Genomic DNA, 228,356 nt, shown 5'->3' on the forward strand with positions numbered 1-228,356 from the left:
AGATGGGCGAGCGTGAACCGGCCCGGGTCCTGTCGGAGGACACTCTGGCGCGGCTTCGCCGGACGCTGGGCGACGACCACCCGGACACCATCAATTTCGGCAACAATCTCGCGCTTCTCTTGCTGGAGATGGGTCAGCGTGACCGGGCGCGGCAGCTGGACGAGGACCTCCTGCAGCGGCGCCGCCGCCTGTTCGGGGAGGACCATCCGGCCACCCTCGATTCGGTCGGCAACCTCGCTCTGGTCCTGCGGGAGTTCGGCGAGTTCGAACTGGCGCGACAGCTGAATGAGGACATGTTGGCGCGGCGCCGCCGGGTGCTGGGTGACGATCACCCGGACACTCTGCTCGCTGCCACCAATCTCGCGGCGAGTCTGCGGGATGTCGGGGAGAACGAGCGAGCCCTGGAACTGGCGGAGGACACTCTGCCCCGGCGGCGGCGGGTTTCCGGCGACGAACACCCGCATACCCTCATGGCGTTCACCAACCTGGCAAATCTCCTGCGTGACAACGGAGAGTTCGAGCGAGCGCGGAAGCTCGAGGAGGACACGTTCGCGCGGTCGCGCCGAGTCCTGGGTGACGATCACCCCGTCACCCTTACCTCGGCCGCCAACCTCGCTCAGGTCCTGCACGAGTTGGGAGAGTCAGCGCGGGCGCGGGAGCTGGATGAGGACATCCTGGCCCGACGGCGCCGGGTGCTGGGGCCGGACCATATGCACACTCTCGCCGCGGCTGTCCAACTGTCCATCGACCTGAGCAACGACGGCGAGCACGCGCGGGCGCGGGAGCTGGATGAGGACATCCTGGCCCGGCTACGCCGAGTGCGGGGTGAGGACGATCCGGACACGCTTTCCGGCGCTCGTAACCTTGCCCTCGACCTGACCGCGCTGGGCGAGTACCAGCTGGCCCGCGAGCTGGACGACGAAATCCTGGCGCGGCAGCGGAGGGTGCTGGGCGAGGACCATCCCGAGACGCTTTCCGCCGCTCGCAACCTCGCAGTGGACCTGACCTCGTTGGGTGAGCACGCGCTGGCCCGGGACCTGGACCGGGACATCCTGGCCCGGCGGCGGCGGGTCCTCGGCGACGACCACCCGGACACCCTGCAGTCGGTCGACGATCTCGCCTTCGATCTTGAGCGGTTGCATGAGGAGAGCTGATGTCGGGGGTTGAGGTGGAGTGCGCTCCAGCTTCTACGGTCTGACGTAGGAGCTACGAGAGGAATCCACTGTGGAGATCAGGGACTTCGGGCGGCTTGGGCGGATCAGCGCGCTCACCCTCGGCGGTGGCGGCATCGGTGGGGTCTGGGGGCGGACCGATCGGGCCGAGGCGGTCGCCACCGTGCACGCGGCGATCGACGCCGGCATCACCATGCTCGACCTGGCGCCCGGCTACGGGGAGGACGCCGAGTCGGAGCGAGCCGTCGGGGAGGCGCTGCGGCAGCGCCCCGCCGACCACGTCATGGTCACCTCCAAGGTGCCGCTGCCGGACGACGAGGACGGCGACATCGCCGGGCGGATCGGGCGCAACCTGCGGGCCAGCCTCGACCGGATCGGCCGCGATCATCTCGACCTCTTCCTGCTGCACACCCAGCTGCGGCCGACCTACGACGAGGAGCGGCCGGTGCCGCGCAACATCGGGTGGCGGCAGTACCGCGACGAGGTGGTGCCCGAGTTCGAGCGGCTGCGCGAAGCCGGACTCATCCGCGGCTGGGGAATCACCGCGGTCGGCCACCCGGACGGTGTCCTCGCCGCGCTGCGCGAGGCGCCGACCCCGGACGCCGCGCAGGTCGTGGTGAACGCCCTCGACATGGCCGGGGACATCTGGCCGTGGGGTGACGTGCCGAGCGCCAACGACGAGGTGCTGCGGGCGGCGAACGACAACGGGGTCGCGGTGGTCGGCATCCGGGCGGTCGCGGCCGGGTCGCTCACCTCGGCGCTCGACCGGGACCTTCCGCCCGAGCACCCGGCGGCCGTCGACTTCGCGCGGGCCGAGCCGTTCCGCAAGCTCGCCGCCGAGATGGGGGAGACGCCGGCGTCGCTCGCCCACCGGTACGCGCTCAGCGTGCCCGGCGTGGCCACCGTCGTGCTCGGCGTGAAGAACCGCGCGGAGCTGGCCGAATGCCTGGCCGCCGAGGCCCGCGGCCCACTCACCGCCGAGCAGCTGGTGGCGATCCGGGCCTGAGCCGCGGGTGTGCGAGGCGGGCGCCGACCCCCGGTGCCCGGCGGGCCCGGGGGTCAGCCGCCGGCGATGTCGCGGATGACGTCCATCGCGGCCAGCCGGGCGGTGCCCTTGCCCAGCAGGTCGTCCGGGATGATCAGCTCGTCGAGGCCGATCTCGCGGTAGCCCGCGATCGCGGCGGCCAGCTCGGACCGGGAACCGCCGATCGCCGGCAGCCCGCCGAGCCCGGACGGGCGGCCGCCGTCCACCGCGACCAGGGCCTGCGCCGTCCGCTCGATCGACGCCGGATCGCGGCCGGCCCGGGCGCAGTGCTCGTCGAGGACGGCCGACTTGTGCGCGATCAGCGCCGGCAGACCCCAGCAGTTCCACATGTCCGCATAGCGGGCGACGATGCCGAGCATCCGCTTCTCACCCTTGCCGCCGATCAGCAGCGGCAGCCGGGACTGCATCGGCTTCGGCTCGGCGACCGCGTCGGTGACCTGGTAATACTTGCCGTCCACGGTGGTGCGTGGCTGCCGCAGCAGGCCGGTCAGCACCTGCAACGCCTCCTCGAACTGGTCGAGCAGCGGCCCGGGCCGGGACAGCGTGATCCCGTACTCCCGATGCTCGTTGACCTGCCAGCCCGCCCCGACCCCGAGAATGAACCGCCCGTCGCTGATGTGGTCGACGGTCGCGGCCATCTTCGCGACGACGGCCGGGTGCCGGTAGGTGTTCCCGTACACCAGCGTGCCGATCCGCACCCGCGGAATCACCGCGCCCAGCGCCGCCACCAGCGACCCGGCCTCGAGCATCGGCGAGGCGAGATCGTCGCCGTCCGGCATGAAGTGGTCGGCGATGTAGACCGCGTCCCACCCGGTGGCCTCGGCATGCCGGGACACCTCGAGGATTTCCGCATACGGCTGTTCGGCCCCGGGCCAGATCGCGATCCGCATCACCGGAGCCTACGGGCGGCCGGCCAGCGAGAGTAGGGCCAGCGCGTCCGCCGACGGCGACCCCGGCACGGCCTGGAAGATCACGAGCCGCTGCCCGTCGGCCACGGTCAGAACTTCGGAATTCAACTCCAGCCGACCCACGGCCGGGTGCTGAAACGCACGCTGGGTGCCGCTTTTGATGCGTACGTCGTAGTGAGCCCACAAATCAGCGAAGTCGGAACTGACCGCAACCAGCTCCTCGACCAGCGCCGCCGTCTGTTCCGGCGGCACCGTCCGCAGGTGCGCCACGCAGTCCTGAGCCATCCGCCGCCAGGACACCACCACGGTCCGGGCGCCCGGGTGCCGGAAGATGTACCGCACGATGTTCCGCCGCCCGCGCGGCCAGTCGGCAAGCCCGTCCAGCAGGGCCAGCCCTTCCGGGTTCTCGGCAAGGATGTCGCTACCGGGCGTAAGCACAAAGCCCGGCGCCGGCCGAACCGTGTCGAGAAGCTGCCGAAGCCCCGCCCGCGCAACCTCCGGCGCCGGCCGCGCCGGCCCTCGCCGCCCACCGGCGAGCCGATGCAGATGCTCCCGCTCGTCATCGTCGAGCCGCAGCGCGCCCGCGAGCGCGTCAAGCACGCCGGCACTCGGATGGGAGTCCCGCCCCTGCTCGAGCCGGATGTAGTAGTCGACGCTGACCCCGGCCACGGCCGCCAGCTCTTCCCGCCGGAGCCCCGGAGTCTGCCGCCGCCCGTTCCCGGCCGGAAGCCCGACTTCCCCAGGCCCGACCCGCCCGCGCCGACTGCGCAAAAACTCCCCGAGCTCACTCACCGCGCGCCCCGCAGACCGACGGTGCCGCGGCAGCTGCGGACGTCGCGCAAGAGCTTGCCGTCATGTTGATTGGTGGCTGCGGTCGTGTTGACTGCATCAACGTTGACTTACGCGCCACATGTTGACGGGTTGATGTCGTGTTGAGCGTCAACATGACGGCGCTGCGGTACTCGTCGAGCTTGGGCACCTGTCCAGTCTTCCACCAGGGCAGATGCCGGGCCTGGCCCTACCAGGACCAGGCCTGACGCGGCCTTCTCGGCGCGGGCGCGGCGCACCACGCTGGGGGCATGCGGAACGAACGAGTACTCATCATCGGTGGTGGCTCCGGCATGGGGCTGGCGCTGGCCCGGCAGCTTCTCGACGAAGGGGCCGAGGTGCACATCGCCGGGCGGTCGGTGCAGCGGCTCGCCGCCGCGGCCCGGGACCTCGGTGAACCCGAGGAACTCACCACCAGCGCGGTGGACATCGCCGACGAGGACGGCGTGCGGGAACTGACCGCGGTCGAGCGGGACCACGTCGTCGTCACCGCGGCGGATGCGGCCGGCGCCTATCACCCGATTCGCGAGTTCCCGCTGGACGACGCCCGGAATGTCCTGGCGACCAAGGTTCTCGGGCCGTGGCTGGTGGCGAAACACGCCAACCTGCGGGCCGGCGGGTCGCTGACCTTCACCTCCGGCGTCGCCGCCTACCGGCCCGGGCCGGGCTCGTCGGTGCTGGCCACGGCCAACGGCGCGCTCGAGTCGCTGGTCCGGACGCTCGCGGTCGAGCTCGCCCCGATCCGGGTCAACGTCGTCTCGCCGGGCTGGGTGGACACCGCCATCTGGGACACCCTGGCCGGGGCGGCCAAGACCGAGCGCCTCGCCGCCATGGCCGCGAAACTGCCGGCCCGGCGGGTGGGCCGGCCCGAGGACATCGCCGCCGCGTTCCGCGCCGCCATGACCAACGGTTTCATGACCGGAACGGTCCTGCACGTCGACGGCGGCCACCGGCTCGTCTGACCAGCCGGCTCAAAGCCACCGAACAAGCGCCGAGTGCGGTTCTCGGGCTGATGAAGCGCCGGGTGGCGGCGCCTGAGCGGCGGGGTCGGTGATTGCTCGTCTGACGTTATGTGTGTGGGCGTGCAACTCTTGGTGCATGGGTGACGCGAGCTTTGCGCGAACGCGCGGTGAGGTCTTCGAGTACGCCGGGGCCACGGTGGAGCTGGTTGATGCGGCCACCGTGCTGGCCGCGGCGCGGGTCAATCCGGTCGAGTTGCTCCGGCACTCGGTGTGGCCGGCTCCGGTGCGGCGGGTCGATCTGACCGTGTCCAGCGCGGATCGGGCGGATGGGGCGGTGCACGTCTTCGCCGCCTCGGTCAGCACGGCGGACGAACCCCTGTCCAAGGAGCGCATCCGCAAGCTGGTGCTCGGCAACGATCCGGTCGGGCTGCTGCTCGCCAAGCGCATCGAGCAGGGGGACCCGATCACCACGCGACTCGTCGACGGGGTCGGGGCCGCGGCTGCCGCGGCGTACCGCAAGCTCGGTCTTGACAAACCGCCGCAGCCGGCGGGGAACCGCCGCCCGGAAACCCTCGCCGATGCCGTGGTGGGGTTGCAGGCGAGCGTGACGTACGACGAGAGCGGAACCATCGTGCGGCTGACCGCCGAGGTGCCGCGCGACGATGTGACGCCGGCGCATCTGCAGGCGTTTGTCGGGCTGACCCTGCAGACCGTGCTGGAGATCGCGGGGGCGGAGTCGCTGACCGGGCGGCGTTTCGTGGTCAGCCGGGAGCAGCTGTCGCGCACGCCGGCCACCACGCAGACGGTCACCCTCGACATGGTCGGCGGGCTCGCCGACGTGGTGGCCGAGCTGCGGCAGATCGCCGTCTCGTTCCGGCATCCGGAAGCGATGGCCCGGTGGGGGGCGCGGCGGCCGCAGGGGCTGTTGATGTACGGGCCGCCCGGCACCGGCAAGACGATGCTGTCGCGGGCGCTCGCCAACGAGATCGGGGCCGACTTCCGGGAGATTCGCACGCCGGAGATTCTCGACAAGTGGCTGGGCGGGTCGGAGCGCAACATCAAGCAGATCTTCCGGGACGCGCGGCGCTACCGGGTGCCGACGCTGATGCTGTTCGACGAGTTCGACTCGATCGTCAGCTACGCGGGGGCCGGCGGGGACGCGGCCAGCCAGGCGCTCAACGCTGTCGCGGGCATCTTCAAGCAGGAGATGAACGACCTGATCGAGGAGAACCCGAACGTGATCGTGGTGGCGACCACGAACTTCCCGCACCGGGTGGACGACTCGCTGATCCGGTCGGGGCGGTTCGACGTCAAGATCAGCGTGCCGAAGCCGGACGAGGTGAGCCGGGCCGAGATCTTCCGCAAGATGATCCAGGGGCTGATCGCCGTGCACGAGCAGCCGGGCTTCACGATGTTCGCCGACGACATCGACCTCGCCGCGCTGGCTGCCGCCAGCCACGGCATGACCGGGGCGGACATCAAGGAGGTGCTGCGGCGCGTGCAGCTGACCAAGGCGATGCAGGACGCGCGCAGCGGCGGGAACGTCTCGCCGATCTCCCAGGAAGAGCTGCTGGCTAGCGTACGGGAACTGCTAGGTCCTCGCTGACCCGGAAATCCGGTTCGGCCACCGGGCGGCCGAAGTGGTAGCCCTGGGCCAGCAGGTAGCCGAGCCGGTACAACTCGGCGGCCTGCTCGGCGGTCTCCACGCCCTCGGCCACCGCGTCCAGGCCGAGGCCGTTGCTGACCTGGATGAGCGCGGTCGCGATCACCGCGTGCCGGCCGGCCATGGTCAGGTTGTCGACGAACGACTTGTCGACCTTCAGGACGTCCACCGGCACGGTCTGCAGCAGGCCCAGTGACGAGTGCCCGGTGCCGAAGTCGTCGAGGGCGATCCGTACGCCCAGGTCCTTGAGATCGTTGACGGCCTGCACGGCGGTGCCGCCGCCGAACACCGCGGTCTCGGTGACCTCGATGATCAGGTGGCCGGCGTCCATCCCGGTGCACGCCAGCACGTCGGCGACGACCGCGACGAAGCCGGGCTCGTTGAGCTGGCGGGCCGACACGTTCACGCTGATCTGCTGGGGTGCGTCCGCGCCGTGCCGGTCGCGCCAGACCACGAACTGGTCGCAGGCGGTCCGCAGGATCCATTCGCCGAGCTCGACGATCAGGCCGTTCTGCTCGGCGACCGGGATGAAGTCGGCCGGACTGATGAACCCGCGCTCCGGGTGCTGCCAGCGGACCAGGGACTCGACGTATTTGGTGCGGCCGTGCGGCAGCGCGACGATCGGCTGGTAGACCATCCGGAACTGGCCGGTGTCCAGGCCCATCCGCATCTCCACGCCGAGGCGCGCGGCCTCGCCGGCCCGGTCGTCCAGGTCGGCGGTGAAGCGCCGGTGCTGGCGGCTGCCGCCCTCCTTGGCCGCGTACATCGCGACGTCGGCGCGGCGCAGCAACTCGATCGGGTCGCCGGTGGCGGCCGTGTCGGCGATGCCGAAGGTGGCCGCGATCAGCAGCTCGTGCCCGCCGACCGAGATCGGCTCGCGCAGCGATGCGGCCAGCCGGCGGACCACCGCGTCGCCCTCGGTGACCCCGGCACCCGGCATCAGCACGGCGAACTCGTCGCCGCCCATCCGGGCCGCCACGTCCTGCTCGCGCAGCGCGCCGCTGAGGCGCCCGGCCACCGCGACCAGCAGGCGGTCGCCGATGGTGTGCCCGTACAGGTCGTTGACGACCTTGAAGCCGTTGAGGTCGAGCAGGCACACCTGGGCCTCGCCGGCGGCGACCGCGTCGGTGACCGACAGCTCGAACATGCGGCGGTTGGCCAGGCCGGTCAGCTCGTCGCGCATGGCGAGGTCCTCGAGCTTCACCGACTGCTCGCGCACCTGGCCGACGAACCCGGCCAGCCGGGCCAGGACCAGCAGGAACAGCGCGACCGCGCCGAGCCCCACGGCCAACCAGTTGATCTCGTCGCGGCGGACGCCCTGGATGAACAGGACGGCCGGCACGAGCAGGGTGCAGGCGGCGAGCAGGCTGAGCCGGCCGCGGCCGAAGTCGTTGGCGGCCGCGTTCAGCGGCCGGTGACGCGGGTACACCGACGGGTGCAGCGCGGCGCCGGCCCAGGCGACGTAGCCGAGCAGGAAGCCCGAGTTGATGATGCCGCCGGAGTATTCGGCGAACGTCTCGGTCATCGTCCAGGCCACGTCACAGCCGAGGTTGAGCAGGCAGCCGGCGGCCAGCAACAGCACGCTCGGGCTGCGGCTGCCGGTGCGGGTCAGCATCCGGGTGACGACCGTGCAGGTCAGCACGTCGAAGGTCGGGTACGCGACGGACACCAGCCGGGTCAGCATCGGGGTGTCGTGCGCGGTCAGCGTGGGCTGGATGATGAACACCCAGTAGATCAGGCCCACCCCGACGGCGATCACCGCGGCGTCGATGGCGCCGGCCAGGTCGCGCGGGCGGTCGTAGTTGCGGCGGCCCCGGGAAGCGCCGAGCAGGCCGATCCACAGCATCGGGTAGGCGAGGCCGTAAAGGGCGTCGTCGTAGTACGGGTACGGGTGGGTGCCCAGGATCAGGCCGCTCACCTCGTACACCACGTCGGCGGCGACGAATGTCAGCATGCCGCCCGCGAAGAGATACCAGGACCGGGGGTTCGGTGGCCGGTTGCGGCGCACGCCGAGCACGGTCACCACCACCGCGGTCAGACCGAGGCCGTTGTAGACCAGCGTGGAGACCACGCTGCCCGTCGGGAGCAGCGGGTAGCCGAGGCAAACGAGCACCCCGACCGTCAGCCACGTCCACCAAGCCCGCATGTTCAGCGAATCGGCCGTCCGGCGGGCGGTATGAGTAACGCTGCGTTGCTAAGCGGGTGCCGCCCGGTCCACGATCGCGGCGGTGTCCGCTCCGGCGGGCAGCGTGCCGAACGTGTGCCCCCAGTCGCCGCCCAGCCGGGAGGCGCAGAACGCGTCGGCCACCTCGGGCGGGGCGTGCCGCACCAGCAGCGATCCCTGCAGCACCAGGGCCATCCGCTCCACCACCCGGCGCGCCTGTCCCTCGTCGGCGACGATCTTCTTCAGGTCGGTGACGGCGTCGTCGAGGCGGTGGTCGGCGCCGGCCGCGGCGTGCGCCTCGGCCAGCAGTGCCTCCAGGCTGTCCGGCTCGCGGTGCAGGGTGCGCAGCACGTCGAGAGCCTGCACGTTGCCGGAGCCCTCCCAGATCGAGTTGAGCGGGGCGTCCCGGTAGAGCCGGGGCAGGCCGGAATCCTCGACGTAGCCGTTGCCGCCGAGGCATTCGAGGGCCTCGCCGACGACGACCGGCTGGCGCTTGCACACCCAGAACTTGCCGATCGCGATGGCGAGCCGCTTGAACTGCTGCTCGTCGCGGTCGACGGCGCCGGCCAGCCGCATCGCGAGCAGGGTGGCCGCCTCCGACTCGACGGCCAGGTCGGCGAGGACGTTGCGCATGGCGGGCTGGTCGGCGAGCAGCCGGCCGAACGCGCGGCGGTGCCGGGTGTGGTGGATGGCCTGGCTGAGGGCGGCGCGCATGCCGGACGCGGAGCCGGTGACGCAGTCGAGGCGGGTCATCGCGACCATCTCGATGATGGTGCGGACGCCGCGACCCTCGTCGCCGACCAGCCAGGCGACGGTGTCGTCGAACTCCGGCTCGGAGCTGGCGTTGCTGCGGTTGCCGAGTTTGTCCTTCAGCCGCTGGATGCGGAAGACGTTCCGGGTGCCGTCCGGCAGGACCCGGGGGACCAGGAAGCAGGACAATCCGACCTGAGTTTGGGCCAGGACGAGGAACAAATCGCACATAGGTGCACTGGTGAACCATTTGTGGCCGCGCAGTCGCCAGGTCCCATCCCCAGCATTGGTAGCAAATGTCGTATTTGCCCGCACATCCGAGCCGCCCTGCTTCTCGGTCATGCCCATGCCCGCGAGCAGCCCCCGCTTGGTGGCCGGCGCCCGCAGCCCGGGGTCGTAGTCACGACTGGCAAGAAGCGGCTCGAACATAACCGACAAATCCGAATTGTTCCGCAGAGCCGGCACCACGGCGTAGGTCATCGAGATCGGGCAGGAGTGCCCGGCCTCGACCTGAGACCACACGAACAGGCCGGCCGCCCGCGCGACATGCGCTCCGCGACGATCGTCAGTCCAGGCCGCGCCGGCGAGCCCATTTCCCACGGCCACCGACATCAACTGGTGCCAAGCGGGATGGAACTCCACCTCGTCAACGCGGTGCCCATAACGGTCGTGGGTGACAAGGCGAGGCGAGAAGCGATTGGCTTCGTCCGCCCAGCGCTGCGGCTCGGGGCTTCCGGCCAGCTTCCCGAGCCGGTGCAGATCACCCACGGCCCAGGGCGCACCCTCCCGCGCCACCGCCGCGAGCAGGGCGGCATCGGCGGACACGTCGTAGTCGACCAGTGGCGGCGGCTGGTTGAAAACCTCGTGCGTCACAGCCGCAATCTACTCGCCAGTAGCTTGACCGACCACGGCCCGAACGGCGGAAGAGGTCGGACAATCGGGAAATGGGCTGGACGGTTGCGCTCCGGCGGCAGGCGTTGCTGCCGGTGGTGACCGTGGTGGCGGCGATGGTGCTGTTCCTCTTCGTGCCGCTGTGGATGGTGGCGCTGCGCGCGTTCGACGAGCTGGAACAGCGCGAGGCCGCCAACGAGGCCGACGAGCTGCGGGTGGCGCTGGACCAGCACGCCCAGCGGCTGCAGGACTTCGGCGTCACCAACTCGATCTGGACCAGCTCGTACGACGACATCCGGCACGGTGACAAACCGGGCTTCGCCGACGACCTGCCTGGCGACGTCCTCTTCGGGAAGTACGGCATCACCGCCGCCGTCGGCGTCGACCACGACGGCAACCCGCAGGTCGGCGGCCTGGTCACGATGAAGGGCTACCAGCCACTGCCGGCCGCGCTGACCGACCCGGCCGTGCTGACCAGGATGTTCCCGACCGGCGGCGACCCCGGCACCTACCGCTGCGGGCTGGTCAGCGTGACCGGCACGCCGACCGAGTTCTGCGGCTTCCCGTCCTTCCCCGACGACCGCCGGGCCTCGGCCGGCGCCCTGATCCTGATGCGCGCCCTCGACGACGCCGCGATCGCCGGCCTCGCCGGCCAGACCGGGGACGCGGTCAGCACCCGCGACGCCGTCCGCAGCGACGCCGTCACGCACCCCGTCCAGGACAGCATCTTCGGCGCGATGGCGATCACCACCAGCTTCGTCGGCGACCACCTGGCGGTGGACAGCACCATCGCCGGCGTGGACGGCACCCCGGTCACCCTCGAAGTGACCGTCGACCGCCCGATCCGCGCCCTCGCCGAGAAGACCCTGCTGCAGATCCTGGCCGTACTGGTCGTCGCGGTGGTCGCGGTCGCCGTGGTGATCGTCCTGGTGATCCGGCGCAGCATCCGCCGCGAGGTCGAGCCGCTCAGCCGCACCACCGAGAAGATCATGCGATCCGGCGACCTCTCGCTGCGGGTCCCCGACCGCACCGGCGAACCGGACATCCGGGCGCTCGGCCACACCATCAACGCGATGCTCGACTCGCTCGCCGCCGGCCAGACCGAGATCGCCGAGGGCCGGCGCCGCGAGGAGCAGGAACTCCAGGAGCACCGGGCCACCGAGGAACGCACGAAGCAGCAGACCGAGCAGCGGGTCCAGGCCGAATCCCAGCAGGCCATCAACGGCATCGCGGCCCAGCTGGCCGAGGCGGTCCGCGAGGTGGACGCGGCCCGAACCTCGGTGCAGGACATCAACGCCGGCGTCGCGACCGCCCAGAACGCGACCGAGGAGCTGTCCGGCCACGCGGCGGAAGCGGACCGGGCCGCCGAGGCCCTGTCGGTGAGCCTGCCCGCAACGAGGGAGATGGTCGCGATGATCTCGTCGATCGCCGGCCAGACCCGCATGCTGGCCCTCAACGCGACGATCGAGGCGGCCCGGGCAGGCGAGGCGGGCACCGGTTTCGCGGTGGTGGCGGGCGAGGTCAAGAAACTGGCCGACGACACCGCCGACTCGGCCGACCGGATCACCGCCACGCTGGGCACGCTGACGACGACCGCCACCGACGTCTCCGAGGCGGTAGCCACCATGAACGACAACATCGGCAGCGTCCGCGACGCCATCGCCGAGGTGCGTGCGGTAGCCGGAAACCAGCAACACACCTTCGGTGATCTCATCGATCAGGTCCAGGCGGCGATCAGGCGCATCGACGAGTTGCGCTGACTATGAGTACGGGGATAGGCCGAGTCCACTGAGAGCAGCGAAGCTGCGTGCATCCTTACGGCCGTTGGCGACCTGGCGGCGAAGCCGCCTGCCGGCACGCCTCGAGCGCATCCGATGTGGCCACCCCTGCTGCTCGGCCGGTGACCCATTCGAATTCCGCCGGACGTCCGTATTCCGATGCCGGGTCGGCGTGAAGCCTCGTCGGCCGGCGACGAGAACCGGGCGGCCTGTGGATGGTCGGGGACCGGGAGCGCTGACAGTGTCACCGTCATGAGACATGTGCGCTCGAGTGTCGCCGGCGCGGCGGCCCCGATCCGGCCTGACTGCTGATGTGGCCCGGGCGGGACATCTGATCGGACGTCGGTACGCTGTATGCACCGTCCGTCATCGATCTGTTGCCCTTGCTGCCAACGGAAATGCCAGGGTGACCTGACGGGAGACGTAGGAGTGAAAGACCTGCGACCGACAACCACCGGACGAGCGCTCGACGCCACCTGGGTAACGGCGGCCGGCCGCCGACCGTACGGGAATTGGGTGCGACGCGTGGCCGGTCCGGCGAGCCGTGCCGGACTTCGGGCCGGCCAGGTTGTGTCGATCTTCAAACGCGTCCTGGGTTACCTGCTCGCGGCCAACGCGCACCTGATCGGCATGGCGGTGAGTCGCGTGCGACGGGATCGCGCTGAGGTCGGCCGGGCCGCACCCCCGGCACTCGATCGGGCGCGAGCCTGGGAAGCCGGCGTGATCGAGGCGACCACCCGGCTGGTGGGCCAGGCCGAGGACGAACTTGCCGGCAACACCGCGGACGCGTGGCTCGACCGGATGTCCATGCCGCAGGCTGTCTTCGATGCCCTCGACGCGTATCTCGCCGCGTTCGGCGATCCGATGACGCCGGACGCCGCGGTCGAGCATCGCAGTCGACGCCGGGCATGGCTCTGGCTGGCCATGGACAACTGGCATCGCAGTCCGGACTACTCCGACGACGCGGGCTGTCCCATGCCGTCGTTGCGTGCAGGCAGGCTGGCGACCCACAGGCGGGTGCGCGACGCCTTGGCCGACCCGACGCTTGGCGAGGGGGTGGCGCGGGACCTGCTCGCATCGAGCCGCCTCGAATGGCTCATGGCCGTCGGGCGCAGGGCTGAGGATCCGCCCAACTCCTACAACCTGCCACCGTCGTGGGTCCAGGCCGCCCTGGACGCCTACTTCGCGGCGAAGTCCGACGTGGAGCTAGACGATCCGGATATACCTTTATATCCGGATTTGCACCTAGTATCGGAGACTGTAGTGCGAGCTGCAATGGCAGACTATTGCCCGGAATGCCCACATAATCTACATTGGTCCGAGGGGTTACCGGCCCCGGTTCGGGCCGCGCTCGACGCTCTCGGCTAGGTGCCCGAAGTCTGCATACGCGCCGGGGTCGTTTTTGCGCGCTAGGTCTCGGAGGAAGCGGTAAGATCCCCCGAAACGGTTTGCAATTGCGCACCGCACGTCACTAGTGGTACCTCTGCGGTTACCCTGCGAGAGGGTCGGCGCTCCACTCATAACGTGGAGCCAGCTACGGCCCGCTGGTGCTTCCGGACGTGTTAAGGGTGTCGAAAAATAGAAGAACCTGGACGCTTCGGGAAGGCCAATTCAAAAATGACGCCTGAGCTTGGGGAGGGTGTAGCCGACGAGATCGGCGATAACGTGCCGGCCGGCGGTAGGGGCAGAGCAAAGCCAGTGTCCGAGTTGCGCGCACCGCTCCGGGCGCGCATCGCTGAGTTGCTCCTGAGCGAAGATCAGTACAGCACGAAATGGCGGAAGTATGTGCAGCGGGCTCGGGGCGAGATCTCCTGGGATGCCGTGGCACAGGTCATAGCGGAAGATGCGGACATAGCGGCAGATCCGGACGGCGAGAATCCCAACTATTATCGAAAGTACAGTCGGCCGGTGGCCGCCGCGCTGAAGCCGGCGGGCGTCGGACCCAACTGGGGAACGCTGAACAGGATCATGGCGGCCTTCAAGATGACCAAGGCGCACCGCGATGAGCTTCTCGTCCTGATGCGTAAGGCCGATGCAGGCAGTCAATAGCTATTTGTGAATGCTTTCGACAGCTCCGGATGGCATGGTCAATCCTTGCCGTCCGGAGTTTTCCGGCTCCGTCCCCGATAGCTCGTTGTGGCGCATAGTGGCGCATTGTGCGGCAGAAGCCCGCAGTAGTTCGCGCACGTCCGCACTAGGGTTCCTCGATTCGTTTATGGTCCGGCAGCAGGCATTTTGCCGGCCAAAACGGAACGAGGAGAATTCCATGCCGCTTACTGCGGACGGCAAGAGGCGGAAGTCCGAGCGGTGCTTCTCGAACCCTTCCTGCGTGTGGGTCGCGCTGGTCACCGATAAGGTCGAGTTGTCGGACAGCGCCGACGGAGGCCGGGTCCTCCGGTTCGAATCCCGCGAATGGGGTGCGTTTATCGCCGGCGTCAAGAACGGCGAATTCGATTGGCCGCGGTGATCGGTGACCGGTGATCGGTGACCGCCGGCCGGGTCAGTTGCGTCGGCGGCTGCGCCCGGCCAGATAGCCGCCGACCGCCGTGCCGATCACCGCTCCGTAGACCAGCGCCTGCCGCGCTCCCGCGGGAAGTCGCCGATCGATCTCCGTCGCATGGTGTTTCGGCGGCACGACGGTGGCTGGCCCGGACTCCATCGCCCGGTGGTACTCCTCGTTGAGGATCTCGACGAACTTCTTGTCGCGCTCTCCGATCGCCGGCCAGCTCTCGCCGTCCTGTCTCCAGTGATCGCGTCCGACCTGACCGGCGAAGAAGCCCCGGGCGTTGGTCCGGAGCATTTCCTCGTCCATGTGGCCGATCCGAAACAGCATCAGCCAGTAGGTAAGAACGAGATTGCTGAAGCCGATGAGCGCAGGGTCGTAATCGACCTGCGGTACGAAGCCCCAGCTGTTCAGGAACTTCATGTTGTCCAGCGTCAGCCGGACCAGATCGAAGTGCCGTTGCCGGACGGTCTGCTCCTCGGTCATCCGGTGTTGCCGCTGCTGGATCACCAGGGAGACCGCGACCCCCAGCAGGGCCAGCCCGCTCAGCACGGCCGACGTCGCCCCATAGGCCTGGCCGGCGTCGCCCAACTGGTTCCACGGCAGCGGAAGCTGAACGGCGAGAAGCATGAGAACGGGCGAAGCGGTGATCAGCAACAGGCAGGTAATCACCAATATCGCCGGCAGCAGTCCACGTAGACGTCGCATGCGTACCTTCCGACGAGGGAACGCCCCCGCCCAGAATTGCTGATTGTTCGCGTGATCGGCAGCGATGGACTCTTGATTGCGGGCTCCGTGGCAAATTTGGCCGTCGCCGGCGGCCGTTGCGGAACGTCAGTCGACCGGCCCGGCGGTCGCCAACGGCCGTGAGGCCGCAGCGAGCTTCGCTGCTCTCAGTGGACTCGTCCTATCCCCGTACTCATAAAAGCGACGCTGCCGGCGGCTGGACCGGATGCCGGAGATCGCGATTCTTGGGGTTGAAACGGCTCCGCACGGATCTCGCGGGGTGCCGTGCCGCGAGGTCCGTGCGGAGGTCTTGGGCCGCGCGGCGCTCGGAGGCGTCCGGGGCAGGCTGATCGTAATGGGAATGCCCGATCTCCGCACGCTGATCACCGGCGTCGGATTTCGGACCCATCCGGCCTTTCCGCGGCTTCGAATCCGGCGTGGACCGTGCCGTGCTGGTCAGGTCTTGAGCGGGGCGCGTAGGGTTCGGACGCTGAGGTTTGTCTTGAGATGAAGGTGGGGCAGGGCGGTTGACCACGGGCGTGCTCGCGGAGCTGGCCGATGCCCGCGCCCTGGCTGCGGCGGCCCAGCGCGGTGATCTTGTGGAGCGGCTCGACCAGGCGCTCGGGCGGCTTCGTGCCGACGATGCGACGGTGGCCGTGGTCGGTGAGTTCAAGCAGGGCAAGAGTACGCTCGTGAATGCCCTGTTGCGCACCGACATCTGCCCGGTCGACTCGGACATCGTGACCGCGGTGCCGACCATTCTTCGCTACGGCCGGCCGGCCGCGGCGTTTCTGCAGGTGCCGCAGGACGACGGGGCGCTCGCTTCGGTGCCGGTCGGCTTCGACGAGTTGCCGCGGCACATCGCCGAGGGGGACAAAGCGGGCGTGCGGGCGGTGGAGGTGCGGCTCGATCGGCGGCTGCTCGGCGCCGGGCTGTCGATCATCGACACGCCGGGGGTGGGCGGGCTCGACTCGGCGCAGGGCAACCTCACGCTGGGTGCGCTCGCCCTGGCCGGCGCGGCGCTGTTCGTGACCGACTCGGCGCAGGAGCTGACCGCCCCCGAGGTGGAGTTTCTCCGGCGTGCGATGGAGCGGTGCCCGCGTGCGTTCTGCGTGCTGACCAAGACCGACCTCTACGGGGAGTGGCGGCGGATCGCCGAGATCAACCAGGGGCACTTCGAGCGGGCCGGGCTGGACGTGCCGATCGTGGCGGTCTCCTCGTTCCTGCGGATGCGGGCGCAGGCCCGCGACGACACCGCCCTCAACGACGAGTCCGGCTTCCCGAGGCTGGTCGATCTGCTGCGCCGCGACGTGCTCGGCGCGGCCGCGGAGAACAAGCTGGCCGCCGCGCGTGCCGAGATCCGGTTCGTGGCGGCGCAGCTGCGCGAGCGGGTCGAGGCCGAGCACGTGGTGGCCGCCCAGCCGGAGGCCGCGCCCGAGGTGGTGCGGCGGTTCGCCGAGAAGTCGCGGCGCAGTGCCTGGCTGGCCGGCGGCTCGTGGCAGACCGTGCTCGGCGACGGCATCCAGGACTTGAGCGCCGACGTCGAGCACGACCTGCGCGAACGACTGCGGCTGATGGTCCGCCGCGGCGAGGACCTGCTCGACGAGTCGGACCCGCGGGAGACGTGGCGCGACTTCCAGGCCTGGGCGACGCGCGAGGCAGCGGCCGCGGCGGTGGACAACCTGATGGTGCTGGTCACCCGCACCGAGCAGCTCGCGCACGACGTGGCCGAGCGGTTCGGCATCGAGTACGACAGCCTCGACGTCGACCTGCCCGCCCCGGAGTTGGCCCTGCGCAAGGTGAACGAGCTCGACGTGAGCTTCCAGAAGTCCGGCATGCAGCAGTTCCTCGGCGCGTTCACCGCGGCCCGGGTCACCTACGGCGGCATCTACATGCTCGGCGCCGTCGGCACGTTCTTCAGCCTCGCGTTCGCGGCGCCGCTCGGCCTGCTCGCCGGCATGACCCTCGGCCGCCGGATGATCAAGAGCGAGCGGGAGCGGCAGGTGCTGCAGCGTCGGCTTCAGGCCAAACAGGAGCTCCGGAGGTACGTCGACGACGTCGGCTTCCACGTCGGCCGCGACTGCCGTGAGGCTGTCCGGCGCACCCAGCGGTTCCTGCGTGACGAGTTCTCCGCCCGCGCGCAGGCCGCCGAGCGGTCGGCCGCCGCGGCCGCCCAGGCCGTCCGGGAGATCGCCGAGCTGCCGCCCGAGCAGCGCCGGGAGCGGGCCGACGCGCTCGCCGAGCAGAAGCGCCGGCTGGACAGGCTGGCCGCATGAGCCTCCTCGACCAGGTCCGCATCCTGCTCGACCGGGCCATCGCGGAAACCCGCGACCAGCGCCTGATCGACGCCCGCCGGCGGATCGACGAGCCGCTGCGGGTGGCCATCGCCGGCAAGGTGAAGGCCGGCAAGTCCACCCTGCTCAACGCCCTGGTCGGCGAGGAGCTGGCGCCGACCGACGCGGGCGAGTGCACCCGGATAGTCACCTGGTACGCCGACGGCCGCACCTACGCCGTCACCGCGTTCCTCAACGACGGCACCGCCGAACCGCGGCCGTTCACCCGCCGCGACGGCGCCGTGCAGATATCCCTGGGCCGCCCGGCCGAGGAGGTCGACCACCTCGAGGTCCGGGTCCCGAGCGCCCGGCTGCGGCAGCACACCCTGATCGACACGCCCGGCATCGCGTCGCTCTCCACCGACGTGTCGCTGCGGACCATGGCGTTCCTGGAGGCCGAGGGGGAGCGGGCCGCGAAGACCGACGCCGTCATCTACCTGCTGCGGCACATGCACGGCAGCGACGTCCGGTTCCTCGAGTCGTTCCACGGCGACGGCCTGTCCAGCGGCACCCCGGTCAACGCGGTCGGCGTGCTGTCCCGCGCCGACGAGATCGGCGGCTGCCGCCTCGACGCGATGGAGTCGGCCGGCCGGGTGGCGGCCCGCTACGCCTCCGACGAGCGGCTGCGCCGGCTCTGCCCGGTGGTGGTGCCGGTGGCCGGCCTGCTCGGCGCGGCCGGCGCGACGCTGCGCGAGGACGAATACCGCATCCTCGCCGCCATCGCCGCCGAACCGATGGCGCAGGTCGTCGAGCTGCTGCTGACCGCCGACCGGTTCGCCGCGTCCGGGCCGCAGCGGGCGCGGGTGCTCGAACGGCTCGGCCTTTTCGGCGTCCGGCTCGCCATCCGGCTGATCCGCGAGAAGTCGGTCGCCGACTCGGCCGCGCTGGCCCGGGCGCTGACCGACCACAGCGGCATCGACCGGCTGCGCGAGGTGTTCGCCGCCCAGTTCGTCGGCCGCAGCGAGGTCCTCAAGGCCCGCTCCGCCCTGGCCGTCCTCGACGAGTGCACCCCGTCCGGCTCGGTCATCGCCGGCGAGGCCGAGCGGATCCGGGCCAGCGCCCACGAGTTCGTCGAGCTACGCCTGCTGCACCAGCTGCGCTCGGGCCGGTTGCCCGGCACCGACGAGCAGCTCGCCGAGATGGACCTGCTGCTCGGCGGGGCCGGCGGCGCCGCGCACAGCCGGCTCGGCCTGCCCGCCGACGCCGCGCCCGGCCGGATCGCCGCCGCCGCGCAGGAAGCCCTGATCCGCTGGCAGAACACCGCCGAGCACCCGTTCTCCCCGCGCGAGCTGAAGACCGCCGCCCGGGCCGCGGCCCGCAGCTGCGAGGGCCTGCTCGTTCAGTACCAGCAGGGATGACCCTCGTACGCACCGGGCTTGGTCAGCACCTTCTCGCCGGACCCGTCCGGCCGCTGGATAACGACCGTCGGATGGTCGTAGTCGCCGCGCACGAACGCGAACCACTTCCCATCCGGTGACCAGGTCGGATCCATCTCCCGCGCCGGGTTCGACGTCACCCGGTGCGGATTCGACCCGTCGATGCCGACCAGCCAGATGTCCGAGTTGTCCTGGTCGACCTCCAGGGTGAACAGCACCTGGCTGCCGTCGGGGGAGTAGACCGGATCGTTGACCTGGCCGGTCTCCGGCTTGGTGATCTGCCGGCCCGGCTCCTTCGGGTTCGCCACCGTCAGCTCGTAGACCTGCCGCACCCCGTCCCTGTTCAGCCAATACAGGATGGAGTTGCCGTCGGGCGACCACATCGCGTCGTCCTTCTGCGTCTTCGTCTTGGTGAGCTGCTTCAGCTCGCCGGTCTCCAGGTTGAGCACGGCGATCTGCTTGGTCCCGTCGAACTTCTTCATGAACGCGATCTTCTTGTCGTCGGCCGACCAGGCCACCCGGCCACCGGCGTCGTCGGCCACCTCGTGCCGGTCGCTGCCGTCCGCGTTCATGACGTCGATCGAGGTGTGCTCCCCGTTGTTGTGCGTCATCGCGATCTGCTGCCGCGAGTGCGACCACTTCGGCAGCACGTCGCCCGCCTTGGTGCCGGGGAAGATCGTGCGGGTGTCGCTGCCCGGCGTGAACGAGTAGACCTTCGACTCCTTCTTGCCGCCGGCGATCGGGGTGTCGACCCGGATCAGCATGGTGTCGGTCGGCGGGGCGAGCGGATCCACCGGGGCGGCCTGCGATGCGGCGGCCGACGCGGTGGTCGCGGTCGGGGTCGCGGCGGCGTTCTTGTCCTTGTTGCTCTTGTTCAGCAGGACCAGGCCGGCCGCCGTGCCGCCGGCGATCACCGCCACCACCAGGGCGGCGACCATCAAGATCTTGGAGAGGTTGCGCTTGGGCGGTCCGGGCAGGGGAGGCGGCGGCCACGGCCGAGGATCTTGCGGTACGCCGGGGGGAGCACCCCCGCCGGCCAGGGCCGTTCCCGCGCCGGTTCTTGGGGCCATGCCGATCGGTGGGGTGGTGCCCAGGGCGGTGGGGGCCGCGGCGCCCGGGATCGACGCCGAGCCGCGGGAGTAGGCGAGCGGGCCGTGGCTCGGGGCGGCCTGGCCGGGCACGCCGTTCGCCGGTGGGGTGCTGGTGGGTGCGCTGCTTACGGGCGTGCTGCTCACGGGCGCGTTGCCGTAGGTCGGGGTGGGGGTGCCGTAAGGCGGGCTGCCGGCTCCCGGGTTGGTGCTTGTCGGCGTGCCGGTCGCGCTGCTGCCGTTGGCCGGTGCCGCGCCGGTTGCGGCGACCGCCGCACCGCCCCACTGCGGCGATGAGATCGGCGAATATCCGCCGGTCGGCGCCGACTCGGCCGGGCGCGGTGGCGGCGCGGCCGCGGCGAACGGCGACCCGCCGCCGACCACCACGGCGGTCGCGACCGCGGCGCCCATCGCGATGCTGTGCTCCGGGTGCGGGTCGGCCACCACCGGCCGCTGGAACTCGGTGGAGAGCAGCTGCGAGACGAGCGGGATCCGGGACGACCCGCCGGCCAGCAGGAACGCGCTGAGCTGCGCCGGCGCGACCCCCGCGCCGCGCAGGGCCCGCTGCGTCGCGGTGATCGTGTCGGCCAGCGACGGCGCGATCATCGACTCCAGCTCGGAACGGTTGAGCCGGATCCGGGTGTGCAGCCCGGGCAGTGCCACCGGGATCATCGTCTCGGTGTCGAAGGACAGCGACTCCTTGGCCTCCACGCAGTCGCGCCGCAGCCGGGCCAGCGCCGCCACCGCCTCGGGGTCGCCCGGGTCGAGGTCGGCCTTGTCGCCGAGCACGGTGAGGACGTGCCCGAAGACCGCCTCGTCGAAGTCGATGCCGCCCAGCTGCTCGACCCCCTCCGGCTCGCCGAGCAGCACGAACCCGTCCCCGTCGCGGCGCAGCACGGCCACGTCGAAGGTGCCGCCGCCGAGGTCGTAGACGGCCACCGTCTCGCCGTCCGCGATCCGCCGGGCGGTGGCGTGCTGCAGGGCCGCCGCCTCCGGCTCGCTGCGCGTCTGCACCGGGCCGGCGTCGGCCAGCTTGATCGCCTGGTCGAGCTGCTCGCGCTTGTAGGGCCCCCAGTTGGCCGGGTGGGTCACGGTGATCGCGGCAGGCGGGCCGTCCTGCAGGCCGGCGACCGTGTCGAGGACGTGCCGCAGCAGCTTCGCGGTGAGCGCGTGCGCCGAGAACGGGGTGCCGCCGACCAGGATCGGCACCGGGTCGCCCATCCGGCGCTTGAACTCGCGGGCGAGCCGGGCCGGTTCGGCCTGGCCGCGGCGTTCGGCGGCCTCGCCGATGAGCAGCCCGCCGTCCGGTTTGACGAAGACCAGCGACGGGATCTCGGCCCGCCGCCCGCCGAGGCGCACGACCTCGACCCGGCCGTCCACCCGCACCGCGGCCGCGGTCTGGGTGGTGCCGAGGTCGATCCCCAACCCGTACTGCATCGTTCGTGCCCCCTGTTTCGTCCGCTAGGACGTGACCTTGCACTTTGGTGCGACCGACCGCCACTGCGCGCAGTACGCCTCGGCGGCCGCCGGCGAACCGAAACCATCCTGCAGCAGGACCCAGTAGCCGTCCGGATCGTCGGCCAGCGTGTCGGAGGCGAGGCTGTCGACGAGCCGCACCGGCATGTTGTCGGCCTGCAGTTTCTTGAGGGCGGCATCCGCGGCCGCCTTGCCGCCGTCGGCACCGCGGTGCGGGAAGACGTCGACCAGCGCGTACGGCTTACCGACGGTCACCTGCGCGGGCGCGCCGGCCGCGGTCGCCGCTGGTTTCTTCTTGAACGGCAGGAAGTTGTGGTCGCCGGTGAGCAGGATCGCCGCGCTGGCCCCGATGGCCAGCACGGTGGCCGTCACGAAGAGCACGGTGGTCGGGACGCGTGGCTTGCGGGTGCCGGTGGCCACCTCGGTCAGGAAGGGCGGGCGTTCCGCGTCGTACGCGTCGGAGACCTTGACCACGACGGCGAAGGACCGCGGTTGCCCGGTGAACGGCCGGCCGGGTTTCGCGTGCACCGCGACGACCGCCGCCCGGCCCGGCTCGAGCAGCACCGCACCGGGATCGGTGGTGACCGACCCGGACGGCGGGTCGAGCTCGGCGGTGATCCGCAGCGGCGCCTGCACCCGGGTGTCGTTGGCCAGCCGCAATTCGTACTCGTGGTGCGGGCCGTCCCGGCTGACCAGCTTGCCGGTGACCGGGACCGGGAGCGCCACCTTGAACAGGGCGGTGGCGAAGCCGGCCGGCTCCCCGGTCGACGACTCCTCGGCGTGCACGGTGAACGGCACCAGCGAGGAGCTCGGCGGCTGCTCGGGCGGGGTCTGCAGCACCACCGAGATCTCGGCGGTCTCGCCCGGCCCGAGGTGCACGCCGGCCGGGTCGATCGTCGCCCAGCCGGCGGCCCGGCCGCGGGCGAGATAGATGCGCAGGTCGAGCGGCTGCGCATACGGATTGCGCAGCTGCACGGGCACCCGGGTCGGCACGCCGGGGGCGAGCGACACGGGCTCGTCCGGCAGGGTCAGTTCCACATCCACGATGGTCGCATCAAACCGATCCGTGAAGATCGGTCACGTCGGCAAGCTGACCACCCGGTATCTGGCTTGTGCCGACGGCCCCGGGCTGCTGCTGGGTACCGAGACCGCTGCTGCCCGGACCGTGCAGCAGCGGGTTGTCGTGCGCGTCCATCGCGTTCGACCCCGAGTGGTATTCCAGCGCGTCGCTGAACCCGTCCGCGTCGGAGTCGGCCAGCTGGGCGTTGAAGCCGAGCACCTGCTCCAGGCTGTCGTCCAGGCCGTCGCGGTCGGTGTCGGTCTGCTGCAGCGGGGTCAGCGCGCCGTCCATGTGCCCGTCGGCGTCGGAGTCGGGCGAGCGCGGGTCGAGCCCCTGGGCCAGCTCGAACGCGTCGTTGAGCCCGTCGCCGTCGGTGTCCGCCTTCCGCCCGTCGGTGCCGTAGGTGACCATCTCCTGCGCGTCGGTCAGGTTGTCGCCGTCGGTGTCGGCGCGCAGCGGGTCGAGGCCGTAGCGGCGCTCGAGCAGGTCGCTGAGGCCGTCCTGGTCGGTGTCGGCGCCGCCGAGCGCGACCGGCTCCGCCGTGATCTCCGGCAGGGTGGACTGCGGCACCAGCGAGGACAGCGGCTGCATCACCGGGTTGGTGATCGGGGTGGCGGTGCCGTCGGAGATGCCGGGGATGACCGCCGCGAACTCGAAGCGGTTGCCGGCGTTGGACTCGCGGACGCCGACCCGCGGGTTGGCCGCCTCGACGACCTTGCCGTTGCCGAGGCTGATCGCGACGTGCGCGCCGGGAGTGCGGCCGTCGCCGGGCCGCGGCTCGCGATCGAACGAGAAGAGCAGCGCGCCGGGAATGTCTTTCGCCTTGTCGACGTCGACGAGCTGGCCCTTTTCCTTGAAGTGCAGGTATTGAGCGGTGGCACCGTCCGGAATCTTCGACCCCGCCTGGAACGCCGCCCATTGGGTGAATTCAGAACAGTCGAAAACCGAAGGATTCGGATCGGAGAGCTTCACTTCCGCACCGAACACATAGCGGTCACCGATTTGCGCCTTGGCGACCTTGAGGAACGTGTCGAGAGCGGCGTTGTCGGCGCCGGCCGCGACCGTCGGCTGGGCCACCGCGGCCAGCGGGCTGCCGGCCACCTCGTGCAGCGCGACGCCCGGATCGTCGTCGCCGGCCGAGGCGCCCTTGTGGTCGCCGTAGCCGCGGGTGCCCGTCCACATACCGCGGCCGGGGCCGTCGCCGTACGCGATCGCGGCGGCCTGGGCGTCCTCTTTGAAGCGGACATAACGCGAGCTGAGGCCGCCGTGCGTCGTCGTCCAGGGGGAAACGTCGTTGCCACTGTGCGAGATCTCGAAGGCGGCCTTCGCGTTGTCGATCGGGTCGTACAGGTTGTACTTCGTCAGGAAGCTCGGGTGGGCCTTGCCGTTGATCTGCCACAGCCCGCGGGAGTCCTCACCGTGCGGGTTGTGCGCCTTGCTGTTGCCCCCGGACTCGGCCAGCGCGACCGCGGTCATCGTCGCCGACTCGTCCGGTGAGAAGCCGGCCCGGCGGGCGAAACCGTAGATCTGTTCGGCGGAGTACCTCGGCATGCTCCCGAGGGTAGACACGGTAATCCACTCTGTATACGGGTCGACCCGCTTGCACTAAAGGGCAGCGAAAGGGGCAACTGAGTTGGATCAACGACAGAGCCGAAAGAGCTATTGTTCTGATCGACTCGCACGCGACATCATGACTGGGCGGTCGCCCGCACAAAGGGCGCTGACCAGGGGGAACGCATGATGTCGCAACGGCCGCCGACTGTCTGGATCGATGACAGTCATGCCATCGTCCGGCGCGGTATGGCGGCCTGCCTGCAGCAGGCCGACTTCGTCGTGCGCGGCGAGAGCGCGGTGATGTCTCCCGAGCCGGTCGTCGCCGATCTCGACGTCCTGGTGTTCGAATATGGAGCGTCCGCCCTGCGCCGGGCCGTCCGGCTGGCCGAGGGGAGGGGCACCCGGCTGGTCGCCACCGTCCGCGAGGTCACCGAGCAGAGCGTCCGCGAGATGGTCGACGCCGGGGTCAGCGCGATCCTGCCGCACCGCACCCTCACCGCCGACACCCTGATCACCAGCCTGCGGTCGGTCGTGGCCGGCAACGTCGCGCTGCCCGGCGACATGCTCGCCCGGCTGCTGCTGCACGTCACCCAGACCTCGCACCTCGGCCCGGGCGGGCTCAACACCCGGGAGCGCTCGGTGCTGCGGCTGCTGGCCGATGGCATGGACACCCGCGGCATCGCCGAGGACCTGTGCTTCTCCGAGCGCACCGTGAAGAACGTCGTGCACGACGTCCTGACCAAGCTCAACTGCCGCACCCGGGCCCAGGCCGTCGCGGTCGCCACCCGGGAAGGCGTGATCTAGCCGGTCATGCCGCATCCGGTGGAAGCTTGGACCCTGCTGGCCGACGCGCTGCTGCAGCGGGAGGCGCTGATCTGCCGCCTCGGTGAGGGGCGGCCGCCGCGCGACTTCGCCGGCCTGTTCGTGGCCGACGACGAGGTCGAGCGGCTGCTCGCGAGCCTGCCCGGGCTGGACGGCCCGGGCCCGGAGCGGGTGGCGGCGGTGCGCGCCGGTGCGGCCGCGCCGGTGGTCAAGGCCCGCGCCGACCTGGCCGCCGCGACCGACGGCCGGTTCGCCGCGCTGGTCCGCTCGGCCGGTCTCGACGCGGGCGAGGCCGAGGTGCTCGCCCTGCTGGTGGCGGTGGAGATCTCGCCGGCCCGGCAGCGCCTGGTGGCGTACATCCAGGACTCGGTGCAGCTGCCCCGGCTGACGCTGGCCAGCCTCGGGCGAATCTTCTTCGAGGACGAGCACCCGTCGGCGCGGTCGCTGTCGCCCGGCGGTGCCCTGATCCGCACCGGGCTGGCCCGGCTCACCGGCGAGGGGCCGTGGGCGACGCTCGTGGCCGAGCCCGCCGCCCGCCTGATCTGGCATCTGGCCGGTGACGGGGCGGCCGACCCGAAGCTGCCGGCCGGCGCCACGATCCGCCGTGCGCCGACTTCGGTCGCGTCCGGGCGTCCCGCCCCGTCGGTGCCGGCTGCCCCAAAGGGCAGAGCTGGGCTGCTGCTCGTGCACGGGGGCGACCGGGAGAGCCGGCTGCACGCGGTCGGCGACCTCGGCCTGCTGATCACCACGCCGCCGGCGGCCGAGGCCGAGTGGCAGGCGGTGATCCGGGAGGCGACCATCGGCGGGCTGACCGTCGTGCTCGACCTGGCCGAGCCGCTGCCGGCGTCCGGGCGCGACGCGATCGTGAAGGCCGGCCACCTCGGCTGGGTGCTCTCCTCGGCCGGGGAGCAGCCCCTCGAAGCCATCCCCGACCTGCCCTGGCGGGAGATGCACGTGCACGACGGTGTGGCCGGCGACGAGGAGTGGCAGGAGCTGCTCGGCCGGGCGCCCGACCCGGCGTACCGGCTGAGTCGTGAGCAGCTGCGCCTGGTCGCCGCCGCCGCGTCGGCCGACGGTGGCCAGGTCGCGCCGGCCGTGCGCCGGCTGGCCGGCGGCCACCTGGACGGCGTCGCCGTCCGCATCCGCCCGCGCCGCGAGTGGGACGACCTGATCCTGCCGCCGGAGGAGGCGAGCCAGCTGCGCGAGCTGGCCGGCCGGCACCGGGGCCGGGACACCGTCTACGGCCAGTGGCAGTTCAGTCCGCTGCCGTCCACCGGCGTGGTCGCGTTGTTCGCCGGGCCGTCCGGCACCGGCAAGACCCTCGCCGCCGAGGTGGTCGCGGGCGAGCTCGGCCTCGACCTCTACAAGGTCGACCTGTCCTCGGTGGTCAGCAAGTACATCGGCGAGACCGAGAAGAACCTGGAACGGATCTTCGGCGCGGCCGCGGCCGGTGACCTGGTGCTGTTCTTCGACGAGGCGGACGCGCTGTTCGGCAAGCGCTCCGAGGTCAGCGACGCCCACGACCGGTATGCGAACATCGAGGTCGCCTACCTTCTGCAGCGCCTGGAGACCTACGACGGCCTGGTCGTGCTCGCCACCAACCTGCAGCGCAACATCGATCCGGCGTTCCTGCGCCGCATCTCGGTGGCGATCGACTTCGTCCCGCCCGAGGAACCGGAGCGCCGGCAGATCTGGTCCCGCGCGTTCCCGTCGACCGCGCCGGTGTCCGACCTGGACCTCGACTTCCTGGCCCGCCAGTTCAAGATCACCGGCGGCGTGATCAGCAACGCCGCGCTCGGCGCCGCGTTCCTGGCCGCCGCCGAGGACAGCCCGATCACCATGCGGCACGCGGTCCTGTCGGTGAAACGGGAGTTCCAGAAGATGGGCCGGCTGCGCACCGAGAAAGAGTTCGACCGCTACTTCGACCTAGTGAGTAGGAACGCCGATGCTGCACCTGCTGGATGAGACCCTCGAGGCGTTCCTGCGCGACGTGGTGCCGCTGCCGGCCCGCGACGTCGACGTGGCGTTCGAGGCTCCGGACGGCGAGTGGTCGGCCGCCCTGTCGTCCCGCCCCACGGTCGACCTCTACCTCTGGGACGTGCGCCCCAACCTGGCCGAACGCGACTTCGGCGAGGTCATCGTCGAGGAGGCGGACGGCCGCCGCTTCCGCCGCGACCCGCTGCCCCGGGTCGACTGCCGCTACCTGATCACGGCCTGGACCAGCGAGGTCCGCGACGAGCACTCGCTGCTCGGCGACGTGCTGTCCGCGCTGCTGCTGCACCCGGTGATCGACACCGAGCACCTGCGCGGGGCGTTCGCCACCGTCCGCCCACTGCCCGCCCTGCGGCTGCGCAGCGGCGACGGCACCGAAAACTCCGACTTCTGGTCGGCCCTGGGCGGCCAGCTGAAACCGGGCCTCGACCTGGTCGTCACGGTCACCGTCGACGCGGCCCTGCGCGCCGTCGCCGGCCCGCCCACCGAGGCGATCACCGTCCGCGCCACCGGCCGCTAGCCTGTGGTGAAGGGCGACAAACGAACATTCGCGGGAGCCCGTCGAGGGCTTGCGCCGAGACCTTCGGTCGTGCGTCGCGCGCACGCCACCGGCCTCCCCGCTGTGGCCACAGCTGCCCCTGGCGCACCGGGGGAACGCCGCGAGGCCCGCTTTCGACCACTTTCTTTCGGCTGATGAGTGTGCGGCAGAGGCAAGGACCCGGCGAGCCTTCCCACCGTCGGCGCCGTGACTTGGCCCCCTACTAGGCCGTGATCAGTCTGGGCCGGCCGGCCTATGTGAGAAGGGCCTCCAAGTCCTCGATCGTTACCTGACCTGCAGCCCGAGGCGGAAGCACAAGCTTGTACCCGACCTGCCGCACCGTGCCGATCATCGACTCGTATTCGCTGCCGAGTTTCGCGCGTAGCCGCCGTACGTGAACGTCGACGGTGCGGTGACCGCCGAAGTAGTCGTAGCCCCACACCTCACGCAGCAGCTGATCCCGGGTAAACACTCGCCCTGGATGTTGCGCGAGGAACTTCAACAGCACGAACTCTTTGTATGTGAGATCGAGCGGACGGCCCTTGAGTTTCGCGGCGTACGTCTCCGGGTCGATGGAAAGCTCGCCAGTGTTGATCATCGCGCCGGAGGCGCTGCCCGCTACGGCAGCGAGCCGGGTGACCGCCAGCCGAAGCCGTACTTCGACCTCGGCAGGGCCAGCGGTTGCCAGTATGACGTCGTCGAGTCCCCAGTCGTCGGCGACCGCGACCAAGCCAGCCTCCTCCACCACTGCGAGCAGCGGCACCCGCAGGCCGGTGTTCCGCAGCATCCGGCAGGTGGATCGAGCCTCGGCCAGCATGCGCCGAGCGTCCACCAGAACGACATCAGGATCAGGACCCGATACCAAGGAGGTCACGTCGTGACTGGCGACGCGCAGAGGATGCGGCAGCAGGTCGAGTGCGGGTAGCACTCGGCGTGACAGCTCGCTCTGGGGCCGGCCCGTCAGTACCAGAATCTCCACGTGCTCCCACCTTTCGGCCGGCTGGAGCGAGTCCAGCTGGAACGCAGCGTCCAGCACTAATGTTTCGCCTTCCGCAGTCGCATGTTTCTCCCCGCAGCCGCGGCCGGGATGCACAAACTTCTGGTCGGGGTCTCATCAGCTCGGACGAGGAGGTCACGGTGAAGTAGCCGCGGCCGAAGAACGAGCTGATGGCACACCTGCGGGACGCAGCCACAGCCGATGAGATCATCGACGTGCTCAGCGAGCTAGGCCCGGCTCGACCCGGCGGACGGAGACAGGTTGCTGGCGTTGGGGTGTCAGCTGGTCTGGGCAACGACCTGGATGGCCGACGCCAACGATCTCATCTCGCCCCGGCTCGGTCTCCCGAAGCTTCCCGTCGTCGAATTTCCTGATAACGACGAGCCCGAGCATAGGCTGCACTGGAAGACGGCGTTTCTGACCCGATGGGCAGCCGGGCACACATTTGTCTGGCTCGACGACGAAATCACCGACGCCGATCGGCAATGGGTTCAAGCCCACCATCCAGGACGGGCACTCCTACACCGAATCGATCCGCTCGCCGGCCTCACCGACACCGACCTCGCTCTGATTCGTCAATGGCTGGCAGCGCGATAGCACTCCATGATCGGGTTAACTGTCATGCCGCTGATAGAGCTTGCCATGTGGCGGCCTGCCGCCTCCCGGTCGCTCAGCGGCCCCGTCGATCAGCCGGTCGGGGCCGGCTTCTTGCGGCGGATCACCTTCGGCATCGCGATCGGCTCGATGTCGACCGGGGCGGTCTTGATGCCGCTCAGGCCGTGCACCTCGTCCCAGCCCTTGATGGCGGCGAGGCACGCGGCGTCGTCGCCGTTCCAGTCGGCGAAGATGCCCTTCACCCCGGTGTAGTCCAGGCGCAGGCTGATCTGCGCGCCCGGCGGGGCCTGCTGCCGCACGTAGGTGGCGATGTCGCTCAGGGTGTTGGCGCACTGCTTGCACGGCGACCAGCGGCCGTCGAGCTTGGCGTTGATCTTGACGACCTTGCCGACCGCCTGCTCGGTGACCCACTTGTAGAAGTTGTACTCGGCGTGGCTGTGGTTGGTGCCGGAGACCCGGTGGGTCTTGTTGTAGGTGGCGGTCCGCACCGTGTTCGGGTCGTCGCCGCCGGGTTTCCAGATCTTGCCGAGCGGCACCCGCTCCGGGCCCATGCTGGCCGCGGCGCCCTCCTCCTCGGGGAAGGCGTGCTTGGACAGGTCGGGCGTGTCGCTGAAGCTGACCGAGGCGTTCACGATGACGTCCGACTGCTCGGCGCGCGCGTCGGTGATCGTGGCGGCGGCCCGTTTCGCGCTGGCCGACACGTACATCTTGTATTTGCCGGACCCGCCCTCCTGGACGATCTCCAGGGTTTTCAGGCCCTTCGGGGTCAGCGTGGTGAGGATCTCGGCGCCCGCCGCCTTCAGCTGATCGACGTCGCCGATCTGCTCGTGCTTGGCGATGAGCATCGTCTTCGCCTCCTCCTTGACGGCGATGCTCTCCTCGGTGTCTTCGTCGTCGCCGGTCTCCTCGGGGCCACCGCCGCCCAGGCCGAGCGCGGACAGCGCCGACTTGGCGAGCGACACCGCCTTGGCCATCAGCCAGTCGATCGCCTTGTCGACCAGCTCGCGCAGCTGGCCGATCAGCTTGACCAGCTCCTCCGGCACGTTGCCGAGCCCGACCTGGTTGGCGAGGAAGCCGATCGCCACCGGCACCGCCGCGGCCAGGCCCTTCTCCACCTTCTGCGCGCCGGCCGAGACGTTGCCGGCGGCCACCGCGGCGAGCGTGGTCACGTAGTCGTTGATGATCATCAGGATCTCGCGGACGTACTCGATGACCGACTGGACCGCCTTGAAGAACGCGATGCCGCTGTTGACCACGGCCATGATGCCGGTCGGGTCGAGCATGGACAGCAGCTTCATGGTGGCCTTCTCGACGATCTCGCCGACGATCCAGTCCTTCACCATTCCGAGCAGCGTGTCCCACAGGTTGCCGAGCTGGCTCTCGACGTGTTTCCAGATCGCCGCGACGCCGTTCTCCTGCACGTCCTTGACGAAGTCGAACGCGCCCTCGGCGATCGCCAGGCCCTTACGGATCTTGTCGACCGTCTCGGCCCCGATGTGGTCGCCCAGCTTCTTCCACAGTTTCTCGGTGGTGATGTCGAGGACCTGCAGCACCATCGTGAGGATCGAGCCGAACGACAGGTCGGGCGGCTTCTGGATGCCGATCGCCCCGAGCCCGCGGAACAGCCAGTCGGCCAGACCGTTCAGCAGATAGCCCACCGCCCGGTCGACGAACCCGAGGAAGCCCTGCTTGAGGGCCTCCAGCATGTTCATCAGGAAGGCGACCGGGTCGCGCTTGATGTCCTCGATGGCGGCCATCGCGTTCGAGATGATGCTGTCCAGCAGGCCGGGCGGGAAGTTCATCAGCCGCAGGATCAGCGTGATGACGACCTTGAGGACCTCGCCGGCGAACTCGACGATCCGGCCGAGCGGCTCACCGAACTTGTCGAGGATCTTGACGAACGCACCGATCGGGTTGACCAGGTCTTCCAGGGTGAGGACGTCCCAGATGCCCTTGAACGTGCCGATGATCAGCTCGCTGGAGATGCCCAGGCGCGTCATCGCGCCCTCGATCTGCGCGGCCGCGTCGGCGATCACCCCCGCCTCGGCCAGCTTCTTGTACGTCGCCTCGCCGCCCGGCAGCAGCGCGATGAACCCGCCGATCAGGTTTTCCGCGTTGCGCGCCACCGGCTTGCCGGTCACCGGGTCCTCGCCGAGCATGACCGTCATCAGGCGGTACCCGCGCAGCTTGGCGGCCTCCTGGCTGAGCCACTCCAGCAGCGCTTCCTTGATCAGCCGCAGGACCTCGGTGGCGACGTCCTTGGCGAACGTGCCGATCCGGGCGATCAGCCCCTTGGCCTGGTCGGCCAGCTTGGACAGGTTGTCGCCGAGGTTCGCGATGTTCTCCGGCTGGATGGCGTCCCAGCCGGCCTTGAACAGCGCGCTCAACTCGCCGAGGATGCCGAGGAACTGCGCGATCCGGCCGTCCAGCCAGTCGGCGGTCTTCTGCAGGGTGCCGCGCTCGCGCATCTGGGCGAGCGCGTCCTGCTTGCCGATCAGGGTCAGGAAGTCTTCCAGGATCTGGACGGTGGTGGCCTCCACCGGCGTACCCCGAAGCGGGTCTTGATGTAAGACCTTCTTGGTCAGTTCCCAGACCGGGGTGCCGACCAGGTATTTCTCCGCGAGCCCGACCGCCGCGTCCCGGATGAGCTGCACGATCGCGTCGTAGATGCCTTTGACGAAGCCGAGCGCGTCGGCGTAGAGGCCGGACACGTGCCGGCGCACGATGGTCAGCGCGCCGTCCGGATCGGTGAGGTCGATCTCCTTCCACGCCTGGTCGATCTCGCCCTGGATGCGTTCGAGGGTCAGGTTGTGGGCGCGCAGCCCGTCGTCGAGCATCCGGTAGGCGCCCTGCACCACGCCCAGCTCGATCAGCTTGTTGGCCACCACGTTGCCGAACGGGACGAGCCCGAGCACGCCGCGGGTGAGGCTCTCCGGGCTGCGGTCGACGTTACGGTTGGCGATCGGGTCGTAGCCGGCGACCACGGTCAGCATGTCGTACCCCGGCACGCTGCGTACCAGGTCGCGGATCGGGCCCATCAGGTAGTCGCTCGCGTCGCGCTGGATCGGCATCCGGTAGACGCCGACCGAGGTCTGCTGCACGACGTGGGTGGCCTCGTGCGCCATCAGCGCGAGATCGCCGGCCGACTCGCCGGCGCCGAGGAAGATGTGTTGCCCGGTGGTGAACGCGCGGGCTCCCAGCTGCGCCGCCGCGAGCTGCGCCTTCGGGTCCGAGTGCACCAGCACCCCGCCGAGCGGGAACCCCAGATGCTCCTCGATCTTGGCCCGCACGTCCGGCGGGATCGGCGTGCCACCGCCCGGTGAGGTGATGAGTTGTTCGAGGCCGGGTGGTGTGTTCGGCCCGTCCGGCGGTTCGCCCGCGGCAGCCGCCGGGGTGACCAGGCGGGAGATCGTGGGGACGGCACCGCTGCCCTCGGTGATCGCCTCGGACACGGCGTCGGCCTGTCGTTCGTACGGGTCACCGGGCTTGCTCACGGAGAGTTTCGGCTGGGCCAGGCGCGACAGCGCGCTGTTACCCCCGGGGGCGAAGGCTCCGAACGCGGCCGGCTGCCGATTACGGCCGGACGCCAGACGTTGCAGCGCCGCATTGCCGCCGGCGACCGCCGGCTCCGCTGCGCTTCCGCTTTCCTTGGGGGTACGCGCAACGGAGTCGACCACCGCAGCCGAGGAGCGCGACGGCTGCTCGTCCAGGGTCGGCTCGCGTGCGGACAGCTTCACCGGCCACCTCCGGCCCTCAGCATCGGCCGCACCCGGTGCACCGGACAAGCCCCCGGAAGCATCGGTGCACCAATGGCTGCACCGCCGGACCTTTGCCTGCACCCGTACGCGAGAGAGGCTCATTCCGGCGGAGAACCGTGGCTGCACGGGGACCCAGGGAGACGGGGTGAGGCGATGACGCGGGTCCTGATGGGGGATTTCGAGGCCCTGCACCGCCTCGGCCTCGAGCAGATCCTGCGGGTCGACGGCATCGAGCTGGTCGACACCGGCGGCGACGACGTCCTCGCGCGGTTGCTCGAGGCGTTGCCCGACGTGATCGTCCTCGACCTCGACAAGGTCAGCACCGGGGATCTCGTGCACGTCATCGTGCACCGGTTCCCGCGGGTGAAGGTCGTGGCCTGCTCGTCGCAGCATCCGATGATGCGCGTGTTCCCGCCGCTGCACTACGGGGAGTTCTACGAATCCGACCTTGACCCCGCGCTGTTGACCAGCGCGGTGCAGGCCTGACAGGGGGAAGACTTCATGGCCGCGTCGTATGGAGCACCGGGCGTCTACATCGAGGAGCAACCGAGCGGGTCGATGCCCATCGAAGGGGTGGGCACCGCGGTGGCCGCCTTCGTGGGCTTCACCGAGCGCTACGACACCGAGCAGGGCGACCCGACCGACCCGGCCGGCGTGAAGCCGCAGCTGGTGACGAGCTGGCCGCAGTACGAACGGGTCTACGGCGGCTTCGTGCCGGGCGCGATGCTGCCGCACGCCGTCCGCGGCTTCTTCGAGAACGGTGGCAGCGCCGCGTACATCTGCCGCATCCCCACCACCGAGGGCGACGACGCGAACAACGGCGGCAAGCCGACGCTGCTGCTGCCGAGCGCCGACAACCCAGGCACCCCGAGCCTGCAGCTGTCCGCCGTGCAGTCCGGCGCCAACCTCGAGGTCGAGGTGGTTCCGCCGGCCCCGCCCGCCGAGGGCGAGGGTGAGGGCGGCGGAAGCGGCAACAGCTCCGGCGAGTACGTCCTGCGCGTCTACGAGGGCGGCGCCCTCCGCGAGGAGCTCCCCGGCCTGCAGTTCAGCGGCCGCAGCGCGCGCACCGTGGAGAAGACGGTGAACGACCGGTCCAAGTTCGTCCGCATCGAGGTGCAGCCGCTGCAGGGCTCGTCGCTGGCCGAGCGCGCCCCGGCCGCCGGCCGCTACACCCTGCAGGCCCCGCCGGTGTCCAGCAAGTCGGTCACCCCGGCCGACCTGGTCGGCAACGAGAGCGACCGGACGGGTTACCAGGGCCTGGCGATCGCCGAGAACGTCACCATGGTCGCCATCCCCGACCTGGTCACGGTGGCCACCAAGGACGACGGCTCGATCGACGAGGAGGTCTTCCTCGGCGCGCAGAAGCAGCTGATCGACTTCTGCGAGGCCAGCCACAACAAGATGGCCATCCTCGACACCCCGCCCGGCCTCAACGCGACCCGCGCCCTCGAGTGGCGCTCGCGGCTGGCCCGCGACTCGGCGTTCGGCGCGCTCTACTACCCGAACGTCGTGGTCCCGAACCCGCTGGCCCGGCCCGGCGCCACCAACGGCGAGCTGTTCCTGACCGTGCCGACGGCCGGCCACGTCGCCGGCGTCTGGGCCCGCACCGACGCGGCCCGCGGCGTGTGGAAGGCGCCGGCCAACGAGGCGCTGCGCGGCATCGCCCGCCTGGAAAACAACGTGACCAGCGGCGAGCAGGACCTCCTGAACCCGGACGGGGTCAACTGCATCCGGTCGTTCGGCACCTACGGCACCAAGATCTGGGGCGCCCGTACGCTCGCCAAGACCGACCCGTCGTGGCGTTACATCAACGTCCGCCGGCTGTTCAACTTCGTCGAGGAGTCGATCCAGCGCGGCACCCAGTGGGCGGTCTTCGAGCCCAACGACTTCGACCTGTGGCAGCGGGTCAAGCGCAACATCACCTCGTTCCTGCGGGGTCTGTGGACCCAGGGCGCGCTGGTCGGCGCGACCCCGGAGCAGGCGTTCTACGTGATGTGCGACGAGAGCAACAACCCGGCGTCCTCGGTGGACGAGGGCAGGCTCATCGTCGAGATCGGTATCGCACCGGTGAAGCCGGCCGAGTTCGTCATCTTCCGGATCAGCCAGTGGCAGGGCGGCGGAGCCGCTTCCGAGTAGTCCGTCGTTCTGAAGGAGGGGCGTGCAATGCCTGATTTGATGACAACGTTCAACTTCGTGCTGGAGATCGGCGGAGTTGAGATGGCGAGCTTCCGCAAGTGCTCGGGTGTCGAGTCGGAGACCGAGACCATCGAGTACAAGGAAGCCACCAAGGACGGCAAGATGATCATCCGGAAGGTTCCGGGGGCGATGAAGTGGAGCGACATCACCCTGGAGCGCCGGATCGACGAGTCGAAGGCGCTGTGGGAGTGGCGCAAGCAGGTCGAGGACGGCGACGTCGACTCGGCCCGCCGCGACGGCTCGATCGTCATCAAGGACTCCTTGAAGAAGGAGGTCGCCCGGTGGAACTTCGAGAAGGGCTGGGTCTCCAAGTGGACCGGCGCCGAGCTCGACGCGGGCAGCAATGAGGTCGCCACCGAGAAGGTGACCATCACCCACGAAGGGCTTCACCGGGCATGAGTGGCCTGCAAACGGAATTCCCGTTCACGCTGCCGAAGGGCTACGTGGACGACGACGGCACGCTGCACAAGACCGGTGTGATGCGGCTGGCCTGCGCGCGCGACGAGATCGAGCCGCTGCGCGACGGCCGGGTGAAGGAGAACGAGGCGTACGCGACGGTGATCGTGCTGGCCCGGGTGGTCATCCAGCTCGGGTCGGTGCAGCGGGTCACCACCAAGACGATCGAGTCGCTGTTCGTCTCGGACTTCTCCTACCTGCAAGACCTCTACCGGATCATCAACTTCCAGGACCCGAGCATCCTCGAAGCCCTGGAGCCGGGCGCCCCTTTCCCGCGGACATCCGTGGAGGTGGGCTAGGGCACTACGCGCAGGACGAGCTCTGGCAGGAGATCGCCTTTCTGGCTTATCACCTGCACTGGGACTTCGACCGGCTGCTCGACCTGGAACACGGCGACCGGATCCGCCTCCTGCGGGAGGTGGGCGGCCTGAACGAACGCGCATGGCAAGGAGTGGCTGGTGGCTGACGAGAAGAACCTCCGACCGCCCTTCGCCGGCAAGTTCCACTTCAAAGTCGGTGACCTCGACATCGGGATGTTCACCGAGGTGACCGGCCTGGCCGTGTCCATCGACGTGGAGGAGCTGCCGGAGGGTGGGCAGAACGCGTACACGCACAAGCTGCTCGGCCGGATGCGCTGGCCGAACATCGTGTTCAAGCGCGGCCTGACCAACTCCGACGCGCTGTTCACCTGGCTGTCCAGCTTCTCCGGGGCCGGCCTGACCGGTAAGTCGAACAAGATCACCGCCGGCACCGGCTCGATCAGCGTGCTCTACCAGTCCGGCAAGCCCTACCGCACCTGGTCCCTGATCGGCGTGAAGCCGGTCAAGTGGACCGGCCCGCGCCTGGCCGCGTCCTCCCGTGACCTGGCCATCGAGGAGCTGGAGGTGTGCCACAGTGGCTTCACCGTCACCGTCGGGAAGTAATTCCCCGCGGCCGCTGCGCCGCGCCGTCCGCTTCCTGGCCCGCCTGCTGCCCCGGTCCCTGCGACCGGGGCTCACCGGTTCCTCGACCCGGCCGATGCCGACGAGCAGCGGCGCCGCCGGGCCGTCGGTCAGCCCCGGCCTGACCGACGGGCTGCGCGTGCGCACCCCGTGGTCACTCTTCCGGTGGTACGAGTCGTTCCGCGCCCGGAATGCCGGTGGCCTGTCCGGCTCGGTGCCCGACGCGGACCAGCGACCTCGTCCATCCAGCGCCCGGGGGCGCGTCACGACGCCCGGGCCGGGGGAGACCGGCGCCGGTGCGCGCGGGCGGATGCTGGGTCGGGCGCCGCTGGCTCTCGGTGGGCGGGAGCCGTTGTTCGGCGCGCCGCCGGAGGGGCCGGATGTGCGGCCCGGGCACGAGCTGGCGATGGGGCCGACGGTGGGTTCACTGCTCGGCGCCGGTCGGTCACCTGTCGGGGATCAGACACGGGTGCGGCACCTGCTCGCGGGCAGGGTGGATGATGTAACGGCCTCGGGGGACGGGCGGTCAGCTCCGGCCGGGTCGGCGAGTGGTGGTGGGCGTGCCGGTGCCACGGGGCACGATCGGGGGCGCGGGCACGACGACCATTCTGCGCACGGCCCGGCCGGTTCCTCCGCACCTCGCCGTGACGCCCCGACCGGGCACGGGCCGGGCGAGCTTTCCCGGCATCGGCCCGGTGGGCTGGCCGGAGTCGGCTCCGACGGGCTCGGCGTGCTGGGGCCGGGTGGCCGCGCGGCCGGTGGGTTGCTCAGCGCAACCACAGGCGCGGGATCAGGCTCTGACGCCGAGCGGCGCGGGCCGAATGTCAGCTGGTCGGAGATCGGTGGGCTGACGCCGTTCGGGCTGGGCGCGTTCGGATTCCGCCGCCAGGGCACCGGCGCCGCGGCTGGTTCGGACGTCGGCAACGTCGGCGGCCCGGGTGGATCGGGCGGCCCGGGCGGATCGGGCGGGCGCGGCGGATCGGGCGGGCGCGGCGGATCGGGCGGGCGCGGCGGATCGGGCGGCCCCGGCGGATGGGGCGGGCGCGGCATCGGTGATTCGAGCACGGCCGGTTCTTCAGGCGGCCGGGCCGGCCGCGGTGGGTCCGGCGCCGGTGGGTCCGGCCGCGGTGGGCGCGGCGGCTCGGACGCCGCCGGTCGTGGTGGAGCCGGGTCGACCGGTGGTGCCGGTCGCGGCGCTTCCGGGGTGACCGGCGCTTCCGACGTGGGAAGCAGCGCGCCGGCGCTCGGCGGTGCGGAGCCGGGGACGTCCGGGCTTCGCGGGGCCGGGCGGGGGATCGCCGGTCTCGTCGGTGGGGCGGAACCGCTGGTCGGGCGGCCCAACGCCGGCCCGCAGGTGAGCAATCCGGAATCGGCGCAGGACTACCGGGTGCTCGGGGCGGCGTCGCTGCCGCCGGGCAACGTTCCCGACCCGAGCGGCGCCGTCACGACCGGACCGGCGGCCGGGTGGAGCGGCGGCGGGACGAAGCCCGTACTCAATCCTCGTGATCGGTGGGAAGCGGCGGTGGCCGCGCGGCCGCTGGAAGCGCCGCGTGCCCTGCCCGGGTCGTTGCATGCGATGGCGTCCGCGCTGACCGGGCGGGCCCGGCCGCCGCTCTACACGACCGGGCCGAACACCCGGCACGCGCTGGCCGCGGCCGGGGCGCTCGGCGCGACCACCGGCACGGTCGTGCACCTGCCGGCCGCGCCGCCGTCCGGGCCCGCGGTCTCGGCGGTGCTCGCCCACGAGCTGATGCACACCCGCAGCCCGGTGCGGCGGCCGCGGTTCCTGCTCGACGGGGTGTCGGGGTTGCTCGACGACGACGAGCGGCAGGCCCTCGCGGCCGGCAAGCAGGCGATGAACACCGGCGCCGGGATCGTCGACTCGCTGCCGGTCGGCGGCGGGCTCGGCGCGGTCAGCGAGGTCGCCACCCGGGCGGCCCGGGCCGCGGTGATCGAGGCGTCCGGAAGTCCGATGGGCAGCGCGTTCTCCGGGCTGTCGGGGGCGGCGGGTGACGCCTTCTCCGGGATGCAGGGCGCCGCGGGCGATGCGTTCTCCGGTTTGCAGGGCGCGGCCGGCGACGCGTTCTCCGGCGTGCAGGACGCGGCCGGCGCGGCGGGCGGCGCCGTGTCCGACGCGGCCGGCGGGGCGATGTCGGCGGTCAGCCAGGCGGCCGGCGCGGTGGCGGGCGCGGCCGGGGCGGCCAAGCAGGCGCTCGATCCGGATCAGGTCATAGAAATCGTGGAACGGCGGCTGCTGCGCGAGATCGAGCGGCGCGGCGGCCGATGGGCGGGGATCTTCTAGATGGTGGGTGAGTTCTGATGGCAGCTACACCGGCGGCGCCGGCCAAGGCCGAGTTGCGGACCGAGTTGAAAGAGGTCATCCCGTTCCTGTTCAACCCGGCGGAGTTGACCATCACCAAGTCGGCGTCCTGGCAGGGCGCCGACAACAAGGGTGCCAACGCGCCGCTGCTGCGCTTCCAGGCCGGGCAGCCGGGGACGCTCACGCTCAGCATCACCCTCGACACCACCGACAAGGGCACGTCGGTCACCGAGCACACCGACAAGCTGATGAAGCTCGTCGCCATCGACAAGAAGCTGCCGGCCTCGGACAAGAACCGCAACAACCACCGGCCGCCGTGGGTGACGTTCCACTGGGGGCCGCTGCAGTCGTTCAAGGCCGTGGTCGAGCGGCTGACCCTGAAGTTCACCTATTTCGCGGCCGACGGCATGCCGATGCGGGCCAAGGCCGACCTCGCCCTCAAGCAGTACGAGGACGAGGAGATCAAGCCGCTGCAGAACCCGACCTCGCACACCCCGTCGCTGCAGACCGTGCACCGGCTCGGCCACGGCGAGACCCTCGACCGGCTGGCCGCCAAGCACTACGCGGACGCCACCCGGTGGCGGCTGATCGCCGAGGCCAACAACGTGGTCGACCCGCTCACCATGGAGCCCGGCATCCTGTTGATCATTCCTGAGCTGCCGGTGCGGCGCCGTGGCTGAGCAGAAGCGCCGGCTCGACGGGGCCCAGCTCACCGTGGACGGCCGCCCGCTGCCCCCGGAGAGCTACCCGCGGCTGGTCCTGGTGCGGGTCGAGGAGTCGGTGCAGCTGCCGGACTACTTCGCGATCCACTTCGACGACCCGCACTTCGAGATGTTCGACAAGGGCACGTTCACGATCGGGACCCGGATCGAGATCGCGTTCCGGGCCGAGGGCGACCCGGTCGTGGTCACCTCGGGGGAGATCACCGCGATCAGCGTGGAGCCGGGCGGGTCGGGCCGGCACGAGCTGATCCTGACCGGTTTCGACCTCACCCACCGGCTGGCCCGGGTGCCGAAGTCGCGCAGCTTCCAGCGGGTCACCGACGCCGACATCGCGAGCCGGATCGCCGGCGAGTACGGCCTGGACGCCGAGGTGGACGCGACCGGCGCCACCCACGACTACGTGTTGCAGGCGGGCGAGACCGACTACGCGTTCCTGCGCCGCCGGGCCGCCCGGATCGGGTTCGACGTGTGGGTCAGCGAGAAGAAGTTCTACTTCAAGAAGGCACCGCGGTCGACCGCCACCCCGCCCAAGCTCACCTACGGCCAGAACCTGTCGCGGTTCGCCACCCGCTTCTCCGCCGCCGAACGCAGCGACGAGGTGGAGATCCGCGGCTGGGACCAGCTCGGCAAGGAAGCGATCAGCGGCCGCGCCGATCAGACCGATCCGGGCACCGACGCGCCCGCCGCGAAAGAGATGGCCGACGCGGCCCGGCGCGCGTTCGGGCGGGTCAAGCGCAACGCCGGCCAGTTCCCGGTCACCGACCAGGCCGAGGCCGACGCGCTGGCCGGGTCGCTGCTGCTGCGCGCCTCCGGCGAGGAGGTGGTGCTGCGCGGCGAGGCGATGGGCGACCCGCTGATCGGCGCGGGCGCGAAGGTGCACATCGAGGGCATCGGGTCGCGGATGACCGGCGACTACCGGGTCACCCAGGTCGAGCACACCTACGGCGCGAACCGGCCCTACCTGACCCGGTTCGTCTGCGGTGGCAAGGAGCCGGGCAACCTCGCCGACCTGACCGGCGGCAGCGCCAAGGCCGAGAAGTCCGGCTGGTCGGGGCTGGTCGTCGGGATCGTCACCAACAACGACGACCCGGAGAAGCTGGGCCGGGTCCGGGTGAAGTTCCCGACCCTGTCGCAGGACGACGAGAGTGCCTGGGCGCGGATCGCCACCCCGGGCGGCGGCAAGGAACGCGGCCTGCAGTGGATCCCCGAGGTCGACGACGAGGTGCTGGTCGGCTTCGAGCTCGACGACACCACCCGGCCGGTGATCCTCGGCGGGCTGTGGAACCGGCGGGACGCGCCACCCGACCCGGGCGCGCTCTCCGGCGGGGTGGTCAAGCAGCGGATGCTGGTCAGCCGCAAGGACTCCCGGCTCGTTTTCGACGACGACAAGATGGAGATCGACCTGCTGCTCGGCGGCACCCCGTGCGCGCTGAAGCTGGAGAAGAGCGAGTCGTCGCTGACCGGCGACCAGAAGCTGGTCATCACCGCCACCCAGATCGAGATCAAGGCGACGTCGAAGCTGACGCTCTCCGGCGCCCAGGTCGAGATCACCGCGTCCGGGCCGCTCACCGCGTCCGGCAAGCCGATCAAGCTCAACTGAGGAGGGACGATGCCGCAACCGGCCGCACGCCAGAACGACCCGGTCACCGGGACCGACATCCACATCCTCCTGGTGCCGTCCCCGGGCGGGCCGGTGCCCACCCCGACGCCCCTCCCGTTCGCGGGACAGCTGATGTTGAGCCTCTCCACCGACGTACTCATCAATGGTCTTCCGGCCGCGACCCAGGGCAGCATCGCGCAGAACATGCCGCCCCACATCCCGCCGTCGCCGTTCAGCAAGCCGCCCACCAACCAGGGCCGGGTGATCATCGGTTCGCCTACCGTGCTGGTCAACGGCAAGCCGCTCGCCCGGATGGGCGACCAGGTGGCCACCTGCAACGACCCGGTCGACGCGCCGACCAGCGTGATCAGCGCCGGGTCGCCCGACGTGCTGGTGGCGTGATGGCGGGCGACGACTTCATCGGCAACGGCTGGGCGTTCCCGGCCGCGATCAACCGCAACGGCAGTGTCCGGCTCGTTACCGGCACCGAGGAGGTGGACGCCGCGATCCGGATGATCCTGTCCACGGTGCCGGGGGAGCGGGTGATGCGGCCCGAGTTCGGCTGCGCGATGTGGGAGCAGCTGTTCGCGCCGCTGACCGCGAGCACGCTCGGGCTCATCGAGCAGGCCGTGCGGGAGGCCCTGGAGCGGTGGGAGCCGCGGATCGAGCTGCAGATGGTGGACGCGGACGGTGAGCAGTCGACCGGGACCGTACACATCACCGTCTCGTACCGCGTCAAGTCCACCAACGACGTACGCAACCTTGTTTTTCCGTTTTATACGATTCCCACCGAGGAGCCGGCGCCATGAGTCTGCCCGCACCCGACCTGGACGACCGGCGCTTCCAGGACATCGTCGACGAGGCGAAACGGCGGATCAACCGGCTCTGCCCGGACTGGACCGACCACAACGTCTCCGACCCCGGCGTGGCGCTGATCGAGCTGTTCGCCTGGATGACCGAGATGACGCTCTACCGGCTCAACCAGGTGCCGGACCGGCTCTACGTGAAGTTCCTGGAGCTGGTCGGCGTCGAGCTGTTCTCGGCCGTGCCGGCCCGCGCCGACCTGCTGTTCCGGCTCACCGCCGCCCGCGAGGACACGGTGCGCGTGCCGGCCGGCACCCAGGTCAGCACCGAACGCCGCGAGGACGAGGCCCCGGTCGTCTTCCTCACCGACTCGGAGCTGCGGGTCACCCCGCCGAAGCTGATCGCCTGCCTCACCCACACCGGCGACCGCTACGCCGACCACTGGGAGGAGTTGCGGCGCGAGGCCGCCACCGTGCAGCTGTTCCCGACGCTGCAGGTCGACGAGGCGGTCTACTTCGGGCTGCAGGAGTCGGCGGCCGGCAACCTGCTGCGCCTCGACGTCACCACCGGCCCGGAAGGCGCCGGTGTCGACCCGCGCCGCCCGCCCCGGGTGTGGGAGGCGTGGGACGGCACCTGGAAGAACGTGCGGATCCTCGACGACACCAGCGCCGGCTTCAACTCGACCGGCGAGGTCACCCTGCTGCTGCCGATGAAGCACGAGGCCCTGGCGATCGGGGCGAAGCGGGCGTTCTGGCTGCGCTGCCGCCTGGTCCGGCCGGTCGAGGGGCAGCCCGACTACACCAACCCGCCGATCCTCGAGCAGCTCTCCGCGGTCGCCCTCGGCGGCGCGGTGCCCGCCCACCACGCCGAGCCGGCCCCGGCCGAGCTGCTCGGCGCCAGCAACGGCCGGCCCGGCCAGGTGTTCCAGGTGCGCCGGGTGCCGGTGCTGCCGCGCCGCTTCGACGAGACCGTCCGGGTGGTGCTGCCCCGGCACGAGCGCACCGGCGAGCCGGAGGAGCAGGAGTGGACCGAGGTCGCCGACCTGTCCGACGCGGAGGAGGACGACCAGGTCTTCACCTGGTCGGGGGCGAACGGCGAGGTGCGCTTCGGCCCGCGGGTCCTCGACCGGGAGGGCCGGGTGTGGCAGCACGGCGCGATCCCGCCGGTCGACTCCCAGATCTACGTGACCGGCTACCGGTTCGGCGGCGGCCGGCGTGGCAACGTCCCGGCCGACCGGCTCACCGTGCTGCACACGTCGATCCCGTTCGTGGCCGGGGTGACCAACCTGGACGCGTCGGCGGGCGGGGTGGACGCCGAGACGGTGGAGAATGCCAAGGTGCGCGGGCCGATGCTGCTGCGCGGCGGCCGCCGGGCGGTCACCGCCGAGGACGTCGAGCGGCTCACCCTGGACGCGGCGCCGAACGTGGCGCGGGCCCGCTGCCTGCCGCCGGACAACCCGGCCGAACCGGCGCGCCTCCTCGTCGTACCCAGGGTGGATGTTGCTCCGGAAAATCTGACCCTCGATGACCTGGCCATCTCCGACGAGTTGGAGGAGACGATCAAGGCCTATCTGGAGCCGCGCCGGCTGCTGACGATGCGCCTGCGCATCGACGCGCCGCGCTACCAGGGGGTCAAGGTGGTTGCGGAGGTGCGGGCTTCCCCGGGGGTACGCGCGGAGACCGTGCGCGAACGGGCCGAGCGTGCCCTCTACGAATACCTCAACCCGTTGACCGGCGGGCCGAGCGGCCAGGGCTGGCCGTTCGACACCGACCTGAAACTCGGCGACGTCTACGGTGTGCTGCACGGGTCGTTCGGCGTGCAGGGCGTCGAGGCGGTGCACTTCTTCTCCGCCGACCTGCGCCGCAAACGCACCCTCGACCAGGTCGAGCAGCGCCTGCGACTGCTGCCGGAAGCGCTGTTCATGTCCTATGAGCACCGGGTGGTGGTTCAACAATGACCACGCGTGACGGGTGGCTGGTCGAGCAGTTGCCCCGGGTGATGGCGACCGACCCGGTGCTGCGCGACTTCGTGACCGCGTTCGAGCAGACCCATGACACCGTCCGGGAACGCATCGACGCCATCGAGTTCCAGATGGACACCGGCCTGGCCAGCCCGGAGATGCTGTCCTACCTGGGGTCCTGGCTGGGCGTCATGCTGGAGCCGACCGACCCGGCCGAGTACCGCCGGTCCCTGGTGCGCGAGGTCGGCAAGCTGCTCGGCTGGCGCGGGACCCGCTACGGGGTGGAGGCGCTGCTGCAGGCGGCCACCGGCGCCCGGGTGACGGTGATCGACGCGGGCGGCATCTTCGGCCGCAACGACAAGGTGCCGGCGCCCGACCCGGTCGTGGTGGTACAGATGGACCACACCGGCCATCTCACCGAGCGCCAGGTGATGGCGTTCCTGCAGAGCGAGCTCCCCCTCGGCTCCAAGATCCAGCTGGACGTCCGCTTCCAGCCGCAGCCCGCTCGCGGCCGTGCCCGCCCACCCGGCAGTGGAGACGACAATGCCTGAGATGTACGGCTCGGTGCGCCAGATGCCCTGCCCCGACTGCGGCAACCCGGTGATGCCGGACCGCGACCAGCTGTGCCCGAACTGCGGCTACCCGCTGATGTTCCTGCGCAAGGGCGGCGGCAACGACGACGCGCACGCCCAGTCGATCCCGCGCAGCCCGAACGAGCGCGGCGACGAGACGAGCCTGCGGGTGGTGCCCCAGGCGGTCCCGCAGCCGCGCACCGACACGAGGCAGTTCCCGGCCGCCCAGTACGGCGGCCAGCGCGGAGCGGGCCCGTGCCGGAACTGCGGCTATCCGAACGAGCCGGTCCGGGTGCGGTGCGAGCGCTGCGGTTTCGAGTTGCGCCCGGCCCGCCCGCAGGCGGCCCGGCTGGCGCCCCCGGTCTTCGCCCAGCAGCAGGCGGCGAAACGCGACTGGGGCTGGCTGCTGATCCTGCTGATCATCCTGGCCGCCCTGTCCCTGCTGGCCCTGATCCTGGCCGTCCTCTGGTATTTCCTGGGCTGACCGCGGCGGTTTTGTAGGTGACCAGCGGGACGGTGGCCGAGATCGGCGTGGCCAGGCCGAAGGAGGTCAGGTCGCCGATCACCTGCTCGATCTTCTTGTAGGCGGTCGGCGCCTCCTCGAACAGCAGCTGCCGGTCGCCGCAGACCACGATCGAGCCGAGCGGGGTGCAGCGCAGCTCCTCGACGGTGTGCTTGGCCTTTCCGCGGCGCAGCGCGTCGGCGCGGGACATCTTGCGGCCGGCGCCGTGCGCCACCGACCAGCCCGCCTCCGGCCCGGCGTGCCCCTGGACCAGGTAGGAGCGGGTGCCCCGGCCGACCGTGCCGATGCCGTCGAGGTGGCCGAGTGGGACGTCGTGACCGGCGAAATCCCAGGCCGGGTCGTCCGGGTCGGGGGAGCGGTCGAGGTCGGGGAAGCGGGCGGCGAGCTTCTCCGGGACCGGCCGCTTGAGCGCGATCGGGAAGACCGCGATGCCGCAGCCGATGTCCGAGCCGACCAGGAACGGGTAGAGCACCGTCGAGTGCATGGCCGCGCCGATCGGGGCGCCCTTGCCGGGGTGCAGGTCGGGCATGCCGGCCACGTGGAGCATGCCGTCGAGGGCGGCCACCTGGTGGAGCTGATCGACGGCGGAGGATTCGATCCAGCTGGACGGGGACGCGAAAACGCGTACGGAAACCATTGCTCTTCTTCCGGAAAGCGAGGTGGAGGGAGGCGAGGTTGGTTCCGTCAGCGCGTCATGCCGATCAGGATGCCGAAGCCCGGATCACACGGCAATCGAATTGGCGATGAGTTCGGCGGCCAGCTCGGAGGGGGTGGTGCCGAGCCAGACGGCGTGCAGCGGCCGCACCAGCGACAGGCCGGGCACGTGCAGCTCGACCAGCTCACCGGCCGCGATGGGCCCGGCCGTGGCCCGGGCGCTCACCACGCCGATGCCCCCGCCGGCCCGCGCGGTCGCCAGGATCGTCGTGGTCGAGCCGAGGCTTGTCGCGTGCGGGAGCGGGACGTTCCCGACCGCGTTCAGGAAGGTGTGCCGCGTGCCCGAACCCGGCTCCCGCAGGAGGAGCGGTCGTTCCAGGAGGTCGGCGACCGAAAGCTCGGTGCGGCCATAGCTCGGGGAGGCCACCAGAGCCACCCGGTCCGACCCCACCTTCCGGGCGCTGAGATCGTCCGGGATGTCGGGGGACTCCACGAATCCGAGATCCGCGTCCCCGGCCCGCACCGCCTCGCAGACGCCCTGACTGTTCGCCACCTGCGCGGAGATGTCCAGGTCGGGGTGGGTGCGGCGGAGGGTCAGCAGCCAGGCCGGCAGCATGTACTCGGCCACCGTCAGGCTCGCCGCCACCCGCAGCCGGGCCTGCCGGTCGTCCCGCAGGGTCAGCACGCCGTCGGCGAGGGCGTGCGCGGCGTCGATCACCTGCTGGCTCCAGACGACCACCGCCTGGCCGGCCGGGGTGAGCAGGCTGCCACGCCGGGAGCGCACCAGCAGCGGCACGCCGAGCCGCCGTTCCAGCTTGGCGAGGCGCTCGCTGGCGGTGGGCTGGCTGATGCCGTGCCGCTGGGCGGCCCGGCCGACACTGCCGGACTCGGCGACCGAGAGCAGAAGGTCGAGGGCGGGCAGGTCGCTGATCCACGGCGGCAGGGGCACCGTCCGCAGTTTACGCGAGTTGTTGCAGGCCAAGGCTGGTGGCGGCGACCGCGATCCAGAGCACCAGGCCGAGCAGCAGCGGCCGGGCGCCGGCCTTCTTCAGCGCCGGCACATCGGTGGAGAGCCCGACCGCGGCGAGCGCCACCGCCACGCACAGCACGGCCAGCCAGCGCAGCGCCGGTTGCACCGCGGCCGGCACCAGACCGGCGGTGTGCAGCCCCGACATCAGCACGAACGCGATCAGGAACCACGGCACCAGGCTCTTGCGGCCACCGTCGTGCCGCCGCGCCAGCACCATCACCACCGGCACGATCATAAGGGTGCGCACGAGCTTCACCACCACGGCGTGCTCGGCGGCCTCCGGCCCGTAGCCGGTCGCCGCGGCCACCACCGCACTCGTGTCGTTGACGGCCGTGCCGGCGAACAGCCCGAACGCCTCCTGGCTCAGCCCCAGCAGGTGCCCGAGCGGCGGAAACACCACCACGGCGGCCACGTTGAACAGGAAGATCGTCGAGATCGCGTAAGCCACGTCGCCGCTCCGCGCCTTGATCGCCGGGGTGACCGCCGCGATCGCCGAGGCCCCGCAGATGCCGGTGCCGACCCCGATCAGGGTGCGCAGGTCGCCCGGCACACCGAGGGCCCGGCCGACCAGCCAGGCGAGCCCGAGACAGACCGCGAGGGTGCCGAGCATGACCGGAAGTGATCCGGCCCCGACCGACACCACCTCGCCGAGCGACAGCTGCGCCCCGAGCAGCACGACCGACGCCTTCAGGATCGGCCCCTTGGCCAGGTCGAGCGTCCTCGGACCGGGCCGGGTCCGGGTGCTCAGCAGCACCCCGCCGGCCACCGCGAACAGCGGAACGCCGAGCACCGGCACGAGCGTGCCGCCGAGCACGGCAACCAGCCCAAGGACGAGAACGATCACACCGTTCAGCGTGGTCCCGGCGAGCCGACCCCGGTAGCGCCTATTACTCGGGCGCGGTCATAGGCAATCCCTATGACACGGCGCGATCAAGGAAAACCCCGAAGTGCGCACGGTAGGCGGCGAGCAGCGCGGCGTCCAGCACCGTCTCGGTCCGGCTCCCTCCGTGCGTACGGGTGAGGATGCGCCCGGAAAGCGTGATGCGCCCGTCCCCGTCGAGCCGGAAGTTCACGCGCGGCCTCGGGAGCGCCTCTGAGCAGCAGGGGCGTAGACAGGGAGATGCGATGGGCAGGCAAGAGGTAACCGAAAGCCTGGTTGTGGTGCTGACCCACGTGGTGGCGGCCGCGGGCTGCTGGCTTCGCCTACGCTGGCGTCTGCGCCACGAGCGGGCCCGGGCCCGCATGCTCGTCGAGATCGTCACGGCGCTCGCCGTGACCCGGACAGAGAAGCAACGGGACGCGCATGGATGAGCCGGAGATCCAGCAGGCGGGAGCGGCCACCGAGGCTGCTCCGCCGGTTGCCGCCGAGTTCGCGGACTTCTACCGGGCGTTCATGCCGCGGCTGGTGGTCTTCCTGCGCTATCAGGGCGCTTCGCTCAACGATGCCGCCGATCTCGCCCAGGAGGCGATGATCAAGGCGTACGCGTACTGGCCGACGATCGAGATCCCCCGGGCGTGGACCAAGCGGGTCGCGTCCCGCCTCTACGGCCGCCGGCTGGCCGCCGTCGACGAGGAGCCGGTGGCCGAGGTTCCCGAGCGGGAATCGCTGCTGACCATCGAGGACGTCGCCGAGTGGGAGCAGCGGCGGGACATCCTGCGGATCCTCGACGGGCTGCCGTTCCGGCAACGGCAGGTTCTGGCCTGGACGCTGGACGGGCACACGCCCGCCGAGATCGCCGAGGAGCTTCGACTGCCGTCCGAGACGGTGCGCGCCAACCTCTACAAGGCCCGCAAGGCGGTCGCCCGCCGGCTCGCCGGCGACGGCGGTCACGATGACTGATCCGGACCGCCGGCTCGAACGGCTGCACGACGAACTCGTCGGCGAGACGGCGGAGGCTCTCGACCTCGACGCCGGCCTCCGCGACGCCACCCTGCCCGCCCGGCACGAGGAGCTGGTCGCCGAGGTGGCCGCCGCGCTCGACCTGGAGCGTGGTCTGGCCGCGATCCTGCCCCGGCCGGCCGCCGAGGCGCGGTGGGCGATCTCCCTGCCGGAGCTGGCGTCGTACCTCGCCGGGCTCGACCCGGCCCTCCGGCTGCGGATCCGGTCCGCCGGGCACGACCTCGCGAACCAGGTGCATGGCCTGGGCGAGGTCGTCCGGGTCCGGTCCGAGCTCGACGAGATCCTCGACGCCGAGTCCGGCCGGGCCGTCGCCGCACTGGCGGAGGCCCGCCGGCTCGGCGAGGCCGTCGAGTCGGACCTCAGCCGGGACGGCCGTCTCCTGCGCGACGGAAAGCATGCGGGCCTGGTCAACGCGCTGGCCCGGGTCGAGCGCCAGTGGTACCAGGTCGACTATCGGCGCCGCCGTGCCGTCAGCGATGACCTCGACCTGCTGAAACTGCCGCAGTCCGTGCACGACCTGCGCGCCGAGGTGCTCGCGGCGAAGATGACCGTACGTGCGATCTGGAGCCTCGTGCGGGTCAACGTGACCCGGGTCGTCGAGCGCGCCTTCACGCACCTCCCGGACGAGGCCCGCCGCGACGTGCGGGAGCGCGTCGGCACGCTGGTCTGGGGTGGCGAGGGCATCGCCCGCGGCATCGCTGCGCTCGGCCCCGAAGGGCTGTCCGCCGACGAGATCGCGCTGTTCGAGCAGGTGTGCCGGAACATGGCCGGTTTCTCCGACAGGGTCGGCAAGATGTACCTCCGGACCGACGACATGGACAACGTCGCGACCCGGCTGGCGGTCATGGACAATCCGCTGGCCCGGCTCCGGTGGGCCACCTCGGAGCTCACCCGAATGATCAGGATCGGCGATATCACCGGGCTGGACGACGCCGATGCCGGCCACGCGGCGGAATTGCACCGGGTCCTCGACGACTTCGGCGGGACCGATCTGTCCCACCTGGACCTCACCGGCGTACCGCTGGCGGGGATTCGCTGGTCGGACACGACGCGCTGGCCGGACCGCTGGGCCGAGCGGATTCGGCGGGACTCGGTCCCGATCGGGGCCGGCCGCTACGAGATCCGCCCGAAGGGCACCACGATCGGGGAACAGGTGCCGGGCACCCTCCACTGACGGCGGTCACCTTTCCACCGATACCCGTCAACAGGGCATTTCCGATATCCTGCAGACTCAGCGATTCACCCGTGCTCGGAAATGAGAAGCTGTGTCCGACTCGCACACTCCTCTCCTCGAGGTCCTTCTCCAAGTGCCGGGCCTGGAGAGCCGCGCAATCCGCGACGCCCGCATCGCCGAACTGAGCGAGATCCTGACCCGTGACCTGGTGTTCCCCCGGTCCGACGAGCCCCGCGAAGATCTCGCCGCCCTGCTCGACACGTTCGTGAGCGCCCCGGCCGACCTCCGCGCCTTCGGCGACATCATCGCGATGCGTCATCCCGGCGAGGCGGCGGACCGGTTCGCCGAGCTCACCGCGGTCCGGCCGCGCACCTCCCGCCCGCACGTCTACCGGGCCGAGGAACGCATCGTCGGTGACATCCCGATCCGCAACCGCAACTTCACCGGCCGCATCGAGCTGCTGGAGCTGCTCAGCGACGCACTCGAGCAGGGCACCACGACATCGGTGCTGCCGCCCGCGCTCAACGGGATGGGCGGCGTCGGCAAGACCCAGCTGGTGACGGAGTATGTGCACCGTCACCTCGATCAGTACGACCTGATCTGGTGGATCCCGGCCGAGGAGACGACGACGGTCCTGGCCGCGCTGACCCAGCTGGCGCAGCGACTCGACCTCCCGGTCTCCGACGACCAGCAGGACACCGCCCGCACGGTTCTCAACTGGCTGGCCGGCAGCGACCGGGAGTGGCTGCTCGTCTACGACAACGCCGACGAGCCGTCGACGCTGACCACGCTGCTGCCGTCGACCGGTGGCCACGTCATCGTGACGACCCGCAACGAGGAGTGGAACCGGGTCGGCGTCACGATCGAGGTCGACGTCTTCCGTCGTGACGAGAGCGTCCAGCTGCTCACCAAGCGGACCGCCGACGAGAGCGGCGGGACGCTGATCGACGACGCCCAGGCCGACGAGCTGGCCGCCAAGCTGGGCGACCTGCCGCTGGCCCTGGAGCAGGCCGCGGCATGGCTGCTGGCCACGTCGATGGGGGTCGGTGAGTACATCGAGCTGCTGGAGCTCCGCCGGCTGGAGCTGCTCGGCGAGGGCCAGCCGCCCGGCTACCCCCTGACCGTCGCGACCATGGTGGCCGTCTCGGTCGAGAAGCTGCGCGGTGTCGACGAAGCAATCGTCCAGCTGTTCTCCCTCTTCGCCTACCTGGGCGGCGACGGCATCCGGCAGTCGCTGCTGCGCCGCGGCAGCAACGCCGACCTGTCCCCGGAGCTGAAAAGCGCTCTCAGTAATCCGATCCGGACCGGTCAGCTGGTGCGGGAGCTGCGGCGGTACGGTCTGGCCAAGACGGTCAGCCGGGCCGCGTCGTCCCCGGCGCCCGCCAGCGCCGACAAGTCGCCCCGTCTCCAGGTGCACCGACTCGTGCAGTGGGTGCTACGCGACTCGCTCGGCCCCGAGCAGCGTGAACAGACCCTCCGCAATGTGCAGAACCTGCTGGCCGCGGCAAGCCCCGGCGACCCGGACGAGATCGGCGAGCTCGACCTGCAGAGCGAGATGGGCCCGCACCTCGGCCCCGCTGACATGATCCACTCTCGAACCCCGCAGGGCCGCCAGACCGTCCTCGATCACGCCCGATTCCTCTACCTGACGGGCGACTACGAGAACAGCCGCATCCTGGCCGAGCGCGCGGCGACCGACTGGGCGGCCGCGGATCCGTCGGAGGAGTTGCTGGGTCCGGACGGCCTGGCGACGTTGCTGGCCCGGGCCCAGATTGCGAACGCGACCCGGACGCTGGGCGACAGCAAGACGGCCTCGGCCATCCTGCTGGACGTCTACCAGCGGTTCCTGGCCAGCGACAAACTCGGTTCCGACCACGAGTACACGCTGATCACCGGAAACCAGCGCGGTGCGGACCTGCGCATCGAGGGTCGCTACCGGGAAGCGTTCCGGTTCGACCAGGGAAGTGTCCAGGCGCACCGGCGGGTCTTCGGTCCCGGCGAGGGCTACACCCTGCGCGCGATGAGCAACCTGGCCGTGGACCACCGGCTCATCGGCGAGTTCGCCGCCGCGGTACGCCTGGACGAGGAGATCGCGTCGCATTACGCCGACACCGGTGTCCTCGACGTCGAGTCGGTCCGGATGAATTTCAACGTGGCGCTCGACTACTACGGCCTGGGCCACTACGGGGCTGCGTTGCAGCGGCTCGAGGAGTGGCAGCCGGTGCAAGAACGGTTGGTCGACCTGCGCCACCCGTTCGGTCTGCTGTCCGACCGGGTGCGGGCCATCACCCTGCGCAAGCTGGGCCGGCTCGAGGAGGCTGCGGTCGTGCTGCGCGAGGTCCGGGATCGGACGTCCCGGCGATTCATCGCCACGCACGAATTCGCGGTGGCAGCGAACATGAGCCTGGCCAACGTCCTGCGCCAGTTGGGGCAGTTCGATGAGGCGGCCGAGCTCATCGACGAGGCCCTCAAGGTCTATCGCACGGACTTCGACGCCGATCACCCGCTGACCCGAGCCGCCGAGGTGAACCAGGCGATTCTCGTGCGGACGGTCGGCGACGTCGAGCGGGCGACAGCCATCGACGAGTCGGCCTACGAACGGCTCCAGGAGCATCTCGGTGCCGACCACCCGTACGCGATCTGTGCCGGCTCGTCGCTGGCGACGGACCGTGCGCTGGCCGGCCGGGCGGCCGAGGCGCTGGCCCTCTCCGAGCGGATGCTGGAACTCAGCCGGACCGCCGACGCCGAGGGCACTGTGGCCCGAAACGGCGCCGACCACCCGTACGTTCTGATGCGGGCCGTCAACCACGCCCACGACCTGCGCGCGACCGGCGAGGAGGACCGCGCGACCCGGTTGTTCGACGATGCCGTCGGCCGGTTGACGGTGTTGTTCGGCGCCGACCACCCGGAGGTGCTGGAGGCGGCCGCCGGTCGGCGGATCGAGGGCGACATCGAGCCGCCCCCGACGTGATCGTCCGGCCTTGATCGTCAGGCCGTGTTGCGGTCCCGCCAGGCGGCGAAGGTGCGGGCCAGCTTGGCTCGCGCGTCGACGTCGGCCTGCGCCGGGAGCGGTTCGGCGAGGAGCCGGTCGGCCGACCGGCGCAGGTGAGCGACGAACGCCGCGCCCTGCTCGGTGAGCGCGCCGGACTCCTCGACCGCGGTCAGCCCCCGATCCACCTGGAGGCGGGCCTCGGCGAAGTGGGCGGTCGCGACCGGCACCTCGGCCCGGAGGCCGCGCCAGCTGTCGGCGACCCCGACGAACGCGTAGACCCCCTGCAGGAGGCCGGCGAGCGGCCGCGGGTCGGTGCGCCACGGCGCGAAGTAGCGGCCGTCGTCGTCCGGGTCGGTGAGCTGGGCCAGGTCGAGCACCGCGCTCAGCTTCGAATGCTGGAACTCGTGCACCAGGGTGACCGCGAAGTCGTGCGGGCTGGGCGGCAGGGTCAGGCCGAAAACGCCGAACGCATGCCGGATGGTCGCGCTGCGCGCCGACCGCGGATCGGTCTGCACCAGCGGAACCAGGTCCTCGAGGCCGGCGGCGAGTTCGGCCGCCCGCTCGGGCAGGTGGGTGGCGAGCAGCCGCCACGCCGCGCCGAACGAGGCACGCCACCGCTCCACCTCGGCGTCGGTGAGCCGGTTGGCCGGCGGCACGTGGTGGCCGTGCCGGTACGGGTGCAGATCGTCGAGCCCCAGCCGGATGTCGATGCCGGCCGCGGAGGCGGCGAGCACGCGCACCGGCTGCCAGCCGCCGGCCGCCGGCACCTCCCGCCGCACCCCACCGGCCATGACGAACAGCCGTCCGCCGGCGGCGGTCACGGTGACCGAGCCGGCGTCGCCGGCCTCGATCGCGCCCAGCCCGGGCAGCACCGCGACGCCGTCGTGCACGGGCACCTCGGCGGACCCGTCGATGCCGGCCGCCGCGGCCGCCACGATCGCGATGGCCGCCAGGTGCCGCAGGTCAGCCGGGGCGAGATTGTCCTGCATGGCGGCCCGCCCGGCGATCGCCGCCCAGCCGCCGACCAGGGGTGCCCCGACGATCTCCTCGAACGCCTCCGGCGCCGCGGCCCGGGCCCGGTCGAGCAGGTCGCGGACGGCGTCCCCGCCGTCCGGGTACTGCTCCAGGAGGTAGCGGATCAGCATGAGGTGCTTGCTGAACTGCGCTGTCCGCAGCTCACGCACCGCCTCCGCGCCGCCGGCGCCGGTGGCGAGCCGGTCGAAGACGTCCGGCGCGAGTTGGTGAACGGCGATCATGGCTGCCTCCCGGAGAGGTCCGCGGCGATGCGGTCGTAGACGTGACGGACGAAGACACGAAGGTCGGCGCAGTGCACCGAGGGGGAACGGAAGCCGGTGTCGCGCCGGTAGCGGTGGGCGTAGTGACCGCCGCCGCAGAAGGCGAGCGCCGGGCAGGCGAGGCACTCGTCGGACAGGGCGGCCCGGCCGATCTGCCGGGCCACGATGCCGGGATGGTCGAGTGCGTCGTCGAGCTCGTCGCGGAGCACGTTGAGCCCGGTGGCGCAGGCGCCCGGGTAGGCACTCTTCAACGCGTCGACCTGCTCGACGGCTCCGTCCGTCTCGATCACGACCAGGCCGGCCGGGCTCAGCCCGAGCTGCTCGCTGCGGCCGGAGCCGCCGAGCACCAGGCTGATCGCGTCGTCGAAGAGCCGGATCCGGATCGGTGACTTGTCGGCGTACCACCGGTCGAACACCGCGGTGAGCCAGTCGGCGTACGGCGTCGCGACACCGTCCGGCCGTGGCGGCGGGCTTTCCCAGTTGGCGTGCGGCAGCAGGAGGTCGATCGCCGGCGGCTCGAAGGCGATCAGCTGCTCGTAGCAGGCGATCGGGTCGGTGCCGGCGGCGACGGTGCAGAGCAGTCCGCCGTAGAGCGGCCGGTTCTCCGGGCGGCGCAGCAGGTCGAGGGCGCGGGCGACGGCGGCGAAGCTGCCCCGCCCGCCCGGCGTGCGCCGATGCCGGTCGTGCTCGGCGGCGGTGCCGTCGACACTCACCCCGGCCCGGATGCCCAGCGGGCGGAGCTCGGCCAGGGCCCGCTCGTCCAGCAGCACGCCGTTGGTCTGCATGCTGAAGTCGACCGGGCAGGGGAGCGTGGCGCGGGCCTGCGCGACGAACTCGGCGAGCCGCGCGGTGCCGTAGAGCAGCGGCTCGCCGCCGTGCAACACGATCCGGACGCGCGGCAGGTCGTGGTCGCGCGCGTGGGTGGCCATCCGGGCGAGCGTCGCGTCGCGCACCTCGTCGGACATCGTGCGCGGCCGTTCCCGCCAGCTCTGATCGGCGTGCTCATACATGTAGCAGTAGTCGCAGGCCAGGTTGCAGCGCTGGTGGATCTTGAGGACGAACTCGCGGAAGGGGACGGGCCGATGACCGGCGGCCCGGAGTGCGGCCACGTCCAACTCGGCGTACGGCCAGGGGGCCGCCGCCAGGTGTGCCGCCCGGACATCGTCGATCAGTGCGGTCCGTCCCACGGCGACCTAGTCTTCCGGCTGAATCGCGGAGCCGAACGCGCTGATCACACCGTCGCGGTCGTGCAGGCTGTCGAGCACCCGGCGCAGTGATCGGCCGAGGATCCCGTCGGCGTCCGCGCCCAGCGGTGCTAGGGGAAGGTGCGACACGTCAACCAGGGGCGCCCATGGCTCCCCGTCCGGCGACTGAGTCGGGTCGGCGTCGTTCATCTATGGCCTCCACGGCGCTGACCAGGGCATAGACCTGGCATCGGGCCGGCAATAGTCTCTGTTGAATGGGTTCGCCGCGGGCCGGAACGACCCGGGCAGCGACCTTCAAAGCTAGGTGTTCCGGCTCGAAACGGACGGATTTTCCCCGGTGATTCGGACTGAAGCTGACAAGATTTGACAGTTGATCAGCCGGTGGGGAGCTCCACGTCGACCAGGGCCCGGCCGCCGTCGGCCAGCCTCGTCACCAGGGGATGATCGGCGCCGAAACGGCGCCGCAGGGTCGCCAGGACCTGGTCGAGGCTCGGGGCGGTGGGGTCGTCCTCGTTGCGGGCGGCCCGGTCGGCGGCGTAACCCGCGGCGGCGATCAGGGTGTCGAGGTGGTCCTCGCCGAAGACCTCGATCGCCAGCCGGTAGGCCGGGGCCGACCACGACAACGCCGACACCGGATCCGACATGGCCGCCGCCGACGCGCGGTTCACCGCGGTCAGCACCGTGAACGGGTGCTGCTCGCCGAGGCGGGCGGTCAGCACCCGGTACGCCTCGTCCAGCTCCGGGACCGCGGCCGTGACATCGCCGGCCGCCAGCAGGACGGCGGCCCGGTTCGCGCCCGCCACCCGGACCAGCGGGTTGTCGGCGCCCATCGCGGCCGCGTAACCCGACACGGCCAGCGAGCCGTAGTGCAGGGCGGTGGCGAACTGGCCGAGTTCGCGCAGGGCGTTGCCGAAGCTCATGCACACCGCCAGGGTCAGCTCCCGGTGCTCGCCGAGCTGGCTCATGCAGGCCTGGTAGCCGACGCCGAGCTGTTCGACGGCGGGCACGAGCTTGCCGAGGCGGCGGAAGGCGGCCCCGGTCATCCGGCGGGCCCGCAGCAACTCCCGGCCCGACTCGGCCTCCATCAGCGGTCCGAGCAGCTCCACCACGTCCGGGTAGCGGCCCAGCCCGTACAGATCCTCGGCGAGGGCGTTGGCCCAGCGGGCCTGGCGGCGGTCGGTGCGGCCGCGGCCGGCGCGCAGGCGGTCGAGGTCGCTGCGGTCGGCGGCGGCCGCCTCCCGGAAACGGCCGAGGAAGCGCCGGCTGACCGACAGGTTGTAGCGGCTGGCCAGGCTGCGGAAGTCGTCGTCGGGGAAGACCGCGGGGTTGCGGCGCAGGGTCTCCTCGTCCAGCTCGTACGCCCGCTGGAACTCCCCGGCGATCCGCAGGTCGTGGCCCCAGCTGCGGGCCAGGTCGAGGGCGACCGCATGATCGGCCCGGGCGTCGAGGTGGTCCATCGCCTCCTCGGTGAGCCGGTAGGCGTCGACGTACCGGCCGTCGGCGCGCAGCGCGCTCGCCAGGTCGCGCCGGATCAGCAGGACCAGTTCGTCGGAGGGGGCCAGCACCTCCTGCCGGACCAGCGCCGACTCGGCTTCCCGGCCGAGCTGCTGGGCGGCCTGCAGGTCGCCGATGAGGAACAGGTAGCGGATCTGATGCCGGATCGTCCGGTAGGCCGACGGACGGTGGGTGTCGACGAGCGCGGCCGGGCGCACGTGCGGCGCGATCGCGCGGTGCTTGTCCAGGGTCCGGGGGTCCTCGGGGTGGCCGGGGTCGGCTGCGACCAGGATCTGCACCACGTCCTGCCGGTTGCTTTCGGCGTACGCCGCCGGAAGGAGTTCCCGCAGCACCAGGCGGATGATCGCGGGGATCTCGATCCAGTCGCCGCCGGCGTGCCGGCGGCCGAGGCCGGCTCCGGCCAGGATCCGCATCGAGTTCCGCAGGCCGTCCGGGTCGCGCAGCAGGCGCCCGACGGTGGGCGCCACGTCGCGGTCGGCGCCGGCCTGCAGCGTCCACCGCCACACCTGGCTGGGCCCGAAGCCGAGCAGGAGGGTCAGCAGCCGCAGCAGGTCGGGGTCGGCGGTCAGCCGGCCGGCGATCGCGCCGATCTCCTCCGCCAGGCGGCCGGGGGAGGCGGTCAGCATCCGGTTGTCCGGAGTGGCCAGGCGGTCGGCCAGGTCGTCCCAGGACGTCCCCTGCTCCCGGTAGAGGCGGCAGGCCACGGCGAGCCCGATCGGGGACCGGCCGACCACGCCGACCAGCCGGGCCGTCTGGGCCCGGGTGATGTGCGGGTCCTGCTTGCGCAGCAGTTGCGCGGACTCGCCGGCGTCCAGGTCGGGCACCTCCAGCTCGGCGTGCCGGCTCTCCCGCGCCCACCCGCCGTTGCGGGTGGTGACGATGACGCTGCCGCCGGTGGTGCGGATCAGGGTCCGCACGTCGCCGTTGATCACCCCGTCGAAGACCAGCAGGTATGGCCCGGACTCCTCGAGCAGCCGGAACACCCGGTCGATCGGCCGCCGGTCGTCGTTGTCGTCGACGCCCAGGCTGCGGGCCAGGCGCAGCAGCGACTCGCGGGCCCGGTCGGCGTTCTCCGCCTCCACCCACCAGGTCACCGCGTACCGGTCGCGGTGCAGCCGCACGTATTCGGCGGCGAGCTGGGTCTTGCCCGAGCCGATCGGCCCGAACAGGATCAGCGGCGTCTCGGGGGAGCGGGCCAGCCGGCTCTCGACGTCGTCGAGCAGCTGCTCCCGGCCGGTGAAGCGGACGGTGCGCGCGGGCAGCGGACCCTGCACCCGGGAGGTGACCGACCGGACGATGTCGGTGGTGTCGGCCTCGAGCGGCGGCAGCGGCGCAGGGTACGGCCGGGTGGGCAGCGGGCGGGCGACCGGAACCGGCTCGGGGGTGTCGAAGCGTCGCCAGAGGACGTTGAAGTGCACGAGTTCCTGGCTGACGTCGACCCGCTGCACGGACATCCGGCACAGCACCACGATGATCGACTGCAGGCGGGCCCAGCTGGGCACCTTGTTGCCACGCAGGACGGAACTCACCGTCTCGTACGACACCGATTCGAGGTTTTCGTCGTCGATGCGCCGGCTGATGACCCGGGTGGCCGGCTTGCCGGCCTGGCCGTAGAGCTCATGCAGCCGCACCAGCAGGTCGCGCTTGGGTCCTTCCGGCACCCGTTCCGGGCCTGGCAATGCGATTGACACTGCACGCTCCGAGCCGCGTCGCACGTCGATTTGTCAGAGCACCCAGGATCGCATGCGGCTTTCCGCCGAACAACTGACGAGCCCGGCCGATTCTCCGTCCGGAGCAGACAGATCCTGTCAGTTTCGCTCCGGGTTCTCGGCAGGAGTTGTCAGAGCGGCACCGAAGAAGTCAGGTAATCCCTGCTCAGGGCGCCCTTGGTCAAGACTTTCGCCATTGCCTGCGAATCGGCGCCGGCGAATCGTTGATCACCGGGGAGATCAAAATGTTCGAGCACTTCCACCCGGCATTGTTCGCCACCGCGATTGTACTGTGGCCGGTCATCCGCTCGATCGTGTTCCTGGCTTCGGTATTCGTCAGCGTGTGGTCGGGCAAGAAGCACCGCCGGAGCGCCGCGGAGCGCCTTCTCGGGCTGCTCTGCGGCGGCGAGATCAAGAGCCGGGCACGTCTCATCCTCGCCGGTCGAGGAACTGGTAGACGTCCTGATTGTCGACGCCGGGGAACGTCCCCGGCGGGAGGGCCGCCAGCAGGTGCGAGTGGACCCGGGCGCTCGGCCAGGCGCTTCCGGCCCAGCGGCGCACCAGGTCGGCGGGTGGTCGCCGGCAGCAGTCGGGGTCGGGGCAGTGCGAGACGGTTCGGCGGGTGGTGTCGCCCCCGCGGAACCAGCGGGCGTGCTCGTACGGGGTGCCGACGGTCACCGAGAACTCGCCGGATCGGGTGGACTCGATGTGCACGGTGCACCAGTAGGTGCCCGCTGAGGTGTCGGTGAACTGGTAGAACGACGAATACGGATCTTCCGCGTGGAAGATCGTGCGGGACGCCCACTTGCGGCAGATCGGCTGGCCCTCGATGGCGCCGGTGACATCGGACGGGAAACGAACACCGTCATTTTCGTACGCCTTGTAGACGATGCCGCTCTCGTGCACCCGGGTGAAGTGCACCGGAATGCCGAAATGCTGGGTGACCAGGTTGGTGAAGCGGTGCGCCGCGGTTTCGTAGGAGACGCCGAACGCGTCCCGGAAGTCGTCGATCGCGAGCGCCCGGTCGGCTTTGGCCTCGCGCAGGAACTCGACGGCGAACTTCTCCGGCATGAGCAGCGCGGCCGCGAAGTAGTTGGCCTCGACCCGCTGGCGCAGGAAGTCGCCGTAGTCGCTCGGGTCGTTGTGGCCGAGCACGAAATGCCCGAGGGTCTGCAGCACCACCGCACGCGGATCGTGGCCCTTACCGCTGGCCACCTGCGGCAGGTAGATGCGCCGATTTTTCAGGTCGGTCACCGAGCGGGTCGAGCCGGGCAGGTCGTTCACGTAGTGCAGCGAGAAGCCCAGCGACGCCGCGATGTCGAGGATGCCGCGCTGCGACAGCGGGCCGGTCGTGTAGCGCACCGACTGCAGCACCTTGGCCGCGGCCGCCTCGATCTCCGGGAAGTAGTTGTTGCGCTCGCGCATGTTGACCCGCAGCTGCGCATTCGCCTTGCGGGCCACCTCGGGCGTCGCGCTCTGCTCGGTCAGGACCCGGCTGAGCTCCCGGTGCAGCCCGACGAGGGCTTCGAGCGCATCCGCCGGCAAGCGGCGGCCACCGCGGACAACCGGAAGACCCAGCGCCGCGTACGCCGTTTCCTGCTGAAAATGCGTCAGGTCGATCTCCAGGCCCGCCCGTCGCGACGGCGCCTCCGCCCGGAGAAGATCTTGCAGGGGTACGCCGAGGGCGGCGGCGATGGCCTGCAGGACCGACAGCTTCGGTTCCCGCTTGCCGTTCTCGATCATCGAGAGCTGCGACGGCGCCCGGCCGACCGCCTCGCTGAGCTGCTCCAAGGTCATGTTCTTGGATTTGCGCTGGTGGCGCAGGCGCTGGCCGAGGACGACGAGGTCGACCCCGCCGCTCTGACCCTCGGCGGCGGGACTGTCAGGAAGTGAAGCGGTCACGGGTTTGACGATAACAGAAATTCCGCGTTTCTTCTGCTCACAAATGCCTCCCGGGGGGGTTGCGCGATGGGCGACAGTCGAATTCTTCCACCGAGCAACACGGCGACAGGGCAGGAAAGGGACTTTCGATGACTGATCAGCTGACCCGGGGCGGTACCGCAGCGGACCTCACTCAGGAGTGGGCCGGCGATCCCCGTTGGACGGGCATCAAGCGCACGTACACCGCGGACGACGTGGTCAAGCTCCGCGGGACGGTCCAGGAGCAGCACACCCTGGCCGAGCGCGGCGCGCAGCGGCTGTGGGAGCTGCTGAACAGCGAGGACTACATCAACGCGCTCGGCGCGCTGACCGGTGGCCAGGCGGTCCAGCAGGTGCGGGCCGGCCTCAAGGCCATCTACCTGTCCGGCTGGCAGGTCGCCGCGGACGCGAACCTGTCCGGGAACACCTACCCCGACCAGTCGCTCTACCCGGCCAACTCGGTTCCGGCCGTGGTCCGGCGGATCAACAACGCGCTGATGCGCGCCGACCAGATCGACACCGCGGCCGGCCGCTACGAGCGCGACTGGTTCGCCCCGATCGTCGCCGACGCGGAGGCCGGCTTCGGTGGCCCGCTCAACGCGTTCGAGCTGATGAAGTCGATGATCGTGGCCGGTGCCGCGGGCGTGCACTGGGAGGACCAGCTCGCCAGCGAGAAGAAGTGCGGCCACCTGGGCGGGAAGGTTCTCATCCCGACCCAGCAGCACATCCGTACGCTCAATGCCGCTCGCCTCGCGGCCGACGTCCTCGGCGTGCCGTCGCTGGTCATCGCCCGCACCGACGCGCTCGCCGCGGACCTGCTCACCACCGACGTGGACGATCGGGACAAGCCGTTCGTCACCGGCGAGCGGACCGCCGAGGGCTTCTTCCGGGTGCGCCCGGGTTCGGACGCAGCGATCGCCCGCGGTGTCGCGTACGCAGATTATGCAGATCTTCTCTGGGTGGAGACCGGCAAGCCGGATCTTGAGTTCGCCCGCAGCTTCGCCGAGGCCGTGCACAAGGTGCACCCCGGCAAGATGCTGGCCTACAACTGCTCGCCGTCGTTCAACTGGAAGAAGAACCTCGACGACGCCGACATCGCCCGGTTCCAGAAGGAGCTCGGGGCGATGGGCTACAAGTTCCAGTTCGTCACCCTGGCCGGCTTCCACGCGCTCAACCACTCGATGTTCGAGCTGGCCCGCGGCTACGCCGAGACCGGCATGACGGCGTACGTGAAGCTGCAGGAGGCCGAGTTCGCGGCCGAGGCCGACGGCTACACCGCCACCAAGCACCAGGCCGAGGTCGGCACCGGCTACTTCGACGCCGTCTCGACCGCGCTCAACCCCGACAGCTCGACCACCGCGCTGAGCGGTTCTACCGAGGAGGAGCAGTTCTGACATGGGCGGCGAAGAGGTCACCATCACGGGCACCACGGAAGGCCGTTACTCCGAGATCCTGACCCCCGAGGCCGTCGCGTTCGTCGTGGCGCTGGACCGTGAGTTCGGCGCCCGGCGGGTGCAGCTCCTGGAGCGGCGTCGCCGGCGTCGCACCACCCGGACTGACTCCCTCGACTTCCTGGCCTCCACCCAGGCCATCCGGGACGACGCGACCTGGCAGGTCGCGCCGGCCGCGCCCGACCTGACCGACCGCCGGGTCGAGATCACCGGGCCGCCCGAGCGCAAGATGACCATCAACGCGCTCAACTCGGGCGCCAAGGTCTGGATGGCCGACTTCGAGGACGCCACCTCGCCCACCTGGGAGAACGTGGTCCTCGGCCAGGCCAATCTGCGCGACGCGCTGGACGGCAAGCTGGACTACACCGCGCCGGACGGCCGCAAGTACCAGGTCGGCGCGACGCTGCCGACGATCATGGTGCGGCCGCGCGGCTGGCACCTGCCCGAGGCGCACGTGCGGATCGGCGGCCGGGCGGTCTCCGCCTCGCTGTTCGACTTCGGCCTGTACTTCTTCCACTGTGCCCAGCGCCAGCTGGACCGGGGGAGCGGCCCGTACTTCTACCTGCCGAAGCTGGAGTCGCACCTGGAGGCCCGCCTCTGGAACGACGTCTTCCTCTTCGCCCAGGAGCAGCTCGGCATCGCGCGCGGCACCATCCGGGCCACCGTCCTCATCGAGACCATCACCGCGGCCTTCGAGATGGACGAGATCCTGTACGAGCTGCGCGAGCACTCGGCCGGCCTTAACGCGGGCCGCTGGGACTACCTGTTCAGCATGATCAAGAACCGGCCGGACGTCGTTCTCCCGGAACGGTCCCAGGTCACCATGACGGCGCCGTTCATGCGGGCGTACACCGAGCTGCTGGTGCGCACCTGCCACCGGCGCGGCGCGCACGCGATCGGCGGGATGGCCGCGGTCGTGCCCAGCCGCGACCCGGTCGCCGCCAAGCGGGCCCTCAACCAGGTCCGGCAGGACAAGCGGCGCGAGGTCGGCGACGGCTTCGACGGGTCCTGGGTGGCCCACCCCGGCCTGGTCGAGACCTGCCGCGAGGTGTTCGACCAGTGGCTGGGCGCCGAGTCGCACCAGATCGTGCGCAAGCGCGACGACGTGCGGGTCACCGCCACCGAGCTGCTGGACGTGAAGGCGCTCGGCGTGCAGGTCACCGAGGTGGCGCTGCGCAACAGCTGCAGTGTTGCGCTCCGCTACATCGCCGCCTGGCTGGGCGGCCGCGGGGCGGTGGCACTGGGCGGTCTCATGGAGGATGCGGCCACCGCCGAGATCTGCCGCGCGCAGCTCTGGCAGTGGATCCACAACGGCACCCCGACCGACTACGGCGTGCCGGTGTCGGCCGCCCTGGTCACCAGGATGCTGCGCGAGGAGCTGGACGTCCTCAGCGAGACCGGAGCGCTCGACGAGGAGTCGGCGAAGCTGTTCGGCCAGGCCCGGACGCTGCTCACGGTCCTGCTGACCGAACGCACCTGCCCGGAGTTCCTGACCCTGCCGGCCTACCTGCGCCACATGTCCGGCGGTTCCGGAGCTCCCGCAACGACCGAGCAGGCGACTGTCGCCGCCTGACCGGACGAACGGAACGGCGCGGCCCAGGGCACTGGGGCCGCGCCGTTCTCCGTTGTCCACCGCGCCGGCGCTGTGCGCGTTCGCCGGCCCGCTGCCCCACCGGCTCAGCCGTTCCCCGGCCGCAACTGCCGCCCACGCCGGATCTTGGAAATGTACTGTCCGCGGCGACCCGGAAGTCGACAAGTTCGAGCGCCGGGCGGATGCACGTCCGCAGGGTGGCTGCCGGGCCGGGGCCGGGGCCGGGGCCGCGGGGGTCTGGGCCTGGGCCGGGGGTCTGGGTCTGGGCCGGGGGTCTGGGCCGGCCCGATTTCCTGGATTTCGGGGTCTCGGAGTGCTAGACAGACCCCGAAATCCAGGAAAACGGGGCCCAAGCGCGTGCCTCAGTGAGCTCCCCGAGGAACGGAAATCGGAGTCCCGGCGTCCGCGACCTGCTACGCGAATGATCCTTACCCAGGTGCGGCCGGCCCGGATTCCCGATCAGCCGCAGATACCGCATGGCTGCGGCGGTCCCGGACGCCATCTCGCCACCGGCCGGCCCAGCATTTGCGTCTCGTTGCCGGCGGCCCTGACATTGAATCGCGGGGATTCCGCCTGACCGGACGAACGGAACGGCGCGGCCCAGGGCACTGGGGCCGCGCCGTTCTCCGTCTACTGCTGGTCGAAGGCGTCGGCCTTGACGCCGCCGACGAACGCGGTCCACTCAGCGGCGGTGAAGAACAGTGCCGGGCCGGCCGGGTCCTTGGAGTCGCGCATCGCGGTGCCGCCGCCGGGGAGATCGGCGGCCTCTACGCAGTCGCTGTTACCGCCCGACCGGGTCGACTTCCGCCACGTCAGGCCGGCGAGGTCGTGATCACCCATCGCTGCTCATCTCCCTCATGACCTTGCTGATCACCGCGTTCGATCCTTCCACAGACAGCGATCGACTGTCGATGTCGCTCCAGACCTGCTCGTAAAGCTCGATTTCCTGAGGTTTGTCCAGGTAGAGAGCCCCGGTCAGGCCGTCGCTGTAGACGGTCGGCGGCTCGTGGGATCCGTTGTCGCCGCCGCCAGGCGGCGGGAACTCGAGGATCGTGAACTTTCCCGAAACGGATGCGCGGTGCGGGCCGGCCGCAAGTGGCAGCACTCGCACGCGGGCCTTTCCCTCCTCGTTGGCCTTCAGCAGGTGCCACAACTGTTGCTGCATTGCACCCGGGACGTCGATCGAGCCGAGCAGCACGGCCTCCGAAAGGATCACCTCCAGCGCCGGTGGCGCCGGGAAGTGCCGGATGAGCAGTCCCTGTCGCTCCTGCTTGATCTTCATGCCGGCTTGGACGTCGCCGTCCGTAAAGTGCGGCGTATCGATCCGAATGATCGCCTCCATGTAGGCGGGCGCCTGCAGCAGGCCGGGAACGACCTGCGGCTCGTATTTGCGGATCCGGGTCGCTGCACCCTCCAAGCCGATGTAGAGCTCCAGCCATTCCGGCATGACGACGTCGTTGTAGGACTGCCACCAGCCGCGGGCCTTGGTCTCCTTGGCCAGGCTGACCAGAGCGTCGATGACCTCGGGGTCCGCTGCTGCTGCGGCAGGAGGACAGGACGATCAGCGGGAGCGGGTGCTGGCCCGACCGCAGGGCGTTGACCAGGGCATTTGCGTCCACATCGACCGGGTTGCCGTCCTCGTCCTCCAGCTGGACGCCCGTGGGTGAGCCGTGGGCCGACAGGTGCAGCACGTGGTACTGCTCGGCGCGCAGCGCCTCGGCGATCTGTTTTGTGCCGGCCACCTCGAGGAAGGTCACCTGGGCGGTGTCCGACTCGGCCAGCGGGGCCACCGCGTCCAGCACGGCCTGCATCTCGGCCTCCACGGCCAGGGCCGGGCTGGACGTTCGGGACTCGTCGGGGGAGGCGACCACGGCCAGGATCTTCAGCGGGCCGGGGAGCGGGGCGGTCGCGCCGTGGCCGGAGTCGCGCAGGCGGCGGTGCATCCGGACGCCGGGGATCAGCGCGAGCGGGCGGCCGTCGGCGAGGCGGACCAGTTCGTACGGCAAGGAGAGGGTGAGCTCGTCGCCGAGAATGACCACGTCGAGGGTGGAACCGAACTGCCAGCCGTCGATGAGTCCGGTCAGGTGCGCTGCCGCGGGCTCGTCGACCAGCATCTGCCACAGCTGGCGGCCCTGGTCGGCCAGCCGGGAGTCGGCGGCGAGGGGATCGGCGGCGGACAGGCCGTCCCAGACGTGCGCGTAGCCGACCGGGGGCCAACCGGTGCGCTCGGACAACGGGCTGCCCGACAGTGACGCTCGGCAGGTGACCCCGCTGTCGTCGGCGGTCACGTCCAGGACCAACTCGTGGTGGGCAGTCAACGGGCGCGAAGCCAGCTGCACGCGGTCGCCGACCGGTGGCTCGGTCTCCCACGGCTGGTCGGTGAGGACCCGGTACAGCTTTTCGACTCCGGCCGGGGTCAGCTCGGGCAGCTCGTAGTGGGTGGTGCTGGTCTGACCCAGGAACGCCGGGATGTCGTCGGTCGAACGGCCGGGCAGCACGACCGGCAGATACTTTGCCCGGCCCGCCGCCTGGTCCCGGTAGAACTCGTCGCGGATCAGGGTCGCTTCGAACTGCACTCCGCGGCCCTCGGAAGCCGGCGCCCGCCCCTCGGCCCGCCTGCGGTACTCCGGCGACGCGATCACCAGGACGAACCGGGCCTCGCGGACCTGCTCCATCATCCACAGCGTCCAGTCCTGCGGGCGCTCGCCGGCGGGCAGGTCGAGCTTGGCGTCCACACCCATCTTGCGCAGCAGGATCCACAGGTCACGGACCTGGTCCTCGAACCCGGCGCTCTCGTGCGCGAAGGACAGGAGGACACGCACCGGCCCGGCGTCTTCTTGCGGATCCACAAAAACCTCCAGCCGCCCCGGCCATCGCCCGAACATTTCACTCCGGCCGATGCACCCACAACCAGCCGAAAGGCTGTCGTCAACACGACAGGTGTCACTTTCGTGTGGACCTTGCTGAGGTACGCGGGGTAGCGGCACCCGGACCGGCTGTTCGTGATCGCTGGCGGCTAAGCTCGGCAGCGACTCCGGCGAAGGGAACAGCACCGATCATGCAGCAGGGTGGGGCCGTGCGGGTGGATCACGGCGTGGTCGCCGGCACCTTCAGTCTTGACGGGCAGACGTTCGACGTCGACAACAACGTCTGGGTGGTCGGGGACGACGCCGAGTGTGTGGTGATCGACGCGCCGCACGATGTTGACGCGATCATGGCCGTGGTCGGGGACCGGGCCGTGCGGGCGATCGTCTGCACCCACGCCCACGATGACCACGTGCGCGTTGCGCCGGGGCTTCGGGAGCGCACGGGGGCGCCGATCCTGCTGCATCCGGATGACCGGCCGCTCTGGGAGCTGACCCACGGCACGTCCGTGAGCTGGGACGACGATCTCGCCGACGGGGCCAGGATCGAGGTGGCCGGCACGGCGCTGACCGTTCTGCACACGCCGGGGCACGCACCGGGCGCGGTCTGCCTCTACAGCGCCGACCTCGGATGCGTCTTCACCGGTGACACCCTGTTCAACGGCGGGCCCGGCGCGACCGGCCGTTCCTACTCCGACGCCGGCCTCATCGTCGACTCGATCAGGGCGAAGCTCTTCGAGCTTCCAGGCGAGACCGTGGTGCACACCGGTCACGGCGACGACACCACGATCGCGGCGGAGCGACGCACCCTCAGCTCGTGAGGCCGCGCAGCTCGACCAGCAGCTCCGACAGGGCGGCCTGATCGGCAACCCCCAGTGGCGTACGCCGTGCCCGCTGCCAATGGTCCGACCAGGTGTGGTCGATCCAGATCTCGGTGATCTGCTGCTCGTCGACCGTGTTGTAGCCGCCGTTCGTGACGCCCGGGTCCAGCTCGACGAGCAGGGTGAGCCCGCCGGGCAGCGGGTGGGACAGCTGGGTGTGCAGGTGGCCCGGGTTGTGGAAGCCGTTGCCCGGCCAGCGGTCGCCCTGCATCCGCACCAGCCGTTCGGTCGGTGCCGGCCCGAACCCGGGCAGGCTGGTGGCGGCCCGCTCCGCCGCGGTCAGCGTCACGACCGGGCGGTGGATCTGCGGGAACGGCTGCAGAATCTCGTAGTCGGTGAAGATCTGCGCCCACTCGGCCAGGTCGTCGCCGAGCTCGACCGGGTGCACGATGCCGAGCGGCGTGCCCCCGTCGACGGTGGCGTGCGCGTCGTCGAGGTCGGCGAAGCTGCCGTCCTCGGCGATCCGCAGCGCCTGCACCAGGCGGTTCTCCGTGTCGTACTCGCCCCAGAGGAGGCGGCGCGCGATCGGCCCGAGGATCGGGTGCGGCAGCAGCACGTCGGGGAGGTCGCGTCCGGGCCGCAGCCGATGCGCGAGCATCTCCCGCTCGAAGCGGGCGATCTGCGCGGCCGCGGTCGCCCGTAGATCCTTCTTGAGCTGCAGGAACTCCCGGTAGGCGGCCGGGTTGGTGTCCTTCACGCCGGGCTTCGGCGGTCGCGCCAGGCGGCGGCCGGCGGCATCCACGGCGTACGGGTCGAGGTGGTCGTCGGTTCCCACGGTGAACTGGCGTGGGCCGTAGTCCAGGGTGATGCCGGCGTCCAGGCCGTGGGTGATCGCCAGCCGGTCGGCCAGCTGTTCCAGGGTGAGCCCGCGCCCGGCGGCGGCCTGGGTGAGGTAGACGAGGGCCCGGTCGTTCATCGACCCGCCCACCATGTTCTCCTCGATCGCCAGCAGGTGCCGCAGCGACACGTCACTGGCCACCGTGGCCAGCACCGCGAGTCCGTCGATCGCCCGCAACCACCGGCTCTTGGCCGGCCACGACCGGACCAGCGGCGCGAGCCGGTCCATCGTGGCGTCGTCCCCGAGATGCGCCTGGGCGAGCACGACCCAGGCCTGCGCCGCCGGTAGGTCGTCGGTGAGCCATGCGTCGAGCAGCGCCCGCCCGAACTCGGCCAGGCTCACCGGATCGCAGCCCGCCATCAGCTTCTCCGCCTCCGGATCGGGCGCGGCGACCAGCGGCTGCACGGCCGCCGACGACTCGACGACCAGAGGCAGACCGGAGCCGGCCGGTGCGGGATCGCCGGGCGCCGGCTCGGGCAGGTCGGCCAGGCGGGTCCGGGTCAGCGCCTCGACCAGCCGGCGGACCTCATCCGGAGGCATTGTCCCACCACCGGCAGCCCGGATCTCCGGCAGCCGATCGGGGTGCGCCCAAGCCGGTGTCTTCACCGTCCGGGCGGGCACGGTCAGTGCCGGCAGCGGCAACGACATCGCCTGCTCGGCGGCAGGGTCGAGCCGCGCTTCGAGCACGGCGCGGACGCCCGGACCGTACCTGTCGGCGGTCTGGAATATAATCGGCCCGTGGCCGGTCGCCGCGAGGTGGCGCAGCGCATCCTCGGCGTTCTGCCGCGGCTTTCCGGGCCAGCCGGCCGCGGCCGGGATCAGCGCCCGCGCTGCCGCCGAAGGGTGCCGGTCGAGCCAGAGCCGGGCCCACTGCCGGGCCGATCCGAGGTGCCGCAGCCAGCCCGCGACCAGCGCGGCCGGCTCCGGACCGCGGAACGGCAGCACGAGGACCCCGAGCCGGTCGGCGCTCTCCCCGGCCTCCTGGAGCGCGAGCTTCAACGCATCCAGCTCGAACCGGGCGACCGCGACCCGCCCGAGGTCGATCCGCTGCCGCGCCCGCAGGAGCAGCGGGGTGGCCAGCAGCGCCCGAGCCGACGCTTCCGGCCCTTTCGCGAACAGCCACGCCACCTGCGCGGAGCTCAGGTCGGAGAGCCGGTCGGCGCCGGTGGCCGCGGTGACCCAGTCGGCCTCTTCCCGACCATGGTCGAGCGCCGCCGCCCGCGAAGCCCAGAGCTCCCGCTCCCCGTCGGTCCACGCCATGACGGTCGCGTCGTCACAGACCAGCTCGTTACCCGCCGCCATCGACGTCGCCTCCATGATCACCCGGTCCGGAGACCGTAGCGGAGCGGCGCCGGACCGCGTATCGGTGCATGGTGACGCCCTCGTCGAAGGTGCCGTGCTCGAGCAGGTCGAGCTGGATCGGCTCGTGGTGGCCGTCGAAGAGTGGGCGGCCGGCGCCGAGGACCACCGGGTGGGTGAAGAGCAGCAGCTCGTCGAGCAGGCCGGCGTCGAGCAGCAGCGTGGCGACGGTCGCGCCGCCGACCCCGATGTCACCGTCGGTCCGCTCCCGCAGCTCGGCCAGCCGCTCGACCGCGTCGCCGTCGCCGCCGATGACCTGGGTGTTGTACCCGGCTTCGGTGCGGGTGCGGGACACCAGCACCTTCGGTTTCGACGTCCAGATCTCGCCGTATTCGCGCATGTAGTCGTCGAGCGACTCGTCGTGGCGCGCGGCCGGCCAGAACGACTCCATCGTCTCGAAGATCACCCGGCCCTGGACCATCACCGACAGCGCCCGCGCGCGGGCGTTGAAGTCGCGATGCAGCTGCTCGCCGATCCGCATCCAGCTGCCACCGCCCTGCTCACCGGCGGTCTGCTCGATCTTGAGATCGGTGGAGACGTTCATCCAGTACACGAATCGTCCAGGCATGGGTCCGATCGTGCCGGAGGGGTACGACAAAAAAGTGACCGGGAGCGGGCACAAGATCAGCGGACTCGGTCGCCGGTGACCTAGGGGCCGCGGTGGGATGCTGTCTGTTATCCCCGATCCACCGCCGGGAGGTCGTCGACAATGCTGCCGCTGCGCAACGCCAATCTGTCGTCCTTGAAAGAGGTCGCCGTCCCTGCCTACGACCGGTCCGCGCTGCGGGCCGGCATCGTGCATTTCGGGGTCGGCGGATTCCATCGAGCCCATCAGGCGATGTACCTGGATCGCCTGATGAACGACGGCAAGGCCCTCGACTGGGCGATCTGCGGGGTCGGCGTGATGCCGGCCGACGAGCGGATGCGGCAGGTGCTGGACGCGCAGGACGGCCTCTACACGCTGGTCGTGAAGGCGCCGGACGGCAACCTGGAGGCCCGGGTGATCGGGTCGATCGTCGAATATCTCTACGCGCCGGACGACCCGGAAGCCGTGATCGAGAAGATGGCCGACCCGGCGATCCGGATCGTGTCGCTGACGGTCACCGAGGGCGGCTACAACTTCCATGCGGTCACCGGCGAGTTCATGGCCGACAACCCGGACGTGCAGCACGACCTCACCGCCGGCAACCAGCCGAAGACCACGTTCGGGCTGATCACCGCGGCCATCGAACGGCGCCGCGAGCGCGGCGAAGCGCCCTTCACCATCATGAGCTGCGACAACATCCAGGGAAACGGGGAGGCGGCTCGGCGGAGCTTTGTTGCGTACGCTCGTCTGCGCGACCCGGCCCTCGCGTCGTACGTGGCCGAGACCGTCCGGTTCCCGAACAGCATGGTGGACCGGATCACCCCGGTCACCACCGACGAGGACCGCGACCAGGTGGCCAAGCAGTTCGGCGTCGAGGACGGCTGGCCGGTGGTCTGCGAGCCGTTCACGCAGTGGGCCCTGGAGGACAGTTTCAGCAACGGCCGGCCGCCGTTCGAGGACGCCGGCGTGCAGGTGGTGCCGGACGTCGAACCGTACGAGCTGATGAAGCTGCGCCTGCTCAACGCCTCCCACCAGGGTTTGTGTTATTTCGGATGGCTGGCCGGCTACCGGCTGGTGCACGAGGTCGCCCAGGACCGGCTGTTCGCGAAGTTCCTGTTCGGCTACATGGAGCGCGAGGCCACCCCGACCCTGGAGCCGGTGCCCGGCGTCGACCTGCGCGAGTACCAGCACCAGCTGATCGACCGCTTCTCCAACGCGCAGGTCCGCGACACGGTGGCCCGGCTGTGCGCGGAGAGCTCGGACCGGATCCCGAAGTGGCTGCTCCCGGTGATCCGCCGCAACCTGGAGACCGGCGGCGACATCCTGCTGTCGACCGCGGTGGTGGCGTCGTGGGCCCGCTACGACGAGGGCGTCGACGAGCAGGGCGAGCCGATCGACGTGGTCGACCGCTTGCGCGAGCCGTTGATCGCCGCGGCCCGGCAGCAACGCGACAATCCGCTGGCTTTCATCGCCAATCGGGAGGTGTTCGGCGACCTCGTCGACAACGAGCGCTTCGTCTCGGCGTACCGCTCGGTGCTCGCAAGCCTGCACCACAAGGGAGCGAAAGCGACGCTCGAAGATCTAGTGTCGGGTCTTACCTAGTTTTTGCTTGTGAAGGGGTGACAGCATGGGCCGGTGACCCTGCCGCTGCGTGTCAATGTCGCGCCGGAGCGGGCGGATGCCTCGCCCGGCGACAACCTCCAGTTCGATGTCACCGTGCGCAATGCCAGTGACATCGTGGAGCATTACGGCGTCGAGTTGCTCGGGCTGCCCGACGGGGCGACCGTGCGCACCGAGCCCGAGGTCGCCAAGCTGCGGCCGGCCGAGAGCGGCACCCTGACCGTGCGGGTCGCCCTGCCGGTGCAGCCGCCGGCGCCGGCCGGCACCTACGTGGTCGGCGCGCTGGTCCGGTCGAAGTACCGGCACGACGTGTCGCGCTGCGTCGAGTTGCCGATCCAGCTGGCCAGCGTCGAGCAGATCACCCTGCGCACCACCCCCGAGGTGGTGACGGGTGGCCGCAGCGGGCAGTACACGTTGGAGATCGCCAACGGCGGTAACGCTCCGGTGCGGCTCTACCTGGCCGCCACCGATCCGGAGCGGCGGGTCAGCGCCGTCTTCCAGCCGGGCTGGCTCGATCTGCCGCCGGGCACCACGGCCCGGGTGCTGCTGAGCGTGTCGGCGCCGCTGCCGTGGAACAAGGAGAAGCAGCGGCAGCTCACCCTGACCGTCACGCCGGATATGCCGGGGGCGACCCCGGTGACCGGCACGGCCACGTTCGTGCAGCAGCCGCGGATCGCGTCGAAGGTCGCGAAGATCGCCGGGATCGCTGCGGGAGTGGTCGTGCTGGCCGCGGCGATCGCCGTGCCGCTGCTGGTGACCAGGGCCAACGACAACAAGGCGCAGAACGCCGCCGCCACCCAGGCCGCGCCGACTCCGGCCGCCACGGCCGCGCAGCCGCCGGCTCAGCAGCAGAGCGCGGCCGCGCCGCCGGTGACCTCGGCGGCCGCCCCGCCGGTTCAGGCGTCCGAGGCCCCGGCCACCACCGCGGCGCCGGCCGCGACCACGGCGCCGCCGAACGGGGGAGGGGCCCGGGAGATCGACCTGACCACGCCGCCGCCGGGGCCGGTGGCCAGCGACGTCTTCCGCAACGACGGGTTCCTGGTCAGCGCCGACCCGAAGGCGCTCGCGGTGCCGGGCTGCGACACCGCCCAGAGTGCCGCGGTGGTCGAGGACGCGTCCGGCAAGTTCCTCACGTCGAGCACGGCCGACGATGCGACGAAGTGTCACGAGGTGCCGCTGCTGATCGACTTCCTGCAGGACACCCCGGCCGGTGCGGTGCAGGTGACGCCGCTGGTGCCGAACTCGCTGACCATGGAGGTCACCTTCCGCGACCTGTCCCGCGGCACGTCGGCGACGCTGACCGTGCCGCCGGACATCAGCGCCGCGCACGGCGGCGTCGATCAGCTGCTGATCCGGGCGCTGGGCGGCGGCCCGGTCGCGGTCACGAAACTGAAGGTCGCTCCGCTGACCTGAGAATGGCGTACGACATCAGGGCCACGCACAAGGCGCCGTTGATGAAGGACGCGGACACGTCGGTCGGGTGGTGCATGCCCCGGTAAAGACGGGAGAGTGCCACCCCGACCGGCATCAGCAGCAGCGCCCAGCACAGCCACTTCTGCCAGGTCTGGTGGACCAGGCCGGCCAGGATGAGGGCGAGTCCGCAGTAGAGGGCGAACGCCGCCGAGGTGTGCCCGGACGGGAAGCTCGACGTCGGCGGGGAGTTGTCCAGGTGCTTGACCGTCGGGCGCTGCCGGTCGAGGACCAGCGTGGTGAAGAAGAAGACGAGCGCCTGGGCGGTGACCGCGGCGCACAGGAACAGCGGCTCGTACCAGCTGTGCAGCGTCTTGAGTAGGACGAGCGCGGCGATCGCGGTGACCCCGATGATCACCGGGGTGCTGCCGATCAGGCTGAAGATCTCGGTGGCCAGGTTCCACGGCGGGGTGCGGTGGGCCGCGAACCAGCGGTTGACGCCGTCCTCGACGGTGAACGGCCACACATCCTTGAACACCTTGGTTATCAGCAGGCCGAGCCCGATCATGCCGAGCAGCAGCGCGATCAGCCCCGGCAGGATGCGCTTGGCGTAGTAGGCGGCACGATGTCCGACCGCGGCGCGATTCTCCAGCATGAGTGCCGCAGTTACCCGGACAGCGGTTCTTTCATGCGTCGTGATTGATGTCCAGCCGCCATCGCCGCCGTGGTCGCCAGCCCGACGAGCAGACCGGCCACCACGTCGCTGGTCCAGTGCACGCCGAGCACCACCCGGCTGACCCCGGTCATCAGCGGGATCCCGATCGCCGCCGCCCACAGCGCCGCCCGCCACCGCGGCTTGTCCCGGGTCAGCGGCAGCAACAACAGCAGCAGCACGGCGGCGCCGAGCGCGTTGTTCAGCGCGTGCCCGGACGGGAACGAGTAACCGGCCGCGCGGGCGACCGGGTCGAGCAGGTCAGGACGGTGCCGGCTCACCATCAACTTCAAAACGGCGCCGAGTACGCCACCGACCGCCATCGTGATCGCCACCCACCAGGCGAGCGACTTCGCACCCCGCCGGGCCAGCCAGATGACCAGCACGAGCGCGGCGATCCGCCACGAGTTCGGGTCGAAGGCGAGGCTCCACGCCTTCATGAACCACACCCAGCCGGGGTGGTCGAGCGCGAACCCGTGCATCGCGTCGGTCACCCGGGCGTCGAGCCGGTTGAGCCAGCTCACGTTGCCCACGACCAGCACACCCACGACCGCGGCCGGCATGACGAGGGCCGCCGCGCCGGCGGCGGCCACGGTCAGCCGTACGCCCAAGGAATGTTCCCGCACGAGCCGGCTATACCCGATCTCAGGCCGCGTACGCCGTCGCCGCCCATTCCTCCGCGCCGTCGCCGCCGCCCCGCTTCACCCGGTACATCGCCTGGTCGGCGCGGCGCAACGCGTCCGGCAGGTCACCGGCGTAGGTCCCGGCCACCCCGATGCTCACGGTGGCCGGGCAGTCGGCGATGGCCCGTACCGCAAGAACCATCCGCTCCGCCACCCGCAACGCGGTGTCCGCGCCGAGACCCGGCAGCAGCACCGCGAATTCGTCCCCGCCCAGCCGGGCCAGCAGGTCCTCCTCGCGCAGCTCCGCGCCCAGCGCGTCGGCGATCGCCCGCAGGGCGGCATCGCCGGCCGCGTGCCCGGCCGTGTCGTTGATCTGCTTGAACTTGTCGGTGTCCACCACCATGACGGTGAGCAGGTCGGCCGGCCGGGTCTGCGCCTGCCGGACCGCCCGGTCGAAGGCGCCCCGGTTGGCGATGCCGGTCAGCGCGTCCAGCGCGGCCGCCCGGGCGGCCTGCTCGTGCTGGATGCGCAGCAGTTCGAAGGACTTCATCGCCTCCACCGACTGCAGCATGCGCAGCCGGTGCCGCCACATCGCCGCGGCCAGGGTGTCGCCGTAGGCCATGCCCACCTGGGCGCCGGCCGAGCCGCGCGCGGCCAGCAGCACCGCCTTGGTGCGTTGGGTGGCGGCCACGATCAGCCAGCCGGCGTCCGCGGGCAGCGCCGCCACCGCCCGTTCCAGCACGGCGAGGGCCTCGTCCGGCCGGCCGGAGCGGCGCAGCGCCACCGCCTGGAACGGCCGGCTGTAGGCGAGCGCGGTCGCGCTCATCCCGCGCGCCTCGAGGACCCGCAGCGCCTCCTCGATGTCGGCGGCAGCGCCGGCCGGGTCCTCGCGGTCGGCTCGCGCGCAGGCCGCGGCGAGCAGCGCGGTGTCCCGCCAGGCGGCGGCGTCCGGCCCGCGTGCCTCGTCGACGGCCCGCAGCGCATAGTGCTCGGCCTGCGCGGTGTGGCTCTCGGCCGCCTCGATCTGGCCGATCTGGTAGAGCTCGAGCGCCCAGTAGAGGTGCATCTCGGCGTGGTTGAACAGCCACATCGCCCGGTTGCCGTTGTCGGCCGGGCTCATCTCGTAGGCGGCGTCGTAGTGCGCGCCGACCAGCTCGTACAGCCGCAGCTCGAAGTAGCCGATGGCGACCGCCACCCGCCCGTTCACCGCGGCGGTCGGGTCGGTCTCGCCGGCCACCGCGAACTCGGCGGTGATCAGGTCCTGCAGGACCCCGGCCTCGCCCTCGCCCTCACCGAGCCGCAGCTGGTGGGAGGCCCGGGTGGCCAGCGCGCAGCCGAGCCAGCCCGGGCTGTCCTGCGCGATCGCGGCCTCGGCCATCAGGTCGAGGGCCTCGACGGCGGCGTGCGGATCGCCGAGGTTGGTCAGCGCGATGGCCCGCACGAAATGCATGCCGGCCGGCCCGTCCGCCCCGGCCAGATATGTCTCGGCCCGCCTCAGCGCAGCTGCGGCCCGGCCACTCTGCGCCATTTCGAGCAGCCGTGCCGCCTGTTGCGTTGTCTCGCTCATCGGCCCTCCCGAAGCGGCCTATCGGCGAGGTCGGGACTAGTTGAAGGAAATAATCTTGTTGATCAGCCCGCCGCCCGGGAAGTCGAGCATCAGCACCCCGGTGCGAACGACCGGCGTGTGCACCTCGGGCCCCTCATTCAGGTAGATCAGCAGGAACGGGTCCACCCCCTGCACCCCGAGCGCGCCGCCGGCAACCTGTTGCGGCTGGGCAAAGACACTGGATCCGCTGCCGAAGTTCACATACATCTTCGAGGCGTCCCCCGCGCTGGTCGCATCGAGGAAACGACGCACCTGGTCCCGCTTGGTGGCAATCGCCGCGACGCTGGACACGGTGTAGTTGTCCTGCACATAGGTGGACGACCCGTCATTCCACCCGTCAAATTGCGCAAGCCCGTAGTTCGAGTAGCGCCCACCCCGCGCCCCGTTCATGACGGCAAGAACAACTTTGCCACGAACGGCGCCGAGCGTCGGCACGGCCGCAGCCGACGCCCGGGTCACCGAGGGCGCCCAGAAAAGGCCGGGACGATTATTGACGTACGCGTCAAAGATGTCGACAAAACTCGCCTGCCCCGAAGCATCCGTGCACGACCCGATCTCTCCGGTGCATTCTTGCTTGAGCCGCACGACAACGGTCTCACCCGGATGCCCCGAAAGAAAATCCGAAAGCTTATTGAGTACGTCGTCGAAGTTCGCATTCTGATAGGCCGACCCGTGATGGATGGTGAACGTGTTCCCGGTGTTCACCCGAGCCCGGATATCGATCATCCGAATCCCGGCGTTCAGTTGCGCCGCGAGGGTCCCGCCGGAGTCCCCGAAGTCCTCCTGCGTCTGCGTCCACGCCCCACCGTGAATCGACATCGTCTCGTGCGTGCCCGGGATGGACAGCGCGGCAAGGCTGCGCGAGTCGGGCAGCCCGCGCATCCAGTCGGGGTTGGCCGCGGTGCTGAGGGTCCGGTAGGAGGCGTCGGCCGCGAACGCCACCGACGGAACGGCGATCAGAGCTCCGGCGATGAGGGTGGTGGCGCCGGCGAGGGCAAGGACACGCTTCATGGCCGGAAAGATATCGATCGATGCCGTACGACGGAAGGGCTGAAGTTACTCACGGGTTTGCCCGCATTAACTCTGACGGTGGAGCTGCACGCGCAGGGCACGATCACCGCGTCGCCGTCAGTAAGGTCGAAGGGTGGAAGGTGCCGACTCGGCTGAGGATCCAAACTCGACGCCCGGCAACGGGCGCGCCGGCGGACCTGACAGGTCGGCCGCAACGGTGGCTCGGTGGGCAGAGGTGCATCGGCTGGCGGTGGTGGGCCGGGAGACGGCGATCGCCCGGGAGACCGGGGACCTGGCAGCCAGGGTGTGGCTGCGCCGATCGCGGTTCGCCGACGTTGCGGCTCTCGCGACCGCGACCCTGACTCTCGGCCCGGACGCTGCCGCTTCCTATCACCTGGGCCGGGCCCGATCCGCCACCGGTCAGCCCCGACTGGCCTTGGCCAGCTTTGAGCAGGCGCTGCGGTTGTTCCGCGAGGCCGGCAACCGTGGTGACGAAGCCGCCACCCTCAGCGACATCGGACACGCCTACAGCAGGCTCGGAGATCGGCGGCAGGCTCTGACCTACTACTGGCAGGCCCTACCCATCATGCGCGAGGCCGGTCACCGGGTTGGTGAAGCGGTCGCCCTCACCAACATCGGGCTCGTGCACGACGAACTCGGGGATGGGCGGCAGGCTCTGTCCTACTACCAACAGGCCCTGCCCATCCGGCGGGAGGTCGGTGACCGTGCCGGTGAGGCGGCCACCCTCAACAACATCGGCGCCGTGCACCAGGGGAGCGGGGATTCAGCGCAGGCCCTGACCTACTACGACCAGTCCCTTTCCGTCGCGCGGGAGATCGGGGACCGTGCCAGTGAAGCGGTTACCCGGTTCAACATCGCGATGATCCACCGGGCGCTGGGGGACCTCGACCAGGCGATCGGCGAACTCGAAATCGTCGTCGACCTCGACCGTCAAGTTGCCGATCCGGGCCTGGCATCCGATGTTGCCCTGCTCGAACAGTTGCGCCAGGAGCGAGCGGTGCCGGGGAAATCGACCTGATCACCGCCTCCACCGGGCTTGGTCGCGCCGACCGCAAGTTCGTTCAAGCGTGCGGGCCGCGGCGTGTGGATGATGGCCTGATGACCGTGCAGATCCGCCCGGCCGGGCCGGGTGAGCTGGCCGACGTCGCCGACCTGTTCGACAGCAACGGCACCACGCGTGGGTGCTGGTGCGTCTGGTTCCTGTTCGGCAGCGGCGAGGTGCATGACGGCTGGGGAGCCGGCAATCGCCTGAAGTTCGAGCAGATGGTCAACTCCGCGCGGGAGCCCGCCGGTGTCCTCGTCTACGACGGCGGCCGGGCGGTCGGCTGGTGTGCGGCCGGGCCGCGCAGCCGCTACGCGAAGGCGTTGCGCTCGCCGATCCTCAAGGCTCGCGACCCGGCCGAGGACGACGACGTCTGGCTGGTGCCCTGCTTCTTCGTCCGGGTGGGCCACCGCAAGGCCGGCACCACACACGGTCTGCTGACGGCCGCCGTCGACCTGGCCCGCGACCACGGCGCCACCGCGATCGAGGGTTTCCCACTGGCCGGCCCGGGCCCGCACCGCGACGACCGCTACCTGGGCACCGAGCCGTTGTTCGCCGCCTGCGGCTTCGCCGAGGTGTCCCGCCCGTCGGCCCGCCGAGTGGTGATGCGCCGAAATCTGCGCGGAAAGTGACGCGTCCTCGAGCTGGACGACGACGGCGAGCCGGTCAACGAGAAGTACGCCGAGCGTCGCGCTGCCACCTGGCTGCACAAATACTGCACCGGTGAGCTTCCGCCCGGCGCGGCCGAGCTGGAGTCGTGGGAGTGCGAGCTGTTCTGATCGCGCGCACGGATCAGCTCACGGTGCGGGCCGGGAGGGACGGGGGCTCGCCCGAGCAGGACTGTTGGAATTCCTGGTAGATGCGCTGGGCGTGGCGCTGGGCCTTCCCGTGCTCGCGGCGGGCTTTGTGGTCGCGGCGGAAGGCTTCGCGGTCTGAGGAGTAGTTGCGAGCCTTTGTCGGGTCGCGCATCGCGGCTAATTGTGCTTGGCTGAAAAGCGAGGGCTGTGTCATGCGGATATTGTTTCAGGCGCCGATAGCCGAATGTCAGCAGTGGATCATGCCAAGGTAATTCTTTGTCGGTGCCTGCCCGTGGAAATGCATTTACCGCACGGACCCGGCGTACCCGGGGCGGGTGGGAAAGGTTTTGTAGTTTGCGATGGCGTTGCGGATTTTTCGGCCTGGGTTGCCGGTGGTTTTGAAGTCGACGTAACGCTGCTGGAAGGCGATCGCCTCGTTGACGAAGACCTGTAGTGATGCGATGCAGATGTCGCTCAGCCGGCAGTCGGCGAACGAGGTCGTCACCGCCCGGTACGTCGGGTCGGAGTCGTCGCCGCCCAGGTCGAAGGCGAGCACTACGGCCAGGACCGGGTCGGTGCCGGTTGTCCGCAGCTGCGGGTCGGAGGTGTTCGGCTCGACCGTCACCAGCGCGGCGGGCAGGGTCGGCATGCCGGTGTTCAGCAGCTTGACGTGTTCGGTGGGCGGCGGGGCGGGGCAGTCGCCCTTGTCGGCGAACTGGCGCAGGGTCGGCAGGTAGCGGCATCCGAAGCGCAGCTGATAGTCGCCGCCGGCGCCGAAGACCTGCTCGAACGCGGGGGTTTTCTGGCCGGGCAGGGTGATCTGCTGGTCGAAGTCCTGGTCCATGCCGCCGTGCGCGACGCAGCGCCCGTTCGACGGGCCGAGGATGTACTCGCGGCCGCCGAAGCCGTCGGGGCTGGTGAACGCGGTCGTCTTCGCGGGCACCGCGGACGGTGTCTTGAACCGATCGACCGCGGCGGGAGCGTCGATGCTGTCACCGGAGTCGTCGTCGACCGGCACGAACTCGCACGCTGCCGTCCGCGCCCGGCCGGTTTCGGCGGCGGATGCCGGCACGGCCACGTCGGCCGTCAGCACCAGGCAGGCGGCGACGACGGTGAACAGGCGGGAGATCTTCAACAGCGTCCTCACAGCAAATATGACTAACCCGGCAAGCATTGTCATTGCTGCTAACGAGGCGGAGCCGAATAGGTTGGCGCTCACGCCTGCGGATCACGATCCGAAGCTGCGGGTGGGGGAGTGCCGGCCATCAGGGCCACCACCTGGACCTCGGTGGCGGCGGGCTGGCGGAGCACCAGCAAGGCGAAGCTGTGGCGCTGCCGGGCCAGGGTCTCCTCGTGCCGGTAGCGGGCTCGTTCGCCCCACAGGTGCAGGCAATGCTTGGCGATGCCGCTCAGGGCAGCCGTCACCGTCACGGCCAGGAACCAGCCGGCGGACATGGTCAGGTCTTCCGACTTCGATCGCTCATGAACCGGCCCCCGGAATCACTCGCGGAAAACCACGGGATGTTACGTGGTTTCCCACGTAGTAAGCTACGGGTGAAACCACGACTCCAGCAAGGGAGACGACGTGCCAGCCTTGAGGGTCGCCATCGTCGACGACCACGCGATTTTCCGTACGGCGGTGTCGGCCTACCTGGAGAGCAAGGGCGTCGACGTGCTCGTCAACGTCGCCACGGGCGAGGAACTGATCGCCGGGATGGCCGAGCATCCGGTCGACGTCGCCGTCATCGACGTGCGGCTCACCGCGGACAGCGACGAGGGTGGCATCGAGGTCGCCCGCATCGTGAAGCGGCAGTTTCCCGGGGTCGCCATTCTCATCCTGTCCGCCTACACCGCCACCGCTCAGGCGATCGGGCTGATCAGCGACTTCGAGCGCAGCATCGGCTACCTGCGCAAGGACGAGCTCGGCATCGACGACCTCGGACCGCAGCTCGCCCGCCTGGTGGCCGGCGAGCAGGTTCTCGGGCGGTCCTTCGTGGACCGGCTGCTGCGGCCGCCGCTGCACGCCAGCCCGCTCAACGCGCTGACCCGGCAGGAGCGGGAGGCGCTGCGGCTGATGGCGCAGGGCCACTCGAACGCCGGGATCGCGCAGGCTCTGTCGATCGCCGAGCGCACGGTCGAGGACCATGTGCGGCGCATCTTCGAGAAGCTCGGCGTCAACAGCGGCGACGGGGCGATGCCGTCCAACAAGCGGGTGCTGGCCGTGCTCACCTGGCTGCGGGAGAACAACCCGGACTAACCGGCCACCACCCGTTTGACGAAGGCGTTGAGGCTTGTCATCGCGCGGTCGATGCGTTCGTCCAGGGACAGCGTCTCCTCCTGGCGGATCAGGCGGCCCCGGGGCTGGCGCTTGCCCCGCAGGTACAGCGAGCAGGCCAGGTCCGAGCACAGGTATTCGCCTACCGAATTGCCCTGGCGGCCCGCCGCGCCGGCCAGCGGCGCCACGAACAGCGTCACGCCGTCCGCGCTGTGGCCGGTCCAGCAGACCTGGCACATGCTGGAGCGCATCGCGCTCGTGCGGCGCGAGTCGGGGCGGCGCAGCAGCATGCCGACCGGGCCGGCATCGGTCGGGACCACCAGGAGCGCGCGCTGCGGGGCCGCCGGGTCGGTCCAGCCGAGGAAGTCCAGGTCGGCCCACCTCGTCGTGGCCAGGTCGGCGGGCATTTTGATCCGGCCGGCCTCGCCCTTGCTGCAGTTGACGAAAGAGGCGCGGATGGCCGGCTCGGTCAGCGGTTCCATCCGGCGAAAGTAACGGATCATCGGGAACCGGGCAGCTGATTAACGACGTATCGAAAAACTTCGTTAGGTCTATTTACTGTTAACAATCTTTAACTTATCTTCGGTGAACCGGCCGGGACACGCCCCCACGAGGCCCGGCCGATGCCCCCATGAAGCGAAGGAGTCCTTCATGAGACGTTGGTTCACCCTGCCCGCACTGACCGTCGCCACCATTGCCGCATCACTCCTGGTGGCCGTGGCCCCCGCCGCGGCCCACGGCTACATCTCGTCCCCGCCCAGCCGGCAGGCCAACTGTGCCAGCGGCGCGGTCGCCAACTGCGGCGACATCATCTACGAGCCGCAGAGCGTCGAGGCGCCCAAGGGCTCGACCCAGTGCAACGGCGGCGGCAGCCGGTTCGCCGTGCTCAACGACACCTCGAAAGCCTGGCCGGCCGCGAGCGTCGGGCAGACCGTCACCTTCAACTGGGTGCTGACCGCCCGGCACTCCACCGCCACCTGGGAATACTTCATCGGCGGCACCCTGCTGGCCTCCTTCAACGACGGCGGCGCGCAGCCCGGCGCCACCAAGAGCCACACCGTCAGCATGAAGGGCTTCACCGGCCGGCAGACCGTGCTCGCCCGGTGGAACATCGCCGACACGGTGAACGCCTTCTACTCCTGTGTGGACCTGAACATCGGCGGCGGCAGCACGACTACGCCCACCACGCCGCCGACGACCGCACCCACCACCGCCCCGCCGACCACGGCTCCCACTACCGCGCCGCCGACCAGCACCGGCACGTGGAAGGCGGGCACCGCGTACAAGGTCGGCGACGTCGTCACCTACAACGGCCTCTCGTACCGCTGCCGGCAGGCGCACACCGCCCTCGCCGGTTGGGAGCCGCCGAACGTACCGGCCCTGTGGCAAGCCGCCTGATCCGGCTCGCCCTGCTCGTCACCCTGGTCGCCGGTTGCGCTGCGCAGCCGGCGACCAAGGTCACGGCCGCGGACCGGCAGCCGTTCAACGACGTCGACGTGATGTTCCTGCAGATGGCGACCGAGCAGATCGCCGAGGGCGACCAGGTTGCCGAGCTGGCCGCGCAGCGGGCCGGCGACGCCGAGCTCAAGGCCGTCGCGGCCGAGCTGCGCACCCAGTGGCACGACGAGGACGGCACCATGCGGCGCTGGCTTCTCGGCTGGCAGCAGCCGCTCACCGCCGATCCCTCGGCGGGGGCCCACGCGGGGCACGGCGAGCTGCACATGTTGCGGCCGTCCGACATCGGCGAGCTTCGCTCGGCAACGGCAAAGGCTTTTGACCGTACGGCGGTGAGCCTGCTCCTCGGCCACCTCGGTAACTGCGTCGAGACGTCGAGGATGGAGCAGGCGCAGGGAGCGTACCCACCCGCTCGTACGCTCGCCGCAACCGTGACCACCCGGCGGCAGGCGCAGATCCGGCGGCTGTTGAAAATCGCTGCCGCCGGCGGCTGAAAGCCGCCAGGATGGGCGGCATGCCGCAGCTGATCAAGCCGACCGCCCGACTGCATCGCGCCTGGCTGGAGTCCCGCGACGAGTGGGTCCGCGGCACCCATCAGGCCGGCGCCGGCCTCCGCCCGGCCGACGAGCCGGACAGTCCGGCGGGTTTCGCCGCGTGGGTCGCCCGGCTGCACGCGGAGGAGGACGAGTCGATCACGCCGACCCCCGGCTGGGTGCACTGCTCCTACTGGTGGATGGTCGAGGGGGACCGGATCCTCGGGGCGATCTCGCTGCGGCACGAGCTGAACGACATGCTCCTGGATCACGGCGGGCACATCGGCTACGGCGTGCGGCCGTCGGAGCGCCGGCGTGGCCTGGCGAGCTGGGCGCTCACCGAGACCCTGGTCCCGGCCCGCGAGTTGGGGCTCGACCGGGTGCTGGTCTGCTGCAGCGACGACAACGTCGGCTCGGCCCGGACGATCGAGAAGGCCGGCGGCGTCCTGGAGGACATCCGCGCGGACCACCGGCGCTACTGGATCGCGATTTCCTGACAACCGGGCGCTGCGCGACCGGGGCCGGACCAAGGTTGTGCTGCACCCGGGTGGGAGTTGGCAACGAGCTGTGGGCCGTGGTGATCCGCGCCGCATTTCGACGGCACGCGATCACTGCGGCACCGTGGGTAACTTTATGCACAGAGTCCGCTGAGAACAGGCTTACGTTTTCCCCAGGTTGCCTCCATAGCGTGCTGGGCAGGCAGCCACCGAAGGGGAAAACCAGCATGCTCTACGCCTCGACCAGGCTCAACGAGACGAACGACCGCAAGGTCTTCGTCGACACATCGGGGCGCCGCAAGCGGATGCTCGCGGTGGCGGGGATGGTCGCCGCGGCGGCCGCCGCCCTCTACATCGGCGTCGTCGGGGTCAGCGTGCTCCAGGCGCCGCAGACCGGCCTGACCACCAAGGGCACGGTGAACGCGACACCGGCGGCGACAAAGACGGCGAAGGCGGGCGGCTGAGTCGCCGCCGTGAGAACCCGTTTGGTCCCGCTGGCCGTCGCCCTCCTGCTCGCCTCCGGATGCGCGGTGGCCGATCGCACCACCACCGCCACGCCGTCTTTCCAGGAGGGCGCGAGTGCAGTGCCGTCGGTCTCGGTGAGCGCCTCCCCATCACCCGCACCGTCGGCGACCGAAGAAGAAGCAACAGAAACCAAGACCACCGTCGCGCCGTACGTCGACATCGTCAGCAGCGCCGTCGACATCGCCGCGATCCACAAGGCAACCGGCCAGTCCGACTTCGTGGTCGCGTTCGTCACCGCGAACAAGGCCGGCACCTGCACGCCGGCCTGGGACGGCGCGACCGCGCTGACCGACGCGGCGGTCAAGGCCCGGCTCACGAAGATCGACGCGCTCGGCGGGGACGTCATCGTCGCCACCGGCGGGGCCACCGGTACCTACCTGGAGACCGCGTGCGGCACGTCGGCGGCGCTGGCCACGGCGTACGCCAAAGCTCTCGATGTTGCCGGTAGCAATCATCTCGATGTCGACATCGAGCGCGAGGTGGACACCGCGACCGTCACCGCGGCGCTGGCCAAGCTGCAGGAGAGCCGGGACACCGCGATCACGCTGACGCTGCCGGTGGCCGACGGCGCCGGCGGGCTTGCGGCGGACGGCCTCGAGCTGCTGCGCAGCGTCGAGAAGGCCGGGCTCACCGTCACGGTGAACGCGATGACGATGAATTTCCGTGCGGACGGCGATTGGGGTACGGCGATGGCCGCGGCCACCGAGGCCGTGCACGACGACCTGGCCGGCATCTGGACCGGCCTGAGCGACGCCGAGGTCTACGCGATGCTCGGCGTCACCCCGATGATCGGCGTCAACGACACCGGACCGGTCACCGAGGTCTCCGACGCGAAAACCCTGTTGGCGTACGCCGAGAAGAAGGGTCTTGCGTTCATCCGGTTCTGGTCGGTCAACCGGGACAACGGCGGCTGCGCCGACGGCAGCCTGAGCAGCACGTGCAGCGGCGTCGACCAGTCGGATTACGCCTTCACCAAACTCTTCGCGACGTACGCGGACTAGCTCGGAAGGATCTTTGTGGCAGTCAGTAGGCGCATTCCGGTGCCGAAAGCACGGTGGGTGGTGCTCGCCGTCGTCCTCACCCTGTTCGCCAGCATCCTGGTGGTGAACGGCATCGTGCTGGGCGAGTTCACCCAGGACGGGGCGGTGGCGTCGACATCGGACACCGACCAGGTGCCAGCCGCGGCGCTCAAGGGCGGCCCGATCATCCAGACCGACGGGAAGACCACCAGCACGGTCAGCGTGCCGGCCAAGCAGATCGTGCTGACCTTCGACGACGGCCCGGACCCGAAGTACACCCCGGCGATCCTGGACGTGCTGGCCGAGTACGACGTGCCGGCCACGTTCTTCATGATCGGCTCGGAGATCAGCCAGCACCCGGACCTGGTCCGCCGGGTCCGCGACGCGGGCCACGAGATCGGCATCCACACCTTCACCCACCCGGACCTGTCCACCAAGAACGAGTGGCGGCGCGCGGTGGAGATGCAGGAGACCCAGTTCGCGCTGGCCGGCGCGGCCGGGGTGTCCAGCGTGATCTTCCGGCCGCCGTACTCGTCGACGGTGAAGGCCCTCGACAACAGCAACTGGGCGGTGATGTCCGACATGGGCGGCCAGGGCTATCTGACCGTCGTGAACGACCTGGACAGCCGGGACTGGGAGGCGGCGGTGACGATGGACGACATCGTCACCGCGGTCACCCCGGACGACGGCGCCGGCGCGATCCTGCTGTTCCACGACGGCGGCGGCGACCGGTCGAAGACCGCCGAGGCGCTCGCCACCGTCATCCCCGAGCTGCAGGCGAAGGGCTACACGTTCACCACGGTCAGCAAGGTGACCGGGATGGCGACGGTGAACCCGGTCGCCACCGCCAAGGAGCACGCGCTCGGCGTCGGCCTGGTCGGCGCGGTGCGGGTGGCCCGGCACGTGACCGGCTGGTTCGCCGGACTGCTGCTCCTGCTCGGCATCCTGACCGTGGCCCGGCTCGTGGTCATCCTGGTCCTCGGCCGCAAGCACGCCCGGCGCCCGAAGGTGGGGGCGTGGGGGAGCCCGTACACGAGGCCGGTGACCGTGATCGTGCCCGCCTACAACGAGAAGGAGTGCATCGCCGACACGCTGCGGTCGCTGGCCGCGAGCACCCACCCGATCCGGATCGTGGTGATCGACGACGGGTCCACCGACGGCACCGCCGAGATCGCCGAGGCGCAGAACCTGCCCAACCTGACGGTGATCTGGCAGCCGAACAGCGGCAAACCGGCCGCCCTGAACACCGGCATCGCGAACGCCGGCACCGAGGTCGTGATCATGATGGACGGCGACACGGTCTTCGAGCCGGACACCGTCCGCCAGCTGGTCCAGCCGTTCGCCGACCCGCGGGTGGGCGCGGTGGCCGGCAACGCCAAGGTGGCCAACCGCACCGGCATGGTCGCCCTCTGGCAGCACATCGAATACGTGGTCGGCTTCTCGATCGACCGGCGCGCCTACGACGTGGCGCAGTGCATGGCGACCGTGCCCGGTGCGATCGGCGCGTTCCGGCGCGACGCCCTGCGGCAGGTCGGCGGCCTGTCCGACGACACCCTGGCCGAGGACACCGACCTCACCATCGCGATCATCCGGTCCGGCTGGCGGGTCGTCTACGAGGAGCAGGCGCGGGCCTGGACCGAGGCGCCGGCCACGATGACCCAGCTGTGGCGGCAGCGCTACCGCTGGAGCTACGGCACCATGCAGGCGATGTGGAAGCACCGCCGGGCCCTGTTCGAGGGCGGCGCCGGGGGCAAGTTCGGCCGGCGTGGCCTGCTCAACCTGGCGTTCTTCCAGACCCTGCTGCCGCTGCTGTCCCCGATGATCGACGTGTTCCTGATCTACGGGCTGTTCTTCCTCGACCCGGTCGAGACCCTGCTGGCCTGGCTGGCCATGCTGGCCGTGCAGACGCTCAGCACGGTCTACGCGTTCCGGCTCGACAAGGAGTCGCTGCGGCCGCTCTGGCGGTTGCCGTTGCAGCAGTTCGTCTACCGCCAGGTGATGTATCTGGTGCTGATCCAGTCGACGCTGGCCGCGCTCGGCGGCATCCGGCTCGGCTGGCAGAAACTGCGCCGCACCGGCGGCCTCGAAGCCCTACTGGGCCAGCGGATCAACTGACCAGCCGGCGTTCCCAGGCCCACGCGGCGATCTTCACCCGGTTCTGCACGTTCAGCTTCGTCTGCACGCTGCCCAGGTGGGTCTTCACGGTGCCGACCGAGATGAACAGCTCGGCCGCGATCTCCGCGTTGGTCAGGCCCTTGGCCACCAGCTTCACCACGTCCCGCTCGCGGGGGGACAACCCGCCGTCGTCGCCCTTCGGCGCCGGCGGGGACAGGTGCTCCAGCAGCCGGACGGTGATCGACGGGCTGATCAGGGCGTCGCCGGCGACCGCGGCCCGGACCGCCTCGACCAGCAGCGCCGGCCCGGAGTCCTTGAGCAGGAAGCCGGCCGCGCCGTTGCGCAGCGCCTGATGGACGTACTCATCCAGGTCGAACGTGGTCACCACGACCACCTTGACCGGGTCGGCGACGCCCGGCCCGGCCAGCAACCGCAGCGCCTCCAGACCGTCCATCCGCGGCATCCGGATGTCGAAGAGCGCCACGTCCGGCCGCAGCTTGCGGGCCAGCGCGACCGCCTCGACGCCGTCGGCGGCCTCGCCGATGACCTCCATGTCGGCCTGCGCGCCGATGATCATGCCGAAGCCGGTGCGCACCATGGCCTGGTCGTCGGCGATCAACACCCGAATCACTGAACCTTTTTCAACGTGGCCAGGGCTCCAGCGCCCGGCGCCGGTCGTCGCTGCCGGAACCTCAGGCCCGTCGCCAGGTTGAAAAAGGTTCATTGGATCACCTTCACGTTCAGAGGGAAGGCGGCGTCGACCACCCAGCCGCCCTCGATGCCGGGGCCGGCCGAGATGCGGCCGCCGACCGCCCGGACCCGCTCGGTCAGGCCCACGAGACCGTACCCCGAGCGCTCCCGCGGACCGGCGGGCCGGGCCGTGCCGTCGTTCGCGACCCGCACCAGCAGCCACTCCGGGGTGCGCCGGATCCACACGTCGGCGACCCGGGCGCCGACCGCGTGCTGCCGCACGTTGGTGAGCGCCTCCATCACCACCCGGTAGGCCGAGGTGGACACCTCGACCGGGATGCCGTCGACCGTGCCGTCCAGGTGCAGCCGGCCCATCGGCCCGCCCGCCGCGGTGAACTGCTCCAGCAGCGGGCCCAGCTCGCCGACCCCGGAGACCGGGGCGAGCGGGGCGTCCGGTTTGGTCAGCGGGTCGCGCAGCACGCCCACCATCCGGCGCATCGACGCCATCGTCTCCGCGCCGGCCTGCTCGATCTGTTCCAGGGCCAGCAGCACCCGTTTCGGGTCCTGCTCGGCGATGAACCGGGCGCCCTGCGCCTGCACCACGATCCCGGTGACGTGGTGGGCGATGAAGTCGTGCAGGTCGCGGGCGAACTCGGCGCGCTGCTCGGCGCGGACCGCGTCGACCGCCCGCTGCCGGGAGCTCTCCAGGATGCGCAGGTAGAGGCCGATGCCGAGGGCGCCCGCCGCGGCCAGCGCCTGGATCAGGCCGAAGATGACGAACTCGGCCGACCGGCCACCGCGCAGCGGCAGGAAGCTGACCGCCGCGCCGACGCTGATCACCGCGACCACCGCCCAGCCGGGGCTGGCCCGCCGGGCCACCACCAGCATCACGCCGAGCAGGGCGAGCGACTCGGCCAGACCCCAGGTGGTCGCGTAGTCGTAGCTGGTGACGGCCATCCCGAAGGTCACCGCGACCGAGGCGAGGCTCAGCCAGACGGCGGTCTTGGGCAGGGCGGTCGAGTTCTGCCGGTGGGCGGGCAGCCAGACCGCCGCCGCGCCGACCGCGAGGAGAACCCGGACCAGGCCCATCGGGATGCTGCCCGGACCGGTCAGCATGTTTCCCGAGGCCACGTCGAAGAGGCCGAGGACAGCCATGATCGCCAGGGCGCCCAGCTGACCGAGGCGCAGCAGCACCAGCCGGTTCGGATTCGGTTCCATCGTGACCCAGCGTAATGGCAGGTCAACCCGCTCCCATCGGCCGAAAGTCAGATCCGGGGCGGTCGGTGATCCTGGCGCGCGGCCGATGTGCCGGGCTGCCCGCTGCCACCAGACTCTGCGTCGACATCGACAAGGGAGCACACATGCAGACGCAGTTGGCGGGACAGGACACCCTCGCCGCCGTGGCGGCGGTCGACCTGGTGAAGGTCTACGGCAGCGGCGACACGGCGGTGCGGGCCCTGGACGGGGTGACCGTCGGCTTCACCCGCGCCCAGTTCACGGCGATCATGGGGCCGTCCGGGTCCGGCAAGTCGACGCTCATGCACTGCCTGGCCGGGCTGGACACGGCCACCTCCGGGCAGGCGCTGCTCGGCGGCACCGACCTGACCCGGCAGTCCGACCGGGTGCTCACCAAGGTGCGGCGCGAGCGGATCGGCTTCGTCTTCCAGTCGTTCAACCTGCTCCCGCAGCTCACCGCCGAGCAGAACATCCTGCTCCCGCTCGAGCTGGCCGGCCGCAAGGTGGACCGGCACCTCTTCAGTCACCTCACCGAGTCGCTCGGCATCACCGGGCGGCTCAACCACCGGCCCAGCGAGCTCTCCGGCGGCCAGCAGCAGCGGGTCGCCGTCGCCCGGGCCCTCGCGTCCCGGCCCGAGGTGGTGTTCGCCGACGAGCCGACCGGCAACCTGGACTCCCGCTCCGGCGCCGAGGTGCTGCTCTTCCTGCGCAACTCGGTGCGCGAGCTCGGCCAGACCGTCGTGATGGTCACCCACGACCCGTCCGCGGCCGCCTACGCCGACCGGGTCGTCATGCTCGCCGACGGCCGGGTCGCCGGCGAGGTCGAACAGCCCAGCCTGGCGTCGGTCACCGAGGCGCTGCAGTCGCTGGCGGCCAACCGATGAGCGCAGCGGTGAGGCTACGACCCGGACCACGACGGTGGACGAGCGCCGATCCGCGGAGCGGAGGTAGGCAATGAACGCGGTCCTGCGCACCCAGCTGCGCGGCGTCGCGCGCCGCCCGGCCCGTCTCCTGCTCACCGGCCTCGCCGTGCTGGCCGTGTCGTTCGTCGTCTACGCCACCGTGCTCGCCCAGACCATCACCGAGCGCAGCGTGCTCAACGGCCTCAGCGGCACCCCCGAGGCGGTCGACCTGGTCATCTCCAACGGCACGGTCACCACCGGCGAACTCGCCAAGATCGGCCAGATCCCGGGGGTGGCCGACACCATCGGGCGGCTCGACGCCGGCGGGCAGATCGGCAGCGAATACCTCAACGTCTCGGCCGACCCCGGCACCGGGCCGATGTCGGTCACCAAGCTCACCAGCGGGCGGCAGCCGGCCAAGACCGGCGAGATCACCGTGACGCCGCGGACCGCCGACCGGCTCAGCCTCAAGGTCGGCGGCACGACCAAGGTCGCGTTCCGCTACGACGACAAGGGCAAACCCCTCGACCCGGCGACGCTCACCGTGGTCGGCATCGTCGAGGGCCCGGAGGATTACGGCTTCCAGGCGTACGCCCCACAAGCCGCGGTCTCCGCGCTCACCGGCGAGGATTATCTGCAGCGGATCGACGTACGCCTCGGCTCGGGGGCCGACGCGGACGGCGTACGCAATCAGATCGCCAGTATCGTCGCGGCCGGCACCGCCGCCGTGAAGGATGGTACGCAACCGCAGGTTGCCACCGGATCGGAGATCCGGCTCGCCGAGGCCCGGGACAAGGCCGCCCAGGTCGACGACGTCTTCAAGGTGATCTTCGTCTTCGTCGCCGTCGCGGTCGTCGCGGCCGGGCTGGTCGCCGCCTCCACCTTCCGCATCGTCTTCGCCCAGCGGATGCGACAGCTCGCCCTGCTCCGCGCGGTCGGCGCCGGCCGCGGCGGGGTCAGCCTGTCGCTGGCCGTCGAGGGCGCGCTCACCGGCCTGGCCACCGGCACCGTCGGGGTGCTGCTCGCGCTCGGCGCCGGGCATCTCGTCCCGGCCCTGGCCCGCGCGTTCGGCCCGCAGATCGCCTCGCCCGGCTTCCCGCTCCAGCCTGCTCTGCTCACCATCGCGCTCGCCGTGGTGATCACCATGGTGGCGGTGGTGGCACCCGCGTTCACCGCCGGCCGGGTCTCGCCCCTCGAAGCGCTGCGCGGCGCCGGCACCACCGGCTCCCGCTCCGACATCGGCAAGCTGCGCTGGGCGACCGGGCTGCTGCTCGCCCTGGTGGCCGGGCTGCTCGCCGCCTACGTCGCGACCAACCTGCCCGGCCGCGACCCGAAGGACTACGACGCCACCCAGAACATGCTGGCCGTGGTCGCCTCCGGCGGGTTCGCCTTCCTGGCCCTGATCGCGCTCGGGCCGGCCCTCGTCCGGCCGGTGCTCGCCGTGCTGGGCATGCCGATCCGCCGGTCCGGGCCGGTCGGCCGGCTCGCCGCCGGGGGAGTGGGCGGCGCACCCCGCCGGGCCGCCGCGGTCAGCGTCGTGGTGGCACTCGGCGTCACCCTGATCGCCGGTGCGCTCGTCGGCGGGGCCTCGATCCGGCTGCTCGCCGACCGGGAGGTCGCCGCGTCGGCGCCGGCCGACTACGAGCTGACCGCGCACGGGGACACCCCGATCACCGCGGCCGCGGTCGACGCGCTCAAGGCGCGGCCGGAGCTCACCAACCTCACGCCCTACCGGCGGCTCGACGTGAAGTTCGCCGGCACGACCTTCGAGGGCCTGGACGTCAACGACCTCAACGTGGCCGCGCTGCCCGAGCTCAAGAAGCTCGACGTGGTCGGCGGCAGCCTGGCCGACCTCGGGCCCGGCAAGATCGTCATCTCTGGCTTCACCGCCGACAGCACCGGGCTGCAGGTCGGCGACCAGGCCGTGCTCACCCACGACAAGAAGACCGCGACGCTGACCGTGGTGGCGAAGCTGCCCGACTCGGCGCCGCTCGGGTCGGCGGCCGTCCTCGACCCGTCCGATCTCACCAAGCTCGGCGCCGGGGCGGGCTACGCGGGGCTGCTCGCCGACGCCGCCACCGACGGGGAGCAGGGGCGCACCGACGGGCGGCGGGCGCTCACCGACGCCAACAACGCGGCCGGCGGAGCCTGGGGCGTCGATGTTCTCGCCGATCAACGGGACGAGATCGACCAGCAGCTGACCATCCTGCTCGGCATCGCGCTCGGGCTGATCGGGCTCACCGTGATGATCGCGGTGGTCGGGGTCGGCACCACCACCGCCCTGTCGGTGGTCGAGCGGGTCCGCGAGTCGGGGCTGCTGCGCGCGGTCGGACTCTCCCGCGGGGCCCTGCGGATCATGCTGACCACCGAGTCCGCGCTCTACGGCGTGATCGGGGCGGCGCTCGGGCTGGCGCTGGGTGTCCCGTACGCCTGGCTGCTGGTCAAGGCCCTCGGCGTGAATGCGCCGCTCGGCCTGCCGCTCGGTCAGCTCGGGCTGGTCTTCGTGATCCTGGTGCTGCTGACCGCGGCGGCCGGGGTGCTGCCCGCCCGCCGGGCCGCCAAGGTGAGCCCGGTGGCCGCCCTCGGCACCGAATAGACCCCGATCGCCGGCCGCCCATTTGCCCCCGGGCCGGCCGGCGATCGGCCCCCTCTTCGAGCGGGGTCGCCGGTTGATCGACTTTTCGCTACCCTTCGCCGCGGCTTCCGATCAATGGCTGAGGGGGAAATGTCGTGAATCGTCAGCTGGCGATCGGTATCGGCACGTCGGTGGCGCTTCTGGCCGCGGGCGGAGCCGCCATCGTGGTCGCCTGGCCCGACAACACGACGCCCGCGATCGCCGGCGGCATCACCGCGATGCCGCCGGAGCCGCACCCCGAACCGCCGTCGATCGCGGCGACGCTGAGCACCCTCGACATCGCGCCCGCCGACCTCACCACCGCCGTGCTGGACGTGCCCGAGCGGTCGGCGAAGCCGTTCAGCCTGGTCGGCATCACCTGGACCGATCCGAAGGCGGCGCCGTCCGGGGTCGTCGAGGTGCGCACCCGCAGCCTGACGACCGGCAAGTGGAGCGGCTGGCAGAAGCTGGAAACGGGCGAGGGCGGCGCGGACCCGGGCACCGAGGGAAGCACGCAGGTCCGCGGGGCCACCGAGCCGGTCTGGGTCGGGGCGTCGAACGGCGTGGCCGCCCGGATCCGCCCGTCCGGCGGGAAATCGGCCACCGCACTGCCGGCCGGCCTGCGCCTCGACATGATCGACCCGGGTAAGGCGGGTGGTCGCGGCGGCGGCGAGCCGGACCCGTCCGCGTCGTCGCCTTCCGAGCCTTCGAGTGAGCCGGCCACCACCGATCCGACCTCGGCGCCGACGACCGCGCCGACCACCGAGTCGACCACGACCACGGCCCCGACGACCGCGCCGACCACGACCGCGGCCACCACCACGCCGACCACGGCACCGACCACGATCCTGCCGATGCCCAGCTCCACCGCGCCGATCGTCGCGGCGCTGCCGTCCTATGTGAGCCGGTCCGCCTGGTCCGCCGACGAAACCCTGGTCACCACCACGATCAGCGTCGCCAGTGAGGTGCGGGTCGTGTTCGTGCACCACACCGCGGAGAGCAACAACTACAGCTGCACCGACTCGGCGGCGATCGTCCGGGCGATCCAGAAGTACCACGTGAAGAGCAACGGCTGGTCCGACATCGGCTACAACTTCCTGGTCGACAAGTGCGGCACGCTCTTCGAAGGCCGGCGCGGCGGCGTCACCAAGCCGATCATCGGCGCCCACACCTACGGCTTCAACACCTACTCGGCCGGCATCGCGGTGCTCGGCAACTACAGCACCACCGACTCGCCCGGCCCGGCCGAGAAGACCATCGCCCAGGTCGCGGCGGCCCGGCTCGGCGCGTACCAGTACAACCCGGCCACCACCGGCCAGCTCACCGAGAACGCGCCGGACGGCAAGTTCCCGCAGGGCCAGGTCGTCACGTTCCAGCGGATCTCCGGCCACCGCGACGGCGTCGCCACCGAATGCCCGGGCAACAACCTCTACGCCCGGCTGCCCGCGATCCGCGCCGAGGCGGTCAACGTCGTCTCCGGCCTGACCGCGCAGCCGTTCGGCGGCGGCAGCCTGGTCAGCGGCGTCTACTACGCCCGCGGCACGGTCACCGTGAACTGGTCGGTGAACACCCCGGCCAGCCTGTTGTCCCGCTTCGACCTGCTGCTCGACGGCAAGGTCGCCGGCACCGCCGGGCCGGCCGCCCGCAGCGCCGCGCTGAGTCTGCCGGCCGGGTCGCACACCGTCGCGGTCCGGGCGGTCCAGCTCTACGGCGCGACCGCCACCACCGCCGCGGCCAAGGTGTTCGGCGACGTCACCGCGCCGACCTTCCCGGGTACGCCGGGGGTCGTGCTGCGCGGCGGCACCTACTCGGCCACCTACGCGCCGGTGACCATGACGTTCCGGGCCGCCGACAACGTTCGGGTCGGCTCGCTGGCCGCCACCGCTCCGGCGAAGGCGACCCTGGCCGCCACCGCGACGAGCTGGAACACCGGGGTGCGGCCGTCGGCGGCGACCACGTTCATGGTCACCGCCCGGGACTGGGCCGGCAACGCCCGTACCGCATCGGTGGTTCGCAAGGCCGTGCCGGTCGCCGAGACCGGGGCCAAGCGCGCGGGCACCTGGACGGCTCGCGCCGGGAGTTCGTACCTGAGCGGGAAGGCCCTCGCCGCGACCAAGGCGAACGCCAAACTGACGTACACGTTCACCGGCCGCTCGGCGGCGCTGCTGTTCTCCCAGGGCACCAAGACCGGCAAGGCCGCCGTCTACCTGGACGGCAAGAAGATCGCCACGATCGACACCAAGCGCTCGGCCACCGCCTACCGGCAGGCGCTGTGGGTCCGTTCGCTCACCCCGGGCAAGCACACGGTGGCCGTGGTCGCGCTCGGCACGAGCGGCCGCCCGACGGTGGTCGCCGACGGCCTGGTCTACCTCCCGTAGTAGGTGACCGCGCCGGTGTTCGCGTCGATCGAGACCCCGGTCTCGCCGTCGTCGACCCGGACGGTGTCGCCGGTCCAGGCGGTGGTGATCGGGCGGTGCGCCGCGGCCGCCCGGGCCAGCCACGCGTAGGGCCCGGCCATCGGCAGCGGCGCACCCCCGTCGGCCGCCCGGGTGTCGCTCCACAGCGCCACCGACTCGAAACTGGTGTCCGCCTGCGGCTGCCACAGCAGCACCTTCGCCGCGCCCGCCTCGACCATCCGGGCCACCGCGAGCAGCCCGATCGCGGCCCGCCGGGGCGCCGCCGAGGGCACGCCGTCGTCGTCGACCTCCGGGTAGACCTCGGCCCACCACACCGGCAGCCCGGTGCGTTTGCGCAGCTGGCGGGTGATGTCACCGAACTTCGCGGTAGCCGCCGCGTCGCCACCGGGCAGCTGGTTGTCGCGGGTCGCGTTCGACCCGTCGACCACGATGAAGTCGGCGCCCACCTTGTGCGCCATCCAGTAGTCGATGGCGTCCACGATCCGATGCTCGACCGCGCCCCACGCCCCGCTCAGCGGCGAGTCGTCCGCACCCCAGGAGATCATCACGAGGTACGGCCCACCGATCCGCGCCGCCGGGTTCGCCTTCTTCACCGCGGCATAGACCTTGTTGTACAGCCGGGTGTACGCCTCGATGTCCCAGGTGTTCCGCTCGGTGTCGAAAAACCCCTTCAATTCATTCCAAACAAGGAAATTCTTGACGTACGGGTACCGCGCGGCCACCGCCGCCGCGAGTTCGGCGAAGTCGTCGAAATGCTCCTCGGCCGGCGGCACCTCGATCTTGTCCCAGTCGGTCTGGCCAGGCTCGCCGCCCTTCATCCAGTCCGGCGCGCAGCACAGCGTGATCACCGGATCGTCGGTGGTGCGGCGCAGCAGGTCCATCCGGTGGTCGAGGGTGCTCCAGTCGAAGACCCCGGGCGACGGCTCCGGATTGAGCGCGCCCCAGCCCATGATGTGCTGGTTGCCGGCGAGGGGCGCCGACGTCAGGTAGTCGCGGGCCCGCGCGTCGGCCGCGGAGTCGCCGTCCGCGGTGACCTGGGTGTGGGTGACCCCCAGCACCGGCGGACCGGTGCGTGGCGCCGTCGACGCCGGCACCGAACCGAGCACCACGAACGACAACGCCACCACCACTATCCTGCGGACCCGCTCAGCGGAGCTCGACATACATTCGCAGCACGAGGCAGGTGAGCAGGGCCGCGCTCAGCACGATCAGCCCGATCTTGGAGATCAGGTTGAGCTGGCGGGCCCGGACGCTCGCCGGTGGCGTGTTGCCGGCCGGGTCGGGGTCCATCTCGGCGACGATCCCGCGGCCCAGGGCGACCGCCATCACCAGCACGAACAGGATGCCGGACATGATGTTCAGGGCCGCGATCAATTCGTGGTCGCCTTCCGCACCAGGACGATGCCGTCGCGATTCTGGGTCAGGACCGTGTAGGTGCCGTCGGCGACCAGCGTGGTGACCTCCTGCTGGGCCCAGTCGGCGGGCAGGCCCTCACCGAGCTGACCCCACCGCACCATCGACCTCGTCACGACGATCGTGTTCGCGCTCTGCATGCCGGCGCAGTCGCTGAGCGAGATGTCCTCGCCGCAGACCCCGCCGACCGACGCCCACTGGATCGTGATCACCCGCTCCGGCCGTTCCGGCCCCTGGTCGCGGGCGAACAGCAGGATGCCGTGGGGCGGGGTGGCCGCGATCGCCGCGTCGACGATCTTGACCTCGTCGCCGGAGACGTACGCGAACCCGTCGTTGCCGCCGCGGACCAGCACCAGGCTGCACGCCAGCCCGGCCAGCGCGACGATCGGCACCGCGAACAGCTTCAGGTTCGGCTTCCAGGAGCTGAGCTTGTCGAACAGCTCACCGCCGAGGACCGCGCAGACCGGCATCGAGAACAGCGCCACCCGCAGGAACAGCTCGCCGCCGTAGGCCTGCACGACGGCCGGCGCGGGCGCCGCGATCAGCAGGGCGGGCAGCCAGAACGACTTGCCGGCCTTCCAGATCCGCCAGCCCACCTTGGTGGCCGCCAGCCGGACCAGCAGGCCCAGGCCGCCGAGCATCAGGGTGCCGAGGAAGTAGACGATGCGCAGCTTGCGGACGGCGGCGATGCCCGGGTCGACCGAGACGATCCGGTCGGTCAGGTTGACGCCGACCGACTCGCCGACGTTGCCGAAGTTGTCGGTGAGCAGCCGCAGCGCCTGCCCCGACCAGAACTCGTGCGCGCCGAGCACGAACCAGGTCAGCAGGGAGGCGGCCAGCACGATGATCGCGGTCCACACGCCGCGCACCGCCCGGACCTTGCGCCGGGCGATCAGGATCATCACCAGCTGCGAGCCCAGCATGAACGGGGTCAGCTGGTGGGTCATCACGATCGCGCAGATGAAGACCGACACCAGGATCAGGCTGCCGATGCGTTCTCGGGCCGCCCGCTGCTGCGGCTCGCTCAGCAGCAGCGTGATCACGGCCAGGGACAGCAGGAAGCCGGTCGACTGCGGGGAGAAGTAGTCCTGCTCGATCCAGTTGAGCACGCTCACCAGGGCGGCGGCGTACCAGGCGGCCCGATACGGCGCGTCCAGCGCCCGGGCCAGCCGCCAGACCAGCGCCGCGGTGAGGAACGCGCAGGCCAGCGGCCACCAGTTGGCCACCTGCGCGAGCCGGTGCGCGCCGACCGCGTCGGTGAGCATGCCCCACCAGGAGAAGAAGCCCGGCCAGCTGAACCGCGCGTCGATGTTGCGCGCGCTCTCGCCGTACACCGCATATTGGTCGATGAAGCCGAGGTGCACCCAGGCCGTGCTCGTCCGGGCCCAGCCCTCGACCAGCGGCGGCAGCCCGAACATCTGGAAGATCAGGACGCCGAGCGTGACGCCCAGCTGCTCCCGGGCGAGCCGGTGGTGGATCGCCCAGGCCAGGCCGCCGGCGGTGAGGATCAGGCCGGTCCAGACCGTCCACGGCAGCACCGAGGCCAGACCCCAGCCGGTGGCGTTGCGCGGGTTCGTCATCGCGGCGCCGACGATCCACAGGACGAGGCCGACCACGGTGGTACCGGCGGCGATCAGGGTGTCCCGGTCCCGCCAGGCATGACCGGTGGCGGGCACCGGCGCGGCCGGCGTCGCCGGTGTCTCGCGCAGGGCCGCTGCATAGACGGTCACAGGGCACGGCCTTTCCGGAGAATGTGCGGTACGGCGCCGCCGGCGGCGAGAACCGCCCAGACGGTCACCCAGATCCGCGGGTTCCACGCGTGCGACTGCAGCTGGGTCATCGCCAGGATGATCCCCATCGCGACGCTGAGCGCGACCGAGCCGATGATCTCGACAAGCCGCTCCCGGAACCGGATATAGGCCACCGCCACCCAGCCCGGCACAAACCCGGCGAACAGGACGGTGAACGCCATCCGTCCCGGATAGTGCAGGTCGATCGCGGTGCCGAGGGCAACCACCACCGACCAGACGAGAACCCCGATGGCGATGTTGCGGGTCTGCAGCGCGTGCCGCGGGTTGGGCGGCGGATCGTCGACCACGAGAATGCTGGTCCGAGACGGATCGACCGCCGCGTCGTCAGTCTTGAGAACGGTCGTCTCGTTCGGGTCGACCGCCTTCTTCTTGTCTTTCTTGTCCTTGGTCGCCGGCTTGGCCCACCCGGCGTCCTTCTCACCCGCGTCCGCCCCGGACCCGTCCGGTTCGGCGGTCTTCGTCGCAGGCGCACCGTAGACACCGCCGCCTTCCTGGCCGCCGCCCGACTTCCCGGGCACGGTCGGCACAGCCGGCCGCCCACCCACGACAGGAACAGAGAACCCCGGCTGCGCCGGAGCCCCCTGCGCAGCGGCACCGTGAGGCGGAGCCCCCTGCGCTGCGGCGCCCTGAGGCGATGCACCCTGCGCTGCGGCGCCTTGCGGTGGTGCGCCGTGCGGCGTGGCGTTCTGCGGCGTGGCGTTCTGCGGCGTGGCGTTCTGCGGCGGCGCGCCCTGTCCTGCGGCGCCTTGCGGCGGTGCGCCGTGCGGCGCGGCACCCTGCGGCGGCGCGCCCTGCGCTGCGGCGTTCTGCCGCGGCGCACTTTGCGGCGCTCCTCCGTGCGGAGGTGCTGCCTGGGGCGCGGCGGCCGTCGGCTCGGCGGCCGTCGGCGCTGAACCGCCGTAGACACGGCCGGACGGCTGAGCCGAGACGGGATTGGCCGATGAGGGCTGGCCGGAGGTCGGCTGCGCAGGCTTCGCATCCGGGTTCCTGGGCGCGGCCTGCTCCGGCTCGGCGGATTTCGGCTGAGCCCCGCCGTAGACGCGGCCGGACGGCTGCGAGGAGACCGGATTGGCCGGTGCCGGCTGCGCGGATCGCGGCTCGGCCGCGCCGGCCTGCCCGCCTTCCGGTCCACCGGCCTTGGGCTGCGGCGCGCCGTAGACGTGGCCGCCCGGCTGAGTGGAGACCGGCTTGGCCGGTGCCGGGTAGGCGGATTTCGGCTCGGCCGCGCCGGCCTGCTCAGCTTCCGATCCGCCGGTATTGGGTTGCGGCGCGCCGTAAACGGCGCCGCCAGGCCGCGAGGAAACCGGATTGGCCGGTGCCGGGTAGGCGGATTTCGGCTCGGCCGCGCCGGCCTGCTCGCCTTCCGGTCCACCGGTCTTGGGCTGAGGTGCGCCGTAAACGGCGCCGCCCGGCCGCGCTGACACCGGATTGGCCGGTGCCGGCTGCGCGGATCGCGGCTCGGCCACGCCGGCCTGCCCGGCCTCCGGTCCACCGGTCTTGGGCTGAGACCCGCCGTAAACGCGGCCGCTGGGCTGCGCGGAGACGGGGTTGGCCGACGCCGGCTGGCCGGCAGATGGCTGGCCGGCAGATGGCTGGCCGGATGTCGGCTGGCCGGCTCCCGGCTGACCGTTTGAGGGCTGGCCAGGCGCGGGCCGACCGGCACCTGGCTGGCCGGGTCCTGGCTGGCCGGTTGCAGGCCGGCTGGGGGAGGGCTGGCCGGACGGCGGCTGGCCGTAGAGGGACTGGCCCGTTGAGGGCTGGCCGTTCGGCCCGCCAGGTCCGGGCTGGGCAGGCTTCGGCTCGGCGGTCTGCGGCTGGGTCGCGCCGTAGACGCGGCCGGACACCGGATTCGCCGACGACGGCTGGCCCGACGACGGCTGGCCCGACGACGGCTGGCCCGACGTGGGCTGACCCGGCTTTGGCTGGCCGTTTGAGGGCTGGCCGGATGACGGCTGGGCGGGCCTCGGGTCGGCGTTCTGGGGTCGGCCGTTGGCCGGCTCGTCGGTCTTCGGCTGCGATGCGCCGTAGACCCGGCCGCCCGGCTCGGCGAAGACCGGCGTGGCTTGCGCCTGCGGGCCCGCCTGGGCCTCGGCGCCCTGCTGGCGCCCGCCTTCCGGCCCACCGGTCGCCGGTGACTGCGCGCCGTAGACGCGACCGCCGGGCGTCGCCGCGGCCGGCCGGTCGAGCTGAGGTTGCGGCGGCCGAGCGGCCGCCTGCTTGCCCGGAACGGTCGGCACGGGTCGTCCTGGCACAGCCGGCACGGGTCGTCCCGGCACAGTTGGCACGGGTCGTCCCGGCACAGCCGGCACCGGTCGTCCCTGTTCCGGTCGGCCCGGCCCCGGCGGGCCCGGCTTCGGCCCGGAGTGGGGCGGGCCAGGCTGCGGCGGGCCGGACTGGGACGGGCCGGAGTGAGGCGGGCCGGGCTTGGGCGGGCCGGAATGCGGCGGGCCGGGCTTGGGCGGGCCAGGCTTGGGCTCGGCGGACCTCGCCTCGGGCCCGGCCGGACCGCCCTGCTGCTGGCCGCCCTGCTGGGGGCCGCCCTGCTTCGGGTCGGAGGGCTCGGGAGACTCCGGGGGCGTCGACGGGCCGGACGAGCCGTAGACCCGGCCCGCCGGACGATTGTCAGCGCCCACGGCGCACCGCCTTTTCGAGCCGGGACACCATCGCCGGGTAGGCGTCCTCACTGTAACAACGGCGGTGCTTCACGAGGTGATAACTCCTGTCGAGCGGATCGGCGGGCGGACGCAGGTCAGGTGGCGTACTCCATCCGGCGGAACATGGTCTCGGACCTCTTGCGGCAGTCCCGGCGCTCGCGCATGATCGTCCCTGCCGCGTTGTCGCGACCCGGCAATTCTGCCGGGCTGCACAGGAACGCACGCAGCGACATAGGTGCAGCCTTGGTCGACGGTCGGCAGCGCTGAACGACCGCATCGGTCCGGCGAATTTACCGCTTCGGCCAACCGCCCCCGGAACCGGCACTGAATGCCCGGCCCCGCCGGGATCGTCCGGTTGGCGGATTCGCCGCTGGTCAGCCGCATTTTCGGCGAAACGGCAAAACCCGACAAAAGCCTCTTAGCGTACGCCGTGACCGGCACCCTACTAAGCGGCGATCCGGCCACTGACGGCCAGGATCCTTCCGTATCGGACAAGTGTTAAATCCTCGTGGCGGTGGGCGGCCGGAACGCTGCAGGAAAAGGCCGCCCGGCGAACGAACCGGGCGGCCTCGGGATTGCTCGCAGCGTTACGCGGCCGTCGTGGTCTGGCCGGCCGGGACCTCGGCGGGAGCGCCGAAGCCGAACCGCTCACGCATGATCGTGCGGACCACGCGGAAACCGTCACGGAAGGTCAGCAGGTTGCTCTGCCCGTACATCCGGCGGAACTCGAAGCTGTAGACCTCGTCGATGCGGACCTTCGCCTTGGCGACCCGGGTGTTGATCAGGGTCTCGATCTCGAAGCCGTCGCCCCAGCGCGGCTGGGTGGTGTCGGCGTGGTCGGGCAGGGCGAAGATCTCCACGCAGTCCTTGCGGAAGGCGTTGTAGCCGTAGCAGAGGTCGGAGAAGCTCGTCCGGAACAGCACGTTGGTCATGAAGTTCAGACCCCAGTTGCCGACCTTGCGCAGCGCGGTGATGTCGTCGCTGCCGCCGCCCTCGGCGAACCGGCTGCCCTTGGCGTAGGCCGCGCCGGCGTCCAGGGCCGCGGTGAAGCGGGGGATCTCGCGCGGGTCCATCGACCCGTCCGCGTCGATCATGACGATGTAGTCACCGGTGCAGGCGGCGAAACCGGCCGCGAGGGCATTGCCCTTGCCCTTTCGTGCCTGCTTGACGATCTTGATGCCGGGCCAGTTCGCCTGGGCGACCGCCACCGTGTCGTCGACCGAGTTGCCGTCGACGAGGATGACCTCATCGATGTCTTTCGGCATGTGACCCAGAACGTGCGGAAGATTCCGAGCTTCGTTCATGGCCGGTATCACGACGCTGACCCGCGGGCGACGCTCGTCGCCGGAACGGGCCGGCACTCGCGGCACGGTGAGTTCCGTGGATCGTTCGCTGCCAAGGATGTCGTCGACGGACACGCAGGCTCCAGGATCGTGGGGGTCACTGAGTCTTTAGCCGCGGGTTAAATCCGTGGCTGCGGACTCGGCAATCCTGCACGTTTCTTGAGAAGAAACTAGGGCGACGTCAGTTTTGTGTTGCACGACGGTCGGCAGCTGTTTCCGGCCGTCCGGGCGGTGCGAATTTACCTGAACGGTCAGCTGGCTTCGCACCCGGGGGTGGCCGACCGGCGAGGTTCAACACGCTATTAGGCCCAAGCGCCACAGGTCAACCCGGGTATCTCAGCAATCCGATATGACGGATAAACCTGGCAATACGGTCAACGCGAGAGGGTTTCATCGATTCGGACATACCCGGATCAAGGCCAATTTTGCCATCAGATAATGATCATCTGTGCTTCCCTGATAAATGCTCCGGGGCGGCTTTGTTAATTTCTCGTGGCTTCCGCGGTATCGAGCACGCGTGATTCCGCGGGTCGGAAGCTTTGATTCGATTAATGTAACCTTAAACTTTGCTGAATCGTTATCCGTGTCGGCGTGGTTGCGCTCTGCGGTCGTTTCCGACCGAAATTGCCGGCGGCAGGGTGAACCAGAAGGTCGCGCCCCGGCCGTCTTCCCCCTCGGCCCAGATCTCGCCGCCGTGACGCTCCACCGCTCTATGCACGGTGGTCAATCCGATCCCATGTCCTGGGAAGTCCTCGGCTTTGTGCAGGCGGGCGAACGGGTGGAACAGCTCGCCGGCCTTCCCGGCCGGGAAGCCGGCGCCGTTGTCGCGCACGAAGAACCCCTCCGGCGCCAGGCCGACCTCGATGGCCGGCTCCGGGATCTTGCCGGTGAACTTCACCGCGTTGTTGATCAGGTTTTCCAGGATCACCCGCACCAGGCCCTCGTCGCCGTCCGCGGTCATCCCCTCGTGCACCCGGAAGGCCACCTGGCGACCGGGGTAGCGCGCCTCCACGTCCCCGATCACCTGCCAGGTCGTCGTGGTCAGGTCGAACTCGGCCCGGCGCAACTGCCCCCGGCTGGCCCGGGCCAGGATCAGCAGCGACTCCACCAGGTCGGCCATCCGGGTCGCGGCGGCCTGGATCCGGCCCAGCCGGCGCCGCGCCTCCGGGCTCAGCGGGTCGTCCTCGTCGTCCAGCATGTGCTCGGCGAAGCTGCTGATCACCTGCAGCGGGCCGCGCAGGTCGTGCGAGACCGACCCGGAGAACGCCTCCAGCTCCCGGTTGCGCCACTCCAGCTCCTCGACCAGCGAGGCCCGGGTCTCGGCGAGCTGCCGCGCCGAGCGCTCCTCGGCCGCGTCCAACTCGCGGCGCATCAGCTCCTCGCGGATCCGCCGGCTCTCGTCGTGCGACTGCTTGCGGCGGATCTGCGTACGCACATGGGCGCGCAGCGCCTCCGCCCCGGCCCCCGAGCGCACGTAGTCGTCGGCGCCGGCGGCCAGGCAGGCGAGCATGTCGTCGTCGTTCTCGCCGGTCATCACGATCGGCGTCTCGCCGATCACCGGCACTTCCTTGATCCGCCGGCAGGCGTCGCGGCCGAGATCGCCACCGAGGCCGAGGCCGAGCACGATGCAGTCGACCGGCCGGGCGGCGAGCAGGTCGAGGGCGTCCTCGGTCTCGGCCACCGGGACCACGTCGTACCCGTCGGCGCGCAGCGCTCCGGCCAGGTCGGCCAGCCGGTCCCGGTCCGGGGTGAGGGCGAGCACCTTGCTCGGGCCGTGCAGGCTGCCGGTCACCTCGATCGGCAGCTGCTCCGAGCTCTGCCGCAGCACCGCGTTCAGCTTGGCCGGCACGATCGCCAGGTTCTGCTGCTTGCGGACGAACGCGTCGGCGCCGGCATCGAGCATCTGCAGCTCGGTGGCGTAGTCCTCGGCCGCGGTCATCAGGATGCACGGGATGTCGCGCAGCGCCGGGTCGAGCCGCACCCGGCGGATCACGGTGGCGCCGTCGATGCCCGGCATCACCCCGTCCACGATGATCGCCTGCGGGCGGCGGTCGGCCGCGGTGCGTAGGCCCTCCTCGCCGCTCGGCGCGGTCAGCACCGTGTAGCCCTCGGCCTCGAGAAGCTCCCGCAGCTGCTCCCGGAAGGTCATGCTGTCGTCGATCACCAGGACGGTGGTACGGTCGCCGCCGCCGGTGGGCCCGTCGCCGAGCAGCTGCCGCACCCGGGCCACCACGTAACCGGCGTCGTACGGCTTGCCCACGTACTCGTCGGCGCCGATCCGCAGGCCGGCCAGCCGGTCGGCCACCTCGTCCTCGCTGGAGAGCAGCACCGTGACCACCCGGTCGTGACCGGCCGTGCCGCGCAGCTCGCGCAGCAGCTCCAGGCCGTCCGCGTCGGGCAGCAGCACGTCCAGCACGGCGGCGTCGAAGCCGTTGGCGGCGAACGCCTGCCGGGCCTCGGCGCCGGTCGCGCAGAGGATGGTGGTGAAGCCGTCGGCGGTGAACGTGTCGTGCAGGTCCATCCGTACGGTCAGGCTGTCGTCGACGATGAGCACCCGGAAGCTCATGGGCGACTCCCGGCCGGGAGAAGCTCGGCCAGCCGGGCGGCGATCCGGGCCGGCGGCAGCACGTAGGCGGCGGCCCCGAGCAGCGCGGCCTCGCGCGGCATCCCGTACACCACGCAGCTCGCCTCGTCCTGGGCGAACGTGACCGCGCCGTGCGAGCGCATCCGCAGCAACCCCTCGGCGCCGTCCCGGCCCATCCCGGTCAGCAGGCAACCGGCCGCCTTCTCGCCGCACTCGGTGGCCACCGACTCGAACAGCACGTCCACCGACGGCCGGCAGGAGTGCCGGGCCGGGGCGTCGCTGAGCCGCAGCACGCCGTCGCGGACCAGCAGGTGCTTGTCGGGCGGGGCCAGCACCACCCGGCCGGTCAGCGACTCGATCGGCGTCCAGTCCCGGGCGTAGGTGACGTTGCGGCCGGTCTGCCCGCCGAGCCAGTCGGAGAACGCCACCGCGAACGGCTCGCTGGCCGCGATGTGCTGCACGCACAGCACCGGCGGGCGGAAGCCGGTCGGCAGCGAGCGCAGCAGGTCGGTGAGCGCGCGCGGCCCGCCGGTGGACGCGCCCACCGCGACCAGCCGCAGCGAGTCCCGGGGCTGGGTGGTCACCGGCAGCGGGTCGGGCCGGCGGCCGTCCAGCCGGGCCCGCGGGTGGGTGATCACCCGGATCCGGGAGACCAGGCGGACGGCCGAGCGCAGCCGCCGCCCCCAGTCGGCGTCGGTCGCGTCGCCGCGCGGCTTCTCCAGCACGTCCACCGCGCCGGCGGCGAGCGCGTTGTAGGTGCTGAACAGCTCCTGCCGGTCGGCCGAGGAGACCACCAGGATCGGGGTGGGGTGCTCGGCCATGATGTGCTCGGTGGCGGCCAGGCCGCTCATCGTCGGCAGCATCATGTCCATCGTCACCACGTCCGGCCGCAGCCTTCCGACCAGCTCGACCGCCTGCGCGCCGTCGGTGGCTTCACCGACAACATGTAGGTCAGGGTCGGCGGCGAGCGACTCGCGCAGGTGCCCGCGCATCGTCGCGGAGTCCTCCACCAGCAGCACGCGGATCATCAGAGGATCAGCCTCCGGATGTGGGCCAGCAATTCCTCCTGGTTGAACTCGCCCTTGATGACGTAGGCGGAGGCGCCGACCTCCTCGCCGTGCCGGCGGTCCTCGGCCGAGGCCCGCGAGCTGACCAGGATGGCCGGGATGTGGCCGAGCAGCGGATCGGCCCGGGTGGTGGCCACGAAGCCGAAGCCGTCCATGCCGGGCATGTCGATGTCGGTGAGGAACAGCCCGTAGTCGCGTTGGTGCGCGGCCTCCAGGCCCTCCTCGGCCGAGGCGGCCAGGTCCACCTCGTAGCCGGCCGACTCGAGGATGCTGCGTTCCAGCATCCGGGTGGTCAGCGAGTCGTCGACGACCAGGATCGGGCGGCGTTTCTTGCCCGGCTCGACCGGCTTGGGGGAGACCGCGAGGGCCCGGTGCGCCTCGGCGACCAGGCCGTGCGCGTCCAGGACGAGCCGCGGATTGCCGTCCAGGTCGATCGCGACGCCGCCGATCACCGGGGCGGCCGGGGCCAGGTCGGGCAGCGGCCGGGCGACCAGGGTGGTGGTGCCGGCCAGCCGGTCCACGCCGACCGCGACGGTGTCGTCGTCGGCGGTCAGCACCACCGCCACCGCCGAGCCGGTGCGCTCCTCGGCGGCCGGTTCGCGCGGGGAGAGGGTGCGGGCCAGCGGCAGGAACGGCACCACCTGGCCGTCGTGCGCCAGCCGCCGACTCGCGATGGCGGTGGCGGCGTCGGCGGCGGGCAGCCGGACGCAACGCCGGATCGCGTCCAGCGGCATCGTCACGATCGTGCCGCCGGCCTCGACGATCAGGCCGTTCATGCTGAGCAGGGTCAGCGGCAGCGAGATCTCCACGGTGGCGCCCTGGCCGGGCCGGTTGGTGATGTTGACCGCGCCGCCCAGTTGCAGGGCCACGTCGCGGGCCACGTCCATGCCGATGCCCCGGCCGGCCACCTCGGTCACCGCGCCCGACGTGCTGATCCCGCCGTGCAGGACCAGGTCGATCAGTTCCTGCGGGCCGGGCTCGCGACCGGGCGGGAGCAGGCCGCGGGCCTTGGCCACCCGGCGCAGCGCCGACAGGTCGAAGCCGCTGCCATCGTCCGTACACCGGAAATAGACCCACCGGCCGCGCCGCTCGACGTCGACGGTGACCGATCCCTCGGCCGGTTTTCCCGCCGCCAGGCGGTCCGCCTCCGGCTCGATGCCGTGCACCACCGCGTTCCGCACGACGTGCAGGAACGCGCCGTTGACCTGGTTGAGGACGTTCGGGCCCATCCGGGTGTCGGCGCCGTGCGCGGCGAACCGCACCCGCTTGCCCTCCGCCTCGGCGGCGTCGTGCACCGCCCGGTGCAGCGCCGTGAAGATGGTGCCGGCGGCGACCAGCCGTAGCCCCTCGGCCCGGCCGCGCACCTCGTCGAGTTCCCGTTCCACCTGGTCGACCGCGTCGGTGAGGCGGCGGCCGAGGGCACCCATCTCGCCGGCCAGCCGCTGCACCGCGGACCGGGCGACGGTGTCGCCGGCCGACCGGCCGACCCGCAGCCGGTCGCCGAGCGCCTCCACGCCGCGGTGCAGCCGGGCGAGGGTGCGGCTGCCGTCGCGCAGCGGCGCGATCCGGGCGCTCGCCTCGCCGATCGCGTCGAGCAACTCGTCCAGGTCGGCGGTGGCCGCGCGGGGAGCCGGCTCTTCGTCGTCGGCGTGCAGGCCCGGCGGCGCGCCCTCTACCTGCGGCGCGTCCGCCGCCGCTGCCGCCGGGGCCGGTTGTTCCAGCTCCACGACGTGCCGGGCGATCTCGTCGTTGAGCCGCAGCAGCTCGCGCATCTCGTCGGCCGGCATCCGGGTGACCGCCTCGCCCCGGTGCGGGACCAGCACGTCCTCGAACTCGTGCGCCCGGTCGGCGATGTCGGTCTGCTTGACCACCCGGGCGGCGCCCTTGAGCGTGTGCGCGTAGCGCAGCAGCCGCGCGATCAGGTCCGGTCCGGGCTCCTGGTCCAGGTCGAGGACGGCGGCGCTGATCTGGTCGACCAGTTCCCGGGCCTCGATCCGGAAATAGCGCAGCGGGTCGCGGGCGTCGGCCATGGTCAGTGCCGCCCGGAGCCGACCAGGTCGAGCAGGTCACCGGAGAGGTTGCTGAGGTGGGCCGCGGTCTGCTTGGTCTGCACCGCGCTCGACTCGGTCTCCCGGCTGGCCCGGGCGGTGTCCGAGGCGGCCGCGTTGACCTGCTCGACCGCGGTGGTCTGCTGCTTGGTGGACAGCTCGATCTCCCGGGTGGCGTCGCTGGTGGTCGCGACGAGCTGGGCGATCTTGCGGAACGAGCTGGTCGCGTCGTCGAACTGCCGGGAGCCGGCGTCCACCGCCTTGGCGCCGATCTCGGTGGCCATCACGGTGGTGTTCACCGCCCCGCGGACGTCCTCGATCATCGCCCGGATCTCCTTGGCCGACCCGGCCGTGCGGTCGGCCAGCTTGCGGATCTCCTCGGCCACCACCGCGAAGCGCCGGCCCCACTCGCCGGCCCCGCTCGCCTCGATGGTCGCGTTGATGGCCAGGATGTTGGTCTGCTCGGCCAGCTCCGACACCAGGTCGACGACCCCGCCGATCTGCTGCGACTTCTCGCCGAGCGCCAGCATGTGCTGCACGATCTGGTCGACCTGGGTGCGGATCGCGGTGATCGAGGCCCGGGTCTGGTCGATGGTGGCGTCGCCGGAGCGGGCCGCCTCGGCGGTGTCCTCGGCGACCTTGGAGACCCGCTGGGCGCTGTCCGCGATCTGCCGCGAGGTGATCAGCAGCTCACTGATCGTCGTGGTGATCTCGCTCATCGCGCTGGCCTGGTCCCGCCCGCCGGACGCCTGCTGGGCAGCGGCCGCCTCCAGCTGCGCGGACGAGCTCTGGATGTGCCCGACCGCGGCGCCCACCTCGCGGCGCAGGTCCCGGCTGAGCCGCCAGGCCACGGCGGCGGAGCAGGCGATCAGCGTGACACCGAGCCCGATGATGAAGATGATCGCCGCGGTGGCCCGGTTCGACGACTCCGTGCGCGTGGCCGCCATCGTCGCGCTGACCCGGTTGATCAGCGCGTCGATCGCGGCCAGCAGGGCCTCGCGGGCCGGCTTCGCCCGCGGGTCGTTGAGCACGTCGATGTTCAGGGTGGTCATGTTCTGCCTGGTCGTGATCAGGTCGCCGACCACGGTGTTGTGGGCGGCCTCGGCGGTCGACACCGCTTCCAGCAGCTTCATCGCGGTCGGATCCTCGGCCACCGATTCCCGCAGGGCGCTGACCTGTTTCAGGAACTCGGCGCGGTCGGCGTTGGTGGCGGTCAGCCACTCCGGCGACTTGTTCAGGATGAATGCCCGGTAGTCGCCGATCCGGCGCTCCATCGTGCTGCTGAGCTTCTCGGCGCCGACCAGGCTGACCGACGCCTCTTTGATCACGTCGTCCTTGGCGACCATCACGTAGCGCAGGGCCAGCGCCGACGTCGCGGTCATCAGCAGGGTGAGCGTCAGGGTCAGGCCGAAGCCGGCCGCGAGCTTGGTGCCGAAGGTCCGTCCGGCCATCATGGTGCGGTCTCCTCGTCGTTTCCCGGTTCGTGACCGGCCAGCGCGTGCACGGCGGCCCGGGCGGCGGGCACGTCGATGATCGGGCGGGTGGTGCCGTCGAGCACGGCCATGCCGCGCAGAGCGCCGCGGCGGCCGGCACCCGCCTCGCCGATGAGCGCGTCGGCGGTGACCCGGACGTGCCCGTCCAGCCCGTGGAAGGCCAGGCCCAGCGGCGGCGCGCCGGCCGCCAGCACCAGCCAGCGCGGCGTCTCGGCCACCGCGTGCCCGAGCAGTGCGGCCAGGTCGTAGACCGGCACCACGGTGCCGGCGAAACCGGCCAGCCCGAGCAGCGCCGGCAACGGTCCGGGCAGCGGGGTGACCGGCCGGTCCGGGTGCAGGCCGGAGGTCTGGGCCAGGCGCAGGGCATACGGGCGGCCGCCGGCCCGGACCGCCAGCAGCTCCACGTGCTCGGCGTCGTGGCTGCTCTGCGGTTGCGCGAAGGAGCGGTCGAAGTCGGTGCGCAGCCGGACGATCCGGCCCCGGACCCCGGACTTCGCCTTGGGCGAGGTCAGGGCCTGCGCCGCGGCTGCGCTCAGGGCCCGCCCGGTGGCCGCCGTCTTCTCGACGTCCACCGCCCGGTCGATGGCCGCCTGCTCGGTGGCCGCGCGCTCGGTGGCGCCGGCCGCCCACTCCATCGCCGCGGTCATCGCCGCGCCCCGCAGGCGTCCAGCTCGGCCCGGCACAGCACGGTCAGCGCGATCCGCCCGAATCCGCCGCCGAACAGGCTGATCCGCAGCTCGTCCTCGGCCGGCAGCAGCGCGAGCGCCCGCTCCAGCTCGCCGGCCGCGGTGCGGTTGTCGCCGCGCCGCCGGGCCACCAGCCCGAGCCGCATCCGGGGCAGCGCGAACTCCGGGTCGAGGTAGGCGGCCAGCCGGTACTGGCCGATCGCCTCCTCGACGCCGGTCGCGCCCTCCAGGCAGAGGGCCAGCAACTGGTGTGCGTCCGGGTTCAGCCCGTCGTCGTCGATCAGCCGGCGGGCGGTGTCGATGGCCTCGTCGAGGCGGCCCGACTGGGCCAGCAGCACCCCCCGCAGCAGCCGGTCGCGCGGCCGGCCGGGCTCCGGCAGCCGGGCGGTGACCAGCGCCAGCGCCTCGGCGAACCGCTCCTCGCCGAGCAGCGCCACGGCCTGCTGGTGGATCCTCTCCTCGACCGGCTCCGGCTCGGCGGCCGGCGGCACGGCCGCGGCGGACCGGGGCGGCGCCGGCGGCGGCAGCGTGGGAATCGTGACGGCGGGCCGCTGCTGCAGCGGGCGCCGGTAGTAGAAGGCGTCGTGGGTGTGCCGCAGCTCCAGGCCGTCCGGTTCGGCGCCGAGCGAGTCGGTGTGCCCGAGGAACAGGTAGCCGCCCGGGGCCAGGGCCTGGGTCATCCGGCCGATCAGGGCCTGCGCGACCGCCGGGGTCAGGTACATCAGCAGGTTCCGGCAGAAGATCACGTCGCACTGGCCGGCCTGCCACAGCCCGGCGTCCGGCTCGGCCACGTTGTACTGCCGGAACCGCACCGCCTGCTGCACCTCGTCGACCACGTGGAAGCCGCGCTCGCCGGCCCGGAACCACCGCCGCTTCACCGGGTCCGGGGTCTCCCGCAGCGACCACGCCGAGTACCAGCCCTCGGTCGCCTGCCCGAGCACCGCCGGGTTGGCGTCCAGCCCGAGCACGTTGATCATCCAGGCCTGCCCCGGCAGCGCCTCCTTGGCGGCGATCGCCAGGCTGTACGCCTCTTCGCCGGAGGAGCAGGCCACCGACAGCATGCGCAGCACCCGTTGCTCGGAGCGGGCGTTGATCCGCTGGGGGAGGGCCTCCTCGCGCAGCGCCCGGAACTGCTCGCCGTGCCGGAAGAAGTAGGTCTCGGTGATCGACAACTGCTCGATCAGCTCGGTGAGCTCGGTGTTCCAGGGCCGCGCGGCCAGCCGGTTCAGGTATTCGCCGTGGCTCATCCGGTGGGTGTGGGACCGGTCGGCGAGCAGCGGCCCGAGCTGACCGGCATCCCGGTCGCTGAAGGTCCAGCCCAGCGTCTTGGCGAGCAGCTCACGGAACCGGGCGATCTCCGGGGTGTCGGTCATCCGGTGACCGCGGCGGCGGCCGCTTCCCATACCTCGTCGGGCACCGCGCGCATGCTCTGCAGCAGCAGCAACGGCTCGGCGCCGATCGTGCCGACGCCCGCGACGAGCCGGCTGGACCGGCCGCCGAGCAGGGCCGGGTGGCCGCCGGTGGCGCTGGTGTCCACGTTCCGGATCCCGATGATCTCCCCGGTGGCGAGGGCGACCGCGCCGCGCTCGGTCTGCACCGCGACGTACCGCTCGGGTTCGCCCTGGTCGCCGCGCAGCAGCCGGGACACGTCGATCACCGGGGTGGGCACGCCGCGCAGCACGCTGATGCCGAGGACGAACGGCGGGGTGCCGGCCAGCGGCTGGGTCTCGAGCGGCCGCATGGTCTCGATGACCTCGTCGAGCTGCAGCGCACAGAGCAGTGGGCCGGCACGGAAGACGAGCGCGGCCATGACGGCCCCGACCTCCGGCATCTGTCCGTATTGCCGCACACCGACAGATTAGCGAGACTTCTACCGCTAAATGAGGCTAAAGCAAGGTTCTCTCATCTTCCGAAGAGGCCTCACTCGGTTCGCAGCGCGACCACCGGATCCAGGCGGCCGGCCCGCTGGGCCGGGATCACGCCGAAGATGATGCCGACCGCGGCCGACACCCCGAACGCCAGGGCGAGCGACCACCAGGTGACCGCGGCCGGGACCGGGGTCAGCCGGTCGACCAGCAGCGCGGTCGAGATGCCCAGGGCCATGCCGAGGACGCCGCCGATCGTGGTCAGCAGGACGGCCTCGAGGAGGAACTGGACGCCGATGTCGCGAGGCCGGGCGCCGACCGCCTTGCGCAGACCGATCTCCTTGGTCCGCTCGCGCACCGACACCAGCATGATGTTGGAGACGCCGACCCCGCCGACCAGCAGGCTGATCCCGGCGATCGCGGCGAGCACCCCGGTGAGCACGCCGAGGATGTCGCCGAGCACGCCGAGGATCTGCTCCTGGGTGACGGCGCTGAAGTCGGTGTCCGGGTGCCGTTTCACCAGGGCGGCGACGACCGCGCTGCCGAGCGCGTCGATCCGTTCCCGGTCGGGGGCGCGGATGGCGAGACCGTCGATGCGCTGGGTGCCGAGGAGGCGCTGGGCAGCGGTGACCGGCACGTGGACCTCGCTGTCCCGGTCCACCCCGAGGCTCTGCCCGAGCTGCTCGAACGTGCCGATCACCCGGAACCGCACCCCGCCGATGGTGATCTGCCGCCCGATCGGGTCGCGGTCGCCGAAGAGGTCCCGGGCGGTCCCGGCGCCGAGCACCGCGACCCGCCGCCCGGTGGTCACGTCGGTGCGGGTGAGATAGGTGCCGCGGTCGAGGTGCCGGACGAACACGTCCGGCGTGGTCTCCAGAACGCCCTGCATGCTGGCGTACGCGCTGCGCGTCCCGGCCCGCACCGTCTCGCCGGAGCTGATCGTCACCGCCACCCGGGACCGGTCGCCGACCACCCGGGTGACCGCCTCGACGTCGTCCATGGTCAGCGTCGACGCGCTGGGCGCCGCGCCCGGGTCGAGCCGGCCGGGCACGACGATCAGCAGGTTGGAGCCGAGCCCCTCGACCTGCTGCTCGATCTGCCGCTTGGTGCCGGTGCCGATGGCGACCAGCGCGACCACCGCACCGACCCCGATGACCACGCCGAGCATGGTCAGGATGCTGCGCAGCCGGTTGGCACGCAGCGCGTCGATGGCGACCCGCCACGCCTCGGCGACCCTCATCCGGCCGGCTCCTCGACCGGAGTGACGATCAACCCGTCGCGCATCACGATCTGCCGGTGCGCCCGCGCGGCCACGTCCCGGTCGTGGGTGACCAGCACGACCGCCACCCCGTCGGCGTTCAGCGACTCCAGCAGGCCGAGCACCTGCTCGCCGGTGGTCGAGTCGAGGTTGCCGGTGGGCTCGTCGGCCAGCAGCACCGACGGCGAGGTGACCAGCGCCCGGGCGATCGCCACCCGCTGCTGCTCGCCGCCGGACATCTGGTTGGGCCGGTGGTCGAGTCGGTGCCCGAGGCCGACCCGCTCCAGCATCTCGGCCGCCCGGGCCCGCCGCTCCCGCCGGCCGACACCCCGGTAGACCAGCGGCAACGCCACGTTGTCCCGGGCCGTGGTGCGGGCCAGCAGGTGGAACGACTGGAACACGAACCCGATCGTCTCGTTGCGCAGCAGCGCCATCTCGGCCGGCCCGAGGGCGGCCACGTCCCGCCCGCCGATCCGCAGGGTCCCGCTGGTCGGCCGGTCGAGCGCGCCGAGCAGGTGCATCAGCGTCGACTTGCCCGACCCGGAGGTGCCCACGATCGCCACGTAGTCGCCGGCCGTCACGGTCAGCGACACACCGCGCAGCGCCGAGACGGAGACGCCGTCCAGGTCGTAGGTGCGGGTCACGTCGACCGCCACGATCGCGGGCTCGGCCCCGGACAAGGGCTGCGTCATGAGGACGCTTTGTCGCCCGCGTGCACCAGGTCGGCGCCGCCGATCACCACCCGCTGACCGCTCTGCAGGCCGGCGGTCACCTGCACGACATCCTCGCCCTGCACCCCGACCTTGACCGGGACCCGCTGGTAGACGCCGTCCCGGACGGCCCACACGGTGTCCTGCCCGTCGGCGTTGACGATCGCCGAGGCCGGCACGGTGACCGCGTCGGTGGCCTGCCGCACCTGCAGCCGGACCACCGCACTCATCCCGGGCCGCGGCGTCGGCGCCTTCGTCTCGTCGTCGTACGTCCCGGCGGCCAGGTCGAGCCGCACCCGGTAGGAGACGCCGCCCTGCGCCGACGTGGTCGGCAGCAGGTCGACCGCGCGGACGGTCGCCGGGTAGGAGGCGCCGGTGGCCGCGTCCAGCTCGACGGTGGCGGTGACGCCCGGCTCGACCAGCAGCACATCGGTCTCGTCCACCTCGGCGCTCAGCCCGAGCTGCGTCACGTCGACGATGGTCATGATCGGGGTGCCGGCCGCGACGTAGGCACCCTTGGGGACCGCGGCGTCGACCCCGGGCAGGGTGGCGCCGGAAGCCGCGGCCGGCGCGGAGCCTGCGGAAAGAAGGTCGGTGAGCGACGAGGTCCCGCCGCCGCCGGTGGCCGGTCCGCCGAGCTGGACCACGCCGGCCGCGGGGGCGCGCAGGGTGAGCGCTTCGACGGCGGCATCGGCGAGGTCGTACGCCTGCTGGGCCTGCAGCTTCTGCGCCGCCGAGAGCGACTCGACCGCCTCGCCGAGCGACGCCACGCCGCGTTGGACCGACCGGAGCGTCGCGGCGGCCGCCGCCGACGCGGCCTCATACTGCTGCTGCGCGGCGTCGACCTGCTTGAGGAGTACGCCCTTGAGGTTGGGGTCGGTGATCTTGCCGGCCGCGTCGCGGGCGTCGTCGAAGGCCGCCGCGGCCTGCTTGTCGGTCTTCCGGCGCACCGACGTGTACCCGGACGTGCTGAGACCGGGGGAGCCGCCGCCGCGCGAGGCCTGGTCGAGGGCCTTGGCCGCGGACTCGCGACGGGCCTCCAGCTCGGGGGCGTCGATGACCGCCACGACCTGACCCTTGCTGACCTTCTGCCCGGCCTCGACCCGCAACTCGGCGAGGGTGCCGGCCGCGGGGGCGCTGAGGGTGGCGGCGGACCGGGCGGTCACCGAGCCGGGCGCCTCGACGATCTCGTCGACGGTGCCACGGGCGGCCGTGCCGACCGTGATGCCGTCGTCCTCGCTGCCGCAGGAGGCCGCGGTCAGCGACACGACCGTGACGATGCCGAGCGCGAGAACGCCCGGCCGGAGCCGCGCGCGAAAGGGCCGATGGGTTCGCGGGAGGGCGCCAGACACGGACGCCACTCTATGCCGCGGCCCGGGCGGCGGCCTCGGCGGTGATTGTTACCGGCGAGTCGGATCAAGAACACCCAGGCCACGAGCTTGACCGGGCGGTGCACCCTGGGTGAACCGTCCCCGCGGCCCCCGCCGTACTTCCACCGGCAACGTGACCGTGAAGGACGTGACGCAGTGATGCAGCGAGCCGACGAACTGACCGTGGTGCACCATGACGACACCGTGAGCCGCTTCCTCGACGTGACATACACCCTGAGCCGGGAAGGCTTACGCCTGGTCACCTCGTGCGGCAGCGAACGACTGATACCGAGTCACGAGGTGCTCACCACGCACGTACGCAAAGCAGCTTGATCTTGATTTTTACAGAGTGACGCCCGGACCCCCTGGAAGGGAGCCCGGGCGTCGCCCAGCGAAAGCCGGATCAGGTCCCGGGACGACGCCCGATGACCTTCACCGTCGAACCGATCTTACCGATGCCCCAGTACGTCTTGGCATCCTGCGGCAGAAGGTTGACACAGCCGTGCGAACCGCGCCACATGTCGTGGATGTAGGTGGTGGTCTGGTGGAAACCGCGCCCGCCGATGAACCGCTGCCAGTAGGGCAGCCAGACGTGGTACGGGTCCGACCATTCCTTCGTGGTCCGCTTATTGATCTTGAAGGTGCCGGCCGGCGTGCGGTAGCCCTTCATCCCGGTGCGGGTGATCGTCGGCTTGACGAGAACCTTGCCGTTCTTCATCACCCACGTGGTCTGGTGGGTGAGGTCGACGCAGAAGGTGACGCCGGACTTACTGGCCTTGCAGGCGGCCGTGTTCGTCGCGGCGAGTCGCTTGGCGACGTCGTTCGTCGTGGGACCGGCCAGGCCCGAGGCCGGCTTGATGCCGAACCGGGTCTGGAACTTCTTGATGGCCGCGCAGTCGGCGGCGGACTGCTTGCCGTCGACCGTGAGCGTGCCGTAGCCGCCGAGTTTCTTGAGGTAGCCCTCGACCTGCTTCTGGAACTTACCGGTGGCACAGCTCGCGGCCGCCGCCTTCGTGACCACGGTGGTGGTCACGACCTTGGCGGCCGGGGCGGTGCGGACCGTGGCGCCGGCGCCCATGGGCGTCAATGCCATGGCGCCGAGGCCGCCGCCTACCAGGGTCGCCAAAGCGGCCCCGGTGAGGCGGGCGGAAACCCGTCTCACTCGCAACTTGGTCCTCCCCAGGACATGTGTTCGCACATCGAAGCACAGCAGGGCTCGCCTCGGTGTATGGGGAACGACCGTGGCGCGAATCTGTGAGATGTTTTCGGTTCGCGCCGGATGCAGTTGAGAAGTGACAGGTTGGACTAAGGGTGCAAAACCTAATCCTGGGGGGTTGCGAAGTCCTGGACCCAATACGTTGTGTGATCACGGTCGATGGCCAAACCCACACCCATCTGGTTCAGCCGGCAATCCATGATGTTCTCCCGGTGCGCCGGGCTGTGCATCCAGCCGTCGACCACCTCGTAGGGGCTGTGCACGTTGCGGGCGATGTTCTCGCCGTAACGCTTCCACTGGTAACCGGCCTCGCGCATCCGATCCCCGGAGCCGTCGCCGTTCGGTGACTCGTGCGCGAAGTAGTCGCGGCGGGCCATGTCGGCGGCGTGCTCGTTGGCCGCCTCGATCAGCCGCCGGTCCACCGACAGGCTGTCGCAGCCGCCGCGCCGCCGGTTCTGGTTGACCAGGGCGAGGACCTGCTGCTGCATGCGTGCGTTCGGGTTCGACGAGACGTCGGCCCGGGTCACGTCCTCCCGCGCGGTGGCGAGCAGGCCGCCGGCGAGGTCCTGGACCTGTTTTTGCGCGGCCGGGCGCTGCTGGATCAGCTTCGGCTGCGCCGGGCGCTGCTGCGCAGCGAGAACACCGCGGCGGTCACCCGAGGTGTCCCGGTCCGGCTCGGCGTCGTCATCGGCCGCGTCGGAGTTGCCGCGTACGCCGTCGGAGTCGCCCACGTCGGATCCGTCGCCGGTCGCCGTGCTGTCGTCGAAGGTCAGGGTGTCGCCGGTGTCGCCCACGAAGTCCACCGAGTCGGCCGAATCGTCCGTGGCCGAGTCGTCGTTGGACGGTGACCACCCCCGGAAGTCGGGCATGAAACCGGAGAATCCCGGCATGTCCGGCGTCTCGGACGCGCCCGCCGTGGTGGCGGCCACGCCACCCGCCACCAACAGCGCCGTCGCCGCACTGACCACTAACAGAGGTTTCCGCATGTCGCTGGTGATCCCCATCGATCGCAGGCGCCCAGCCGCCCCGGCCGCCTTCTCGCCACGGATCAACGTCACAGACCGGCCACGGTCACCATGAACGTCGCACAACCGCACAGACAATCCGGACAGTTCATTCGTTTGGGGTAAGCCTGTGCGATCTTTCTGCCGACCGGATCGACGGTCCCGCTTCGGGATCGATCCTGGCACCGTTTCCCCGTGCGAAATCGATACCTGGACCTGCTCCGTGCCGCGGCGATCGTCCGGGTGATCGTCTACCACCTCTTCGGGTGGCCCTGGCTGTCCATCGTGCTGCCCGCGATGGGCATCATGTTCGCGCTGGCCGGCTCGCTCACCGCCGCCTCGCTGGAGAAGCGCTCCTCGGGCCAGGTGGTGCTCTCGCGCGTGCGGCGGTTGCTGCCGCCGCTGTGGTTGCTGGGCCTGGTCGCCGTACCCGTCATGCTCGCCATCGGCTGGATGCACGAGACCGACAGCGACCACCCGTTCAGCGTGGGCGGCCTGTTCTTCTGGCTGCTCCCGATCGGCGACCCGACCGGCAGCGACGCGGCCATCGACGTGTGGGAACCGCTCTGGTACCTCCGCGCGTACCTCTGGTTCGTCCTGCTCTCCCCGTTCATGTACGCCCTCTACCAGCGGATCGGCTGGCTGGCCGTGGCCGCGCCGCTGCTGCTGATGGGCGTCCTCGACGTCACCGGCTTCACCCTGCCGGACACCGCCGACTCGGCCCTGTGGGACTTCGTCACCTACGGCGCCTGCTGGATCGCCGGCTTCGCCCACCACGACGGCCGGCTCGCCCGGCTCAAGCCGTGGATCGTCTACCCGGTGGCGGTCGTCATGGGGGTCGCGGCGATGTACTGGCTGCGCGACAACCAGGGCGAGGACCCGTGGGACCTCAACGACGTCGCCGAGTCGCAGGCGCTGTGGTCGATCGCGTTCGTGCTGATCGTGCTGCGCTGGCAACCGGCCATGGAGTGGCTGGCCAAGGTGCGTCCGCTGGACCGGGCGGTGACCCTGCTCAACGCCCGCGCGGTGACCGTCTATCTCTGGCACAACATCGCCATCGCGGCGGTCTGGCCGGTGCTGACCTTCGTCGCGCTCGACGACCTCGAGGGTGACCTCGCCATCGTGGTCGATTTCAGCGTCGCGATGGCGCTCACCATGATCGCGGTCCTGCTGTTCGGCTGGGCCGAGGACCTGGCCGCCCGCCGGTCCCCGCGGTGGTGGCCGATCGGCGGCCGGCCGCCGGTCGCTGCCGTCCCGGCTTCAGCCGATCCCGATCCCGCTCCGGCGCCGCGCCCGGGCGACGATCCGGCCGAGCCGCCGCAGCCGGTCGTCGACTTCGCCGCGGCCATCCAGCCACAGCCGCTGCCTCCGGTGCCCGCCGCGGCGATGCCACCGGTCGCCGAGCCGGCACCGGCACCGGCCCCGGCTCCCCGGGCCGCGCCCGATCCCGGCCCGGAGCCGGTCGCCGCCGTTCCGCTCGGCCGGCACGCGTCGCTCGGCGAGGACACCCGGGCCGGGCTCGGCATGCCGGTCGCCGGCCGGCCCGCCGCCCACCACCCGCCCGGCGAGGTCGTCGACCGGGCGGGCCGTTCCTGGCCCACCGGGCCCACCGCCGTCGGCTGGCCGGAAGAGACGCCCGACTGGTTCCGCGGCCGCCGCGGCAGCGACCAGCCGGAGCAGTAGCAGGCGGCCGGGCCGACCGGGTCCGGTGGGAAAAGGCCCGGCCGCCGTCGGGGTGAGCAGGGGCACCTGGAGGGCCTCCGCCGTCCGGCCCCGGTGAGCAGCGCGAGAGGCTCACCGGGTGAGACGACCCGAGGTGCCCGCGCCCCTGCTCGTGCTGGCCGCGATCGCCTCGGTGCAGTTCGGCAGCGCGGTCGCCCGCACCCTCTTCGACGACCTCGGCGCGGCCGGCACCACCCTGCTCCGCCTCGCCCTGGCCGCCGTGATCATCGCGGTCGTCACCCGGCCCGCCGTGCACCGCTGGTCCGGTGCGGCCTGGCGGGCCGCCGCCCTGCTCGGCGTGGTGATGGCCGGCATGAACCTGATCTTCTACCTGGCCCTGCGGACGGTGCCGCTCGGCATCGCGGTCACCGTCGAGTTCCTCGGCCCACTGCTGCTCGCGCTCGTGCAGACCCGCCGCCTGTTCGACCTGCTGTGGGCCGCGCTCGCGGCCGGCGGGGTCGTCCTGCTCGGCGTCACCAACGGCGGCGCCGCCCCGCTCGGCGGCCTCGCCCTCGCCCTGGCGGCCGGGCTCTGCTGGGCCGGCTACATCGTGTTCAGCGCGAAGCTCGGCGGCCTGGTCCCCGGCACCGGCGGCCTGGCCGTGTCGCTCGCGGTCGCCGCGCTGCTGGTCCTCCCGTTCGGGCTGGACGGGGCGAGTGCCGTACTCCAGCACCCGGACCTGCTGATCGGCGGGACCGCCGTCGCCCTGCTCTCCTCGGTCTTCTCCTACGGCCTGGAGATCAACGCGCTGCGCCGGATCCCCACCCGGGTCTTCGGCATCCTGATGAGCCTCGAACCGGCCGCCGCCGCCATCGCCGGCCTGCTCGTCCTGCACCAGCATCTCGGCGTGGTCGAGGTGCTCGCCCTGGTGCTGGTCACCGCGGCCAGCGCGGGCGTCACCCTGGCCCGCCGGGACCACGACCGCGCTCTCACTCTCGCCGAGACCGGCTGAAACCCTCAACTGCCCGCGCCCGGGACCGAAGGGTCATAGCGGATACGAGGAGGCGGCCGGGTGCGGTTCCAGTTGCGTGATCAAGCGGGCGCGTCCCGTGCGGTCGCGTATCTGCTGATGGGCGCCGGCCCGTTCATGTTTCTCACCGGTGTCGTGTTGCCGGCGACTCGCACGGTCACCGGGGTGAGCGTCTTCGGGCTGCTCACCGTCGTCCTCGGGCTGGCCGGCGCGGTCTGCCGCTGGCGCCCCGAGCGGGTTCCCAAGATCATGTGGTTGCTGGCGCCGTTCTTCGGCGTCCTGCTGGTCACCGTGCTCAACCTGGCCACCAGCGACGCCAGTACCGGCGCCCAGTTCTTCTACCTGTGGCCCGTCCTGTACGCCGCGAACTTCCTCGGCCGCGCCGCGAACTACCTGGTCCTGGCGTTCGTCTCGGGCGGCAGCGCGGCCACCGTCTTCCCGATCGAGGGCGCCGGCGCCGGCGTCTCCGACTGGGCGTCGCTGACCGTCGCGATGATCCTGACCGCGATCGTGGTGTCCTCCCTGCGGCTGCGCAACGAGCGCCTCCGGGACGTCCTGGAGACCCAGGCGTACGCCGACCCGCTCACCGGCGTGGCCAACCGCCGCAGCTTCGACGACCTGCTGTCCCGCGCCGTCGCCTGGGCCAACCGCGGCGGCGAGACGATCGCCCTGATGACCATCGACATCGACTACTTCAAGAAGATCAACGACACCTGGGGCCACGCCGTCGGCGACCAGGCCCTGCAGGCGGTGGCGGACGCGCTGCGCCAGGTCGCCCGGCGCGAGGACGACGTGGTCGGCCGGCTCGGCGGCGACGAGTTCGTGGTGCTGCTGCGCACCGACCGGATGGGCGCCCGCCGGGCCGCCGACGACATCCGCGCGGTCCTGGCGACGGTGGACACCCTGCCCGGCGGCCCACCCGGCCTCAGCATCGGCGTGGCCCTGCTGCCCGACCACGCGGACACCGCCGCCGACCTGGGCGCGGCGTCGGACGCGGCCCTCTACGCGGCAAAACAGGGCGGCCGGGGGCGGACCGCGATGGCCCACCCGAACGGTCAGTCCCTGGCCCTGGGGTAGGGCCCCCACCCGTCCCGAAGTACGTGGATGTAGACGGCCTCCAGGCACACCCCGATCCGCTCGGCGAGTTCCTGGTCGTCCGGCCGCCCGAGGCGTACCGCCTGCGCGAAGTGATCGAGCGCCTCCATGTGCCGCCCCTGATCGAAGCAGCACCGCCCGGCATTCTCATGGACCACGCTGCGCAGCGGATCCGGCACATCGGCTCCCGCGGCCTTGGTGAACAGCCGATCCGCCTCCTCGTAGTCCTTCCGCAGTCGCAAGATGTGCGCCAGTTCAGCCTGCGCGATAACGGTCGACTGCACGTCCTGGGCAGTCTCGGCATGCGCCAGCGCCAGCCGAACCGCGGCGGCCGCCATCCCGAGCTCCCCGAGCAGCCGATAGACCTCGGCCCGCACGCTGAGCAGCCCCGCCTTGGCGACGTTGTCGGTCTCCTCGGCGAGCGGATCGTCAAGGCGTTCGCCCAGCTCCCGCAGCGCATCCTTGTTGTCGACAACCTCCCGCAGCGTCCCACCGTCGAGCCGCCACCGAATAGCTTCGAGATCCGCCGCCGACAGCGCCGCCGGCCGCTCGACAACCTCGGCCACGGGGGCCTCGGCAACGGCCTCCGGCCGGGGCATCCCCCTCCGCTGAGCGACCTGCGCACCCACCGCCGCCGGTTCCGGCCGGGTGCCTTCTTGCGTACGCCCGGCGCCGTCCCCGCCGTCACCAGCAGTTTCGTCGCCCGCGTGCGCTTCGCCGGCGCCCTGCTCATCGGGCGCGGCTTCCAGCGCCACCCCGTTGAACAGCCCCGCCAGATCAAGATCCAGAACCATGCCGTCCGCCTCGGCCTTGGGCGCCGGCGCAGGCGGATCCTTCTTGGCAAACCACTGCCCGACAAACTCGGAGTCCGCGTTCCGCTTGGGCTCCGCATCAGGCCCCGAAACCATCAGCTTCCCGATAGGCCGAAGGTTGTGCAGAGTCCCATCCGGATCCATGTACGGCGCCGCATGCGCCCCGGCCCGCCGAGCAGCAGCCTCCGCGTCCGTCCCCGCACCGTCCCGGCCATCCGCCGAGCCATCCTGGCGGTGCGCCGACCCATCGCGGCCGTGGACCGAGTCGTCCCGGCCGTGCGCCGAGCCATCTTGACGGTGCGGCGAGCCGTTCCGGTCGTCCGCCAAGCCATCTTGACGATGCGCCGAGCCGTTCCGGTCGTCCGCCAAGCCGTCCTGACGGTGCGCCGAGCCGTTCCGGTCGTCCGCCAAGCCATCCTGACGGTGCGCCGAGCCGTCTCGCCCGTGCGCCGAGCCGTCGCGGTCGGCCGTCGAGCCGTCTCCGCTGCTGTCCGCCGAGTCGGTGCGCCCGAGGTCGGTCGAGCCGCTTCCGGTGTCCGGTGCCCCGTGCCGCGGAGCCCGAGGCTCCGCCCTGGCCGGATCGCCCGCGCCCGGCACCGTGCCGTCAGCCGGCGGCCGCTGCATGGGCACCGCGATCCGAGCCGCCCCGGCTCCGGCGTCCTGGCCGTTCCCGCCCGGCGCCGGTGCGCCACGCTCCGGCGCGAAGTCAGCCGGTTGCGCCCCGTCCTGACGAACCGCCGCAACCTGCGGCGCTTCTTGCCGGGGAGCCTCGGTCCGACCGGGCACGCCATGCTGCGGAGCGCGACCGGGATCAGCCTCACCCGACCGCGGAGACCCGGCCTGACCGGGCACGCCATGCTGCGGAGCGCGACCCGGACCAGCTTCGCCCGACCGCGGAGAACCGGCCTGACCGGGCACGCCGTGACGCGGACCGGGCTCGTCCGGCCGCGGAGCAGTGGCCTGCGCCGGCCGATCCGGGCGGGCAAGCGGCTGGGTAGGCACGTCCTTCTCGGGCAGCCCGTGAGCCGCCGGCGAGACCGGCGTGACGTCGGCCGCCGCTTGCCGACCGGCGGCGTGCTGCGGCGCGCCCTGCTGCGGCGGCTCGGTGCGCTGTGCCGGCCCGGCCTGTTCCGGCGGCGAAGCGGGACGTTGCGCATGCGCGCCCGCGGGTGCACTGGTCGGCGCGGAGGCCAGCGACGTGGGCCGGGCGCCGTGCGCGGCGGGCTGCTGGTCAGCGGCCGGCGAGACCGGCCTGACCGCGGGTGCGGTCGCCGCGTCGCCCGGCGCGCCCTGCTGCTGCGGGGCGAACGCGGCGGGCGGAATCGCGCCCGACCGCTGACCCGGCTCGCGCGTGGTCGCCGGGTCGGTCGGCTTGCCCGGTTGCTGCGGGCCGAAGGCGGCGGGCGGAATCGCACCGGACCGCTGACCCGGCTCGCGCACGCCCGGCGTGATCGTCGCCATGCCGGCCTTGGCCGGACGGTTGCTGTCGACACCCGACGAGACCGGTTCCGCCGCGCTGCGCTGCCGGTGCTTGGCCGGCGGTACCACGTTGAGCTGAGCGGCGGTCCCGCGGACGGAGCTGGGCAGAGCAACGCCGAGGCCGACCGGCCGGCCGGCCTCCGGAGCCGGCGGGAACGCCGCGGCCGGGACACCGGGCGACGTCTGCTGCGCTCCCGAGGCGATCTGAGCGGCCGAGGCGATCTGAGCGGCCGGGGAAATCTGCGCGGCCGGGGAAATCGGAGCAGTCGGCGGGAACTGGGTGGCCGGAGGCAGCTGAGTTCCCAGCGGCAGCTGAGCGCCCGGGGGAATCTGCGCAGCGGGCCGAACCGGCGGCTGGCCGGTCTGGGCGGGGAGCTGACCGGCGGCTTGGGCCGGCGCGAAGTCGCCGGCCTGCGCGACGGGCTGGCTCGCCGGCGGCACCGAAGTCGGGCGCACCTCGCCGCCCGGCACCGGGCCGGGGCCGGGGGGCCGGTTCGGGTCGGCCTGTGGGAACGGTCCATCGGCCGGAATGGGCCGGGAAAGGCCGCTGATCGGCACGGACGCCGGCGGCGCCTCGTCGGGAACCATCGACCACGGGCCGCCGTCGGACTCCGACAACGTGACATGCGCGGTGCGCGGGGTCCGGCGCGAGCGCGGGGGACCGTCCGGCCCATTGAGGCGGGTGCCGGTCTCCCACGGCGACTGCATCTGCGTGCCGGTCTCCCACGGAGCCTGCGCCTGCGGGCCGCCGTCGCGGGATGGCTGGGCTTGCGGGTCGGCTGCCCGGGGCGCCTGCATGCGGGAGGTGGTGTCCCACGGTGCCTGGGCCTGCGGGCCGGCTTCCCGCGGGGCCTGCGCCTGCGGGCCGGTCTCCCGCGGCGCCTGCATCCGCGAGGTGGTGTCCCACGGTGCCTGGGCCTGGGGTCCGGCTTCGCGGGGCGGCTGGGCCTGCGGTCCCGCCGGCCGGGGAGCCTGCATCTGCGTGCCGGTCTCCCACGGCGACTGCAGGCGGGAGCTGGTGTCCCAGGGCGATCCGGCCTCAAGCCGGTCGGCGCCGACCGGCGCGGCGGGAAGCTGCTGGCCGGCGGTGTCGGGACGCTGCTGCGGGCCGGCCGCGGGGCGCTGGTCCTGACCTGCGCGCCGGTCCTGGCCCGGGCGCTGGTCACCTGGCACTACCGGCGGGACGGCGGCGGCCGGGCGCTGCTGAGGGCCGGCGGGACCGGTTGCCGGCTGCGGTGTGACACCGGGCGCCGCTGGGCGTGTTGCGCCGGGGGTCGGCTGCGTGGGCGGCGTCCCGGGGGTGCCGGAGGTGGCCGGGGTCTGCGGGCCGGGTGCGCCGGGACGCTGCTGCGGGCCGGCGGCCGGGCGGCGACCCTGGCCGGCCGCGGGGGCGGCGGGACTCTGGTCCGAGCCGGGGCCGGCCGCGGCCGGGCGGTTCTCGGCGGGGGAGCCGGTCACCGGCGTGGGAGCAACCGGGGGTGGGCTGACCACGCGGGCGGCGGGCGTGGCCGGGTTCGTGCCGACCACGCGTGGCTGCTCGGGCCCGGCCTTCTTGACGACGCGCGGGAGCGGCGTCGGCTCCTCGCGGCTGATGACCCGGGCCGGGGTGGGCGGCGGCGCCTTGCTGAGCACGCGCGGTCCGTCGCCGGGCTCGCCGTCCTGGTTGACGTCCTCGCCGGTCGCGGCCGGTTCGAGGCCGGCCTGCTCGGTGGAGTCCGGCTCGTCGTTCCAGGTGGCCTCGCCCTCGATGTCCCAGGACGTGACCCGGTTGCCGTCCTCGGACCAGGCTTCCTCCTCGGACCACGCGGCGGGAGCGGGCTGCTCCTCCCAGCCGGTGTCGCGCCGGCCGTCAGCCTGATCGCCGGGCTGCTCGTTGCCGACCCATTCGACCCGCTCGCCCGAGCGGCGGTCGTCCCAGCCGCTGCCGCCGACCGGGCGGAAACCCTGGTCGTAGTCGCCGATCGCGGTGACCGGCGGCCGCCCGTCGACGGGCCGGCCCCGATCGCCGGCCGGCCGGCCGCGGCGTCGTCCATCCGGTTCGGACCGCGGGTCGTACTCGTCCCGGTACCGCTCGTCGGGGTAGCCGCCGGCGCGCCGTGCGGCCAGGTCGTTCTCGTCGGTGGGGTCCCAGAACGCGGTGCGTTCGCCCATCCGGGCGCCCGGGCGCCGCTGGGGGTCGGGCATGCGCGGATCGGTGGTGTCCGGCCGGCGCAGTCGCGAGTCGGTGCTCTCCAGGTCGGCGGGGCGACGCAGCCGCGAGTCGGTGATGTCGAGCTCGTTGTCGATCGGTCGGCGGACCCGGGGGTCGGCACCGCGCTCACCCGGCCGTGCACGCCGGCCGTCCCGGTCGGCGGCAGCCTCGTCGCCGGCCCACCGAGCGGCACGCTCGTCCTGGCCCGGGCGTGCACCCTGTCCGGGGCGACCGCCCTGGTCGGGCCGGCCGTCCTCGGGCCGGCGGTAGAACTCCTGCGGGTCGGCGGGACGCACCCCGGGAACCTGGGCCCGCCCGCAGGCGGCCGGCTCGGCGGGACGCGCGTCGTCCACTCGGGGGTCGACACCACGTCCGCCCTGCGGAGCGACACCGCGGCCGGGTGATCCGCCCTGCGGAGCGGCACTACGGCCAGGCGATCCGCCCTGGGGTCCGGCACCGCGACCGGGTTGGCCACCCTGCGGCGCCACGCCGGGACCGGGCCTGCCCTGGGGGCCGGCGCTGCGGCCGGGCTGGCCGCCCTGCGGCGCCACGTCCTGGCCGTCCTGGCCGGCCGGTGGCACGACAGCGCGACCGGGTACCGCCGGCGGATTCGCGCCCGGCGGGGCCTGCAGCGCCTGCGGGGGAGCGGCCGGCGACTTCTCGCCGCGTTTGGCCGGCTTGGGTGCCTCCTGGTCGGCGTTCTTCTTCTTGCGCAGCCATCCGCCCTTGCGGGCCGGCTTCGCCGCTTCCTCCTCGACCGGCGGTGCCGCCGGGCCGGAGCTCGCCGCGGGTGGCGCGGCGCGTCCGGGCCGCTGCGGTGCACCCTCCACCGGCCGGGCGGCCCGATCAGCGTCGACCCGGGCAGCCTGATCGGCACGGTCGTCGACCCGGGCGGCCTGATCGCCGCGCGGCGGTGTGCCGGTCTCGGCCCACTCGGCCACCTCGTCCCGGCCACGGCCGCCGCTCCGCCCGGGAGCGTCGCCGCGCTGGGGAGCGTCGCCGCGCTGGGCAGCCTCGCCGGCGCGGTCGTCGCGCAGCGGCGTGTCGCCGGTCCAACCCCGGCCACCGCGCTGCGGCATGTCGCCGGACCAGCTGGTCCGGCTGCCGCGGGCCGGCCGTTCCTCGTCGGCCCAGCCGGTGTCGCCGACCCACTCGGTGCGGCCACCCTGCTGCGGACGCCCACCACGCTGCGGGGCGCTCCCGGCGGAACCAGGGCCGCTCCCGGCAGAACCGGGGCCGCTCCCGGCAGAACCGGGGCCGCTCCCGGCAGAACCGGGGCCGCTCCCGGCGGAACCGGGCCGGCCACCGCGCTCCGGAGAATCGGAGCCGGGCCGCGCGCCGCGCTCCGGCGAGTCCGCACCGGGCCGGCCACCGCGACCGGGCTGGCCGCCGCGGGGCGCCGGGCCGCGGCGCGGCGGTGCGGAGGGGCCGTCGACGCGCGTGGTGGTGGTCGGGCCGTGGCCGTAGGCGGCCAGGTCCCGGTGGTCGAACGGCTCGTCGATGTCGTCCTGGAAGTCGCCGAAGCGCTCGTCACGGCGCGGGCGGGCGCTGCCGGTGCTGCTGATCGGGAAGTCCGGTGCGTCGAAGTCGGCGCCCAACTCGGGGCGGTTGAAGTCGACGTCGTTGAATTCGTCGCCGGCCAGGTTGGGCACCGACGTGTCGACCGGGGCGAAGTCCGGGTCGTCGAGCCAGCTGGGGCGCTGCCCCTCGTAGGCGGGCCGCGGGGCGCCGTTGCCGCCGGCCCGGCGCTGCCGGCGGGCGGCCAGTTCGTCGATGGGGCCGTCGGGGTCGCCGGACTGCCGAGGACGACGGGTGGGAATGACCGGGTCGGGCGCCGTACGTTTCTGGAATTGGCGCTCTTGAACGACTGCCGTATTCGGCATGATGGAATACTCAGAGTATTCGTCGTCCCAGTATTCGTCGTCCTCGAAGCTCATGCGGCAGGCCTGTCCGAGGGCAGACGGCATCCAGGGGTCGGCGATAAGCCCCAGTGCCGCATCGTGCCCCCCGTCCCGTATCCCCAGCTGCCCGGATAGTCCCCTCCATCCGGCGGTTGTGGAAGGTTAACCACGCTTTTGCACCCGACGCCAGCACCCTCGGGAGCGTGCCGCGCGTCCCTGTATCGGCGCGGTGACCGAGAGTCGGCACCGACGTCGTGCGGGCCGCGTGTGTTTCCTCGATGTTGAGTACGGGTGACCGCGCCGAACAGTTCAAACAGGTTTCCGCAAGGATCGGCGGGCACGGATCGTCGGCAGAAAATAACGCGTCGTCACCACATTCCGGATCGTGGACTTAAGGAATTCTTAAACCCGTATTGAGGATCCCCACGACCCGGAAAGGTGAACGGGGGGTGGCGAAGCACACTCCCGCCCGGCGCGGATCAAGGCCCTCCGGGATGTCACGGTGGAGGAGCCCGAGGGACGACGTGGTCCCAGGGTCGACGGATCGGACGACACCGACGTGAAGGGAAGCGGATCATGCCGCTACTCGACCTCGGCGCCGTGCGCGCCACGTGGAGGACGGCCCCGCGCCGCCTCGACGACTGGACTCTGGAGACCCTCAATCCCCCGGCCGGCGGCCGCCGCCCCCGGTTGTAAAAGGCCGCCCCCGCGTCACACCCCAGGGACGCTCACATCTCGTCTGCCCCCCATTCGCAGGTGTGAGGTCATGGCGGCGCGGGCGTGCCGGGAGAGGAACGGCGGCGGGGTGCACACCGCCGCCGTTTCGAAGCAGGTAAGCAGAGCAAGTAAGCAGAGCGGGGAACCTAGAGCCGCCCGTCGGACGTGAACCGCCCGACCTCGGCCGGCAGCACCATCCCCGCCGCGGTCAGGGCCCGCAACAGCCCGGCCATCTCGTCCGGTGACGTGGGCGCCCCGTGCGGAAGACCCAGGGCCCGGCAGGCCTCGACGGCCCGGACGGCGATCGCCGCCTCCACCGCCCACAGCCGATGCGCCCGCATGGCGATGTGCGCGGAGAGCGTCAGCGACGCGTGCAGCCGCAGGAGCCGGCGCAGGTCGGCGGCGAGCTGTTCGATCGGCGGGCCGAGCGGCTGCGGGGGCTTCGGGCGGCGCGCTTCCCAGTAGTCGGCCGCCGCGTCCCACCACTTGGGCGCGAAGACGATTGCCGCGCCGAACAGGGTGGGCGCGGCCACGATCAATGCCAGTTTCGTTACATCCCAGACGTTCATCGGTCTCCCCGGGATGGCCGTCACCCCCGACGATCCGCCCGCGTCCGGGAGCCGTCAAGCGGTATACCTCAACGGGTGCTCCCGCGCGGAACGAGCCGGGTGATCGGCATCGGCGGCGCCGGGATCGGTGGCCCGTCGTAGCCGTGCACCTCGCCGAAGCGGGGCGTCCCGGCGACCCAGTCGGCCCGCATGTGCACGATCTCGTCATGGTCACGGGCGACGAAGTTCCACCACATGACCAGGCGTTCCGCGAACGGTTCGCCGCCGAGCAGCAGCAGCCGCGAGGCCGATCCGGTGGACACCGAGACCGACGTGCGACCCGCGCCCAGATAGAGCAGCGGGCCGGGTTTGAGGCTCACGCCGTCCACATCGGCCGCACCGTCGAGCGCCAGAACGGCGTACTCGAAATCAGCCGAAAGTGGCAACCGGGCGCTCGCCCCGGCAGCGAGGGTGAGTTCCGCGCCGACCAGGGGGGTGTGGCTTCGGGCCGGGGAGGTGGCGCCGGCGAACGTGCCGATGAGGACGGTGGCGGACAGGCCGCCGTCGGCGACCACCGGAAGATCTTCGTGGTGGGCGAAGGCCGGCGGCATGTCCCGGTCGGCGTGCGGAAGAGCAACCCACAGCTGTACGCCGTGGATCACCGCCGAATGCGACGCCGGCGTCTCCTCGGAGTGCGAGATGCCCCGCCCGGCGGTCATCAGGTTGAGCTGCCCGGGCCGGATCTCCTGCGTGTTGCCGAGGCAGTCGCGGTGCAGCACCTCCCCGGCGACCAGCCAGGTGACGGTCTGCAGGCCGGTGTGCGGGTGCGGCCCGACCCGCATGCCCGCATCACCGGCGGCGGAAAGATCGTGCGGACCGTACGCATCGAGGAAGCACCACGCGCCGACCATCCGCCGCTGCCGGTTGGGCAGGGTCCGGGTGACGGCGAACCCGCGCGGCCCGCCGAGCGCGACCGGCGCCCCTTCGAGAAGTTCGATGCTGCTCACCCGATCGACGCTATCCGGTGAACGCGCTGGAGCCGAGAATCTTGGTCACGCTGATCTCGATGACCACGCGGGCGGGGTTGGGCCGCGGCGTGCGATAGCGCGCCGCATACAGCTTTTCCCCCTCGGCGACCTTCTCCGGGCTGTCGAAGACCGTCGCCGTCCCCTCCACCGTCGACCACCGGGGGCCGTCCACCTGGCAGATCGCCACCCGCGTCTGCCCATTCCGGATATGCCGGACGTGGGCGGAGGTGGACGAGGAGATGATCCGGGCGGTGTCGCCGAGGAGTGTGGCGCCGACCGCGACGACGTGCGGCGATCCGTCCCGGCGCAGCGTGGTGAAGGTGCAGAGATGCCGCTCGGTCCAGAAGTCGATCAACCCAGGATGCGAGAAAACCACGATGCCGCTCACGCGACCGCCTCCGCCGGAAGGACACCATTGCGTACGGCCTGGACGAGCGCCGCATGATCGCGTTCCACCTGATCGGCGTACGCCCGGGCGAAGCGGCACAGCGAATCGGCGAGCTTGTCGCTGGCCCCGATGTAGCCGCTGATCATCGACGCGCCGCTGGTCCGCGCGTGCGACTTGGCGAGCAGGAACCCGCAGATCCCGGCGTAGTCGGCCAGCGCACCGGCGCTGATGTCCTCGACCACGATCGCCCCCTTCATATCGCGGAACTGCCGCACGTAGAACTGGGTGTCACCCACCGTGGTCCAGCCGAGCAGCGGGTCACTGACGGTCTGCAGCGCCTGCTGATATTCCACGACGCGTTGTCCTTGATGGCGGTGCCAGGCGGCCTCGCCGTGCTGATGCGGCGCGATCACCGACCGCCGCGCCTGCTTGAGCTGCAGGAACACCACGTCGTCGGGGCTGCTGCCTTCGCAGAGCGCGACGTACGCCCGCAACCCCACCGACCCGACCCCGACCACCTTGTGCGCGATGTCGACGATCCGGTAGCCGGCCAGGATCCGCGCCCAGTGCGGCGGCAGAGTGTTGAGGTAGCCGTCGAGCGCCTCGGCGAGGGCTTCCCGTTCCTCGTCCGAGGGCCGGGTGATCAACGGCGGTTCCTGGACCATCCGCAGGGTGCCGTCGTGCCGTTCGGTGAAGCGGGGGAGCGCCCGGTCACTGGTGCGCCGGCGGGCCCGGCGGGCGGCCCGTTCGATCTCCTCGCGGAAGCTGGCCTTGGAGGCGGCCGACCGCAGCCGGTCCACGTCGAGCCGGTCGAAGCTGCGCCCGAGCAGCGGCCGTTCGGCCAGGTGGGCGAGCTGTTCGCGGTATTCGTCGACGCAGTGCTGTACGGCCTCGCCGCACTGGGCCTCGCGGAAGCCGTTCTGCCGCCCGGCCACGTAGACGCTGACCGCGAGCCGCCGCAGGTCCCACTCCCAGGCGCCGGGATGCGACTCGTCGAAGTCGTTGAGGTCGAAGACGAGTTCCCGCTCGGGGGAGGCGTAGAAGCCGAAGTTGCCCAGGTGGGCGTCGCCGCAGATGACCGGGGTGATGCCGGTGGCGGGCAGCCGGGCGAAGTCGTCGGCCATGATGTTGGCGGTGCCGCGCAGGAACGCGTAGGGCGAACTGATCATCCGGCCGATCCGGATCGGGACCAGCCAGTCCTGCCGTCCGTCGTTCTGGCCGATGACCTGCTGGACCGGGTCGGCCCGGTCGTCCGGCGGACTCCAGTGCGCCATGTCGGTCCGGTGTGCGCGCTCGCGCAGGGACCGACCCAGTTCATATCGTTCGGCGCGGGGCCGCGCCGGTCTGCGCAGCGACGAGAACCCGTCGTCCTGACCTGTGTCGAGCATGCTCTCCATTAGTGCGCAGCCTAGCCGCGGGCGGTGGCCAGCCCGAATGAAGATGGCTTGACGCCCGGAAACACTTCTGTGAGGGAACCGACGCCGCAGCGCTTCTGCAGCACCTCGCCGATCACCGAGCGGTAGTCGGTGGTGGCGGCCAGGTCGCCGGCGACGAGCGCGCCCGGGGCCAGGCCGGGCCAGTCGGTGTAGACCTTGCCGCCGCGGATCCCGCCGCCGAGCAGCAGCATCGCGTTGCCGTGCCCGTGGTCGGCGCCGTGCGACGCGTTCTCCTGCACCCGCCGGCCGAACTCGCTGACCGTCACCAGGGTCACCGAGTTCATCAACGAACCGAGGTCGGCGACGAAGGCGGCCAGCGCGCGGGCCAGATCGGTGAGGTTGTCGTACATCCGCTGACCCTTGACCGCGGTGCCGAGCGCGTCGTGCATGTCCCAGTCGCCGCAGTCGACGGCCGCGGTGACCAGGCCGTTCCTGGCCTTGATCAGCCGGGCGACGTCGCGCAGCGCGGCGCCGAGGTCGGTGTCGGGGTAGCTGCCGCCGGCCGCCGGGAGTGCGGCGGTGGCGTTCCGGGCGCGGTCGGCGGCGGCCGCCGGCCCGGCCAGCAGGGGCGGTGCGTCGGCGTACATCTGCCGTAGCGCCGCTGCCATCGGCCGCGTCGCCGAGTCGCCGGCCAGCGTGAACTTGTCGATGGCCGCCATCGACACGGCCGGGATCGGGCCGGTGAAGAGCCGGTTCGGCATTGCCGCACCCATCGAGACGCCGGCCAGCGGGCCGGTCGCGCCGGTGACGCCGAGCATCCGGTCCAGCCAGCCGCTGCGGATCGAGGTGCCGGGGGCGGCGTTCTCCATCGCCTCCATGGCGGCGAAGTGCGAGCGGGTCGGATTGGCCTGGCCGGCCGCGTGCACGGCGGCGAGCTTGCCGCCCTTCCACAGCGGCAGCAGCGGGGCGAGCGCCGGGTGCAACCCGAACGTGCCGTCGCCGGCGATGACCTGGCTCTTCGGCAGCGCGATGGTGGGCCGCGCCCGGTAGTAGTCGGGGTCGCCGATCGGCGCGATGGCGGACAGGCCGTCGAAGCCGCCGTGCAGCGACAGCACGACGAGGGTGTCGCCGGTGTAGCCCGGGTCGGCGTAGGCCAGTTGGGTGGAGACGCCCGCCCCGGCCAGGCCGGTCATGGCGGCCGCGCCGAGCAGGCGGCGGCGGCTGAGCGTCAGGTGTTCGGGGCATCCGGGCAGCTTCATGATCACCTCAGCTGGAAGGTCGGCGAGTCGAGAACGAGCGCCACCAGGTAGGGGAAGCTGCCCGCGAGTGACTTGTCGGAGCCGGTCAGAGGACTGGTCGGCAGCTTTCCGGCCACGCTGAGCACGGCGGCGGTGTGCGCGGCCGGCAGTTGCGTGCCGGTCAGCCGCACGGCGAGCGCGTCGATCAGCGCGCCGTAGCTGGCGGGCAGCGCCGGGACCAGGGCTTTGCGCAGGTCGGCGGGGCGGGTGAGCTGGCTCGGGTACCAGCCGGCGGCCAGGTTGAGGTGCAGGTTGCACTTGAGCAGGAAGATCGACGGGGACGCCCAGGCCGGCGCTACGTCCGGGTAGCCGTCGGGCGTACTCCATCGGAACGGCGCGTTGCCGATGCCCGCGAGTGCGTTGAAAAGGGCGTCGAGGGCTACGGTGCCGGACTTCTCCGGTCCGAGGCCGAGCGTCCGGATCGTAGCGATCAGGTCCTCGAACGGCGTGCGGATCTTGGCCCCGGCCGATGCGGCGAATTCGGGTGAGGTGAACAGCGCCCGGATCACCGGCTTGATCGCGGTGTCGTTGTCCAGGTAGATCTTGGCGAGCTTGGCCACCAGCGAGGCGGGGGCGTCGTCGGCGACGTAGCGCACGCACAGCTCGGTGGCGATGCGTCGGGCGGCCTCGGGGTGCCGGGCCAGGAAGTCGGCGAACGCGATCGGGTCCTTCTCGCCCGCCTTGTTGTCGAAGGATCGGCCGAGGATCGTGACCGGCCCGGTCAGGTGCTTGGCCGCGTCGTAGACGTAGGTGCCGTCCTTGGCCACGGTGAGGCCGGTGAGCAGGCGCGCGGCGGCCTGCACGTCGTCCTCGGTGTAGATCATGCCGACGGTGTGCAGCTCCATCAGCTCGCGGGCGTAGTTCTCGTTCGGGTGGCTCCGGGTCGACGACCGGTTGTCGAGGTAGGTGAGCATCGCCGGGTGCTTCATCGACGCCTTCAGCATGTCGGCGAACTTGCCGAACGCGTGCTTGCGGATCACCTGGGCGTCGTAGTCGGCTCGGCTGTCCCAGCCACCGCTGAACGGCGCGGCGACGTGCAGGTGGTTGGCCCAGAACGCGGCCACGCTCTCGAACAGCTGCCGGTTGCTCCAGGCGGCCCGGGCCACAACGGCCCGGCCGAGCTGCTTGAACGCCTCGTAGGAGTGCGCCGGCAGGGTGGCCCGCACGGCGGCGATACCGGCGCCGGCCAGCGGCAGGCGGGCGAGCACGGCGTCGCACTGCGCGTCGTCGATCTTCTCCGGTGCCAGCTGCCGGTCGAGCCAGCCGGCGATGCCAAGCCGCGCGGCCTCGGCCAGGGTCGCCGGGGTCGGCCCGAAGGTGGCCCGGCGCAGCAGGTGCGCGATCGGGTCGGCGTCGACCAGCGCGGTGGCGTCCAGGGCCGGTGCGGCGACGGCCGGGGCACCGATGGCGGCGGCAGCGGTGGCGGCTCCGGCGGCGGCGAGAAGCGTGCGGCGGGTCGTCATGCGAGACCCTTCGGCCCGTCCGAGGGTGGCTGTCGGCGAAGCAACGATGACTAACCGAGCCGCAATCCGCTTGCACCCGTACCCGCGAAAGCGAAACCGGACGTACGCTCAGTTTCGTGGATCAGGCAGAACCGGTACGCACTCCCGCCTCCTGGGTCGTCGTCGGCCTCGACAACGGCGGGACCTGCAATAACGCCACCGTGCTCGACGCTACGGGCCAATATCTCGTCGATCATCTGGTGGAGAACCCGAGTCTGGTGACCGACGGCCCCGAATCGGCGGTCGAGGCGCTGGCCGAGGCGTTCGCCAATATTCTCGATCTGACCAGGACCCCGCTGACGCTGGTGCGCGCGGTCGGCCTGGACACGCCGGGACCGGCCAGCGCCACGGGGGTGATCTCCTCCAAGGGCGCGACCAACTTCAGCATGGTGTCCTGGCACGGCTTCGACATCCGCGGCGCGCTCGAGGCGCGGCTCGGCCTGCCGGTGTTCTACCACAACGACGCCAACGCGGCCGCGCTCTACGCCCACCACCAGCTGTTCGGCAACGACGCGATGCAGCGGTCCTCGGTCGCCGCGATCGTCGGCACCGGGCTGGGCGGCGGCGTGGTGGAGAACGGCCGGGTGATCAGTGGCGCGGCCGGGATGGCCGGCGAGCTCGGCCACGTGCAGATCCCGCTGCACGGCGTGCTCGAGGACGACCAGCCGGTGCCGCAGTGCAACTGCGGGTTCGCCGGGGACGGCGAGAGCCTCGCGTCGCTGACCGGCATCAAGAACAACCTGTTGCCGTACTGGCTGTCCAAGTTCCCGGATCACCCGCTCGCGGCCGAGCCGATCGCGAAGGCGGCCAAGCTGCTGCGCGGCTACGGCGAGAAGGAGGACCCGCTGGCCCTGGCGGTGTTCGGGCAGCAGGCGAAGGCGATCGGGAAGCTCTTCACGATCGCCGCCAACTTCACCGATCCGCACGCCTACCTGCTGGGCGGGGGAGTGGTGGAGGCCGAGCCGAAGTTCCGGCAGTGGTTCCTCAACACCGTCCGCGAGCACACCCAGCTGCGCCAGGAACAGCAGGCCGCGGCCACCTTCGCGCTGGTCGCCGACCTCGACATGGCCGGTGCCCGGGGCGCCGCGGTGGCCGCCCTGGAGGGCGTCCAGCAGCGCCGATCGACAGACGGTCGATAGAAGATCGATAGATCTGTTAACACGCATTCACAACTCTAGATATTGATGGTTGTCCTTCAGTAGCGTCACCCATGCCATCCGCGGCCGGGGGGCTCGGATGCGCTGAAGGGGGACGAATGCGACGAAGCATCGCAACCATCTCGGCGGTCCTGCTGGGCCTGGCGGTCATCACGCCAGGCGCGGCGCAGGCCGCCCCGTCCGCAGGTAACCCGGCTCCGACCAAGGGCGGTGACCTGTCGCCCGGCGACAAGGCCGCGCTCGCCGCCGGGATCGGGGTGGCGCCCAAGGCGCCGTACGGCACCAAGCCCACGGGCCCCAACCCGTTCCTCGCCGAGGTCGCCGACGCGTCCAAGGTGGACTACGCGGGCTGGGCGAACTACCTGAAGGTGCAGTCGAAGACCAAGGCGGCGCAGCGGGCCAAGTCGCTCGCCGCGTCCAACCCGGCCCTCGCGGCGCAGGCCGCGGCGGCGCCGGCGATCGTGGTCGACGAGGACGAGATCGACGGCACCACCGGTGGCAACGACACGCCGGCCAACGCCCAGCGGATCACCCCCTTCGGCACCGGCTCCGGCCAGTACTCGAAGATCCGGGTGCTCGGCAGCCTGGACAACGAGGTGATCAGTACGCCCGCCGTGCCGGCCGCGGCCGAGGACGACGGTTCGATCACGCTCGCCGGGGACACCGGCATCGGCACCCTCCGCAACGGTGCCGTGATCAACTCGCAGATCGGCGACGGCCCGCACGGCCGGGCGACCGGCGACGGCAGCAACGACTTCGACTACTTCAAGATCACCGCGGCGGCGGGCAAGACCCTGAAGCTGGCCACGTCCACCCCGACCGGTGTTCTCGACACGGTCATCGAGCTGTTCGCGCCGGACGGCACGCTCCTCGCCGCCAACGACGACTTCAGCGGCCTGGACAGCCAGATCACCTACCAGGTGACCACGGCCGGCACCTTCTACCTGGCGGTGGCCGCCTACGGTGGCCTGCCGGGCGACCCGTTCGACTCGGCCAGCGGCGGCGGCATCGGCGACCCCACCCCGCCGTCGGAGGGCCCGTACACGCTGACCCTGACCTCGGGCGGCGTCGACCAGGACTTCTTCGCGATCAAGCTGAAGCCCGGCGACATCATCGGTGCCTACGTGAAGGGTGCCCCCACCTACATCACCGTCTACGACACCGTCCCGCGTGAGGTGCACGGCTCCGATCAGGACGCCTCGTTCATCTACCCGCTCGACTCGCCGCTGCCGGCCGGCGGCAACGCGGTCACCGACTACGTGGCCACCAAGGCCGGCTGGCACTACATCGGCGTGAAGTCCGGCGCCGGCGCCTACGACATCACCGTCGAGGGCTACCGGCCGGTGCTGCAGGGCGCCACCCCGGTGCAGACGCTCTACCTCGACTTCGACGGTGCCCGGGTCAACACCGCGGTGTTCGGCGGCAGCGGCAACCGGGACCTCAGCCCGTTCGCGGCGTTCCTGGCCAGTTGGGGCCTGACCCGCGCCGACGAGGACGCGGTGATCGACGCGGTCACCGCCGGCGTCACCGAGAACATCAAGAAGGACCTGCAGGCCAGCGGGCTCAACAGCAAGTTCAAGATCAAGATCAAGAACAGCAAGGACGACGACGACCCCTGGCTGGGTACGAACGTCAGCCGCGTCGTCGTCGGCGGCACGATCGACGAGAGCGGTGTCGACACCATCGGCATCGCGCAGAGCATCGACCCGGGCAACTTCGAGACCGAGGAGACCGCGCTGGTGCTGCTGGACGTGCTCAGCGCCCCGGCCGGTGACTCGTCGGCGTCGCTGAACACCTACCTGACCCCGGCCAGCGACCGGATCGCCTTCGTCGGTCAGGCCCTCAGCAATGTCATCTCGCACGAGGCCGGGCACTTCTTCGGCGACTACCACACCGACAACCAGGACGCGCTGCCCAACCTGATGGACGCGGGCGGCACCGGCTTCGCCACCCTGTTCGGGGTCGGGCCGGACGGCATCGGCGGCACCGCCGACGACGCCGACGTCGACTTCGGCGACAGCGCGTTCATCCCGTCCGAGGGCTTCATCGGCACCGAGGACACGCTGGGCCGGATCGTCTTCGGCGTGACCAGCTGACCATTTGCGGTGAGTGCGGCGGTCGTCCTCAATGAACCTTTTTCAACCTGGCATCGGGCCTGCGGTTCCGGCCCGATGACCGGCGCCGGGCGCTGCCGCCTTGGCCACGTTGAAAAAAGTTCAGTCCTTGAGGGCGGCCGCCACATCCGGGAAGAGCGCCAGGTAGTCGCTGAGCCCGAGAGTGTCGAAGAGCCGGCGCAGGAAGCCCGACGGCGCGGCCAGCCGCACCCAGCCACCCCGGTCGATGGCCCGGCCGTGCGCCGTGACCAGCACCCCGACCCCCATCGAGTCGCAGAAGTCGAGCCCGGACACGTCGACCACGACCCGCGGGCTGGGCCGTTCGACGAGACGGTTCAGGTTGGCCCGGAGGGCGGGCGCGGTGTCGATGTCGAGGGATCCGCGCAGCACGAGGACGGCCGTGTTGGGCGGATGGTGCGCGACGGAGACCTGCATGACGATGTCGCTTTCGTGCTTCGGGGGGCGGCGGTGCGACTCAGCCTATCGATCCCGGCCGCTGACCGCCCCTCGCGGATCATCGACCGCGGACATAACCTCCCTTTTCGATCAGCGGCACCCGGTGACCCGCCCGGCCCTGTTACTGACAGGTAGGGGCGGGTACGTTACTTGTCATGGCAATCAACCAGGGTGACAAGGTCGACGACTTCGAGCTTCCCGACCAGGACGGCGTCCCCCGCCGGCTCACCGAACTGCTCGCCGGCGGCCCGGTCGTGCTGTTCTTCTACCCGGCCGCAATGAGCTCCGGCTGCACCGCCGAGGCCTGCTCCTTCCGCGACCTGGCCGCCGAGTTCCGCGAGGCGGGCGCCCAGCGGGTCGGCATCAGCCGGGACAAGCCGGCCAAGCAGAAGCAGTGGTCCGAGCTCAACGGCTTCGACTACCCGCTGCTCAGCGACCCGGACAGCTCGGTCGCGGCGGCGCTCGGCGTGAAGCGCAAGCTGCCGCTGGGGCCGCTGAGCACCAAGCGGATCACGTTCGTCATCGATACCGACCGCACCGTTCTCGAGGTCATCCACTCCGAGACCAACATGCAGGAGCACGCGGCCAAGGCGCTGGAGACTCTGGCTGCGCGCAAGCCCGCATCCGAGTAAAAATTCTCCGCATGGCGGTGCACAACGGGAAGCCGGGACGCGTCTCTGAGGGTGTGACCTTCGAGGAATTCGCGATGGCCCGGCTTCCCAGTCTCCTGCGTTACGCGGTCGTCCTCACCGGCGACCGTGATCTCGCTCAGGACGTAGTCCAGGAGGTGCTGGCCCGGGCCCAGGTCCGATGGCGGCGGATCAGCGAGTCGGATGTGCCCGAGGCGTACGTACGGCGGATGGTGCTCAACGAGTACCTGTCGTGGCGGCGCAGCTGGCAGTTCCGGAACGTGCACGCTGTCGGAGAGCGCCTTACCGACCTTGACGATGCCCGCGGCGGGATTCGCGACCACGCCGACGGTGTTGTCGAGGCCGATGCCCTGTGGGCCCGGCTGTCGACGCTGGGCCGCAAGCAACGGGCGGTCCTCGTGCTGCGCTATTACGAGCAGATGGAGGACGAGGCGATCGCGGACGTGCTCGGCTGTGCCCCGGCCACGGTGCGCAGCCATGCCTCGAGGGCGCTCAAGACGCTCCGGCTGTCGTCGGAGCGCCAGGAACGCATCCATGCCGAGGAGAAGTCGTGACCGAGCACGCAGACCAGCTGCGCGAGGCCTTCGAGACCCATGAGAACGACACTCCCGATCCCGGGGCGGTCTACGCCCGGGTCGTGGAGCTGTCCGGTAAGTACAAGCGCCGTCGCCGGAGCCTGCAGGTCGCCGGTGGCGCCGCGCTGGCCGCCGTCGCGGTGGCCGGGGTGGTCACCCTGCCCAACCTGCTTCCCGGCAACGCCCGCAACACGTCGACGATCAGCTACCCGGCCGGCGCCGTGCCGACCACGGTCGTGCCGTCGACCATCCCGACGCTGAGCCCGACCGACCTCAACCGGGGTCTGGACGCGTACTTCGCGAACGGCTACGACTACGACGACGCGATCAAGCTCGCCGGGTTGTGGCACGTGCCGACGACCAACATCGCCGCGCTCAAGGCGACCGCCGGCCTGCGCCTGCTCGCCGGTGAGCAGCTGCCGTTCCCGGCCACGCCGAACGACCCGGAGCCGACCGAGTCGGCCGACCCGGCGGCCGAGGCGCAGTATGCGGCGTTCTTCAACGCCGGGTACACGTGGACCGAGGCGGAGAAGCTGGCCGCGATCTGGCACCTGTCCGACCCGTCGGACGCCAAGCTGATGGCCGGCAAGAAGCTGCTCGCCGGGGAGAAACTGCCGGTCAAGCCGACCGCGGCCGGCGTCAAGCAGGCCCTGGAGAACAAGCGCGTCGAGGCCTTCTTCAACAAGGGCTACGACGTCGAGGACGCGGTCAAGCTGGCCAAGACCTGGCACCTGAAGACCGCCTACCAGGCCAAGGTCGAGGGCGGCAAGCGCATCCTCGCCGGTCAGACGCTGCCGATCCAGCCGTGACCCCCGAGCTGCGCCGGCGAATCGGTTTCGAGATCGAGCTGATGGCCCCACCGGGCCGCAGCCGGCGCAGTCTCGCCTATGACCTGGCCGGCCGCCACGGTGGGCGGATCCGGCCGGTCTGGCACCACGACAGCGAACCGTCCCTGGTCCCGGGCCTGGGGCGGTTCCTGCACCTGACCCAGGGCTTCGAGGTGACCCGCGCCGACGGTTCGCCGATGTGCACCCTGGTCGACGACATCACCCTGCTCGACGGCCTGGAGCCGCGCACGCCGGCGCCCCCGGGGTGGTACCGGGTGCTGAGCGACGACCCGCGGCTGCTCTCGCTGCTCGCCGCCAACTGCGACCCGGGCGCACCGCTGGACGCGGTGCTCGACCCGGTCGCCGCGCTGTGGGGAATGCCGGCCGAGCTGATCGGCGACGTGGTGCGGCTGGACGACCCGTCCGGCGCCACCATCGCGCTGGTCGCACCGCAGGGCGGCGAACGCGACCGGCCCTGCGAGATCGTCACCCCGCCGATCACCGAGAACCACCGCGCGGCCCTCGAGGAGTTGCTCGAGCCGGCCCGGGATCTCGGCTTCACCGTGCCCAACGAGGCGGCGGTGCACCTGCACCTGGACGGCGGGCCGTTCCGCGCGCCGCACGCGCTCGCCAACGTGGTGCGGCTGTTCGCGCACTGGCGCGAGCCGCTGCGTCAGCTGCTGCAGACCAACCCGGCCTGCCGCCGGCTCGCGCCGCTGCCCGACGAGCTGGTGGCGGCGGCCGAGGACCCCGATTTCGAGAGCCTGCGCAAGGCGGCCGACGCGGGGGAGCTGACGAAGTACTTCGACGTCAACCTGACCCAGCTGTTCGCGGCCCGGCCGATCCGGGACACCATCGAGATCCGCATCCTGCCCGGCGCGATCGACGCCGACGAGATCGTCAGTCGCGCCGCCCTGGTCGAGCTGCTGCTCGACCGCTGCCTGGAGCCGGAGGCGTTCCCGGCAGCCCCCGCCGGGGACGTCTCCGACCTGCTGGAGATCGCGGCCGAGAGCCTCGCCCAGCGGTGATGACCCGCCGGCCACGGGGCCGGCGGGTCAAAAAACCTCTTACGCGCTGTTGCGCCAGTGCCGGCCGCTGCGGCCGATCAGGCGCTCCGCGTCGGTCGGGCCCCAGGACGCCGCCTCGTAGGTCGGGATCGGCGACCGGTCGCTGGCCCAGTGCTCGATGATCGGGTCGACGATCCGCCAGCACTGCTCGACCTCGTCGGCCCGGATGAACAGCGTCGGGTCGCCGAGCATGGCGTCCAGCAGCAGCCGTTCGTACGCCTCGGGGGACTCCTCGGCGAACGTCTGCTCGTACGAGAAGTCCATGCTCGCCGTCCGCACCCGGAACGAGTGACCCGGCACCTTCGCGCCGAAGCGCAGCGAGATGCCCTCGTTGGGCTGGATCCGCAGGATCAGCGCGTCGGCCTCCAGGCCGGTCAGCTGGTCCTGCGGGATGGGCAGGTGCGGCGGCCGCTGGAACTGCAGGGCCACCTCGGTGACCCGGGCCGGCAGCCGCTTGCCGGTGCGCACGTAGAACGGCACCCCGGCCCAGCGCCAGTTGTCGACGTTGAGCCGCATCGCCGCGTACGTCTCGGTGCGCGACAGCGGGTCGACGCCGACCTCCTCGCGGTACCCGGCCATCAGGTCTTCCCGGGTGCCGCCGCGGGTGTACTGCCCGCGCACCGACAGGTCGGCGATGTCGCGGTTGGTGGGCAGCCGGATCGCCTGGAGCAGCTTCACCTTCTCGTTGCGCAGCCCCTCGGCCTCGAACGAGGCGGGCGGCTCCATCAGCGCGAGGGCGAGGACCTGGAGCACGTGGTTCTGCACGATGTCGCGCATCGCGCCGGCGTGCTCGTAGAACCCGCCGCGGGTGCCGACGCCGAGTGTCTCGGCCACCGTGATCTGCACGTGGTCGACCCAGGAGCGGTCCCAGATCGGCTGGAAGATCGAGTTGGCGAAGCGCAGGGCCAGGACGTTCTGCACGGTGTCCTTGCCCAGGTAGTGGTCGATGCGGAACACGCTGGGCTCCTCGAACGCCGCGTGCACCACCCCGTCCAGTTCGTGCGCGGTGGCCAGGTCCCGCCCGTACGGCTTCTCGATCACGAGCCGGGAGAAGGAGCCCTCCCGGGCGTGGTTGAGCCCGGCGCCGGCCAGGCCGTTGATGACCGGCTCGAACGCCTCGGCCGGCGTCGACAGGTAGAAGATGCGGTTGCCGCTGGTGCCCCGCTCGGCGTCGAGCAGGTCGAGCGTCTCGGCCAGCCGCTTGTAGGTGTCCGGGTCGTCGTAGCCGCCGGAGACGTAGCGGATGCCCCCGGCGAGCTGGGCCTTGTCGTTGAGGTTGCGGCCGCCGAGCGCGCTGCCGGCGAACTGGTCGTCGCCCATCGGCGTGCGAGCGACGCCGACCAGGGCGAACTGATTGGGCAGGCGGTTGTGCCGGGCCAGGCTCTCCACGGCTGGCAGCAGCTTACGGCGGGTCAGGTCACCCGATGCGCCGAAGATCACCAGCGTGGCCGGTGGTGCGCTGCGCTCCTGAATGAGCTGGGGGGCGTTGTCCATCGTCTTCGAGTCCTCCGACCGTTTCGACCGTCCGAGGAAACTTTACGCAGGGTCCGTGCCCCTAGTTCAGATCCATCCCTCGATGCGAGCAGGCCCACCGCGACAAAAGTGGCAAACTGGGGTAGAACCGTCTGCCCAAATGAGGGGGCCTTGTGAAGTACCGGCTCGTGACCCGGAGCGATTTCGACGGCCTGGTCTGTGCCGTGCTGCTCCGGCACCTGGACATGATCGACGAGATCAAGTTCGTACACCCGAAGGACGTGCAGGACGGCGAGGTCGAAGTCACCCAGAACGACATCTTGACGAATCTGCCGTACGCGCCCGGCGCCTACATGGTCTTCGACCATCACCACTCGGAGACCATGCGTAACGAGGGCAACCTGACCAACCATGTGATCGACGCCGACGCGCCCTCGGCCGCCCGGGTCATCTACGAGCACTTCGGCGGCAAGACGCGCTTCCCGAAGATCTCCGACGACCTGATGGTCGCGGTCGACCAGGCCGACTCGGCGCAGTACTCGCTCGACGACGTGCTGCACCCGGAAGGCTGGACGCTGCTCAACTTCCTGATGGACAGCCGCACCGGCCTGGGTCGCTTCCGCGACTTCCGGATCTCCAACTACCAGCTGATGATGCAGCTCATCGACGCCTGCCTGGAGATCCCGCACGTCGACGAGATCCTGGCCCTGCCGGACGTGGCCGAGCGCGCCGACCTGTTCCGCAGCCAGTACGACCTCTTCGTCGAGCAGCTGCGACGGGTGAGCCACCTGGAGGGCGACGTGGTGATCGTCGACCTGCGGGACGAGGAGGTCATCCACGCCGGCAACCGGTTCATGGTCTACGCCCTGTTCCCGGAGTCCCGGGTGTCGGTGCACGTGATCTGGGGCCGGGCCAGGCTCAACACGGTCTTCGCCTGCGGCAAGTCGATCCTCGACCGCACCTCGCCGGTCGACATCGGCGAGGTGATGCTGCGCTACGGCGGCGGCGGCCACATCGCGGCCGGCACCTGCCAGGTCCCGCACGACGTGTCGGACCGGGTCCAGGGCGAGATCATCGAGGCGCTGCGGACGGCCCGGACCGTTTCCGTCTGACTGCTCCGAGCCCAGACGTGCGACGAGGTGGGAGAGCCGAACCTCTCCCACCTCGTCGTCCGCGAGTCGCGGGCCATGCCCAATTGGCCCCACCCGCCGGTCGTGTTCCGCGCCCCACGCGCATCATCACGACACAATCCCACGTCCACCAGGCGCGGGAGTCTTCAGTTGGGTCAGGGCTTGAGGCTCCACTTGCCGGCCGAAACCGGCTCCTTCGTGTCCTCCGCCTTGGCCGGCGCCTTCTCGTCCTCGTCGTCCGGTTCGTCCTCTTCGTTGGCCCGGTGCCGCCCGCGCAGGAAGTAGACCGCCCCGCCCAGCAGCACCAGCGCGGCGATCACCCAGCCGCCGATCGACAGGAGCGAGGGCCCGCGGGTGGCGTCGGCCACCGCCGCGGCGAAGGCGGCGCTCTCCGGGTCCTCGGCGGTCGTGCCGGTCGTGTCGGTCGCGGTGCCACCGTGCGCATGCGTCGCCGTCTGGCCTTCGGCCGCCGGCGTCAGGGCGAGCTGGGCCGGCATCGTCGGCCCGGGCTTCCCATCCGCGTACGTCGTGGCCAGCGTGAACCGCATCGTGCTCAGGGTCGGCAGCGGCCCGATCGCGATGGACAGGTCGGCCGACTTACCGGGCGCGAGCTGGCGGCCCGGCATCGCGAGCCAGATGATCGACTTGGCGCTCTCGGTCGCCGGGGTGCCACCGTGGATGGTGGCGAGCGGCGTCGCGAGCGGCTTCATCACGATCTTCGGAGCCCAGTCGTCCACCGACAACGGGTAGACCTCGGCGACCGGGGTGTCGTCCGGAATCTGGAGGGTGACCGAGCCGAGCGGCGCGGTGCCCGTGTTGGTCAGATGGAAGGTCAGGTTCTCCCCACTGCCCTGCGCGGCGGTCGTGGGGGAGACCGTCACGTCGGCGAACGCGGGAGCGGCGACAAGGACGCCGATCACCGCGGCAACCGCGGGAACACCCGCTCGGCGGGCGATTGAGAAGTGCCTCACGAGAGGTAGTTCGGATCCCGCCGCTCGATGGTTCAACCACCCGCGAACATCTTTTTGAATCGCTTCGGAGATGATGACGTGATGCGTGACGTGGAGATCGACAGCGACATGATCAGACTCGGACAGTTCCTCAAGCTGGCCGATCTGATCGACACCGGCGGCGAGGCGAAGATCGTGATCGCTGCCGGTGACGTGTCGGTCAACGGCGAGGTCGACACCCGGCGTGGGCGGCAGTTGCACCCCGGTGACGTGGTCGAGGTGTTCGGCAAGGAGGCCCGCGTGTCCAGGTAGGACCTTCGGTCGGGGCATCGACGTCCGTTTGTGCGACGGCGTGCGACGAACGGTTGACATTGCGTGATCTCGGGCATGTACTGAGGTCCGTGTGTTACCGGCGTCACATTTTCGCCGCTGAGGACGTCTGCCTCGACGAGGAGGTCCCATGTCGCGTGCGCACATCCGATCCACCATCGCCGCTTCACTCGTGCTGGCCCTGGCCGGTTGCGCGGGCTGGGGTGGCGGGCCGGGTGGCGGTGGCCCGGACACCATCAACGTCCTGATGGTCAACAACCCGCAGATGATCGACCTGCAGCGACTCACCGAGGCCAACTTCACCAAGGCCACCGGCATCCACGTCAACTTCACCGTGCTCCCGGAGAACGACGTCCGCGACAAGATCAGCCAGGAATTCTCCAGCCAGGCCGGTCAGTACGACGTCGCGTCGCTCAGCAACTTCGAGATCCCGATCTACGCGAAGTCGAAGTGGATCGCGCCGCTCGACGACTACACCAAGGCCGACACCCAGTTCGACCAGGCCGACATCCTGCCGCCGATGACCCAGTCGCTGACCGCCGACGACGGCAAGCTCTACGGCGAGCCCTTCTACGGCGAGTCGTCGTTCCTGATGTACCGCAAGGACATCCTGGACGCCAACGGCATCACCATGCCGGCCAACCCGACCTGGCAGCAGGTCGCCGACATCGCCGCCCAGGTCGACGGCAAGCAACCCGGCATGCGCGGCATCTGCCTGCGCGGCCAGCCCGGCTGGGGCCAGATCTTCGCCCCGCTCACCACCGTGGTCAACACGTTCGGCGGCACCTGGTTCGAGAAGGACTGGACCCCCAAGGTCAACAGCCCCGAGTTCACCGCCGCCACCAAGTTCTACGTCGACCTCGTCCAGAAGCACGGCGAGAACGGCGCCCCCCAGGCCGGCTTCACCGAATGCCTGAACAACACCATCCAGGGCAACACCGCGATGTGGTACGACGCCACCAGCGCCGCCGGATCACTCGAAGCCGACGATTCCCCGGTCAAGGGCAAGATGGGGTACGCCGCCGCACCGGTCGACAAGACCAGGAGTGCCGGCTGGCTGTACGCGTGGTCGTGGAGCATCCAGCAGGCCAGCAGCAAGAAGGACAACGCCTGGAAGTTCATCTCCTGGGCGTCCTCCAAGCAGTACGAGGAACTGGTCGGCCAGCAGGTCGGCTGGTCCAGCGTGCCGGCCGGCAAGCGCGCCTCCACCTACCAGAACCAGGAGTACCTGGCGGTCGCGAAGGCGTTCGCCGAGCCCACCGAGGCCGCCATCTCCAGCGCCGACCCGCGCAACCCCGGCGTGCAGCCGAGGCCCGCGATCGGCATCCAGTTCATCGACATCCCCGAGTTCACCGACCTGGGCACCCAGGTGTCGCAGTACGTCAGCTCCGCCATCGCCGGGCAGATGAGCGTCGACGAAGCCCTCGACCGGGGCCAGCGCCTCGCCGAGGACGTCGCCGAGCGCTACCAGTCCCGGCAAGAGTGAGGAGGCCGTAGATGACGTCCGTCGCCGAGAAGTCACGCGTCGGCACCGCCGGGACGCCACCACCCGGAACCGCCCGCCGCGCCTCCGCCTGGGTGCGCCGCGCGCCGCTGCTGCCCGCCCTGATCTTCATGATCATCGTGACCCAGCTGCCGTTCGTGGCCACCCTGGTCATCTCGTTCATGGACTGGAACGCCTACTACCCCGATGAGCGTGGCTTCGCCGGGTTCGACAACTTCGTGCGGGTCTTCACCGACGTCAACATGCGCGACGCGGTCTGGACGACGATCCTGCTCACCGCCGGCGTCGTACTCATCAGTCTGTTGCTGGGTCTGGGCATTGCTCTTCTGCTCGACCGTAAGTTCCGGGGCCGCGGCGCGGTGCGCACCATGATGATCGCGCCGTTCCTGGTGGTGCCGGTGGCCGCCGCCCTGATCTGGAAGCACGCGCTCTACAACCCGGAGTACGGCCTGTTCAACGGCGCGCTCACCTGGTTCTGGGGCCTCTTCGGCTCGGACAACCCGCCGCAACCGGACTGGATCAGCAACATGCCGCTGTGGGCGGTCATCTTCTCGCTGGTCTGGCAGTGGACCCCGTTCATGATGCTGATCCTGCTCGCCGGGCTGCAGGGGCGGCCGCTCGACGTGATCGAGGCGGCCCGCATCGACGGCGCCAACTCCTGGCAGATCTTCCGCAGCATGACGCTGCCGCACCTGCGGCAATACCTCGAGCTGGGGGCTCTGCTGGGCTCGATCTACATCGTGCAGAACTTCGACGCGGTCTTCACCATCACGTCCGGTGGCCTCGGCACCGCCAACCTGCCGTACACGATCTACCAGATCTTCTACCAGGCCCACGACTACGGCCGCGCCTCCGCCGCCGCCGTGATCGTGGTGATCGGCACCATCATCATCGCGACGTTCGCCCTGCGGACAGTCTCGTCGCTCTTCCGTGAGGAGTCCGGCCGATGAGCACCGTCGCTCACGCATCGACCACCGATGCGGCCACCCCCAAGAAGAAGGACCGCGGGGGACCGTGGTTGTCCCTGCTCGCCTGGGTGGTCGGCCTGCTGTTCGTGCTGCCGGTGGTGTGGATGGTGCTCACCTCGTTCCACTCCGAGGCCGACGCCGCCACCAACCCGCCCGCCGTCTTCGCCCCGCTCACCCTGGACGGCTACCGCGAGTTCTTCTCCGGCGGCGCCAGCCCCTGGCCGCCGCTGCTCAACTCACTCACCGCCAGCGTGGTGTCCACGATCGTCGTGCTGCTGCTGTCGCTGCCGGCCGCGTACGCCCTGAGCATCAAACCGGTCCGCAAGTGGACCGACACGCTGTTCTTCTTCCTCTCCACCAAGATGCTCCCGGTCGTGGCCGGCCTGCTCCCGCTCTATCTCTTCGCGCAATACGCCGGCCTGCTCGACAACATCTGGCTGCTGATCCTCTTCTACACCTCGATGAACCTGCCGATCGCGGTCTGGATGATGCGCTCGTTCCTGTCCGAGGTCCCGGTCGAAATGCTGGAAGCCGCCCAGATGGACGGCGCCAACCTGATCAAGACCCTGCGCTCGGTGATCGCCCCGGTCGTCACCCCCGGCATCGCCGCCACCGCCCTGATCTGCTTCATCTTCAGCTGGAACGAGTTGCTGTTCGCCCGCGTCCTCACCGCCACCGTCGCCGAGACCGCGCCGGTCTTCCTCACCAGCTTCGTCACCAGCCAAGGACTGTTCCTCGCCCAGTTGTGCGCGGCCGCGTTCGTGGTGTCGCTGCCGGTGCTGACCGCCGGTTTCGCCGCCCAGGACAAGCTGGTCCAGGGCCTGTCCCTGGGCTCGGTGAAGTAACCCTCAGCTTCCGCCCCGCCCCCGAAAGAGGTGGCCGGTCCCGTCCCCCGCGGGACCGGCCACCTTTTCTACTGAAATCCGGATTCCGGCCGGAACCAGGAGGCCATCCGGATCGTCGAACACATATGACTCGTCTCCGCGGCACCCTGATGGCCGCCGCTGTTCCCCTGCTTCTGATCAGTGCGTGCGCACAGCCCGCCGGCAACAGTGCGGCGGCGTCGACCGACAGCCGAGAGAGCCCCGCCGCGTACCCCCAGGACGCCGACGAGCTCGTGCTGCGAGTCGAATCGTTCGGCGGCTTCGTGCCGGCCGAGCAGAACATCGGCCGTATCCCCGAGGTAAGCATCTACGCCGGCGGCCGGATGATCACCGAAGGCCCGGTCACCGCCATCTATCCCGGCCCCGCCCTGCCCAACCTCCAGGAGCAGACCATCACCCCCGAGATGGTCCAGGCCCTGGTGAAGAAGGCGCAGGAGGCCGGCGTACGCAACGGAGCCGACTTCGGCAGCCCCAACATCGCCGACGCCCCCTCGACCCGGGTCGTGGCCGGCGACCAGTCGGTGAGCGTGGTCGCGTTGAACGAGGCTCAGCCCGCCGACCCGAAGCTGACCACCGCCCAGCGGGCCGCCCGCACCAAGCTGGCCGCCTTCGTGCAGACGGTCCGCCAGCTGAACGCCGCCGCCGGCGTGGCGGCCCCGGTCGCCTACCAGCCCACCGCGATCGCGGCGCTGGCCCGCACCTACGTGGCGCCCCAGGCCGACCAGCCGAAGAGCCCCGAAACCGCATGGCCCGGCCCGGCCCTGCCCGGCGCATCGATGAACCCCGGCTTGGGCATCGGCTGCGTCGACGTGCTGGGAGCCGACACCGCGAAGGTCCTGACCGCCGCGAAGACCGCCACCACGATCACCCCGTGGACCAGCGGCAACGCGAAGTGGTCGATCACCTTCCGCCCACTGCTTCCCGAGGAGAAGAGCTGCGCCACCTTGAAGGGGGTGCAGTGACGCCGATCGGGGAGCCGCTCGAGCCGGGCGAGGACGACCGGTTCGAGCAATGCACCGGGGGTGAGGAGGACGGGCCGGGACAGGACCACCCTGTACCGGCCCGTCCGGCCTGCCGCCCATGGCTGACCGCAACCCGCGGAGACCGCCGCTGACAGCCGTCCCACCCCGCTTGCCTACCCCGGCTTTGCCCAGCCCGCTCTGCCCAGCCGCTTTTGCCCGACCCCCTTTTGCCCGACCCCCTTTTGCCCGACCCCTTTGCCCAACCCCCTTTGCTCGGCCGCTTTTGCCCGACCCCCTTTTGCCCGACCCCTTTGCCCAACCCCCTTTGCTCGGCCGCTGCTTGGCCTGGCCGCAGGCTGCGGCCAGGCCTACGGCTTTGGCCGTGGGATGGGGGTTGCTTCGTCGAAGCGGTTCGACGACGATCGGCAACATGCCCAAAACATTGATGTCGATTGATTCGTGGTCATGAGGCCGCGACGTCGCGCGGCCGGCTGGGGTCTCGCCTTGGCCGCCGCTCTCTCCGTGTTCTCCGCGCCGGCCGCTGCTTCGGCATCGCCCGTGCTTGCCGTGCCGGGCGCTGCCCCGGCGTTGCCCGTGCTTGCCGTGCCGGGCGCTGCCCCGGCGTTACCCGTGCTTGCCGTGCCGGGCGCTGCTTCGGCGTTACCCGTGCTTGGCGCGCCGGGCGCTGCTTCGGCGTCGCTCGCGCTTGCTGCGCCGGGCTCGTCGACCAGCGCGGGGTCGGCCGGCTCGCCGGGCTGGGCCGGTGCGTGGGCGACCAGTCCGCAGCGGGAAGCCGGGCCCACCTTTGCGCAGCAGACGCTTCGGCTGCTGGTTCATCCCACCATCGGCGGGTCGTCGGTGCGGCTGCGGCTGTCCAACGCGTTCGGCGCCGCCGATGTCACCTTCGGCGCGGTCGGGGTGTCACGTGCGGTCGCCTCCGGGTCGGCCGAGCTGGTGGCCGGTACCTCGCGGCCGGTCACCTTCCGCGGCCGGGGCTCGGTCACCGTCAAGGCCGGTGCGACGGCGGTCAGCGATCCGGTCGCGCTGAGCGTCGCCTACGGCCAGGACCTTGCCGTCGACCTCTATGTCACGGCCGGCGGGGACGCGGCGGCGATCACCGGGCACGATGCGGCTCAGGGAACCCAGTTCGTCGGCGCGGGAAATCAGGCCGGGGCGCCGGCGGCGGCGTTCACCGGTTACATCAACTCGTGGTTCTGGCTCGACGGGGTCGATGTGCGGCCGGGGCGGGCGGTGCGCGGCAGCATCGTGGCGCTCGGCGACTCGATCACCGATGGCGCCTACACGACCTGGAACGGCAACGACCGCTGGACCGATGTGCTCGCAAGCCGGCTCGGCGGTGCCTACGGCGTGCTCAACCAGGGGATCGGCGGCAATCAGGTACTCACCGATCGCACCGACTGCTGCGGGGCCGGCACCAGCATCGCGGCCCTCAAGCGGGAGAGGGCCGACGTGCGCGAGCAGACCGGCGTGCGTTATCTGATCCTCGCCGACGGCATCAACGACATCGGCTACAACGCGGCGGCGGCCGACCTGATCGCGGGGCTCCGGACCATCGCGCAGCGCGCGCACGCGTCCGGCATCCGGGTGATCGGCGCGACCATCACCCCCTACGGCTGCGAGTCCGGCTGTTTCGGCCCGGAGCAGGAAGCCGTCCGCCAGGAGGTCAACGCCTGGGTGCGCACCACCCGCAGCCTGGACGGAGTGGCCGACTTCGACGCCGCGATCCGCGACCCGGAGAACCAGGCGCAGGTGCTCCCGGCCTACCAGGCCGACCACCTGCACCCGAACATCGCCGGCCAGCGAGCCATGGCCGAGTCGATCGACCTGCACCTGTTCAATTGACTGGATCAACCCATCAACATTGACATGTTGATGTCATGTTGACTGGATCAACATTGACGTCCAGCCCACAGGCTCGCCCGCCGGGTGCTTCGCGGCGAAGCGCCGCGGGGCATCCGGCGCGCGGCTTGCGGTGAGCCGGTGAGCCGGTGAGCCGGCGGGTGGGCGGCTGGCTTGCGCCGCGCCTGCAGGTGCGTCCCGGTGGGCGTGTCTGGGGCGTGAGCCGTCGCCTTGCTTGCGGTGAGCCGGCGGGCGGGCGGCTGGCTTGCGCTGCGCGCGCGGGTGCGTCCCGGTGGGCGTGTCTCGGGGCGTGTGCGGTGAGCTGGCGGGTGGGGGCTGGCTTGCGCTGCGCGCGCGGGTGCGTCCCGGCGGGCGTGTCTGGGGGTGTGGGCCCTTGCCTTGCTTGCGGTGAGCCGGCGGGTGGGCGGCTGGCTTGCGCTGCGCCCGTGGGTGCGTCCCGGTGGGCGTGTCTCGGGGCGTGCGCCGTCGCCTTGCTTGCGGTGAGCCGGCGGGTGGGGGCTGGCTTGCGCTGCGCCCGCGGGTGCGTCCCGGCGGGCGCGTCTCGGGGCGTGCGCCCTCGCCTTGCTTGCGCTGTGCAGGCGGGGGCGGGGCTGGTGCGGTTGGGAGCGGTGACGTGCGTACCGTGCGCTTGAAGTTGATCTTTGTGGTGCGGAAAGAGGGAGGCAGCCGTGGTGGCCGCCTCCCTCTCTCGCTGGGGTTGATCTACTGGACGCCGAGCAGGTCGACGATGAAGATCAGCGTCTCGTTCGGCTTGATCACGCCGCCGGCGCCCCGCGCGCCGTAACCCAGGTGCGGGGGGATGGTCAGCTTGCGGCGGCCGCCGACCTTCATGCCCTGGACGCCCTGGTCCCAGCCGCCGATGACCTGGCCGGCGCCGAGCGCGAAGTCGAACGCGTCGCCGCGGTCCCACGAAGCGTCGAACTGCACGCCGTTGGAGTGCGAGACACCCACGTAGTGCACGGTCACGTGCTGGCCGGCTGCCGCCTCGGGGCCGTCGCCGACGGTGATGTCCTCGATCACCAGGTCGGCGGGCGGCGCGCCCTCGATCGGGCCGATCTCCGGCTTTTCCATGTTTCTCCTCCGGTTCGGTTGGAACCTCGCCATGCAATCACACCGCCGACAAAGGTGAACGGCTGGCCATGTGTCTGCGTACTTCCCCGTGCGGAGCCTCTCCGGCACCGCTGCCGAAGATTTTGGGAGTTACGTCATGGTCCGCCGACTCGCTGCTGTTGCCGCCGCCGCGGCTCTGGTGCCGCTGATTCCCGCGCTGCCCGCGTTCGCGCACGGCGCGCCGACCACCCCGATCAGCCGGACCGCGGCCTGTGCGGCCGGTGGCGGCACGGCGACCGGGACGGCGGCGTGCAAGGCGGCCCGGGCGGCGAACGGGGAGGCGTTCGGCACGTTCGACAACCTGCGGGTGGCGAACGTCAACGGCAACGACAGGAAGTTCGTGCCGGACGGGAAGTTGTGCAGTGGCGGGCTGGATCAGTTCAAAGGTCTGGACATCGCGCGCGACGATTTCCCGTCGACGTCGGTGACCGGCGGGAAGTCGCTGGCGATCAAGTACCGGGCGACCCTGCCCCACACCGGAAGTTTCCGGATTTATCTGACTAAGCAGGGGTTTGATCCGGCGAAGAAGCTCGCCTGGGGTGATCTTGGCAGCTCGGCGCTCGCCGAGATCAAGGACCCGCCGCTGCGCGATGGCTCCTACGAGATGAGCGTGAAGCTTCCGTCGGACCGGACCGGGCGCCAGATCCTCTACATCGTCTGGCAGACCTCGAGCACGGCCGACACCTACTACTCGTGCTCGGATCTGGTCTTCCCGGCGGCGGCTGCGACGGTGAAGAAAACGCCGAAGCCGAGCGCGTCGACGGTCAAGGCCGCGGCCAAACCGACTGTTACGGCAACGAAAACTTCCGATGCACCGGAGATTGTCGAGACCACCGAACCGGCCGCCGAGCAGACCCAGGCCATCACTCCGGTGGGTAAGGAAAGCCAGGTCACCCTCGGTCATCAGATCGTCGTGGGGGCCCTGATCCTCGGCGGCGGCTTCCTCGTGTTCGCGGTCGTCGGAGGTTTTCTCCGCAGGCGCCGCGAAAACCGTTGAACCGCAGCGGTTCGGCCTTCGTACTGATGGGCGTCGACGCTAGCAAGCCCGTTCCAGTCCCTTCCGTGAAATGACGAAAGGCCGACCATGAGTCGTGTTCGTTACGGCAGTCGGGCGGCAAACCGCCTGTCCCGCCGCAAGGTTCTCACCATCGCCGCATCGGTGGGCGTCGGTGCCTCCGTTGCCGGGGTCGCGGGGCTCAGCCTCGCAGGTGAGAGCGAGGCGAAGGACGACGGCCAGCCGCTGGTGATCTCGCTGCGGGACGCGTCCAAGGGCACCATCGACATTTTCAAGGGCGGTTCCAAAAAGACCGTCACCAACAAGAAGCTCGCTGCTGAGCTTGTCAAAGCCGCGAAGGCCTGAAAGGAGCTTTACTAAATGTCTTCCCATCGTGAAGCTCCGGAAATCAGCAAGGACCCGGTTGCTGACTCGTCCGACCTCTACGCGTTCGTCAGCCCCGACGACCCGGACACCGTGACGATCATCGCCAACTACGTTCCGATGCAGTTGCCGGCCAGCGGCCCGAACTTCTTCGAGTTCGGTGACGACGTCCTGTACGAGATCCACATCGACGCGAACGGCGACGCCCGGCCGGACATCACGTACCAGTTCCGGTTCCGGACCGAGCTGCGCAACGACAAGACGTTCCTGTACAACACCGGCCAGATCAAGTCGCTCGACGACGAGAACTGGAACCGCCGGCAGTTCTTCTCGGTGACGAAGGTCGACTCGCACGGCAAGAGCACGGTGCTGCACTCGAAGCTGCCCTGCCCGCCCTGCAACGTCGGCAAGATCTCCATCCCGGACTACGCCAAGCTCGCCGAGGATGCGGTCGCGAAGCTGAAGACCGGTGAGAAGGTCTTCGCCGGCCAGCGCGCCGACGCCTTCTTCGTCGACCTCGGCTCGATCTTCGACCTCGGCACGCTGCGGCCCTTCCAGGACAAGCACCTGGTCGGCGCGAGCCTGTTCAACTACGCCGGCAAGGCGGTCAACGCCGTCGACAAGCTGAACGTGCACTCGATCGCCCTGCAGATCCCGCTGCACATGGTGCGCCGGGACGGCAAGAAGAAGGTCCGCGCCACCGACCCGGGCGCCGTCATCGGCGTGTGGACGTCGGCGAGCCGCCGCCAGGTGCAGGTGCGCCAGGGCGACAAGAAGAACGCGGACGTCGAGGTCGGCCCCCAGGTGCAGGTGTCCCGCCTGGGTAACCCCCTCGTCAACGAGGTCGTCATCCCGATGGCGCAGAAGGACCTCTTCAACAGCCTGGAGCCCAAGGAGGACAAGCGGTTCTCCCAGTTCGTCGAGCAGCCGGAGCTGGCGCAGCTGCTGCCGGTGCTCTACCCGGGCCTGTTCGACAACCTGGCCGCCCTCAACAAGGCCAAGACGCCGCGCGCCGACCTGGTCGCGGTGCTGCTCACCGGTATCCCGGACGGGCTGATCGACGGGTTCCAGAACACCACCGGCGACACCAAGGCGGACATGCTGCGGCTCAACACCGCGATCCCGCCGGTCAAGGCGCCGAAGAAGTTCGGCCTGCTCGACGGTGACCTGGCCGGCTTCCCGAACGGGCGGCGCATCGAGGACGACGTGGTGTCGATCTCGATCAAGGCGGTCGCCGGTGTCACGTTCGCTCTGGTCGACGCGAAGTTCAAGCCCGACGCCGCGGCCGGTCTGGTCGAGCAGGGCCTGAGCATCAAGGACTCGAGTGCCGGCCTGCTGAAGAAATTCCCCTTCCTGGGTACGCCGTTCGATGGGTTCAACAATCCATGATCAGCCACGATCACCACCACCATCACACGATGGCGCCGTCCGGCCAGGGCACGGTCGTCCTCAACATCGGCTACGGCATCGGCGCACTGGTGATCCACACCCCGGGCCGGCTGCACGGGCACGAGATCGAGGTCAGCCCGGTCAACGACCCCGCACATCGGACACATGCCGCGGTTCGCGCCCGGTACGTGCGCGGCGGGGTGCTGTGGAGTGTGGTCATCGACAGCCTCCCGGCCGGCCGCTACACGGTGTGGCGTGACCCGGTGACCGCGCTGGCCGAGATCGAGGTGCCCGGCGGCGGTGTCGCCGAGTTCGAGTGGCCGGCCGAGGTCGCGGTCGCCTGACCCCCGCGCCGTCGTCCCCGCAGGTCTAGGGTGGACGGCATGGTCGGCCCGGCCGCACCCCTCGACATCCCCGTGCACGTCGCTCTGCGCACGCGCGACGTGGGTGAGGCGAGGGCGTTCTGCCAGAAGTTGTTCTACGGCCCGCTGCAGGTCACCCCGGTCGGTGACTGCAGCGGGTTCGCTTTTTTCGGTGACGTGGTGATGCTCGGCCCGGTGACCGTCGGCGAGATCAGCTACGGGTCCGACGTGCACGTGAACATCGCCGACCTCGAGACGGCCTACCACGTGCTCGCCCCGATCACCGGCACCCTGCGGTCCCGCCACCGCGGCACCACCGTGCTGGCCGACCAGACCCGGGCCGCGGTCTACCGGCCGATCGGCGCCATCGACCTCGACTGGCCCGGCGACTGCCGGCTGCTCAGCGTCAAGATCGAGCGGGCCGCCCTGGAGCGCGAGCTCGACGCGGCGCTCGACCAGCGGATCGTGTCGCCGCTGCTGCTGGGGGAGAGCTTCGACCTGGTCGACGGCCCCGGGCGCACCTGGGCGGCGCTGGTCCGGCTGCTGCACGCCGAGCTGTGCGCCGAGGACGGCCTGGCCCGGGAGCCCAGGATGGCGGCCCGCTGGCGCGACATGGTGGTCAGCGGCCTGGCCCTGACCGTCGAGCATCCGTATGGTGACGAGCCGGCCGGCCTGCAGGGCCCGCGCCGGCCGCGCACCGTCAAACGCGCCCTCGACGCGATGCACGCCGAGCCGTGGCGCCAGTTCACCGCCACCGAGTTGGCCGCTGTCGCCGGCGTCGGGGTGCGGGTGCTGCAGGAGTCGTTCCGCCAGCACGTCGGGCAGTCGCCGCTGGCCTACCTCAAGCGCCTGCGCCTCGACGGGGTGCACGCGGAGTTGTCCCGCTCGGACCCGTGGCAGGTCAACGTCAGCGAAGTGGCCTACCGATGGGGCTTCACCCACCTCGGCCGCTTCGCCGGCGCCTACCGCAACCGCTACGGGATCTCCCCGTCCCAAACGTTGCGCGAGCGGCGTTAGAGCTCGACGGGCTGGCCCTTGCCGATGACCACGATGCCGTTGTCGGAGACGGTGTAGAGCTTGCGGTCGCGATCGAGGTCGACGCCGATCTGGGCGCCCTCCGGGATCACCACGTTCTTGTCGATGATGGCGTTGCGCAGGATCGCGCGCCGGCCCACCGACACGCCCTCCATCAGCACCGAGCCCTCGACGTGCGCCCACGAGTTGATCCGCACGTTCGGCGAGATCACCGAGCGCTCCACCAGCGAGCCGGACACCACCACACCGGGGGAGATCATCGACTCGATGGCGCGGCCCTGCCGGTCGTCGAAGCCGTGCACGAACTTCGCCGGCGGCCATGAGCCGTAGTTGGTGAAGATCGGCCAGTCGTGGTTGTAGAGGTTGAAGATCGGCAGCGTGGCGATGAGGTCCATGTGGGCCTCGTAGAACGAGTCGAGCGTTCCCACGTCGCGCCAGTAGCCGCGGTCGCGGTCGGTGCTGCCGGGCACCTCGTTGTCGCGGAAGTCGTAGACGTTCGCCTCGCCCCGCTCCACGAGCATCGGGATGATATTTCCGCCCATGTCGTGTTTGCTGTCGGGGTTCTGCGCGTCCTTCGTGACCGCCTCGCACAGCGCCCGCGTGGTGAACACGTAGTTGCCCATCGACGCGTAGACCTCGTCGGGGGAGTCGGCCAAGCCCTGCGCGTCGCGCGGCTTCTCCCGGAAGGCCTTGATCTTCTTACCGTCCTCGGCCACGTCGATCACGCCGAACTGCCAGGCCTCGGACTTGGGCTGGCGGATGCCGGCCACCGTCACCGCGGCGCCCGAGGCGATGTGGTCCTCGACCATCTGCTTCGGGTCCATGCGGTAGATGTGGTCGGCGCCGAACACGATCACGTAGTCGGGCGACTCGTCGTTGATCAGGTTGAGGCTCTGATAGATCGCGTCCGCGGAACCGGAGAACCAGCGCGGGCCGAGTCGCTGCTGGGCCGGCACCGGGGTGACGTAGTTGCCGAGCAGCGTGGACATCCGCCACGTCTTGGTGATGTGCCGGTCGAGCGAGTGCGATTTGTACTGGGTCAGCACGACGATCTTGAGGAAGCCGCCGTTCGCCAGATTCGACAGCACGAAATCGATCATGCGATAGATGCCGCCGAAGGGCACGCCGGGCTTAGCCCGGTCCGCCGTCAGGGGCATCAGGCGCTTACCTTCACCACCGGCCAGAACGATCGCAAGCACCTTGACAGCCATGGCAGAACGCTAACTTTCCGCCAGCGCTAACGCCAGCCGAAGAAGGCAACTCACCGGACAACATTCCGGTGCATACACGATATCTGATCTTGGGCGCCGTCGCGCCGCTTCGCCGGGAAGGCACTAGGCTCGGTACGTGACCGAAACAGGTGCGAAATCGCTGCGCGTCGATCTGATCACCAGGGAGTACCCGCCCGAGGTGTACGGCGGGGCCGGCGTCCACCTGGAATATCTGGCGCGCGACCTGCGCCCCCTCAGCGACGTGCGGGTGCACTGCTTCGGCGCGCCGCGCACCGAGCCGGGCGTCACCGCCTACCCGGAGCCCGCCGAGCTGGCCGGCGCCAACGCCGCGCTGCGCACGATGGGCGTCGACCTGGCGATCGCGGCCGGCTGCGAGGGCACGGACATCGTGCACAGCCACACCTGGTACGCGAATTTCGCCGGCCACACCGCCAAGCTCCTGCACGGCGTCCCGCACGTGGTCACCACGCACAGCCTCGAGCCGCTGCGCCCGTGGAAGGCCGAGCAGCTCGGCGGCGGCTACGCGCTGTCGTCGTTCTGCGAGCGGGTCGCGATCGAGAACGCCGACGCGATCATCGCGGTCTCCGGCGGCATGCGCCGCGACGTGCTGACCGCCTATCCGACGGTCAACCCGGACAAGGTCCAGGTCGTCTACAACGGCATCGACACGTCGCAGTACACGCCGGATACCGGCACCGACGTGATCGAGCGGCTCGGCATCGATCTCAACCGGCCCAGCGTCGTCTTCGTCGGTCGGATCACCCGGCAGAAGGGCCTGCCCTACCTGATGCGGGCCTGCCACGACCTGCCGCCGGAGACCCAGATCGTGCTGCTGGCCGGCGCGCCCGACACCCCGGAGATCGCCGCCGAGGTCGAGGGGCTCGCGTCGCGGCTGCGCGGCGCCCGCGACCCGCAGGGCGTGATCTGGGTGCAGGAGATGCTGCCCAAGCACGAGGTCGTCCAGGTCCTCACGCACGCGACCGTGTTCGTCTGCCCGTCCATCTACGAGCCGATGGGCATCGTCAACCTGGAGGCGATGGCCTGCGAGACCGCCGTCGTCGCTACCGCGACGGGCGGAATCCCCGAGGTGGTGGCGGACGGCGAGACCGGCCTGCTGGTGCCGATCGAGCAGGTTTCCGACGGTACGGGTACGCCCGTCGACCCCGACAAGTTCGTGGCCGATCTCGCCGCCGCGATGACCACGCTGATCCAGGATCCGCAGCGGGCCGGCGTGATGGGCAAGGCCGGCCGGCGCCGCGCGGTGGAGAAGTTCAGCTGGTCCCGGATCGCCGAGGACACCCTGGCGGTCTACCGGTCGGTGCTCTGACAGATCGCTCGGGCCACCGCCCGGCCGCTCAGCCAGGCCGTCTGCACCCGCGGGCGGCCGAAGGCGTCCCCGCACAGATAGACGTTGCCCTGCCGGGCGAAGTCGCCGGTGCCGGGCCGCGGTTGGGCGTACGGCCAATAACGGGTTTCGATGTGGGGTTTCTCGTCGATGCCGAGAACCTCGCCGACCGCCTCGGCCAATGGCTCGCCGTCCCGGTTCTCCCGGGCATAATCGGCGGTGGAGTGCGCGACCAGGACCGGGGCGCGATCGCCGCGGCGGTCACCGTCGTCGGCCACGGTGGCCAGCACCGGATGGTCGTTGACGAAAGCGCCGGCGAAATCGGGCCACGACCTTTCGCCGTACGTCAAAATCGCCGTCACCACCGGTGACCAGGACTGCTCCGGGAAGTCGGCCAGGCCGGCCGCCTGCGGCCCGGGCATGGCCAGGACCACCGCCGCCGCCTCCGGCAGCTCGGTGACCTCGGCTCCCAGCGTGATGTCGAGGCCGCGGGCCAGGTCGGCGGCGAGGCTGTTGAGGCCGCCGGGCGCCGCCCAGCGGGTGACCGGCTCGCCCTGCTGACCACGCAGCGTGTCGGTCCACGGGTGGGCGAGGCCGGCGATCCGCCACGACTGCAGCCGGCCGAGGAAGGCCGGGTCGTCGCCGGTCAGGTAGGCGGCGCCGGTGTCGACCCAGCGGCCGCCGATCAGTTCGCTGGCCAGTCGGCCGCCAACTGTGCCCCTTCGTTCCACCACTCTGGCCGTAATGCCCGCATCGACCAGTTCACGGGCACATGCGAGCCCGGCGATTCCCGCCCCTACCACCACGACCGTCATGGGAAAAATCTACGGCCCCGGTAACTGTCGCACCGGCGAGGCAGACTGTTCCTCATGTTTCGCGTGCCCCGACCACCCGTCCGGCTGACTTTGGCGCTTGCGTCGGTGCTGTTCGCGGTCGGTGTGCTCGGGCTCGGCCTGGTGCGCGCCGCGTTCTACGATCCCGCGGATCCCGGCGCGACCTGGTCGTCGGCGCCGCCCGCGGCCGGCCCGGTGGTGGCCGGCAAGTGCGGCGGGGTGCCGCTGCGGGCGACCCGGTCGACCCGCGGTTTCTGGCTGACCACGGTCATGAACATCGATTGGCCGAGTCGGCAGGGCCTCCCGGAGGCGCAGGTCAAGGCGGAGTACGACAAGTGGCTCGACCTCGCCGTGGCCCAGCACCACAACGCGGTCTTCGTGCACGTGCGGCCCAGCGGCGACGCGTTCTGGCCGTCCGAGTTCGCGCCCTGGTCCGAGTGGCTCACCGGCAAGCGGGACGGCCAGTCGCCCGGGTGGGACCCGATGGCCTACATGGTGGCCGGCGCGCACGCCCGCAACCTGGAGTTCCACGCCTGGTTCAACCCGTACCGGGGGACCCAGCCCGGCCCCGGCGGCCCCGGCGCCGACTTCAGCAAGCTCGCCCCCAACCACCCGCTCCTCGCGCACCGCGACTGGGCTCTTGCCTATCCCCAGGGCAAGTCGGCCCGCCTCTACTTCGATCCGGGCATCCCGGCCGCCCGCAAGTTCGTCGAGGACTCGATGCTGGAGGCGGTCCAGAAGTACGACATCGACGGCGTGCACTTCGACGACTTCTTCTACCCCTACCCGCAGGCCGGGCAGGATTTTCCGGACGACGCCAGCTACGCGGCCTACGGCAAGGGCAAGGCACGGGCCGACTGGCGGCGGGACAATGTGGACACCCTGGTCCGCGAGATGAACGAGCGGATCAAGGCGCTCAAGCCGTGGGTCAAGTTCGGGATCAGCCCGTTCGGCATCTGGCGCAACCTCGACACCGACCCGGACGGCTCCGACTCGCACGGCCTCGAGGCGTACGACGCGATCTACGCCGACACCCGCAAGTGGGTGCAGGAGGGCTGGCTCGACTACATCGTCCCGCAGCTCTACTGGAACATCGGGTTCGCCAAGGCCGACTACGCCAAGCTGCTGCCCTGGTGGGTCAACCTGGTCAAGGGCACCAAGGTGCAGCTGTGGATCGGGCAGGGCGACTACCGGGTGGGGGAGAAGGGCGCCTGGAGCGACCCGGCCGAGATCGACAAGCACCTCGACCTCGACGAGAAGGCCGGGGTGCTGGGCGAGGTCCACTTCAGCGCGAAATCGGTCCGGTCCAACCGGCTCGGCTCGGTCACCCGCTACTACGACCACCACTACGCCGCGCCCGCCCTGCCGGCGGTGATGCCGCAGCTGCCGGCCGCCCCGCCGCCGGCCCCCGCGCTGACCGCGGCGCAGCGGGCCGGGGCGGCGATCACCTTCACCGCCACCGCCGGGGCCGAGCCGGCCGCGGCGAGCTGGGCGCTCTACCGGGTGTCCGGCGATGCGGCGGCGCTGGTCGCGACCGGCCGCAGCGGCAGCCAGGTGAAGGATCCGAATCCGCCGCCCGGCAAATCGGTCTACTGCCTGACCGGTTTGGACCGCTCCGCCAACGAGGGCCCGGCCAGCGCGCCGTTCAGCGCCTGAGTGCCGAGCTCCCACAGCCGGTCGGCCGCATCGGGGTCGAGCGCCCAGGCCGCCACGTTCTCGCCGGTCACGCCCTCCTGGTTGTCCTCGTCGAAGTAACGTCCGGTCACGTCGGCCAGCAGCGGGGAGGCGGCAAGCAGCACCTCGGTCGAGGCGCCCTGTTCCGGGGTGCGGAAGTTCTCCGGGTGCAGCAGGTCGCCGGCCGCGTCCATCGCGCCCATCGACCGCATCGTGTCCGGGTCGAGGTGTCGCTGCAGGGCGGTGTGGATGCGGCCCGGCGCCATCGCGTTCGCGGTGATCCCGTCGGCCGCCCACCGCTGGGCGGCACCGACCGCGAGGAGCACGTCGGCGGTCTTCGACTGGCTGTAGGCGGCCCACGGGTCGTACGGCCGGCGGGCGAAGTGCGGGTCGTCGAAGTGCACCGGCGAGCCGAGCTGGGCGCCCGAGCTGACCATCACGATCCGGGCGCCGCCGGCCGCCCGCAGGTGCTCGTGCAGGCCGGTGATCAGCGCGAAGTGCCCGAGGTAGTTGGTGGCCAGCTGCAGCTCCCAGCCGTTGGCGGCGTGGGTGAGCGCGGGCAGCGCCATGATCCCGGCGTTCGCGACGATCGCGTGCAGCGGCCCCCGCCAGGCCGCGGTGAAGTCCCGCACGCTGCCGAGGTCGGCCAGGTCGAGCTGCGCCCGGGTGGTCGCGGTGACCTCGGCCCCCGCGCCGGCCAGGGCGTTCGCGGCGGCCGCGCCGAGCCCCGAGCCGCCGCCGGTGACCAGGATCCGCCTCCCGGTCAGGTCGACGCCCTGCAAGACCTCGGCGGCGGTGGTGCGGACGGTGAACGGGGTGGTTACTCGTGTCATGCGTCCAGCATCTTCTTAAAATGGTGGACTCAGAATAGCTAAAGGTCCACGATAGTTGCGTGAGCGTCCAGCAAGCCGATCCCCTGGAAGATGTCCTCGCCCTCGTCGGCACCACCAGCCGCCTGTCCACCGGCCTGATCGCCGGCGGTTCCTGGGCCCTCGACTTCGACCCGCCACCGGCCGTGAAGTTCAACGCGGTGCGCCGCGGCCGCTGCCTGCTGGTCGCGGGCGGCGTCACCTATCCACTGGAAGAGGGCGATTGCTTCCTGTTGACCCGCTCGCAGCGGTTCGTGCTGGCCAGCGCGGCCGAGGTGACGCCGCAGCCGGCCGGCCCGGTCTTCGCGGCAGCGGGCCCCGACGGCCTGGCCCGCACCGGCACCGGCGATGACGTCTTCCTGCTCGGCGGTCGCTTCGACTTCGGCGCCCGCGCCCGCGAACTGCTGCTCGACGCCCTGCCCCCGGTGTTGCACGTCCCCGGCGGCGCCCCCGCGGCCGCCACCCTGCGCTGGGCCCTCGACCAGGTGGACGCCGAGCTGCGCGACCGCCCGATCGCGTCCGTCCTGGTCGCCGAACACCTCGCCCTGATCATGCTGATCCACATCCTGCGGCTGCACCTGGCCACCGCCGGCAGTGCGAACCCCGGCTGGCTGGGCGGCCTGGCCGACCCGGTGGTGGCGCCCGCGCTGCGTGCCCTGCACGCCGACCCGGCCCGCCCGTGGACGGTCGCCGACCTGGCCGCGGTGTCCACCGTGTCCCGCTCCACCCTGGCCGCCCGCTTCAAGCAGTCGGTCGGCCAGGGCCCGCTCGACTACCTGACCGGCTGGCGGATCGAGCTGGCCGCCGCCCGCCTGCGCCGCGGCGACGGCACCCTGGCCGCGATCGCGCACGCCGTCGGCTACGGCTCGGAGAGCGCCCTGAGCACCGCTTTCAAACGCATCACCGGCACGACACCGCGCGACTACCGCCGGTCCTAGCCGGTGACCCTGCCGGCCTCGACCACCAGGTGCCGGTCGGTGGCGACCGCGTCCAGCATCCGGCGGTCGTGGGTGACCAGCAGCAGCGTGCCGGTGTAGCTCGCCAGGGCCGACTCCAGCTGCTCGATCGCCGCCAGGTCCAGGTGGTTGGTCGGCTCGTCGAGCACCAGCAGGTTGACCCCGCGCGCCTGCAGCAGGGCGAGCGCGGCCCGGGTGCGCTCGCCGGGGGAGAGGGTGGCGGCCGGACGCGGCACGTGCGCCGACTTCAGCCCGAACTTGGCCAGCAGCGTCCGCACCTCGGCATCCGGCCACTGTGGCACCTCGGCCCCGAACGCCGCCATCAGCGACTGATCGCCGAGGAACAACCCGCGCGCCTGATCGATCTCGCCGACCACCACGCCCGGCCCGAGCGCGGCCGACCCCTCGTCGAGCGGGATCCGCCCGAGCAGTGCCGCCAGCAGCGTCGACTTTCCCGACCCGTTCGCCCCGGTGATCGCCACCCGATCCGCCCAGTCGATCTGCAGCGTCACCGGCCCGAGCGTGAAGTCGCCGCGCCGCACCACCGCGTCCCGCAGGGTGGCCACCACCGCGCCGGCCCGGGGAGCGGCGGCGATCTCCATCCGCAGCTCCCACTCCTTGCGCGGCTCCTCGACCACGTCCATCCGCTCGATCAGCTTCTCGGTCTGGCGCGCCTTCGCCGCCTGCTTCTCGCTGGTCTCACCGCGATGGCTCTTGGCGATCTTGTCGTTGTCGGGCGCCTTCCGGCGCGCGTTGCGCACGCCCTTCTCCATCCAGGCGCGCTGCATCCGCGCCCGTTCGAGCAGGTCATCCTTCTTGTCGGCGTACTCGTCGAACTGCTCCCGGGCATGCCGCCGAGCCCGCTCCCGCTCCTCCAGATAGGCGGCATAGCCGCCGCCGAAGAGATTCACCTTCTGTTGCGCAAGATCAAGTTCCAGGACCTTGCCGACCGTACGGGTGAGGAACTCACGATCATGACTGACGAGTACGGTCCCGGCCCGCAGCCCGCGCACGAACTCCTCCAGCCGGGCCAGCCCGTCCAGGTCGAGATCGTTCGTCGGCTCGTCGAGCAGAAAGATGTCATAGCGGCTGAGCAGCAGCGACGCCATGCCGGCCCGGGCCGCCTGCCCGCCGGAGAGCGCCGTCATCGGATGGTCGAGCGCCACCGTCAGGCCCAGCTCGGTGGCCACCTGCTCGGCGCGTTCCTCCAGGTCGGCGCCGCCGAGATCCAGCCAGCGCTCCAGCGCCACCGCGTACTCGTCGTCGCTGCCCGGCGCCCCCTCGGCCAGCCGCTCGGCCGCCGTGTCCATCGCCGCCTGCGCCGGCCCGACCCCGGTGCGCCGGGCGAGGAAATCACGCACCGACTCACCCGCACGTCGCTCCCGCTCCTGCGGGAGATATCCGACATTCGCGGTGGGCGGGCTGAGCGAGACGGTCCCGCCTTCGAGGGGTACGAGACCGGCCAGCGTACGCAGCAGCGTGGTTTTGCCCGCCCCGTTCACCCCGACCAGCCCGATGACATCCCCGGGGGCGACCACAAGGTCGAGCCCGGAGAAGAGAATGCGGTCGCCGTGGCCCGCGGCAAGTTCCCGGCCGATCATCGTGGCACTCATAGCGCCACAAATCCTATGGCCCGCCCGTCGACGACCGCCCCCGGGGCGAGGTGGGGGATCGCGTCAGGCGGTGATCGGAACCGCGTTGCCGCTGACCCGCACGCCGGGCTCGCCCGGGACGAGCTGGACCGTGATGCGGCTCGGCCGGCCCATGTCGTCGCCCTGGCGCAGGAAGACGGTCGCGTCGTCGGAGGCGATCCACATCTCGCGCAGGTAGGCACCGAACGCGGCCGCCGCCGCGCCGGTGGCCGGGTCCTCGTAGACGCCGCCGACCGGGAACGGGTCGCGCACGTCGAAGGTGTCGTCGGCGGCCCGGAAGACCAGCTGCACCGTCGTCCAGTTGCGGGCCTCCATCAGAGCCTTCAGCGCGGGCACGTCGTAGTCGAGGTCGGCCAGGCGCTTCCGGGTGCCGGCGGCCAGGATCGGGTGGCGGGCACCGGCGTAGGCGACCTTGGGCGGCAGCGACTCGTCCAGGTCGAAGTCGGTCCAGCGCAGCGCGGCCAGCAGTGCCACGAGATCACCCTCGGCCAGGTCGGTGACCTCCGGGTCGACGCTGGTCAGGGTGGCCCGGCCGGCGTCGTCGACGCTCACCGGGACCTCGCCGGCGTTGGTCAGGAAGACGTGCTCCCCGGGCCCGAGCGCCACCGCGGTGGCCACCGTCGCATGCCCGCAGAACGGCACCTCGGCCAGCGGCGCGAAGTAGCGGACCCGGTGCCGGTCGCCGTCGGTCCCGGTGCGGAAGGCGGTCTCCGAATAGCCGAGGTCGGCCGCGATCGCCAGCATCTGCTCGTCGCCGAGCCCGCCCGCGTCGAGCACCACACCGGCCGGGTTCCCGCCCTGGGGATCGTCGGTGAACGCCGCATACCGCTGAATGTCCGCCATGCTGTCAGACTGCCCTCGCCCGCCCGCGGAATCCAGCACCGCTCCTCGCGCCCTTCGTCACAGCGGCCGCCGCCCGCCGGGCATGATCATCGGCATGACGATCACCGGCGTGGACGCCCTGCTGGAGCAGGCGCGAACCGGCATGCGGCGCCTCGACCCGCACGAGACCCGGGCCGCGGTGGCCGCCGGCGCCCTGCTCATCGACACCCGGACCGACCGCCAGCGAGCGGTGCAGGGCGACCTTCCCGGCGCCATCGTCATCGACCGCACGGTGCTGGAATGGCGCCTCGACCCCCGATCGGCGAACCGCATCCCGGAGGCGACCGGCCTCGACCGCCAGATCGTGGTGGTGTGCCGCCAGGGCTACAGCTCCAGCCTGGCCGCGGCGAGCCTGCGCGCGATCGGCCTGCACCGGGCCACCGACCTGGCCGGCGGCGTCGAGGCCTGGCTGACCGCCGGCCTGCCGACCAGCGCCGGGCCGCCCGACGTACGCGAATGACTCAGGGCGAGGTGGTTGCCGAACGTCCGTCCTGGAGGACGGAAGGTGCGGACCTCCCACCCGAGAACCGATCTTGAAGGGTGGATGTGCGATCGCCGGAGAGTGCAGAGCATTCTCGGGACGAACGTGAACTGTGCCTAGCGAGGAGGGATCGCTTGCGCGCGGCGCGCGGTGAGGACGTACTCGATGAGCGAGATGATGACGTGCTTGACGGATTCGCGGTTGCGCACGTCAGTGGAAACGATCGGCACGTCATTGCTGATCGCCAGGGCGTCGCGGACATCCTGGGCGTTGACGTAGATCATTCCGTCGAAGGAGTTCATGGCAATCAGGTAAGGCAACCGGCGGCTCTCGAAGAAGTCCACGGTGGCGAAGCAGTCCGCCAGCCGAGTGGTGTCGACGAGCACGATGGCGCCGATCGCGCCACGGACCAGCTCCTCCCACATGAACCAGTATGTGGTCTCGCTGGGGGTGCTGAAGAGGTAAAGGATCAGGTCGCGGTCGACAGTAACCCGCCCGAAGTCCATGTGGACGGGCAGTGGGCGGTGGCCTTCCCCGGTCCCGGCTTTCATGATGGCTTCGGTGGTCAGCGGCGTGATCTCCGAGACCGAACCGATGATGGTCTCCTTCGGGGTGGTCGGCCCGCCGGCTATGATGATCTTGGCTGAGGTGACCCTGGTCGCGGGTGCGGACCACACCGGTATCCGCGCCGGGCGTGAGAGCGGAGTCAGTTTGAAGGTAGCGGGCAGCCGACTGCTGGCGACGTCGGGCGTGGCGAGTCGCATCGGCAGCTTGGCCTGGAGATCCCGCACAGTCCAGTTGGTGGCGGATTCCTTGTTGCCGGCGGCCGTCGGTGGCGGGCCGCGCAACAGTTTGGCTATCTGGTCCGCGTACCCATCATGGTCTTGATGATCGTCGCTGACCGCGGTGTCGAGACAGAGCAGGGCGCCGGCGCCTGACGGAGGTCTCAGGTCCCGATTGCCGGGCATGCACGAGTCGAGGACGACAATGGTCGGCTGAAGCCGGCCGTCGAGCAGAGCTTTGATGTCGGCATAAGCGACCGATCCCTCGGTGGCAGCCAGACGGAGCTCGCCGTCGCCGTTCGCTGTCCCGTGGCCGTGGTAGTAGAGGAAAAGCGTGCCGGTTGCACGTTCCGCGGCGCCGGCAACCTCGCTCAGCAGGTCCTCTGGCCGGTCGGGATTGATCACCATGCGGAGGTTGGCCGGGGTGAGCCCGGACACCGTCATCAGAGCCTCACCCAGCTCGGCCAGCTGACCACGAGCTGCCGGCAGGTCCGGTAGGTCGCTGCTGTTCTCCACGCCGATCAGCAGGGCATGGTCGCCGTCGCCGCTGAACACAGTCGGGCCGGAAACTTCGTGGCGCTCACCCGAACCAGTCATCACGAGCGTGCGGGGCCGGGCGGGTTCGGCGCTGAGCTCGGTAGCTTCGGGCAGGCCGGAACCGCGGGCCTGGGCCCGGGCGCGGATCCGGGCGAACGGCCGGCTCAGCGGCGAGAGCCGGTGGGCGCCGCCGGCCGAGGGAATCGCCAGCAGAAGACTCCCGCGACCACCCGACGCCTGCCGCTCCAGGTAGCGGGAGACGCGATGCTGGATCTCCTCGTACTCATGTTCGCGGAGCATGCCGAGGAGGATGTCCTCGATGCCGGGAGCAAAGGAGTACACCGGCTCGTCGTGAGTCGTGCCGATCCGGGTCAGCAATCCGCTGAACCACACCTCGGCCAGGTGGGACAACTGCGCTTCGGGGATTGTCGCCGCTTGGACAACGCGCATCACCGCCGGGGTCAGCGGGACCGCGGCGAGGTAGCGGGCCAGGCGAAAAGCTTCATGCGAAGCCTCGGATTGGAATCGCTGCACCCGGTCCAGCGGGGTGATGTGGGTCGGCGGCTGCTCGGCCGGTGACGGCACCTCATCCGACTCGACGATCACTGCGGCGCCGTCAACTCCGTCGTGCGCCGTCTCCGCCATCAGCCGGGACCACGAACCCAGCCAGCCGGCATCCAGGTGCAGCACCGGTACGGCGGCGGCGACCTGCGGCCGGCCCGGTGTCTCGTAGTCCTGGAAGCCGAGTCGGCGCCCGGCCGTACCGGTCGCGATCAGCGTCAGGCGTCCGCGCGTCGGCGGCAGGCTGGTCCGGGTCCACAGGCGTTCCGGGAGCGGTTGCAGGATCGCCAGGCGCCCATGACGCGACCAGTGGATCAGCACCTCGCGCGCCGGACTGCCGGCCCAGGCCGACGCGATTCCGTCAGTCAACAGGAGCACCAGGTCTCGGCGGGACGGTTCGTCGGCGCCGCCGATCAGAGGCGGGCGGTGAGCCGGTTCACGGACATTCGAGATGCATAAAGTGCCGTCCGGCTCGGTCGTCAGATAGCGGATCCGCACTCGGCCGAACGCACCGGATTGGGCCAGCAGAACGCCGAGATCATCGGCGGTATCCTCCCAGATCCGGCTCGCCGGGCTTCGATCGATCACCAGGACGAGGTCGAAGGCAGGAACGATCGCCGGGCGCATGACCGGTAGCCACCGCCCGCACTCGGCGAAGCGTTGTGCGGTCGCCTCCTCGTCGAATTCCCGGACCATCGGTGATGCCACGCTGCGTTTGAGGGGCCGCATTGCCCGCATCAGGTCGCGGCCGGACCCGAGGGCACTGCCGGAACGGGTCCGTACATATTCGACCGTCAATGATCGATCGGTCGATGTGGTCGTGGTTGGGATCGGATGCGGAACGTGTAGTGGGACATCGTCGACCAGGGCAGGCGCGCTTGTCGGGGATGGGACGCTGAGCGATGTGCGTGCCTGGCCGGCAGGGGGAGCCCGTTCCTCGGCGGCCGGCGCCGGCGGGGCCGGGTGTCCCGCGATGCGGCCCGCCAACCACAGAGCTTCGGCTGTCTCCAGCGCGGTCAGTTCGCACCCGGCAGCGGACAGAACCGCGTGGAGACGGTCGACGTCCACGTCAGCTCTCGCCGGACAGGTTTCGCAGAACGAGCTCGGCGAGGTGCTTGCGGCTGTCCGGGGCGTGACCGTTGGCGGTCGAGATGAGGTAGACGGCGTTGAGGAGTTGGTCGGTGGCGAGACCGCCGTGGTCCCGCCGGTCCAGGAAGGCTTCGATCAGGTCGCCCGCCGCCGAGGCCTCGGCCGTGCCCAGGTGGGCGTCGACTATGGCGGCCAGGCGGGTCTGATCAGGGGCCTCCAGCTCCAGTCGCACGCAGCGGCGAAGGAAGGCGGGCGGAAATTCCCGTTCTCGGTTGCTGGTCAGGATCACCAGCGGAAATGCCCGGCACTCGACTCGTCCCTTCACCACGGTCACCGCTGGGCCGTCATCCGCCGGCCGGACCCGTACCGCCGGGTGCGAGTCGGCTATCCGCGCCAGCTCGGGGATCTCGAACTCACCCTCCTCGAAGACATCCAGGAGATCATTCGGAAGATCCATCTCACTCTTGTCGATCTCGTCGATCAGGAGGACCCGAGGCACGCGGTACGGGGCGAGCGCGGTCCCGAGTGGGCCGAGCCGCATGTAGCGGCCCGGGTCGACGTCAACCTTCAGGCCGGCGCTTGCTTCCTCGATGCGGCCTACCGCGTCGTACCGGTAGAGCCCGTCGCGGGTGGTGGAACGGCTGCTGATCGGCCAGCGGAGTACCGAGCCGAGCCGGAGTTCGCGCGCCACCGCGTAGGCGAGGGTCGACTTGCCCGTGCCGGGATCACCACTGACCAGCAACGGCCGCCGGAGGTAGAGAGCCGTGTTGACCAACTCGACGGCCTGTTCGTCGACCTGGTAGGTCGCGGCCAAGGAATGCCGACGACGGCCCGACGCCATCGTGTCGCGGTCGATCTCCATCGGCGGGCCGCCCTCGAAGGTGCGCCACGGAGGTGGGCTCGGCAACCGATCGATCCCGTCGTGGGGGTCGGCGGTCCCTCGATAGATCCACCAATCAGACATCCAGCCTCGTCTCCTCCGGGTCGATCATCCGATCGTGCGGCGGACGGCGGTTCGGGTCATCCCAGAGCAGTACCAGCTGCGCACCGCAATGCGTGTCGTCACGCCGGCCGGCGGCTTCGTTACGCAGGGCCCACACCCGGCGCGGTAAATCCGATCCGTGGACATCGGCCAGTTCTCGGCGGAGGTCGTCAAGGAAGTGCCGGCCGGGGCACTCGGGGCCGTCCGTTCCGGTGCAGGAGGCCCGCCGCCAGATCAGTACCGGTACGCCGGAGTACAGCCCCACGTCGAGCGCCGGACCGGTGCCCGAGCGCAGGGGTGAACTCCCCAGCGCCAGTACGGCGAGATTGCCGCGAAGCTGGAGACGGCCTTCCATGGACTCATGGTCGATCTCGTCGTCACAGCCGACGACCTCCAGCACGGATCCGACTCGATCGCCCTGCAGGCTCCGAAAGCGACGCTCCCAATCACCGACTCGTAAGGCTCCCGTGGTCCGGCGGAGGTCCCGCACGACGGTGGGGTGCCGACGGCCGAGCCGGGACCATTGTTCGGGCCACGGAGTCCAGGCTTCGAACGTCTCGTCCATCAGCTCGACCGGCAGGAAGAACTCGATCATCACCGGCAGGTCGCTCGGGGAGCCTCCCGGCGCGTGCGCAAGAGCGTCGATCTGCTCGGGGAGGATCTCGAAGATCCGCTGCTTGACCTCTTCGAACGGTTTGGCCTGCGGATCGGTGATACGGGCGACGACCGTGCCGGACGCATGCCGGTTCCAGACCGTCAGGTCATATTTGGTGCAATCGTGGCCGGACGGGCGCAGGCGGATCATGACCGATTCGACGTCGGGCGGGCGCTCGGGCGACTGGAGAAATGACAACATCTCTTCGGAGCGCTGCATGGCCCCGGCGCTCAGCAGCAGCCACCGGTATAGATCGTCAGCGGTGCCGGGTGCGGACGCGGCAACCAGCGCGGCCGCGAAGCGCAGTACGTACGGCAGGCCGTCACCGGGCATCAGCTCCGCCAACTCGGTCACGACGTCGCCGTGATCGAGCAGCGGCCGGTGGTCCTGCGGGGCCGGCGACGGGCCGGCGGACTCGAAGCGGGCCGCATGATCTCCGGCCGCAGGCATCCCGGCGAGCACTCCGCGCAGGATGCGCTCCTCGGCGGGCGTCAGCTCCCAGCGTTTGCGATGATGCCGGCCGGTCGGCTCGTCGTCGATCAGCGCGTCAAGATGACGCGACCATGGCCGGGAGCCGTCGGCGTGGTACCGGTCGTGACCGCGGACCACCGCCTGGTAGAGATCGCGGTCCGCCTGCCGCAGACCGTGGATCGGGGCCAGGAGGCCGCCCTGGGCGGCTCCCGGTTGCCGGCTCGTCTTGACGAGGGCGCAGACGCCACCGGTGCGAACGTTGAGGACCGGGCCGCCGGACATGCCGCGGGCGAACTCGCCGACCGCCACCTGCCAGAAGCCGCCCGACGTACCGTCGTAGCGTGGCGTGGCACTGTCGATCGCCCAGCCCTGGTCGTATTTGTCGGCGAAGCCCTGCGCGTGCAGCGGGTCGTCCAGGCGAGGGGTACGGAAGTCGAGCTTGGCGCACGGGTGGTTCGGGATGTCGACCGCGACGATAGCCAGATCTGGATAACCCCACACCTTCGTCCGGCGCGAGGGCGCTTGCGAGGCGAACACGACCTTACTGCCAGCGTAGGAATTACCGTGCCATTTGACCGTTACGGCCGGGTCTGACCGAACCACGTGGGCACAGGTCAGCACGAATCCAGGCGCGATCAGGACGCCGCTTCCGGTATCGGTGGTGCCGACGACCTGGACGACACACTCGGTGAGCAGGCCGAGGACATGGTGCGGCACGGTTGTCGCCGCGGACACCCTCAGGCCTCGTCGCCGTCGCTCGAAGATCCGGCCGCCTGGTTTCCGGCGTTCCACGAGAGCGTCAGCTTGAGGCTCGCCTTCCCGCTGCCCTCGGCCAGGATGCTGGTCAACTTGCCGGTCTTCACGGAGAGTTCGAGCCCGAACTCGAGGCTCACCGCGTCCGGACGGACCCGTTCCAGCGCGGCGGCGACGGTCTCGGTGACGCCCTCGACGGTCGCCTGCAGATCATCCATCGCCAGTTTCCAGCGAGCGTCGTGCGCTCCGACGTCGGCCGGGCCGTCGTCATCGACCCGGGCCAGGATGATCTGGCCGGTCGGCAGCTGGACCTCGATCACTTCGGACACGCGGCGACTCCATGCGGGGGCAGGGTGTCCCGTGATCCGATCAGGCTGCCATCGTGACGGCAAGGGGTTGGCCCGTCGGATTGGCGACAGAGGTCGCTGGCCGCTGACGGCAGGTCTGGTCCGGCGGGGGTGCGATGTGACGGCTCATCGCGGCATGCTGCTCCGTATGAGCGATGCAGGCGCCAAAGCGGTTCTTCGTCACTATCTCGACGGAGCTCGGGATGCGTTGCTGTGGAAGCTGGACGGGCTGTCGGAGTACGACGTGCGGCGGCCGCTCACGCCGACCGGGACCAACCTTCTCGGGCTGGTCAAGCACGTGGCCGGGGTCGAGGGCGCCTACTTCGGGGAGGTCTTCGGCCGGCCGTTCCCGGAGGCGATGCCCTGGATGGAGCTGAGCGCCGCGCCGAACTCCGACATGTGGGCCACCGCGGACGAGTCGACGGCGGACATCGTCGAGCTCTACGGCCGGGTGCGGGCGCACGCCGACGCGACCATCGAGGCGCTCGACCTCGATGCGACCGGGCGGGTCGGGTGGTGGGGGCCGGGCGGTGAAGAAGTCACCCTGCAGCAGATCCTGGTGCACGTCGTCGCGGAGAACCACCGGCACGCCGGGCACGCGGACATCGTGCGGGAGCTCGTCGACGGGGCGACCGGGGTGCGGCCGGGCGGCGGCAACCTGCCGGACGAGGACCAGAGCTGGTGGGTCGCCTACCACGATCGGCTCGACGACGTGGCGCGCGGTTTCCGGCCGGACCACTGACGCATGCGAGACGCGCGGCACGCGCGTTGGTGGCGCTGGAGCTCGCGCCGTGGCGGCGGGGGCGGCCTCGATGGGCCGGGGGCGACCTGGTGCGTACCTCTGGAGCCTTTGCGGTGTGGGTTTTATTCCCGATTTCGGTGCTGGGTTGATCTCAGTTTCCTGTCACACCCGCGGGGTAGCGTTCGTGCGGTGACAGACGCAGCTATCGCGATCGTGCCGGTGCCGCCCGCTGACCTGCCCAAGTCGGTGGGGGATCTGCGGGCTTCCGGGCATGAGTTCCGGACCGTCAAGGAAGAGCTCCGGGCCAATCTGCTGGAGCGGCTTCGGGCGGGGGCGCCGCGGTTCCCGGGCATCGTGGGATATGACGACACCGTTCTTCCTGAAGTGGAGCGTGCTCTGCTCGCGGGGCATGACATGGTGCTTCTCGGGGAGCGTGGGCAGGGCAAGACCCGGCTCATCCGTGGGCTGATCGGGCTGCTCGACGAGTGGACTCCGTTCATCACCGGGTCTGAGCTGCATGAGCATCCCTATGCGCCGATCACGCCGGCCTCGCGGCGGCTCGCCGCCGAGACCGGTGACCTGCTTCCGGTTTCCTGGTTGCACCGGTCGGAGCGTTATGGGGAGAAGCTGGCCACGCCCGACACCAGCGTGGGTGACCTGATCGGTGACGTCGACCCGATCAAGGTGGCCGAGGGGCGGGCCCTGGGCGATCCGGAGACGATCCACTTCGGGCTGGTGCCGCGCACCAACCGGGGCATCTTCGCGGTCAACGAGCTTCCCGACCTCGCCGAGCGGATTCAGGTTTCGCTGCTCAACGTGCTCGAGGAGCGCGACATCCAGGTTCGTGGCTATCAGCTCCGGCTGCCGCTCGACCTGCTGCTGGTGGCGTCGGCCAACCCGGAGGACTACACGAACCGGGGGCGGATCATCACCCCGCTCAAGGACCGGTTCGGGGCGGAGATCCGCACCCACTACCCGGTCGACCTGGCGCTGGAGACCGCGCTGGTCCGGCAGGAAGCTGCGCTGGTCGCGGCCGTTCCCGACCACCTGATCGACGTGCTCGCCCGCTACACGCGCGCAGTGCGGGAGTCGCCCTCGGTGGACTCGCGGTCGGGCATCTCGGCCCGGTTCGCCATCGCGGCCGCCGAGACCGTGGCCGCCTCCGCGCTGCGGCGGGCGGGGCTGCGCGGGGAGAAGGAGGCGGTGGCGCGCATCTGTGACACCACCTCGGTCACCTCGACGCTGCGCGGCAAGGTCGAGTTCGAGAGCGGCGAGGAGGGGCGGGAGACCGAGGTCCTCGCGCACCTGCTGCGGGTCGCCACCGCGGAGACGTTCCGCGACCGGCTCGGCGGGATCGACCTGTCCGGGTTCACCGGCCTGGTCGCCGAGGGGGCGATCGTCGAGACCGGTGACCTGGTGTCGGCCGAGGAACTGCTCGGGCAGATCGGCACGGTTCCGGGGCTGGCCAAGGTGCTCGACCGGCTCGGCCTGGGGGACGCTCCGTCGCCGGGGCAGGCCGCCTCGGGGATCGAATTCGTGCTGGAAGGGCTTCATCTGACTCGGCGGCTCGCCAAGGAGCTCACCGACGACGGCCGCACTCTCTACGGGAGCTGACACGTGGCGGGGAATCGGTTTCGTTATGGCGCGTGGCGGGACGGTCCCGATCCGCTCGCGCCGCCCTACGACGTGCGGGCGGCCGTCGACGAGGTCGGCGAGCGGGTGCTGGCCGGCGACAGCCTGCGCGACGTGCTCCGGGAGCTGGTCCGGCGCGGGCCGCAGGACGGGCGCGGGCTCGACGAGCTGCGGGCGCGGGCCCGGCGGCTGCGGCGGGAGGCGCTGCGGCGCGGCAATCTCGACGGGGCGGTGACCCGGGCGCAGCAGCTGCTCGATCAGGCCCTGGCCGCCGAGCGGGATGCGTTGCGGGCGCGGGAGGACGACATCGAGGCGCGGTTCGCCGAGTCCGTTCTCGACAATCTGCCCCGGTCGACGTCGCGCGCCGTCGAGGAATTGTCCGAATATAATTGGACATCTGACGAAGCGCGCGGGCTCTACCAGCAGATTCTCGACGGGCTGCGGCGGGAGGTTGTCGAGCAGCGGTTCGCCGGGATGAAGCAGGCCCTGGAAAATGGTGACTTCGACGGCGTCTCGGAGATGGTGCAGGACCTCAACGACCTGCTCACCCGGCACGCCCGGGGCGAGGACACGAACGATGCTTTTCAGCAGTTCATGTCCAAGCACGGTCAGTATTTCCCGGAGAACCCGGAGAACATCGAGGAGCTGATCGACTCCCTGGCCCGGCGGGCGGCGGCGGCCGAGCGGCTGATGCGGTCGCTGTCGGCGCAGCAGCAGGAAGAGTTGTCCCGGCTGATGGATCAGGCGCTCGGCGACGGGCCGCTGCGCGGGCAGCTGTCCGAGCTCACCGGCAACCTGCAGGCCCTGCGGCCGCAGCTCAACTGGGGGCGCGGCGAGCGCGGGATGCGCGGGCCCGACGACCTCGGCTACGGCGACGCGGCGTCCGCGCTCGGCGAGATCGGTGACCTGGACGAGTTGCTCGACCAGCTCGGGCAGGAGCATCCGGGGGCCACGCTCGACGACATCGACGTGGAGATGGTGGAGCGGCAGCTCGGCCGGGGCGCGGCCGACGACGTGCGGCGGCTGCGCGATCTCGAGCGCGAGCTCTCCCGCCAGGGGTGGGTGACCCGCGACTCGGAAGGGCTGACGCTCTCGCCGAAGGCGTTGCGCCGGCTCGGCCGCACCGCCCTGGCCAAGGTGTTCGACGAGTTGTCCGGCAAGCGGCAGGGGCAGCACGACCTGCGCGACGCCGGCGCGGCCGGGGACCTGATCGGGTCGTCGCGGCGCTGGGAGTTCGGCGACGAGCAGCCGCTCGACGTGGTGCGCACGATCGGCAACGCGGTCCGGCGGCGGGCCTCGTCGCGGGGGACCGCGACGCTGCCGGTGCGGCTCACCCCGGACGACTTCGAGGTGGCCGAGACCGAGCACCGGGCCTCGGCGGTGGTGGCGCTGTGCGTCGACCTGTCCTACTCGATGTTCGCCGACGGCCGGTGGGGGCCGATGAAGCAGACCGCCCTCGCCCTGTCGCACCTGGTCGCCACCCAGTTCCCGCAGGATTCGCTGCAGATCATCGGCTTCGGCAAGTACGCGTCGGTGCTCTCCCAGGGCGACCTGGCGGCGATCGACCCGACCGCCGAGAAGGGCACCAACCTGCAGCACGCCCTCAACCTGGCCGGCCGGCACCTGCGCCGGCACCCGGGCGCCGAGCCGGTCGTGATGATCGTGACCGACGGCGAGCCGACCGCGCACCTGGAGGACGGCGAGTCCTATTTCTGGTGGCCGCCGCTGCCGGAGACGATCAGCGCCACGATCCACGAGGTCGATCACCTGACCCGGTTCGGCGCCACGCTCAACTTCTTCATGCTCGGCGAGGACCCGGGCCTGCAGCGGTTCGTGGGCAAGGTGGCCGAGCGCAACGGCGGCCGGGTCTTCAGCCCGGATGCGGAGGAGTTGGGCCGGTATGTGGTGGATGACTACGTGCGCGCACGGCGGGGACGTCGATGAACTAGGTTCCTAGGACGGCGGACACGATGTGCGGCGCGCGGCTGGTGACGAGCGGCGAGGCCGGGGCTGGTTATAGTTGCTCCGCGAGTGACCGGCCCCGGCCGGTCGGGGGACCGCTGCGCTGGTGATCTGTCACCGCGCAATTTCCGGGCGTGGGGCTCCGGAGGGGGAGAGGAAGTCGCGATGTCGCAGCAGCCTGCGCCGTCCATCGCCGCCTCCAATCGGATCTGGACGATCCCGAATGTCATCAGCTTCATCCGCCTGCTGGGCGTGCCGCTGTTCCTTTACCTGCTGCTCGGCCCGCATCACGACGTGGCCGCGCTGATCGTCCTGGCGGTCGGCGGCACCACCGACTGGGTCGACGGCTTCGTCGCCCGCCGGATGAACTCGGTGAGCCGGCTCGGTGAGCTGCTCGACCCGTTCGCCGACCGGCTCTACATCCTGGCGACGCTGATCGCCTTCACCGTGCGCGACGTCGTGCCCTATTGGCTGACCGGCGCGCTGCTGTTGCGCGAGCTGGTGCTGGGCATCGCCCTGCTGGTGCTGCGCCGGCACGGCTACGGCCCGCCGCCGGTGCACTACGTCGGCAAGACCGGCACGTTCGTGCTGCTCGGCGCGTTCCCGATCCTGCTGCTGGCGCACGCGGTGGACGCGACGGCGGCGTGGGCCGGCCCGATCGGCTGGGGCCTGGCCTGGTGGGCGCTCGGCCTTTATTGGGCGGCCGCCGCTCTCTACCTCATGCAGACGGCTCAGTTGCTGCGCGCCGACCGCGCCCGCGAGGTGGCCACCGGATGACCACGCCCGAGCCTGACAACTCGGAAATGTCCGAAGAAATCGCCGAAAAACCGGCCAAGCGCGTCTACCCGGCCGACTTCCTCACCGAGCTCTTCCGCAATCCGCTCGAACCGGGCTACGCCGCCGCAGCGGCCCGCAAAGCCGTCGAGGGCGAACCCACCGGCACCCGCAAGTGGGTGACCAGCGGCGTCTCCACCGTCGTCCTGATCGCCCTCGGTTTCCTCTTCGTCGTCGCCTACCAGCAGACCATCGCCGACGAGCCGGCCCGCACCACCGCCCGCGCCACCCTGATCGACCAGGTCCAGAAGCGCCGCGAGGAAACGGTCCGGCTGCAGGACCGGGCCGACCAGCTCAACGACGAGGTCAGCGGCCTGCGCGAACGGGAGCTGGGCGGCGCCACCGTCGCGCGGCTCCGTGATCTGGAGGCGGCGACCGGGCTGGCCGCGGTCAAGGGCTCCGGCGCGAAGATCACCCTCGGCGACGGGCCCACCCCGATCAACGCGGTGACCGGCGAGCGCAACACGGTGGCCCGGGTCAAGGACACCGACCTGCAGCTGGCCACCAACGCGCTGTGGTCGCTCGGCGCGGAGGCGATCACGATCAACGGGCAGCGGCTGACCGCGACGTCGACGATCCGGCAGGCCGGCGAGGCGATCCTTGTCGACTTCCGGCCGGTCACCACGCCGTACGAGGTGATCGCGATCGGCCCGGACGACATCGGCGAGGACTTCGAGGACGGCTACGCGGGCCGCTTCTTCCAACAGCTCTCCGCCAAGTACGGCATGTCGTTCAGTGCCCGTAAAGCGAAGGATGTCACGCTGCCCGCGGCCACCGAGTTGAAGCTGCGGATGGCCGAGCCGTCCACCCCTCCGCCCGCTCCCTCGGGCTCCTCGTTCGCCTCGGGTTCGGCGTCAGCCGGCCCGGAACCGTCGGAAGGCGGCCGATGATCGCCGTACTCGCCCTCGTCGCCGGAATCGTCCTGGGCATCGTGTTCCACCCGACCGTGCCCGCGCCACTGCTGCCGTACCTGCCGATCGCGGTGGTCGCCGCGCTCGACGCGGTCTTCGGCGGGGTGCGCGCCAAATTGGACGGCATCTTCGACGACAAGCAGTTCGTCGTCTCGTTCATCTCGAACGTGCTGGTCGCCGCCCTGATCGTCTACCTCGGCGATCAACTCGGCGTGGGCGGCCAGCTCTCCACCGGCGTCGTCGTCGTGCTCGGCGTGCGCATCTTCGGCAACGTCGCGGCCATCCGCCGGCACCTCTTCCGGGCGTGACGATGAACAACGACGACGAGCAAAACCCGGATTTCCCCACCGCCGGGCGGCGGCCTCCGCATGCCGAAAAGCCCGAGGAGAGTACGCCGGGCGCCGCCGACAACCGCACGTCGGACGCGGCCGAGAAGCCGCGGGTTCAAAGCATGCCGCGCACCGACGAGGCAACCGCCCCCTCGGCCCGGCCGCCCGCTCCGCCCGCCGACGACGAGGCCACGGCGCGGCTGTCCGGGTTGTCGCCCGGCACCGGCGCCGGTCCTGGCCCCGACGACGAGGTCACCGCGCGGCTGTCCGGGTTGTCCGGCGCGCCGAGCCCGGAACGGCCCGTGGGTGAAGTCACGACCCGCCTCGACGGGCCGGTCGGGGAGGGGCCGACGGCGCCGCTCGCGCGACCCGCCCGCGATCCGGACGGCCCGACCCGGCGGATATCGGTGTCACCCGATCCGGTGACTCCGGAAAAGAAGGACGCCGCATCGACCGCCGCCGAAGCGGGTTCCGCGTCGACAACTGATGCGGGGACGGGTGCTGAAGACGTACCCGAGGAGGAAGCGCAAGCGGAGGCAGCGCCGCAACCGGCCGAATCCGCGAAGCGGCGCTTTTCCTCGGCCGGCGCCCTGATCTGCTTCCTGCTGGCGCTGTTCGGCTTCACCCTGGTCGTGCAGTTACGCAGCAACGACGGTGATCAGGGCCTGGCCACCATGCGCCAGGAGGACCTGGTGCGGATCCTGTCGGACCTGGACTCCAGCGACAGCCGGCTGCAGAGCCAGATCAGCGCCCTGGAGGCCAGTCAGCGGCAGCTGAGCTCAGGTGTGGCGGGCCGGCAGGCGGCGCTGGCCGAGGCCGAGAAGCGCGCCGATGAGCTGGGGCTGCTGGCCGGGACGCTGCCGGGGCGCGGGCCGGGCCTGGTGATCACCGTCGACCGGGTCAAGGCGTCGGCGATCCTGAATGCCGTGCAGGAGCTGCGCGGGGCCGGCGGCGAGGTGCTCCAGCTGGGCGGATCCAACGGGCAGGCGGTGCGGGTCGTCGCGTCCAGCTATTTCGTGGATGCCGAGGGCGGCGGCATCCTGGCCGACGGTGTGAAGCTTTCTGCCCCATATGTCCTGTCAGTGATCGGGTCGCCGCAGACGATGCAGACCGCTCTGCAGATCCCCGGCGGGGTGGTCGCGTCGGTGAACAGCGGCGGCGGTAGCGTGACGATGGAACAACGCGCCACGGTCGAGGTGACCGCGGTGCGTAAGGCCACGACTTTGCAGTATGCCCGGCCCGCCTCGTGAGAGCCGACCGGGAACAGGGGCGACAAACGGGAGAGATGCGTGATTCCTGAGGACCTGCGGTACACGGCGGAACACGAGTGGGTGTCCGGTGACGGCAGCGGGCCCGTGCGGGTGGGCATCACCCACTTTGCGCAGGATGCGCTGGGCGACATCGTCTTCGTGCAGCTGCCCGAGGAGGGCACGGCGGTCGCGGCCGGCGACTCGCTCGGCGAGATCGAGTCGACCAAGAGCGTCTCGGAGATCTACGCGCCGATCGCCGGCACGGTGGTGTCGAAGAACGCCGCGCTGGCCGACGAACCCGAGTTGATCAACGCGGAACCCTATGCGGCGGGCTGGCTCGTCGAGATCGCACCGGACGATCCGGCGTCGGTCGCGGCGCTTCTGAACGCGGCCGGATACCAGGCGCTGACCGAGAGCTGACCGCCAATACCGCGCGTCCGGTTGCTCGCTGATATTGGCGCTGACTAGGCTCGCCTTTGTTTTTATGCACTCTGCTTTCGATGTTGCCCAGAATGTGAAGACCGATAGTCGTGCGTCCGGGCCTGACGGCCGCGGTGGGGACCTTTTGCCCGTGCCGCCTGGCGACGACCAACTGATCCGTGAGGTGGTCCGATGACGCGCCCAGACGACGAGTTCCCCCCGCTCGACGTCACGTCCACGCTGAACCTCGGTGCGCTCGATGAGGTGCTGGAGGGTCCCGACACCGACGTGGTGCCGAGCCGGATGTCCGGTTCGCTCCCGCCGGGTATGGCGCTGCTGGTCGTGCGCCGGGGTCCGAACGCCGGCGCCCGGTTCCTGCTGGACCACGACGTGACCACCAGCGGCCGGCACCCCGACAGCGACATCTTCCTCGACGACGTGACAGTTTCCCGGCGGCACGCCGAATTCCACCGCGACGGCGGCACCTTCACGGTGCGCGACGTCGGCTCGCTGAACGGCACGTATGTGAACCGTGAGCGCGTGGAAGCGGCGACGCTCAGCAACGGGGACGAGGTGCAGATCGGCAAGTTCCGCCTGGTGTTCATCGCCGGCCCGCGGCCGGAGGGCGAGGCCTGATCGTGAATTCGTCGGGGGCGGCCGCGCGCGATCCAGGGTCATCACGCCCTGGTGGGCGCGAGGCTGCGCTGATGAGCATCGGGGAGGTGCTGGCCCACCTGCGCACCGAATTCCCCGACACCACGATCTCCAAGTTGCGGTTCCTGGAGGCGGAAGGGCTGGTCGATCCCCAGCGCACCGCCTCCGGCTACCGCAAGTACTCGTGGAACGACGTGGCCCGGCTCCGGTTCGTGCTGACCGCGCAACGCGATCAGTACCTTCCGTTGCGGGTGATCCGCGAGCAGCTCGACCGGATGGACGATCAGCCCGTCGCGCCCGCGCGGCCGGCGCTGGTCGCCGTCGGCGGTGAGAAGGCGTCCGATCCGTCCGACACCCGGGTCCCCCGGGAGGATGTGATCGATCGCACCGGTGTCACCGCCGAGCTTCTCGACGAGCTCGAGCAGATCGGTCTGGTGACCGCGAAGCCACCGGGGTGGTACGACGCGGACGCCGTGCTGATCGTGGAGGCGGTCGTCGGGCTGACCCGGTACGGCTTGGAGGTGCGCCACCTGCGCGCGTTCCGGGCCGCGGCGGACCGTGAGGTCGGCCTGTTCACGCAGCTTCTGGCGCCGCTGGTGCGGCAGAGCGACCCGGCCGCACGGGCCCGGGCCGCGGAGACGGCGCGCGAGTTGCAGGCGCTGTCGCAGAAGTTGCACGCGGCGTTGGTACGGGCCGGATTACGCGGCGAACTCGGCCGCTGAGCCGTTCCGGCAGGCGCGTGCGAGGCGTGTACCGTGCAGGTAATGGGGGGCCGTGCTCTGGCGGCGACGGAAAAACAACGACACACGGAGGTCGGCGGTGCGCGAGCTGAGCGTGGTCGGGGTTCGGGTGGAGCTGCCGAGCAACCAGCCGATCGTCCTGCTGCGGGAGGTCGACGGTGATCGGTATCTTCCGATCTGGATCGGCGCCGTGGAAGCGACAGCCATCGCGTACGAGCAGCAGGGTGTGAAGCCGGCCCGGCCGCTGACCCACGATCTTCTGCGCGACATCCTGGCGGCGCTGCAGGCGCCCCTGCGGGCGGTGGAGATCACCGAGCTCAAGGACAACGTCTTCTACGCCGACCTGCTGATCGGCGAGGACCTGCGGGTGTCCGCCCGGCCGAGCGATTCGATCGCCCTCGCGTTACGGGTCGGTGCGCCGATCCGTTGTGCCGATCAGGTGCTGACCGAGGCCGGCATCGTGATCCCGGACGAGCAGGAGGACGAGGTCGAGAAGTTCCGCGAGTTCCTCGACCAGGTTCGTCCCGAAGATTTCGCCGGCTGACCCTTTCCGGTCCTTCTGCGTTCTCCCGTGTGATCGACTTCCTCCGTACGCGGCGTGTCGCCGCATTACCTGACTGTTTCGGCGACCGCTGAGATATACGCTCGTGAAGTCCAGGTGAAGCGGCACCGCGCAGCGGGGAGGTAGTCGCGTGCACGAGCAGCCGTTAGAGGGCCCACTCGTCGGCGAGGACGGAACGGTCGGCTATCGCGGAGTAACGGCCTGCCAGGCGGTCGGGATCAGCTACCGCCAGCTCGACTACTGGGCGCGCACCACGCTGGTCATCCCGAGCGTGCGGGACGCGTCCGGCTCCGGCACCCAGCGCCTCTACTCGTTCCGTGACCTGGTCGTTCTCAAGGTCGTCAAGCGCCTGCTCGACGCCGGCGTGTCGTTGCAGAACATCCGCCGCGCCATCGAGACGCTGCGCTCGCGCGGCGTCGAAGACCTGGCCGGCATCACCCTCATCTCCGACGGCACCACGGTCTACGAGTGCCGCTCGCCGGAGGAGGTCGTCGATCTGCTGCAGGGCGGCCAGGGCGTGTTCGGCATCGCCATCGGCGGCGCCTTCAAGGAGATCCAGGGCTCGCTGTCGCACCTGCCGGCCGAACCGGCCACCGGCCCGACCCCGGTCGGCGTGGCCTCGGACGAGCCGGCGGCGGGCGACGAGCTCGCGGCCCGCCGGGCCCGCCGCCGCGCCGGCTAGCCAGTCTTTCGGCGCAGCTTGACGGTGCTGTCGGTGCGCTCGATCTGGTCGCCGTCCGGGCCCTTCTGCTGACGGGGGTGGATCGCCGCCGTCAGCACCTCCCAGTCGTCGCCGAGGTCGAGCGCCGCGATCACCTCGGCCGGCGCCGGGAAGTGGATCTCGGCGTGGCCGTCGTGCTTGAACGGCCCGTGATCCATGTGCCCCTCGATCAGCAGGGTGCCGCCCGGGCGCACCGATTCCGCCGCCCGGCGCAGGATCTTCTCCCGGTCGAACTCGGCCCAGAAGTGCAGGAACTGCGCCGACACCAGGTCGAACTCGCCGTCCGGGAACGTCTTCTCCAGGTTGTGCTGCTGGAAGTCGATCTCCACGCCGGCCTCGGCGGCGTGGGTCGCGGCCCGCTGCAGGGCCACGCCGGACAGATCGACCGCGGTCACCTGCCAGCCGCGCCGCGCCAGCCAGACCGCGTCGGCGCCCTCCCCGCAGCCCAGGTCCAGCGCCCGGCCCGGCGGCAGGTCGGCGACCTCGGTCACCAGCTCGACGTTCGGGTTGCCGCTCCAGATGCGGTTCTCCTCCGAGTAGCGGGCATCCCACGCTTGTTCGTCACTCATGCACCCAGGATGCGGTCCCGTTCCCGCGCCGCCGACTTTAGTTGCCAGAACGGCAAATGACATCGGCGCCGGCCGGCGCCGCGATAGCGTCGGCGATGTGATCCCGCAGTACTACCCGCTGTACATCCATGACCCGAGTCATGCGCAGACCTTCCTGGTGCTCGGCTGGATGCCGAACCGGGACTCCGGCCTGCCCCACCAGCCGGTGGTCCTGCTGTGCGGCCCCGAGACCCAGGAACCACGGGTCCTGGAGCAGACCGTCCCGTACCGGGTGGTCGGGACCGGCCCCCACCCGCTGTAGCCCCGCCTACGCTGCGCCGTCGGCCGGCCCGCCGTGGTCAGATCGACGGGCTGCGACCCGAATACACGCCGGACGGGCGGAAGCGGCTCGGGCGGTCCTCGTACTCCTCCAACGCGTGTGCCAGCCAGCCCGCCGTGCGGCCCACCGCGAAGATCGTCTCGCCGGCGTCGGCCGGCATGCCGTGGGTGAGGGCCAGCACGGCGAGGGTGAAGTCGATGTTGGGGTGGACGCCGGCCCGGGTGCGCATCGCGTCGATCATGCGCTCGGCCGTCTCCTTCACCGGGCCCTCGCCGATCATCTCCATCAGCGTGGTGGCGCGCGGGTCGCCGTCCGGGTAGAGCGGATGCCCGAAGCCGGGGACCGCGCCGCCCGACCGCTGGCGGGAGGTGATCGTGCCGACCGGGTCGTCGGTGTTGATCGCGTCGGCGAGCATCGCGTAGGCCAGGCCGCTCGCGGCGCCGTGCAGCGGGCCGTCGAGGGCGGCCAGGCCGGCGCTGACCACCGCGTAGGGGTGCGCCCGGGTCGACGCGGCCACCCGCGCCGCCAGCGTCGAGGCGGCCAGGTCGTGGTCGGCCAGCAGGATCAGCGCGGCGTTGAGCAGATCGTAGTCGGCGTCGTCGGGGCTGAGCCGGTGCCACAGCATCCCGGCGAGGCCTTTCTCCGGGCGGGCCGCCTGGTCGTCGCGGAGCCGGACGAACGGGGTGCCGTGCACCTCTTCAAGGGTGCGGGCGCGGCGGAGCACCGCGACCATGGTGGCGAGCATGGTGCGGCCGGTCGCCACCACGGCGGCCGGGGTGGTGTCGAAGCGGAGCGGGTCCGCGGCGGCCGCGGCCGCGACGATCACCCGCAGCCGGTCGGTGGTGCGGGCGACGGCGGGCAGCGGCTGGATCACCTGCGCGGCGAGATTTTGCAGGTCAGGGTTGGGGACGAGGTCCGCATGCTCGAGATCACCGGTCCAGAGTAGAGTCGCGACCGCCTCGTAACTCGCCGTGCGTGCCAGCACGCAGGCGTCCCGGCCGCGGTAGAAGAGACTCCCGTCCTTGATCAGCGTGATGCCGGTCTGGATGCCGGGGGTGGTCGGGCGCCGGCGGCTCGCCACGAAGGCGTCGACATCCGGCTTTTCGAAGAGACTGCCCTTGCCTTCGGCGTTGCGGCGGCTGGGGAGCATGCCGCGGCTGACGTAGGCGTAGACGGTGGCGGGCTTGACGCCGAGCCGGTCGGCGACCTGCTCGGTGGTCAGGAAGTGGGGGTCGAGGGGCATGTGCAGATACTCTCATGTTGACTGGATCAATGTTGACATCAATACAAGATGAGCACATGTTGATGTCATGTTGACTGTCAACCCAGGACTGGCCGGTGTCGTCGCGTTCGACACCGAGATCGCCGAACCCGACCGGGCCGGCGGATCGCTGCGATACCGCGGCGTCGACGTTCGCGAGCTGGCCGGCCGGGTCACGTTCGCCGAGGTGTGGGGCCTGCTGGCCGACGGCGACCTGACCCAGGCGCTGCCGCCCGCCGAGCCGTTCCCGATCCCCGTGCACTCCGGCGACATCCGGGTGGACGTGCAGGCGGCGGTGTCGATGCTCGCCCCCTACTGGGGCATGCAGCCGCTGATCGACATCGGCCAGGCCCGGGCCCGCGAGGACCTGGCCCGGGTGTCGGTGATGATGCTGTCGTACGTGGCCCAGTCGGCCCGCGGCTCCCGGCTGGCGGCCGTGCCGCAGCGCCTGGTCGACGGCGGCCGCAACGCCACCGAACGCTTCATGCTCCGCTGGCAGGGCGACCCGGACCCGCGACACGTGGCCGCGATCGACCGCTACTGGGTCTGCGCCGCCGAACACGGCATGAACGCCTCCACGTTCACCGCCCGGGTGGTGGCCAGCACCGGCGCCGACGTGCCGGCGTGCCTGTCGGCCGCGGTGGCGGCGCTGTCCGGCCCGCTGCACGGCGGCGCGCCGGCCCGGGCGCTCAGCATGATCGAGGAGGTGGAGCGGGGCGCCGACCCGCGCGGCTACGTGAAGGGCGTCCTCGACAGCGGCAAGCGCCTGATGGGTTTCGGGCACGCCATCTACCGCGCCGAGGATCCACGCGCCGCGATCCTGCGCGAGACGGCCCGCGAGCTGGGCGCCCCGCGTTATGACGTGGCGCTGCAGCTGGAGAAGGCCGCCCTGGCCGAACTGCGCGAACGCAAACCCGACCGGGTCCTGGAGACCAACGTTGAATACTGGGCCGCCGTGGTCCTCGACTTCGCCCAGGTCCCGTCGGACATGTTCGCGTCCATGTTCACCTGCGCCCGGACGGCCGGTTGGAGCGCCCACATCCTCGAACAGAAGCGCCTCGGCAAGATCATCCGCCCGTCGGCCGACTACGTGGGCCCACCCGAGCGCGCCGCCACCGAGGTGCCCGGCTGGGACGCCGCGGTGAAGAAGTACAGCTGAGGAGTGCCGCCGAGGGCGGCGCGGCGATCGGGCCGGGCGGAAGTGCGGCTGAGGAGTTCCGCCGAGGGCGCCGTGGCGATCGGGCCGGGCGGAAGTGCGGCTGAGGAGTTCCGCCGAGGGCGCCGTGGCGATCGGGCTGGGCGTCAGTGCGGTGCGGGCCCTCGTCGCCGGCCTCGGCCGATGACTGGACGAGGTGGACTACGAGGGCCCGGCGTACCGCGGGACCGGGCGGTGGCTACACGCCGGCCGGGTCCTTGAACGGGTTGTGTTCGGCGATCAGCTTGTCGATGCGGGCCTGGTCGACACGGCGGGTCACCGTGCCGACCTCCTGGGCGTCGCGGACACACTTGGCCAGGGTGAACGACGACGTCACCACGTAGAGCAGGCCGATGGCGAGGAAGCCGCGGATCCAGCCGCCCACCGGCAGGTAGTAGATGCCCACCGCCAGGGCGAGCAGGGCGATCGCGAAGGATGCGGCCGCCTGTGCGTAGAAGGCCGTGGTGACCTTCGGCTGCGGATTGATGTCCATGGCGGTCATCCTTGCCGGGACACTGACCGCCGCGAATGAGTGCGGATACTCAACGTGGGCCACTACTCGGTAAGGCGGAAGTCCTCGCCGAGCAGGGTCCGCAAGCGAGCCAGCGCCCGCGCGTTGCGCATCTTCACCACCGACACCGACACGCCGAGGATGGTGGACACCGTGTCGACGCTGTGGTCCTCGGCGTGCCGCAGCACCAGCACCGCCCGGTCCTCCACGCTCAGCCGGGCCAGCGCGTCCACCAGGGCGAGGCGCAGCTCCGGCGACCCGGCCGCGGCGGTGCCGTCCGGCTGGTCCGGCATCTCGGCCAGCACGATCTCCGAGCCGCTGCGCCGTTTCTGCTGGTCGAAGACCAGGTTCATGAGGACGCGGCGGCTGTAGCCCTCGAGGTTGGGGCCGGTGCGGATCCGGTCCCAGGCCGTGTACATCTTGGTGAATGTGTGCTGGGTCAGGTCCTGGGCGAGATGCCAGTCCCGGGTCATCAGGTAGGCACTGCGGCGCAGCCTGGTGGCGGCGGACTCGACGAACGCGGTGAACTCGGCGTCCCGGGCCGCCCTCGCCCGGCGGCGGCCCGCACCCCAGCCGGCCGGCCCTCCGGTCCGGGTGGTGTCGTCGGCGACCCGGGGCGACGTCACGGTTTCCGTCACTGGACCCCACCGACCGCGGCGTTCTGCGGGCAGCGCCGGCCGACGACGTCCTGGACGCCGGTCTGCTCCTGGTATTTCGCGACGAAGGCCGGTGACGTCGACGCGTCCGCCAGCCGGACCCGGAACGACTCGGGCAGATCCTTCGGGCTGACCGCCGCGACGAAGTCGGGGGAGTCCTTCCACAGCTCCCGGAACTTCTCGTACGCCGACTGGCGGTCCTCGAAGACCAGCTGCTCCACCCGGGAGTCGCCCTGCAGCGCCGCCAGGATCGCCGCGCGCTGCGCCTGGGTCACCTCGGACGTCAGGAAGATGGCCACATCGGTGGCACCGGCCGCCTTCAGCGAGCAGCCCGGCGAGGCGAGCGGCATCATCGCCGCGGCGACGGTGGTCGGTTGGTCGGACGGCTGGGCCGGCTGGGACCGCAGGTTGACGCCGCCCGCCACCCCCAGTACCAGCACCACGCCGGCCGCCGCACCCACGGCGGCCATCTGCCTCCGCCGGCGGCGTACCCGGCCGCCCCGGGCGATGGCGGCGTGCGCCATCTCGCCGGGGTCGAAGCCGGGGTCATCACTGACCGCCTGATCGAAGTGTTCCCGCAGGTTCGCGTCCACTGGTCCGTTCTCCTTCGTCCGGTCCGTCCTCTGCTGTTAGGACCGGATGGAGCCCCGAAATGGTCACACCAGGGCGCGGATCCGTTCGGCGACCACGACCGCGCCCTTGCCGAGCAGGATCGTGTAGTGGTTGACGTCCGGCACGATCTGCGCCGACGCGGCCGCCAGGACCGCCGCCGGATACATGCCGGTCTCCTCGTCCTGCATGCCGCGCGGTGCCCCGAGCAGCGGGAACGGCGCCGGCGCCGGCGAGGTCAGCATGTCCTTGGCGTCGGCCCGCACGGCGTCCAGGAGGCATGAGGAGCCGGTGCCGTTGAAGTCGCGGAGCACGTAGTCGGTGACGTCGGGCGACCAGTATTTCCCCAGCGCCGGATTCATCCGGAAGAAGTCGAGGTAGGCGTCGGCCGACTCGAACGTCATCGACAGCCGCCGCATGGCCGGTCCGATGGTGGCGTGCAGCGCGGTGTCGACGTCGACCCCGGGCGGCAGCGGCAACGGCAGCCCGCCGTCGACGAGCAGCACCGACGACACCCGCGACGGATGGAGCCGGGCGGTCTCGGTGACCACGAACCCGCCCATCGAATGCCCGGTCAGCGCGACCCGCTCCAGCCCGAGGTGATCGGCGATCGCGATCAGGTCGGCCGCGTGCGCCGCCATCCCGAACGGCCCGGTGATCCCCGAGCTCCGCGCCCGCCCGCGAAGGTCCGGAGCCACCAGCCGTACGCTGCCGCCCAGCTCCCGGGCCACCGCCGCCCACGAGACCGCGTTGGCGGTGATCCCGTGCGCCGCGATCACCACCGGCCCGTCCCCGGGCCAGGCCACGACCCGGAGCTGCCCACCGTCAACCGCTACATCGAATTCCTCCACCCCGACAGCCTAGGTGGAGAGCGGGCCGCTCAACCGGTGCAGGCGCAGGGCGAGCTGCAGGTCGAGGGCGCGGGCCGGGGTCTGCCAGTCGGCGCCGAGGAGGCTGCCGATGCGGTCCAGGCGCTGGGTCACGGTGTTCACGTGGACGTGCAGGGTCTCGGCCGCCCGGGACAGGCTGCCGCCCGCCCCGAAGTAGGCCTCCAGGGTCTTGAGCAGGGCCGTTCCGCGGCGGGTGTCGTAGTCGAGGACCGGGCCGATCGCCGCGCCCACGAAGGCGGGCACGTCCCGGCGGTCGCCGAGCAGCAGCCCCACGTAGCCGAGTTCGGTGTTGCTCGCGCCCTCCCCGGCGCGGCCGAGGGCGATCAGGGCGGTCGCGCACGAGTCGGCCTCGCGGTAGTGCACGCCGATCGCGGCCGGCGCGGACGCGGGCCCGGCGGCGCCCGCGGTGACCGGGTCGCCGACCGCCCGGGACAGCTCCTTGGCCACGGTGCGGGCGGCGGCGGCCGGGTCGGTGCCGGGCAGGATCAGGGCCAGCCGGCCGTCCTTGGCCACGGCCAGGCCGCCGCGGCCGGCGGCGAACGTGCGCGCCCAGGACACCGCCCGCTGGCGCAGGCCACCCTCGGCCCGGCCGGCCGCGACCACCACCACGTGCGCGGCGTCCAGGTCGACGCCGAGGCGCCGGGCCCGGGTGCGCAGCGCCTGCTCGTCGCGGACCGGCCGGCCGATCAGGTCGTCGAGCAGCTCGCCGCGGACCTGGCCCTCGGCCTCGGCGACGGTGCGGCGGAACAGCAGCAGCAGCGCGGTGATCTGCGCGGCCCGTTCGAGGATCCGCTGGTCGGCGCCCGCGAGGGGGTGGCTGGGGTGGAAGACCAGGGCACCCAGGTTGTCGGCGCCGGCCACCACCGCGGCCACGTACGCGTCGCCGCGCTGCACGCTGCGCCCGGCCCCGCGGGACGCGGCGACCGCCTCGGCCATGTCGGCGGCGTCCAGCCCGGGCAGCCCGCCCGGCCAGGCCGGCGACTTCGCCACCGCCAGTTCGCGGCCGGTCGCGTCCAGCACCAGCAGGGCGCCGCCGAGCACGTCGACCAGGTCGGCGGCCACCTCCTCGACCCCGCCGCCCCGCAGCACCAGGGCGGTCATCCGGTCGTGGGCGCCGGCCGCGCGCTCCACCGACGCGCTGTGCGCCTGGATCACCGTGTTCGCGGCGGACAGCTCGGCCAGCGCGGCCTGGGTCTCGGTGAGCAGCCGGGCGGTGTCGATGGCGATCGCGGCGTGCGCGGCCAGCGACGCGAGCAGGGCGACCTCCTCGCGGGCGAACGCCCGCTCGGTGCGGTCGGCGGCGAACAGCACACCGATCACGCTGCTGCCCAACCGCAGGGGTACGCCGAGGATGGCGACGAGCCCCTCATCGCGTACGCCGGTGTCGATCTCCGCCGTGTGCCGGTAGCGGGGGTCCTGGCCGTAGTCGGCCGTCGCATACGGGGTGCCGGAGACCGCGACCAGCCCGCCCAGCCCGGCCCCGGCCGGCAGCCGCAGGGTCTGGAAGCTGGCCGCCACCGAGCCGTCGGTGATCCGCATGTAGGTGTCGCCGCGCTGCGGGTCGTCGAGGGTCAGGTAGGAGACGTCCGCGCCGAGCAGGGTGCGGGCCCGGTGCACGATCGCCCGCAGCACCGCGTCGAGATCGCGGAGCCCGGCGAGGTCGCTCGCCGTGTCGTACAGCGCGGAAAGCTCTTCCTCGCGGCGCCGGCGCCGCTCCAGCAGGGCCCGGACCCGCAGCGCCGCGACTTTGATCTCCTCGAGCTCGGCGAGATCGTCGGCGGCGGCACCGGCCTGCCGGGCGGCGAGGATCGGGCGCTCGAACTCGACCGGCGCGGCCTCCCGGGCCAGCAGGTCGAGGTATTCGAGCGGGTTCAGCATGATCGTCAAACTTAGTTGGCCGTCCAGCCGCCGTCGATCGTGATCGAGGATCCGGTGATCAGTGCGGCGGGTGGGGTGCAGAGGTAGGCGAGGAGTTCGGCGACCTCGTCCGGTTCGATGAGCCGTTTGATCGCCGCCCGCTTCAGCATGATCTTCTCGACGACTTCGGATTCCGGGATGCCGTTGAGTTCGGCCTGGTCGGCGATCTGCTTGTCGACGAGCGGGGTGCGCACGAACGCCGGGCAGATGCAGTTGGAGGTGACCCCGTGCGGGGCGCCTTCGAGGGCGGTCACCTTCGACAGCCCCTCCAGCCCATGCTTTGCCGTGACATAAGCAGATTTATACGGTGAAGCCAGCAGCCCGTGCACCGACGAGATGTTGACGATCCGGCCCCAGCCCCGGTCGTACATGTGCGGCAGCACGTGCTTGACCAGCCGGTACGGCGCCTCGACCATGACCTTCTGGATCAGTGCGAACCGGTCGTCGGGGAACTCGGTCAGCGGCGACACGACCTGCAGGCCGGCGTTGTTGACCAGCACGTCGACCGTCGCGGGCAGTCCGGCGATCGTCGACAGGTCACTCAGATCGGCGACGATCGTGTTCTCGCCCGGGTGAAGGTCGACCACGGTGACCGCCGCCCCGGCCGCCGCGAGCCGCTCGGCGCAGGCCTTCCCGATCCCGCTGCCGCCGCCGGTGACCAGGGCGGTCTTGCCGGACAGGTCCAGGTCGACCACATGCGCCGTCGTCATGACAGTGAATTTACGAGCCCCGGGCGGCGAACGCACATGTGCCCGCCCCACATAGGTGTGCGGTAATTTCGGGCGGCGATGACACTTACCCGCCGTAGCGTGCTCGGGGCCGCCCTCGCGGCGGCCGTGGCCGGTTGCGGCCCGGTCGAGGACCCGGCGACCGGCGGCGGCTCCGGCCCACTGGCCGTCGGCGTGATCCGTTCGACCACGCCCGAGGGCGTCCGGTTCGACCAGGGGCTGCGTGCCGGCCTGCAGTACGCCACCAACTACACCGGCAAGATCGGCCGCCGGAGGATCGCCCTGACCCGCCTGGACACCGCGGAGAGTAGGGGGATCCGGCTGCTGGTCAGCGCGGTGACCGGGGATGCGGCGCTGCGCCTGGCCGCGGCCGCCGAGCGGGACCGGGCACTGTTGATCACGAGCGCCCCGGACGACCGGCTGACCGGCCTAAACCGCTACACGTTCCGCTGCGGCCACCAGGCATATCAGGACCTGGCCGCGGTGCGGACCCTGGTCCCGGCCGGAGCCCGGGTCGCCGTCCAGGGCCTGGATCGCGCCGCGGCCGAGACGATCGGGCAGTTCGCCGGCTCGCCGGCCGCCCTCCCACCCGGGATGCCGGCGGTCGGCGTGCTGGGGGAGCGGAGCACCTGGGCGTCCTATCCGCCGAGCCGGGCCGGAGCGGTGCGGCTGGCCACCAGCTGGGCGGACGGGGCGTTTCGCGGCGGCGCCTACCACGCCCTGCGGATCCGGGTGCCGGGCCTGCGCACCGACACCGGCCACCAGGAGGGCTTCGCCGCCGCCCAGATGGTCGTCCGGGCGCTGCAGTACGCACCCGGCGACCCCGACGGCATGATCACCGCCCTGGAAGGCGCGCGGTTGGCGAGCGTCAAGGGCGAGCTGGAGATCCGCGCGACCGACCACGCCCTGCTGCAGCCGATGTTCGAGGTCGCGCTGACCTGGACCGGAGCGGCCGGCGCGGTCACCGCGACCACGATCGGGACCTTGACCCCCGCGCAAACGGCCCCGCCGCTCTAAGCTCGGCTGGTGTCCGACGACAGCAGGCCCGCGCGGGTCGGCGATGTGCACGCGATCGCGCAGGCGATGCCGCACGTCACCGTCGATGACGGCGAGAATCCGGTCTACCAGGTCGGAGGCAAGTCGTTCGTGTTCTTCCGGAACCCACGCCCCGATGCGGTCGACCCGGTGACCGGCGAGCGCTGGACCGATGTGATCGTGTTCTGGGTGGAGTCCGAGGCCGACAAGCAGTCCCTCGTGCAGGACGAGTCGACCCCGTTCTTCACCACGGCGCACTTCGACGGCCACCGGTCGGTGCTGCTGCGGGCGAGCCGGGTCGGCGAGCTGACCCGCGGCGAGCTGGCCGAGGTCATCCAGGACGCGTGGCTGTCGCGCGCCTCGAAACGCCGCGCCACCGACTGGCTCGCCGCGAGATCATGAGGTCATGAGGTCATGACCCGATGCGCGGGCACTCGGCGAGCCGCTTACCAGTGGTCTGACCAAGCAGCCCCCAGGTGTTGCCGGCCAGCCGGAAGCGGTAGTGGAAGACGGCGTTCGGGCAGGAATTGTCGGTGTGCGCGTCCACGCCGTAGGCGGTGATCTCCACGACGCCCCGGTTGACCTTGACGCTGTGCACGTACGGGCCCTCGGTGTGGTCGGTGAGCAGCGTCCCGATCCGCTTCGGCTTCGACACCCGCGAGGTGCCGTCGTAGATCTCCACCGTGGACGGCCAGTAGGACGTGATCGCGGTGCAGGTCCGCACGACCAGGATGTCCTGCGCCCCGTCGCCGTTGACGTCCCCCGACACGACGTTCTGGATCTCCGGCTTCTGCTCGTCGTACTTGCAGTCCCGCACGACATCCAGCCAATACGGCATGTGGTCGGTGTCGGCGAGCCGCGGGTCGGCCTTCGTCGCTGATCCGCCACGCCCGGCCGCGGTGTTGGAGGCGGAAGCGGACGGTGACTGGCTGGACGAAGCCGATGCGGACGGTGAAGCCGAAGCGGTCACGGTGGGCGCGGGAGCCGACGGCGCCGGGGTCGCGGTGGAAGCGGAATGCGAACAGCCGGCGGCGAAAAGAGCAGCGGCCAACGGAAGAGTCGTGAAGGCGACAATACGACGAGACATTGGATGATCCCCGCGAGAAAAATGGCGGCCACCGATGTGGGCCGTCCTGCCGAGAAGCCTACGAAAGGCCTCGGCGACATTGCTCCCTGCTTCGTGCCACCCCACCCCAAGATATGAGTACGGGCCTGCCGAGTCCCGTGTTTCTCGGAGCGACCCAGGCGTCGGGTCACGGCCGCAGGGCCACTCTCGCGTGCGGCGGTGGGCAAGCTTCAACCGCAACCCCGCGCCCCGCGCGAAAGGGGCGCAACGGCCGCTCCCCATCGCCTGGCTTGCCTCGAAAAACACGGGACCGGGCAGGCCCGTACTCATATTTTGATTTAGATGAGACGGAGCTGACGCCGGGCCACCGAGATTCGCAGACGCTGGCCCCAGGAAAGCTCGATGGCGTCGTTCTCGACGCCGTCGGCGAAAATCACCAAGCGTTCCGATTCGCTGGTGATTTCCAATTCCTCACCCATTTTGACCAGGCCCGCGTCGCAATTCACGCCGGTCGCGGGGGAGGGCCAGGCCTCCCGGACGAACCAGCAGAGAATCGGTTCGCCGGGGGCCGGAAATGCGGGTGCGACGGCGCGTTCGCGGGCGATGGAAGCGCACCAGCCGGTCGCTCCGGTGCCGGTGCCGGCAATGACGCCGGAGGAGGATTGGCGTTCGCGGCGGCCGTCCGGAGTGGTGATCTGATAGCGCGCCGATTGGTGACTCGCGTGCCCGACATAGATCTCGTTGAGCCCGTAGAGCTCCTGGCCGTCGTCGAGCCGGGCCATGACCATCGTCCGGCTCTGCGCCCCGGCCGTGTCGTGCAGCAGTTTCGGCACGTCGCAGGCCTGATGCCGGACCAGAACCCCGGCGTTGCGGCCGGGCTCCGGATCCACCCCGATCACCGGCTGCCCGTCCAGATATTTCGCGACATTGGCCACCAGGCCGTCCTGGCCGATCGCGATCACCACGTCCTCCGGCGCGAACAGGAATCGCGGCAGGTCGGCGCGCTCGACGTGACCGCGCCGCCAATCGGCCGGGATGGCGGCGCTCACCTGGGTGAGCGCCGCCTGCAGCGCCTCGTGCCGCGCGGTGACCTCGTCGAGGTCGCGCTCCCGTTGCCGCAGGAAATACGCGGCGGCGCCGCGGGTGCCGTGGCGAGCGAGCAACTCCGCCAGCTCGCTGCGCCGCGTCACCACGACCACCCGGGGGGTGAGCGTGCTCATCCGAGCCGCCCCACCAGCTTGCTGACCAGGTCGGGAGTGACCGTGACCTCGCCGATCTGCGGCAGATTGCCGGCCAGCTCCTTGAGCGCGAGGGCCTGCAGGACCGCGGGCGGCAGATCCCGGTACGCCGCCAGTCGCGCGGTCTCCGCCTCCGCCTCGGCCAGGCCGACCACCCGCGCACCGGCCGCCCGGGCCTCGTCGCGCGCCCGGGTCGCGTCGGCGTCGGCCGCCGCCGTCATCCGCGCCCGCTCGGCCTGCCCGGTCACCGCCACCAGCTGCGACTCCGCATCCAGCTCGGCGCCGCGCCGGGTGTTCGCGCCGCGCTGCTCGACCAGCTGCTGCTCGCGCCGGGCCAGCTCGATCTTGCTCTGCAACTCGTTCTCGGCGATCGTCCGCTCCTGCTGGACGGCGTCGGCCCGGCGGGCGTAGGTGGCCCGGTCGGCCTCGCGCTGCACCTGCTCGCGGGTCGGCGTCTGCAGCGCCCGCTCCAGGTCGGGCTCCGGCCGCAGCGCGACCACCCGGGCACTGACCACGGTCACCCCGGTCTCGGTGAGCCGCGGGTCGGTGGCGAGCGCGTCGATCACGCTGGCCCGGATCGCGGCGATCCCGGTGGTCAGCGCCTCGGCCAGCGGCAGCCGGGCGAGCAGGTCGAGGGCCGGCTGCTGGGCCAGCTCGGCCAGCAGCGACGCGACCTGGTCGAGCGGCTGCCCCTGCCAGCGCCCTTGGTAGGGGTCGATGGAGAAGTCGAGGCGGGTCGCCGCCGCGGCCGGCTCGCTGAACCGGTAGGTGACCGTGGCCTGCACGGTCACGTCGGCGAAATCCTCGGTGCGGGCGTGGAACAGCAGCGGCAGCTCCCGGTCGTCGACTGGCACCTCGGACAGGACCGCGGTCAGCGGCCGGTACCAGAAAGAGAGCCCGGTGCCCTGCCGGCGCAGCTTGCCGCCGGTGGTGTGACTGACCCAGCTGGTGGGGGCGCCGCGCAGGTGCCGCATGTTCAGCCGTCGGGTCACGTCAGCCATGATGGCCGTCCTTCCGTCGTTGTCGTCATCATGACGATAAAGCACGTCCGCTATTATCGTCAACATGACGTCAAAGGTTGCCGTGGATCTCGTGCTGCTGACCATCCGGCAGGGGGCACTGCACGTCCTGCTGATCCGGCGCGGGATCCCGCCGTTCACCGGGCAGTGGGCCCTGCCGGGCGGCTTCGTCCTCGACGGCGAGGGCCTGGACGCGGCGGCCGCGCGCGAGCTGCACGAGGAGACCGGGCTGCTGCCGGGGCATCTGGAGCAGCTGGCCACCTACGGCGACCCGGGCCGCGACCCGCGCGGCCGGGTGTTCGCCGTCGCCTACCTGGCGCTGCTGCCGGACCTGCCGGTGCCGGTGGCCGGCAGCGATGCCGCGGCCGCCTCCTGGCAGCCGCTGCCGATCGCCGGGCTGGCCTTCGACCACGACGCGATCCTGGCCGACGGCCTGGAGCGGGCCCGCTCGAAGCTGGAGTACTCGCCGCTGGCCACCGCGTTCTGCCCGCCCGAGTTCACCATCGCCGAGCTGCGCGAGGTCTACGAGACGGTGTGGCGGACCCGGCTCGATCCGCGCAATTTCCACCGTAAGGTGACGGGTGCCGCCGGCTTCGTCGAGCCGACCGGCGAGACGGTCATCCGTGATCGGGGGCGGCCGGCGCAGCTGTTCCGGCGTGGCTCGGCAACCCTGCTGCACCCTGCGCTGTTGCGACCGGGGAGTTCTTCTCAACTCACCCCCATGGTCACCGATAGCGAGGACCATGTCGCAGAGCGTGAAGTCACCGAGTGAGGACCAGCGTTTGCAGACGTTGCGTGACACCGGCCTGCTCGAGGCCGACATCGCGCCGTCTCTCGACCGGCTGACCGCCCTGTCCGTGCGCCTGCTCGGGGTGCGCGCGGCGATGGTGTCGCTGATCGACACCGATCGGCAGCACCTCGCGAGCGTCGCCGGCGCCCAGCTCATGCGGGACGCGCCGCTCGCCAACTCGTACTGCCGCTTCGTGGTGCAGGACGACGCGCCGCTGATCGTGGCGGACGCCCGCCTCGACGCCCGGCTGCGGGACATCGCCGACCCCGGCGCCATCGCCTACGCCGGCTTCCCGCTGCGCTCGCCCGAGGGCTACGTGCTCGGCTCGTTCTGCGTGATCGACTCCAAGGAACGCGACTGGACCCCCCATGAGCTCGCCACCGTCGGCGACCTCGCCGAGTCGGCGGCGGTCGAGGTCGCGCTGCGGCTGGCCTGCGCCCGGGAGACGACCGCCCGGCGGCGCCTCGAAGCGATCCTGCAGGGCACGCACGACGCGTTCGTCTCCACCGACCCGGCCGGCACCGTGCTGACCTGGAACGCGGCCGCCGAGCGGATGTTCGGCTACGTCGTCGGCGACGCGGTCGGCCGGCCGATCACCGACCTGATCATCCCGGAGCGGTTCCGGCCGCTGCCCGCCGTGCTCGACCGGCAGGAGCGGGTGACCGTGGCCGGCAGCTCCGGCCAGGAGATCCCGGCCGAGATGCTGCTGCAGGCCGTCGACGGCGTTCTCTACTACTCGTTCGCCCCGGACACCGCGTTCCTGCAGGCCCTGCTGGACAGCCTGGAGACCGGCGTCGCCGCCTGCGACAGCGAGGGCCGGCTGACCTTCTTCAACCGCAGCCTGCGCGAGATGCTCGGCCACGACGCCGACCCCGACCTGGGGATGGACGACTGGGCCGACCGCTACGGGATCTACGGCCCGGACGGCCGTCAGGTGATGGACCCGGTTCCGCTGGCCCGCGCCCAGGCCGGTGAGATCGTCCGCGGCGAGCAGCTGCTGATCTGGCGCGACGAGGAATGGCGCCGGCTGCTCACCCACGCCCGGCCGATCGAGACCGCCGACGGCCGCCGCCTCGGCGCGGTCTCGGTGACCTCGGACATCACCGAGGCGTACCGGGCCGAGGAACTGCGCCGGGCCCGGCACGCGGTGGCCCAGGTCCTCTCCGACGCCACCAACGCCCGCGACGCCAGCATCCAGGCGGTCGCGGCCATCACCGACTCGCTCGGCTGGGTCTGCGGCGAGTACTGGCAGGTCAGCGACGACCGGGAGCAGATCGTGCGGCTCAGCTCGCACACCACCGGCGACCGCGACCTGTCCGCCTTCACCGGCGACGAGCCGCTCACCTTCGTCCGTGGCGAAGGCCTTGCCGGGCTGGTCTGGGCGCGCAACAACGAGGTGTGGTGGAACACCGGCGTCATGCCCGAGGACATGGTGTCCTTCGGTCGCCGGGCCCTGGTCGAGGTCGGCATCCGGGTCGCCGTCGGCGTGCCGGTCCGCTCCGGCCGCCGCACCCTGGGCGTGCTCGCCTTCTACACCGACGCCGACCTGCCCTACGACTCCGACACGGCCGGCATGTTCGACGCCGTCGCCGCCCACCTCGGGCAGTTCCTGGAGCGCCGCTGGGCCGAGGACATGTCACTCGCCCTGGCCAACGCGCGGCGCAGCTTCAACCGGGTCGTCGAGCAGGTCAACGACTACGTCTGGACGGTCGAGATCGTCGTCGACGGCCCGCCGCGGCTGGTCTACGGCAGCCCCAACGCCACCGGCGTGTTCGGCGCGGTACCGGAGGGCATGCCCACCCCCAGCCTGACCGAGCGGCTGCACCCCGACGACGCCGAGCTCATGGCGGCGTTCCAGGAGAGGCTGCTGGACGGCGGGCCGGCCGAGCTGGAATGCCGCATCGTCGGCCTCGACGGCGAGGTCCGGTGGATCTGGACCCGGGCCATGTTCCGGGCCGAGGACGACAGCTTCTTCGTCGACGGTCTCAGCACCAACGTCACCGACCGGCGCGAGCTGGCCGACAAGCGCGAGGAGCTGCTCGAACAGGAGCGGCTGCAGGTCGAGCAGCTGCGCACCCTGGACCGGATGAAGGACGAGCTGGCCGCGCTGGTCATCCACGAACTGCGCAACCCGGTCGGGGTGATCCGCGGCCACAGCGAGATCCTCGTCGACAGCATGGCCGAGGGCGACCCGCAGCGCCGGCACGCCGACATCATCGAGCGCACCACCCTGCACCTGCAGGGCCTCGTCGACGACCTGCTCGACCTGGCCCGGCTCAGCGCCGGCCACATCAGCATCGACCCGCGTCCGCTGCTCGGCGCCCGCCTGGTGCGCGACGTGATCGAGAACCACCAGCCCAGCGCGGTGGCCAAGAACCTGACCATCATCGACCGGCTGCAGACCGAGGTCACCGTGCACGCCGACGGTCAGCGGCTGCGCCAGGCGCTGGACAACCTGCTCTCCAACGCCATCAAGTACACCCCCGACGGCGGCACCATCACGGTGCTCACCGAGTACCGCGACGACCAGGTCGCCATCGAGATCACCGACAACGGCATCGGCATCCCCGCCGAGCAGTACGCGCACCTGTTCAGCCGCTTCTTCCGGGCCAGCAACGCCACCCGGGCGGGCATCAAGGGCACCGGCCTGGGACTGGCCGTCACCAAGGCGATCGTGGACGCCCACGCGGGCACGATCACCGCCGGCCCGGCCGAGGGCGGCGGCACGACGTTCACCATCACGCTGCCGGTGGACGCCGCTTGACGGTCAATCCGCCGTGAACGCGGCATAGCGGGCCGGACGGGTCTGACAACACCGTGGGTGATCAGGTTTGATGTTCGCCGTGACTGCACAAGATCTCATCGGCGCGCTGCCGGACGTCGCGACGCTGCGCCGGCGGTGCCGCGCCCTCGCGATGCTCGACGCGATCCTCAGCCCGGACGAGGAGGCGCGCTACTACGGCTACAACACGGCGTGGGGTCCGGGCGAGGAGATCGCCGAGATGCGCAACGGCTCGGGCGACGAGTTCCACATCGTCTTCGGGCCGGCCGGGGTCTTCGTGCGCGGCTTCGACCACGAGTCGGTGATGAGCCCGGCCCGCAACGACGAGGAGCTGTGGCCGGGCCTCGTCGACACCGTCCCGGCCGCCTTCGCCGGGCAGATGGACGAGCCGGCCTTCGGATGGGGCGCCCAGTTCTACGCGACCGTGTGCGTCTGGCGCCTGGCCGGCGACGACCGCTGGCACACCGGCGACGTCTCCTATCCACCGGGCCACGACCCGGACGGCGCCGACCGCCTCTTCACGATCCTGCTCGACGAGACCCCGGCCGCCTACCGGGCGTTCGCCGAGGACTACTACGAGGTACCGGTCGATCCGGCGGCCGTCAACGACGTCTTCGCCCTGACCCCACTGACCGAGGCCCTGGTCCACCGCCTGAACCCGGACCTCGCCCTGGAGAAGCTGACCGCCGACCTAGAGGCCATCGGTTACCCCGCCCAGCCGGAGTAGGGCGTCGTCTCAGGCCGGCACCTTTGTCAGCAGTGGGCGGACGACCTCGTTGAAGGCGGCCGGGCGTTCGATCTGGGGCATGTGGCCGGTGCCGGGGAACAGGTGCCAGGACGCGTGCGGGAAAGCCTCGCGGGCGGCGGTCAGGTGCAGGGACGGCAGGATCCGGTCGCGGTCGCCCCACAACAGCAGCGTCGGTTTCGCGTGCCTGGCCACCCGGGGGAGCAGCTCGGCGCGCCAGCGCGCGCCGATCCCGCGGAAACCGCCGAGCGCGCGGGCGACCTCCAGGTAGACGGCCGCGAAGTCGGGCTGGCGGGACACCTTGATCGCCATCGCGACGCGCTCCGGGGTGACCATCGCGCGGTCGGCGAAGACGGTGCGTTCCAGCCGCGGCGCCGACACCCTGTCGATCCGGCGCAGCATCTGCCGGCCCAGGCCGGGGACGGCCAGCATGCGCAGCGCGATGGTGACCTCCTTGCCGAAGCCGGCGCTGTTGGCCAGGGTCAGCGTGCGCACCCGGCCCGGATCGTCGACCAGCATCTGCATCGAGACGGCGCCGCCGAGGCTGTTGCCCATCAGGTGCACCGGCCGGGTCTCGCCGAGCGCGTCCAGCGTGGCCCACACCCCGTCGGACAGGGTGGTGAGGGTGGTCGGGGCGGGCATCCGCTGGCTGAGCCCGAAGCCGGGCATGTCGATGCTGATCACCCGGTGGTCGTTGTCGAGCAGCGGGTGCTGGGCGTCCCAGTCCTCGAGGCTGCGGCCGATGCCGTGCAGCAGCACCACCGGCGTCGCGGCCGGGTCGCCCGACTCGTGGTAGCGGATCCGGGCCGACCGCACGTCCACGTAGCTCATCGGGAAACCTCCTGGGGGGTGCGGGCCCGGGACACCGACGCCGACGTGGCGGCCCGCACGATCCGCTCGTGCGCGACCGGCAGCAGCCGGGCCAGCAGGTCGGGGACCTTCGCGCTGGTGGCGATCAGCAGGCGGGCCTTACGCCGGCCGACCGCGTCCAGGATCTGGATGGCGGCCTTGTCGGCCGGGAAACTCAGCAGCTTGGCGAACACCTTGCGGTTGGGTTCGACCTCGTCGGCCGGTACGCCGCTGCCGACCAGCGCGCTCTCCGCGATCCTGGTCCGGATGCCGCCCGGGTGCACGGTGGTGACCCCGATGCCGTCGTCGGCGAGCTCGCTGTGCAGTGCCTGGCTGAGCCCGCGCAGCGCGAACTTGCTGGCGCTGTAGGCGGACTGCCCGGCCGGCGCGATCAGCCCGAACAGGCTCGACACGTTGACCAGGTGACTGCCGGGGGCGGCCTTCAGCGCGGGCAGCAGGGCGTGGGTGAGCAGCATCGGCGCCCGGAAGTTCACGTTCATCACGGTCTCGAACTCGTCCGTGGTGACCTGGTCGAACCGGCCGCCGAGCGCGATCCCGGCGTTGTTGATCAGCAGGCCGACCGTCGGGTGCGCGGCCAGCACCTGGGCGGCCAGTGCGTCCACCGCGGCCCGGTCGGCCAGGTCGGCGACGATCGTCTCGACGGTGCGTCCGGGGTGGACCCGGTGCAGGCGCTCGACGACCTCCGTCAGGCGGGCGGCGTCCACGTCGACCAGGACGAGGTCGCTGCCCCGGCCGGCCAGGCCGTAGGCGAGCTGCTCGCCGATGCCGCTGGCGGCTCCGGTGACGACGGCGGTGCGGCCGGGGAACACGTAGGGGGTCATCAGGCGAGATCCTCCGAGGGGACGGGGGCGGAAAGACGGGCGAAAACCATGTCGCGGGTGATGTCGGCGCGCGGGAAGGTCACCACGTCGCGCAGGTAGTTCTGCCGCACCAGCCACGGGTCGCGGTCACCCTGGCGCGGGAACTTGTCGAGCGCTCGTTGCACGTACCCGGAAGAGAGATCGAGGAGCGGACGGCCCTGACCACCGGGGTTTTCCGGGGTGGCGACGGCGAAGCCGTTGCGGTCCATGTGCGTCAGCAGGCGCATCACGTAGCGGTGGACGAGGTCGGCGCGCAGCGTCCAGGACGCGTTGACGTAGCCGATGCAGTAGGCCAGGTTGGGCACGCCGCTGAGCATCAGGCCGCGGTAGGCGGCGTGCTCACCGATGTCGACCGGCTCGCCGTCGACGCTCGCCCGGATGCCGCCCATCGGCAGCAGCGAGAGCCCGGTCGCCGAGACGACGATGTCGGCCTCGAGCAGCTTCCCGGACTCGAGCCGGATCCCGGCCGGTTCGAACTCGGCGATGTGGTCGGTCACCACCGACGCCGTCCCCGCGCGGATCGCCTGGTAGAAGTCGCCGGACGGGATGACGCAGAGCCGCTGGTCCCACGGCTCGTAGGTGGGCTTGAAGTGCTCGTCGACGTAGGCCGGGTCCTTCAGCGCGTGCACCGCGAAGGCCCGCAGGATCTGCCGCACCCGCTTCGGCCGGTGCCGGGCGAGCTGGTAGAAGCCCTGGGTGATCAGCAGGTTCTTGGCCCGGGCCACCCGGTTGGCGACCTTGGCCGGCAGCACCCGGCGGGCCGCGTCGGCCACCACGTCCCGCTCCGGGAGCACGGTCAGGTAGGTGGGGGAGCGCTGCAGCATCGTCACGTGCGCCGCGTCGGCGGCCATGGCCGGGACCAGCGTGACCGCGGTCGCGCCGCTGCCGATGACCACGACCTTCTTCCCGGTGTAGTCGAGATCCGCCGGCCAGAACTGCGGGTGCACCAGCTGCCCGGCGAACGACGACAGCCCCGGGAAGTCCGGCTGGTAGCCGGTGTCGTACGAGTAGTAGCCGGCGCAGCCGTACAGGAAACTGCAGGTCAGCGTGGATCCGCCGGCCAGCTGCAGGGTCCAGCGGGCGTCGGCCGAGGACCAGTCGGCCGCCGCCACCCGGGTGCCGAACCGGATGTGCGGCAGGATGCCGCCCGCGACCGCGGTCTCCTCGATGTAGCGCCGGATCTTGTCGCCGGGCGCGATCGACTCCGGCTCCCGCCACGGCCGGAACGGATAGCTGAGGGTGAACATGTCCGAGTCCGACCGGACCCCGGGGTAGCGGAACAGGTCCCACGTTCCGCCGATCGCGTCGCGGGCCTCGAGGATCGCGTACGTCTTGCCGGGCAGCTGCTCCTGCAGCCGCCACGCCGCGCCGATCCCGGACAGGCCGGCGCCGATGATGAGAACGTCGAAATGTTCGGCCATCTCGCCAGTTTCGTCATCCGGACCCGCGAGGGACTTGCCTGAGCGCGACACTCATTTATCCTTTCGCGACATGGGATCGATGGTCAGAGCGGCCGGGCTGCGCGGACTCACCGCGCTGATCGACGAGCTCGGCGGCAACGGTGCGGAGCTGCTGAGGCGGCAGGGCATCGACCCGGCCGCCCTGGACACCGACGACGCGGTGATCCGCACGCTCGCCGCCGGCCGGGCCCTGGAGACCGCGGCGGCCGAGCTCGACTGCCCTGACCTGGGCCTGCGCCTGGCCGCCCGGCAGGGCATCGCCGTCCTCGGCCCGCTCGCCATCGCCATCGAGAACTCGGCGACCCTGGGTGAGGCCCTCGACTGCGCGACCCGCTTCCTGTTCGTGCACTCGCCGGCGCTGACCGTCACCCAGGTGCCCGACCCGTCCGGCCGGCCCGGCGTGGTCGGCCTGCGCTACGCCAGCACCGAACTCGACCCGCTGCCCCCGCAGATCGCCGACAACGGCCTCGGCCTGCTGCACCGGATCATCGTGCTGCTCGGCGGCGGCCGTTACGGCCTGCGATCGGTGCACCTCACGCACCGTCCGCTCGCGCCGGTCGCCCGTTACACCGAGTTCTTCGGGGCGGACGTGCGCTTCGCGCAGGAGTCGGCGGTGCTGCGGGTGCCGGCCGCCCTCACCCACGCCACCGTGGCCGGCGGCAACCGGGTGCTGCGCGAGGTCGCCCTCGACTACATGCGCACTCACTTCCCGGCCCCCGAGCAGACCCTCGAGGAGCGGGTGCGGCAGCTGATCACCCAGGCGCTCGGCTCGGCGCCGGCCGACATCGCCGCGGTCAGCCGCCGGCTGCAGACCCACCCGCGGACCCTTCAGCGCCGTCTGGCGGCGGCGGCCACGACCTTCGACAAAATTCTTGATGACGTACGCCGGGACACCGCGCACCGCCTCATCACCACCACGGATCTCCCGTTCACCCAGGTCACCGCGATGGTGGGGCTGACCGAGCAGTCGGCGCTGAGCCGGGCGGTGCGCCGGTGGTTCGGCACGTCGCCGCGCGAGTTGCGCCGGCAGGCCGGTCACTGAAACCACGGCGGGGTCCCGGCGCCGGACAGCCGCACCCCGCCCCACGGGTCGGGCTCGCTGAGCCGCACCTCCTGCTGCGCCGAGCCGGGAATCGTCAGCAGCCCTTTGCGCAGGCCGCCGGACACCCGCTCGCGCAGCGACTCGGACGGGCCGGTGCGCCCGGCCCACCGGAAGCGGCCCTCGATCGGCTCGAAGTGCGCCGACACCCGGATCTCGACGGCGACGTCCTCCTCGTCGCCGATCCGTAGTGTGGCCGGCCCGCGGTACTCCTCCTCAGCGGTCACGCTGATCCTCCTTAGGTATGCCCTTCTGGCCCTCGCCTGCGAGGCCGTCGTCAGGTGCGGCCGGGTGCCGCTCGGTGCAGGCGGTCATACGAGACCCTCCTCCTGGTAGGCGGCCAGACCGCCCGGAATGTCGGCGGCCTGGCGGATGCCGGCCACCCCCGTCCACAGAAACGTGGTCAGGTAGTCGCCGAGGGCTTCCCGGCTGATCGGCTGCTGCTGCCGCAGCCACCAGTCGCCGACCGACTGCACGTAGCCGACCACCCCGTACGCCCAGGGCAGCGCCGCCCCGGAGTCGAGCCCGCGGGCCCGCAACCGGTCGCCGAAGATCCGGGCCAGCCCGCTCGCGACGGTGTCGACCACGTCGGCGACCACGTCCCGGCCGCGGGAGATGTCCGGCTGGTGCACCACGAACTGGTAGAGGTTGGTGTCGGCGGCGATGTGCGCGAGGTAGGCGTCGATGGCCGCGGCGATCACGTCCCGTTCCTCGCGGACCGCGGCCACCGCCGGCACGATCGCGTCGAGCACCATGCCCGCCGCCTCCTGCCCGACCGCCAGCCACAGCTCGGACTTGTCCGCGAAGTAGCGGTAGAGCACCGGCTTGCTGACCCCGGCCCGGGCGGCGATCGCATCCATCCCGACCTCGGGGCCGAGCTCGCGGATCGCCTCGATGGCGGCCGCGGTCAGCTCGGCCCGGCGCTGCTCACGATGGCCGGCCCAGCGACCTTTGCGTCCATCGGTATTGACCGGCTCTTGTTCACGGGGCATGTTATTAGGAGTAACTGTTACCTCGGGTAACGTCAAGTACATCACACCCGGAGGTCTCTCCCGATGACGACAGTGAGCCCGCCCGACCGCGATCGCACCGCCGCCCGCCTGCTGCGTTCCTCCGCCGAGCACTCCTACGACCCGGACGTCGAGATCGACTGGGCGGCCCCGCTCGTCGAGGGCCTCTGGTTCGTCCCGCCCGAGCGGTGCAGCCTCTACGGCACCGAGCTGTGGGACGGCCTGTCCGAACAGCAGCGGATCACCCTCACCCGGCACGAGGTGGCCAGCATCGCCGGCCTCGGCGTCTGGTTCGAGACGATCCTGATGCAGCTGCTCATCCGCGGCTACTACAAGCAGGACCCGACCGCCGCGCACGCGCAGTACGCGCTCACCGAGGTCGCCGACGAGTGCCGGCACTCGGTCATGTTCGGCCGGATGATCGACAAGCTGGGGACCCCGGTCTACCGGCCGACCGGCGTCAACGCCTTCCTCGGCAAGTGGATCGCGGCCACCGGGTCCGGCCCGCGGATGTTCGCCGCGATCCTGATCTGCGAGGAAATTCTGGACACCCTGCAGCGCGAGGCGATGGCCCACGAGCAGGTCCAGCCGCTGGTGCGGATGGTGTCGCGGATCCACGTGGTCGAGGAGGCCCGGCACGTCCGCTACGCCCGCGAGGAGCTGGCCCGGCAGGTGCGCGCGGCCGGTAAGGGACGGCTCGCCTTCGACAAACTGGTGATCGGCCGGGCCGCGTACCTGTGCGGCACCCGCCTGATCCACCCCGGCGTCTACCGCTCCGTCGGCATCGATCCCGCCGTCGGGCACAAGGCCGCCATGGCGAATCCGCACTTCCGGGAGACCCTGCGGTGGTCCGGCGAGCGCGTGGTGTCGTACCTCAATGATCTTGATCTGGTTGCCGGTCCTGGCCGGCCGTTGTGGCGGCGCTCCGGGTTGCTCGCGGCCTGAGTCGCCACTCACACGGATCCGGCTGATCGGGGGCTTGACCTCGTACTTGAGGATTTCGGTCCGCCCGATCGGCCGGTGGGCGACCCTCGGCGCGCGTGACAGATTTGCCCGCGATGCACACGCTTTGCGGGAGGACGGCTATGGACGACGCACTGGCGGCCTACGGCACCGGGCACGCCGACGGAATGGCCGGAAACCACGACGGTGACCGGGCCGGCGACCCGCAGACCGGCGCCGACTACCTGGTCGGGATCGTCGACGGGCAGATCGCCGCGTTCGAGGACGCGCTCGTCGCCGCCATCCGCAAGGCGATGGACGAGAAGGCCGGCGATGGACCGGGAGTTTGAGGAGTACGCGGCCGGTCGCACCGACGGCCTGGCCGCCCACCGCGACGGCGACCGGGCCGGTCATACCGAGTTCGGCCGTGACTACCGGATCGGCTTCCTCGACGGCCGGCTCGAGGTCTTCCGCATGCTCGCCTCCGTCCGCAAGATCGTCGAGGACGACTGATCTTGCTCACAACCCCGTTTCGCGCGGTTGTGCCATCGCGTTGACTCGCTGGAAACGCCAGAACGACATTGCGGAAACCGGGACTGTTGACTCTGGCGGGATGACACAGCGGACGTTGGGGAGCGGATGACCGACAGCGGCGTGCTGACCGGCTTCACGGTCGCGGTGACCGCGGAGCGGCGCCGGGACGAGATGGCCGCGCTGCTGCAGCGGCGCGGAGCCCGGGTGGTCACCGCGTCCGCGATCACCATCGTCCCGCTCGCCGACGACGACGCTCTGCACGCCGCCACCGCCGCCTGCATCGGGCTCGCCCCCGACCTGGTCATCGCCACCACCGGTTTCGGCTTCCGCGGCTGGCTCGAAGCGGCCGAGGGCTGGGGCCAGGGCGAGATCCTGCGCGAGGTGCTCGGCCGGGCCCGGCTCATCGCCCGCGGCCCGAAGCCGTGCGGCGCGATCCGGGCGGCCGGGCTCACCGAGGAGTGGGCGGCCAAGACCGAAGGCTCCGAGGAGGTCCTCGAACGGCTGCTCGCCGAGGGCATCGCCGGCCTGCGGATCGTGGTGCAGGAGCACGGCGAGCCGCAGACCGAGTTCGTGGCCGCGCTGCGCGCCAACGGCGCCGCCGTGGTCGAGGTGCCGGTCTACCGCTGGGTGCCGCCGCCGGACACCGCACCGGTGCGGCGGCTGATCGACCAGATCGGCGCCGGGCAGATCGACGCGGTCACCTTCACCAGCGCGCCCGCGGTCAAGTCGTTCCTGCAGCTGGCCGGCGCGGACGCACCCGGCATGCTCGACCGGTTCCGGACCGGCACCCTCGCCGCCTGCGTCGGGCCGGTCACCGCCGCCCCGCTCACCGACCGGGACGTGCCGGTGGTGATGCCGGAACGGTTCCGGCTCGGCGCGCTGATCAAGACCGTCGCCGACGAGTTGCCCCGGCGGTCGCTGAAGCTGCCGGTGGCGGGCGGCACCCTGGAGGTCCGCGGGCACGCCGTCCTCATCGACGGCGAGCCGCGCGCGCTCGCCCCGGCCGCGATGGCGATCCTGTCTTCGCTCGCCGCCCGGCCCGGCGCGGTCGTGTCGAAGGACCAACTGATCGCGTCGCTGCCCCGCGGCAACGACGGGCACGCCGTCGACGTGGCGGTGGCCCGGCTGCGCACCGCGCTCGGCTCCGGCCGGCACATCGAGACCGTCATCAAGCGCGGCTACCGGCTGCGCCTCGACGAAGCCGTCTGACCCCTGCGGAGGTATCCATGAGGCCCACCCTGCTCGCGGTCGCCCACGGCACCCGTTCGGCCACCGGCCAGAAGCAGATCCGGGACCTGGTCGCCGCGGTCGCCCGGCGCCGTCCCGAGTTGGACATCCGGCTCTCCTACGCGGACGTGCAGCAGCCCCGGATCGGCGCGGTCGTGCCGACCGTCCGGGACGCGGTGGTCGTGCCGCTGCTGCTGTCGGCCGGCTATCACGTACGGGTCGACATCGCGGACGCCGTCGCCGGCACCCGGTTCCCGGTCACCGCGCCGCTCGGCCCGGACGACGTACTCCTGGACAGCCTCACCCGGCACCTGCCGGACGCCGACGCGGTGGTTCTCGCCGCCGCCGGATCCTCCGATCCGGCCTGGCGGGCGTCGGTCCAGGCGCTGGCCGGTGAGCTCGGCGCGCACGTCGGGTACGTCTCCGGCAGCGAGCCGACGGTCGCTGCGGTCGTGGCCGGGCTGCGCGAACAGGGCGCGCGCCGGATCGCGATCGCCGCCTACCTGCTCGCCGAGGGCCTCTTCTACCGCACCCTGCACCGGGCCGGCGCCGACGCGATAACCCCGCCGCTCGCCCTCGACCCGGCGATCGTCCCGCTGATCGTGCAGCGCTACGAATCCGCACTCCTCACAACCGCCCCGGCGTCCTTGTAGGGTTTTCCGAACGTTCGCGCAATCGCGACGGTCACGTCGCAAAACAATGCGCCGGAATCATTCGACAGGTGCATTCGACACCGCGATTCCTGCAAGGCGTCTTCCCCTTCGAGGGTAAGGGCCTGGACCGGCCGGCCTCACTCGGCCCGGAGCTGTCCTACGTGGTACCCGACGGCTCGTCCGCTCAGGCCGTCTATTTCCGGGGCGGCAACGCGGCCGCCGAACTCATCTGCGCGGTGCTGGTGCGCGACGGCCGCCCGATGCGCTATTTCCCGATCGGCGCCAAGGGCGACGTGCACGTCTCGCTGCGGGTCGTCGAGGACCTGCCGGCCGGCACCGTCGTCGAACTGTGGCTGGCCGCACCGGCCGGCACGAGCGGAACCGTGATCGTCGACCTGGGACTCGTGGAGGTCTGATGCGACAGCGCCTGGTGGTCATCGGCAACGGCATGGCGGGTGCCCGGACGGTCGAGGAAATTCTGGCCCGGGGCGGCGAATTCGACATCACCATGTTCGGCGACGAGCCCTACGGCAATTACAACCGGATCATGCTGTCCAACGTGCTCGCCGGCATCGAGGACGAATCCGGGATCTTTCTCAACGACCTTTCCTGGTACGCCGAGAACGGCATCCGCCTGCACGCCGGCGTACGCATCGACCGCATCGACCGGTACGCGAAAATGGTGTACGCGTCGGACGGCACCGCCACCGGCTACGACAAGCTCGTCATCGCCACCGGCAGCTCCGCGTTCGTGCCCCCGATCAAGGGCGCGCACGTCCCCGGCCGCGGCTACCACCAGGGCGTCTTCGTGTTCCGCACGCTCGACGACACCCGCGCCATGATCCGCTACGCGAAGGAGCACGAGCGGGCGGTGGTGATCGGCGGCGGCCTGCTCGGCCTGGAGGCGGCCCGCGGCCTGCAGAACCACCTCGGCCACGTGACCCTCGTGCACGCCGCCGGCCACCTGATGAACACCCAGCTCAACGCGAAGGCCGGCAAGACCCTGCAGACCACGATCGAGCAGAAGCTCGGCATCGAGGTGGTGGTCGACGGGATGACCACCGAGATCCTCGGCAAGAACGCGGTGACCGGGGTGAAGCTCGCCGGCGGCCGGGTCATCGACTGCGACGTCGTGGTGGTGGCGGCCGGCATCCGGCCCAACTCGGCGGTCGCCGCCGACAGCGGCCTGGTCGTCGAGCGCGGCATCGTCGTCGACGACCAGATGCGCGCCGTCGACGAGCCGGACATCTACGTGGTGGGGGAGTGCGCCCAGCACCGCGACCAGGTGTACGGGCTGGTCGCGCCGCTGTGGGAGCAGGCCAAGGTGCTCGCCGACCACGTCACCGGCGTTGACCGGTCGGCCGCCTACCACGGCTCGCAGGTGGCCACCAAGCTCAAGGTCGCCGGGGTCGACGTGGCCTCGATGGGGCAGCAGGGCGCCGAGCACGCCGACGACGAACTGATCGAGTTCGCCGAGCCGGCCAAGGGCATCTACAAGAACGTCGTGGTCCGCGACGGCCGGCTGGTCGGCGCCACCCTGGTCGGCGACGCCGGCAAGGCGGCCGTGCTGATCAAGGCGTTCGAGAAGGGGTCGGAGCTGCCGGAGAACCGGGCCGCGCTGCTGTTCGATCTCGGCGGCCCGGTCGCCGAGGAGAGCGTCGCCGACATGCCCGACGAGGAGCAGGTCTGCAACTGCAACGGCGTCTCCAAGGGCGGCATCTGCGCGGCGGTGGCCGGCGGCTGCAAGACCGTCGGCGGGGTCATGGACGCGACCCGGGCCGGCAAGGGCTGCGGTACCTGCAAACCGCTCGTGCAGCGGATCGTCGAATGGGCGGCCGGCGGCACGATCGAGGAGGACCCGGCCGCCTCCTACTACGTGCCCGGCGTGCCGATGCCGAAGCCGGAACTCATGCACGCGATCCGGCTCCACCAGCTGAAAAGTGTCTCGTCGGTGTTCGCCACCCTCGGCGGCGACGAGGACGCCAAGAGCAAGATGGGCCTCGCGTCGCTGCTGAAGATGATGTGGGGCGAGGAGTACGTCGACGAACGCGACGCCCGCTTCATCAACGACCGGGTGCACGCCAACATCCAGCGCGACGGCACGTTCTCGGTGGTGCCGCAGATGAAGGGCGGCGTCACCACCCCGGCTCAGCTCAAACGGATCGCCGAGGTGGCCGAGCGGCACGGCGTCCCGATGGTCAAACTGACCGGCGGGCAGCGCATCGACCTGCTCGGCATTCCGAAGGAAAAACTCCCGGAGATCTGGGCCGACCTCGACATGCCGAGCGGATATGCGTACGCCAAGAGCTTCCGCACGGTCAAGACGTGCGTCGGCTCCGACTACTGCCGTTTCGGGGTCGGTGATTCGACCGCCCTCGGGATCGCCCTCGAGGAGCGCTATCAGGGCATCGAGGGGCCCGGCAAGATGAAGCTCGCGGTTACCGGCTGCCCGCGGAACTGCGCCGAGGCGTACGTCAAGGATCTCGGTGTTGTTGCTATCGACGGTGGTAAATGGGAGATCTATGTCGGCGGCGCGGCCGGCGCCCACGTCCGCAAGGGTGATCTGCTCGCCACCGTCGGCTCGGCCGACGAGGTGATGGTGCTGACCGGCCGATTCCTGCAGTACTACCGGGAGAACGGGAACTGGCTCGAGCGGACGTACGCGTGGGTGCCCCGGGTCGGCATCGAGCATCTGAAAAAGGTGCTCGTCGACGACGCCGAAGGCCTCGCGGCCGGCCTCGACGAACGCATGACCGCATCGGTCGGCGCCTATCGCGACCCGTGGAAGGAACGGACCGAACCGGCGACGCCCGGCCAGTTCCGCACCTCGCTGCCGCTGATCGTGCTGCCCCAGGTTCCGGTGCGCGCATGAAGCCGATCGGATCGGTCCACGACATTCCCTTCGGCGAGGGCCGCACCTTTTCCGTGGACGGCCGGATGATCGCCGTCTTCCGCCTGCGCGACGGCTCGATCCGCGCGCTCGACGCGGTCTGCCCGCACAAGGGCGGCCCGCTCGCCGACGGCCAGATCGACCTCAAGCAGGTCGTCTGCCCCCTGCACCTGAACGCCTGGGACCTGGCCACCGGTTGCTCGCTGAGCGGCCAGAAGCCGGTCGCCTCCTACCCGGTACGTATCGACGACGACCTTCTCTTCCTGGAGCTGTGACATGACAGCAACGCTGCCTATCGCCCGCCCCGCTGCCACCATAAAAGGTCACTGGATCGACGACTGGCGCCCCGAGGACCCCGATTTCTGGGCCACCACCGGCGCTCCGATCGCCCGCCGCAACCTCATCTTCTCGATCCTGTCCGAGCACATCGGCTTCTCGGTGTGGTCACTCTGGTCGGTCATGGTGCTGTTCCTCGGCCCCGCCTACGGCATCGACCCGGCCGGAAAGTTCCTGCTCACCGCGGTCCCGACGCTGATCGGCGCCGGCCTGCGCATTCCCTACAGCTTCGCCGTGGCCCGTTTCGGCGGCCGCAACTGGACCATTTTCAGCGCCACCCTCCTGCTGGTCCCCGCGGTCCTGGCCGCTTTCCTGATCAAGCCCGGCGTCTCCTACTCGACGCTGATCGTCCTGGCCGCGGTGGCCGGCGTCGGCGGCGGCAACTTCGCCTCGTCGATGACCAACATCAATGCGTATTACCCGAACCGCCTGAAAGGCTGGGCGCTGGGCATCAACGCCGGCGGCGGCAACCTCGGCGTAGCGGCGGTGCAGCTGGTCGGCCTGTTCGTGCTGGCGGTGTTCGGCGCCGGCCACCCCGGCATCGTGGCCGGCATCTACATCCCGCTGATCGTGCTGGCGGCGCTGTGCTCGGCCCTCTACATGGACAACCTGTCCCAGGCCCGCAACGAGAAACGGGCCATGCGCGACGCCACCCGCGAACCCCACACGTGGATCATGTCGCTGCTCTACATCGGCACCTTCGGTTCCTTCATCGGCTTCGGCTTCGCCTTCGGCCAGGTCCTGCAGGTCCAGTTCCACACCGAATTCAGTACGCCGGTGAAAGCGGCCTACCTGACCTTCCTCGGCCCACTGCTGGGTTCGCTGGTCCGCCCGGTAGGCGGCGCCTTGGCCGACCGCCTGGGCGGCGCGAGGGTGACGTTCGCCAACTTCATCGCGATGGGCGTGGGCGCGGCAACGGTCCTGTTGGCCGCCCAGCAGCGCTCGCTGCCGCTCTACATCGTCGGTTTCATCGCCCTGTTCATCTTCAGCGGCGTAGGAAACGGCTCGACCTACAAGATGATCCCGGCCATCTTCAAGGCAAAGCACCCATCGGACGAGCTGACGGCTCGCCGCCTGTCCGGCGCGGTGATCGGCATAGCCGGCGCGATCGGAGCCTTCGGCGGCGTGCTGGTCAACCTGGCGTTCCGCCAGTCGTTCCTGGAGACAAAGAGCGCAGACGCGGCCTACATCAGCTTCATCGCGTTCTACGCCCTGTGCGTCCTGGTCACTTGGGCCGTCTACCTGCGCCCAGCCTCCCGAACCAAGGTCTGAGCCGTCGCCGCGGTGCCGGGCGCCCTGCCTGGCACCGCGGCCGGTTCTCAGGCGGGCAGGGTCTGGTCTTCGGAGCTGGTGCCGAGGGCGGCGGCCGCGTCCTCCCGATACGTGCGCTGGCCCCGGAAGACGATCAGGCTGCCGATCACCAACGGGAGCAGGACCACCGTATAGGCCCAGCGCAGGGAACCCGTTGCGTCCGAAGCCAGGCCGATCAACCACGGGCCCAGGGCGCCGCCCAGCGTTACCAGCAGCTGCAGCACCGCGAAGCCCAAGCCTCGCCGATGCGCCGCGACCACGTCGGCGTTCGCGGCCGTCAGGTTGGCGATCGCGGCGGCGAAACCGACGTTGGCCAAGGTGAAGCAGACCGCCTGCGGGGCCAGGATCGGGACGCTCACCGCGCCGGCCAGGAAGACCGTGCCGAACAGCAGGGACCAACCGCCGATTGCCACCCGCTGCTGGTGGCGGCGGTCGCCCAGCCAGCTGCCGGCCAGGATGCCGGTGATGATGCCGACCAGGCCCGCGCCGCCGCCGACCGCGGCCGCGGAAGCCTCGGGGAGGCCGAACTCGCGGGCGTAGAACGACGGCATCCAGAAGAACAGGCCGCCGAGGCCGAAGAACAGGATGCTCAGGCCGGTGATCACCGAGCGCAGCGTGCGGATGCGCAGCAGGGTGGCCAACTGCTCGCGCATGGGAGCGGCCGGCGCGGGTGCCGACCGCGGCGCGGCATCGCTGTCCTTGTACCACCTGGCCAGCTCGTCGCCGATGCCGCGGACCGGCTCGCGGACGGTCAGCACCAGCACGGCGATGATCAGGCCGGGGACGGCGACCAGGAAGAAGCCGGTGCGCCAGCCGACGGTCTGGGCCAGTGCGCCGCCGGCGATGACCCCGATCGGCAGGCCGGCGAAGTAGGCCATCCGCTCGTAGCCGTACGCCCTGGCCCGGCCGGGGCCGGGATAGAGGTCGCCGAGCAGGCTGGATGACGGCGGGTTGTAGAGCTGGCCGGCCGCGCCGAGCAGCACCCGCACCGTGAACAGCGTCGCGTAGGTGCCGGCCAGGCCGGTGCCGACGGTGAGCAGCGCCCAGACCGCGACGACCGCCGAGACGGTCCAGGTGCGCTTGCCGGTGTCGGCGAGCCTGCCGGCCGGCAGCAGCAGCACGATCGCGGCGATCGCACCGGCGGTGGCGATCGCGCCGCCCGCGCTGTCGCTGAAGCCGAACTCCTCCTGGATCGTCGGCAGCGCGCCGGCCAGCAGGTTGTATTCCACCCGGTCGATGGCGGCGACCAGCGCCACGCAGATCGCCGGCCACCAGCCGAAGGGCGCCCCGGCCCCGCGCCGGACGGCGACCGGTGGGCGGCCGGGATAGGCGGTCACCTGCCGGGTCTGCGTGGTCATGGCGGAGACCTTAGCGAAGGGAAACATCGTTTCGCTAGAGGACACGGGGCGGCAGGATGAGATCGATCATGGTTGGATTCGCGATCGTGAAACTCCGCATCCTCACCGCGCTTCTCCTCGCCGGCTCGATCGCCGCCTGCACGGCAAACGCCCCGGCTCCCCAAGCGACGGAGTCGGAGTCGGCACCGGTCGTCGAGGACATCCCGGTCAGCCCGGTCGAGGCCGCGTTCAACCTGCTCCGCAAACAGGCCGCCGCGATGCTGGCCGATGACGAGGCGGGCTGGCTGGCCGCCGTCGACCCGGGCCAGCCGGCGCTGCAGGCCCGCTACCGCACCATGTTCGCGACGCTGCACGCGCTCGACGTCAGCCAGTTCGTCTACACGCCGCACCTGCTGAACGACCCGACCGAACCGGTCCTGAAGATCGACGCCCAGGTCTCGTACTGCTTCAGCATGGGTCTTTGCCCCTTGTACGGCAGCCTCAACACCGACGCGCCGAGCGTGCGCCAGACGCTGACGCTGAAGTCCGTCGGCGGCAAGCTCGCCATCACCGCCCTCGCCGACTCGAAGGAGACCAGCAGCCTGGAGCCGACCCCGTGGGAGAACACCGCGCTGACCTTCCGGCAGGGCGACCGGGTGACCGTGGCCGCCACCGCGAGCGAGGCCACGCACCTGGACGACGTGCTCGCCGTCGCCGAGTCGGCCGCGAAGCTCAACGACCGGATCGCCGGCTACATGCAGAACCCGCAGAAGCGTTACCGCATCTACCTGGCCGACGCCAAGGCCTGGCGCACCTGGTACGCGGGCGAGACCGACAAGTGGGTGGTCGGCTACTCGATCAACCTGAACGCCGACGGCGCCGACGTGGTGCTCAACATGCCGGCCCTGCTCGGCGACCGGAAGTTGCTGGTCACCACGGTCAAGCACGAGATGGGCCACGTGGTCACGCACAGCGGCGTCAACGGCCGCGGCCGCGGCGACATGTGGCTGACCGAGGGGATCGCCGAGTACATCGGGTGGTCGCCGGTCACGGCTACCGGAAGCTGGCGGCGCCCCTCGGTGCACGCGACCGTGCACAGCAGCCGCCGGCCGACCTCGATCGCGCTGCCGCCGCCGGCGAAGGACGCCTCGGATCAGAAGATGGACGCCTTCTACGGCCTGTCCCACTTCGCGATGAGCTGCCTGGCCGGTAAGTACGGCGAGCGTGCGCTGTTCGACTTCGTCCGCTACCGCATGCAGAACGGCTTCGAGTACGACGACGCCGCCCGCCGCGCCTTCCACCAGCCGTTCGCCACGGTCGACAAGGCCTGCGTCGCCTGGATCCGCGCCAAGGCCTGACGTTTCAGCCGTCGTGGCCAGGGAATTTCCTGCTCGTAGGCGTTCGGCGAGAGGAGACGACCATGCCCGCGGGTTCCAGCCCGAAGAGGGAACGGCAGTACGAGCACATCAAGGACAGCGTCAAGGACCGCGGCGGCTCCGACAAGCTGGCCACCGAGATCGCCGCCCGCACGGTCAACAAGGAGCGGGCCCGGGCCGGCGAGTCGAGGACGGCCAGCCGTTCGTCGCTCAAGGACGTCTCGTCCGGGCACCGCGGCGGCAAACGGTCGCACACCGGCGCGCAGGGCCGCACCAAGGAGCAGCTCTACAACGAGGCGAGGAAGCGCAACATCGCCGGCCGCTCGTCGATGTCGAAGGCCGAGCTCGAGCGAGCTCTCGCCGGTTAAAGAACGGCCTGCGTGATCTGGCGCGAGGTCTGAGCGGCGACGCGATCATCAATTGCTGCGTACGAGGTGTACGCGTTGAGCCCGGTGGCCAAAGCCCATCCGCGCCCGCGCGCCCAGGTGGCGTCGTCCACTCCGAGGGCCGCCCGGAACACCCGCCGCGGCCCGGCTCCCAGCAGGGTGAACGCCATCGTCATGTCCCGGGCCGGGTCACCGGCCCCGAGCCCGCCGAAGTCGATGACCGCGCTGATCCGGCCGCCCGCCGACAGCAGGTTGCCGGTGTGGAAGTCCCCGTGGAACCACACCGGTGGCCGGTCCCAGCCCGGCGCGGAGAGGGCTTCGTCCCACACCCGGGTGAGCGCGGCCGCGTCGAACACCCCGGCCACCTCGGCGATCCGGGCCCGGGTGACGTCGTTCCGTGCTTCCAGGGGCGCTCTCCCCGCCGGCGCGCCGTCGACCGGCAGCGCCTGCAACGCGCGCAGGAAACCGGCCAGGGCGGCCGCGGCCGCGGCGGACTCGCCGAAGGCCGCGACGGTCGCCACCTCGCCGGGCAGCCACCGGGCGACCGCCCACGGCCACGGGTAACCCTCGCCCGGCCGCCCGACCGCGACCGGCACCGGAACGGCGAGCGGTAGCCCGGGTGCGAGCCGGGGCAGCCACTCGTACTCCTTCTCGGACTGCCCGATCGCCCCGTCGTGGCGGGGGAGCCGGACCGCCAGGTCGTCGCCGAGCCGGTGGATCACGTGGTCGGAGCCGCTCCGCTCGACCGGCCGCAGCCGAAGATCGGCCCAGTGCGGGAACTGCCCGTCGACCAGCCGGCGGACGAGACGGGTGTCGATCGCCGGGTTCACTCGACGGCGCTCAGACCGCGAAGGATCAGTTCGACCGCCCGCCACGGGTCGGTGGTGGTGACGAGCTCGCGGTTCTCGTCCTCGGTCAGGCCGTTGTGGAACGCCCCGGCCAGCCCGCTGGTGCCGAACGCCGCGAGTTCCGCGGCCATCGCCTCCGGGCTCGGGGCCGACGGGTCGCGCCGGTCGAACTCGGCCCGCAGATCCTGCCAGCCGGCCACGTTCGCCGCGCACCAGGCCGTGGTGAACTCCTCCCGCGCCGCGCCGTCGAGGACGTCGACGACCGCCCGGGTGGCGCCCCCGAACGCGCCGAGCAGGAAGACCGGCTTGCCGGCCCGCACCGTCAGCAGGATCTCCTCGACCACGCCCGGCATCAGCCCGTAGTAGCCGAGCAGCTTGCCGCCCAGCGCCACCCGCGCGGCCGCCTCGGCCGTCGACCTCGTCCGCATCCGGGTCAGACCCCGGGCGTGCAGGTAACGGTCGAGGGCGGTGACCCGGGCGAACTTGCCCGCCGCCGCCCGCTCGTACTCCGCGGGGCTGACGTTCAGGTCCGCCGGTTCCATGCTTTCGTCGTCCACGACGAGCCTGGTGAAGCCCGCGGACTGGTCCCGCTCGTCGTCGGTCAGCTGGGTGGCGACCGGCCAGGCGATCCAGTTGCGGATCGGGCTCATCGGCAGGCCGAGCTCCCGGGCCAGCGGTGAGTAGCTCAACACCAGCTCCCGCAGGCTCTTGGTGTAGTTCACGGTGTCGCCCGGTGCGGTGCCGTCGCCCGGCGCGCCGTGCTCGAGGCTTCCGCCGTAGACCAGCTTGTGGCCGCGGAACAGCAGGTAGAGCGCGAGGTCGTGGGCGACCGCGGCCAGATGGAGGTCGCTGCCGCCGTACCGGCCGATGTCATGCGCGCCGGAGATGGACAGGGCGATCGAGGAGGGTTCGGCCGGGGCCTTGATCAGCGCCAGCCGCTGCAGCCGGGTGGTCAGCTCGACGCTCGGCCGGGCCTGCTGCACGTACTCCAGCTCGTCGCGGCCGAGCGGCGGATCCGGATAGAGCACCCGCACCGCGTCCGCGGGCAGCGCGGCCACGGTCACCGACTCCGGGTGCGTGCCCAGCACGACGGCGTCACCGCCGGAGTCGACGGCGGTCAACCGGGCCACCTCGTGCCGGTAGCGCAGCGCCTCGAACAGCGCCTCGACCACCACCTCCCGGGCGTCCTCGTCCTCCCACTCCGCCCGGACGGCGGCCGACGGCTCGGTCGTCGCGAGCGCCGCCCGCCATCGCACGGTCGGAGCGTTTCCGACGTACGGGAACATGCGCACGACCCGGGTGGTGATCGCGTCGACCACGACTATCGGCCGGCCCCTCGCCTTGGCGGCCAGGAGTTCCCGCCGGCACCATTCCCGGCTGGAGTAGGCGTCGGTGAGGACCACGATGACCACCTTGCACCGCCGGATCGCCGCGTCGATCTCCGCGGCGAACCGGGCCCCGGGCGGGATGTCGCTGGAGTCGTACCACGCCTTGAGCGGAAGTTCCCGGCCGGCGATGAGCAGCCCGTTGACCGGCCCGGACCGGCTGCCGACCTTGTCGAGCTTGGCGTGGCTGATGAACACCTCGACGTCGGTGGGCGGCAACCGGTCGACGTCGTGCGCGTCCGCCGACGCCGGTTGGTCGGCCAACAGCCGGAGGCAGCCGAGCGCCACGTGCTGCTCGAGGTGCTGCGGTTTGCTGTCGTCGAGCAGCACGAAACTGACCCCGTCGAGACGACCGGAGAGCTGGAAGGCGCCGGCGTCGACGGCCACCGGCAGCACCGAGCACTCGGCCGAGGTGCCGGACGGATACTGCTCCAGCAGCTCGACCACCAGGTCGGCCCACGCCCCGGCGCCCCGGCCGCCGTCGTCGTCGCGGGCCATCCGGCCGTCGATCAGCACCACGATGAGCGATCGGGCGCTGTCGAGCCGCGGCGCCTCGGGCAACTCGTCCGCGGTGAACGATCCGAACCGGACCGGGATCCGGGGCGCCAGGTCCGTGCTCGGCCCGTAGAGACGCTCGAACAGCGACCGGGCCAGGCCGGCCGCTTTCCCCGAGCCGGGGTGAAAGAGCACGTGGACGGTGAGCGGGCTGGTGATCGCGAAACCTCGATCCGGTCGGCTGTACGGCGACGATACCCACCGGCCGCACCGGCGCCACCACCCTCCGTGTCCGATTGTGGACAATCAGGGGAGGCCGCCCCGGCCCCTTAAGCTGACCCCATGGCGCTGCGGCTGCGTACCGTTTCGATCAATCTTCCTTTCGGGCTCGGCGGTGTTCAGGTCGACGTGTCGGAGGCCGAGGCCCGCGCGGCGTGGAACCTCTACGTCGAGCTGGCGACCAGGGTCGCGGTGCGCCCTCTCGAGGAGGGCCAGGGTTTCGCCCGCGAGGCGCTGAATTCGCTGTACACCCTGTTCGGCACGACCCGGCAGGTGCTGCGCCAGGCCGGCCCGGAGATCGCCGACGGCCCGGAGGCGCTCGGCCCGCTGGCCATCCGCATCCTCAACGAGGGCCTGCGCCCGTTCATGGTCCGCTGGCACACCGAGCTGACCGCCTTCGAGGCCTCGGTGCCGTCCGGCGAGTCCGGCTGGCCGAGGCGGGCCGAGTTCGACAAGGACCTGCAGCGGGTCCAGGCCGAGCTGGGCATCTACGTCGAGATGCTGGCCAAACTGGCCGGCGTGACACCCTGACCTACTGCGACTCGCGGTGGACGGTGATCCGTCCGAAGTAGCGGGTGCCGGCCGGCGCGAACATGTCATCCCGGTAGCCACCGATCGTGTCGGCCGCGCCGGCTTCGATCAGCGCTGCCTGGATCACGTAGTCGTCGGTCGCCCCCGACCCGCCGGTGGCCGGCCCGATCCCGACCGTCAGCGTCCCGGTCTCGGCCCGCATCCGGTAGAGGTAGTCGGAGGTGGTGTGGTGGGCCGGCTTGACCACGACGTACCAGACCCAGCCGGCAACGCTGACCGGCGCGGCCGAGATCGACAGCCGCACCGAGGTGTCCGTCGTGGTGAGACCGTCGGCCGGCGCGGTGATCGTCGCGCGCGCGGCCACCGCCGTCGACTTCTTGCTGACCGTAACCGTAACCGTGACCGTCGGGCCGGCGTCCGTGACCGGCGTCGTCGTCGTGGTGTGCGAGGGGCCGCCGCTGCCCGGCGGAGGGGAGGTCGCCGGTGACGTCGGCGCCGAGGTCGGCGTAACCGAGGGAGGGGCCGCCGACGGCGACGACCCGGCCGACGGCGCCGGTGTGGCGGAGGCCGGGCCGGACCCGTGCAGGTGCTGCCAGGCGTCCTTCAGGTTGAAGCCGGAGACCTGGGAGACGTCCGCGACGACCCCGATCGCGGTGGCCACCCCGGCCGCGGTCAGCACCTTGAGGAGGCGCGACCACTTCCGGCCCGGGCTGCCCGTGTCCACCGGATTCGGTTGCTCGTCGGTCGTCATCCCGCTCCTCCCAGGGCGGCCACGGCGGCCGACCGGGCATGAGTACGGCCGTCACCCTCCGTACAGACGTAGATGATCGTCCATATCGGAATGGCCGATCATGCGAGGGTGAGCAGCCAGGACCTAGTACGACGGGGTGACCGTGTAACTGATCGTGCCGGTGTAGGTGCCCGGCTTCAGCATGCGGTCGGCCCGGATCCGGGTTACCAGGGCGATCACGTCGCCGGTCACCGAGGTGGGGGCGGTCGCGGTCACCGCCGTCTCGCCGCCGCTCGTGTAACCGGCGTACGCGCCGCTCAACGCTGCTGCCGCACTTCCCGCCGCGCTGCCGCCGACCCCGGCGACCGTGTAGCCGATCCGGTCGGCGCCGAAGGCGGCGGCGCTGACCGCGCTCGCCTGCCCGGCCGAGACCGCGGTGATCGTGCCGCCAGCACCGCTGACCGCGGTGCCGTGGACGCTCACCGTGTAGCCGTGCGTGGCGTTGGTCCGCACCGTGATCGGCATGCTGGTGCTGACGTCGGCGCCGATCAGCGGGTCGACCTGGATGGTGGTGGTGCCGGCCACGGTGACCGTCTGGGTCGGGTTGGGCACCGGCAGCACGGTGGCGCTCGGCGTGGTGAACGAGATCGCGCCGGAGCGGGCCGTGTCGACGGTGGTGCCGCCGCTGGTCAGCGTGGTCACCGTGCTGTATTGCGGGCCGGTGGTGGCGGTGTTGGTGAAGCCGCCGGCGGACAGGTAGACGTGCCGGCCGGCGGGCACCGTGATCGGCGACGCGAACGTGTAGGTCAGCGTGGTGCCGCTGAGCGTCATGGTCCCGGTGGTCGGCAGGTCGACGGTGCTGACCAGGTAGGGGACGGCGTTGGTGGTGCCGCTCGGCACGGTGAAGGTGATCTTCCCGAGGGCGGTGGCGGTCTGGCCGACGAATTCCCAGCCGTAGGTGGTGCCGGTGTGCCCGGCGGTCGCGTCGGACACCCAGAACGTGGCGGCGGTGCCCTGTGTGGTCAGCATCCGGACGCGCAGCTCGCCCGAGGACGGGATGTAGAGGTCGCCGGCGCTGTCCAGGGCGAGCCGGGCCGGGCTGAACAGGTAGCCGCCGCTGGCCGCACCGGCCGCGCCGTCGCCGCCCCACGAGCCGCTGCCGAGCTTGCCGGCGACGTTGTGGATGATGCCGTGCCGGTCGACCCGGCGGACCGCGTGGTTGCCGGTGTCGGCGATGTAGATGTTCCCGGCGCCGTCGAACTCCAGGCCGCCGGGGCTGCTGAGGGTGGCCGCGGTGGCCAGGCCGCCGTCGCCGGTGCTGCCCGCGGTGCCGCCGGTGCCGGCCACCGTGCTGATCACCCCGGCGTGCACCCGGCGGATCACATGGTTGCCGGTGTCCGCGATGTATATGTCGCCGGCGCGGTCGAAGCGTACGTCGGTGGGGCTTTTCAGATCGGCCGACGTGGGCGCGCCGCCGTCGCCGCCGAAGGTGCCGGTCCCGCTGCCCGCGACCGTGCTGACCACGCCGCCGCTGACCATCCGGATCTTGTGGGAGCCCTGGTCGGCGAAGTAGACCGCGCCGGCCGCGGTGACCGCCAGGCCGTACGGCTTGCTGAGTTTCGCGGTGGCGACCGCGCCGTCGGTGTTCCCGGACGAGCCGGTGCCGGCCACCGTGCTGATCACCCCGGCCGCGGTGACCTTGCGGATCCGGTTGTGCCCGGTGTCGGCGATGTAGAGATCACCGGCCGTGGTCACCGCGACCGCCTGCGGGTTGTAGAGGTTGCCGGCGGTGGCGGTGCCGCCGTCGGCGATGTCGCTGTTGCCGCAGGGCGCGACGCACGGGAGGCCGGTGCCGGCCACCGTGCTGATCACCCCGGCCGTGGTGATCTTCCGGATTCGGTTGTTGGCCGAGTCGGCCACGAACACGGTGCCGGTCGCGTCGACCGCGGCCCCGGCCGGGTGGCCGAGCTGGGCGGCGGTGGCCTGGCCGCCGTCGCCGGACCAGCTCTTCCACGTGTTGCCGGCCACCGTCGAGATCACCCCGAGCGCGGTGATCTTCCGGACCACCGCGGTGGTGGCCACCGACGACCCGCTCATCAGCGCGCCCTGCGCGAAGTAGAAGTTGCCGAGGCCGTCACGGGCCAGGTCGGTGGGCCGGTCCAGGGCGGCCGCGGTGGCCAGGCCGCCGTCGCCGGACAGGCCGGTCGTGCCGGTGCCGGCGAACGTGGTGATGAGCCCGCCGACGGTGAACCGGCGCAGCCGGTCGTTGACCGAGTCGGCGAAGTAGATGGTGTCGGTGGCGTCGATGTAGATGCCGGTCGGGCAGGCCAGGTTGGCCGCGGTGGCCAGGCCGAGGTCGCCGCTGAACGAGTTGACCGCACCCGGGATGCCGGCCACCACGGTGGCGGTGCCGCCGGTCGGCGGGTAGCGGTTGATGGTGTTGCTGTAGCAGTCGGTCACGTAGACGTTGCCGGCGCTGTCGAACGCGATGTCCTCCGGCCCGCGCACCGACGCCGGCGACGTTGCCGGGGCGATCGGGAACGTGGCGAACGCGCTGATCACGCCGGTCGCCGCGGACACCTTGCGGACCTTGAAGTTGTCGGTGTCGGCGATGTAGATGTCGCCGTTCGGTGCGACCGCCACCCCGGACGGGTTCTGCAGCTGGGCCGCGGTGGCCGCGCCGTTGTCGCCGGAGTAACCGGCCGACGTACCGGCGACCAGGGTGATCACGCCGGTGGAGACGGTGACCTTGCGGATCCGGTGGTTCGAGGTGGACGCGATGATCAGGTTGCCGGCGCTGTCGAGGTCCACGTCGTACGGGTTGTTCAGGCCGGCCGCGGTCGCCTGGCCGTTGTCGCCGGAGTTGTTGGGCGCACCGATGCCGGCCACCACGGTGGCGGCGCCGGTGGTCAGGTCGACCCGGCGGATCGCGTTGTTGTCCTGGTCGGCGATGTAGAGCACGGTGCCGGCGCTGTTGACGGCGACCCCGCGCGGAGCCATCGCGATCGAGGTGGCGGTGCCGGTGGCGACCGTGCCGGCCACGGTGGCGAGGTCACCCGGTGCGGCTTCGGCCGGTGCCGGCACGGCGATCGCCGCGAGGACCACCGGTAGCAACAGGGCCAGCCGGCGCGGCCTCAGCGCGCCCATGCCGGCTTCGCGCTGTGCCGCCCGGGCCGGTGCCGGGCCGCGTCCCGTTCGGTGCGAGCGGCGGCGCGGCGCCGGCGCAGCCAGACGAGGTACGCGGTGAGCGCGACCGCCACCAGTCCGAGCAGGATCAGCGTGAACCACGGGATGACCAGCAGCGGCAGCCCGTCCGCGGTGACCGTCTGCAGCGCGGGCGTGCCGTTGCCGTAGAGCACCTGCGCCTGCGGACGGGCGAACAGGAAGAAACCCCGTACGCGATAGCTGAATGTGACGTGCCGGTAGGTCTGCGACGGGATCAGCTGCATCCCGTCGCCGGTCTGCAGGGTGGCCTCCGAGCCGAGCTGCACCTGGGTGCGGGCCATCGCGGCCGCGTCGCCGACGTTGTGCACGTCGAACGATCCGTCGAAGGACGAGCCGATGGTGATGAACCCGTTCGGCTCGAACGTCGTCTCGAGCCGCCGCTGCCGGGCACCGGCGAGCTGCAGGCTGACCAGCGCGCCGATCCGGTGGTAGATGCGCACCGCCGCGCCCGGCTCGACCGGCTGCGCCTCGGCGACGAAGCCGAGCAGGTAGATGTCGGGCAGCAGGGCGGCCGGGACCCGGATGGTGACCGGGACCCGGCGGTAGGTGTGCGCCGCGAGTTCGAGGGCGGGCGCGACGGTGACGCTCGCCGACCAGACCGGGTCGGAGTCGTCGGTCAGGTCGGTACGGCCGTCGTCGAGCGGCTTCACGCCGACCGAGCGCAGCTTGACGGTGAGGTCGTGCACGCCGTTGTTGGCGACGGTCAGCTGGGTGTGCACCACGCCGTCGGCGTCCGGCGTCACCGGCTCGGCCGACGTGCTGACCGAGAAGTCGGCCGACCCGCTGGTCGTCGGGGCGGCGCCGGCCGGTGCCGCGGTGCCGGCCAGCAGCGCGGCGACGGCGGCGAACGCGAGGAGGGTACGCACGTCAGTAGTTGGGGACCACGGTGTAGGTGACCGTGGCGGTGTAGTTGTCGGCCCGCTGGCTGTAGTCGATCTTGGCGCGGTTGGTGATGACCACGGTGTCGCCGTTGGTCGGCCCGGTCGCCGACACCACGTCCTCGCCCGAGCCGGTGGTGTAGCCGACGTAGTTGCCCGAGGTCAGCGGGGCCGACGTCGCCGCACCCACGCCGCTCGCGGTCAGCGAGTAGCCGAACCGGCCGGTGCTGAACGCGCCGGTCGCCACGCCGGTGGCCATGCCGCCGGTCACCGGGGTGAACTGGCTGGTGTTGTGCAGTGTGCCGGTGAGCGGCTGGCTGGTCTTCACGTTCAGCACGTAGCCGCTGGCCGCATTGGTGGCGACGGTCAGGTTGACCGCGCGGGTCTGGTCGGTGAGTGCGCTGACCGACGGGTCCATCAGCATGTTGAAGCTGGTGGTGTCGCTGCTGAACGCGGTCGACCGGGCCACCACCACGGTGACCGCGGTGCTGCTCGGGCTGATCGTGACCGGCCCGCTGACCGCGGTGTCGGTGTTGGTGCCGCCGACCACGGTGGTCACCGTGCTGGTGAACGGGCCGGTGCTGGTCGTGTTGGTGAAGCCGTCGATCGACACCAGGATCGAGGTGCCGGCGGCGACCGCGGCCGGCGCGGTGACCGTGTAGGTGACGGTGGTGCCGCTGAGGGCGGCGGTGCCGCCGGTCAGGCCGTAGACGTCCGGGACGGTCAGCGAGCTGCCGGCGGTCGCGGCCGGCACCGTGAAGGTGACCGACTGGATGATCCCGCCGCTCGGGGTGGTGAAGCTCCACGTGTAGCGCACGTTCGCGGTGCCCGGCTGCGGCTGCGACAGCGACCAGGAGACGTTGGTCAGCGGCGCGGCGTACGCGGGCGCGGCCAGGCCGACCCCGGCTGTCGTGGTGAGGACCGCAAGGGCGGCCAGCCGAGTCTTCCACATGCGGGACATCGTCAACTCCGTCGGTCGGGCAGGCCTCCCTTTTCGGTTGCCGGCCCGTCCCCATGAGCGGATTCACCTTGATCAACAGTGAGTTCACCTGTTCGAAACCGCGGGAGGGGTCGCAGTAGGTATGGTTCCGGGATCCTCGACGACATCGATCCCTTCATCGGCACCGCAGCGACCGACCTGCCCCGCGCGCATGGTCTGGCCGCCAGTTGGTGGTGGCCGAAACCGCAGGTGGGCAACACGCACCCGGGTGCCACGTCGCCGCTGGGCATGGTGTCCGCGTGTGCGTACTCCGGTGCCTATCCGACCGGTTACGGGCGGTATGCGAAGAACACCGAGGGTGTGCCGGAGGAGATGTTCGACCGGCACCAGGCGTCCGGGTTCACCCACTTCCAGCAGTCCGGGACCGGCGCGATCCGCAAGTATTACAACTACGTCCGGGTCACCCCGATGGTCCAGCCGCTGGACGCGCTGGGGGAGTCCTGGGAGCTGCACGACGAGGTCGCCGAGGCCGGCTACTACGCGGCCACCCTCGACACCGGCGTGCGCTGCGAGATCACCGTCGGCCCGAAGACCGCCGTGCACCGCTACACCTTCCCGGAGCACCGCTCGGCCCGGGTCGTCGTCGACCTGTCCTGCGGCGGCCTCGCCATCGACCTCGGCCGCACCGTTCCGCTGCGGGCCCAGGTGGAGAGCCTCGGGTACGGCCAGGCGCACGGCACCGTGGTGATGGAGGGCGTGCCGCTGTCGGTCTACGTCCAGGCCGAGACGCCCGGCTGGCGGCAGATGCTCTGGTACGACCGGCGCCTCATCGACGGCGGCACCCGGCTCGACTTCGACAGCATCCGGCACACCACGCTGCGGCCGTTCGGCATGCTCTTCATGGGCTCGGCCCGGGCCGGCCAGGTCGTCGAGATCCGGATGGGCTTCTCGCTGCGCGGCCACGAGCAGGCGAAACAAAACCTGGAACGGGAGTGCGGCCGGGACGGCGAGCCCGCCTTCAACGTCGTGCGGTCGCGCACCCGGGCCCGCTGGCGCGAGCACGTCGGCCGGGTCCAGGTCGAGGGCGGCACCCAGGCCCGCCGCACGGTGTTCGGCACCGCGCTCTACCACTCGCTGATCAAGCCGTGCGTGGCCGACGACGAGAGCCCGTTCTGGCCCACCTCGGGCCCGTACGCGTTCGACGTCTGCACCATGTGGGACATCTACAAGACCCAGCTGCCGCTGCTGGCCGCGATCGCCCCGGACCGGCACACCGACATCCTCGAATCGCTGATCCGGGTCTGCGAGGAGGAGGGCAACTTCCCGATCGGCTACCGGATGGCCCGCGGCGCCGACCGGTTCTTCCGGCAGGCCAGCTCGCTCGCGCACACCGCCCTCGCGGACGCGCACGCGCTGGCCCGGCCCGGCATCGACTGGTCCTGGGCGCTCGTGCACATGGTCGACGACCTGCGCCGGATGTACGGCGAGGACTTCTTCGAGCACGGCGTGGTGCACCCGATCACACACACCCTCGACCTTGCGTACGCCCACCACTGCACCGCCCGGGTCGCCCGCTCGCTGAACGACCGCCGCCTCGCCGACGACCTGGAACGCCGCGGCCGGCAGTGGGTCAACGCG

At 71.1% G+C, this 228,356-nt stretch carries 203 protein-coding genes and 3 pseudogenes (2 of these 206 cut by a window edge); 109 read left to right on the forward strand and 97 right to left on the reverse strand.

Translation table 11 applies throughout. The annotated features are described in order from the left end of the window. Together fxsT (Adu01nite_RS10795) and Adu01nite_RS10800 are read left to right on the forward strand one after the other, a co-directional pair. Window positions 1-1,154 carry the end of an FxSxx-COOH system tetratricopeptide repeat protein gene (gene fxsT / locus Adu01nite_RS10795; protein WP_203726442.1) on the forward strand. The gene continues 1,861 nt to the left of window position 1, outside the view, so 1,154 of the gene's 3,015 nt are visible here — the last part of the coding sequence; its start codon lies off the left edge, out of view; its stop codon occupies window positions 1,152-1,154. Between the two features lie 70 nt (window positions 1,155-1,224). Further along, the gene (locus Adu01nite_RS10800; protein ID WP_203726443.1) at window positions 1,225-2,178 is read left to right on the forward strand and encodes an aldo/keto reductase; all 954 of its coding nucleotides are present in this window, start codon (window positions 1,225-1,227) and stop codon (window positions 2,176-2,178) included. Window positions 2,179-2,231: 53 nt separating this feature from the next. On the opposite strand, the gene Adu01nite_RS10805 is transcribed toward Adu01nite_RS10800, so the two are convergent. Both Adu01nite_RS10805 and Adu01nite_RS10810 read right to left on the reverse strand, forming a co-directional pair. After that, window positions 2,232-3,107: an LLM class flavin-dependent oxidoreductase gene (locus Adu01nite_RS10805; protein ID WP_203726444.1), complete on the reverse strand. Its 876-nt coding sequence runs from the start codon at window positions 3,105-3,107 to the stop codon at window positions 2,232-2,234. A gap of 9 nt (window positions 3,108-3,116) precedes the next feature. After that, window positions 3,117-3,917 (reverse strand): helix-turn-helix transcriptional regulator, encoded by an 801-nt coding sequence (locus Adu01nite_RS10810; protein ID WP_203726445.1) that lies wholly within the window; start codon window positions 3,915-3,917, stop codon window positions 3,117-3,119. 287 nt (window positions 3,918-4,204) lie between these two features. Here Adu01nite_RS10810 and Adu01nite_RS10815 point away from each other — a divergent pair, with 287 nt between their 5' ends. Together Adu01nite_RS10815 and Adu01nite_RS10820 are read left to right on the forward strand one after the other, a co-directional pair. After that, window positions 4,205-4,915 carry an SDR family oxidoreductase gene (locus tag Adu01nite_RS10815; RefSeq protein WP_203726446.1) on the forward strand — a complete coding sequence of 237 codons (711 nt, stop codon included), beginning with the start codon at window positions 4,205-4,207 and terminating at the stop codon, window positions 4,913-4,915. A 136-nt stretch (window positions 4,916-5,051) separates the two neighbouring features. Beyond that, window positions 5,052-6,521 (forward strand): ATP-binding protein, encoded by a 1,470-nt coding sequence (locus Adu01nite_RS10820; protein ID WP_203726447.1) that lies wholly within the window; start codon window positions 5,052-5,054, stop codon window positions 6,519-6,521. Here Adu01nite_RS10820 and Adu01nite_RS10825 read toward each other — a convergent pair. Beyond that, on the reverse strand, window positions 6,490-8,724 hold the full coding sequence (locus tag Adu01nite_RS10825; protein ID WP_203726448.1) for a putative bifunctional diguanylate cyclase/phosphodiesterase: 2,235 nt from the start codon (window positions 8,722-8,724) through the stop codon (window positions 6,490-6,492). The two genes, Adu01nite_RS10820 and Adu01nite_RS10825, sit on opposite strands and share 32 nt — an antisense overlap. Window positions 8,725-8,772: 48 nt before the next feature. After that, window positions 8,773-10,365, reverse strand: coding sequence for an acyl-CoA dehydrogenase family protein (locus tag Adu01nite_RS10830; RefSeq protein ID WP_203726449.1), 1,593 nt, complete (start codon window positions 10,363-10,365; stop codon window positions 8,773-8,775). Window positions 10,366-10,436: 71 nt separating this feature from the next. Here Adu01nite_RS10830 and Adu01nite_RS10835 point away from each other — a divergent pair, with 71 nt between their 5' ends. From Adu01nite_RS10835 to Adu01nite_RS10850, 4 genes are all read left to right on the forward strand, one after another. After that, a complete protein-coding gene (locus Adu01nite_RS10835) occupies window positions 10,437-12,143 on the forward strand; it encodes a methyl-accepting chemotaxis protein (RefSeq protein WP_203726450.1) in 1,707 nt (568 codons plus the stop codon). Between the two features lie 543 nt (window positions 12,144-12,686). Next, a complete protein-coding gene (locus tag Adu01nite_RS10840; RefSeq protein ID WP_203726451.1) occupies window positions 12,687-13,529 on the forward strand; it encodes a hypothetical protein in 843 nt (280 codons plus the stop codon). 330 nt (window positions 13,530-13,859) lie between these two features. Continuing rightward, the gene (locus Adu01nite_RS10845; RefSeq protein WP_203726452.1) at window positions 13,860-14,210 is read left to right on the forward strand and encodes a hypothetical protein; all 351 of its coding nucleotides are present in this window, start codon (window positions 13,860-13,862) and stop codon (window positions 14,208-14,210) included. A gap of 217 nt (window positions 14,211-14,427) precedes the next feature. After that, window positions 14,428-14,628, forward strand: coding sequence for a DUF397 domain-containing protein (locus Adu01nite_RS10850; RefSeq protein ID WP_203726453.1), 201 nt, complete (start codon window positions 14,428-14,430; stop codon window positions 14,626-14,628). A 33-nt stretch (window positions 14,629-14,661) separates the two neighbouring features. On the opposite strand, the gene Adu01nite_RS10855 is transcribed toward Adu01nite_RS10850, so the two are convergent. Next, window positions 14,662-15,321 (reverse strand): DUF6082 family protein, encoded by a 660-nt coding sequence (locus tag Adu01nite_RS10855; RefSeq protein WP_203726454.1) that lies wholly within the window; start codon window positions 15,319-15,321, stop codon window positions 14,662-14,664. Window positions 15,322-15,917: 596 nt separating this feature from the next. Here Adu01nite_RS10855 and Adu01nite_RS10860 point away from each other — a divergent pair. Next, on the forward strand, window positions 15,918-17,666 hold the full coding sequence (locus Adu01nite_RS10860; RefSeq protein ID WP_203726455.1) for a dynamin family protein: 1,749 nt from the start codon (window positions 15,918-15,920) through the stop codon (window positions 17,664-17,666). Next, complete coding sequence (locus Adu01nite_RS10865) at window positions 17,663-19,081, forward strand: dynamin family protein (RefSeq protein WP_203726456.1); 1,419 nt, start codon at window positions 17,663-17,665, stop codon at window positions 19,079-19,081. The genes Adu01nite_RS10860 and Adu01nite_RS10865 overlap by 4 nt, the downstream gene beginning before the upstream one ends. On the opposite strand, the gene Adu01nite_RS10870 is transcribed toward Adu01nite_RS10865, so the two are convergent. Genes Adu01nite_RS10870 through Adu01nite_RS10880 form a run of 3 tightly spaced genes read right to left on the reverse strand, consistent with a single transcriptional unit; the run spans window position 19,063 to window position 24,274 of the window. Continuing rightward, window positions 19,063-21,624, reverse strand: a complete 2,562-nt coding sequence (locus Adu01nite_RS10870; RefSeq protein WP_203726457.1) for an Hsp70 family protein — start codon at window positions 21,622-21,624, stop codon at window positions 19,063-19,065. The genes Adu01nite_RS10865 and Adu01nite_RS10870 overlap by 19 nt on opposite strands. A 24-nt stretch (window positions 21,625-21,648) precedes the next feature. Further along, a complete protein-coding gene (locus Adu01nite_RS10875; RefSeq protein WP_203726458.1) occupies window positions 21,649-22,701 on the reverse strand; it encodes a COG1470 family protein in 1,053 nt (350 codons plus the stop codon). Window positions 22,702-22,717: 16 nt separating this feature from the next. Next, window positions 22,718-24,274, reverse strand: coding sequence for a transglycosylase SLT domain-containing protein (locus Adu01nite_RS10880; RefSeq protein ID WP_203726459.1), 1,557 nt, complete (start codon window positions 24,272-24,274; stop codon window positions 22,718-22,720). 186 nt (window positions 24,275-24,460) lie between these two features. Here Adu01nite_RS10880 and Adu01nite_RS10885 point away from each other — a divergent pair, with 186 nt between their 5' ends. Genes Adu01nite_RS10885 through Adu01nite_RS10895 form a run of 3 tightly spaced genes read left to right on the forward strand, consistent with a single transcriptional unit; the run spans window position 24,461 to window position 27,611 of the window. Further along, window positions 24,461-25,081, forward strand: a complete 621-nt coding sequence (locus tag Adu01nite_RS10885; RefSeq protein ID WP_203726460.1) for a response regulator transcription factor — start codon at window positions 24,461-24,463, stop codon at window positions 25,079-25,081. 18 nt (window positions 25,082-25,099) lie between these two features. Next, window positions 25,100-27,064, forward strand: a complete 1,965-nt coding sequence (locus Adu01nite_RS10890; RefSeq protein ID WP_239132288.1) for an ATP-binding protein — start codon at window positions 25,100-25,102, stop codon at window positions 27,062-27,064. After that, the gene (locus Adu01nite_RS10895) at window positions 27,045-27,611 is read left to right on the forward strand and encodes a Pvc16 family protein (protein WP_203726462.1); all 567 of its coding nucleotides are present in this window, start codon (window positions 27,045-27,047) and stop codon (window positions 27,609-27,611) included. The genes Adu01nite_RS10890 and Adu01nite_RS10895 overlap by 20 nt, the downstream gene beginning before the upstream one ends. A 271-nt stretch (window positions 27,612-27,882) precedes the next feature. On the opposite strand, the gene Adu01nite_RS10900 is transcribed toward Adu01nite_RS10895, so the two are convergent. Beyond that, window positions 27,883-28,608: a winged helix-turn-helix transcriptional regulator gene (locus Adu01nite_RS10900; protein WP_379136532.1), complete on the reverse strand. Its 726-nt coding sequence runs from the start codon at window positions 28,606-28,608 to the stop codon at window positions 27,883-27,885. Between the two features lie 252 nt (window positions 28,609-28,860). Between Adu01nite_RS10900 and Adu01nite_RS10905 the strand changes: the two are divergent. Continuing rightward, window positions 28,861-29,223: pseudogene (locus tag Adu01nite_RS10905) on the forward strand (hypothetical protein); the annotation flags it as partial. Between the two features lie 89 nt (window positions 29,224-29,312). Here Adu01nite_RS10905 and Adu01nite_RS10910 read toward each other — a convergent pair. Continuing rightward, entirely contained in the window at window positions 29,313-32,978 is a 3,666-nt protein-coding gene (locus Adu01nite_RS10910; RefSeq protein ID WP_203726464.1) for an eCIS core domain-containing protein, read from the reverse strand. Window positions 32,979-33,152: 174 nt separating this feature from the next. Between Adu01nite_RS10910 and Adu01nite_RS10915 the strand changes: the two genes are divergently transcribed. The 14 genes from Adu01nite_RS10915 to Adu01nite_RS10975 are packed head-to-tail and all read left to right on the forward strand — an operon-like array spanning window position 33,153 to window position 45,054. After that, window positions 33,153-33,485 carry a hypothetical protein gene (locus tag Adu01nite_RS10915; protein WP_203726465.1) on the forward strand — a complete coding sequence of 111 codons (333 nt, stop codon included), beginning with the start codon at window positions 33,153-33,155 and terminating at the stop codon, window positions 33,483-33,485. Between the two features lie 15 nt (window positions 33,486-33,500). Continuing rightward, window positions 33,501-35,135, forward strand: coding sequence for a phage tail sheath family protein (locus Adu01nite_RS10920; RefSeq protein WP_203726466.1), 1,635 nt, complete (start codon window positions 33,501-33,503; stop codon window positions 35,133-35,135). 27 nt (window positions 35,136-35,162) lie between these two features. Beyond that, window positions 35,163-35,594 carry a phage tail protein gene (locus tag Adu01nite_RS10925; RefSeq protein ID WP_239132289.1) on the forward strand — a complete coding sequence of 144 codons (432 nt, stop codon included), beginning with the start codon at window positions 35,163-35,165 and terminating at the stop codon, window positions 35,592-35,594. Continuing rightward, the gene (locus tag Adu01nite_RS10930; protein ID WP_239132290.1) at window positions 35,591-35,950 is read left to right on the forward strand and encodes a hypothetical protein; all 360 of its coding nucleotides are present in this window, start codon (window positions 35,591-35,593) and stop codon (window positions 35,948-35,950) included. The genes Adu01nite_RS10925 and Adu01nite_RS10930 overlap by 4 nt, the downstream gene beginning before the upstream one ends. Further along, window positions 35,932-36,117: a DUF6760 family protein gene (locus Adu01nite_RS48860; protein ID WP_369076814.1), complete on the forward strand. Its 186-nt coding sequence runs from the start codon at window positions 35,932-35,934 to the stop codon at window positions 36,115-36,117. Before Adu01nite_RS10930 ends, Adu01nite_RS48860 begins: the two co-directional genes overlap by 19 nt. After that, window positions 36,110-36,574, forward strand: coding sequence for a phage tail protein (locus Adu01nite_RS10935; RefSeq protein ID WP_203726467.1), 465 nt, complete (start codon window positions 36,110-36,112; stop codon window positions 36,572-36,574). Before Adu01nite_RS48860 ends, Adu01nite_RS10935 begins: the two co-directional genes overlap by 8 nt. Further along, window positions 36,546-38,894 (forward strand): DUF4157 domain-containing protein, encoded by a 2,349-nt coding sequence (locus tag Adu01nite_RS48425; RefSeq protein WP_203726468.1) that lies wholly within the window; start codon window positions 36,546-36,548, stop codon window positions 38,892-38,894. The genes Adu01nite_RS10935 and Adu01nite_RS48425 overlap by 29 nt, the downstream gene beginning before the upstream one ends. Window positions 38,895-38,911: 17 nt before the next feature. After that, entirely contained in the window at window positions 38,912-39,592 is a 681-nt protein-coding gene (locus Adu01nite_RS10945; protein ID WP_203726469.1) for a CIS tube protein, read from the forward strand. Continuing rightward, on the forward strand, window positions 39,585-41,234 hold the full coding sequence (locus tag Adu01nite_RS10950; RefSeq protein WP_203726470.1) for a VgrG-related protein: 1,650 nt from the start codon (window positions 39,585-39,587) through the stop codon (window positions 41,232-41,234). The genes Adu01nite_RS10945 and Adu01nite_RS10950 overlap by 8 nt, the downstream gene beginning before the upstream one ends. A 9-nt stretch (window positions 41,235-41,243) precedes the next feature. Then, entirely contained in the window at window positions 41,244-41,636 is a 393-nt protein-coding gene (locus Adu01nite_RS10955) for a PAAR domain-containing protein (RefSeq protein WP_203726471.1), read from the forward strand. Continuing rightward, entirely contained in the window at window positions 41,636-42,043 is a 408-nt protein-coding gene (locus Adu01nite_RS10960; protein WP_203726472.1) for a GPW/gp25 family protein, read from the forward strand. Before Adu01nite_RS10955 ends, Adu01nite_RS10960 begins: the two co-directional genes overlap by 1 nt. Further along, window positions 42,040-43,995 carry a putative baseplate assembly protein gene (locus Adu01nite_RS10965; RefSeq protein ID WP_203726473.1) on the forward strand — a complete coding sequence of 652 codons (1,956 nt, stop codon included), beginning with the start codon at window positions 42,040-42,042 and terminating at the stop codon, window positions 43,993-43,995. The genes Adu01nite_RS10960 and Adu01nite_RS10965 overlap by 4 nt, the downstream gene beginning before the upstream one ends. After that, window positions 43,992-44,549, forward strand: a complete 558-nt coding sequence (locus Adu01nite_RS10970) for a phage tail protein (protein ID WP_203726474.1) — start codon at window positions 43,992-43,994, stop codon at window positions 44,547-44,549. The genes Adu01nite_RS10965 and Adu01nite_RS10970 overlap by 4 nt, the downstream gene beginning before the upstream one ends. Further along, window positions 44,542-45,054, forward strand: coding sequence for a zinc-ribbon domain-containing protein (locus tag Adu01nite_RS10975; protein WP_203726475.1), 513 nt, complete (start codon window positions 44,542-44,544; stop codon window positions 45,052-45,054). The genes Adu01nite_RS10970 and Adu01nite_RS10975 overlap by 8 nt, the downstream gene beginning before the upstream one ends. Here the strand turns inward: Adu01nite_RS10975 and Adu01nite_RS10980 are convergent. From Adu01nite_RS10980 to Adu01nite_RS10995, 4 genes are all read right to left on the reverse strand, one after another. Next, window positions 44,990-45,730, reverse strand: coding sequence for an RtcB family protein (locus Adu01nite_RS10980; protein WP_203726476.1), 741 nt, complete (start codon window positions 45,728-45,730; stop codon window positions 44,990-44,992). The two genes, Adu01nite_RS10975 and Adu01nite_RS10980, sit on opposite strands and share 65 nt — an antisense overlap. A gap of 84 nt (window positions 45,731-45,814) precedes the next feature. Beyond that, the gene (locus Adu01nite_RS10985) at window positions 45,815-46,696 is read right to left on the reverse strand and encodes a LysR family transcriptional regulator (protein ID WP_203726477.1); all 882 of its coding nucleotides are present in this window, start codon (window positions 46,694-46,696) and stop codon (window positions 45,815-45,817) included. Between the two features lie 10 nt (window positions 46,697-46,706). Next, window positions 46,707-47,621 carry a YeiH family protein gene (locus Adu01nite_RS10990; RefSeq protein ID WP_239132291.1) on the reverse strand — a complete coding sequence of 305 codons (915 nt, stop codon included), beginning with the start codon at window positions 47,619-47,621 and terminating at the stop codon, window positions 46,707-46,709. 70 nt (window positions 47,622-47,691) lie between these two features. After that, window positions 47,692-47,850, reverse strand: coding sequence for a hypothetical protein (locus Adu01nite_RS10995; protein ID WP_203726478.1), 159 nt, complete (start codon window positions 47,848-47,850; stop codon window positions 47,692-47,694). A gap of 52 nt (window positions 47,851-47,902) precedes the next feature. Here Adu01nite_RS10995 and Adu01nite_RS11000 point away from each other — a divergent pair, with 52 nt between their 5' ends. The 4 genes from Adu01nite_RS11000 (at window position 47,903) to fxsT (Adu01nite_RS11015) (ending at window position 52,822) form a co-directional block, all read left to right on the forward strand. Continuing rightward, entirely contained in the window at window positions 47,903-48,088 is a 186-nt protein-coding gene (locus Adu01nite_RS11000; RefSeq protein WP_203726479.1) for a hypothetical protein, read from the forward strand. Then, window positions 48,081-48,617, forward strand: coding sequence for an RNA polymerase sigma factor (locus Adu01nite_RS11005; RefSeq protein ID WP_203726480.1), 537 nt, complete (start codon window positions 48,081-48,083; stop codon window positions 48,615-48,617). The genes Adu01nite_RS11000 and Adu01nite_RS11005 overlap by 8 nt, the downstream gene beginning before the upstream one ends. Next, the gene (locus Adu01nite_RS11010) at window positions 48,610-49,851 is read left to right on the forward strand and encodes a hypothetical protein (RefSeq protein WP_203726481.1); all 1,242 of its coding nucleotides are present in this window, start codon (window positions 48,610-48,612) and stop codon (window positions 49,849-49,851) included. The genes Adu01nite_RS11005 and Adu01nite_RS11010 overlap by 8 nt, the downstream gene beginning before the upstream one ends. A 91-nt stretch (window positions 49,852-49,942) precedes the next feature. After that, on the forward strand, window positions 49,943-52,822 hold the full coding sequence (gene fxsT, locus Adu01nite_RS11015; RefSeq protein WP_203726482.1) for an FxSxx-COOH system tetratricopeptide repeat protein: 2,880 nt from the start codon (window positions 49,943-49,945) through the stop codon (window positions 52,820-52,822). Between the two features lie 17 nt (window positions 52,823-52,839). Here fxsT (Adu01nite_RS11015) and Adu01nite_RS11020 read toward each other — a convergent pair whose 3' ends face one another. The 6 genes from Adu01nite_RS11020 to Adu01nite_RS11040 all read right to left on the reverse strand — a co-directional run bounded on the left by Adu01nite_RS11020 (window position 52,840) and on the right by Adu01nite_RS11040 (window position 60,469). After that, window positions 52,840-54,099, reverse strand: a complete 1,260-nt coding sequence (locus Adu01nite_RS11020; RefSeq protein WP_203726483.1) for an HEXXH motif domain-containing protein — start codon at window positions 54,097-54,099, stop codon at window positions 52,840-52,842. Next, window positions 54,096-55,325, reverse strand: a complete 1,230-nt coding sequence (locus tag Adu01nite_RS11025; RefSeq protein WP_239132292.1) for an FxsB family cyclophane-forming radical SAM/SPASM peptide maturase — start codon at window positions 55,323-55,325, stop codon at window positions 54,096-54,098. Before Adu01nite_RS11025 ends, Adu01nite_RS11020 begins: the two co-directional genes overlap by 4 nt. Before the next feature lie 6 nt (window positions 55,326-55,331). Then, entirely contained in the window at window positions 55,332-55,532 is a 201-nt protein-coding gene (gene fxsA, locus Adu01nite_RS11030) for an FxSxx-COOH cyclophane-containing RiPP peptide (protein WP_203726484.1), read from the reverse strand. 185 nt (window positions 55,533-55,717) lie between these two features. Then, the gene (fxsT, locus tag Adu01nite_RS11035) at window positions 55,718-58,549 is read right to left on the reverse strand and encodes an FxSxx-COOH system tetratricopeptide repeat protein (protein WP_203726485.1); all 2,832 of its coding nucleotides are present in this window, start codon (window positions 58,547-58,549) and stop codon (window positions 55,718-55,720) included. A gap of 149 nt (window positions 58,550-58,698) precedes the next feature. Next, window positions 58,699-58,830: a hypothetical protein gene (locus Adu01nite_RS48430; protein WP_275414641.1), complete on the reverse strand. Its 132-nt coding sequence runs from the start codon at window positions 58,828-58,830 to the stop codon at window positions 58,699-58,701. A 166-nt stretch (window positions 58,831-58,996) separates the two neighbouring features. Continuing rightward, window positions 58,997-60,469 carry an XRE family transcriptional regulator gene (locus Adu01nite_RS11040; protein WP_203726486.1) on the reverse strand — a complete coding sequence of 491 codons (1,473 nt, stop codon included), beginning with the start codon at window positions 60,467-60,469 and terminating at the stop codon, window positions 58,997-58,999. Window positions 60,470-60,597: 128 nt separating this feature from the next. On the opposite strand from Adu01nite_RS11040, the gene aceA reads away from it, so the two are divergent. Both aceA and aceB read left to right on the forward strand, forming a co-directional pair. Continuing rightward, window positions 60,598-61,881 (forward strand): isocitrate lyase, encoded by a 1,284-nt coding sequence (gene aceA, locus Adu01nite_RS11045; RefSeq protein ID WP_203726487.1) that lies wholly within the window; start codon window positions 60,598-60,600, stop codon window positions 61,879-61,881. A gap of 1 nt (window position 61,882) precedes the next feature. Further along, window positions 61,883-63,511, forward strand: coding sequence for a malate synthase A (gene aceB / locus Adu01nite_RS11050; RefSeq protein ID WP_203726488.1), 1,629 nt, complete (start codon window positions 61,883-61,885; stop codon window positions 63,509-63,511). A 648-nt stretch (window positions 63,512-64,159) separates the two neighbouring features. Here aceB and Adu01nite_RS11055 read toward each other — a convergent pair. From Adu01nite_RS11055 to Adu01nite_RS48865, 3 genes and pseudogenes are all read right to left on the reverse strand, one after another. Continuing rightward, window positions 64,160-64,369, reverse strand: a complete 210-nt coding sequence (locus tag Adu01nite_RS11055; protein WP_203726489.1) for a DUF397 domain-containing protein — start codon at window positions 64,367-64,369, stop codon at window positions 64,160-64,162. Next, window positions 64,362-64,976 (reverse strand): DUF5753 domain-containing protein, encoded by a 615-nt coding sequence (locus Adu01nite_RS47690; RefSeq protein ID WP_239132293.1) that lies wholly within the window; start codon window positions 64,974-64,976, stop codon window positions 64,362-64,364. The genes Adu01nite_RS11055 and Adu01nite_RS47690 overlap by 8 nt, the downstream gene beginning before the upstream one ends. A 136-nt stretch (window positions 64,977-65,112) precedes the next feature. Continuing rightward, a pseudogene (locus tag Adu01nite_RS48865) lies at window positions 65,113-66,414 on the reverse strand (CHAT domain-containing protein); the annotation flags it as partial. Window positions 66,415-66,587: 173 nt separating this feature from the next. Here Adu01nite_RS48865 and Adu01nite_RS11065 point away from each other — a divergent pair. Continuing rightward, window positions 66,588-67,214, forward strand: a complete 627-nt coding sequence (locus Adu01nite_RS11065; RefSeq protein WP_203726491.1) for an MBL fold metallo-hydrolase — start codon at window positions 66,588-66,590, stop codon at window positions 67,212-67,214. Here Adu01nite_RS11065 and Adu01nite_RS11070 read toward each other — a convergent pair. Together Adu01nite_RS11070 and Adu01nite_RS11075 are read right to left on the reverse strand one after the other, a co-directional pair. After that, complete coding sequence (locus Adu01nite_RS11070) at window positions 67,204-69,414, reverse strand: DUF4132 domain-containing protein (protein ID WP_203726492.1); 2,211 nt, start codon at window positions 69,412-69,414, stop codon at window positions 67,204-67,206. The genes Adu01nite_RS11065 and Adu01nite_RS11070 overlap by 11 nt on opposite strands. After that, entirely contained in the window at window positions 69,401-70,039 is a 639-nt protein-coding gene (locus Adu01nite_RS11075) for a dihydrofolate reductase family protein (RefSeq protein WP_203726493.1), read from the reverse strand. The genes Adu01nite_RS11070 and Adu01nite_RS11075 overlap by 14 nt, the downstream gene beginning before the upstream one ends. 141 nt (window positions 70,040-70,180) lie before the next feature. On the opposite strand from Adu01nite_RS11075, the gene Adu01nite_RS11080 reads away from it, so the two are divergent. After that, a complete protein-coding gene (locus Adu01nite_RS11080; protein WP_203726494.1) occupies window positions 70,181-71,659 on the forward strand; it encodes a mannitol dehydrogenase family protein in 1,479 nt (492 codons plus the stop codon). Window positions 71,660-71,692: 33 nt separating this feature from the next. Continuing rightward, a complete protein-coding gene (locus tag Adu01nite_RS11085; protein WP_203726495.1) occupies window positions 71,693-73,090 on the forward strand; it encodes a COG1470 family protein in 1,398 nt (465 codons plus the stop codon). Here Adu01nite_RS11085 and Adu01nite_RS11090 read toward each other — a convergent pair. Genes Adu01nite_RS11090 through Adu01nite_RS11105 form a run of 4 tightly spaced genes read right to left on the reverse strand, consistent with a single transcriptional unit; the run spans window position 73,059 to window position 77,039 of the window. Further along, window positions 73,059-73,742, reverse strand: a complete 684-nt coding sequence (locus Adu01nite_RS11090) for a phosphatase PAP2 family protein (RefSeq protein ID WP_203726496.1) — start codon at window positions 73,740-73,742, stop codon at window positions 73,059-73,061. The genes Adu01nite_RS11085 and Adu01nite_RS11090 overlap by 32 nt on opposite strands. A gap of 11 nt (window positions 73,743-73,753) precedes the next feature. Next, window positions 73,754-74,425, reverse strand: a complete 672-nt coding sequence (locus Adu01nite_RS11095) for a phosphatase PAP2 family protein (protein ID WP_239132295.1) — start codon at window positions 74,423-74,425, stop codon at window positions 73,754-73,756. Window positions 74,426-74,444: 19 nt separating this feature from the next. Continuing rightward, entirely contained in the window at window positions 74,445-75,989 is a 1,545-nt protein-coding gene (locus tag Adu01nite_RS11100) for a GGDEF domain-containing protein (protein ID WP_203726497.1), read from the reverse strand. Window positions 75,990-76,025: 36 nt separating this feature from the next. Continuing rightward, window positions 76,026-77,039, reverse strand: a complete 1,014-nt coding sequence (locus Adu01nite_RS11105) for a phosphatidylinositol-specific phospholipase C (protein ID WP_203726498.1) — start codon at window positions 77,037-77,039, stop codon at window positions 76,026-76,028. A gap of 235 nt (window positions 77,040-77,274) precedes the next feature. Here Adu01nite_RS11105 and Adu01nite_RS11110 point away from each other — a divergent pair, with 235 nt between their 5' ends. From Adu01nite_RS11110 to Adu01nite_RS49090, 3 genes are all read left to right on the forward strand, one after another. Further along, a complete protein-coding gene (locus Adu01nite_RS11110; protein ID WP_239132296.1) occupies window positions 77,275-78,078 on the forward strand; it encodes a tetratricopeptide repeat protein in 804 nt (267 codons plus the stop codon). An 80-nt stretch (window positions 78,079-78,158) separates the two neighbouring features. After that, entirely contained in the window at window positions 78,159-78,734 is a 576-nt protein-coding gene (locus Adu01nite_RS11115) for a hypothetical protein (protein ID WP_203726500.1), read from the forward strand. A 12-nt stretch (window positions 78,735-78,746) separates the two neighbouring features. Continuing rightward, the gene (locus tag Adu01nite_RS49090) at window positions 78,747-78,881 is read left to right on the forward strand and encodes a DUF7677 family protein (protein WP_438871074.1); all 135 of its coding nucleotides are present in this window, start codon (window positions 78,747-78,749) and stop codon (window positions 78,879-78,881) included. Between the two features lie 322 nt (window positions 78,882-79,203). Here Adu01nite_RS49090 and Adu01nite_RS11120 read toward each other — a convergent pair whose 3' ends face one another. Together Adu01nite_RS11120 and Adu01nite_RS11125 are read right to left on the reverse strand one after the other, a co-directional pair. Continuing rightward, window positions 79,204-80,046 (reverse strand): hypothetical protein, encoded by an 843-nt coding sequence (locus tag Adu01nite_RS11120; RefSeq protein WP_203726501.1) that lies wholly within the window; start codon window positions 80,044-80,046, stop codon window positions 79,204-79,206. Between the two features lie 68 nt (window positions 80,047-80,114). Then, window positions 80,115-80,354 (reverse strand): hypothetical protein, encoded by a 240-nt coding sequence (locus Adu01nite_RS11125; RefSeq protein ID WP_203726502.1) that lies wholly within the window; start codon window positions 80,352-80,354, stop codon window positions 80,115-80,117. A 130-nt stretch (window positions 80,355-80,484) separates the two neighbouring features. On the opposite strand from Adu01nite_RS11125, the gene Adu01nite_RS11130 reads away from it, so the two are divergent. Beyond that, window positions 80,485-81,156 (forward strand): response regulator transcription factor, encoded by a 672-nt coding sequence (locus Adu01nite_RS11130; protein ID WP_203726503.1) that lies wholly within the window; start codon window positions 80,485-80,487, stop codon window positions 81,154-81,156. Here Adu01nite_RS11130 and Adu01nite_RS11135 read toward each other — a convergent pair. Further along, entirely contained in the window at window positions 81,153-81,656 is a 504-nt protein-coding gene (locus Adu01nite_RS11135) for an FBP domain-containing protein (RefSeq protein ID WP_203726504.1), read from the reverse strand. The two genes, Adu01nite_RS11130 and Adu01nite_RS11135, sit on opposite strands and share 4 nt — an antisense overlap. A gap of 169 nt (window positions 81,657-81,825) precedes the next feature. On the opposite strand from Adu01nite_RS11135, the gene Adu01nite_RS11140 reads away from it, so the two are divergent. From Adu01nite_RS11140 to Adu01nite_RS11165, 6 genes are all read left to right on the forward strand, one after another. Continuing rightward, complete coding sequence (locus tag Adu01nite_RS11140) at window positions 81,826-82,572, forward strand: lytic polysaccharide monooxygenase (RefSeq protein WP_203726505.1); 747 nt, start codon at window positions 81,826-81,828, stop codon at window positions 82,570-82,572. Next, the gene (locus Adu01nite_RS11145; protein ID WP_203726506.1) at window positions 82,557-83,123 is read left to right on the forward strand and encodes a DUF305 domain-containing protein; all 567 of its coding nucleotides are present in this window, start codon (window positions 82,557-82,559) and stop codon (window positions 83,121-83,123) included. The genes Adu01nite_RS11140 and Adu01nite_RS11145 overlap by 16 nt, the downstream gene beginning before the upstream one ends. A 20-nt stretch (window positions 83,124-83,143) precedes the next feature. After that, a complete protein-coding gene (locus tag Adu01nite_RS11150; protein WP_203726507.1) occupies window positions 83,144-83,659 on the forward strand; it encodes a GNAT family N-acetyltransferase in 516 nt (171 codons plus the stop codon). 227 nt (window positions 83,660-83,886) lie between these two features. After that, window positions 83,887-84,123 (forward strand): hypothetical protein, encoded by a 237-nt coding sequence (locus Adu01nite_RS11155; protein ID WP_203726508.1) that lies wholly within the window; start codon window positions 83,887-83,889, stop codon window positions 84,121-84,123. Window positions 84,124-84,132: 9 nt separating this feature from the next. Beyond that, window positions 84,133-85,185: a glycoside hydrolase family 18 protein gene (locus tag Adu01nite_RS11160; protein ID WP_239132297.1), complete on the forward strand. Its 1,053-nt coding sequence runs from the start codon at window positions 84,133-84,135 to the stop codon at window positions 85,183-85,185. 39 nt (window positions 85,186-85,224) lie between these two features. Beyond that, window positions 85,225-87,318 carry a bifunctional polysaccharide deacetylase/glycosyltransferase family 2 protein gene (locus tag Adu01nite_RS11165; protein ID WP_239132298.1) on the forward strand — a complete coding sequence of 698 codons (2,094 nt, stop codon included), beginning with the start codon at window positions 85,225-85,227 and terminating at the stop codon, window positions 87,316-87,318. Here the strand turns inward: Adu01nite_RS11165 and Adu01nite_RS11170 are convergent. Together Adu01nite_RS11170 and Adu01nite_RS11175 are read right to left on the reverse strand one after the other, a co-directional pair. Continuing rightward, a complete protein-coding gene (locus Adu01nite_RS11170) occupies window positions 87,311-87,949 on the reverse strand; it encodes a response regulator (protein ID WP_203726509.1) in 639 nt (212 codons plus the stop codon). The two genes, Adu01nite_RS11165 and Adu01nite_RS11170, sit on opposite strands and share 8 nt — an antisense overlap. Before the next feature lie 89 nt (window positions 87,950-88,038). Beyond that, window positions 88,039-89,226 carry a sensor histidine kinase gene (locus Adu01nite_RS11175; RefSeq protein WP_203726510.1) on the reverse strand — a complete coding sequence of 396 codons (1,188 nt, stop codon included), beginning with the start codon at window positions 89,224-89,226 and terminating at the stop codon, window positions 88,039-88,041. A gap of 143 nt (window positions 89,227-89,369) precedes the next feature. On the opposite strand from Adu01nite_RS11175, the gene Adu01nite_RS11180 reads away from it, so the two are divergent. The 3 genes from Adu01nite_RS11180 to Adu01nite_RS11190 all read left to right on the forward strand — a co-directional run bounded on the left by Adu01nite_RS11180 (window position 89,370) and on the right by Adu01nite_RS11190 (window position 95,138). Beyond that, window positions 89,370-90,128, forward strand: a complete 759-nt coding sequence (locus Adu01nite_RS11180; RefSeq protein WP_203726511.1) for an ABC transporter ATP-binding protein — start codon at window positions 89,370-89,372, stop codon at window positions 90,126-90,128. 70 nt (window positions 90,129-90,198) lie between these two features. Then, the gene (locus Adu01nite_RS11185; RefSeq protein WP_203726512.1) at window positions 90,199-92,742 is read left to right on the forward strand and encodes an FtsX-like permease family protein; all 2,544 of its coding nucleotides are present in this window, start codon (window positions 90,199-90,201) and stop codon (window positions 92,740-92,742) included. A gap of 134 nt (window positions 92,743-92,876) precedes the next feature. Beyond that, window positions 92,877-95,138, forward strand: a complete 2,262-nt coding sequence (locus Adu01nite_RS11190; RefSeq protein ID WP_203726513.1) for an N-acetylmuramoyl-L-alanine amidase — start codon at window positions 92,877-92,879, stop codon at window positions 95,136-95,138. On the opposite strand, the gene Adu01nite_RS11195 is transcribed toward Adu01nite_RS11190, so the two are convergent. From Adu01nite_RS11195 to Adu01nite_RS11270, 16 genes are all read right to left on the reverse strand, one after another. After that, window positions 95,126-96,340: a GH39 family glycosyl hydrolase gene (locus Adu01nite_RS11195; protein ID WP_203726514.1), complete on the reverse strand. Its 1,215-nt coding sequence runs from the start codon at window positions 96,338-96,340 to the stop codon at window positions 95,126-95,128. The genes Adu01nite_RS11190 and Adu01nite_RS11195 overlap by 13 nt on opposite strands. Beyond that, on the reverse strand, window positions 96,324-96,551 hold the full coding sequence (locus Adu01nite_RS11200) for a hypothetical protein (protein WP_203726515.1): 228 nt from the start codon (window positions 96,549-96,551) through the stop codon (window positions 96,324-96,326). Before Adu01nite_RS11200 ends, Adu01nite_RS11195 begins: the two co-directional genes overlap by 17 nt. Further along, entirely contained in the window at window positions 96,548-98,320 is a 1,773-nt protein-coding gene (locus Adu01nite_RS11205) for a putative glycosyltransferase family protein (protein ID WP_203726516.1), read from the reverse strand. The genes Adu01nite_RS11200 and Adu01nite_RS11205 overlap by 4 nt, the downstream gene beginning before the upstream one ends. Further along, window positions 98,317-100,638 carry a hypothetical protein gene (locus Adu01nite_RS11210; protein WP_203726517.1) on the reverse strand — a complete coding sequence of 774 codons (2,322 nt, stop codon included), beginning with the start codon at window positions 100,636-100,638 and terminating at the stop codon, window positions 98,317-98,319. Before Adu01nite_RS11210 ends, Adu01nite_RS11205 begins: the two co-directional genes overlap by 4 nt. Window positions 100,639-101,150: 512 nt before the next feature. Beyond that, window positions 101,151-101,288 (reverse strand): hypothetical protein, encoded by a 138-nt coding sequence (locus tag Adu01nite_RS11215; protein WP_203726518.1) that lies wholly within the window; start codon window positions 101,286-101,288, stop codon window positions 101,151-101,153. A 354-nt stretch (window positions 101,289-101,642) separates the two neighbouring features. Then, on the reverse strand, window positions 101,643-102,359 hold the full coding sequence (locus tag Adu01nite_RS11220; protein WP_203726519.1) for a glycosyltransferase family 2 protein: 717 nt from the start codon (window positions 102,357-102,359) through the stop codon (window positions 101,643-101,645). 616 nt (window positions 102,360-102,975) lie between these two features. Beyond that, window positions 102,976-104,964 (reverse strand): response regulator, encoded by a 1,989-nt coding sequence (locus Adu01nite_RS11225; RefSeq protein ID WP_203726520.1) that lies wholly within the window; start codon window positions 104,962-104,964, stop codon window positions 102,976-102,978. Continuing rightward, window positions 104,961-106,010, reverse strand: coding sequence for a chemotaxis-specific protein-glutamate methyltransferase CheB (gene cheB, locus Adu01nite_RS11230; protein ID WP_203726521.1), 1,050 nt, complete (start codon window positions 106,008-106,010; stop codon window positions 104,961-104,963). Before cheB ends, Adu01nite_RS11225 begins: the two co-directional genes overlap by 4 nt. Beyond that, window positions 106,010-108,079 carry a hybrid sensor histidine kinase/response regulator gene (locus Adu01nite_RS11235; protein WP_203726522.1) on the reverse strand — a complete coding sequence of 690 codons (2,070 nt, stop codon included), beginning with the start codon at window positions 108,077-108,079 and terminating at the stop codon, window positions 106,010-106,012. Before Adu01nite_RS11235 ends, cheB begins: the two co-directional genes overlap by 1 nt. 2 nt (window positions 108,080-108,081) lie before the next feature. Further along, window positions 108,082-109,551: a methyl-accepting chemotaxis protein gene (locus Adu01nite_RS11240; RefSeq protein WP_239132299.1), complete on the reverse strand. Its 1,470-nt coding sequence runs from the start codon at window positions 109,549-109,551 to the stop codon at window positions 108,082-108,084. Continuing rightward, window positions 109,548-110,237 (reverse strand): chemotaxis protein CheW, encoded by a 690-nt coding sequence (locus Adu01nite_RS11245; RefSeq protein WP_239132300.1) that lies wholly within the window; start codon window positions 110,235-110,237, stop codon window positions 109,548-109,550. Before Adu01nite_RS11245 ends, Adu01nite_RS11240 begins: the two co-directional genes overlap by 4 nt. Continuing rightward, window positions 110,234-111,649 carry a CheR family methyltransferase gene (locus tag Adu01nite_RS11250; protein WP_203726523.1) on the reverse strand — a complete coding sequence of 472 codons (1,416 nt, stop codon included), beginning with the start codon at window positions 111,647-111,649 and terminating at the stop codon, window positions 110,234-110,236. The genes Adu01nite_RS11245 and Adu01nite_RS11250 overlap by 4 nt, the downstream gene beginning before the upstream one ends. Continuing rightward, on the reverse strand, window positions 111,646-112,125 hold the full coding sequence (locus Adu01nite_RS11255) for a chemotaxis protein CheW (RefSeq protein ID WP_203726524.1): 480 nt from the start codon (window positions 112,123-112,125) through the stop codon (window positions 111,646-111,648). The genes Adu01nite_RS11250 and Adu01nite_RS11255 overlap by 4 nt, the downstream gene beginning before the upstream one ends. A 71-nt stretch (window positions 112,126-112,196) precedes the next feature. Continuing rightward, window positions 112,197-113,381 (reverse strand): ABC transporter permease, encoded by a 1,185-nt coding sequence (locus Adu01nite_RS11260; protein WP_203726525.1) that lies wholly within the window; start codon window positions 113,379-113,381, stop codon window positions 112,197-112,199. After that, on the reverse strand, window positions 113,378-114,091 hold the full coding sequence (locus Adu01nite_RS11265; protein ID WP_203726526.1) for an ABC transporter ATP-binding protein: 714 nt from the start codon (window positions 114,089-114,091) through the stop codon (window positions 113,378-113,380). Before Adu01nite_RS11265 ends, Adu01nite_RS11260 begins: the two co-directional genes overlap by 4 nt. Then, on the reverse strand, window positions 114,088-115,461 hold the full coding sequence (locus Adu01nite_RS11270) for an efflux RND transporter periplasmic adaptor subunit (RefSeq protein WP_203726527.1): 1,374 nt from the start codon (window positions 115,459-115,461) through the stop codon (window positions 114,088-114,090). The genes Adu01nite_RS11265 and Adu01nite_RS11270 overlap by 4 nt, the downstream gene beginning before the upstream one ends. Window positions 115,462-115,635: 174 nt before the next feature. Between Adu01nite_RS11270 and Adu01nite_RS11275 the strand changes: the two genes are divergently transcribed. After that, window positions 115,636-115,812, forward strand: a complete 177-nt coding sequence (locus Adu01nite_RS11275) for a hypothetical protein (RefSeq protein ID WP_203726528.1) — start codon at window positions 115,636-115,638, stop codon at window positions 115,810-115,812. A gap of 70 nt (window positions 115,813-115,882) precedes the next feature. Here the strand turns inward: Adu01nite_RS11275 and Adu01nite_RS11280 are convergent, their stop codons facing one another. Next, on the reverse strand, window positions 115,883-116,605 hold the full coding sequence (locus tag Adu01nite_RS11280; protein WP_203726656.1) for a L,D-transpeptidase family protein: 723 nt from the start codon (window positions 116,603-116,605) through the stop codon (window positions 115,883-115,885). 194 nt (window positions 116,606-116,799) lie between these two features. Next, window positions 116,800-117,681, reverse strand: a complete 882-nt coding sequence (locus tag Adu01nite_RS11285) for a CAP domain-containing protein (protein ID WP_203726529.1) — start codon at window positions 117,679-117,681, stop codon at window positions 116,800-116,802. A gap of 213 nt (window positions 117,682-117,894) precedes the next feature. On the opposite strand from Adu01nite_RS11285, the gene Adu01nite_RS48435 reads away from it, so the two are divergent. The 3 genes from Adu01nite_RS48435 to Adu01nite_RS11300 all read left to right on the forward strand — a co-directional run bounded on the left by Adu01nite_RS48435 (window position 117,895) and on the right by Adu01nite_RS11300 (window position 121,468). Then, on the forward strand, window positions 117,895-119,382 hold the full coding sequence (locus Adu01nite_RS48435; RefSeq protein WP_203726530.1) for an acyltransferase family protein: 1,488 nt from the start codon (window positions 117,895-117,897) through the stop codon (window positions 119,380-119,382). Between the two features lie 118 nt (window positions 119,383-119,500). Further along, window positions 119,501-120,373 carry an EamA family transporter gene (locus tag Adu01nite_RS11295; RefSeq protein WP_239132301.1) on the forward strand — a complete coding sequence of 291 codons (873 nt, stop codon included), beginning with the start codon at window positions 119,501-119,503 and terminating at the stop codon, window positions 120,371-120,373. Window positions 120,374-120,433: 60 nt separating this feature from the next. Beyond that, window positions 120,434-121,468 (forward strand): GGDEF domain-containing protein, encoded by a 1,035-nt coding sequence (locus tag Adu01nite_RS11300; protein WP_203726531.1) that lies wholly within the window; start codon window positions 120,434-120,436, stop codon window positions 121,466-121,468. Here Adu01nite_RS11300 and Adu01nite_RS11305 read toward each other — a convergent pair. From Adu01nite_RS11305 to Adu01nite_RS11335, 7 genes are all read right to left on the reverse strand, one after another. Continuing rightward, a complete protein-coding gene (locus Adu01nite_RS11305; protein ID WP_203726532.1) occupies window positions 121,447-127,905 on the reverse strand; it encodes a hypothetical protein in 6,459 nt (2,152 codons plus the stop codon). The two genes, Adu01nite_RS11300 and Adu01nite_RS11305, sit on opposite strands and share 22 nt — an antisense overlap. 827 nt (window positions 127,906-128,732) lie before the next feature. Continuing rightward, window positions 128,733-129,155 (reverse strand): hypothetical protein, encoded by a 423-nt coding sequence (locus tag Adu01nite_RS11310; RefSeq protein WP_203726533.1) that lies wholly within the window; start codon window positions 129,153-129,155, stop codon window positions 128,733-128,735. 68 nt (window positions 129,156-129,223) lie between these two features. Continuing rightward, window positions 129,224-130,132, reverse strand: a complete 909-nt coding sequence (locus Adu01nite_RS11315) for a pirin family protein (protein ID WP_275414644.1) — start codon at window positions 130,130-130,132, stop codon at window positions 129,224-129,226. Window positions 130,133-130,151: 19 nt separating this feature from the next. Beyond that, window positions 130,152-130,550 carry a pyridoxamine 5'-phosphate oxidase family protein gene (locus tag Adu01nite_RS11320; RefSeq protein WP_203726535.1) on the reverse strand — a complete coding sequence of 133 codons (399 nt, stop codon included), beginning with the start codon at window positions 130,548-130,550 and terminating at the stop codon, window positions 130,152-130,154. Continuing rightward, window positions 130,547-131,824 carry a DUF2252 domain-containing protein gene (locus Adu01nite_RS11325; protein WP_239132304.1) on the reverse strand — a complete coding sequence of 426 codons (1,278 nt, stop codon included), beginning with the start codon at window positions 131,822-131,824 and terminating at the stop codon, window positions 130,547-130,549. The genes Adu01nite_RS11320 and Adu01nite_RS11325 overlap by 4 nt, the downstream gene beginning before the upstream one ends. A 134-nt stretch (window positions 131,825-131,958) precedes the next feature. After that, window positions 131,959-133,185 carry a DUF1501 domain-containing protein gene (locus Adu01nite_RS11330; protein ID WP_203726537.1) on the reverse strand — a complete coding sequence of 409 codons (1,227 nt, stop codon included), beginning with the start codon at window positions 133,183-133,185 and terminating at the stop codon, window positions 131,959-131,961. A gap of 2 nt (window positions 133,186-133,187) precedes the next feature. Then, the gene (locus Adu01nite_RS11335; protein ID WP_203726538.1) at window positions 133,188-134,687 is read right to left on the reverse strand and encodes a DUF1800 domain-containing protein; all 1,500 of its coding nucleotides are present in this window, start codon (window positions 134,685-134,687) and stop codon (window positions 133,188-133,190) included. 116 nt (window positions 134,688-134,803) lie between these two features. Here Adu01nite_RS11335 and Adu01nite_RS11340 point away from each other — a divergent pair, with 116 nt between their 5' ends. Both Adu01nite_RS11340 and Adu01nite_RS11345 read left to right on the forward strand, forming a co-directional pair. Then, on the forward strand, window positions 134,804-135,865 hold the full coding sequence (locus Adu01nite_RS11340) for an ROK family protein (protein ID WP_203726539.1): 1,062 nt from the start codon (window positions 134,804-134,806) through the stop codon (window positions 135,863-135,865). 116 nt (window positions 135,866-135,981) lie between these two features. Continuing rightward, window positions 135,982-137,979, forward strand: coding sequence for a PPC domain-containing protein (locus tag Adu01nite_RS11345; protein WP_203726540.1), 1,998 nt, complete (start codon window positions 135,982-135,984; stop codon window positions 137,977-137,979). 120 nt (window positions 137,980-138,099) lie between these two features. On the opposite strand, the gene Adu01nite_RS11350 is transcribed toward Adu01nite_RS11345, so the two are convergent. After that, window positions 138,100-138,432, reverse strand: coding sequence for an STAS domain-containing protein (locus Adu01nite_RS11350; protein ID WP_203726541.1), 333 nt, complete (start codon window positions 138,430-138,432; stop codon window positions 138,100-138,102). A gap of 176 nt (window positions 138,433-138,608) precedes the next feature. On the opposite strand from Adu01nite_RS11350, the gene Adu01nite_RS11355 reads away from it, so the two are divergent. The 4 genes from Adu01nite_RS11355 to Adu01nite_RS11370 are packed head-to-tail and all read left to right on the forward strand — an operon-like array spanning window position 138,609 to window position 141,533. After that, a complete protein-coding gene (locus Adu01nite_RS11355) occupies window positions 138,609-139,085 on the forward strand; it encodes a peroxiredoxin (RefSeq protein ID WP_275414642.1) in 477 nt (158 codons plus the stop codon). A gap of 11 nt (window positions 139,086-139,096) precedes the next feature. Then, on the forward strand, window positions 139,097-139,657 hold the full coding sequence (locus tag Adu01nite_RS11360; RefSeq protein ID WP_239132305.1) for a SigE family RNA polymerase sigma factor: 561 nt from the start codon (window positions 139,097-139,099) through the stop codon (window positions 139,655-139,657). After that, window positions 139,654-140,487, forward strand: coding sequence for a hypothetical protein (locus Adu01nite_RS11365; protein WP_203726542.1), 834 nt, complete (start codon window positions 139,654-139,656; stop codon window positions 140,485-140,487). Before Adu01nite_RS11360 ends, Adu01nite_RS11365 begins: the two co-directional genes overlap by 4 nt. After that, complete coding sequence (locus Adu01nite_RS11370) at window positions 140,484-141,533, forward strand: amidoligase family protein (protein ID WP_203726543.1); 1,050 nt, start codon at window positions 140,484-140,486, stop codon at window positions 141,531-141,533. The genes Adu01nite_RS11365 and Adu01nite_RS11370 overlap by 4 nt, the downstream gene beginning before the upstream one ends. Before the next feature lie 39 nt (window positions 141,534-141,572). Here the strand turns inward: Adu01nite_RS11370 and zwf are convergent, their stop codons facing one another. Beyond that, window positions 141,573-143,066, reverse strand: a complete 1,494-nt coding sequence (zwf, locus tag Adu01nite_RS11375) for a glucose-6-phosphate dehydrogenase (RefSeq protein WP_203726544.1) — start codon at window positions 143,064-143,066, stop codon at window positions 141,573-141,575. Window positions 143,067-143,218: 152 nt separating this feature from the next. On the opposite strand from zwf, the gene Adu01nite_RS11380 reads away from it, so the two are divergent. Beyond that, window positions 143,219-144,157 carry an exopolyphosphatase gene (locus Adu01nite_RS11380; RefSeq protein ID WP_203726545.1) on the forward strand — a complete coding sequence of 313 codons (939 nt, stop codon included), beginning with the start codon at window positions 143,219-143,221 and terminating at the stop codon, window positions 144,155-144,157. 173 nt (window positions 144,158-144,330) lie between these two features. On the opposite strand, the gene Adu01nite_RS11385 is transcribed toward Adu01nite_RS11380, so the two are convergent. Next, a complete protein-coding gene (locus Adu01nite_RS11385; RefSeq protein ID WP_203726546.1) occupies window positions 144,331-145,095 on the reverse strand; it encodes a DUF1775 domain-containing protein in 765 nt (254 codons plus the stop codon). A gap of 132 nt (window positions 145,096-145,227) precedes the next feature. On the opposite strand from Adu01nite_RS11385, the gene Adu01nite_RS11390 reads away from it, so the two are divergent. From Adu01nite_RS11390 to Adu01nite_RS11415, 6 genes are all read left to right on the forward strand, one after another. Continuing rightward, window positions 145,228-145,437, forward strand: coding sequence for an RNA-binding S4 domain-containing protein (locus tag Adu01nite_RS11390; protein ID WP_203726547.1), 210 nt, complete (start codon window positions 145,228-145,230; stop codon window positions 145,435-145,437). A gap of 148 nt (window positions 145,438-145,585) precedes the next feature. Further along, entirely contained in the window at window positions 145,586-146,941 is a 1,356-nt protein-coding gene (locus tag Adu01nite_RS11395; protein ID WP_203726548.1) for an ABC transporter substrate-binding protein, read from the forward strand. Window positions 146,942-146,952: 11 nt separating this feature from the next. Continuing rightward, complete coding sequence (locus tag Adu01nite_RS11400) at window positions 146,953-147,909, forward strand: carbohydrate ABC transporter permease (protein ID WP_203726549.1); 957 nt, start codon at window positions 146,953-146,955, stop codon at window positions 147,907-147,909. After that, entirely contained in the window at window positions 147,906-148,772 is an 867-nt protein-coding gene (locus tag Adu01nite_RS11405; protein WP_203726550.1) for a carbohydrate ABC transporter permease, read from the forward strand. The genes Adu01nite_RS11400 and Adu01nite_RS11405 overlap by 4 nt, the downstream gene beginning before the upstream one ends. 125 nt (window positions 148,773-148,897) lie before the next feature. Further along, a complete protein-coding gene (locus tag Adu01nite_RS11410) occupies window positions 148,898-149,773 on the forward strand; it encodes a hypothetical protein (protein WP_203726551.1) in 876 nt (291 codons plus the stop codon). A gap of 465 nt (window positions 149,774-150,238) precedes the next feature. Further along, a complete protein-coding gene (locus Adu01nite_RS11415; protein WP_239132307.1) occupies window positions 150,239-151,636 on the forward strand; it encodes a GDSL-type esterase/lipase family protein in 1,398 nt (465 codons plus the stop codon). A 720-nt stretch (window positions 151,637-152,356) separates the two neighbouring features. Here Adu01nite_RS11415 and Adu01nite_RS11420 read toward each other — a convergent pair. Both Adu01nite_RS11420 and Adu01nite_RS47715 read right to left on the reverse strand, forming a co-directional pair. Further along, a complete protein-coding gene (locus Adu01nite_RS11420) occupies window positions 152,357-152,725 on the reverse strand; it encodes an FKBP-type peptidyl-prolyl cis-trans isomerase (RefSeq protein WP_203726552.1) in 369 nt (122 codons plus the stop codon). A gap of 129 nt (window positions 152,726-152,854) precedes the next feature. Continuing rightward, window positions 152,855-153,055, reverse strand: a complete 201-nt coding sequence (locus tag Adu01nite_RS47715) for a hypothetical protein (RefSeq protein ID WP_239132324.1) — start codon at window positions 153,053-153,055, stop codon at window positions 152,855-152,857. Here Adu01nite_RS47715 and Adu01nite_RS11425 point away from each other — a divergent pair. The 5 genes from Adu01nite_RS11425 (at window position 152,958) to Adu01nite_RS11445 (ending at window position 156,910) form a co-directional block, all read left to right on the forward strand. Next, the gene (locus Adu01nite_RS11425; RefSeq protein ID WP_239132320.1) at window positions 152,958-153,761 is read left to right on the forward strand and encodes a lytic polysaccharide monooxygenase; all 804 of its coding nucleotides are present in this window, start codon (window positions 152,958-152,960) and stop codon (window positions 153,759-153,761) included. The two genes, Adu01nite_RS47715 and Adu01nite_RS11425, sit on opposite strands and share 98 nt — an antisense overlap. A gap of 87 nt (window positions 153,762-153,848) precedes the next feature. Beyond that, a complete protein-coding gene (locus Adu01nite_RS11430; protein ID WP_203726554.1) occupies window positions 153,849-154,124 on the forward strand; it encodes a hypothetical protein in 276 nt (91 codons plus the stop codon). Between the two features lie 15 nt (window positions 154,125-154,139). Further along, window positions 154,140-155,531 carry a DUF4331 domain-containing protein gene (locus Adu01nite_RS11435; RefSeq protein ID WP_203726555.1) on the forward strand — a complete coding sequence of 464 codons (1,392 nt, stop codon included), beginning with the start codon at window positions 154,140-154,142 and terminating at the stop codon, window positions 155,529-155,531. Beyond that, window positions 155,528-155,875, forward strand: a complete 348-nt coding sequence (locus Adu01nite_RS11440; RefSeq protein ID WP_203726556.1) for a phospholipase — start codon at window positions 155,528-155,530, stop codon at window positions 155,873-155,875. Before Adu01nite_RS11435 ends, Adu01nite_RS11440 begins: the two co-directional genes overlap by 4 nt. A 39-nt stretch (window positions 155,876-155,914) precedes the next feature. Next, window positions 155,915-156,910 (forward strand): AraC family transcriptional regulator, encoded by a 996-nt coding sequence (locus Adu01nite_RS11445; protein WP_203726557.1) that lies wholly within the window; start codon window positions 155,915-155,917, stop codon window positions 156,908-156,910. Here the strand turns inward: Adu01nite_RS11445 and glgC are convergent. Then, window positions 156,907-158,139, reverse strand: a complete 1,233-nt coding sequence (glgC, locus tag Adu01nite_RS11450; RefSeq protein WP_203726558.1) for a glucose-1-phosphate adenylyltransferase — start codon at window positions 158,137-158,139, stop codon at window positions 156,907-156,909. The genes Adu01nite_RS11445 and glgC overlap by 4 nt on opposite strands. 136 nt (window positions 158,140-158,275) lie before the next feature. On the opposite strand from glgC, the gene glgA reads away from it, so the two are divergent. Next, entirely contained in the window at window positions 158,276-159,487 is a 1,212-nt protein-coding gene (glgA, locus tag Adu01nite_RS11455; RefSeq protein ID WP_239132308.1) for a glycogen synthase, read from the forward strand. Here glgA and Adu01nite_RS11460 read toward each other — a convergent pair. Continuing rightward, window positions 159,469-160,320, reverse strand: coding sequence for an NAD(P)/FAD-dependent oxidoreductase (locus Adu01nite_RS11460; RefSeq protein WP_203726559.1), 852 nt, complete (start codon window positions 160,318-160,320; stop codon window positions 159,469-159,471). The genes glgA and Adu01nite_RS11460 overlap by 19 nt on opposite strands. 54 nt (window positions 160,321-160,374) lie before the next feature. Here Adu01nite_RS11460 and Adu01nite_RS11465 point away from each other — a divergent pair, with 54 nt between their 5' ends. Continuing rightward, on the forward strand, window positions 160,375-161,994 hold the full coding sequence (locus Adu01nite_RS11465; protein WP_203726560.1) for a glycoside hydrolase family 10-like protein: 1,620 nt from the start codon (window positions 160,375-160,377) through the stop codon (window positions 161,992-161,994). On the opposite strand, the gene Adu01nite_RS11470 is transcribed toward Adu01nite_RS11465, so the two are convergent. Continuing rightward, window positions 161,928-162,845 carry an SDR family NAD(P)-dependent oxidoreductase gene (locus tag Adu01nite_RS11470; protein ID WP_203726561.1) on the reverse strand — a complete coding sequence of 306 codons (918 nt, stop codon included), beginning with the start codon at window positions 162,843-162,845 and terminating at the stop codon, window positions 161,928-161,930. The two genes, Adu01nite_RS11465 and Adu01nite_RS11470, sit on opposite strands and share 67 nt — an antisense overlap. Before the next feature lie 59 nt (window positions 162,846-162,904). Here Adu01nite_RS11470 and Adu01nite_RS11475 point away from each other — a divergent pair, with 59 nt between their 5' ends. Continuing rightward, window positions 162,905-163,819: an AraC family transcriptional regulator gene (locus tag Adu01nite_RS11475; RefSeq protein WP_203726562.1), complete on the forward strand. Its 915-nt coding sequence runs from the start codon at window positions 162,905-162,907 to the stop codon at window positions 163,817-163,819. On the opposite strand, the gene Adu01nite_RS11480 is transcribed toward Adu01nite_RS11475, so the two are convergent. Continuing rightward, window positions 163,816-165,450 carry an ABC-F family ATP-binding cassette domain-containing protein gene (locus tag Adu01nite_RS11480; RefSeq protein WP_203726563.1) on the reverse strand — a complete coding sequence of 545 codons (1,635 nt, stop codon included), beginning with the start codon at window positions 165,448-165,450 and terminating at the stop codon, window positions 163,816-163,818. The two genes, Adu01nite_RS11475 and Adu01nite_RS11480, sit on opposite strands and share 4 nt — an antisense overlap. A 63-nt stretch (window positions 165,451-165,513) precedes the next feature. Further along, window positions 165,514-166,332: a PhzF family phenazine biosynthesis protein gene (locus Adu01nite_RS11485; protein ID WP_203726564.1), complete on the reverse strand. Its 819-nt coding sequence runs from the start codon at window positions 166,330-166,332 to the stop codon at window positions 165,514-165,516. A 94-nt stretch (window positions 166,333-166,426) separates the two neighbouring features. Here Adu01nite_RS11485 and Adu01nite_RS11490 point away from each other — a divergent pair, with 94 nt between their 5' ends. Continuing rightward, on the forward strand, window positions 166,427-166,831 hold the full coding sequence (locus Adu01nite_RS11490; RefSeq protein WP_379136350.1) for a rhodanese-like domain-containing protein: 405 nt from the start codon (window positions 166,427-166,429) through the stop codon (window positions 166,829-166,831). 137 nt (window positions 166,832-166,968) lie between these two features. Here Adu01nite_RS11490 and Adu01nite_RS11495 read toward each other — a convergent pair whose 3' ends face one another. The 5 genes and pseudogenes from Adu01nite_RS11495 to Adu01nite_RS11510 all read right to left on the reverse strand — a co-directional run bounded on the left by Adu01nite_RS11495 (window position 166,969) and on the right by Adu01nite_RS11510 (window position 173,011). Continuing rightward, window positions 166,969-167,535 (reverse strand): GTP-binding protein, encoded by a 567-nt coding sequence (locus Adu01nite_RS11495; RefSeq protein WP_379138850.1) that lies wholly within the window; start codon window positions 167,533-167,535, stop codon window positions 166,969-166,971. Between the two features lie 882 nt (window positions 167,536-168,417). Beyond that, window positions 168,418-169,800, reverse strand: a pseudogene (locus Adu01nite_RS48440) (SAV_2336 N-terminal domain-related protein); the annotation flags it as partial. Between the two features lies 1 nt (window position 169,801). Then, complete coding sequence (locus tag Adu01nite_RS11500) at window positions 169,802-170,785, reverse strand: AAA family ATPase (RefSeq protein WP_203726566.1); 984 nt, start codon at window positions 170,783-170,785, stop codon at window positions 169,802-169,804. Continuing rightward, window positions 170,778-172,664, reverse strand: a complete 1,887-nt coding sequence (locus Adu01nite_RS11505) for a VMAP-C domain-containing protein (RefSeq protein WP_203726567.1) — start codon at window positions 172,662-172,664, stop codon at window positions 170,778-170,780. The genes Adu01nite_RS11500 and Adu01nite_RS11505 overlap by 8 nt, the downstream gene beginning before the upstream one ends. Window positions 172,665-172,666: 2 nt before the next feature. Further along, window positions 172,667-173,011: a CU044_2847 family protein gene (locus Adu01nite_RS11510; protein WP_203726568.1), complete on the reverse strand. Its 345-nt coding sequence runs from the start codon at window positions 173,009-173,011 to the stop codon at window positions 172,667-172,669. A 166-nt stretch (window positions 173,012-173,177) separates the two neighbouring features. On the opposite strand from Adu01nite_RS11510, the gene Adu01nite_RS11515 reads away from it, so the two are divergent. The 12 genes from Adu01nite_RS11515 to Adu01nite_RS11570 all read left to right on the forward strand — a co-directional run bounded on the left by Adu01nite_RS11515 (window position 173,178) and on the right by Adu01nite_RS11570 (window position 183,747). Further along, a complete protein-coding gene (locus Adu01nite_RS11515; RefSeq protein ID WP_203726569.1) occupies window positions 173,178-173,771 on the forward strand; it encodes a DinB family protein in 594 nt (197 codons plus the stop codon). Window positions 173,772-173,960: 189 nt separating this feature from the next. Next, a complete protein-coding gene (locus tag Adu01nite_RS11520) occupies window positions 173,961-175,385 on the forward strand; it encodes a sigma 54-interacting transcriptional regulator (RefSeq protein ID WP_203726570.1) in 1,425 nt (474 codons plus the stop codon). A gap of 3 nt (window positions 175,386-175,388) precedes the next feature. Further along, window positions 175,389-177,347 carry a vWA domain-containing protein gene (locus tag Adu01nite_RS11525; protein WP_203726571.1) on the forward strand — a complete coding sequence of 653 codons (1,959 nt, stop codon included), beginning with the start codon at window positions 175,389-175,391 and terminating at the stop codon, window positions 177,345-177,347. 183 nt (window positions 177,348-177,530) lie between these two features. Beyond that, a complete protein-coding gene (clsA, locus tag Adu01nite_RS11530; protein WP_203726572.1) occupies window positions 177,531-178,142 on the forward strand; it encodes a cardiolipin synthase ClsA in 612 nt (203 codons plus the stop codon). Beyond that, window positions 178,139-179,089, forward strand: a complete 951-nt coding sequence (locus Adu01nite_RS11535) for a DUF881 domain-containing protein (protein WP_239132309.1) — start codon at window positions 178,139-178,141, stop codon at window positions 179,087-179,089. Before clsA ends, Adu01nite_RS11535 begins: the two co-directional genes overlap by 4 nt. Then, on the forward strand, window positions 179,086-179,418 hold the full coding sequence (locus Adu01nite_RS11540) for a small basic family protein (RefSeq protein ID WP_203726573.1): 333 nt from the start codon (window positions 179,086-179,088) through the stop codon (window positions 179,416-179,418). Before Adu01nite_RS11535 ends, Adu01nite_RS11540 begins: the two co-directional genes overlap by 4 nt. 2 nt (window positions 179,419-179,420) lie before the next feature. Further along, entirely contained in the window at window positions 179,421-180,689 is a 1,269-nt protein-coding gene (locus Adu01nite_RS47720) for a DUF881 domain-containing protein (RefSeq protein WP_239132322.1), read from the forward strand. 39 nt (window positions 180,690-180,728) lie between these two features. Next, window positions 180,729-181,109, forward strand: coding sequence for a glycine cleavage system protein GcvH (gene gcvH / locus Adu01nite_RS11550; protein ID WP_203726574.1), 381 nt, complete (start codon window positions 180,729-180,731; stop codon window positions 181,107-181,109). Window positions 181,110-181,301: 192 nt separating this feature from the next. Then, entirely contained in the window at window positions 181,302-181,745 is a 444-nt protein-coding gene (odhI, locus tag Adu01nite_RS11555) for an oxoglutarate dehydrogenase inhibitor Odhl (RefSeq protein WP_020514443.1), read from the forward strand. Window positions 181,746-181,816: 71 nt separating this feature from the next. After that, the gene (gene ftsR / locus Adu01nite_RS11560; protein WP_239132310.1) at window positions 181,817-182,485 is read left to right on the forward strand and encodes a transcriptional regulator FtsR; all 669 of its coding nucleotides are present in this window, start codon (window positions 181,817-181,819) and stop codon (window positions 182,483-182,485) included. Window positions 182,486-182,582: 97 nt separating this feature from the next. Next, a complete protein-coding gene (locus Adu01nite_RS11565) occupies window positions 182,583-183,047 on the forward strand; it encodes a bifunctional nuclease family protein (RefSeq protein WP_020514441.1) in 465 nt (154 codons plus the stop codon). Between the two features lie 148 nt (window positions 183,048-183,195). Next, window positions 183,196-183,747: a MerR family transcriptional regulator gene (locus tag Adu01nite_RS11570; RefSeq protein ID WP_203726576.1), complete on the forward strand. Its 552-nt coding sequence runs from the start codon at window positions 183,196-183,198 to the stop codon at window positions 183,745-183,747. Here Adu01nite_RS11570 and Adu01nite_RS11575 read toward each other — a convergent pair. Further along, window positions 183,744-184,355: a class I SAM-dependent methyltransferase gene (locus Adu01nite_RS11575; RefSeq protein ID WP_203726577.1), complete on the reverse strand. Its 612-nt coding sequence runs from the start codon at window positions 184,353-184,355 to the stop codon at window positions 183,744-183,746. The two genes, Adu01nite_RS11570 and Adu01nite_RS11575, sit on opposite strands and share 4 nt — an antisense overlap. Before the next feature lie 97 nt (window positions 184,356-184,452). Between Adu01nite_RS11575 and Adu01nite_RS11580 the strand changes: the two genes are divergently transcribed. Beyond that, window positions 184,453-184,656, forward strand: coding sequence for a hypothetical protein (locus tag Adu01nite_RS11580; protein WP_203726578.1), 204 nt, complete (start codon window positions 184,453-184,455; stop codon window positions 184,654-184,656). Between the two features lie 37 nt (window positions 184,657-184,693). Here the strand turns inward: Adu01nite_RS11580 and Adu01nite_RS11585 are convergent, their stop codons facing one another. Continuing rightward, on the reverse strand, window positions 184,694-185,917 hold the full coding sequence (locus Adu01nite_RS11585; protein WP_203726579.1) for a citrate synthase family protein: 1,224 nt from the start codon (window positions 185,915-185,917) through the stop codon (window positions 184,694-184,696). A gap of 67 nt (window positions 185,918-185,984) precedes the next feature. Here Adu01nite_RS11585 and Adu01nite_RS11590 point away from each other — a divergent pair, with 67 nt between their 5' ends. Next, entirely contained in the window at window positions 185,985-187,094 is a 1,110-nt protein-coding gene (locus Adu01nite_RS11590; protein ID WP_203726580.1) for a citrate synthase 2, read from the forward strand. A 235-nt stretch (window positions 187,095-187,329) separates the two neighbouring features. Here the strand turns inward: Adu01nite_RS11590 and Adu01nite_RS11595 are convergent, their stop codons facing one another. The 6 genes from Adu01nite_RS11595 to Adu01nite_RS11620 form a co-directional block, all read right to left on the reverse strand. Then, on the reverse strand, window positions 187,330-187,623 hold the full coding sequence (locus tag Adu01nite_RS11595; protein WP_203726581.1) for a YiaA/YiaB family inner membrane protein: 294 nt from the start codon (window positions 187,621-187,623) through the stop codon (window positions 187,330-187,332). Between the two features lie 62 nt (window positions 187,624-187,685). Then, the gene (locus Adu01nite_RS11600) at window positions 187,686-188,279 is read right to left on the reverse strand and encodes a SigE family RNA polymerase sigma factor (RefSeq protein ID WP_239132311.1); all 594 of its coding nucleotides are present in this window, start codon (window positions 188,277-188,279) and stop codon (window positions 187,686-187,688) included. Then, window positions 188,276-188,890, reverse strand: a complete 615-nt coding sequence (locus Adu01nite_RS11605; protein WP_203726582.1) for a permease-like cell division protein FtsX — start codon at window positions 188,888-188,890, stop codon at window positions 188,276-188,278. The genes Adu01nite_RS11600 and Adu01nite_RS11605 overlap by 4 nt, the downstream gene beginning before the upstream one ends. 63 nt (window positions 188,891-188,953) lie before the next feature. Further along, window positions 188,954-189,757: an alpha/beta fold hydrolase gene (locus Adu01nite_RS11610; protein ID WP_203726583.1), complete on the reverse strand. Its 804-nt coding sequence runs from the start codon at window positions 189,755-189,757 to the stop codon at window positions 188,954-188,956. A 9-nt stretch (window positions 189,758-189,766) separates the two neighbouring features. Further along, on the reverse strand, window positions 189,767-191,674 hold the full coding sequence (locus tag Adu01nite_RS11615) for a helix-turn-helix domain-containing protein (protein WP_203726584.1): 1,908 nt from the start codon (window positions 191,672-191,674) through the stop codon (window positions 189,767-189,769). Between the two features lie 11 nt (window positions 191,675-191,685). Continuing rightward, window positions 191,686-192,423, reverse strand: a complete 738-nt coding sequence (locus Adu01nite_RS11620) for an SDR family oxidoreductase (protein WP_203726585.1) — start codon at window positions 192,421-192,423, stop codon at window positions 191,686-191,688. Between the two features lie 78 nt (window positions 192,424-192,501). Between Adu01nite_RS11620 and Adu01nite_RS11625 the strand changes: the two genes are divergently transcribed. Together Adu01nite_RS11625 and Adu01nite_RS11630 are read left to right on the forward strand one after the other, a co-directional pair. Then, window positions 192,502-193,458 carry a type 1 periplasmic-binding domain-containing protein gene (locus Adu01nite_RS11625; protein ID WP_203726586.1) on the forward strand — a complete coding sequence of 319 codons (957 nt, stop codon included), beginning with the start codon at window positions 192,502-192,504 and terminating at the stop codon, window positions 193,456-193,458. Between the two features lie 9 nt (window positions 193,459-193,467). Next, complete coding sequence (locus Adu01nite_RS11630; protein WP_239132312.1) at window positions 193,468-193,878, forward strand: MmcQ/YjbR family DNA-binding protein; 411 nt, start codon at window positions 193,468-193,470, stop codon at window positions 193,876-193,878. 10 nt (window positions 193,879-193,888) lie between these two features. Here the strand turns inward: Adu01nite_RS11630 and Adu01nite_RS11635 are convergent, their stop codons facing one another. From Adu01nite_RS11635 to Adu01nite_RS11645, 3 genes are all read right to left on the reverse strand, one after another. Then, a complete protein-coding gene (locus Adu01nite_RS11635; RefSeq protein ID WP_203726587.1) occupies window positions 193,889-194,446 on the reverse strand; it encodes a hypothetical protein in 558 nt (185 codons plus the stop codon). Window positions 194,447-194,880: 434 nt separating this feature from the next. Continuing rightward, window positions 194,881-195,762, reverse strand: a complete 882-nt coding sequence (locus Adu01nite_RS11640) for a diacylglycerol kinase catalytic domain-containing protein (RefSeq protein WP_203726588.1) — start codon at window positions 195,760-195,762, stop codon at window positions 194,881-194,883. After that, window positions 195,759-196,781 carry an SPFH domain-containing protein gene (locus tag Adu01nite_RS11645; RefSeq protein ID WP_203726589.1) on the reverse strand — a complete coding sequence of 341 codons (1,023 nt, stop codon included), beginning with the start codon at window positions 196,779-196,781 and terminating at the stop codon, window positions 195,759-195,761. The genes Adu01nite_RS11640 and Adu01nite_RS11645 overlap by 4 nt, the downstream gene beginning before the upstream one ends. Before the next feature lie 64 nt (window positions 196,782-196,845). Between Adu01nite_RS11645 and Adu01nite_RS11650 the strand changes: the two genes are divergently transcribed. From Adu01nite_RS11650 to Adu01nite_RS11660, 3 genes are all read left to right on the forward strand, one after another. Then, window positions 196,846-197,571, forward strand: a complete 726-nt coding sequence (locus Adu01nite_RS11650; RefSeq protein WP_203726590.1) for an NUDIX hydrolase — start codon at window positions 196,846-196,848, stop codon at window positions 197,569-197,571. Continuing rightward, a complete protein-coding gene (locus tag Adu01nite_RS11655; protein ID WP_203726591.1) occupies window positions 197,555-200,353 on the forward strand; it encodes a PAS domain-containing sensor histidine kinase in 2,799 nt (932 codons plus the stop codon). Before Adu01nite_RS11650 ends, Adu01nite_RS11655 begins: the two co-directional genes overlap by 17 nt. Before the next feature lie 79 nt (window positions 200,354-200,432). Continuing rightward, window positions 200,433-201,098, forward strand: coding sequence for a hypothetical protein (locus Adu01nite_RS11660; RefSeq protein ID WP_239132313.1), 666 nt, complete (start codon window positions 200,433-200,435; stop codon window positions 201,096-201,098). 9 nt (window positions 201,099-201,107) lie between these two features. On the opposite strand, the gene Adu01nite_RS11665 is transcribed toward Adu01nite_RS11660, so the two are convergent. The 3 genes from Adu01nite_RS11665 to Adu01nite_RS11675 are packed head-to-tail and all read right to left on the reverse strand — an operon-like array spanning window position 201,108 to window position 204,267. Beyond that, window positions 201,108-201,947 carry an alpha/beta fold hydrolase gene (locus Adu01nite_RS11665; protein WP_203726593.1) on the reverse strand — a complete coding sequence of 280 codons (840 nt, stop codon included), beginning with the start codon at window positions 201,945-201,947 and terminating at the stop codon, window positions 201,108-201,110. Next, window positions 201,944-202,807, reverse strand: a complete 864-nt coding sequence (locus Adu01nite_RS11670) for an SDR family NAD(P)-dependent oxidoreductase (protein ID WP_203726594.1) — start codon at window positions 202,805-202,807, stop codon at window positions 201,944-201,946. The genes Adu01nite_RS11665 and Adu01nite_RS11670 overlap by 4 nt, the downstream gene beginning before the upstream one ends. After that, window positions 202,807-204,267, reverse strand: coding sequence for a flavin-containing monooxygenase (locus Adu01nite_RS11675; RefSeq protein WP_203726595.1), 1,461 nt, complete (start codon window positions 204,265-204,267; stop codon window positions 202,807-202,809). The genes Adu01nite_RS11670 and Adu01nite_RS11675 overlap by 1 nt, the downstream gene beginning before the upstream one ends. Window positions 204,268-204,337: 70 nt before the next feature. Here Adu01nite_RS11675 and Adu01nite_RS11680 point away from each other — a divergent pair, with 70 nt between their 5' ends. Further along, window positions 204,338-205,348, forward strand: coding sequence for an AraC family transcriptional regulator (locus tag Adu01nite_RS11680; RefSeq protein WP_203726596.1), 1,011 nt, complete (start codon window positions 204,338-204,340; stop codon window positions 205,346-205,348). On the opposite strand, the gene Adu01nite_RS11685 is transcribed toward Adu01nite_RS11680, so the two are convergent. Together Adu01nite_RS11685 and Adu01nite_RS11690 are read right to left on the reverse strand one after the other, a co-directional pair. Further along, the gene (locus tag Adu01nite_RS11685; protein WP_203726597.1) at window positions 205,342-205,632 is read right to left on the reverse strand and encodes a DUF4873 domain-containing protein; all 291 of its coding nucleotides are present in this window, start codon (window positions 205,630-205,632) and stop codon (window positions 205,342-205,344) included. The two genes, Adu01nite_RS11680 and Adu01nite_RS11685, sit on opposite strands and share 7 nt — an antisense overlap. Before the next feature lie 84 nt (window positions 205,633-205,716). Further along, entirely contained in the window at window positions 205,717-206,397 is a 681-nt protein-coding gene (locus tag Adu01nite_RS11690; protein ID WP_203726598.1) for a TetR/AcrR family transcriptional regulator, read from the reverse strand. 63 nt (window positions 206,398-206,460) lie between these two features. Here Adu01nite_RS11690 and Adu01nite_RS11695 point away from each other — a divergent pair, with 63 nt between their 5' ends. The 9 genes from Adu01nite_RS11695 to Adu01nite_RS11735 all read left to right on the forward strand — a co-directional run bounded on the left by Adu01nite_RS11695 (window position 206,461) and on the right by Adu01nite_RS11735 (window position 214,269). Beyond that, window positions 206,461-207,360, forward strand: coding sequence for an AurF N-oxygenase family protein (locus Adu01nite_RS11695; protein ID WP_203726599.1), 900 nt, complete (start codon window positions 206,461-206,463; stop codon window positions 207,358-207,360). Window positions 207,361-207,500: 140 nt separating this feature from the next. Beyond that, complete coding sequence (locus tag Adu01nite_RS11700; protein WP_203726600.1) at window positions 207,501-207,707, forward strand: hypothetical protein; 207 nt, start codon at window positions 207,501-207,503, stop codon at window positions 207,705-207,707. Continuing rightward, window positions 207,691-207,870: a hypothetical protein gene (locus Adu01nite_RS11705; protein ID WP_203726601.1), complete on the forward strand. Its 180-nt coding sequence runs from the start codon at window positions 207,691-207,693 to the stop codon at window positions 207,868-207,870. Before Adu01nite_RS11700 ends, Adu01nite_RS11705 begins: the two co-directional genes overlap by 17 nt. Window positions 207,871-207,996: 126 nt before the next feature. Next, window positions 207,997-209,100, forward strand: a complete 1,104-nt coding sequence (locus tag Adu01nite_RS11710) for a uroporphyrinogen-III synthase (protein WP_203726602.1) — start codon at window positions 207,997-207,999, stop codon at window positions 209,098-209,100. A 17-nt stretch (window positions 209,101-209,117) separates the two neighbouring features. Further along, on the forward strand, window positions 209,118-209,771 hold the full coding sequence (locus Adu01nite_RS11715) for a sirohydrochlorin chelatase (RefSeq protein ID WP_203726603.1): 654 nt from the start codon (window positions 209,118-209,120) through the stop codon (window positions 209,769-209,771). 68 nt (window positions 209,772-209,839) lie between these two features. Continuing rightward, window positions 209,840-210,187, forward strand: a complete 348-nt coding sequence (locus Adu01nite_RS11720; RefSeq protein WP_203726604.1) for a molybdopterin oxidoreductase — start codon at window positions 209,840-209,842, stop codon at window positions 210,185-210,187. Continuing rightward, complete coding sequence (gene nirB, locus Adu01nite_RS11725; RefSeq protein WP_203726605.1) at window positions 210,187-212,643, forward strand: nitrite reductase large subunit NirB; 2,457 nt, start codon at window positions 210,187-210,189, stop codon at window positions 212,641-212,643. The genes Adu01nite_RS11720 and nirB overlap by 1 nt, the downstream gene beginning before the upstream one ends. After that, the gene (locus tag Adu01nite_RS11730; protein ID WP_203726606.1) at window positions 212,640-212,936 is read left to right on the forward strand and encodes a Rieske (2Fe-2S) protein; all 297 of its coding nucleotides are present in this window, start codon (window positions 212,640-212,642) and stop codon (window positions 212,934-212,936) included. Before nirB ends, Adu01nite_RS11730 begins: the two co-directional genes overlap by 4 nt. 1 nt (window position 212,937) lies before the next feature. Continuing rightward, on the forward strand, window positions 212,938-214,269 hold the full coding sequence (locus Adu01nite_RS11735) for a nitrate/nitrite transporter (protein WP_203726607.1): 1,332 nt from the start codon (window positions 212,938-212,940) through the stop codon (window positions 214,267-214,269). Between the two features lie 47 nt (window positions 214,270-214,316). Here Adu01nite_RS11735 and Adu01nite_RS11740 read toward each other — a convergent pair whose 3' ends face one another. Beyond that, a complete protein-coding gene (locus Adu01nite_RS11740; protein WP_203726608.1) occupies window positions 214,317-215,666 on the reverse strand; it encodes an MFS transporter in 1,350 nt (449 codons plus the stop codon). Between the two features lie 68 nt (window positions 215,667-215,734). Between Adu01nite_RS11740 and Adu01nite_RS11745 the strand changes: the two genes are divergently transcribed. Both Adu01nite_RS11745 and Adu01nite_RS11750 read left to right on the forward strand, forming a co-directional pair. Continuing rightward, the gene (locus Adu01nite_RS11745; protein WP_203726609.1) at window positions 215,735-217,003 is read left to right on the forward strand and encodes a hypothetical protein; all 1,269 of its coding nucleotides are present in this window, start codon (window positions 215,735-215,737) and stop codon (window positions 217,001-217,003) included. A gap of 62 nt (window positions 217,004-217,065) precedes the next feature. After that, window positions 217,066-217,389 (forward strand): plasmid stabilization protein, encoded by a 324-nt coding sequence (locus Adu01nite_RS11750; protein ID WP_203726610.1) that lies wholly within the window; start codon window positions 217,066-217,068, stop codon window positions 217,387-217,389. Here the strand turns inward: Adu01nite_RS11750 and Adu01nite_RS11755 are convergent. Beyond that, window positions 217,386-218,237 (reverse strand): aminoglycoside phosphotransferase family protein, encoded by an 852-nt coding sequence (locus Adu01nite_RS11755; protein ID WP_203726611.1) that lies wholly within the window; start codon window positions 218,235-218,237, stop codon window positions 217,386-217,388. The genes Adu01nite_RS11750 and Adu01nite_RS11755 overlap by 4 nt on opposite strands. Next, entirely contained in the window at window positions 218,234-220,330 is a 2,097-nt protein-coding gene (locus tag Adu01nite_RS11760) for a TIR domain-containing protein (protein WP_203726612.1), read from the reverse strand. Before Adu01nite_RS11760 ends, Adu01nite_RS11755 begins: the two co-directional genes overlap by 4 nt. Window positions 220,331-220,477: 147 nt before the next feature. Between Adu01nite_RS11760 and Adu01nite_RS11765 the strand changes: the two genes are divergently transcribed. Next, window positions 220,478-220,945 carry a hypothetical protein gene (locus Adu01nite_RS11765; protein WP_203726613.1) on the forward strand — a complete coding sequence of 156 codons (468 nt, stop codon included), beginning with the start codon at window positions 220,478-220,480 and terminating at the stop codon, window positions 220,943-220,945. Window position 220,946: 1 nt separating this feature from the next. Here the strand turns inward: Adu01nite_RS11765 and Adu01nite_RS11770 are convergent, their stop codons facing one another. The 4 genes from Adu01nite_RS11770 to Adu01nite_RS11785 all read right to left on the reverse strand — a co-directional run bounded on the left by Adu01nite_RS11770 (window position 220,947) and on the right by Adu01nite_RS11785 (window position 226,730). Beyond that, window positions 220,947-221,696: a hypothetical protein gene (locus Adu01nite_RS11770; RefSeq protein WP_203726614.1), complete on the reverse strand. Its 750-nt coding sequence runs from the start codon at window positions 221,694-221,696 to the stop codon at window positions 220,947-220,949. Window positions 221,697-221,819: 123 nt separating this feature from the next. Next, window positions 221,820-224,822 carry an NHL domain-containing protein gene (locus tag Adu01nite_RS11775; RefSeq protein ID WP_203726615.1) on the reverse strand — a complete coding sequence of 1,001 codons (3,003 nt, stop codon included), beginning with the start codon at window positions 224,820-224,822 and terminating at the stop codon, window positions 221,820-221,822. Further along, entirely contained in the window at window positions 224,810-225,766 is a 957-nt protein-coding gene (locus Adu01nite_RS11780) for a COG1470 family protein (RefSeq protein WP_203726616.1), read from the reverse strand. Before Adu01nite_RS11780 ends, Adu01nite_RS11775 begins: the two co-directional genes overlap by 13 nt. A 1-nt stretch (window position 225,767) precedes the next feature. Continuing rightward, on the reverse strand, window positions 225,768-226,730 hold the full coding sequence (locus Adu01nite_RS11785; protein ID WP_203726617.1) for a hypothetical protein: 963 nt from the start codon (window positions 226,728-226,730) through the stop codon (window positions 225,768-225,770). An 87-nt stretch (window positions 226,731-226,817) separates the two neighbouring features. Here Adu01nite_RS11785 and Adu01nite_RS11790 point away from each other — a divergent pair, with 87 nt between their 5' ends. Further along, on the forward strand, window positions 226,818-228,356 hold the 5' portion of the coding sequence (locus tag Adu01nite_RS11790) for a glycoside hydrolase domain-containing protein (protein WP_239132314.1). The gene runs 729 nt beyond the window's last position; 1,539 of the gene's 2,268 nt are visible here — the first part of the coding sequence; the start codon lies at window positions 226,818-226,820; its stop codon lies beyond the right edge, outside the window.

This window comes from Paractinoplanes durhamensis (assembly GCF_016862175.1).
In the GTDB taxonomy this organism is placed as follows: Bacteria; Actinomycetota; Actinomycetes; order Mycobacteriales; family Micromonosporaceae; genus Actinoplanes; species Actinoplanes durhamensis.

Excerpts from the sequence above, each read along its gene's own strand:
- Adu01nite_RS10805 (WP_203726444.1), bottom strand. The coding sequence starts at position 3,107 with ATGCGGATCGCGATCTGGCCCGGGGCCGAACAGCCGTATGCGGAAATC.
- Adu01nite_RS10815 (WP_203726446.1), top strand. The coding sequence starts at position 4,205 with ATGCGGAACGAACGAGTACTCATCATCGGTGGTGGCTCCGGCATGGGG.
- Adu01nite_RS10820 (WP_203726447.1), top strand. The coding sequence starts at position 5,052 with ATGGGTGACGCGAGCTTTGCGCGAACGCGCGGTGAGGTCTTCGAGTAC.
- Adu01nite_RS10825 (WP_203726448.1), bottom strand. The coding sequence starts at position 8,724 with ATGCGGGCTTGGTGGACGTGGCTGACGGTCGGGGTGCTCGTTTGCCTC.
- Adu01nite_RS10835 (WP_203726450.1), top strand. The coding sequence starts at position 10,437 with ATGGGCTGGACGGTTGCGCTCCGGCGGCAGGCGTTGCTGCCGGTGGTG.
- Adu01nite_RS10850 (WP_203726453.1), top strand. The coding sequence starts at position 14,428 with ATGCCGCTTACTGCGGACGGCAAGAGGCGGAAGTCCGAGCGGTGCTTC.
- Adu01nite_RS10865 (WP_203726456.1), top strand. The coding sequence starts at position 17,663 with ATGAGCCTCCTCGACCAGGTCCGCATCCTGCTCGACCGGGCCATCGCG.
- Adu01nite_RS10870 (WP_203726457.1), bottom strand. The coding sequence starts at position 21,624 with ATGCAGTACGGGTTGGGGATCGACCTCGGCACCACCCAGACCGCGGCC.
- Adu01nite_RS10880 (WP_203726459.1), bottom strand. The coding sequence starts at position 24,274 with ATGCCGAGGTACTCCGCCGAACAGATCTACGGTTTCGCCCGCCGGGCC.
- Adu01nite_RS10885 (WP_203726460.1), top strand. The coding sequence starts at position 24,461 with ATGATGTCGCAACGGCCGCCGACTGTCTGGATCGATGACAGTCATGCC.
- Adu01nite_RS10895 (WP_203726462.1), top strand. The coding sequence starts at position 27,045 with ATGCTGCACCTGCTGGATGAGACCCTCGAGGCGTTCCTGCGCGACGTG.
- Adu01nite_RS10915 (WP_203726465.1), top strand. The coding sequence starts at position 33,153 with ATGACGCGGGTCCTGATGGGGGATTTCGAGGCCCTGCACCGCCTCGGC.
- Adu01nite_RS10920 (WP_203726466.1), top strand. The coding sequence starts at position 33,501 with ATGGCCGCGTCGTATGGAGCACCGGGCGTCTACATCGAGGAGCAACCG.
- Adu01nite_RS10925 (WP_239132289.1), top strand. The coding sequence starts at position 35,163 with ATGCCTGATTTGATGACAACGTTCAACTTCGTGCTGGAGATCGGCGGA.
- Adu01nite_RS10930 (WP_239132290.1), top strand. The coding sequence starts at position 35,591 with ATGAGTGGCCTGCAAACGGAATTCCCGTTCACGCTGCCGAAGGGCTAC.
- Adu01nite_RS10945 (WP_203726469.1), top strand. The coding sequence starts at position 38,912 with ATGGCAGCTACACCGGCGGCGCCGGCCAAGGCCGAGTTGCGGACCGAG.
- Adu01nite_RS10955 (WP_203726471.1), top strand. The coding sequence starts at position 41,244 with ATGCCGCAACCGGCCGCACGCCAGAACGACCCGGTCACCGGGACCGAC.
- Adu01nite_RS10960 (WP_203726472.1), top strand. The coding sequence starts at position 41,636 with ATGGCGGGCGACGACTTCATCGGCAACGGCTGGGCGTTCCCGGCCGCG.
- Adu01nite_RS10965 (WP_203726473.1), top strand. The coding sequence starts at position 42,040 with ATGAGTCTGCCCGCACCCGACCTGGACGACCGGCGCTTCCAGGACATC.
- Adu01nite_RS10970 (WP_203726474.1), top strand. The coding sequence starts at position 43,992 with ATGACCACGCGTGACGGGTGGCTGGTCGAGCAGTTGCCCCGGGTGATG.
- Adu01nite_RS10975 (WP_203726475.1), top strand. The coding sequence starts at position 44,542 with ATGCCTGAGATGTACGGCTCGGTGCGCCAGATGCCCTGCCCCGACTGC.
- Adu01nite_RS10980 (WP_203726476.1), bottom strand. The coding sequence starts at position 45,730 with ATGGTTTCCGTACGCGTTTTCGCGTCCCCGTCCAGCTGGATCGAATCC.
- Adu01nite_RS11000 (WP_203726479.1), top strand. The coding sequence starts at position 47,903 with ATGGGCAGGCAAGAGGTAACCGAAAGCCTGGTTGTGGTGCTGACCCAC.
- Adu01nite_RS11005 (WP_203726480.1), top strand. The coding sequence starts at position 48,081 with ATGGATGAGCCGGAGATCCAGCAGGCGGGAGCGGCCACCGAGGCTGCT.
- Adu01nite_RS11010 (WP_203726481.1), top strand. The coding sequence starts at position 48,610 with ATGACTGATCCGGACCGCCGGCTCGAACGGCTGCACGACGAACTCGTC.
- Adu01nite_RS11020 (WP_203726483.1), bottom strand. The coding sequence starts at position 54,099 with ATGATCGCCGTTCACCAACTCGCGCCGGACGTCTTCGACCGGCTCGCC.
- fxsA (WP_203726484.1), bottom strand. The coding sequence starts at position 55,532 with ATGAACGACGCCGACCCGACTCAGTCGCCGGACGGGGAGCCATGGGCG.
- aceA (WP_203726487.1), top strand. The coding sequence starts at position 60,598 with ATGACTGATCAGCTGACCCGGGGCGGTACCGCAGCGGACCTCACTCAG.
- aceB (WP_203726488.1), top strand. The coding sequence starts at position 61,883 with ATGGGCGGCGAAGAGGTCACCATCACGGGCACCACGGAAGGCCGTTAC.
- Adu01nite_RS11055 (WP_203726489.1), bottom strand. The coding sequence starts at position 64,369 with ATGGGTGATCACGACCTCGCCGGCCTGACGTGGCGGAAGTCGACCCGG.
- Adu01nite_RS47690 (WP_239132293.1), bottom strand. The coding sequence starts at position 64,976 with ATGCCGGAATGGCTGGAGCTCTACATCGGCTTGGAGGGTGCAGCGACC.
- Adu01nite_RS11065 (WP_203726491.1), top strand. The coding sequence starts at position 66,588 with ATGCAGCAGGGTGGGGCCGTGCGGGTGGATCACGGCGTGGTCGCCGGC.
- Adu01nite_RS11070 (WP_203726492.1), bottom strand. The coding sequence starts at position 69,414 with ATGGCGGCGGGTAACGAGCTGGTCTGTGACGACGCGACCGTCATGGCG.
- Adu01nite_RS11075 (WP_203726493.1), bottom strand. The coding sequence starts at position 70,039 with ATGCCTGGACGATTCGTGTACTGGATGAACGTCTCCACCGATCTCAAG.
- Adu01nite_RS11080 (WP_203726494.1), top strand. The coding sequence starts at position 70,181 with ATGCTGCCGCTGCGCAACGCCAATCTGTCGTCCTTGAAAGAGGTCGCC.
- Adu01nite_RS11090 (WP_203726496.1), bottom strand. The coding sequence starts at position 73,742 with ATGCTGGAGAATCGCGCCGCGGTCGGACATCGTGCCGCCTACTACGCC.
- Adu01nite_RS11100 (WP_203726497.1), bottom strand. The coding sequence starts at position 75,989 with ATGAGCGAGACAACGCAACAGGCGGCACGGCTGCTCGAAATGGCGCAG.
- Adu01nite_RS11105 (WP_203726498.1), bottom strand. The coding sequence starts at position 77,039 with ATGAAGCGTGTCCTTGCCCTCGCCGGCGCCACCACCCTCATCGCCGGA.
- Adu01nite_RS11115 (WP_203726500.1), top strand. The coding sequence starts at position 78,159 with ATGACCGTGCAGATCCGCCCGGCCGGGCCGGGTGAGCTGGCCGACGTC.
- Adu01nite_RS11125 (WP_203726502.1), bottom strand. The coding sequence starts at position 80,354 with ATGTCCGCCGGCTGGTTCCTGGCCGTGACGGTGACGGCTGCCCTGAGC.
- Adu01nite_RS11135 (WP_203726504.1), bottom strand. The coding sequence starts at position 81,656 with ATGGAACCGCTGACCGAGCCGGCCATCCGCGCCTCTTTCGTCAACTGC.
- Adu01nite_RS11140 (WP_203726505.1), top strand. The coding sequence starts at position 81,826 with ATGAGACGTTGGTTCACCCTGCCCGCACTGACCGTCGCCACCATTGCC.
- Adu01nite_RS11150 (WP_203726507.1), top strand. The coding sequence starts at position 83,144 with ATGCCGCAGCTGATCAAGCCGACCGCCCGACTGCATCGCGCCTGGCTG.
- Adu01nite_RS11155 (WP_203726508.1), top strand. The coding sequence starts at position 83,887 with ATGCTCTACGCCTCGACCAGGCTCAACGAGACGAACGACCGCAAGGTC.
- Adu01nite_RS11175 (WP_203726510.1), bottom strand. The coding sequence starts at position 89,226 with ATGGAACCGAATCCGAACCGGCTGGTGCTGCTGCGCCTCGGTCAGCTG.
- Adu01nite_RS11180 (WP_203726511.1), top strand. The coding sequence starts at position 89,370 with ATGCAGACGCAGTTGGCGGGACAGGACACCCTCGCCGCCGTGGCGGCG.
- Adu01nite_RS11185 (WP_203726512.1), top strand. The coding sequence starts at position 90,199 with ATGAACGCGGTCCTGCGCACCCAGCTGCGCGGCGTCGCGCGCCGCCCG.
- Adu01nite_RS11195 (WP_203726514.1), bottom strand. The coding sequence starts at position 96,340 with ATGTCGAGCTCCGCTGAGCGGGTCCGCAGGATAGTGGTGGTGGCGTTG.
- Adu01nite_RS11215 (WP_203726518.1), bottom strand. The coding sequence starts at position 101,288 with ATGTCGCTGCGTGCGTTCCTGTGCAGCCCGGCAGAATTGCCGGGTCGC.
- Adu01nite_RS11220 (WP_203726519.1), bottom strand. The coding sequence starts at position 102,359 with ATGAACGAAGCTCGGAATCTTCCGCACGTTCTGGGTCACATGCCGAAA.
- Adu01nite_RS11225 (WP_203726520.1), bottom strand. The coding sequence starts at position 104,964 with ATGAGCTTCCGGGTGCTCATCGTCGACGACAGCCTGACCGTACGGATG.
- cheB (WP_203726521.1), bottom strand. The coding sequence starts at position 106,010 with ATGATCCGCGTGCTGCTGGTGGAGGACTCCGCGACGATGCGCGGGCAC.
- Adu01nite_RS11235 (WP_203726522.1), bottom strand. The coding sequence starts at position 108,079 with ATGGCCGACGCCCGCGACCCGCTGCGCTATTTCCGGATCGAGGCCCGG.
- Adu01nite_RS11240 (WP_239132299.1), bottom strand. The coding sequence starts at position 109,551 with ATGATGGCCGGACGGACCTTCGGCACCAAGCTCGCGGCCGGCTTCGGC.
- Adu01nite_RS11245 (WP_239132300.1), bottom strand. The coding sequence starts at position 110,237 with ATGACCGCGGCGATGGAGTGGGCGGCCGGCGCCACCGAGCGCGCGGCC.
- Adu01nite_RS11250 (WP_203726523.1), bottom strand. The coding sequence starts at position 111,649 with ATGACCGACACCCCGGAGATCGCCCGGTTCCGTGAGCTGCTCGCCAAG.
- Adu01nite_RS11260 (WP_203726525.1), bottom strand. The coding sequence starts at position 113,381 with ATGAGGGTCGCCGAGGCGTGGCGGGTCGCCATCGACGCGCTGCGTGCC.
- Adu01nite_RS11265 (WP_203726526.1), bottom strand. The coding sequence starts at position 114,091 with ATGACGCAGCCCTTGTCCGGGGCCGAGCCCGCGATCGTGGCGGTCGAC.
- Adu01nite_RS11285 (WP_203726529.1), bottom strand. The coding sequence starts at position 117,681 with ATGCGGAAACCTCTGTTAGTGGTCAGTGCGGCGACGGCGCTGTTGGTG.
- Adu01nite_RS11305 (WP_203726532.1), bottom strand. The coding sequence starts at position 127,905 with ATGAGCTTCGAGGACGACGAATACTGGGACGACGAATACTCTGAGTAT.
- Adu01nite_RS11310 (WP_203726533.1), bottom strand. The coding sequence starts at position 129,155 with ATGAACGTCTGGGATGTAACGAAACTGGCATTGATCGTGGCCGCGCCC.
- Adu01nite_RS11325 (WP_239132304.1), bottom strand. The coding sequence starts at position 131,824 with ATGGCGCACTGGAGTCCGCCGGACGACCGGGCCGACCCGGTCCAGCAG.
- Adu01nite_RS11330 (WP_203726537.1), bottom strand. The coding sequence starts at position 133,185 with ATGAAGCTGCCCGGATGCCCCGAACACCTGACGCTCAGCCGCCGCCGC.
- Adu01nite_RS11335 (WP_203726538.1), bottom strand. The coding sequence starts at position 134,687 with ATGACGACCCGCCGCACGCTTCTCGCCGCCGCCGGAGCCGCCACCGCT.
- Adu01nite_RS11345 (WP_203726540.1), top strand. The coding sequence starts at position 135,982 with ATGCGACGAAGCATCGCAACCATCTCGGCGGTCCTGCTGGGCCTGGCG.
- Adu01nite_RS11350 (WP_203726541.1), bottom strand. The coding sequence starts at position 138,432 with ATGCAGGTCTCCGTCGCGCACCATCCGCCCAACACGGCCGTCCTCGTG.
- Adu01nite_RS11355 (WP_275414642.1), top strand. The coding sequence starts at position 138,609 with ATGGCAATCAACCAGGGTGACAAGGTCGACGACTTCGAGCTTCCCGAC.
- Adu01nite_RS11360 (WP_239132305.1), top strand. The coding sequence starts at position 139,097 with ATGGCGGTGCACAACGGGAAGCCGGGACGCGTCTCTGAGGGTGTGACC.
- zwf (WP_203726544.1), bottom strand. The coding sequence starts at position 143,066 with ATGGACAACGCCCCCCAGCTCATTCAGGAGCGCAGCGCACCACCGGCC.
- Adu01nite_RS11390 (WP_203726547.1), top strand. The coding sequence starts at position 145,228 with ATGCGTGACGTGGAGATCGACAGCGACATGATCAGACTCGGACAGTTC.
- Adu01nite_RS11395 (WP_203726548.1), top strand. The coding sequence starts at position 145,586 with ATGTCGCGTGCGCACATCCGATCCACCATCGCCGCTTCACTCGTGCTG.
- Adu01nite_RS11400 (WP_203726549.1), top strand. The coding sequence starts at position 146,953 with ATGACGTCCGTCGCCGAGAAGTCACGCGTCGGCACCGCCGGGACGCCA.
- Adu01nite_RS11405 (WP_203726550.1), top strand. The coding sequence starts at position 147,906 with ATGAGCACCGTCGCTCACGCATCGACCACCGATGCGGCCACCCCCAAG.
- Adu01nite_RS11410 (WP_203726551.1), top strand. The coding sequence starts at position 148,898 with ATGACTCGTCTCCGCGGCACCCTGATGGCCGCCGCTGTTCCCCTGCTT.
- Adu01nite_RS11415 (WP_239132307.1), top strand. The coding sequence starts at position 150,239 with ATGAGGCCGCGACGTCGCGCGGCCGGCTGGGGTCTCGCCTTGGCCGCC.
- Adu01nite_RS11420 (WP_203726552.1), bottom strand. The coding sequence starts at position 152,725 with ATGGAAAAGCCGGAGATCGGCCCGATCGAGGGCGCGCCGCCCGCCGAC.
- Adu01nite_RS11430 (WP_203726554.1), top strand. The coding sequence starts at position 153,849 with ATGAGTCGTGTTCGTTACGGCAGTCGGGCGGCAAACCGCCTGTCCCGC.
- Adu01nite_RS11435 (WP_203726555.1), top strand. The coding sequence starts at position 154,140 with ATGTCTTCCCATCGTGAAGCTCCGGAAATCAGCAAGGACCCGGTTGCT.
- Adu01nite_RS11440 (WP_203726556.1), top strand. The coding sequence starts at position 155,528 with ATGATCAGCCACGATCACCACCACCATCACACGATGGCGCCGTCCGGC.
- Adu01nite_RS11445 (WP_203726557.1), top strand. The coding sequence starts at position 155,915 with ATGGTCGGCCCGGCCGCACCCCTCGACATCCCCGTGCACGTCGCTCTG.
- glgC (WP_203726558.1), bottom strand. The coding sequence starts at position 158,139 with ATGGCTGTCAAGGTGCTTGCGATCGTTCTGGCCGGTGGTGAAGGTAAG.
- Adu01nite_RS11460 (WP_203726559.1), bottom strand. The coding sequence starts at position 160,320 with ATGACGGTCGTGGTGGTAGGGGCGGGAATCGCCGGGCTCGCATGTGCC.
- Adu01nite_RS11465 (WP_203726560.1), top strand. The coding sequence starts at position 160,375 with ATGTTTCGCGTGCCCCGACCACCCGTCCGGCTGACTTTGGCGCTTGCG.
- Adu01nite_RS11470 (WP_203726561.1), bottom strand. The coding sequence starts at position 162,845 with ATGACACGAGTAACCACCCCGTTCACCGTCCGCACCACCGCCGCCGAG.
- Adu01nite_RS11480 (WP_203726563.1), bottom strand. The coding sequence starts at position 165,450 with ATGAGTGCCACGATGATCGGCCGGGAACTTGCCGCGGGCCACGGCGAC.
- Adu01nite_RS11485 (WP_203726564.1), bottom strand. The coding sequence starts at position 166,332 with ATGGCGGACATTCAGCGGTATGCGGCGTTCACCGACGATCCCCAGGGC.
- Adu01nite_RS11490 (WP_379136350.1), top strand. The coding sequence starts at position 166,427 with ATGACGATCACCGGCGTGGACGCCCTGCTGGAGCAGGCGCGAACCGGC.
- Adu01nite_RS11500 (WP_203726566.1), bottom strand. The coding sequence starts at position 170,785 with ATGTCTGATTGGTGGATCTATCGAGGGACCGCCGACCCCCACGACGGG.
- Adu01nite_RS11515 (WP_203726569.1), top strand. The coding sequence starts at position 173,178 with ATGAGCGATGCAGGCGCCAAAGCGGTTCTTCGTCACTATCTCGACGGA.
- clsA (WP_203726572.1), top strand. The coding sequence starts at position 177,531 with ATGTCGCAGCAGCCTGCGCCGTCCATCGCCGCCTCCAATCGGATCTGG.
- Adu01nite_RS11535 (WP_239132309.1), top strand. The coding sequence starts at position 178,139 with ATGACCACGCCCGAGCCTGACAACTCGGAAATGTCCGAAGAAATCGCC.
- Adu01nite_RS11540 (WP_203726573.1), top strand. The coding sequence starts at position 179,086 with ATGATCGCCGTACTCGCCCTCGTCGCCGGAATCGTCCTGGGCATCGTG.
- Adu01nite_RS47720 (WP_239132322.1), top strand. The coding sequence starts at position 179,421 with ATGAACAACGACGACGAGCAAAACCCGGATTTCCCCACCGCCGGGCGG.
- odhI (WP_020514443.1), top strand. The coding sequence starts at position 181,302 with ATGACGCGCCCAGACGACGAGTTCCCCCCGCTCGACGTCACGTCCACG.
- ftsR (WP_239132310.1), top strand. The coding sequence starts at position 181,817 with ATGAGCATCGGGGAGGTGCTGGCCCACCTGCGCACCGAATTCCCCGAC.
- Adu01nite_RS11575 (WP_203726577.1), bottom strand. The coding sequence starts at position 184,355 with ATGAGTGACGAACAAGCGTGGGATGCCCGCTACTCGGAGGAGAACCGC.
- Adu01nite_RS11585 (WP_203726579.1), bottom strand. The coding sequence starts at position 185,917 with ATGCCCCTCGACCCCCACTTCCTGACCACCGAGCAGGTCGCCGACCGG.
- Adu01nite_RS11590 (WP_203726580.1), top strand. The coding sequence starts at position 185,985 with ATGTTGACTGTCAACCCAGGACTGGCCGGTGTCGTCGCGTTCGACACC.
- Adu01nite_RS11595 (WP_203726581.1), bottom strand. The coding sequence starts at position 187,623 with ATGGACATCAATCCGCAGCCGAAGGTCACCACGGCCTTCTACGCACAG.
- Adu01nite_RS11615 (WP_203726584.1), bottom strand. The coding sequence starts at position 191,674 with ATGCTGAACCCGCTCGAATACCTCGACCTGCTGGCCCGGGAGGCCGCG.
- Adu01nite_RS11620 (WP_203726585.1), bottom strand. The coding sequence starts at position 192,423 with ATGACGACGGCGCATGTGGTCGACCTGGACCTGTCCGGCAAGACCGCC.
- Adu01nite_RS11625 (WP_203726586.1), top strand. The coding sequence starts at position 192,502 with ATGACACTTACCCGCCGTAGCGTGCTCGGGGCCGCCCTCGCGGCGGCC.
- Adu01nite_RS11640 (WP_203726588.1), bottom strand. The coding sequence starts at position 195,762 with ATGAGCACGCTCACCCCCCGGGTGGTCGTGGTGACGCGGCGCAGCGAG.
- Adu01nite_RS11645 (WP_203726589.1), bottom strand. The coding sequence starts at position 196,781 with ATGGCTGACGTGACCCGACGGCTGAACATGCGGCACCTGCGCGGCGCC.
- Adu01nite_RS11650 (WP_203726590.1), top strand. The coding sequence starts at position 196,846 with ATGACGTCAAAGGTTGCCGTGGATCTCGTGCTGCTGACCATCCGGCAG.
- Adu01nite_RS11665 (WP_203726593.1), bottom strand. The coding sequence starts at position 201,947 with ATGAGCTACGTGGACGTGCGGTCGGCCCGGATCCGCTACCACGAGTCG.
- Adu01nite_RS11670 (WP_203726594.1), bottom strand. The coding sequence starts at position 202,807 with ATGACCCCCTACGTGTTCCCCGGCCGCACCGCCGTCGTCACCGGAGCC.
- Adu01nite_RS11675 (WP_203726595.1), bottom strand. The coding sequence starts at position 204,267 with ATGGCCGAACATTTCGACGTTCTCATCATCGGCGCCGGCCTGTCCGGG.
- Adu01nite_RS11680 (WP_203726596.1), top strand. The coding sequence starts at position 204,338 with ATGGGATCGATGGTCAGAGCGGCCGGGCTGCGCGGACTCACCGCGCTG.
- Adu01nite_RS11690 (WP_203726598.1), bottom strand. The coding sequence starts at position 206,397 with ATGCCCCGTGAACAAGAGCCGGTCAATACCGATGGACGCAAAGGTCGC.
- Adu01nite_RS11695 (WP_203726599.1), top strand. The coding sequence starts at position 206,461 with ATGACGACAGTGAGCCCGCCCGACCGCGATCGCACCGCCGCCCGCCTG.
- Adu01nite_RS11700 (WP_203726600.1), top strand. The coding sequence starts at position 207,501 with ATGGACGACGCACTGGCGGCCTACGGCACCGGGCACGCCGACGGAATG.
- Adu01nite_RS11705 (WP_203726601.1), top strand. The coding sequence starts at position 207,691 with ATGGACCGGGAGTTTGAGGAGTACGCGGCCGGTCGCACCGACGGCCTG.
- Adu01nite_RS11710 (WP_203726602.1), top strand. The coding sequence starts at position 207,997 with ATGACCGACAGCGGCGTGCTGACCGGCTTCACGGTCGCGGTGACCGCG.
- Adu01nite_RS11715 (WP_203726603.1), top strand. The coding sequence starts at position 209,118 with ATGAGGCCCACCCTGCTCGCGGTCGCCCACGGCACCCGTTCGGCCACC.
- nirB (WP_203726605.1), top strand. The coding sequence starts at position 210,187 with ATGCGACAGCGCCTGGTGGTCATCGGCAACGGCATGGCGGGTGCCCGG.
- Adu01nite_RS11730 (WP_203726606.1), top strand. The coding sequence starts at position 212,640 with ATGAAGCCGATCGGATCGGTCCACGACATTCCCTTCGGCGAGGGCCGC.
- Adu01nite_RS11735 (WP_203726607.1), top strand. The coding sequence starts at position 212,938 with ATGACAGCAACGCTGCCTATCGCCCGCCCCGCTGCCACCATAAAAGGT.
- Adu01nite_RS11740 (WP_203726608.1), bottom strand. The coding sequence starts at position 215,666 with ATGACCACGCAGACCCGGCAGGTGACCGCCTATCCCGGCCGCCCACCG.
- Adu01nite_RS11745 (WP_203726609.1), top strand. The coding sequence starts at position 215,735 with ATGGTTGGATTCGCGATCGTGAAACTCCGCATCCTCACCGCGCTTCTC.
- Adu01nite_RS11750 (WP_203726610.1), top strand. The coding sequence starts at position 217,066 with ATGCCCGCGGGTTCCAGCCCGAAGAGGGAACGGCAGTACGAGCACATC.
- Adu01nite_RS11765 (WP_203726613.1), top strand. The coding sequence starts at position 220,478 with ATGGCGCTGCGGCTGCGTACCGTTTCGATCAATCTTCCTTTCGGGCTC.
- Adu01nite_RS11770 (WP_203726614.1), bottom strand. The coding sequence starts at position 221,696 with ATGACGACCGACGAGCAACCGAATCCGGTGGACACGGGCAGCCCGGGC.
- Adu01nite_RS11775 (WP_203726615.1), bottom strand. The coding sequence starts at position 224,822 with ATGGGCGCGCTGAGGCCGCGCCGGCTGGCCCTGTTGCTACCGGTGGTC.
- Adu01nite_RS11785 (WP_203726617.1), bottom strand. The coding sequence starts at position 226,730 with ATGTGGAAGACTCGGCTGGCCGCCCTTGCGGTCCTCACCACGACAGCC.